The following is a 230686-nucleotide window of genomic DNA, read 5'->3' as shown; positions in this document are numbered from 1 at the left end:
AGAAAAAATTACAGGAGTAAAAGCAACTAAAGTACAAATTGCCGAGCTTTACGACATATTTAATATTGTAGGGCAATGCCAGAATGATAATAGTCGTGATTATTATGCTAATACCACCGGAGTAGTTGAACAAGTCTCAGCACATCAAGGAGAAATAGTAAAAAAAGGGGATATATTGCTAGTTATAGATAAAAACATAGCAGAAACCACTAAATCTAGAGCAGCAGCGTTATTAAATACAAAACAAGAAGATTATAATAGAAAAAAAGCTTTATTCGCTAAAAAATTTGTAAGCAACGAGGAATATAAAAGGTCAAAAAGCGAACTTGAAGATGCAAAATTTAATTATTCCAAAGCTCTAAAAACATATAATGATATGATAATTACTGCACCATACTCCGGTAAAATAGGCGTAATTAAGTCTATGGTCGGCGATGAAGTAAAAATAGGTGACTATCTTTTTAGCATTACCGGAACAGAAAACTCACAAAGTATTTTTATTGAATTGCCGGAGTCTTTAAGCGGAAAAGTTGGAGTCGATACTGAAGTTTTAATTGCAGGCAAAATTAAAAGTACAATCGGGGCAGTATCGCATTACTTATCAGATAATGGTACTTTAACAGCTAAAATTATTTTACCTATGGGTACAAAAATCCTGCATAATAGCTTTGTAGATGTTACGCTTATAATTAACCCTCATAAAAACCTAACCGTTCCTGAAAGTTGTATTCAACGAAATAATCAGGGTAATTTTATTTATAAAATAGACGGTTATACGATAAAACAATTATATGTAAAAATCGGTACACGTACAAAAGGTCTAATTGAAATTATCTCTGACGATATTAAAGCAGGTGACTTAGTCGTTACCGAAGGTATGACTAAAATTGGTGACGGTTCAAAAGTTAAGATACTTGAGGAATAGTTATTTATATATGCTTTTTAAGCCATCTCTGTATTCTAGAGATTGTTGCACGTATTCCTTCTTGCCTTATAGAAGTAATAGTTAATAAAATCAAAATTTTTGTCACAAAGCAATAGGTTCGTATTTTTTGAATTACATAGTTATTTTTGAAAAAAGAAATATTACTTTTTTTATAGTCTTCATTTTTATTTTCTAGTAATCTTAATTGTGTAACAGCTGCTAATAACAAATTAATAGTAAACGGACTAAATTTACTTAAATAAGAATCATTAAGAACATAAGAAGTAATATTTATTAAACCTACTGAATATTTATTTGGGTCCATAAACGTATTAGTACCACCGCTAATTCGTACTTTAGACAATTCTTTGTCTATACCGCCTATTGAGTTTTTACTAGCAATAGATATCCATAAACAACAATCTTCACCGCTTCTTATATTTTCAGGAAATAAATTTTCTTGGAATAATGTCAAAGTTCCCATAACTGTCGGCATTGCTATTGGACAAGTTTGTATGACTTGAGGAAAAACATTGCCACTAAAAAACCCGGAATGAACCGATTCTATATATTTTCCTTTTTCATTTATTTTTTGATATGAAGTATGAGAAAATATAAAATTATTTTCTTCCATAAACTTTAATTGGATTTCTATTTTATCCTTATAAAATAAATCGTCTGAATCAAGGAAAGCAATATATTTTCCTATAGCATTTTTAATACCTAAGTTACGTGCAGCAGCAGGTCCTTCATTTTTTTTATGAAAATATTTGATTCTTTTATCTTTCTTGCATATTGAAGTTAATTCTGATATATCATCAGTCGACCCATCATCTATTATAAGTATCTCAAAATTTTTGTGTGTTTGAATAAGTACACTTTCTATAGCTTCAATTGCCCAATTTATTCTATTATATACCGGTATAATAACACTAATTTTAGTATCATTTAGTATTTGTTGAGCCATAGTATTTGCTAAATCACAGGCTTTTTTATACGGAGTATTATTGGATAAAAAAGTAGCTGTACGAGTTAAAAATAAATAAGGAGAACCTTCCATTTTGATCATTTCTTCTTCTGTTAACTCGTGAAGAAACGATGACCATAATACATTACATTCTTCGTTATGATTTGCTATTTTTTTACTACCTTGCTCTGAATGAAAACGAGATTTAATTAGGATAGATTCGTCAAAATGAATAGGGGCAACACGGAAAATTTTAAACCATAAATCATAATCTTGTGTTGTCGGCAAAGCCTCATTAAATATACCGACTTCATGAAAATATTTAGCAGGAATCAATAACGAACAACCATGTATTAATCCTCGTAATAAAGGTAATAAAGAAATATTAAGTTTATTTATAGGTAGCACACTATCCGGTTTAATATAACGTAGAGAGTTGCCTTTTTCATCGATTAATTCATAACCACCGTAAATGATAGTATCTTTATTATCTAATTTATTTAATATGTCAACTTGATGCTCGATTTTATTAGGATAATATATATCATCATGGCTAAGCCACGAAAAATATTCCCCTTTCATGTTTTTTATACCGTAATTTAAGGCCGAACCGCAACCTCCGTTTTCTTTATGAAAATAGCGTATTTTATCACCATATGATAATGCTACACATTCTGTCTCTCCATTATCTTTTGAACCATCATTAACAACAATAATTTCAATATTTTTGTAAGTTTGTGCTAAAGCACTATTTATAGCTTCTTTCATATAATTAGCCCCATTATAAACAGGTATAATAATGGAAACTAAAGTATGATAAATATTTAGAGGTTTATCTTTTCTAGTTGTCATAACTTTTAAAAATAATTTATAAAGTGTTAGTTTTATTGTTTAAATTTTCTATAGAGCTTTAGAAAAATAGATTTTTCTTCTTCACTAATAATTAGTTTATTTTTAAGAATTTTTATTTCTTCTAAAGCATTATTTAGCTCTGTTACAGTATTATTTAATTTCATAGTTTAAGTTTTTCTCTTCGCTATTTTTAAATGCATCTCTAGTTTGCAGCAATTGTTTTAATATATCTTGGGATTGCAAACCTAGCTTTTCTAAAAATTCCAGAGTCCAAGCTGAAATTGGATAGTTAAATAATTGTTTTATAGGCTTTAAATCTGAGTTACTAGATATACAGATTATAGAATTAGGAGGATTTTGTCAGAATGCGTGTCGTTAGTTACACCATCTACTCCTTATAGAAAAATTCTTTGTTCGGATATGATTCAAAGTCTTTTTCAGTAATGCAATTAACTAAATGATGTATATTCCCTTCCGGTTCATTAAAAGGTACATTTACTATTAATCGTTTTTTATATTTAAGATTAAGTGCTAGATTTAACCCATCTTCAATATGCTCAAGTACATGTCGTGATACAATATAATCATATTCTTCTGTCTTTTTAATAAAACTAACTAAATCAGATTTAATATATTGTATATTAGATGCTCCATAATTTTGTTCAGCATAAATTATAGATTCTTTACTGATATCTATTGCTGTAATTTCTACTCCTAATATATCGCTAACATGAAAGTTCCGTGTCCCGTTCCACAACATATATCTAAAATTTTTATTTTTTGATTTAGCATTAATGGGCTATTAAGTATATCGGCTTCTATAATTTTTTATAGCTACTTTTATGACGCATTACCTCTAAAACATCATAAGTTTCCCCAGGAATTAATCTTTCTCCATCATTATAAATTTCTTCTAACATAAATTATTTAAACTATTATAATTTTAATAAATATTCGGCGATAAATACAGCAGGGTTTTCTACAGGATCAAGCATCTTTTTAAATTGATTTCTGCCACTACTATTTTCATGATAAGGTAAATAATGATTTTGCTTAATAAATTCTATATAGTTAATAATATCTTGCGGCTCATAAGCAAAATACATATATTTTTTTAATTCTTTAGATAGAGCATTACTATTAAATTCATTATTCCAACCATTACTTAAGTAAATTATAGGCTTATCGGCAACTACTACTTCAGCAAGAGATGAAGTACCGTCACTTATTACAATATCTGACACCATTATATCATCCAGTAACGACCTGAATGCATGTGCAGAAACAGTAACATTGTTTAAAGAGTTAAATCTATTTAATATATTATCCATATCACTTTGGCTTAAGTAATTTTTACCGACCGCATAGGTAAATAGTGTAACATGCGGTCTTATAATAAAATGAATATTAGGATGTTGTAATGCATAATTATAGAAAAAATAGTGATAATTTAAGAAAGTAGAACCTCCTTCATATAAATCTCTATTTTTAAATGATAATTCCCATCTAGGAAGCCATAAAATGGTTTCCGAGTTTGGTTTTTCTTTAATATTATAATTTCTTACTTCATAGTATGGTTGATAACCTGAAACAATAACTCTATCCTTAGGAAATTTATAATTACTAATAAAGATATCCTTGGTACTTTCTGAATCAACAAATACCGTCTCTATGCAACTTGATAACTTATCATCATCAATATTTTTTTGATGAAAGATATGCGGACCATAGACTATATACATAATTTTTGTTTTAGTTCCTCTAAAGCTCTTATACAAATTAGCAACCGTAAAAGGTTCTGATATATAGCCTTGAAAATTTTCGTAAGGGTTTTGCGTAAAGATAAAATCCGGCTGATAATTTTTTAGTTCAGAAATTTCACATTTTGTATTAACATTTGAATAAGAAGCATACTTACCGCATGGATATATCACATCTTGTGTATCAAATTTACTAATAAACCCGGTATCTATTCCTCCTTGAATATTGGGATGAGGATGAGGTACTATTACAATTTTGACATCATGACCTATTTTTTTCATCTCATTATACATTGCGTATACGCCTTTGCCGCCGAATGTCTCTGTACTAACAAGGAAAACTATTTTTTGATAAGAATTTTCTTTGGAATAGCAAAAAGAAGATATAAGAGTTATTAGTAAAAAAACACTTAAAAATAAAGTGTTAAGTTTTATTAATTTAAAGAATTTCATGTTTTTGATATGATAATAATGAATAGGATTACTTTTTAAACCATACTGTACGGTTAACATAATCCACATAACTTAACACTATACGTAATATTTTCTTTGATACAAGTCCTGCTGCTGCATAATCCGGCACGATATCTTGCAAGCGTTTATTATTCTTGTGTTCTTCCGTAATAGCTTTCACCGATTGTAGTACCCGTTCAGCCTTAAAACCCGACATAATAAGCGTTCCGGCGTCCATACCTTCAGGCCGTTCATGTGCTTCTCGAATATTTAAAGCAGGTAAATTAAGTATAGACACCTCTTCAGTGATAGTACCGCTATCGGATAAAATACAAAATGCATTCATCTGAAGTTTGACGTAGTCCGTAAACCCGAAGGCCGGCAAAAATCTTATTTTATCGCCAAGTTCTCTAACCCCCTCTAAATCCTCAAGCCTTTTTTTAGTCCTTGGGTGTGTTGAGAAGATTACAGGAAAATTATACTCTTTAATAAGCGTTTGTAAACTACTTAATAATTCTTTCAGATTATTTTTGACATCAACATTTTCCTCACGATGTGAGCTAATTAAGAAATATTGCTTTGTGGTAAGTGACAATTTATCTAAAATATCAGACTTTAATATTTTAGGCATAAAGCGATCAAGGACCTCAGGCATATGTGAACCTGATTTAAAAATAAGCTCAGGCGGTAAACCTTCGAAAATTAAATAACGTCTTGCATGCTCAGTTAACGTAATGTTAACGTCACTAATATGATCAATGATTTTACGGTTTATTTCTTCAGGTACACGCTGATCAAAACAACGATTTCCCGCTTCCATATGAAAAATCGGAATTTTACGGCGTTTAGCGGCCATTGCCGATAAACATGAATTAGTATCACCGTAAAATAAAACGGCGTCGGGCTTTTCTTTCTCAAGTACTTCATCAACTTTTTCGATAATAAGCCCGATAGATTTTGCCGTATTATCTGCTGCTACTTCTAAGAAATAATCGGGTTTTCTAATTCCCATATCATCAAAAAAAACCTGATGTAATTCATATGCATAATTTTGACCGGTGTGAACTAGGATGTGATTAGTATATTTATCAAACTCGGAAATCACGCAGCATAGTTTAATAAGTTCAGGACGAGTACCGACAATTGTCATTACCTTAAGCATTTTTTAGCTCCTCTTGTACGTAATCAAGAGTCAGTAATAACTCTTTTACTTCTTCTAAATTTAAACGTTTTGTATTATGGGAAGTGTAATCCTCTAAAAGTGCTACTTTCTTTTCACCTTCAACAAAATATTTTGCATAATTAAGATCGCGCCCGTCCATAGGAATACGGTAATAATCCCTTAAATCATCAGCTTTTGCCATTTCTTCTGATGATACTAATGATTCGTAATGTTTTTCGCCGTGACGTGTACCGATAAAACGTATTTCATTTTTGCTATCGAATATATCTTGTAACGCTTTTGCGAGTACTTCAATTGTGCTTGCCGGAGATTTTTGTACGAAAATATCACCCTGATGACCATGCTCAAACGCATATAAAACTAAATCCACCGAATCTACAAGCGACATTAAAAAACGTGTCATTGACGGTTCTGTAATGGTTAATTCCTTACCTTGTTTTATTTGATTGATAAAAAGAGGAATTACCGAACCTCTAGAAGCCATAACATTACCGTATCTAGTGACGCAAAGCACAGTCTCACCTGGAGAACGCATACGTGCTTTTGCTATTGCTAACTTTTCCATTAATGCTTTAGATAATCCCATTGCATTAATTGGATATACAGCCTTATCGGTACTCAGTACAATAACTTTTGTCACTTTGTTATTAATAGCAGCACTTAAAACATTTTCAGCACCTAAGACGTTAGTATTTATTGCTTCCATAGGATAAAATTCACAAGTCGGAACCTGCTTTAAAGCAGCGGCATGGAATACATAATCTACACCGTGCATTGCCTCATCAATACTTTTATAATTGCGTACGTCCCCGATATAGAATTTAAGTTTCGGATTATTTAAAGCAATACGCATATCCTCTTGTTTTTTTTCATCTCTACTGAAAATACGAATTTCCTTAATATCGTTAATAATATCAGATTTAAGAAAACGAGAAAGCACCGCATTACCAAACGAACCAGTGCCTCCTGTAATCATTAAAGTTTTATCTACAAACATTATATATAAATACCTATTTTGTTATTATTCATTCTGTCATTGTGTCAATCGAGAAACACTCTAAGGTAGTCATCATGTGGCTTGTCCACAGGGTCCAGTTATAAAAAATACAAACATAAAAAGCTCGATTTATCTCACTTTATGCTGGATTCCGTGTACAAGCCTATAGTACCGTAGTACCAGACATTTTTCTTCTATGTCATTCCCGCGTAGGCAGGGAATCCAGTAAAGTACAGCCTTTTTTAAAAGCTTTACTTTAAAAAAACTATATAATAAAAAATCTTTAAAATGAAAGATTTTTTAGTCTGGATCCTTGCTTTCGCGGGGATGACATTGAGATCTTTTTAAAAACTGTCCGGTACTATAGGACAAGCCACGGGATGACAAGAGTGGACAAACCTATATTCACAATGACAATTTACTTAAACTCACACATACGCTTTACAAGCTCAAGCCATTCAGGAGGCGTATATCCCGTCACCTCATTAAAACGAGTGCTATCTAGTGAGCGATCTATTACAAGCTCATCTGAAGGAATAATATCGATTTCTTTATTATATATTTCTGCTACTAATTTTAACAATTCTAACTTATTAATCGGTTTTGAGGCAACATGATAAAGCCCGTGCAACTCTTTATTAGGTAACACAAAATCCCTTATTATTCTTGCAAGCTCTACTGTCGGGAATCCTGAATAAATAGCTTTCTCAAACCCTTTCACTGAACCTTCTGCACTTAAAAACCAATTGATTAAGCTTCTATTGCCTGCTAGCTCATGACCTATAATGGAAGTACGCAATGTGATAGCATGCGGATAATCTACCTCACCAAGAAATTTTGAACAACCATAAAGGTCATAACAGTCAGAAAAATCGCTTTCCTTATAATTACCTTTTTTTCCTGAAAACACACAATCAGTACTAATATGGATTAACCTTGAATTAGCTAGTTTACATAAATTAGCTAGCCTATGAGGCAGCAAACTATTTATCGGTAATGCTTTTAACGGGTCATTAGCATCTGCCAATTGTTTTACAAGCCCTATACAATTTATTACTATATCGGGTTTTGTTTGACTAAATACCTCAACTAACGAATCATGGTTCTCAACATCTACATTTGTAATTAATTTATCGGATAAATCCTTAGAAAAGTAAGAACGAGCTGAATTATTTCGGGCTGTCGCAAAAATGTCAAATTTTTTATCACTACTTAAAAACCTGAATATGCTATTACCTAGCATACCGGTAACACCTAAAATTAATATTTTCATAGTATATTTTATTTATTTTTACCGAATCGGTTCTATCATAAATAATATATCTTTACAATAGTGCTTTGAGTGCGTAACAATACTGAGTTATAAATAATTAACTTGCCATAGAAAAGGTTCTTACTCTATCTTCTGTAATTTTCCAACCTTCATCTTCTGCAAGTTCTAAATCATATTGGTCTTGCATATTCATCCACCAACGAGGATTAATATTAAAATACTTACCCAAACGAAGGGCTGTATCAGCGGTCATTGAACGATGATGCTTAATTATAGTAACGGGTACATCAATATCACGAGCAAGTTTGCTTTGACTAATCCCCATAGGTTCCATAAATTCTGCTAGTAAAATTTGTCCCGGTGAAATAGGAGGTAATTTGTTGGTCATAAATTCTTGGCTTTGTTGCATGGACCGTTTTATGTCATTCCCGCGTAGGCGGGAATCCAGTAAAACCTATAAAAACAAGTTTTTATAGGTTTATTTTGTCAAATATGCACCTTCTATATCAATATTGAAGTTATTTTGCTGGATCCCCGCTTTCGCGGGGATGGCATTGAGTAGGTTTTTCGATCCATGCAACAACTCCTCAATTCTTTCCTAATTAAATATTTTTTATAGAATCAAGCACGGTTTCAAGAATCATACTAGCAGCTACTGCATCATCGTTATTATTACGGTCTTTTCTTTTCACTCCAAGCGATTTAAGGAAATTATTTGCAGCTTTGGTAGTTAATCTTTCATCTTGTAAATATATAGGCAAGTTTATAGATTTTGCTAGCTCTTCAGCAAATTTCATTACTATATTTGTTTGCTCCGTTACTGCTCCGCTCATATCAATCGGTAGACCTATTATAACACCGCAAACTTTATATTTCTCGATGATATTAAGCAAGGCAGTAATAACAATTTTTATCTCGGTTATAGTATTTAAGGGCATAGCAATACTACGTTCTTGATTAGATAATGCGATTCCTAATTTTTTGCTTCCGTAATCAATAGCGATAAGCGGAGCATTTGGTATTAAAAGCCGATAAAATTCTTGAAGATTTTTTATGATCATGATAGTTATAAAAATTACTTTATTAATTATTATTTATGCTAAAAACTATTCAGAAACATTTAGATACGAAATTAATTAAATTATCGGCGATTTTAGCCTTTATTTATTGTTTATTATTTAATACCGCAATATTGATTTATAAATTTGATTATTATAAAGCAACAATCTTTAGAGGGATATTAGAGTTATCAAAAAATTTTTGCTATATTTATATGTTTTCTTTTATAGCATTTTTCGGTCTTAGCGTACATAGATTAGTGTTAAAAATCGGCATGGGGTTTTTATTTATAACATCCGCTATTGCTAGTTATTACATTTATTTCTTCAAAATCAATCCTACTAAACAAGTAATAGGTAGTTTTTTCTCAACGGATTTAAACGAAGTTTATGAATTAACCAGCATTAAGTTAATAACATGGATAATTTTTTGCCTTTTTACCTGTTTTTATACTCTCAAATCTTTTGCCGCCGAAAATTCTAAATCATTCGTAACAAAATTATTATCTGCCGCTTGCTTACTTATTTTTGTATATAATATTATTACTCCTTCATTTAAGATACTAAAAAATTATTTTCCCATTCAGTATTTACATAATAGCTACCTTAATTTTGCCGGAAATTTCGGTGATAAAAATTATGCATGTATAGATATTAGCAAACAATATAACTTTATAGATAAGTCAGATAAAGATATTATTGGTGTTTTAGTTATAGGAGAATCAGCAAGATTTGATCATTTCGGTATTAACGGTTATGAAAGAGATACGACTCCTTACTTAAAGACTATTCAAAACCTCATTTCTTTCAAAGCTAAATCTTCTTCTAACCTTACCTATCTTTCCGTACCGTCGTTACTTTCACGTTATCCTGCAAGTCAAATTGAAAATAGTAGACAAGAGAACAGCTTTTTATCAATTTTAACAAATCTTGGCTTTAATACTACCTGGATCGGTACTCAAACTTTAATGAGGAGTTTTGCAAATTTTGACCTCAGTAGTATATATAATGACGTTAATTTTACTATAGTACCGGGCGGCTCTGCCCTATTTTCTTTAAATGATCATGATGAAAAAATATTGCCTTTTATAAAAGAAATAATAACAAACTCAGAGAAACAATTTTTAGTAGTTCACACTTCCGGCAGCCATTGGAACTATAATGCGAGATATCCAAAAGAGTTTGAGTATTTTACCCCTACCTGTCCTATTAAGGTTAAGGGAGATGCAAGTGATTGCGATAAGCTTGCTTTAGTTAACAGTTATGATAACTCTATTTTATATACCGATTTTTTTTTATCTCATTTAATAGATTTGCTTAAAGATAAAAATGCATTTTTATTATATGTATCTGATCACGGCGAGTCCCTCGGAGAAAATGGTTATTACGGTCACGGCGGTCCACTACTTGCAGAACAAATAACCGTACCTCTTATAGTTTGGGTATCAGATGATTTTCAAGCCAAATATCCTAAATCAGTATCTTCAATTAAAAATTATGCTAATACCGAAATTAGCCATGATTATGTATTTCATTCAATCCTTAACTGTTTAAATATAGATTCCAACATAATAGATAAAGACTTAAGTATATGTAAATCTAGTAAAAAATTATTGGATTATTAAAAAATTTATATATAAATTAAGAATGCAATAATTATATGATTTATTATTATGTCTGATATACCTAAACTAGACGACTATTATTATAGATTGTTACAAAGTATTTTACTTAAAACACTAGAACAAAATAAAGCTGCTGAAACGTATTTATTGCAGAAAGATTTTAATAGCGCTTTAAATGAGATAAAAAATGTAAATGAACAACTTGAAGAATATTCAAGCATTCTTTCTTTACTCAAAGTAATTAAAACCTATTTTAGTGATAAAACAATGTATAATTAAGTACCGTTTAACTTAAATCCTTTTTTTATAATTAAAAATAATATAGAGTGGAAATAAAAAAAAGGTATTGAATTATGGAATATGCATTATTAATTTTCAGTATTATAGCGATTTTAGTTATAATACAAATGGTTAAAGTTGTACCGCAACAACAAGCATGGGTAGTAGAAAAACTTGGAAAATTCGATAAGGTACTGCAGCCTGGCTTAAATTTACTCATCCCTGTCATTCAGAGAGTAGCATACAAACATACTTTAAAAGAAGAAGCAATAGACGTTACCGCTCAAACAGCTATTTCAAACGATAACGTAACATTATCTATAGACGGTGTTTTATATGTTAAGATCATTGATCCAATGGCAGCATCTTATGGTGTGAATAACCCTTACTATGCCATAACACAGCTTGCTCAAACTACTATGCGTTCGGAAATCGGTAAACTCCCTTTAGATAGAACTTTTGAAGAGCGCGAAACTTTAAACGTAGCAATTGTAGCAGCTATTAATCAGGCTGCTATAAATTGGGGCATACAATGTATGCGTTATGAAATTAAAGATATTCAACCTCCGCAAACTATACTTAAAGCTATGGAATTGCAGGTAGCGGCAGAGCGTCAAAAAAGAGCTCAAATTCTAGAGTCGGAAGGTAATAGACAAGCAAAAATTAACCATGCAGAAGGTGAAAAAGCACAAATCGTACTGAATTCAGAAGCTTCTTATACAGATCAAGTTAACAGGGCCAAAGGTGAAGCTGAAGCAATAGGCTTAGTCGCTACCGCTACGGCTAATAGTATTGAGATTGTCGCAACTGCCGTACAAAAAACGGGAGGAAGTGATGCAGTAGCTCTTAAAATAGCCGAGCAATATATTAGTGCGTTCGGTAATTTGGCTAAAGATACCAACACCGTAATTTTACCCGCAAATCTTTCAGAACCGAGTAGTTTTGTAACCGGAGCATTAACTATATTTAACCAATTAAAAGCTTCTTCGGGAACGAAAATAGATAAGTAGCAATTTATAAAGATTTATTATTGTAATAATAATTAGTTTTATATATCATATCAGATTATTAATTAATAAAAGGTTATGAATATGTCAGTATTTATCGGCAAAACTGCTCCGGATTTTACAGCTAAAGCTATTATGCCTAATAATAATATAGACGATAAGTTTAAACTTAGCGATTATGCTGCAGGGGATAATATAGTGTTATTTTTTTATCCCCTAGACTTTACTTTTGTTTGTCCATCGGAAATTATAGCATTTCACAATAAGCTTGGTGAATTTACCGAAAGACGTACTAAAGTAGTAGCTGTTAGCGTTGATTCTCATTTTAGCCATTTAGCTTGGAAAAATACTCCGCATAATAAAGGCGGACTTGGACAAGTACAATTCCCAATGGTTTCCGATATAAAAAAGGATATTTCTTCCAAATATAATGTACTTAATGAAGACGGTGTTGCTTTGCGTGGAACTTTTTTAATTGATAAGGATTTCATAGTACGTCACATGCTAGTTAATGACTTACCTATCGGTCGTGATATTAATTATACATTAAAAGTAATCGATGCTTTAACTCATCATCAAAAGCACGGCGAAGTTTGTCCTGCCGGCTGGCATAAAGGTGAGGAAGCAATTACCCCATCACATGAAGGTATAGCACATTATTTAAGCTCACATGCAGAGAAGCTGTAATATATTACTGTGTTATTAAAGTGGAAAACTGTCCTACCGTGGCTTGTCTAGTGTTGTTGCATGGTTCTGATGTCATTCGCGCGAAAGCGGGAATCCAGCAAAAAAATAACCTTAACATTGATAAACAATTACATATTTAACAAAATAAGCATATAAAAACACAAATTTTTATATGCTTGACTGGATTCCCGCCTAAGCAGGCATGACATATAGCACTAACGCAATATCAAATAACCCTAAATAATGTTGAAAGAATTATTTTCTGCTCCTAAAATATCTTATAATATTGAAACAATTAATATTTTACGTCTTATTAGAAGTGAAAATATTGGTCCTAAAACTTTCTTTAGTTTAATTAAATTATTCGGTGATACAGCAACTGCCATAGATAACGTTCCGGATTTTTCATTGCGAGGCGGAAAGTCACAACCAATTAAAATTTTCAGTAAAAGCGATGCTGAAAAAGAGTTAGAGCTTCTCGAAAAAGACAATGCTAAGATCATCACATATAAATCTCCGGAATATCAAAATTATTACTTGAAATTTATGATCCACCGCCAATATTAAGCTATAAAGGTAATATAGAGTTATTAAATCATAATAAATGCGTTGCAATAGTAGGTGCAAAAAACGCTCTGCAAACGGAAGAAGCTTTGCTCATAACATTGCAAATGATTTAGTAAAAGAAGGTTATATAACCGTTTCAGGGTTAGCACGAGGAATAGATAGCAGCGTACATCAAGTTGCAATTTCTCAAACTCTCGGAGTTATTGCAGGCGGTATTGATCATATATATCCACCGGAAAATAAAAAACTATTTGAAAATTTAGCAGAAGAAGGTTTAATATTAGCTGAGTTACCTATCGGCTCTACCCCGCTTGGAAAACATTTTCCACAGCGTAATAGGATAATATCAGGACTAGCCTTAGGAATAGTGGTAGTAGCAGCAAGCTTAAAATCCGGTTCATTAATAACTGCAAAATTTGCACTTGAACAAAATAGGGAAATATTTGCCGTTCCCGGCTTTCCTTTAGATCCAAGACGTCAAGGTACAAATAAATATTAGAGAGGGAGCATATTTAGTGGAATCAGTAGACGATATTGTAGCTAATTTACCGCAATATGAAGAATTTATGAAAAAAGATGATGGATTATTTAAGGATTTTGTTGAGCTAGGAACAGTAAATACGAGATATGTTAAAGAACCGTCACAAAAGGAGCGTACTGCTATATTGGAATTATTATCGGCAGTACCCATAGACTTTGAATGTTTACAAAAAGAAATAGAATTACCGCTTCCTATCATATATACGGTAATATTAGAATTAGAACTCACCGGGACAGTAATGCGTCACGCCGATAATAAAATATCATTAGTTTATAATAAGTAGATGAAATTAGTAATAGTAGAATCGCCGGCAAAGGCAAAAACAATAAATAAATATTTAGGTGATGAGTTTAAGGTCATTGCATCATTCGGTCATATTAGAGATTTACCTTCTAAAAAAGGCTCGGTGTTACCTGATGAAAATTTTGCAATGAAATATGATATTTCCGATAAAGCCGGTAAATATGTAGATACCATAGTTAAAGATGCTAAAAAAGCTGATGCAGTATATCTTGCAACCGATCCTGATCGTGAGGGTGAATCTATCTCATGGCATGTTGCAGAGGTAATAAAAGAAAAGAATCAAGTTAAATCCGATGATTTTTTCAAAAGGGTAGCATTTAACGAAATCACTAAAAAAGCAATTATTCATGCAGTTGAAAACCCTAGGAAACTTGACACTAACTTAGTAAATGCCCAACAAGCAAGAAGAGCTTTAGACTATTTAGTCGGCTTTACCCTTTCACCTCTTTTATGGCGTAAGTTACCGGGATGTAAATCGGCAGGACGTGTGCAGTCCGTGGCTCTACGATTAATATGTGAGCGAGAAGATGAAATAGAGCGTTTTAAGTCAGAAGAATATTGGGATATTAGCCTTAAAATGCAAAATAGTAATAACGAACTATTTACTGCTAAATTGACTCACGTAAACGATCAGAAGTTAGAAAAATTCTCAATTATTAACGAAAAAAACGCCAAAGATTTAACCGAAAAATTAAAATCTCAAAAATTTCATGTTGATAAGATAGAAAAAAAACAACAAAAACGTCAACCACAACCTCCTTTTATTACTTCATCACTACAACAAGAAGCAGCAAGAAAATTAGGTTTTAGTGCTAAAAAGACTATGCAAATAGCACAAAAACTTTATGAGGGTGTTGATATAGGTAAGGAAACTATAGGGCTTATTACTTATATGAGAACCGACGGCATTACATTATCAAATGATGCAATAGCAGATATACGTAAGTTAATCGATAAAAGTTACGGCGATAAATATTTACCAACTAGCCCTAGAATTTATAAATCCAAAGTAAAAAATGCTCAAGAAGCTCATGAAGCAATAAGACCCACAAATATTACTTATACTCCTGATAGCTTAAAAGAAAAGCTAGAAAAGGATTATTATAAGCTTTATGAGTTGATTTGGAAAAGAACTATAGCCTGCCAAATGAAAAATGTTATAATGGATTTGGTAGTTGCAAATTTAGCTTCGGAAAATAAAGAATATTTGGCAAAAGCAAACGGATCGACTATAGCCTTTGACGGATTTTATAAGGTTTATCGTGAAAGTGTGGACGATGAAGCTGAAGAAGAAAATAAAATGCTTCCGCCTTTAAAAGAACAAGAGCCACTTAAAACTAAAGAAGTTATTCCAAATCAACATTTTACCGAACCGCCTCCAAGATATTCAGAAGCAAGTTTAGTGAAAAAACTTGAAGAGCTTGGGATCGGTCGTCCTTCGACCTATGCTAGTATTTTATCGGTTTTACAAGATCGAAAATATGTTGCTCTTGAGAAAAAACGATTTATACCTGAAGAGCTTGGACGTTTGGTAACAGTATTTTTAGTCGGTTTCTTCAAAAAATACGTTGAATATGATTTTACTGCAGGACTTGAAAACGAATTAGACGAAATAGCAGCCGGCAAACTTGAATGGAAAGCTGCTTTAAATAATTTTTGGAGCAGTTTTAACCATAATATTGAATCAGTAAACGAGCAGAAAATAACCGAGATTATTAGCTATGTACAGAAAGCCCTTGATTATCACTTGTTCGGTGAGAATAAAGAATCTAAAGTTTGTCCTTCATGTAACACGGGCGAGCTTAGCTTAAAGCTTGGTAAGTTCGGAGCGTTTTTAGCATGTAGTAATTACCCTGAATGTACTTTTAGAAAATCTATTGTTAGCGGTAACAATAATAACGAGAATGAAGGCGAGCCTACCGCTATGCCTAATGAGAATAAAGTTTTAGGTACGGATAAAGACGGAGTAGAAATATATCTGAAAAAAGGACCTTACGGACCTTATATTCAACTTGGCGAACAAGAAGGCAAAGTAAAGCCGAAACGTAGCCCCGTGCCTGCTAGCTTGAACCAAAATGATATTACACTTGATATAGCATTAAAGCTTCTAAGCTTACCGCTAAAAATAGGTATTCATAAAGATAGCGACGAGGAAATTATTATAGGATACGGTAAATTCGGTCCTTACATAAAATATATGGGTAAATTTATTTCGGTGCAAAAAAAATATGATTTTCTAAATTTAAGCTTAGATGATGCGATGAAGCTAATTGAAGAGAATAAAGCGAAATTAAAGAAGAAACAAGCGTCAATGGTTTAGTGTCACCCCGTGACTTGATCACGAGGTCTCAGGACACAGGCTGTGATACAAGATCCCGTGGCCAAGCCACGGGGATGACAATTAATAAAATTACTTATTTATGACAAAAGTTATAACACGATTTGCTCCGTCACCGACCGGTATGTTACATGTCGGGAATATCAGGGCAGCATTACTTAACTGGCTATATGCAAAGAAGCATAATGGACAGTTTATTTTAAGATTTGACGATACGGATTTAGAGCGTAGTAAACAGGAATATAAAGACGCTATCGAGGAAGATCTAAAATTTTTAAATATTAATTGGGATCAGACATTTAATCAATTAAGTCGTTTAAGTAGATATGATGAAATCAAAAATCTATTACTAGACAAAAAAAGATTATATGCCTGCTATGAGACTCCTGAAGAGCTAGAATTAAAGCGTAAATTTCAATTATCTAAAGGTTTACCACCGATTTATGATCGAGCTAGCTTAAATCTAACTGAAGAGCAAGCAAAGAAATATATAGAACAAGGAAGAAAACCGCACTATAGATTTTTGGTAAATCATGAACCGATTAGCTGGCATGATATGATCAAAGGCAAAGTTAAATATGACGGCAAGGCTTTAAGCGACCCAATAGTGATAAGAGCAGACGGTAGTATGACCTATATGTTATGCTCAGTTATTGACGATATTGATTATGATATTACTCATATTATTAGGGGTGAAGATCACGTTAGCAATACCGCCATTCAAATTCAAATGTTTGAGGCTTTAAATACTACTCCTCCGACTTTTGGGCATTTAAGTTTAATAATCAATAAAGATGAGAAAATTTCTAAAAGAGTTGGAGGGTTTGAAATCGCAACTCTTAGAAAAGAAGTCGGAATCGAAGCTATGGCAATCGCTAGCTTTTTTAGTTTACTTGGTTCATCAGCACAAATCTTGCCTTATAAATCAATGGAGAAGCTAGCAAATCAATTTGAGATAAGTAGTTTCTCTAAAAGTCCAACTATCTATCAGCCAAAAGATTTAGAAAGATTAAATCATAAATTACTTATAAGTTTAGATTTTGATACAGTAAAAGAACGCCTTAAAGAAATAGATGCCGAGTATATTGATGAAAATTTTTGGTTATCGGTAAGCCCTAACTTGCAAAAATTACGTGATGTAAAAGATTGGTGGGAAATTTGCCATCAAACTCCGAATGTAGAAAATCTAAATTTAGATAAGGAATATTTAAAGCAAGCAGCAGAATTATTACCGAAAGGTGAAATCACTAAAGATAGCTGGAGCATTTGGACTAAAGAAATAACAAATATAACAGGCAGGAAAGGTAAGGAGTTATTTTTACCTCTTCGCCTTGCTTTAACCGCCAGAGAATCAGGACCAGAAATCACAGACGTTTTACCTTTGATTGATAGAGAAGAGATAATAAAGCGTTTAACTAGTGCATGACTCTCTTATGTCATTCCCGCGAAAGCGGGAATGACATAAGAGAGTCATGCACCTCCTTGCAATGACGATTGAGTATGACAATATTTTAACTATAATACTCTATCATGTTAGTATTAATAGCACCGGCAAGCTCTGCGGTATCACCGTAAATATTATCGGCAATAAGAGAAACTATACCTGCTGTTCCTGCTACTAAACCTTCCACAGTTTCATAAGCTACATATCCTACAGTTAGTCCTGCTTTTACTGTATTTTTTACACATTCGATAGAATCGGACTGCGAAATTAAAATTGCTCCTAAGGTAAAAGCACCGATAAGAACCGGAGGATTGTAATAAGCAAAAGTTGCAAGGCTTACTACGGTTGCTTGAGCAAATGTAGATACAACAGAATAATTAGAGTTGTTTACATCAGAAACAAAACCTTGAACGGAACATACAGTTTTTGCACCGTTTTCTATCACATTAATAGCATGTTCCGTTGCTAAGGTAGCATCACATTGTGAAAATCTGTCGCAGCTTTGGTAGCATTTTGAAAATGAATTGTAGCACTGTCAAAGTAACTAGATGTTTTTTTTTGAAGTTTGTGGCTCCGTATAGTTTTTTATCATGATTTTTCCCCTTAAATTAAATCGTGACGCAATTATAACTTAAATATTGGGTTGTGTCAATGGATATTATTAATAAATAATTAAAAAATTAATAATACTTTAAGATAAAAAGAAGGTTTAGCTGTTAAAAAACTTTTTGATTTTTAGCTTATCTTCTTTAGACAAAGTAGGCTTGAACCTGTATATATCTTTTTTATTAGCACTTTCAGGTCTAAATTGAAACTCGCCTTTAATTGTGTTGATTGTCACTATCTGATCAGGAGAACTCCATTTAGGAAAATCATACTTTATAACTATGTCCCCATTTCTAACTCCAGATTTATAAGCGTTACTATTTTCGTCAATATTTTTTATTGTATAATTATTTATTAAAGCATCTCTATCAAAACCACGATCATATGCCCCCATTGTTATTTTCTCGATCGGCAGCACTTTAGCAACATTAGCTAAATCTATAAGTTTTACCTTGTTCTATATATTCGTTTATCTCTTTATCTATGCCCTTTGGAATATAATTTTTAACTATTTTTTTAAAATAATCGCTTGAAAATTCTTGTTCTTTTGAGGTTTTAAATAAATCAAGCATAACATTATCCAGCGATTTACTCTTATTATTCTCTTTAATGAAATTGTCCAAATAAAATGCCAAAACAAATCCACGATAATATGGCAATCTTTATACTGCATAATCTTGCCAATAATCTGTTTCGATTAAATTATTAGGTTCATTTATAACAGGTGATAAATAATAATTCTCAAAGAATTTATTAAATTCTTCTACAAATTCCTCAAGCGTTATAACACTGGAACGTAAGGCTAAAACCCTGCTATAATAATCGGTGAATCCCCCACTCCACCAATAATTTAATCGTTCTAAGTTATTACGTATTTTCTTCCCTGTCCAATTATGTAGATGTTCAGAGCAAGTAACGTTATATAATCCTGTTTGTCCAAACCTTGAGGAATAAATGCAGTAAAACTATGAGTTAAGCCCGTTCCGCCCATATGTCTAGATTGATTCCCCTCGATTAAGCTTATTAGATAATAAGGAAAATCATTATCATGGAAAAATGTTCTTTGTCCCTTGATAATTTTATTTATATAAGAAGCTATTTCTTCATCTTTAAGATCAAATTGACCATGTAACGAAAGATATACAGGATTTTTTTTGATCGACAATTTTGTAAACATGTAAATCACCCGCTGCATAAACTACACTATATAATTCAATCGGCATAGCTTTAAATTTCACGCTTTTACCAAGACCATAATCTGATATTGTTTTCCAGCTATCAGGAATATTATTCCATTCAATGTTAAACACTACTATATCATGTCCATTTAGATGACCGGGAGTAGCAAAAAGCCCACAACCCGGTAAATGAATTAAATTTTGTCTAATTATTGCTTCGTGAATATCACAAGGATTACCGGTTTTTTGATATATTTCGTATCTTAAACGAATAATATTGATTTTTCCCGTATTTAAAATAGCTTCATTCGAGTCTTGATTTCTAAACTGTAATTTTCCAATAGGATATTCTAGCTTAACATTTTTGATTTGCTTGTAATATGTAGCATTTGCCCATGCATAGGGTAAATCTAAAACAACCTCACCACTCATATTGCCGATTATTTCCGTCTCAACTTTGATAGCTGAAACAGACGTATTAGACAAAGGTGTTATTTTGTAATGTATCTACCTATGAGTATTTGCGGATACTAGATTTGAAATTAGAATTATGAATATTATCAAAAAATTTTTTAGAAAGTACATTTTTAAAACTCATGGATTTTAGTGATTATTTAGAGTGTTGTGCGACTCGCGATACCATTCCTGCGTGGCATTGTTGCGTGGATACTGAGTCGTCATTGCGAGGAAAATTACGAAGTAATTGACTAAGCAATCTAGTTAAAAATTCTGATTTACAGAATTTTTATTATTTTTTATGGATTGCCACACCGCCTATATGGCTGCTCGCAATGACGATATCTATGTAGGCATGTATTCTATTTAATTATTACTTCCTGACCATTAGCCCATAAGCTTCTATGTCTTCAAGCCATTTAGCGTTTTCTATTAAATATGATTCTTAAAATTCGGCAAGTGTAGAATCAGGTTCGCCTGTTAAATTTTTAAGCCCGTCAAATAAAATGTCTAAAAAACCTATTTTATTCTTTTTACAATAATCTCCTACATCTTCAATATGCTTCGCACGATCATCAACAAATACAATAAAACTAGCATTTAGCTCTTCAGAAAATTTTGATAAAGTACCACTTTTTGAGTGATTACCGGTTATAAATATACCTTTATAAAAAATAGCATCATCCTTTTGTCCTGAATTATAAATTGCTAATTTTTCATTATCTGAAAATTCGATACCCAGCTCTTTTAGTTCTTTATATAGCCAATCTTGCATAGAAGGAATATTGCCTAATGCTCCCGTATTCATTTGTGTAAGACCACAAACCGGACACTTTTCCTTGAGCTTGTTTATAACTTCTACCCACTCTTCATCACTTAATATTACTTTTCGCTGCAAACGCCAATTACTGATAATTTCCTCATAATTGTCATAACTACTTTTATTTTCCTTAATTCTATCAATTATTTGATTATAAGGCGGCTTCTTAAAAGTTTTTGATTTAGGCGTTATAAGCGTATCGTCAACATCAATGAATATAGATGCACGAGTAGGAGCATTTTTTATTATTAAATCATAAACTTTTTCGGCACTATCGGCAGTTTTAAAATCTTTCATATATACTCCGAAGTAAAATGAAGAGTAGTGATACGAAGTTTAACTTGGAAAAGAGTAATCGGTCTGTAAGCCGAGGAGCGGAGCGTATATTAAACGTTCAGCATCCGAGGTCTTACAAAGACATTGTTGCTAATTTTTCAAGTGGGGCGAGTATCAAATTTAATATTAAGTTCTTCAGTTAAAATAGCCATTAATGCAAGCCCTGCTCTATTTGTCCATGCGCCTTGTTCATAAAAAAAATGATAAGGACCGCTAACCGGCGACGACAACCAAATTTCTTTGGCGGCACTTTGTTTATGTATTACATATACCCCTTGATCAGTATCAAGGTTTAATATATCGCCTTGTAAATCTACATCTATACTTGCTTCTTTATCCTGCTCTTCTATCTTTTCTGCTATATATGCAATTGTTGTCTCGGCTATTTTACTAAATTCACTATTATTCATGATAACATCCCTTAAGTAGATAAAAATATACGCAAATCAACTTCAAAAAGAGCAAGGAGTCTATAAGGCAAGGAGCGGAGCGTATACTTAATACGTAAGCACCACAGCTCTTATAAGACGACGTAGCCAATTTTGAAGTTCATCGAGTAGATGGTTTTTCAGGATCAATTGCCGGCTTAGGTACTTTAATCAAACTTTTTCGATAAGTTTCAACAAATCTATTATGATCATTAAGATTGTTAGAAAAATTATGCCCGCCTTTACCATCAACTACAAAAAATAATGCATCCGTTTTAGCAGATTTTACCACTGCTTCTAAAGATTTTAACGATGGACAAGAAATCGGACCGGGTGGTAAACCTTTTATATAATAAGTATTATAGGGTAGTTCTTGCAATAAATCTTTTTTTGTTAAAGCTCTTGCTAATTTAAATTTTCCTTCAGTCAAAGCATATATAGTAGTCGAATCGGCTTGTAGCTTCATATTTTTCTTTAAACGATTAATGAATACTGCTGCTATAATAGGCTTTTCTGCATTTGAGCCGGCTTCTTTTTCAATTATTGAAGCTAGCGTTAATACCTCAAGTCTAGTTTTTAATGGAGAATCTGGTGCAAGATTTTTCATTACTTTATCTAAATTAGCAGACATTAAATTTCTCATGTGATCAATTATCTGCTCTTTTTGATCACCGTAAGAAAAAAAATACGTGGAAGGCATTAAAAAACCTTCAGGTATTATCCCTTTTATTTCTCCAAGTAATCGACTTTCTTCATTAATGTTCTTTATAACCTCACTAACTACCGTACCTTCCGGGACAATTATCTTGTGTATTATAGATTTACCGCTTGCTAATATTCTTAAAGTTTGCAGAGGCGATATATTACGAGTAAACACATATTCACCGCTTTTAAGAGGTCTTTTTATAGAATAAATTTTAGCAATTACCTTAAAAATTCTTGGATATTTGATTACTTCATTAGAATAAAGTTTTGTAACTATTTGATTTACGGATAATTTAGGTTCAATAATTATCGTTTTATTTTGAGTAAGATTACCCGGCACAAAAATATAAAATATACTAAAATTTAGCAAAGTAATAAATATAGTTAGAGATACTATAACTATAACTAAAAAAAGTTTAGTTTTTAATAGGTTGTTTAACATAATAACTATTATTTTTATCAGGCTTAGAAATATTGATACCACGAAATATGGTTTTTCTTGACATTTGAAATAACATATAGTAAAACTCACTTTTTGTTAAATTATATAGTTTTTGCTAAATCAATCAATAGTTTTAATATTTGGTAATTAAACTATTAAAATTAGATGACTAATGGAGCAACAAATTAATAACACAGACCAATTTACTATAACAATAGTATACTATTGTAAAATGAAAAGTTAGAATTTTTATTACAAACAAAAAATATAAATCTTTATTCATAGTTCATATTACTATACCGGCGTTAATACTGATCTTATAATGGGCATTATTATATATTATGATACAAGATCACAATACCGATCTAAAACACGAAGAACATACTGAAAGATTAAAAGCTTTACAAAATAAGTTAGGATACTTATCCGGTTTCTTGACAACAATGCGTTCTGATAACAATGAGGAATACAAAAAAATTTCCAATGATTTAAAAATTTTAATGAAACAAATTAATACTATAAGAAAAAACATGGAAATATATTTTGTTATTATATTAATATTAATGTTTATTATAATTCAGAAAATGTTGTGGACCACCGGTTTCAAGTACTAATCCTTCTCTTTTAACAACTTTATTTTAGGTTCTAAGAACTCCTGTTTAATAATTGCTGCAGCTATATAAGAAGGTACAGCGTTATCTCGATCACTTGATACAAGCGAATTTTCCAAGCTAAGCCTGTGTTCACGTACTTTTGTACGCCTAGCTAGCTTGCCTTTAAATTCATCGTGTCTAAAACTTTCTGAATTCAGCTGTAATCGGTTTGATTTAAATCCTAATTGCTGCAAAATTTTTTGGCTTTCTATTACCTGCTCATAAGCTTTTTTCGAATTAAATAATAATTCGTGAAGCTTATTACTAATAAGATTAGCTCGGCAATTAAATTGGATAAATTCCGGAATTATTTCTTTATCGGCTATAATATTTATCAACGTAACATATTTTATTTTTATCAATAGCCTGATAATAAAAAAGCTTATAAGATTAACTTTATAAGCCACAATCATAGGAGTACCGGAAGCTGCTATCTCTAAAGTATTAGTACCGGATTTTGCTAAAGCTACATCCGCAACAGCATAAGTTTTAAGTCTCTCACTTGAAAATAAATAATTAAACTTAACATCTTCTAGAAATGGTTTTATTATTGCCTCATGAGCAGGATTTGCAAGAGTAAATATAACTTTAAGATTATTACAACTCTTGAATATTTCTTCAATAGAAGAAACAAAAACCGATAAATGCCTTAAAATCTCACCCTTTCTACTACCAAGAGTAACACACAAAACTCTCTCATTCTCATCTATTTTAAACTCTTCACGTAAAGCTATTTTATCACTATAAAACTCTTGCTCCATAATCGGATGACCTATATATCTACAATCAAGACCGACTTTAGTAAAATATGGAGGTTCAAACGGTAGTAAAGCAAATAAACAATCATAAATTTTAGCGTATTTTACTGCCCTACCCTCTTTATATGCCCAAACTGACGGTGCAACGATATGAATCATTTTCAGCTTTGGTAAAAGTTTCCTTACTCGCTTTGCCACACGATAAGTAAACCCTGGTGAATCTATGGTAATTAATAAATCAGCTTTACTATTTATTATATCCTCCACAGTTTTATCAAGTAATTTTTTAAGCTTTAAAATATGAGGCAAAATTTCTACAAAACCCATTAAATTTATGGAAGTAATAGGAAATAAGCTTTTAAAGCTACCGGCTTTCTCCATATATTTGCCGCCAACACCAACAAACTGTACAGTGTCATTCACAAAGCTTGATACAGGTGAATTTAGTTGTACTCCTGTATTGTTTTTTAAATGCTGAATTATACGACCACCTACAAAGTCTCCTGACACCTCACCAGCTATAAAGTAAATTTTTGTCATTAAAGATAGTTATTTTTTAAGGTTCTCAATTTCTGTTTGTAATCGCTCTATTTCTTTTATAGAATACTTCAGTAATCTCATGTATTTCTGCTATCGAGTTTTTTTGCATTAACATCTTTTTTGCTATTGTTATACTTTTTGTAACTTCGCCTTCTCGTATACCTTCTTGTTTACCTTTTTTCCTCCCCTCTTCTATTCCTTTTGCCATCCCTTGTTCTCTACCTTTTTCTTCAGCAGAAACTATATAATCACGCTCTTTATAGCTTTTATTCATATAGGCACGAATAAATTATTTGCTCTTTAGGAGTCATCTTAAGTATATCAAGATGTTTTGCTACATATAGCCATTAATCCAATTCATCTCTTACAACATCATTAAATAATGGTACTGATATTACAACATATTCTGGAAATACATTTATAAATCAAATATTTTACCTCTCATATCTCCCAAAGCAAATTTCATAGGGTGTTTTTTATCAACTTCTCTAAAAATAGTCTTACCGTGATATAAAGGTGCTTTCATATTATCAAAAGGAAAATATAATAAATTAATATGAAATATTTTTTTATAGTAGAATAATCCTCGCTCTTAGAAATACTATCAACTATTAATCTACTAGAATTAAAACAAGCTTTATGTATAAAAAGATTTGTATAGGATTTATCTATTTCTACTATATGTTTATGCCCTTCTTCATCTTCCACAATGACATCTGCTACACTAGATTTTAAGCTATCATTTTCTTTATTACTGCCACTTTCTAGTAGTATAACCAGCATCTTTAAGAATAGCCGAAATAAATCCCTCGACTATTTCATAATCCCCTTTATCTTTTAATAAATATTTAAAATCAAAACTTATTATAGTACTCATATCTTTTATCCTTAAATCATCTTAAATATATTGCAAAAAATAAAGACAGTATACGAAGAGCAACTTCAAAAAGAGCAAGGAGTCCACAATACGAGGAACGCAACGTATACTTAATACGTGAGTACCGAAGCTCTTGTAGGACGACGTAGCATTTTTGAAGTTGCTCTTCGTATACATATTATTAAATTCCATTTTACGGTAACTCAAAGCTTCCGCAATATGCACTTTCAAGACCTTATCAACATTCTCAAGATCGACAATCGTGCGCACTACTCTAAGTATTCGGTTATAAGCACGCATTGATAAACGCAATTTATTTGCTGCTTCATTCAGTAAATCTTTACCTTCATCCCCAGGCATAGCGTAATCTATTAACAACTGCCCATCTAATCTGTTATTTGTTTTAATATTATAGCCCTCATATCTCTTTTCTTGAATTAAACGTACTTTCTCGACTCTTCAGCTATATATTCAGATTCTTCCTCAGAGTTATCTACAATCAAGTCATAATTATAAACATTAATACTAGATACTTCCATATGCAAATCAAATCTATCCATAATAGGTCCCGATACTTTCATTTGATAGTCACTAGCACATTTTGGAGCTTTCATACATTCTTTATAAGAATCGCCTCAATAACCGCATTTATAAGGATTCATAGCTGCTATTAACTGGAAATTTGCCGGATATTTTATATGAGCATTTGATCGTGAGATTAGTATTTCACCGTTTTCAATAGGCTGTCTTCATGCATCAATAACATGCTGTGGAAATTCAGGTAGTTCATCTAAAAATAATACTCAGTTATGAGCTAGCGTAATTTCCCCAGGCTTTAATTTTTGTCCGACACCGCCACCGACCATAGCGGCTAGTGAGCATGAATAATGTGGAGTTCTGCACGGCCTTGCTTTGGTAAGTTTACCGTCTAAAAATTTTCCTGCAATACTTGTAATCGTGCTACATTCTAAAATTTCTTTTGTAGACATTTTAGGTAGTATACTGGGAAGACAGGCAGCAAGTCTTGATTTACCGGTTCCAGGAAGACTGAACATTAAAAGGTTATGCCCACCTGATGCTGCAATTTCTAAAGCTCGTTTAGCAATTTTTTGACCTTTTATATCTTTAAAATCGGGATAATTTATCAGCTCATCTTGTAGCTTAGCTTCCGGAGGAGTTAAAACTTGTGAACCTTTAAAATGATTTACTATTTCAATTAAATTACCTGCAACAAGGATATTATCATTACCCGACCAAGCAACTTCCGCGCTGTTTTTACTTGAACAAATAAGACCTTTACCTCTAACAGAAGCCCCAATCGCTGCAGGTAAAGCTCCGCTTACCGGTAAGATTGAACCGTCTAATGATAGCTCTCCTATTATCAAATATTCCGCAATTTCAAGTTCAGGTAAAATATTCATTGCGGTAAGTATCGCACAAGCAATCGCAAGATCGAAGTGGCTTCCTTCTTTTACTAAATCTGCCGGAGCTAAATTTATTAAAATCTTTTTAGTAGGTAGTGCAAGCCCTATAGAAGATAACGCTGCTTTAACTCGTTCTTTTGATTCAGCTATAGTTTTATCGGCAAGCCCTACTATAGTAAAAGCAAAGATACCCGGTGATATTTGTACCTGCACGTCAACATCGATAATATCAATTCCATTAAACGTTAGACTTGCTATATGCATTATCATGAAATTTTTCTTAAAATGCTATTTTGCTAGGTTATAGATGTTATTGCATGGATACTACTAAATCGTCATTGCGAGCAGACATAGGTTGCGTGGCAATCTCATGAAATAATAACAAGCTCCTGAGATTGCTTTGTCAATTACTGACGTCATCTCCTCGTAATGATGAAAAATAACAATTTTATCTTAACCATTGATTGAGAAACATACTATAGAACAAACTTAGCTAGGTCAAGATTAGTTATTATTTTTGATAATTGATTTTCTACGAATTTATCATCGATAGTTATTTTGTTGCCTTTCATTTCGCTAGCTTCAAAGCTTATATCCTCAAGCAAATTCTCAAGTATAGTATGCAGCCTTCTAGCCCCTATATCTTCGACTTCTAAATTAACGGTGATCGCATAATCCGCTATCTTCTCAATAGCAGAAGCAGCAAATTCAAGACGCACGTCTTCAGTACCTATTAACGCCGAATATTGTTTTATTAAACTAGTTTCAGGCTCAAGCAATATTTTAATCATATCATCTTTGGTAAGCGAATTTAATTCTACTCTAATCGGTAACCTTCCTTGTAACTCCGGTAATAAATCAGAAGGTTTAGCAATATGGAAAGCACCGGAAGCAATAAATAATATATGATCGGTTTTAACCGGTCCATATTTAGTATTAACCGTCGTGCCCTCTATCAAAGGTAGCAAATCTCTTTGCACTCCCTCTCTACTTATTTCGGCATTTTTTGCTCTGGAACTACCAGTCGAAGCTATTTTATCAATTTCGTCAATAAAAACTATACCGTCATTTTCAGCTAAATTTATAGCTTGCTGAATAATTTTTTCTTGGTCTATTAATTTTTCTGATTCTTCAGGTATAATAATAGCCATAGCATCTTTAACTAGCATTTTTTTTGTTTTAGTCTTACTGCTGCCAAGGGCTCGTCCAATCATATCGCCAAGATTAAGCACGCCCATAGATGCTCCCGGCATACCCGGTATTTCAAAACTTCCACCGTCGACAGGTGTAGTATCAGCTACGCTAATTTCAATTTCCGTATCATCAAGTTCGCCGTTTAAAATTTTTTCTTTGAACTTTTCTCTAGTCTCATTACTAGAAGTTTTACCTACTAAACTATCTAATATTCTCTCTATCGCTTTTTCACGGGCATTAATATCTACTTTCGTTTTTGCTAAAGTTTTTTCAGTATTAACGGCTATTTCGACTAAATCACGAATTATTGATTCTACATCACGCCCTACATATCCGACTTCGGTAAATTTAGTTGCTTCAATTTTATAGAAAGGAGAATTAGTCAGCTTCGCAAGGCGTCTTGCTATTTCCGTTTTCCCGACACCGGTTGAACCAATCATTAAAATATTTTTCGGTACTATTTCATTACGTAAATTACCTTCTACTCTTTTACGACGACAACGATTTCTAAGTGCAATAGCAACGGCTTTTTTGGCCTTTTCTTGACCTACGATAAATCTATTAAGTTCATTCACTATTTGAGAAGGGGTAAGCCCCATAGGGTCTTTTTTATAAGTAGTTTTAGTAGCTTTCATACAACTTTTTCCATTATAATATTATGATTAGAAAATACACACAAATCTGCAGCTATATTCATAGATTTTAAAGCAATTTCTTCAGCAGTTAAATTATTCTCGTAAGACATTAGAGCGCGAGCGGCAGATAGTGCAAATAAACCGCCTGAACCTATTGCGGCAACATTATTTTCAGGCTCTACAACATCACCGTTACCGGTTAAAATTAATATATGACTACGATCAGCAACAATCATCATTGCTTCCAAACGTCTCAAATATTTATCGCTACGCCAATCTTTTGCAAGCTCAACTGCACTTCTAAGTAAATTATACTTATGTTGCTCTATCTTTACTGCAAGTTTTTCAAATAACGCAAGACCGTCAGCCGTAGAACCCGCAAAACCGGCAATAATTTTATTATTTGCTATAGTCCGAAGTTTTCGTGCTGTAGATTTTAGTACGGTATTACCATGCGAGACTTGTCCATCTGCTGCTATAATTATTTCTTCGTTCTTTTTTAAACAAAGTATTGTTGTGCCGTGTAAGGCTAAATTATCTGACATATATAAAATTTATTGATATTAAGTTGTGAATTAAGTACTATTAGAATTACTGTTAAGTAGACGAATAGACGAAGTGTAATTTGGAAAAGAGCAAGGAGTCTGTAAGCCGAGGAGCGGAGCGTATATTAGTGAGCATCCGAGGACTTACCAAGACGACGTAGCCAATTTTCCAAATTAAACTAGTATACTTGACTAATCCAATTTAATTAATTATTGTCCCTTGAATTTTCAAGGCTTAAAATTAAATAATGAATATATACGCAATATACATTAACTCCACACAAAAAAATAATAATTTTATTGTTATTGAAGAAGGTTTTTCATGGATAGCAGCTCTTTTAAGTATATTTTGGGCATTATACCATAAAATGTGGTTAGTTGTTGCTATTGCCGTAATAGCGAATATAATCGTTACGGCGATTAATATCGAAGAGTTAAAGCTTATATTTAAGATAGTCTTAATATTAGGCTTCGGCTTTTTTGCTTCAGATATTAGAGAAAATTATTTAAAAAGAAATAATTACCGACTAGAAGACATAATAATTGCCAACTCTAGAATTGAAGCTGAATTAAAATTTCTAAAACGTAGTATGCTTGTTTAACAGAAACGTGGTTTCATAAATATTAAATCGTCATTGCGAGTAGTCGTAGACTGCACGGCAATCCAGTAAGAAATGCTAAAATGAGCATTTCTTACTGGATTGCTTAGTCAAAACTTTACATTTTTTACTCGCAATGACGGAAAATCAAGCCATGCAATAAAGCTTTTAACAGAAATAAAATGATGTATAACAAAGAAAATGTTTTTGCAAAAATCATAGGTAAAAATCTTCCGGCAGAAATAATTTATGAAGACGAACAAATTTTAGCATTCAAAGATATAGCACCCGTAGCACCTATACATATTATCGTTATACCTAAAAACGAATATATAGATTATGCCGATTTTATCTCTAAAGCTTCTATAGACGAAATAAAACATTTTTTTGCTAAAATTTCTGATATAGCAAATGAAGCGGGTTTAGATAAAGACGGTTATCGTTTAATAACTAATAAAGGCGAGAAATCGGGACAAACTATTTTTCATTTCCATTTCCATATTATCGGAGGTGACAAACTCATTGGATTAATAAATAATGACTAAAAAATACAATATTGCAGTAATCGGAGCTACAGGAAATGTAGGGCGTGAAACTCTAAATATTCTAGCTGAGCGTAATTTCCCCATTAATAAAGTTTATGCTATAGCTTCAGATAGCTCTCTAGGGCGGGAAGTAAGCTTTGGAGAAAAAATACTACAAATTAATAGTTTAAAAAGTTTACATTTTGACGATATTGATATTGCTTTTTTTTGTGCAGGTTCAGAAGTTGCAAAAGAATTTATACCAAAAGCTACTGCTAGTAATTGTGTAGTTATCGACAAATCCTCACTTTTTAGAGTTGATAACCAAGTGCCGTTAATTGTACCTGAGGTTAATTTATCAACACTTAAAGAGTTTAATACTAAAAATATCATAGCTAACCCTAACTGTATCGTCATTCCGCTTGCAGTAGCATTAAAACCGCTAGATAATGAAGTAAAGATTAAACGAGTAGTGATATCTACTTATCAATCAGTATCAGGAGCAGGTAAAGCAGGAATGGACGAACTCTACGACCAAACAAAATCTAAATATGTTTTTGGAGAGAATGATCCTAAGAAATTTCCAAAACAGATTGCATTTAATCTTTTTCCTCATATAGGTGATTTAAATAAATATGGCTATACAAGTGAAGAAGCAAAAATTGCTTCTGAACTAAACAAAATTATAGGTAATCACTTTAAAGCTAGCGTTACTTCTGTTAGAGTACCGGTATTTATCGGTCATTCTATATCGGTTAACATAGAATTTAACGACAAAATTGATGCCAAAGAAGTCGAAGAAATATTACAAGATGCCGATGGAATTGTTACAATTTCTAATAATAACCTTGCGTATATCTCACCCGTTGAAGTAGTAGGCGAAGATGCCGTATATGTCTCCCGAATTAGAAATGACGTAAGTAGAGAGAACACGATAAATCTATGGATCACATGTGATAACTTACGTAAAGGAGCAGCTTTAAACAGTGTTCAAATTGCTGAAGAATTAATTAATAATTATTTATAATAATATAACTAATATGTATAATAAAAATAATAATCTAAATAAAAAAAACCCGCTAGTAATAGCATTAGGCGAATGTAGAACAGCTTTTTGGATAGTCTTTTGGTTTGCTTTTGTAATCAACTTACTAATGTTAATTACTCCTCTTTACTCGCTACAAGTTCTTGATAGAGTCCTTGGAAGCGGTAATCTACAAACATTATTATTTTTATCACTAATAATCGCATATATTTATTTTGTTTACGGATTATTACAAATTGCTCGTTCTTTTACACTTATAAAGGTAGGAGAATGGCTTGATAGAACAGTAGCTCCTGTAATTTTTGCTTCTTCAATTTCTGCAGCTGCAACACGAGCAAATATGGGTTCTAGCCAATTATTACGTGATTTTCAAGCCGTCAAAACATTCCTAACAAGTACCGGAATTAATACTTTATTCGATGCCCCTTGGAGCCTTATCTATATTGCGGTTATTTTTTCAATTCATCCATATATCGGTCTTATTACCGTTTTTGGTGCAATTATAATAGTTTCAACCGCTTTCTTTAACGCTGTAGCTACTAATAAAACGCTCGGTGAAGCTACCGAATTTTCGATAAAAGGTATGACACAAGCCGATATTGCAAACAGAAATGCAGAAGCAATTGAAGCAATGGGAATGATGAAGAATGTTACAAAAAATTGGCATAAATTTAACATATTAGCACTTGATAAGCAATCGGTTGCTAGCTATCGTAACGGTGTTATTTCTAACTTTTCAAGGTTTATCCGTAATATAATGCAAATGGCTGTTACCGGAGTCGGTGCTTACATTGTTGTAAAATCTCACAGTACAGATATGACTCCCGGTAATATGATTATGAGTTCTATCATAGTCGGTAGAGCTCTTGCTCCTTTCGATAATGCTATTGATTTATGGAAAAGTATGAGCGGTGCTATTAAATCATACAAAAACATTAATAATTTATTTAACACTTATTCTTCTAGAGACGAAACAATGCCAATTCCGAACGTTGATGGTCATCTTACTGTTGAAAATATTTATTATGCTCACCCTATACCAAAACATTTACCGCAACCTCCCGTACCGAAATATATCTTAACAGGCGTTAGTTTTGCAGTACAACCAGGCGAAGTTTTAGCAATTATCGGTCCTTCGGCTACAGGAAAATCAACTTTAGCTAAAATCATAGTCGGGGTATGGAAAGAATCATCAGGTTCCGTACGTTTAGATAGTGCTGAAATTTATCGTTGGAATAGAGAAGATTTCGGTAGACATGTTGGCTATCTTCCTCAAGGAATAGAACTTTTTAGCGGTAGTATTAAACAAAATATAGCTAGAATGGAAGAAGATGCTGATCCGCAAAAAGTTATTGAAGCAGCTAAAATAGCCGGAGCTCATGACATGATATTAAGATTCCCTGAAGGTTATGATTCTGATATCGGTCCTGCAGGCTCTAATCTATCAGGTGGTCAAAGACAGCGTATCGGACTTGCTAGAGCTTTTTACGGTAATCCAAAACTCATCATTTTAGATGAGCCTAATGCTAATTTAGATGAGGCAGGTGAAGTTGCCCTTGCAAGTGCCTTAAAACAAGCAAAACTTAAAGGAATAGCAGTTCTTGTAATTTCACATAGACCATCCGTATTATCCGTTGTTGATAAAATTCTAATATTACAGGATGGAGTAGTTGCAGTTTACGGAACGGAAGAAGAGATTCAAAAACACTTTAAAACTTTAAAAAGCGGTACAATTCATATTAATAACTAAAGTGTCATATCGTAACTTGATTGGCATTGTTGCGTGGCTTCCAAATCATCATTACGAACGAACGTTAGTGAGCGTGGCAATCTCATGAGTTCTATCGAGATTGCTTCGTCAATTACTACGTCATGTCCTCGCAATGACGCAAAATACAAACAATGCTGACTAAATATAATAATGATTAAATATTATGCAGGACTTAAAACACAATAAACCTCAAATTACTCCGGCACAATTAAAACAATTATTGTCCTTAAGAGAAGATGCGTTAAACCTTAAAGGTCAAAGTTCTAAACGTAAAGCTTTAATAAATACTATATTAAAGAAAACCTCTCATGCTATAGAATTCTTATTAGTAAAACTTGATAGGTTTGTTAATTTTATTACCAAGAAAACCGATAAAGATCGTAATAACGTAACCCAAGCTGCAAGGTCACCTATACTTTTCGGTATTTATGTTATGATCTTTTTAGTATTAATAGGCGGATTATGGTCGGCTCTTGCTCCGCTTGATAGTGGTGCTGTAGCTGTCGGTATCGTAATGCCAAGCACAAATAAAAAAACGATTCAACATCATGAAGGCGGAATAATAAATGCTATTTATGTGAAGCAAGGTGATAAAGTCAAAGAAGGCGATAAATTAATAGAGCTTGAAGAAACTAGAATAAAAAGCGAACATGAAAATATTCTTGGTCAGTACCGTAATTCTTTAGCAACTGAAAATCGTTTAATTGCCGAACGCGATAATTTAGAACAAATCGAATTCTCTGATTTTCTAATGCAGGATATCAATTTACCGGAAGTAGCTAAAATAATTCATACGCAGGAAAATTTATTTAGATCTAGAAAAGAAGTATATAACTCAGAGAAAGATGCATTACATCAAAATATTGCTCAACTTGAGAAAAAAATTGAAGGTTTAGAAGCAAAAAAAGTTGCCGCCTCCAAAACTGCTGAAGTTTATCAAGACCGTTTAAAAGCTTTAAGGACGTTAAAAGAAAAAGGCTTTGTACAAAAAGCAGCCTTATTAGACCAAGAAGCAAAAGTGGCCGCTTCAAAAAGTGATGTTGCAGCAACTGAAGCCGAAATAGCAGGAATACGCCATGCTATTACCGAAACTCAAATTAAAATTATAAATCAACAAAATAAATACACTGAACGGACTTTAACAGAGCTGCGTGAAGCTCAAGTACAAACCGCATCTCTTAAAGAAAAATATAATGCCCTGACGGATTCGCTTAATCGTGTGATAATCAGATCACCTGTTGACGGTATAGTTAATAATTTAAAATATCATACAATAGGCGGTGTTATAAGTCACGGACAACCTATTATGGAAATTTTGCCAACTAATGACCCATTAATAATAGAAGCAAAGGTATCTCAAAAAAACATTGACTCAGTACATGAGGGATTAGTTGCAAAAATACGTTTCAGTGCATTTAAATCAAGAACAACTCCAACATTTACCGGTAAAGTAGTAAGCATATCTCCCGATATCGTACAAGATGAAAGACAGCATCCGGGACAACAGCAAGATAATTATTATGTTGCAAGAGTTGAAATCGATATGGATGAATTTAACAAAGTTGCTAAAGTTAAAAATCTTGAATTACACCCCGGTATGCAAGCTGAGGTACAAATCGTAACAGGTACTAGAACACTACTTAGATATTTACTTGATCCCGTTACTGATACTGCATTTAAAGCTTTCAGAGAAAAATAGATAATTTGAAAATTTTAAGTTAGATAACTTTACGGAACCTAAATATTTTGTAACAATATTTATATTTATTAAAAATTATTAATCTATTGACTTTGAACCAAAAGAATTATAGGCTTATTTTGTAATCTAATTATATGTAAATGTTATGTTAGGCTATGAAAAAGAACAAAGAAGTTTAAATACAGCACAAAAACAAGCAGTCGGATTACTTTCTATAGGTACATTTCTAGAGTATTTTGACCTTATGCTTTATGTGCATATGGCGATGCTTTTAAATAATTTATTTTTTCCGGAATATGATCCTTTCACTTTTTCTTTGCTTACTGCCTTTTCTTTCTGTTCTACCTACTTGCTAAGACCTATAGGAGCATTAATATTTGGGTATATAGGCGATCATTTTGGACGTAAGATTGTAGTTGTTTTAACTACCCTATTAATGGCTATTACTTGTGTGATTATAGGCAGCATGCCAACATATGCACAGATAGGTATAACAGCCTCTTGGGTTCTTACTATATGTCGTATAATTCAAGGTATGTCAGCAACTGCAGAAGCACGAGGTGCAGAACTGTACTTAACCGAAAATTCATCTCCTCCTATACAATATCCATTAGTAGCAATTATAACCGTATTTTCTGCCGTAGGCACTACGGTAGCACTAGGTATTGCATCAATTTTTACTAATCACAATATTTATCACCATGAATCAAGTTGGCGTATAGCCTTTTTCGTTGGTGCAACTATCGCTTTTGTAGGTACTATTGCAAGGACTAGTTTAAAAGAAGCAGATGCATTTTCAAATAAAAGAAACAAATTAAAACTAAGACTTCAAGAAAATAATATTATGCTTGAAGAAATTGACGCAGATATTCTAGATCAAAAAGTTCCAAACACCACTTCTATTTGGTATTTCTTTATCCAGTGTGCTAGACCACCGTGTTTTTATTTCGTATATATATATTGCAGTGATATATTAAAAAGAGAATGCGGCTTTACTCCAAATCAAATTATAAATCAAAATTTTTGGGTATCTATAATAGATTTACTCGGTATTATCGGTCTTGCATTTATTAGCTATAAAATCCATCCTTTAAAAATCCTAAAGGTAAAATTATATCTATTTTTTACCTCTCTCATTTTTTTTCCTATAATGTTAAATTATAACCCTACTCCTTTATGTATTTTTATTTTTCAATGTTTGGCTGCATTATTCGTATTTGATCACGTACCGGCAGCTCCTATATTTTATAAATATTTTCCGGTTTTTAAGAGATTTACATATACTAGTATGCTAAGTGCAATAGCAAAATTATTTACTTATATTATAACTTCATTTGGTTTAGTTTATATTACCAGTTATCTAGGATATTGGGGGTTATTTTTAATTTTCATACCTGTAGGTATAACTTTCTTTATGGGAGTAACTTATTTTGAGAAAATGGAAACGAATCGAAATTTATAATTTTATTAAAAGTATAATTTATATTAAACTTTAAATTATTTTTATAACATTCAGCATATATCAGCTCTGAAACTGAAGGTATTTCAAGTATTTCACTTAACACTAAAAAGCTTTTTAATGTCTCTTTAATTATTTTATGAGCTTTTTCAGGCGATTTTACTTCTAAAGTTTGTAAATTATGTATTCTATCAAAAAGTTTTATAAGAGCAGTATCGTATCTTTTTTGTTTAATTAATAAAATAAGACTTTTCTCGCTACTTATTTTTCCCCAAGGTTTAATTCTAGTTAGACCTGCTACATGCCTTGTTACTTCTTCATCAAAAATATTGCTAATCATTTCTTCAGTAAGTTCAGTATCTTCAATAGTGTCATGAAGTAATGCAGCTTGTAGCATTCTAAAAGTAAAGAGTTTAGGCACTTCTTTTGCTACAAATTCCGCTACCATAGTTGTTACTGCGATTGGATGAGAATAATAAGGGTCACCTGATTGACGCATTTGCCCACCATGATATTTACGAGCATAATAAATACCTTTTTTAACTTCTCTAATATCGATAGGTTGTTTTACTTGGGTATTTAAAAATAAAAGTCTTTCGATTAATTTATCTGAATATTTACAGCTTTCAAAATTTTTTTCCCAATATTCTATATCGTTCATAAAATCGCCCCATTCTATACATATTTTCTATACATATTATTTTATTGTCTTTTTTATGATTATCTTTTATATTTTCTTTTTAAAATCCAATTATTATTTATTAAAAATCTCTATATTTAATAATTTTTCTATTTTTAATGCTAACAAATAACTATATATTAAAAATAGTTTTTTACAAAGGTTTATATAATGTCATCCTTAATATCACCTACATTTTATTACAACAATATTTCTTTTTCGTCTGTATGGCTGAGGAAGTATTCTTTCGAAGGTTTTACAAAGAACATTACAAAATCTTGTACCAAAACAGCAGATTTTAGCTGTTATTATAGCATCTTTAATATTTGGGATCGCGCACATTTTCAAGGCGCACTAATATATATAGCTTTAAGCACTATATGCGGTTTTTTCTATGGTTATCATATATAAAACAGGTAAAATATTATGCTCTATGATAGTTCATTTCGGTCTAAATTTATGCCATGTATTATTATTTACTTATCCTGCTCTTAAAACTTTGTGAAGTAAATGTAATTTTAATAGACAAAGTTATAGAGTTTTTTTATTTACAAATAGTAAACATACTAACTAAGTTTTATGAACAAAGACATCCCTACGGATATTTATTACCTTCAGAATATGAGTTAGCAAGCTCTAGTAATGCTGCTTTGACCCTATTTTTAATGGAAGTAACCTTATTATTCTTGTTTGGTTATTGCTGCTACTGTTGTTTCAATAATGAGCAAAAAGATATGGGGCTTGAATTAATCGGTGATCACCACAAACATGATGAATAATATTTTTTAATTATTGCATGGTGCTTAATGTTATTCCTGCAAAAGGCTTGCCTACGTGGCTCGAAAATAGTCATTGCGAGGAAATTGCATAGCAATGAACGAAGCAATCTCAGGAGTTTGTTATTATTTCATGAGATTGCCACGCAGTCTACGACTGTTCACAATGACGGGGTGGTATCCACGCAGGCAATGCCCACTAAAATTTACTTGGATCAAAGCTAAAATTAATCTCTTTCCAATGGTTAAAGCGTGCAGAGTCAAGGTTTTCGATAGGGCTTGCTTGCCATACCGCTCTAATGGCATTATCCGCCAAAGCTTCACAAACACTAGCCGGAATATTAGGACAGATTTTTTCGTTAACCTTTGCCTGCTCAACATTACCTGCTTTATCTAGCGTAATACTAATAATGACTTTTACCTTATTATTACCTCTAACTCCTGCCGGTACATTACTCCAATGTCTTTCAATCTGTCTTTTTATCAAAGATGTTTCACTATCGGAAAGAGGCAGCCCATCCGTATAAACCCCTTTAGCTTCTTTTGCATTATCAGCTTTTTTTGACCTTTGATGCTTATTGGATTTTAAATTATCCCCTTCCGAAGATTGCTCTAAATTCTTCAGCAAAGAATCAAGCTCATCGGTTTTAGTCTCTTTTTTCTTCACCTCTTTAGGTTTCTCAGCCGGTTTCTTTGCTTCGGGCTTCTTCTTTTCTTCTGCTTGTTTTTTTTCTTCTTCTTTAGGTTTGTCTTCCTTTACTTCTTCTTTCTTCTCAGGTAACGCTTCTTTTGCTTTTTCAGACTTTGGTTCTTCTATAGTTTTTTTCTCTTCTATTTTAGGCTTTTCTTCCATTGTTTTAGCCTCAGGCTCTTTTGCTTTTTCTTCTTTAGGCAAATCTTGCGGTGCTTCTTCTTTTGGCTTACTCTGCTCAGATTTTTTAGCGTCTTCGTTTTCTATAGGGGCTTCTTTTTGCTTTGTCTGAGTTATAATATTTGATTTATCGCTAACAGGTAACATTTCAAAAGTTATAGTTTGCTCTTCCGGTAATTTTTCAAAAAGTGACGGCATACCGAATAGAAAAAAATATAAAAGAAATAAGTGCAGAACAACAGAGAAGCTAAGGAAAACCGTAAAATTATCCTTATTTTGATTACTTTTCATTATTTTTAATATTTGAAATAAGAGCTACACGAGAAAAGCCGGCAGCATGAATTGCGGCAACTATCTCTACTACCTGCCCATAAGAAACATTTCTATCGCCTCTTACAAAAATTCTAGCATCCTTTTTTTCTTTAGTGATATTTGCAAGCTTGTCGGTTAAATACATTCTTTCTATTGGAATTTCAAGTAAGAAAATCTTGCCTTTATTATTGATAGTAACAACCAAAGGCTCATCCTGACCTGAGATCGGACTTGAATTTGTCTCAGGCAAATCCACGTTTACTCCTGAAACAAGCATTGGAGAAGTAATCATGAAAATAATTAATAGCACAAGCATCACGTCAACAAGCGGCGTAACGTTAATTTCGCTCACTACCGCTCTTTTACTTTTTCTATTACTTCCGGCAAGCTTTATAGCCATTACATTTTCTCCTGATCAATTGCCTTAGAAAGTATAGAGTTTAACTCACTAATAAAATCTTCAATCTTATTATTGATAAGAGTAATACGGGAAATCAGATAATTATAAAAAATTACTGCCGGAATAGCTGCAAATAAGCCTATCGCAGTTGCAAGTAACGCCTCGGCAATTCCGGGAGCTACTACGGCAAGAGAAGTATTGTTTGAAGTAGCAATCGATTGGAAGCTATGCATAATCCCCCAAACGGTACCGAATAAACCTACGAAAGGAGAACTTGATCCAACAGTTGCCAAGAAGCTTAAATTTTTCTCGAGCTTTTCGACTTCCCTATTTTGAGCTAAGTACATTGCACCCGTTATACGCTCTTTATGGTTGTTTTTTAAGCCTTCAGAAAGCCCTTTAGTGCTTAAGCTTTTACACTCATCCATAGCTGAGACAAAAATTAAAGCTAGCGGATTATTAACCGACCTCTTTATGCTTTCATATAACTGCTCTAATACTCCACCGGACCAAAACACATTTTCAAATGCCCGCATGCTTTTCTGCACTTGCACTAGCTTAAATATTTTATCCAAAATAATAGCCCATGACCAAATAGAGGCAATAAGCAACATCAGCATAACTGACTTACCGATAATGTCGGAGGAGCTTATTAAAGAAAAAATCGATAAATGATCTTGCGTAACGACCTCTAAACCGTCACTAATATTAGTATTTGCACTCATTGAATATATATTATTTAAATTATTCTAAAATTAAATAATATATTCATATTTTATTTTTGTCATTAGGTTATGTGAAAAATTTTAGTAATCAATTTAATATGGCTTTTGAAAAACACTTCAGTGTCATACCGTGGCTTGACCACGGTATCCAGAAAACAACTAAAAATACTAATAATATTAGTATTTTTAACTGGATTCTGTGAATAAATCACGAGGTAACACATACTTTTTAAACCATTAATTTAATATCTCTTGACTTACGTCAATTCTTCATATAAAATGCTGCTCTTAAATTTAACTTAAAATTGCACATACAATTAATTCAATATTAAAAAAACTTGAATCTATAGCTTTTGATCCATGGCTTAATAAATACAAACAATTATTTACCTCAGACGAATTAGAAACTGAGCTGTTTGATATAATCATTCAAGCTCAAGAAAATAAAAAACATTTTAATAAAGAGTTATTTATATTATCTAATAACGTTATTGAAAGAGAGAAAAGAGCAGAGATAAAATAATCAAAAATTGCTGTCATTTTTTCTTCGGACTATAGAGCAAATTTATATTCTATATTTACTTGGTTAACTAACTTTCAGTTAGAACAATATGCTAGATTTATATTAAATCTTCCAAAGAATTATAAGGACTATGAAGATTATTTTTTACAAGAAAAACAACAAGACGGATATTCAAAAATCAAAGTTTTTAATAATGTTCAAGATAAGAAATTCTTAGCGAGAACATATTTCAATTTATCAAAGCACGAACCATCAAATAATTACCCATTGTTTCAAGAAAATACTTTAAAATTGCAAAAATATTTAGAATATCCTTATGCATATAATACTGCAATTGATAAATCTGAATTGCTAGGTTCTGTAGATAGCTATTATAATTATTCTTGTGATAATATATAAAAATTATATATTAATAAAACAATCATTTATTAATAAAATTAATATGCTGAAATCAGAAAACATACAAAAATCCGATAAAGCTCCTAAAGTTATATGTAAAGACACTTTTTTTAGACCTTATGGCCTTCCATCTTATTCTATTTACTATATGGATGACGGCACAACTATATATCGTGAATCTGAATCACCTCATCATTATGATAAAGTTAAAATGATAGGTCATGATACCGGATATTTTCATAAATATTTTACTGGATTTGGGTTTGAATAGACATTCTTAGAAACATTGCTTTGTGAGTTAATTGAGCCTCTCGATGTCATTCCTAGCTAGAAGCAGGAATCCAGTAATAAAAAGTTCAAACACTGTAAGTTTTTAATAATAATTCTATGTAAAATTTTAAACCTTTCCTATCACATTGTAGCAGTTCTTAAGCCCAACTAATACTAAATTATATTCATGAAAAATGCAGAGCCTTCAATTACTTTTAAGCTTGATATTCACCCCCAATATATTATCAGAAAGTAACATAAGCAATTTTAGAAAAAACTTTTCCGGTCTTGATGTAGTAGAAATGGATAAAAACTTTTCATCTATACCAACTGTTGGTACCGCTATAGAAGTAATGCATTATATATTTGGACATTTAAATAGTGAAAAATCTACAGTAAGTAGCAAGAAAGCTACAGAAATTAAGCATTCACTAATACATAAATTAATACCTAAGTATCCATATGAAAGTTACACAAATCATGAATTGTTGAAAAATTATGAAATAATACAGAGACCAGGCTTTTTTGAATATCAATTAGATGGTGAACTCATAAAATGGATGCCGGATCAAATCATTTCTATACCACCTGATACGCTAACCAAAATTCAAATAATGAGTCTTGCCTTTCAATGTAGTATATTAAATAGACACAATGAAGCTGCTAAAGAGATATTTAAATTTAAATCTATATTTTAATTACTTTGCACAAGAAGTTGAACAATATAGCAAATGTGCAGAATATCTACTCCCCGTGCTAAAGCTTATTGAACCGGAATCTAAGCTTAAAATTACCCAAGCACTAGTACCGTATATAAAATCCAGCTTAGATTTGTCAGGTCAATTCTCTGATTTATTAATGGAAAATAAAAATTTTGAAGAGGCAAAAGCTTTACTTGCAGAATCTATTTTTTCGTTAAATACTAATACTGAAAAATCAGGTTTTAGCCCAGTGGTATTATAGAACAGGTCGTGTTTATGAAGAAACCGGAAGCTATGATATGTCCACTAAATATTATGAACATGCTTTTGTGCTTCTACCCACAAACCCAACAGCAGCCTATCATTTATGGTCTAATTATAGAATACAAGGCAAATGTGATAAAGCTAATGACTTAATACAATATGCCGGTAGAATATATAAAATACATTCTAGAAATGTTAACTAATCCATATGAAATTTCTTATAAGACGTTAGATGTAATTAAAAAAATACCTTAGTTCCTTTCTATTCATCAATATATGATGGCTGTGAATACATGGCTTTTTATAACAGAATTTCCAATAAAAAAAATTAACAAAAACCAGCAATCAATATTAACTGAAAAACTAAAAGCAATTAGTGATATCCCAAACAATATACTTCTAGCATTCTCACTTGCCCTATGTAGTAAGCAATTTAAAACAGCTTCTGATCTTTTAAATAAGATACCTGAGCATCAAATAAATTTGTATGAAAAGGCTATTATAAAACTGCGGAGTTACGTGGACCCAAATTATATGTTACCTCAAAATAATACTCTAACGTCCAATGAAAAAGCAGAGGTTCTTAACGCCGTTAATACCGCTTTAATAGCAGATAACGAGACTAAATTAACTTCTGAAAAATCTGAAAAGATTTTCCAAAATGTTGAAAATGCTCTGCAAAATGATTCTTGCAATGAAAACACTTTAGAAATTGGAAGTAGTTACCGCCTTATTAAATAATATAACCCAAAAAAGTATAAGAATATGCAAGTAAATTAAGTCCAAAAAAAAACAAGGAGGGATTATTGCAAGCTATTCCCCCGATAATAAGCAAATAGAAAACTTAGAACAATTAACCCTTCAATATGATACAAAAAAAATCCATCAATATTATCAACTAAAAAAGAAACATGAATTTTATCTAGCCATTCAAAAAATTACCAACTTCAATAATAATTCTTGGAATATTCCTAAAGAAGGTCAAATTAAAATTGATAATCAGGAAGTAACAAAAGATACGGCTAAATTTCTTGGCAAATATAGAGGATTTGATTGTTACGGTACAATGTCTAAAAAAATCTATAATACCTTTGATAAAAGTAAAGTTACCTCTTGTGTTTCTGCTTTAAAAAAAGGAATAATATATCACAAACACGGAGTAAACGGAGTTAAACTTATTAAGGACAATGCTTTTAAAGCTAAGTGGGACTGTGATGACCGATTATTTACAAATATATTATATTTGAATGAACAAGGTTATTATTAAATGTTGATGAGTATGGTAACCATGCTGAAGTAAAAAAGTTTATTAGCGGTCATCATTTGGAGTTTTATAATGTAGAGTAATTAACTTTAAGATTCTGCTTTGTTGCATGACCCGATGTTTATCGTCATTGCGAGGAAATTGCATAGCAATTAACGAAGCAATCTCAGGATATTTGACGAGATTGCTACGCAGCCTATGGCTGCTCGCAATAACGATATCTATATTTAATGAGCAATGCCTAAAACTTAGGATAATTTTGTCGTAGAACTTAAATAATCGTTGCTGCATTTCTCAATATAATCATCATATTTACCTTTAAAATCAACAATCTTTTTCCTATGGGAAAGAGCAATAATTCCGATCGTGCGTTACTAATATTACCGTACCATCAAAATCAATTAGAGATTTTTTAAGAGCTTCTCTTGACTCTATATCAAGATGATTTGTCGGTTCATCAAGAACCAAAATGTTACTTTTTTCTAGCATCATTTTAGCAAGTAATAATCTTGCCTCCTCACCGCCACTTAAACTTAAAATATTTTTATTTACTTCATCACTGCGAAAGAATACTTGTCCGAGCGTATTTCTAATTGTATTTTCCGTTTCTTTTTCAGATTGCTTTTTAAATCAATAATACTAATATTTTCATTAAGTAGCGCATGATGATCTTGAGCACAATAAGATATTTGCGATTCATATCCCCACTCATAGCTACCTTGATCTGCTGATATTTTATTCATTAAGATTTTTAATAAAGTAGATTTACCGATATCGTTTGCACCGATAATAATAATTTTTTCTCCTCATGATACGTTAAAACTAACTTTATTTAATATTTGCTTATTCTCAAAATCTTTAGTTATTTGATCAATTTTTAATACTAATTTTCCTGAATTGCTTAGCTGCTTAAATCTAAATAACGGACTAATTCTTGAAGATTTCTGTATATCCGGTAATACTATTTTCTCTAACTGCTTTTCTCAGGCGGCACTTTGCCTTGCTCTCGTCCCTGCTCTAAATTTATCAACCCAAGCCTGCATATTTTCTATTTTCTTTTCTAAGAAATTTTGCTCGCTTAGCTTCTGAGCAGCTATTATCTGCTTTTCTTGAACAAAATTATCATAATTGCCCGTATATAGTTTTATTTCTCCATAATCTATGTCCAAAATATCCGTTGCGACATTATTTAAAAAAGCTAAATCATGCGATATAAAAATTAATATTCCTTTAAAAGAGTTTTTTAAATAATTCTCAAGCCAATATATTGAAATAATATCAAGATGGTTTGTCGGTTCGTCGAGTAGTAAAATATCGGGATTATTAAATAGACTTTGTACGAGTAATACACGAAGCTTATAACCTTCTGACAACGCAGAAAGCGGCTCATAATGGTATTTTTCGGCTATTCCAAGACCTACAAGCAAGCTAGCTACAAAAATTTCAGCAGTATAACCGTCATTATCGTATATTACCTGTTCAAGTTCACCAAACTTATACCCATCTTCATCGCTACATTCCTGCCGATTTAATATCTCTTCTTTTTCCTATAAAGCTTTCCATCACTCCTTATTCCCTGCTATTACCGTATCTATAATTTTAGTATTTTCATAAAGAAACTGATCTTGTTTTAAACAACCTATTTTGGAGTTTTTTGGTATGTTAATCTCACCGAAAGCTGGCTCTTCTTCTTAGTTAAGACTTTGAAAAAAGTTGTTTGACCTGCTCCGTTGGCACCTACTAAACCATATCGTTTATTGTTTTTAATATGCAAATTTACATCGGTAAAATAGTATTCTTATACCATAACTCATGGCTAAATCGTTTATAATAATCACATTTTTAGATGTCGTGGTTAAATGTGTTATTGTATAGACACCTAATCGCCATTGTGAACAACTGCAGCTCTTGTTGCATGACTCGTTTTATGTCATTCCAGCGAAGGCGTTGTTGCGTAGATACCGCCCCATCATTGCGAGCAGTCGTAGACTGCGTGGCAGTCCAAAACAATAATAAAAAAATTCTGATTTACAGAATTTTTTACTGGATTGCTTCGTCAAAACTTACAGTTTTTCCTTGCAATGATGACCTTCAGTATCCACACAACAAGACCTATGCAGACATAACATAAGAACCATGAGGGCAATGCCGAACTTGTGGCAAGATTCATAAATGCTTATTACTTAAAGTTAGTTTTGATGGATACCATGTAAGGTTCACGGTATAACAATAAAAAATCTTATTTCTTCAATAGCTCAAGAGCTTTTGCAAAATCTACTATATATTCTTCTTCTTTTTTTAAGTCTTTGATTTTTAAGTTATTATTCGCCTGCTCTTCGTCACCTATAAAAATAATAAATTTAGAATTTTCATTAAAAATGCGTTGCATTCTTTTAGCTATTTTACCTAGGGATTCTATGATAGTAGCAATATTTTCTGTTCGCAATTTAGCTACAATTTCTAAAGCATAGCAAATATTATTTTTGCCTATAGGTAATACAAATACTGGCTTAACTTCAGATATATTATATTCCCGCATTAAAGCAATTCGCTCAATACCGGCAGCAAAACCGATAGCCGGCACATCATCGTTATTACCCATGATTTTAGCAAGCTCGTCATAACGTCCACCGGCTAGAATAGTAGATTGGCTCCCTAGCTTTTTTGTAGTGAATTCAAAAGCAGTATGGCAATAATAATCAAGCCCTCTAACCAAGCGTGGATTTATGCTATATTTCACGCCTAAAATATCTAGATACTTTATTAACTCCTCAAAATATTCTTTGGATTCATCAGTGTAATATTCAGATAAAACCGGTGCGTTTGCTATTATTTTCTGATCGGTCTCACTTTTAGAATCAAGTATCCGCATTGGATTTTTGTATAACCTTATTTTGCTTTCTTCTGATAATTGATCTTTAAAATCATTTAGATATTCTACTAATTTTTGCTGATAAACGCTTCTTGATTCATGACATCCAAGAGAGTTAAGCTCTAAGGTAGTATCCTGCTCTATTTCGAGTGCTTTTAATATATCAACGGCTAACTTCAAAGTGTCAGCATCAGTAATTGCTCCTTTAGCACCGATATACTCATAATTTAGTTGGTGAAATTGTCTTTGACGCCCTGCTTGCGGTCTATCATAACGAAAAACAGGACCGGTAGAGAAAAACTTTAATGGTAATTTATGTTGTAATCCGTTTGAGATGAGGCTTCTTATAATACATGCTGTAAATTCAGGTCGTAATGCTACGGAATCATTGCTTTTATCTAAAAAACTATAGATTTCTTTGCTGATTACGTCAGAACTTTCACCCATCGAACGGTTAAAGACCTTAGTATACTCCAAAATAGGAGTACTCATTTGTTTATAGCCGTACAATACTCCAACATCTCTTGCTTTGTTAATTATATAGTCGTGAACTTTATAATCATCCGGCAAGAGATCTTTCATTCCTCGGAGTGGTTGCAGCTTTTCAGTCATTTGGTTAATTTTGTTTGCGTGGATACTACTAACTCGTCATTGCGAGGAGGGGCAAAGCCTCAACGTGGCAATCTCAGGAATTTTATACTACTTCATGAGATTGCCACGCTCTCTACGTTTGCTCGCAATGACGGATAGCCCCCTCTTAATTCTGCTCTTTTTCCATAAAAAACGATCTTATAATATATAAAACAAATATTGTAATAAACCAATATATTAATGCACGACCTGCAGTTAATAGATTAAATTCACCGTCATATATTTGAATAAATAGTAAATATGCACAAGCAATTAAAATAAACGGTACGATAATAAATACTAAAGGACATCTAAAAGGTCTTTGAGCACCAGGTAGCGTTACCCTAAATAATACCACGATTATTGTAACAGTTATATAATCAATAAGAGCGCCCATTGAAGTTAACTGCGTTAATAATTCCGTAGAACAAAATCCTCCAAGGATAGCGGCTAAAGAAGCAAATATTATAATCGTAATATACGGACTATCATATTTTGGGTGCAGCTTTGCAAAACTTTTCGGTAGTAAACCGTCACGTGCAATAGCATAAAAAATACGAGAAGTACCGTAAACATTCATCATCAACACCGTCATCATACCGCAAACTGCTCCGGTTGCAACAATAGCAGAACCGATCTTGCTATTATTGATAGTTAAAGCATAAGCAAGCGGTTGATCGTTATTTAACTGCTCAAAAGGTGCAATACCGGTAACAAGCCCTGCCATCGTTACATAAACTATAGTAGTTAGAACAAGTGAGCCAATAATACCGATCATTATATCGCGTTTTGGGTTTTTACATTCCTCAGCTGCGGTTGCAATCGTTCCAAAACCCGTAAAAGCTAAGAATAAAATAGACGCACCTACTAAAACATTACTAAAACCGAAAGGCATAAAATTACTCCAGTTAGTAGCATCAAAATGAGGGGCAGCAGCGAGTATAAATACGAATATTGCAGCCATTTTTATGAAAACTAAAATTGCATTTAGTCTCTTACTATCTTTAGTACCTAAATATAAAATAAATCCAATAAATCCCGAGATTAAAAATGCCGGTAAATTTATCAAACCGCCGTTTGTCGGTACAGTAGTTAATTCTTTCGGTAAATTGATTCCACCTGCTGCTAGTATTCCTTGTACGTAGCCCGACCAGCCTGCAGCTACTATTCCTGCAGCAAAACCAAGTTCTAATATTATAACACTACCGATCATCCAAGCAAATACTTCGCCAAATGCTACATAGGAATAAGTGTAAATACTTCCTGATGTCGGAAGCATTGCAGCAAGTTCAGTATAAACAAGCGCTACAAAGATACAGGTAATACCTGCAATCGCATAAGATAACATTACTGCAGGTCCTGAATATTTAGCAGCAATTATACCGGTAACGACGAATACGCCCGTGCCGATCATCGCACCAAGACCCAGTAATATTAAATCGAATGCTCCAAGCGTCTTGCTAAGACCGCTTGAGCTGCCTATCTCTTTTACTGATTCAAAACTTTTCTTCCTTAAAAAACTCATTAGTTTCTCCTGTTTTAGTGAGCTTATTTTGTTGTGAATTGTGTCATTGCGAGCAACTAAAAGGAGCGTGGCAATCTCAGGAGGTCTAACTAGATTGCCACGTCGCTTCGCGCCTTACAATGACACAATTACCTTATCTCTCTAGTAATCCATCCGCCGCCAAGTACTCTTTCGCCGGCATAAATAACGCATGCTTGCCCAGGAGCAACGGCTTTTTCTTCGCATAAAAATTTTACTTTCATTTTATCATCACCGAGTTTACTTATTTCGGCTAGACGCGGCGGTCTTGTCGAGCGAATTTTAACTGCTACTTCTAACTTTTCGTTATCTTTAATCTCATCTGCAAGCCAATTCACATCTCTAATGATAAATTCCTGCACGTTTAATGTGGACTCCGGTCCTACATATACTATATTGTCCTTAGGATCAATCTTTACTACATATAAAGGCTCATTATAAGCTATACCAAGACCACGACGTTGCCCTATGGTGTAGTTAATTATACCACTATGCTCTCCTAGCTCAAACCCGTTTACGTGAATAATTTTACCGCTTTCACTGCTATTTGGACGTATTTTATTTATTAAGCTCTTATAATTTCCGTCAGGTACGAAACAAATATCTTGGCTGTCGGACTTATCCGCTACCTCAAGTCCAAATTTACTAGCAAGCTTTCGTGTTTCACCCTTAGTAAGCCCTCCTAGAGGGAAACGTAAATATTCTAATTGCTCTTTAGTTGTCGTAAATAAAAAATAACTTTGATCTTTTGCTGGATCACGCCCTGTATGTAATTCCGCTCCGTTATCACCGTTTATTTTTCGTACGTAATGACCGGTAGCAAGCTTATCTGCTCCAAGCTCTCTAGCCGTTTTAATTAGATCCCTGAACTTTACCGATTTATTACATTGCACACATGGAATAGGTGTTTCACCTTGTAAATAGCTATCGACGAAATTATCTATTACCGACTCTTTAAATTTGCTCTCATAATCAAGTACGTAATGGGGAATACCTAGCTTATTTGCTACCATTTTAGCATCGTAAATATCCTGACCGGCACAACATGCGTTTTTCTTCCCTACTGCCATACCGTGATCATATAGCTGCAAGGTAATACCTATCACATTATGTCCTTGTTCATGCAGCATTGCGGCAACTGCCGAACTATCAACCCCGCCTGACATTGCGACAACTATAGTAGACTGCTTATCCCCTAAATTAATCATACCAACCTTAAACAAACAGCAAATTATACTAAATTTATAATTAAATTACAACACTATATTTTAATATATTAAAATGCTATAATTGGTGTTGTTTAATAATTACGTCATTGCGAGCAACCGTAGGCTGCGTGGCAATCTCATGAAATAATAACAAACTCCTGAGATTGCTTCGTCAATACTTCGTATTTCCTTGCAATGACGACTTACTAATCCACGTGGGAATGATAAAATGCTTCAAATAATGCAAAAATTATATGTTATTTAAAATATTATACAAAACAGTTATTACATTAGCTCTAACTTATTTTATACTGATTATTTTAGAATATGCACGTCAAGGTTTTATTAATGACTTATCGTTACAAAAAGTAGATTTATCTATTCAGAATTCCATAAAAGAACCAATTTATTTAGTTTCTTATGCCGACGGTCCGGAGTATGTTTATCGTAATCAAAATGCAACCACTCATTATGCACTTAATAAAGGTATAGACTTCATATTTAACTATAAGAAAAAGCACATAAATCAAGCGTTTATAGAAAAAAACCAAGAAATTTTTAGTGAACCTGCAGGAGCGGGGTTATGGCTATGGAAGCCTTATATTATACTGGAAACAATGAAAAATGCACCAGAAGGAGCTATTATAGTATATTTAGATTCAGCATTTGTTATTAAAAAGCATATCAGTAATTTAACAAATCTTTTAGGCGATAATGATATATTACTGGTACATGATCGCAATCGTAAAAACGGTAGTTTTGTTAAAGGCGAAACTTTTGCTTTAATGGATTGCCTTACAGACGAATGCAGAAATGACGATCACATTTGGAGTGCCGTTATTATTGTGCGTAATACCAAGCTTTCTCGTTCTTTCATTGAAAAATGGCTAAAAAGTTGTGAAGATATTAGAATTCTTTCAGGCAATGATTATAATATCCATCCTAATTACGATGAATATAAATGGCATCATTCCGATCAATCGGTACTTAGCCTTATATATCATAAAAATCCACAATCGGTTAAAGTAATAGAATATGAAGAAACAACATCTTCTTTATCTTGGTTCCACCGTAAATATTCAAATAGCTCACCGTTAAAACCTTGGTATAGCATATACGGTATAGATCCTATAATTAATTTTAATACTAACGGCAAAGTTTTACCTTCTACCGCTCTTATAAATACTCCGCCAATTGTTAGACTTCGTAAATGGGTTATCGAGTATACTCAATGAGCCGATGTTGTTGCATAATTCCAAAGCCGTCATTGCGAGCAAACGTAGCGAGCGTGGCAATCTCATGAAATAATAACAAACTCCTGAGATTGCTCCGTCAATTACTTACGTCATTTCCTTGCAATGACGACATCTCTCGTACTTTAAAAAAACTATAAGATAAAGTAAGTACTTTAATGTCTTGCATTTCAGGGTCAAACTCAAAATCCTTATCTATATAAAATGTAACTGGCATTAAGACTTTTTCGCCGGCTTTTAATAATTGTTCTTCAAAACAAAAACAATGAATTTTTACGAAATATTTTCCTGCTTTATTTGGAGTAACATTATATACGGAAGTACCTATTATATCGTTATCGCTTAGATTCTCCGTTTCATAGAACACTAGAGTATTCTGCCCCGGAACAATTTGCACTCTTTGCTGCCTTGGAATAAACCGCCAAGGTAAATCTTTATCAACATTAGCATCAAACTCGATAATTATAGGTTTAGTGCCTTTTACCTTAGAATATACACTCACCGTTTCTTTTGCAGTAGTGCCGCCATATCCTGTAACTTTACAAAATAAATTATAGATAGGTACGGAAGCAAAACTGAGTAACACCATACTAATTATTAATCCCAGCAAGGAAAAAGCTAAATTTTTATTGGATTTTTTAGACATGATTTGATTTTATTTAAAAATACTATAGAAAAAGTTTATTTTAGATCATATATGTGTTAGTATAAAAAAAATAGTTTTTAAGGTTAGTATGACTAATAATATTAATGCATTAGCAATTTCTAGCGAATCAGGATTTTATAGCTACTTACAGAAAATCAATAAAATTCCTTCACTTACGCAAGAAGAAGAATTGTTATTAGCAAAATCCTATTTAGAAGGGAATGATTTACAAGCTGCACATAAATTAGTAACAAGCCATCTTAAACTTGTTGCAAAAATTGCAAGCGGCTATAGGACTTACGGTCTTCCTATTACCGAATTGGTTTCAGAAGGTAATATAGGTTTAATGCAGGCAGTAAAAAAATTCAATCCCAAACTTGGTTTTCGCCTATCAACATATGCGATGTGGTGGATTAAAGCAGCTATACAAGAATATATATTAAAATCTTGGTCATTAGTAAAGATGGGAACAACGGCCGCACAAAAAAAATTATTTTTTAGTCTTAATAAAGTGAAGCATAAAATTACTAATTTATACTCAAGGGCTATTACTACCGATGATTTTGCACAAATAGCAGATGAGCTAGGCGTTTCGGTTAATGAAGTTTCTGAAATGAATACTAGAATTTCAGGTCCTGATTTATCGTTAAATAACTCTATAAATAGTGACGATGCAGAATCCGGAGAATTAATAGAACTATTACCGGAAACACGCCCTACTCCTGAAGCTATGGCTATTAATAAGCAAAATTCTACCAGTAAAAGGCAGTTACTATCAAATGCTATGAAGATTTTAAACGATAGGGAACTTCATATTTTAACAGAGCGTAAATTAACGGATACTCCTAAAACTCTAGATATTCTAAGCAATGAGTATAATATTTCTAAGGAACGTATTAGACAAATAGAAAATACGGCTTTTGAAAAAATAAAGAAGTTTATTTTAAACCATAGTAGAGAAGTAGCTTAAGCCTTATTGGACTGTCATCCCATGGCTTGACCACGGGATCCAAAAAACAACTAAAAATACTAACAATGTTAGTATTTTTAACTGGGTACCGCGATCAAGTCGCGGTATGACAATGGAAAAACGATCCACCCAACAATGCTTTCGTAGAAATGACATTAGTTCAGTACACCTGACCATTCTGGATCAGAAGCATCTGCCGGTGTCATAATTTCTCTTTCATTATGACCTGTTAGATCAATTGCAAAAATTTTGTTTTTTCCCGGAGCTTTAGCTCTCGACGGCCAACCTTTAGCAAACATAATAACTCGTCCGTTAGGCGACCAACAAGGACTTTCGACTAAATATCCGCTTGTTATTATCCTTTCACTATTCTCATCATCTTGGGGACATGCTTTCATAATTCCGATATTAAAAGTTTTTCCTCCGTTTCCTCTAGTAATCTTAGTAAATGCTATATAGTCTCCTCTAGGCGACCAGCTAGGAGCTGCGTAAGAACCACCGCCAAAACTAATACGCTGAACGTCACTTCCGTCTGAATTCATGATATATAATTGAGGCACACCGTTTCTATCGGAATTATATACAATTTTTTTACCGTCCGGTGAATAGCTAGGAGAGGTATTAATACCGAATCCGTCAGTTAATTTATGAAGCCGTTTAGTAACAAGGTCGATTTCATAAATATGCGTCGAGCCGTTTTTAGCTATCGACATTACAGCTTTTCTACCGTCCGGTGAGAATCTAGGAGCAAAAGATATACCGGGAAAATCACCTACTACACTTTCTTTGCCTGTTTTTAAATCTTTTTCATAAACAAGTGCTCTTCTTTTAGTAGCATATGAAACGTAAAAAATCTTATCCGCCGAACGAGCAAATCTTGGGGTTAAGACTAGTGACTTTCCATTGGTAAGGTATTTATTATTAGCCCCGTCATAATCCATCAAAGCAATTCTTTTTATTTTTGGTAAAGAGCTGCTTTCTGATACATACACTATTTTAGTGTCAAAATAACCGGCATCACCGGTAATTTTTTCATAAATTTTATCGGCAATTTTATGTGCTGCTCTTCTCCATAGATTTTCCGGTACTTCAAGAATTTCACCGGCGAGTTGTTTTTCAAGCAACGTATCCCATAATATAAAGCTAATTTTAAATTTACCGCTTTCTAGTTTTTTAACTTCACCGTTTACTAAAAGACTAGCATTAATTTGACGCCATGCAGCAAAAAGCGGTTTATATTCTATTCCTGTCTTCTCTTCTATAAAAGAGGCAGCAGAAATAGGACGGAATAACCCTGAAAGCTTTAAATCATTAGAGATAACTTTAACCATATCGTGACCTAATACATCAGCGGCAGAATTATCGGCATCAAATTTATTGACCGCTATAGGTGTCGGGTCAGCTCGCCCATGCTCAATGTTTATTGTTTCAAGTGCATAGCTGGTAAAGCTAAATAATAGTGATAGTATAAAATATATAATATTTCTCACTTAAAATACTCCTTTTTATCAAATTCCGTTATGGTTGTTGTATGTCATTCCTGCGAAAGCAGGAGTGACATACATTACCCAAAAATCTTCATCAGTTCTTCCCATTCTCTCTTAGTCATATCACTAGTTTCATGGGTAACTTTTTCACCGTTTATCATTCTTTTAATTACATCCAAACCTTTACGTGAAATATTTGCTCCCTGTAAACGATATTCTTCAAAAGCTTCGTAAGCAAAAGGAACCCAAGCTTTGACTATCTCAAGCATCTTTTCAGCATAAACTCTAATTTCATATTGAGCGTGAGGGTCGGCTCGCAATCTTAAAAAATGAAGTAAATTATGTAAATTAATCTTCCAATACCATTCCGTATAATAATTTAAAGTTAAATTCATACGAGCAAGCTCTCTTGCTATCCCTGTTGCGTTCTCATCTATAATATTACCCTCTTCATCGGCATTCATCAGTTCCTTATAATGCCCGTAGCACTGTCTAGCATCTTCCTCTAAAATTGCAAGGACCTTTTCAGCCACTTCTTTCGGTAAGCTATCTCCTGCCCTACATTGTTTATTTACAGCAGATTGGGAAGCAATATTTGCCGGTTCAGGTAGATAAAATTCATTACCTAAAATAGAATACCTTGCCGAATATTCGTTAACGCTAGCTGTTCTATGCCTAATCCATTGCCTTGCAATAAATATCGGTAGTTTAATATGGAACTTGATATCACACATCTCAAAAGGAGTGGTATGATAATGACGAAGCAAGTAGTTTATCAGCCCTTTATCTTGATTTAATTGCTTCGTACCCTTACCGTAAGAAACACGAGCTGCTTGTACTATAGCACTATCATCCCCCATATAGTCGATCACTCTAATAAAGCCGTAATCTAACACTTTTATAGGCTCATATAAGATTTCTTCAAGTGCCGGGACTGTTACTCTTTTTGTGGTGTTGTGCATTCTATTTATCCTTTATGTTTTTCTTTAAATTAACCTTTCCGATGTCATTCCCGCAGAACGTTGTTGCGTGCATCCCGATGTCATTCCTGCATTGTTGCATGGCTCATTTTATGTCATTCCTGCGAAAGCAGGAATCCAGCGTAAAGCGAGATAAATCAAGCTTTTAAAAAGCTTTAAAGTATTGGATTGGATTCCTGCTTTTCCGGGAATGACATCGATCCTTAAGTTGACACCCATACACTTCTACAGGAATGACATAAAGTTATGGCCAATAACTATATAAATTCTTACTGTTTCTTTTTAGCCATAATTTTGCCGGTTGGTATTCGGGATATATATCCTCAACTAGCTCCCAAAAATTTTTACTATGGTTCATTTCTTTTAAATGTGCCATTTCATGAGCTACTAAATATTTCAGTACTTCAAAGGGGGCAAAAACTACCCGCCAATTAAAAACAAGATTCCCTTTGCTACAACAACTCCCCCAACGGCTAACATTTTCCATTATTCTAATATTAGAATAAGTCAAATTATGTTTTTTAGATATATTCTCTACTATTATTTTTATTTCTGCTAATAATTTCTTTTTAAGGAATACTTCTATACTAAGTTTTTTTAGTACCTGACTACAATACACTTCTAACGTAGAATCATTGAATTTTATCTGATTTTTAGACGAATCAATATGTATTATTTCATAAGATTTACCCAAAATAGAAATCTTATCTTCATCTTTTGGTATCACAGTTACATTACGACGTAATTTTTGCCTAACCCAATATTCTTTACTTAACAAAAAATTATGACCTTTTTCGGCTTTTACCTTAAGAGGTAATACAAGCTCTGCACCTTTAGACGTAATGCGGATGGCTATATTTTGAGCTTTGCTACTCCTTCTTACTATAACATTTTGAGGTTCACCATATTTGGTAAGAGTAATAAAATCTTCCATTTAAAATTCTATATACTTATTAGGATCAACTGCTATTTTATTTTTACGCATAGCAAAATATAATTTATGTTCTACATGTCCGATAACACTATTTCTAGCAATTTTATCACCTTTTTTCAGTAATAAATCATCTAAACTCGCATATGCTACTTCTAGATCGTCTTTATCTAATTTAACTATTACTAAATTACCGAATTGCTTATTATAACCTGAATATATTACCGTTCCTGCAGCTATCGATTTAACTTCACTATATTCTTTAGCTGCAATATCTATCCCTTTACTTTTACCGGCTTTAAACTCGGTAATCATTACCCCATTTAACGGTTTTACAAAGTTTAATTGTTCTATCGCTTCTTCATCTTCGTCTTCATTCCAAGACATAGGAATCTCAATATCATCATTATCATATTCTATAATTTTTGCCTTTGGTTCTTCGAGTCTACCGCTAACTTTTTCTGACACAGGATTGTCTTCCATAGTTCTTTGCACTATCATGCCCTCATCGTGATTTAGTTTGGTAGAATTATTATTTGCAGTAACATCTCCTACTTTATACTCAATTGGAGCCGGTGGCTGATCAACACAAGCAACTAAACAAAAACATATAACGATACTAAGTACAACAGGATATTTCATATATTTATATTTACATTTACATTAGAAAACAAATCTTACATAGTATATAATTTTTATCATTATTTTCCATCAAAAAATTAACTATGAAAACTTATAATATTGTCATAGCTAGTGATCATTCAGGTTATGAGCTTAAGTCTGAAATTATCAATTATTTAGAGCAGAAATCTCTAAAGATTTATGACTGCGGAACAAATAATACACAAACCGTTGATTATCCTGATTATGCTAAGAAAGTAGTAGATATTATTATTGAAAAATCAGCACCTATCGGTATTTTAATTAGTGATACGGGGATTGGTATGTCTATAGCTGCGAATCGTAGCTCGGAAATAAGAGCCGCTTTGTGCAACGATATATTAACTGCCGAAAATGCTAAAGCGCATAATGACGCTAATATCTTGATACTCGGAGCAAAAACCATAGACCAAAAAATAGTATTTGATATTATAGATAAGTTTTTAACTACCCAATTTGAAGGCGGCAGACATAGCACCCGCCTATCAAAGATAAAATAGTTGTATAAACTGTTAAACATTGTTATTATCCGTCATTGCGAGGAGAGGCAAAGCCTCGATGTGGCAATCTCAGGCATTTTGCACTATTTCATAAGATTGCCACGCTCCTTTCAGTCGCTCGCAATGACGATTCGGTATCCATGCAATAAAGCCAAACTATAATATAAATTATGCTGCTTAATATGAATCTTCAAGAGTTGAAACAAAAATATAATTACGATGTTGCAACAAAAATGATGCAGCAATATCTAGACATTAAATTTGCTCATTTAGATTGTTTACTACTATTTAGAATGGGTGATTTTTATGAAATGTTCTATGAAGATGCAATTCTAGCAAGCAATGTACTTGGCATTGCTTTAACAAAGCGCGGCAAAAACGGCGAAGAAGAAATTGCGATGTGTGGAGTACCTTATCATGCCCTTGAGAATTATTTAACTAAGTTAATTGAAGAAAATTATAAGGTTGCTATTTGTGATCAACTAGAAACACCTGAAGAAGCAAAGAATAGAGGCGGTTATAAAGCGGTAGTTACCAGGGATGTTACACGTATTATAACTCCGGGCACTATAATTGAAGAAAATTTAATTGCTTCAGCCGAACCTAATTATTTAGCAAGTCTTGTAATACCGAAAAATAAAGAAACAGCTAGCCTTTGTTATGTTGATCTTTCTACTTCCGAAATTGTTGTAGTTAATGTACCGGAAACGGAAATTCTTAATGAGCTGGCTCGTTTAAAACCTCGTGAAATTCTGCTTAGCGAAAATCTGAGATCTTCTAATCTTGCGGATAGTATTTTCAAACAATTAAATTTTCGTATTACCTATCAAGTTGATAGTTTTTTTGCGGTTAATAAATGCGAAAAAATCATTTTAGATTTTTATAAAATGAAAGATATTAAAGGAATCGGCGAGATATCTAGTAGTCAAATTTGTGCCATAGGTAGTGTTTTAGAATATTTATCGTTAACGCAAAAACAAAATATTCCTCATTTGCCAATCCCTAGAATTATCAATTTTCATAGCTATATGACTATTGATTTCTCTACTAGACGCAACCTTGAAATTGTAACAAACTCACAAGGCGACTTGCAAGGAAGTTTATTAAGCACCCTTAATCATACGGTTACTAAACAAGGCGGACGTTTACTATATAATTTTCTTTCAAGTCCTTTAACCAACATTGCTAAAATAAATCATCGTTTAAATATTACCGAATTCTTTTATTCCAACTTAGAAATAGTAAAAAAAATTAGAGAACTTCTAAAAAAAACTAGTGATATAGAACGCTGCTTAACACGTATTACGATGAACAGAAGTTCAGGTCGTGATTTACTTAGCATTAAATATACTTTAGAAACGGCAACGATTATTAAAGGAGTATTCTTTGACGCTTACGGTTTTAATTTACCTGATTTTATCGCAAAAATTATTAAACCTCTATCAGGCGATACAGAATTATATAATTTAATAGACGAAACAATACGAGAAGACGCACCGAATAATTTAAATGACGGAGGTATAATAAAACATGAATATCATCCGAAAGTAGTCCAATTACATGATTTAATTAATAACGGAAAATTACATATTGAAAAGCTAAAAGATCAATATCGCAAAGAAACGGGAATAGACAGTTTAAAAATATCTCATAATAATGTTATAGGGCTTTTTATCGATATCACCGCTAAAAATGTTAATAAAATCCTTGATCCCAAATTTATTCACCGTCAAACAACGGTTAATCATGTTCGTTACACTACTGCTGAACTACAAAAGCTTGAAAGTGAGTTAGTCAACGCTAAAACCTTAGTAATAAGCTTAGAAAAAGAATTATATGCGGATATTTGTAGCCAAGTAACCGAAAAAACTTCCTATTTACGAATGCTTGCAAGCGCCTTAAGCGGGCTTGACGTATTTTGTAATTTTGCTTACATCGCTGATGAATATGATTATGTTAAGCCTGAGTTTACCGATGATTTAAGCTTTGATATCGTTAAAGGACGGCATCCTGTAGTAGAGAAAGCACTACAGCGAGAAAGCAAAAGCTTTGTATATAATGATTGTCATTTATCGGAGCTTGAGCGTATTTGGTTAATTACCGGTCCTAATATGGCAGGTAAAAGTACTTTTTTACGTCAAAACGCCATTATTGCAATCATTGCTCAAATAGGTTCGTTTGTACCGGCCAAAAGTGCTAAAATAGGGGTAGTCGACAAAATATTTAGCCGAATAGGTGCTGCCGATGACTTAATTAAGGGACAATCGACCTTTATGGCAGAGATGCTTGAAACCTCGGCAATTCTTGCTCAAGCTACAACAAACTCACTAATCATACTTGATGAGGTAGGTAGAGGCACATCCACTTATGACGGGGTATCTATAGCATGGTCGGTGCTTGAATATATTCATGATAAGCTGAAATGTCGTTGTTTATTTGCAACGCACTATCATGAGCTAACCGTTATGAGTAATTTCCTGCCGGCTTTGCAAAATTATACTATTGCTATTGAGGAGTCAGGTAAAGATATTCTATTTTTACATAATATTATATCAGGTGCTGCCGATAGGTCCTACGGTCTTCATGTTGCGACTCTTGCCGGTCTTCCTACGAGTGTTATAAACAGAGCTGAGCAGATTCTGCTTAAATTTGAAAAAACTTCTACAGGTAAAGGAAAAAATATTTTATCAACGGAATCAAATAATTTGAGTTTGTTTAATCTTGAACCTAATAAAACTACTATAAGCAGCAAATTAGATGAAAAATTCAGCACTATCGATCCTGATAAACTATCCCCTAAAGAAGCGCTTGAGTTAATTTATGAGTTAAAGAAGTTGGTTTGATGCGAGTTTAGCAGTGCCTGCGTGGATCAGTTTTTTCATCATTGCAAAAACTGCACGTTTTGACGAAGCAATCTCAGAAGTTTGTTATTATTTCATGAGATTGCCACGCAGCCTACGGCTGCTCGCAATGACGATCTAGTATCTATGCAACCTTGCCTCCCTTTCCAACCAATATTTACTACAGGCGAAAAAATTAGGATTAGCGAAACTTTCTTTACCGTAAGTAATTTCTTGTCCATGCGTATCTAAAATATTACCACCGCCGGCTTTAATTAAAGCATGACCTGCCGCTATGTCCCATTCCATAGTTTGACCGAATTTTGGATATATATCAGCTGCTCCTTCAGCAATTAAGCATAGTTTAATTGAACTGCCTATTGCATTTATTTGACCGAATGAATACTTACTTAAAAATTCTTTAGTAGCTTTATTTAAATTATAAAAACCTATTACCGCATTAAGCTCTTCATGTTTAGGTTCATGATTAACAAATATTTCTTTAGAATTCTGTTCGATTTTTAACCGACCGTTTACATCGGTATAATATAGCTTTGCTGTTTCAGGGTGATATATCAAGCCGACGGTTGGAAAACCGTTTGCAATAAGCCCTATATTGACCGTATATGTACTTTTACCGTTTACATAGCCCCATGTCCCATCAATAGGATCGATTAACCAAAAAGTATCACTGCTGAATATAGGTAGCGGCTGCTCTTCACATACTATAGCTATTTGAGAGGTTAAGGTTTGTAGAGTTTGATAAATTATTTTACTAATTTCCTTATCGGCATTAGTGACTACTGACCCATCTGATTTAATATCAGTCAATATTCCTGCCTTTTTTATATCTAGTGCAATCTTGCCAGTATTAATAATTAAATCTTTTAAAGCATTAATTAAATTGTCATTCATAATTATTTATTTAACATCTTTGCAGCTGTATCATCTTCTAACCACTGACCGGTATTTAAAAACGTAGATTGCTGCAACTCAGCGATTTGATGATCAGGTGATCCCGGTAACATTTGCCACCCCAAATATTCAATTCCATAATATCCTATATCAACCATACTTAAATAAGAGTCCATATTTTCTAAATCTTTTTTATTATTTGCAAAAATTATTATTTTTTTAGGTTGTTTCGGTATAATTTTTAAGAACTCTATAAGAGCTTGTACTCTATTGATATTACCGGTAAATATTATACCTAAATAAAAAATAGGGGCTTCAGCATCGCTTGGATTAAATCTAAATACATCTTTATCATTAACTTTATTAGTAAAATTAATATTGAGTCCGTAAAGTAAGGTATATAACCATCCTTCATAATTTTCAATTAAATTACATGGGGCCGTTATTTCCTGAAGACCTAAAACCGTTGCACCTTGCTGTTTCATCTTATTAATTAAATCTACCCATTTAGATTCAACAAGCATCATTTGACGCTGCACTATCAATTTTGCAATAGTTTTATTAACTGATGCGTTATCCGCTGCAAGACTATATAAATATTTAGTAAAATTTATATAAGCATTATCCTGATATCGAAATAATTTGGATTTCGGTGTTATGATAGTATTATCTATATTGATAAGTACCAGCGTATCTGCATCTATCTTCGGTAATAAGTTTTTCATTGTTACTGAATCTACGGAGTAAGTAGGAATAATTTGACCGTAGCCCGCATACGAAATAACTAAGCAAAGTAAACTCAATAAAACTTTATTTATTCGTGTCATAAGGATTTTTACCTTTTGCATTATTATTCTTTAAAGGGGGATTATTTCTTTTTAGCTTATTCATTTGAGATATTAAATCATTAATCAGTTTAGTATAATATGCAACATCTTTATTTTTCAGAGTATTTTTATTATTATAATGATAACCAATAAATAATATATTAGAACTATAACTACTAAGTTGAAATTCCATTGAGCTTAGCAATTCTATGCTACTACTAATCATTATAAAGCATTTCGGTATAAAATTCATTTGAACAAGGAAATTGAGCATCATTTCCGCTTCCGATATATTATTACTCGTCAATATACCCTTATAAAATACCGGATAAGTATTAGCAAAACTGTCTAAATTATTAAAAATAATATAATTATTGTTTGGAAAACTATTTGAAAAATCAATATCGAAATTTTTCTTTAAATAATCAGCAAACCATATCTCAAATTTAGGAATATTATTAAAATTACCGGTAAACCCATCATTTACTGCTATTATGGGGATTTTACTATTACTCATTTCATTTACAAAATTTGGAAAATCAGATTCTTGTAATTCTTTCTTATAACTATCATTAGTTAAAATCAATTGATTTATATAAATAGTTTTTGGATTTTTATTAATATTAAGTAAAAGAGGAGTTAGTGTAAGATAAATGTCTTGATCAAGCTGTTCAACGATAGGCACTAAAGACTTAAACAAAAATTCATCTAGAACCGTTACTACTAATAAATCCTGAGGTACATAATTTTTATTATAATTTTCTTTAAAATCTTGCTTTATTTTATTTAAACTATCCACTTCTATAATTTCTGCACGAGCTATAGAAGCAATAAATAATATTAGAATAAATATATATTTTTTAAACATTTATGATTTCCATTTTTTTAAAGGCAGCAGGTCACCCTGTGATTTTCTATGTCATTCCTGCGAAAGCAGGAATCCAGAAAAAATAACCTTAATAATTGGTACATGTTTGAAAAAATAAACATATAAAAGCTTGTTTTTTTATATGTTTTCCTAGATTCCCGCTTTCGCAGGAATGACATATATTAGTGTTACCACATCATACGGCTAATATCAATCCATATTAAATTATAATATGGTAAATATGTTTGGAAGTTTTTTTAGTTTGCTTGGCGGTACTGTTGGAAATGTATTTGGCGGCGGCATATTTTCAAGTGTGGGAAGATTTGTCGGCAAAATGCTTGGTGAGTATTTAGATCCACTAAATCACGAACCGATAGAATATGACAATATTAAAACTTTCCAAGAAAGTTTTAAATATGTAACAGCTAATTATGGCGAACCCATACCGCTAATTTTCGGTACTGCAAGAGTTAACGGAAAAATAATTTGGGCAAATCAAAATAAGCAACTAAATTGTTATGTTCTATAACAAGTTCCGTAGCAAGAGCCGGTAGTAAATAAATCTCTTTAGGATACGAGTCTAGAGCTGATAAAATATAACTATTACCGAATAATAATTTGCTTGCAATTAGCTCACTAACAAAATCCGCTCCGGCTTTTTTGGGATTAGGTTTTTTTAGTAAATAATGTACCGGATGGTCTAATATTACTTCTCCGGTTTTACTTTTAAGCACTTTCCACGGAACATGTCCCACCGATTGTGCAATTAAATTAATACATATATATACTATAACATTTTCTCGATAAGTTTCTATGCCGACTCTGACTCTTTTTAAATTACCATATGCAATGTCGTTTAGTTCAATAAAATTTTGTGATTTGGTAGTACTATTCTTCCAAAACTTTTTCCAATAATTTTGTATCATATATCCTAATATATTTGTTATTTTCAGGATTATATAATGATTTGGGAGGTACACTAAGAGAGCTTAATAAGATGTTAATGTTCGTTAATGTAATTAAAATTATTTCTTTACAAATAGAAAGATATACTATTTGTTATAAAACATATTACTATGAAATATAGCAACTTGATAGGATATAAAACATGTCTTTACCATCTGAATATTATTCACAATGACCCACAACAGCTTTGAATAAGCTAATAAAATTTTATAAAAACTAAAAAATATGACGAAATAAAATCAATTTTAGCATCTAAGAACAGCTATAATTTGTTAGGGTTACATCATGCCATTATGTCATTTGATCTAGAAACATATAAACTTATTATTTCTTATGCTAACTCTAGCCACTTTACTTCTGCTGAATACGATAGATATATACATAACATCGATGATACATCTATGCTTGATGTAGCAGCATTTATAAATTTTTATACTATACAATATAGAGATACAAAAAGCAGCATGTTGCAAGAGCTGATTAAGTTTAAGAAGAGAGCAACTGAAGAACAAAATAATAATGCAATTAGTGAACTTCAAATAGAAGGATTTGAATTAAAAAATTAGCTAGTTATTTAAGTTTTCAAGAGTTTAAAAGCTTTATTGAAGATAATAAAATTGAGATAAATATTGAAGAACTTAATATTGCAAAATTTAAAATAGAACAATTATCACCGATTGCATAAGTAATTTATAGCGAAAACTCTGGTATTACTATTTTAATGACAAGGGCTTACAATGTAAGCGATTTAAATGACAATATAATTCTTCATAACTATACAAAGCTTTTGCAATGGGGACCTACAAATAAGTTATTAGCCTATATAGCGGCTAATATTAAAGTGCAAGATAGCCTAAAAATAATATTTGATAATAAATCATTTTCTCATTACGATTGAGACAATAACCTAATATGTATAGGCGAAGAAAAATTAAATTTAGAATCAATAATAGCACATGAATTTGGACATTATGCAATAGAGAAAATTTTTTGCAATGCAAGTATCCCACTAAATAATAGTTTTCAAATTTTGAAAGCAGATTTTGTAAAAAATGCACCATATCAAAATGATGATAAAATATTTTTGCCTAAAAATTTTGAAAGCTTAAAGCGCTTAATTAATAGTTCACATGAATATAGTAGAGCGGCAAAACCAATACTTGATTTAACGGCAATTTTAATATTAACACCAGAGGAAAGAAATAAAATTAGTAGTAAATATAACGATAGTAAAGAATTGATTAAATATTTAAAAAACGAGACTATATTACCTATATTTTACTTTAATAATTATAGACCGGAAAAAGCAGATACAAGAGAATTAGAGGAAGTTATAAAAACTAATTCTCATGCCCATATTATGACCAATTTAATTATTAATTTACTAAAATTACCTTGTGTAAAAGAACAGGATTATCATGAATTATTTGCAACTGATCAAAAAGTTCAATTGCAATGTATATTAACCAAGATTCTACCGCAAATAATAAAAGATAAAGATCTTACTAGCGAGCAAGTTTACTACTTAGAAAGAATTGGAGATCTTATACACAGAGAATCAGATGATAGAGCTGCAGAGTGCATAGTTAGGTATCTAGAAATTAGTATAGGTAATTTATTGCATCCCATCGAAGATTCACGTATTATTAATGCAATTCAACCGCTGGCAAATTTTTGGGAGGAACACATAGTCCCTAAAATAGAATCTACTATTATAGGATGTACAAAGGAATATAATTGTGACACATTTGATGGAGCGTAATTAATTTAGCTATTGTTGTGTGGCGCTTTTTATGTCATTCCTGCGAAAGCAGGAATCCAGTACTTTAAAGCTTTTTAAAGATTTTACTTTAAAAGTGAAACAACATAATAAAAAAATCTTTGCAATCAAGATTTTTTTAGCCTGGATCCCTGCTTTCGCAGGGATGACATCACTGGCTTTTCGAACACTATCCGGCACTATAACAAAAAAACCCTAATCACTAAAATTATACCTAATATTTTTTCTAGCAGAACTTATATCTTTTAAACGTTCACAAACCTTTTCAAAGACTTGTTTAGGCAAGATATTTGAAGCATTAATTTGTAAAAATTTATTGTCTTTTAATTTAATCGAAAAAGAAGGCTCTTGAAATTCCGGCCCATCAATTTCTCTAGCAATTTTTATATAATAACCGATTATATGACTGTTGTAATAATCACTTTTACTAATCATTTTCTTAGCTATTTTATTAATCTGCATGTCAGTTTTAGCAGTATAAGTAACCGTAAGGGCAATACCTAGCATAAGACGCTGTCTATGACTAAAAGGAATATCTGAAGATAATATAAATTCCGAAACAAAATTTGCTCTGAGCGTTTTATCAATATTTTTATTATATTGTGCTAGCATTATAGCGAGTTCAATAATAATAAGAGTCGTAGCATCGGAATTAATTAAAAGATATTGTACTGCTTCAATATATTTTTCAATTTTACATATATTTCTATCAAATTTTACTAATCTCTTCACCCTCTCATAAATAATATCTTTTTCTGTTTCATGAGACGGCAACGAGTCAAATCTTACTCCTTCTTTTAAACCGTAATTTGAGATAATAATTTTTTCCGGTGAAAATACCTTAATCATTGCTTTTATTACTAAAACTGCATTATAATTTATGGCTTGCTGCTCGTAATAACTCAGCTTTAATTTATCGATTTGCGATAATTTCTCTAAATATAACTCAAACTCTACACGATTTATTTCAAAATTATGTAAATTTTTAAGGGGATAATTTATAGACTCCATGTATATACGGCTCATTAGACGTAATGCACCGCCAATTAAATATAAATTAGGATAATGTGCAGCTCCAAATTCTTCCTCTAGCATTTTAGTAATCAGCCCGACATCACCAAAATTGCTACTAGCAATAATTTTTGTACCAAGCGGCAATGATTTTAATTTACCGACTTTTTTATTTCCAATCTGTGCAAGCTCAAGACTTCCACCTCCAAGATCGGCTACAATACCGAAAGCATCACTAATACCGGAAATTAATCCGGCAGCAGTTAAATAAGCTTCACGTTCACCTGAGATAATTTCAATATCAATATTGAATCTCTTTTTAATTATAGCTTTGAATTCATCTGCTTTAGGATGCCCCCTAAGTATAGCTGTTGCAACACATCTAATATTAGTAACGGACAGTTTGGTAAAAATATGAATAAGATATTGTAGAGATAAATATGTTTGATGTTTTACGTCTAAATTATCTAAATTAAGTAAATTTGTAAGATAATTTCTAAATTTATAATTAAAAATTTCCGGCGCTCCAAGCTCATCACTTTCATAAACTACAGCTCTTAAAGCATTTGAACCGATATCAATAATAGCTGAACGCATTTTTGGATCTTACTCATTATTTTCCGGAACAGTTATTGTTTCGGTCTCTTCAGAAGCCTTATTATTATTTGCCCTAGGGTCAAAAGGTACTTGAGTAGGTACAAAAGTCGGCGGTAATAATCTACTAGTAAAAAACTTATCTTTGTAATACTTAATTTTACGAGATTTTATAGGCGGAAAGGATTCTATTAAAACAATTTGCTCATCTCTCGGTAACTGTATTACTTCTTGAGGTAAAAGTAAAGCTCTTTGAACCTGAGAAATGTTTTGGGTTCTAGTAGAAATATTAAGATCAAAAAATAAAGGTTTACTAAATGATCTTTGTTCTACCGTCTTATTACCGACAAGCTGCGATATTAAATTTGCCGTTTCATAGTTATTAGCGGCAAAAGTAATACGATATGTTGCATTAGATAAGAAAGAATTCATCCCTGCATCTTCATATGTTCCTTTTAACTGCTGCGTATCTTGAATAATTAAAAATAAACGAACTCTATAACCTCTAAAATAAGCTATACCGGCTTTAAAAGTATCCATCTTCCCAAGCGTCGGGAACTCGTCAAGTAAGAACATTACCCCATACGGCTCTTCCTTTAAATCCGGCATTTTGCGGCTTAAAAATTCTGTCGCCTGCTGATAAAACACCTGCATTAATTTTTGTAAACGCTGTATATTATCGGGTGTTAACCCTACATATACGGTTGTTTTTACTTTTTTAAATTCTTGTATATTGAAATCAGAAGATGCTGTAGCTGAATCAATAAGTGGATTTGCCCATAATTCAAGCGATGAGTTCATTGTAGATATTACGCCGGAACGCTCTTTATCGGCTTTTTGCAAAAATGCAGCAATATTCATATATGCAACAGGATGTATTACACCACCAAACGTATCGAGTACGACCGCTAGATTATAAACTACGTCGTCACTCCTCATAGTACGCACTACTTCACCGAAAGATTTAGTTTTAGTAGGATCGGCTATTAAATATAGAGTTACGCCTAAAAATAAGCTTCGTGCCTCATTATTCCAAAAATCCTTTTCCGGCATTATAAGATTTGAAATTTTTTGAACGTCATCAACCATTTGACCAGGCTTAGTACTAACCCAATCAATCGGATTATAACAATGCGTAACACCATCAGGATTAGAAGGCTCCCATACAAAAACTTTCTGCCCTTGCTTCTCACGCCAACCACTTGTTAACTCGTGATTTTCGAGCTTTATGTCATGCACCACTACCGAATCACCCCAAAATAACAAGTTAGGTATTACAAACCCTACACCTTTACCTGAACCGGTAGGAGCAAATAATAAAGCATGCTGGAACCCGTCTGCAACAAAATATCCACCGGCATCAACACCGATCAGCATACCTTTCTTAGATCTAAGACCCGCAGCCTCTATATCTGACGAACTAGCCCAGCTTGCATTTCCATATACTTTTTCATTTTGTTTGAAAAATTGTAATGATTTTATTCTTTCAAAATTTTTAATGTAAAATATTATAACAATAATAGCCGGACCGAGAAGAGAGGCAAGTAGCTTCCATTTTAAATAATTATAGTCGGCAATTTTTAACTGCCCCCAAACGTTAACAATCCAGTAAGCCCACTTATAAGCAATATTTATAGCATTTATATCTACACCTAAAGCTCCAACCTCATTAGTAAAAATTGCAACAAATGCACCGCTTATCCAAATGGTACAAAAAATAACAACCGGATGAATTATAGCATGACCAAATATATTTCTAGTAACTTTAAGTATCTTATGCCATTCCATGAATTGATATTCCTAGTTTATGCTTATATATTAGTTTTTGCGTGGAGTAATTTTTACGTCATTGCGAGCGACTAAAAGGAGCTTGGCAATCTCAGATTGTGGCCTGAGGTTGCTTCGTCAATTACTTCGTAATTTCCTCGCAATGACGTTTTTAAACCATCTCCTCAGCATTCTTGTTCTTCTTATAATATACTTCCGAAACATATCTTTTCCCGCCGCTACCGCGTTTTAACTGCACAACGATATCTACAACGGTTAAAATATACTTCTTTACTTCTTCAGGCGGCATACCAAGATCTGCTTGCATAACCATAAGCTTTAACTGCTCAATAGCCATAGCGGGACTATCAGCATGCAGCGTTGATATTGAACCAGGGTGACCTGTATTAATAGCACGCAAAAAACTAAAAGCTTCCTTACCTCGAAGCTCACCTACTATAATCCTATCTGGTCTTAAACGCAAACAGGCCTCTATTAAATCTTGAGTAGTAACATTTGCACGCCCCTGTCCTCCTTTGGAAGCCAGTAAATGCACTCTGTTAGGATGGCTTGATAGCACAACCTCACGAGCATCTTCTACAGTAATTAATCTTTCTATTGCAGGTATTTCAGTGAGTGCCGCATTAGTAAAAGTAGTTTTACCGGTTGAAGTACCACCGCTAATTATGATATTTTTCTTTGAAACGACTGCATGTCTAATAAATTCTTTAATCTTTTTTTCAGCTAAGAAATTATTTAAAATTACTGTATCTTCATCTACTAAACTCTCTGTTGCAGTATCATCAAATGCCCCCATTTTAGCATATTCATCTAAAGTTAGATTCATACCGCTAGGCTTTCTTATAGCATAAATGATTTGTCCTATCTCACAAGCAGGAGGAAATACTATTTGAATACGGTAGCCATTCGGCAAAGTTGCCGAAAGAAGCGGCTTTTCTTCTGAAATCATCTGTTCGGTAGATTGAGCGACTAAACGCCCTAATGCAAGTAGATGTTCGCTATCCAGTTCCGGTATTTGCTTAGAATATATATCGCCTTTTTTTTCAACCCATACTTCTCCGGGCTTATTAACCATAATTTCGTTAATACCGTCTTCAGCAAATAAATTTTTAAAAGGAAGTAAAAACGTCTCTAAGGCTGCAAATTCTTCATTCATTTCATTACCTTCGATTTTAATAAAACGGCTTTTGGGAATTTATAATCCTTATTAACATATATTCTAACCGGCGTACCTTGATTAACCGTTGTCGTCGGCTTAAACTGCTGCTGAGTTATCATATTTTGTACAACATTCGTCACATCCGTAAAAGCTTGAGTAGAAGCTTGTTGTGCTTGCGTCGGGGTTGATGCTATAGAGGTAGTAGTAAGCAAACTTAAAGCTGCCGTATTAACTGCCTGTACTAAGGTTTGAAGTCTCTGCTCAGCAGTATTCGCTGAAGAAGCAGTGTGTGCGGTTGTACATGCTTGAGTCATAGTAGTATAAGCAGTCGAAGTTTTATCGGTAATAGCAGCAAGTATATTAGTACAAATTGTCACTATCCTAGTATTTGCATCCATAGCGGTATTAGACGCAATAGTTTGAGCAGTATTTAATAATTGTGTTGCCGTAGCACTACTGGTAGCCGCTGCCTGAGAATCTATAGGAGGCGGCACTAACTTATCAAGGACTTTAGCAAGCCCTATATTAAAGCCGGATTGTAATACGGCATTTGCAAATTGTTCTTTATATTTATTATCAACTCTTCCTTGTAATCCCGGTCTACCTAAATTATCAACTGCAGGTGAGTCGAATTCTATAGTATAACCGTTAGTTAAATCGATTCTATCCCATATTATAGAAACTCTACCGTAACTATCTGACGAAGTTGAGGTTGCATATTTACCGAATATTTTTGACCCTTTCGGTATCAATATAACTTTATCTTTCTCAGAAAATACGTCTCTACTAATAATGGCTCTTATTTCACCGCCGAGATCACTATTTATTGCCGTCTCAAGGACTGCATCAATTAATTTACCGCGTCCGAGAACCAAAGACATATCACCGCGATCTTTAAAGGTCGCTTCTTCCGTAATCTGTTCCGGTGTTTTTTTAGGCTCTACACCACCAATTAACACTATAGCTGATTTTCTTTTTGCGTCACGACGTTGCTTCTCTGCATCACTCTCAACTAACGTTCCTGAAGTCGAAGGCAACGAAACCGGCGGCAATGGAAGCGTTTTGTCTTTATTCTCTTCTACAGAAGTAGTAGGAGGTAAGACCGGTGGAACTTTTACTACCGGAGGCGGTGGAGGAGCGGTGGGCGTCTCAAGCTTAGGCGGATCAGGTAACTTTGGAATCTCCGGAATATTATCATCAACCTCCGTAACAGGTTTTACAATATTACTCGGTATCTGAGTCTCCAGTATTTCTTCTTTTTCAGTACCGAAAAAAAGAGTATAAAAAATATATATAAAAATACCACAAATTACGACTACTATCGCAATACTCTTATTAAAGCTAACCGAAACTTTTGATAATTCTCTTTGTACTTCAGGAAAATCTGCTCCTGATAAAGAACCGGTATTATGATTGTTATTTTGCTCTTCAGCCATATCTAAATTATATTAGTGAAAGTGTTTTTATTGTCATTGTTGCGTGGATCGGTTTTTCCGTCATTGCGAGGAAATTGCAGAACAATTGTACGTACGCAATCTCAGGAGTTTGTATTATTTCATGAGATTGCCACGCAGCCTACGGCTGCTTGCAATGACGTATCTACGCAGAAATGACATCGATTAAAATCTTGCCATGTAATTACTATTTTTCTTAGGGTAGTAAAATTTAATTACATATACTAAATCCCTTTCGTTACCCATCATCAGTTCCGTAGAAGCGATATCAAATTCATATATTCTTTTATTAGTTATAATAGTCATATTTGTACGAATATCTTTTTCAAGAGGCTTAATAAATAATCTATTTGCCAAAGGAGTTATTTTCCAAGCATAAGCATCCCCAAGAATTATATTTTGGATTTCTTCGTTTTTAGCAAATTCTATATGCGATTGAAAGCCAAAATGCAAAACTAATAAATAAACTTCATTTGGATTATATATATAAGTTTTTATCCTATTATCTTTAGTTATAGATAAATCATCTACATAATTATTACTACTATTACATGGATCATCTACAAATGGACATTCTCGTTGTACTGTAAAACCGCTTAATAATATAAAAACTAAAAAATAAAATCTAACTATTGTCATCGTCTACCCTATATCCGTTAACTTGAAACCCTACCGGATTTACATCAAGTTCTGAATCTGTTAATTGCATAGGCACATAAGCATAACTTACTACCGCTATTTTATTATAAACTAATTGGTTTCCTGATGTTTCATTTACGGAAAATCTAACTATATATTTATCTGCTGCGATTTTTGACCATGATTTTACCACTAAAAATGTAGTATTCTCTTCTTTATATTTTAAAGTAGGATCAAAATCTTTATTTCTTATATAGCCAAGATAATTGTAATAAACACTGCTTGTTGAAAATAATCTTATTGTCGTACGAGCTAGCGTCGCAAAATCAACCGGATTATATGTTTCCCGTGCCGTTATGTATTTCTTTATAAAATACCTTGTAAGAGACTCATCCGCCGTTAACACCGGTGATGCAATAGGTTCTACCACCGAGGCACGTCCGGTATTACTATTAAGCTGAATAACAAAAGGATCAAACTGTTTAGATTTTACTACAAATGCTATTACTAAAGTCGATATAACCATAAAAATGATTAGTAGTATTATTAATATGATAAGTAAGTTACGTTGAACAAGTAACTTATCAGATCTCTCTTCATACCAATTCTGAGTAATTTTTAAAGGATTAGCCGATTTAATACTTTCTTGCGTTTGTGTATCTCCTGAACCGCTTTGCGAGTTATTACTTGATTTAAAGAAGCCAAATATATTATTCATATCAAAGGTATTTTTATTATTACATTGTTATTGTGTAAAACTATTACTTTTATGCTATATTTACTGAATTAACAGGTCTTCTTATACAAGGATTTACGCTTACACTTGAACCATCATCTATATCAGCAGAAACGCACGGGCTTTTAATTTCATAAGGAGCTGAAGGGGTACATGACAACAATTGAGCAAGCATAATTAATACTAATAGAAGCTTTAATGATTTTAACATTCTAATTATACATTATTAAATTATCTTGTTACTATTTTATTACCTTACTATACGATAGTTCACAAGCATTTTTTGAAAAAATCTAAAAATCTATTTATAAATATAAAAAAATATTCAAAAGATTGTAAACTATTATACTCTGAAGTAAATAAAGAGTAGTTATACGAAGTGCCGCTTGGGAGCAGAGCGTATACTTAATATGTGGCTACCTGCGGACTTATAAAGACATTGTCGCCAATTTTTCAAGTGGGACGAGTATAACATAATAACTACCATCAATAATTGTTATTGTATAATTTTAATTTATAATTTATTTATTTTAATTTTAAAGTTAAACAATATTTGGTATTGTAGCAACAATATAAACTTATTTTATAGCTTAAATAACATTAAATTAACAAATCATAATCATATTATTATAATAATTATGATAGAGTTAAAACAGAATAAATTAGATATTAATCTAGTAATTATGGACCCATTAACCAACGCAATACAAGAATATATAAAATCCGGCGCATATTTTATTGATGCAAGAAAATGGTATAATTTTAAGTATATCTTACCGTTAAGTCATAGAAGTCTGCTGCTTTTAATATGCACGATTTTTACCTTATTATTAACCTTAATTTGTATAAATATCCACATATTGCTACCAATAAACAAAAAAGTAAGTTATTTAATAAAAGATGATGCCGAAAAACAAGCTGCTGTTACTAATACTAAACATTCAATATTAGCAAATCCTTATATCTCTGTTGCAAATATTATGCTTCAGAATTATGTAAACCAACGAGAAGAATACAATTACGATATATTAAAAGAACAATTTACCTTTATCAAAAATGCTTCTACGAGTATTGTTTATATGCAATTTGCTAATTTTATGAATATTGATAACCCATTATCACCAGTCATAAGATATCAAAAACTATATAGACGCTCAATTAATATATTATCAATTAACAATATAAACGATAACGAGGCAGTTGTTACTTTTGAATCATTGGCAAAAAATAGTACGGGTGCAATTTTAGAAAATATGGTATGGGAAGCAAGAATCGGATTTATAATGGATTCTATCAGTACAAGTACATCACCTGATATGCCGTTCAATTTTACCGTTACTAGTTACAAGCTAAAGTTATTAAGGAATAAAAATCAGAAATAATATGAAGCAACTAATAATATTTTGTACTTTTATAATACTTACATTAGATGTATTTGCTCTTACTATATCACGACCTCTAGGTCGAGACCCACGTCTAAGAGTTATGACTTATAACCCTGACGATGTTTTCAAATTCACAGGATATTACGGCTATCAAGCAAGTATAGAACTAGCAAGAGACGAAGAAATAGTAAGTATTTCTATGGGAGATACTACTTCATGGCAAATAGTACCTGCTGGTCATAGGATTTTTATTAAACCGATGGAACCGGATGCTACTACTAATATGACTTTAATTACTAATAAACGGACTTACTTCTTTGAACTATATGCCGCCGAAACTCTTGATATGCGTGATCCTGAAATGGTCTTTAACGTAAAGTTTCTTTATCCGGATGACGAAAATGACAATATGAGCGGTCATATGCAAACTTTTTCTGCTGCCCTAGCAAGTCCCGACCTAACTCATCCTGAAAAATATAACTTTAATTACTATATTAGCGGCAGCGAAGAAATAGCTCCTATTAAAATTTTTGATGACGGCGAGTTTACTTATCTGCAATTTAGAGATAAAAACGCTGAAATTTCCGGTATTTTTGCTGTAGATGATTCACTGCGAGAATCTTTAGTAAATTATCGCCTTGCTCAAGATAATCCTAATATGGTGATCCTTGAACAAGTTTTTCCTAAGCTCGCTATACGTAAGGGCAAAAAAGTCACATGCGTATTTAATCAATCTTTCAAAGCGTATTAATGTCTACCAACGTCATTGCGAGCGACTAAAAGGAGCGACAATATAATTATGCATCATTTAATATATTTCTTTGCCTTGATCTTACTAACTAGCGGCTTATTTATAATGCTTACAAGTCGTAATTATATTCATAAAATTATCGGGCTTGGAATCTTTCAAAGTTCGGTGTTAGTATTTTATTTAAGTATCGGAAAAATTAAAACAGGCGGTGTACCTATTTTACAAGAGGGCGTCACTACTTACACTAGCCCTTTGCCTCATGTATTAATGCTAACTGCTATAGTAGTTGGGTTTGCTACTCTTAGCGTAGCTTTAAGTTTAATATATCAAATTTATAAACATTTTGGTACAATATCAGAAAATGAAATTAATTTTGATAAATGATTCTAGCTAACCATGTCCCTATCATACAAATATTATTCCCTTTATTCGGGGCTTTACTCTCAATAATATCTTTTCGCTTTATTACCTTTGCACGAGTAATTACTACGGTTTGCATTTTATCTAGCCTTTTGGTCAGTGTTTATGGATATAGCATTATACAAAATACGGAGCTATCTTATACCATGGGAGGATGGACTTCAAAAACAGGAATAGAATATCGGCTAAATGCACTAAACCAAGCTATTATTATTTATCTTAACTTGGTTTTATTATTCTTTTTAGTTTTTTGTCATAAGATTACTAATCAAACTATCTTAAAATATATAAACAATAATAGAAAATCTTTATTTTACGGTATATTATTATTCGCTCATACGGGCTATTTAGGGATGATTGCTACTCACGATTTTTTTAATCTATATATATTTATAGAGATTTCGGCACTTAGTAGCTATGTCCTGATAGCCTCAGGTAATAATCCAAAATCTTTAATCGGAGCTTTTGATTATTTGATAATAGGTAGTATCGGTGCAACTCTTATTCTTATATCTATAGGATTTTTGCTAAGCATTACGGGTAGTTTGAATATGGCAGAAATTGCAGCTTATTTACAAGAACATAATAATTCCCGTATAATCGCTATAGCTATCGGTTTTTTCTTAATAGGTGCTATTTTAAAAACAGCTTTTTTCCCTATGCATTTTTGGATGATGAGAGCTTATAATAACACGGCTTCAGTTATTTTAGTATATTTAGCAGGGATTTCTACTATAATAGGAATATATATAATATATAAATTTACTTATATTATTATAGGCTATGAGACAATTAAAACGGCTATTACAAATTTTATAAAACCTATCGCTTTAGCTACTCTTATTATAGCCCCGTATTTTGCTTACCAAGCAAAATATTTCAAGAATATTATAATTTATTCATGTTTCACTCAAATAGGTTACGTATTTTTATTATACGTAACCGAAAACGGTATAATAGTTTTACCAAGTTTATTACTTGCGGATAGTATAAATAAAATAGCTCTTTTCTTGATAGATGCTTATAATGCAAGCTATAAAAGAGAGCCTAACAAAGTTTTAATAATAATTGCTATTATTTGCAGCTGTGGCTTACCTATCAGTCCATTATTTTTTATCAAAGTAAATATTCTTGAATTATTATTAACACAAAATCTACTATTAGATTTTATTATAATTTTACTTAGCTCCGTAGGATCGTTATTTTACCATTATAAAATGGTACTATTGTCATTCCCGCGAAAGCAGGAATCCAGTAATTAAACAATATAAACACAGTAAGTTTTTAAAACTAAAAGCACGATTTATCTCGCTTTTTCTGGATTCCCACTTTTAGCTAGGCATGACATAGCAAGCCATACAGGTAATGCTCTAACCATACTATCAAAAAAAGTATAACAGCTTATCATGATTACACAATTTACTACTCTGAGTCTTTTGATTCTATCAACTTTGCTAGTTGGTGCATTAAACTTAACTAGCCCGTATGCCACTCAACAAGATAGCTTTATACGTAATTTTTTACTTATTACTATCGCTATTTTTTTCTTTGGTAATATTTTAATTATAGACTGGTTGTTTTTAAAAGGTATTAGAGCAGGATTTGAATTTAATATATTCGGTAATTACTCTATAGGATTCCATCTTGAACCTTTAGGGCTTATTTTCTTAAGCTTAATAGGCTTTTTATGGATTTGTGCTTTACTTTACACTCCTAAATATCTTGCTATTAATAATATAGACTATTCTTCTAGATTCTTATTTTTCTTTAACTTAACTATTCTAATCGGTGTTTTAATTGCTTTATCTAGCAATTTATTCACAATGTTTATTTGCTATGAGCTTTTAACTATTTCTACAGCTTTTTTAATAGGACATACCAAAAATAATATAGTACTTAGCGGGTTATATAAATATCTAAAAATTCTGATGATTTCTGCCACGATATTATTTTTACCGGCAGTGATAATTATTTATACTAAAGCCGGTAACGGAGATTTTGCAAGTGGGAGTTTAGTAGAAAATTATTTTTCCAAAAACCAGTCAATTATTTTATTGTTAATGTTTATTTGCGGTATTGCTAAAACTGCAATTTTTCCGGTGCATTCATGGCTTCCTGCTGCAATGGTTGCACATTACCCCATTAGTAGTTTGCTGCATGCCGTAATAGTGGTTAAAACCGGATTATTTTGTATTTACAAAATCCTATTATATATATTCGGTTTATCGTATTTACAAATGATATTTGCCGAGTTTAACTGGTTAACTTTTATACCGATAGTAAGCATATTTTATAGCTCAATCAAAGCCCTAAACACGGATAATATCAAAAAAATACTCGCCTATTCTACTATGAACCAATTAAGCCTTGCATTGCTTAGTGCTTTCATGTTAACACCTAAGGCACTTGGAGCCGCAATACTCCATTTAGTTTCACACTCTTTTACAAAAATCTGCTTATTTTATAGTATGGGAAGTATTTACAGTTTAAAGAAAGCCGATCAAGTACAGAATTTACATGGTACATCCAAAGAATTTCCTTTAATTGCTTTTATTATATCTATCTCTTCATTATCATTAATCGGTATACCTATCTTTAGCGGATTTATTAGCAAATTCTCAATATTACTTGCCGCAAGCGAACAGAATCAAATCATTGTTATGATTGTCGTAATAGCTAGTAGTATATTCTCAAGCCTTTACCTGCTCAAAATATTAAGCTCTATTTATAAACCTTCTTTAGTAGAATCTAGCGTAACAAAACCACTCCCCTACTCTATGCAAATTAGTATAATAATGTGCTGCTGTGCCGTAACTCTTTTCTATTTTATTCAAATCTTAATCAGAGAATTTTTAGCTTATATTACATAAACATATTTACATAATTTACACATAATCATATAATTATGTATACCGCAGATACTTCAAAAGTTGGAAGTCAAATAAGCAGTGCGCCTGCACAGCGTACAAATAGTACGTGAGCACAGGCGAATCCCGAAATTTGACGTACCAAATCTTGAAGTATCAAAGATATAAATATGGATGGCACAAATTATTAGAGCGAATTTGTACGATCTTTTTCAGATATTATGAATAGAGTTTACTATAAAGGCGAAAGCTTTGACGTTCAAAAAGGTAATCATATCGTAGCAAGGATTACGCCTGCAGAAATCAAGCCTTCTGTAGCAGTAAGAGACTTAGAGGAAGCTTTTAAAAATGGTCCACATCTTGATCCTCAAGATGCTGATCAATGCATGAAAAATCTCGAAGAAATAAGACGCAATACAATACTAAACAAGATATTAAAAAATTGGTTGAAAGATGGGATTAATTATTGATACTGCTATAATCATAGCTTTAGAAAGAAGAAAGGTAAGTACTAAGCAATGGTCACATTACGGTCATGCTTATATTAGCCCTATTGTGTTAACTGAACTATTAATAGGAGTAGATAGAGTCAAGAATGAGAATAAACGTATAAAATGTTTAGCTTTTATAGAATACGTAAAAAGTCTGTTTACTATATTACCTTTCGGTATTGGAGAAGTATATACATGATGCACGTATTATTCATGATTTATACACACAACGTATAACTATAGGAACTCATGATATGCTTATTGCAACAATAGCTATTACAAAAGGTTTTCCGATATTAACTCTAAATGTAAAAGACTTTAAGAGAATCCAGGGACTAGAGGTTTTAACAGTTTCTTCTAAAGATTAAAATGTTTATTCAAAATACCAAGTGTACATTTCCGCTTACTAATTTTGAGCTTATGTTTGATTTTCACCCACAAAATCAGCTAATAGCTCTAGCATTTCTAATTGTTACTGCTATCTTAAATCTTTATACAATTTCCCAAAATAGAAAATTAGAATGCTTAATAGGTAGTTTATACTGTTTATCCTCTATTGTATGCGTATTTGCAGCTGATTTTATTTCCATGATAATCTCGCTTGAATTCATGACGATTTTTGCCTGCATAATTATTTTTTGTGACCAATTAAAGATAAAACCGGCACGTCAATATTTTCTCACTCATTTATTCAGCAGCGGGCTAATCTTAATCGGTATGACTCTTCTAATCCAAACAACAAGCAATACGACTTTTACTTCTTTAACGGCATCAGTAAATAATTTTGAGTTACCAGCAATATTCATACTTGCAGGTTGTTTAATTAATGCCTCGGCTATTTTTGTAAACGGCTGGGTGGTTCATTGCTATCCTATAGCTTCAAGTAGCGGTATTGTATATTTAATTAGTTTTACTACTAAAGTTACTTTAATTATCATTTTAAAATTATTTAGCGGTCTTGAGATACTAAAGTTTTTTGGGATATCAATGATCATTTACGGATTAGTATTTTCTCTAATTGAAAAAAAACTTAAACGATTAATATGTTATCTTACCGTATCACAGCTTGGTTTTATATTAACGGCTATTAGCATCAACTCTCCAAATATAGCTTATCTTATTACAAGCTTTATATTCATACATATATTATATAACGGGTTATTTGCTTTATATTTCGCTTATATAGAAGATGAGTATGATATTAAAAATTACCAAGATCTTCAGAATACTCAAATTAATTTTATTTTATTAAGCGGATTTGTTATTAGTATATTGATCTATACATCTATACTGCCTATTAGTTCTTCTTATATTAAAGATGAAATAGCTAATATTTTAAACGAGAATAGTGTAATGCTCTTTTCCAAGATAGCGACTTGTACCGTATTATTTGGGTTGTTGATGGAGAGTTCTCAGTCATTCCCGTCTCTCTTTATGTCATTCCTGCGAAAGCAGGAATCCAGGAAAAACCTTAAAAATAAAAGCTTTATAATATTTCTGGATTCCCGCTTTCGCGGGAATGACATAAGAACTATAACCTACCTCTCTTTCTGCATCATAACTTTATGCATATGTTTATTCTACCCTATTCAAATATCACATACTGCTAACTTTAAGCTAGTTATCCTTGCAATCTCACTGTTATTGGCTTTAATATTTAGAAAAATACCGCGCATTTCGACAGAAAACATAAACTTTGACCTATACAAATATATTGAAAAATTTATATATTTCAGTATCGATAAATATAAAGAAACGGCAGACAATAACGAAGATGCGGCAGAATATCTTAATTTTAAGGTTATTTGGGATAATATTTTAAGTAAAATATCTGCTTGGCATAATCAGCAAACTGCTATATTGATTGTATTATTCCTATTAATTAGTTTGATTTTAACACTACAATAATTTGATGTCATTGTTGTATAGATACCAAAATCGTCATTGCGAGAAGAAACTGTAAGTTTCGACGAAGCAATCCAGTAAACAATTCTGATTACAGAATTGTTTTATTATTTTACTAGATTGCCGCGTCGCCTACGGCTCCTCGCAATGACGACTTTAGGCATAACAACACAAAAAAATAAAAAACATGAAACCACCAATCACAGACAAACAAAATGACAGTTTTAAAGTTCACGAAGCAACAATAAACGATGATTATCACTGGCTGCGTGATCCTAAGTGGCCAAATGTAGAAGACTCTAAAATTTTAGATTATTTAAAAGCTGAGAATCAATATACCGAAAATTTCTTTGCTGATCTGCAAAATGATAAGGAAAAGATTTTTGAAGAATTAAAAGGACGGGTTAAATTAGACGATGAATCGGTTTATGTTAAGAACAAAGATTATTACTATTACAATAGAGTAGAGGAGAATAAAAATTATCCGATATATTGCAGAAAGCATAATAATATGGATTCAGCGGAAGAAGTAATATTAGATGTCAACCTTCTTGCTCCAAATAGCGGTTTCACTGATGTTGCTACAGTTGCAATATCACCTGATCACAATTTAATGGCTTATAGTGTTAATTTTACAGGTAATGAACAATACAATATCAAAATATACAACCTTAAAGAACAAAAATACTTACCTGATGAATTAGGCAATGTACAGCTAAGTCTCGATCGCTTCAAACAAGATGAATTTCAGGAAGAGCCTACGGAACGTACAAATGTACGTGAGCATAGGCGAATGCCGCAAAATTCGCTTGTATCAAGCGATCGAGATTTAGCTGTAGCTCCTACTATAATTTGGCATGAACACTTAAACGGCTTTTTCTATATTACTATTAATGAGAATCAACGCTGGGATAAGTTAATGTTTCACCGTCTAGGTGAAGAGGTCACTCAGGATAAATTAATATTCGAGGTAAAAAACCCTCTTCATTTTATCAGCTGCGAGAAATCAGCAAGTCATGAATATATTTTTATAAATTCAGGCGATCATAATGAAAATGAAATTTACGTAATTTCTATGCAGGATGAGAGTTTTACGCCTAAATTAGTACGAGCTGCAGAAAACAAAATATTCTATGAAATAGAATATCATGGCGATTATTTTTATATTAAAACTAATTATAAAGCTAAAAATTTCCATGTTATAAAACTGCCAGTAAATAATTTTGAAAATACTAGCTGGGATGATTGGGATGATATTTATATTAAGGAAGAACAAGACAAATATTTAAAAAGCTTTAATGTTACAAATAATTATTTAATCTTAAACTATCGTGACCAAGGTTTACCGCTAATCAAAATAAAGCGATTTAAAGATTTACAAGAAAACACAATTCATTTTCCCGACGAAAGTTTCCAAGCAAGTAGTTTTTCTACAAATTTTGAGGAAGACGATATCAGAATAGATTACTCTTCTCTAGCAAGACCCAATACCACTTATAGCTACGATTTTAATAGCGATAAATTAACGATATTAAAAAGCCACGAAATACCTTCAGGCTTTAACCCGGAGGAGTATAAAGTAGAGAGAATATTTGCAGATAATGAAGATGTAAAAGTACCTATAACCTTGTTTTATAAAAAATCTTTATTTAAAAAAGACGGTTCAAATCCTTTATATCTAATGGGTTACGGTGCTTATGGCATCGCTATGCCCGTCAATTTTAGAAATACAGCAGTGACACTTGCCGATCGCGGTTTTATTTACGCAGTTGCTCATATTAGAGGTGGCGATGATCTAGGTCATGATTGGTATGAAGCTGCTAAGTTTTTAACCAAAAAAAGAACATTTGAAGACTTCATAGCCTGTAGTAGAGCTTTAATTCACGAGCAATATACAAGTAACAACAATATAGTAATAATGGGCGGTAGTGCCGGCGGTATGTTAATCGGTTACGTACTCAATGAAAAACCGGAAATCTATAGAGCAGCAATCGCGCATGTACCGTTTGTTGATGTTTTGAGTACCATGCTTGACGAAAGCTTACCGTTAACTCTCTTGGAATATAATGAGTGGGGTAATCCGAAAGAGAAAGAATATTTTGAATATATTAAATCATATTCCCCTTATGATAACGTAAAAGCACAAAACTACCCTGCTCTATTCGTTACTTGCGGTATATCCGACCCACGTGTAGGTTACTGGGAACCTGCTAAATGGGTAGCAAAATTACGAGAACTAAAAATGGATAATAATCCCTTATTATTAAAAACAAATATGGAGACGGGACATAAAGGTTCTGCCGGTCGTTTTGATTATCTGAAAGAGATAGCTGACGAATTAGTATTTATTTTCAAGGTGTTTGATGTTGGGGTTTAGTTAGCAGATTTGTTACTGGAATCCTGTTATGTCATTCCTGCGAAAGCAGGAATCCAGGAAAAAGCGAAATAAATTGAGCTTTTCAAAAAATCTTTGAAATCAAGATTTTTATATAGTTTTACTTTTTAAATAAAGCTTTTAAAAAGCTTTAAAGTACTGGATTCCTGCTTTTGCAGGAATGACATACAACACCTCTACTGAATACAAAAACAATGCATAAAAATTATCTAGAACAATTACAAAAATTACCGATTACTTTAATTTTACTAATTAGCTTAATTTGCTGTATTGGTTTCATTGTGCTTTATTCTGCAGCAAATAGCAATTTGCAGCCCTGGGCTTACAAACAAATTATAAATTTTTGTATATTCTTGCCTTTAGCTATTATTATTGCATTAATTGATTTACGCATAATATTTAGGTTATCGTATATCTTTTATTTGTGCGTACTCGCTTTACTAGTAGCCGTGGAGCTTTTCGGCTCAACTGCCATGGGCGGTAAAAGATGGATTGATATCGGTATAGTTAAGCTTCAACCTTCCGAACCGATAAAAATCGCCGTTGTACTAATGCTTGCTAGATATTGCCATTCACTAACAATTGATGATCTTACAAAATTTCATAAAGTTATTATACCTATTATAGGAGTTTTAATACCGGCTTTTCTAATAATTAGAGAACCGGATTTAGGTACGGGAATGATTGTTTTAATTGTTTCGGCAATTATATTTTTTGCGGCAGGTTTTAGAATAAAATATTTTATAATACTAGGTCTTGCTGCTCTTATTAGCCTACCTATTGCTTGGAATATGATGTATGATTATCAAAAAAAACGGGTAATGGTTTTTTTAGATCCCGAACATGATCCGCTCGGTGCTAGTTATAATATTATTCAGTCTAAAATCGCTATAGGTTCAGGTAGCCTATTTGGACGCGGTTTAAATCAAGGTAGCCAAAGCCATTTGGATTTTCTTCCCGAACATCAAACTGACTTTATCTTTGCTACCTTCGCTGAAGAGTTCGGCTTTATAGGAGGAATGTTTTTACTAATATTATATTTTGCACTTATAACTATTTCTTTATTAATTGTCGCAAATTGCCGAGAGATTTTTAGTAAATTAATGGTAATAGGTATTACTTCAATCTTATTTAGTCACGTATTTATTAATATAGCTATGGTTATGGGCTTGCTTCCCGTAGTAGGCGTACCGCTGCCGTTTATTTCTTACGGCGGCACAATGATCGCATCCATGCTAATCGGCTTTGGGCTTGTGATGAATGCTCAGGTACACGGACATACCGCTTTAAACTAGTGCAATTATATTTACAAAATGGATAACATAAATTAATAATAAGTTGCACTTCACTTTCTGATTTTTGTATAAAGCGAAATTTCCTATTGACTTTTATATAAAACAGTATAGATTTCCTTACAATTTAATTTTTTATAAAGAATTTATGCTCGGCTATGAGAAAGCACAAACAAGTTTAAATAGAGAACAAAAACAAGCATGAGGCATTTTGTCTATTGGAACTTTTCTTGAATATTTTGATTTATATTTATATGTACATATGGCAGTGCTTCTCAACGAGCTATTTTTTCCTCAAGCTGATCCTCAGACTGCTCTAATCTATGAAGCAGCTGCATTATGTTCAACATATGTATTTAGACCGATAGGAGCATTAATCTTTGGTTGGCTTGGTGATAATATAGGAAGAAAATCAACTATAATAATAACTACTTTGCTTATGGCTATAGCGTGTTTTATTATGGCAAATCTTCAACTTATGATGAAATAGGAATTGTAGCTACATGGGTTATGATAGCATGCCGTATGGCACAAGGCATGTCCTCCATGGGAAAAGTAATAGGAGCAGATGTATATTTAACTGCATTTATTAAACCACCTGTACAATATCCAACTGTAGCAACTTTAGATAGTTTTTGTATATTAGGTGGTTTTGGAGCATTATGCTTAGCTTCTTTAGTTACTTCATTTGGTTTTAGTTGGCGTATAGCTTTTTTAATCGGTGCTAGAATCGCTATAGTAGGAGTCATCGGGCAAACTTCGCTTAGAGAGACACCGGAGTGGATGCTAAACGATATTTAAGAAAAACTTTTAGAACAAGCTAATATTGATCCTAAGAAGATAAAAGTAATATTAAAACTATTATAGCGTTTTTTTTTATTAGATTGTGCAGGTCCTGTAGCATTTTATGTATCATATATTTATTGTGCTAATATATTAAAAAATACTTTTAATTATAACCCTGCAGAAATTATTCATCAGAATTTATTTGTAGCACAGTTTAATTAATTGTTGTTTTATTTCATGTGCCTCTATATACATAGCAATTTTTACAAAACTAATTAAACTTTCCTCTATCACTTTCCTCATTTTTTCAGGTGATTTAGCACCTAAAGTTTGTAAATTATGCATTTTGTCAAAGAACTTTATTAATACTGTATCATATCTTTTTTGTCTAACTAACAAATTCAGACTTTCCTCACTACTTATTTTTCCCTAAGGTTTTATTCTAGTTAAACCCTCTACGTGCTTTGCTACTTCCGGTCCAAAAATTGTAGTTATTACTTCTTCAGCCAGTTCTGTATCTTCAATAGTATCATGCAGTAAAGCAGCTTGCAACATAATAGCATTATAAAGCTTAGGAGCTTCTTCGGCTACAAACTCTGCGAGCATAATCGCTACTTCAATTGGCTGAGAATAATAAGGATCGCCTGATTGACGCATTTGTAAGCCGTGATACTTGCGAGCGTAGTAGATACCTTTTTTAACTTCTTCTATATCAACAGGATTTTTTACTTTAGCGTTTAAATATTCAATGTTGTATAATAGTTTTTTAGCGTAAACGCAAGTTTCAAACTTTTCTTTCCAAAAGCTTAAATCTTCCATAAAAGTCATTTCTTATTTTTATTAATAATAGTTGATTACAATTAAAACAAAAACTTAGAAATTGCAATAGTAAATAGCTTTTAAATCCTAAAGAAGCATGATAATTTTAACCTTTTGGTATTTAAGCAACTTCATTATGTTTTATTAGTACTGTTATTGCTTATCTCGTATAAAGCTTATTTGCCAAAAACTTTCTTCTTTAGATTATCTTCTTCTAAAAAATATATCACTTTTTTCATTCAATATATCATCACAGTTTGTATATAAAGATTCAATAAATAAATATAGAGTCCTTTAAAGCTAGTTGCACATCTATATTGTCCTTATCATGTCTTTCTATAGCTTTAGGAAGCCCAAATTCTCTAACTACATTACCTAATTCTTTTATATTAGCTCGAAATTTAGTGGAATAAGAATTTGATATAGGTGTTTTTGAGAGATTTATTATTTCGTTTCTACATTCTTGTGTTTTAATAATAGCTATTTTCTTTAAGTTATCGTCTAAATCCTCCATTCCAATTTTATTGCGAATAATATCGTTTATACTAATTACTTTATTTCCATGCTTTCTCTCATGCCTTGCTGCTACTATACTGCAAGCCAAATCTGTTAATATATCTATTAAGAAACTTTGCGTTATTAAATCTATACCTTTTGCTAATATTTTTATTATACCCTCTTTCTCATTAATATTATTTTTAAATATTTTAGTTTCAGCAATACAGCAAGCATTTATGATATTTTTTTATATTCCAATAAAATGCATTACAGTAATCGTATAATAATGGGCTTTCTTGTGCTAAACTTTCAATTTCTCTAAAGATTTCTGCTTTTTGTATTGTTCCACTAGCTTTTAGTGTTTTATTGTGGCTATCTATCTTAATTGCATAGGCATCTAATCTTTTATTTGCCCCAGCATCTAGTAATTTAAAATTACTGGTTTTCAACCTTATTTTTGCATCTTGAATTATTGCACTTGAAAACTTCAGCTTACTACTATGTTTAAATATCTGTTTTTCTTCTTCAGGCTCAAGCTTTTCATTCTTAATAAAGCAATCACATGGTTCTTGGACTGCTAATTCGTTAAATAGTTGCCTCTTAGTTCTGTGTTAATTTCTGCTGGATAAATAGTGGCTATTTTCTTTAAATTATCCTCACCAAATTTATATATTAGATGATCACCGAAAAGACTTCTTTTTTCTAACAACATTACGAACTTATCTTTATTATCACCTGCATAAGATAAAAGATATTTTTCAGTAAAAAGTTTGTATTTTCATTTGTAATACTACTTACGTAATTAATATCACTGGCTACTATTTTAAGAGCTAATCCTTTGTTTAGGAATAGAGGTTTATGTGTTTTATATTGTTCTACTAACGGATCGTCTGTTTCTGCAAGTAATTTAGTTGCAAACTCCTCTAAACTTACTATTTTGCTTGCTGAACTATCGGTTGTAAATATTGCATAGTTTCTATCTTCAAATATTATCTTGCCTTCTATTCCTGGTTCTTTACTAACCGATACCGTAAAAGTAAAATTATATTTCTTTATACCATTTAAAATAAACTTACTCTCTCACTCATTCATCACATCGCTTTTTAATATGCTTTTACATATTTCTTTTAAAAAGATTTGCGTTTCGCTTATATTCGGTAATTCGTTAAAACTCGCAATAAACCATTCTATTACTTCAGGCTTTTTACTTTTTTCATATTCTTGAGATGTAATCGGTTATTGTGTGTAGAGTGGTTTTGGCGTCTATTTCTGAATATAAATCCTTATCAAACCTTATCAAAATTTTGAGTTCTATGTAGATCAATTATTTTTATTAACCTATTAATTTGTTTATACTTTATCAAATGATCTTACATTTATTATATTAATTAAACTTACAGCAGCTGCATACTTGACATCTTCGTTGTAGTAAGGCTTATTAAGTAGTAGCCCTTTTAAAACACTATATGCTCTTTCTGCTAGATGAGGTATTACTTCCACTATTCCCGCTAAATTCATAATAGCTTCACACCTAATATAATTTATCAATGTTAGAATTTATAATCAATTCTTTTACTCCTATAAATACTTCTATCGCTATATTAGGCTTTCTTTCTATTATCTCGACTAAACTCCAAACAGCTACATATCTGACATAACAGTTAGGATTATTAACTCTTTCAATCCAGTAATTATTTCTTCTGATGGCATCACTTTTACTATTTCTGACTACTAGCAATTTCACACTTAATAAAATCTTCAATATTATGATCAATAATCAGCTTTTTTAAAACACTAAATGCTTCTTTCGTCATACTAGAATTTGCTCTTACTATCTCAGCTATGCTCTTAGCAGCTTCAGACTTAAAATAATTATCAGGAGCAACACCTCTTTTAATATTATAAATACTTCTTCTGTAGTACTAGGCTTTGTTTCTATTACCACAACTAAACTCCAAATAGCTGCATACTTAATACTTTTATTAGGATCTCCAACTAGTTCTGTCAATGCTTTAAATGCGGATTCTACATGCATTGCTTTTACTACTTCCCCTCAGCTTCTAACGGCCTCCTCCTTAACATGACTATGAGTGTAATTATCAATATCAAGATCACTAAGCAACGCTTTTAATGCATCAAATGCTTCTGTTGTGTGCATTATTTTTACTATCTCAATACTATCAACAGCTGCATACTTGACAACATCATCACTAAGTAACTCTTTCAACATTTTAAATGTTTTTTTTTTGCTAAATTAGGATTTGCTTTTACTATCTCAACTATACCCAATAACTGCAAATTTGATACTTTCGTTGGAATCATTAACTAGTTCTTTCAATACTTTGAATGCTTCTTTTGCTAAACTAGGTTTTGCATTTACTATCTCAATCATGCTAGTAGTAACTAAAGATTTATTTTGTAATTTTTGTACTTGTTTTAATAATGCTTCATCTAAATCAGATATAGTATTAATTATTTTAATCAATATTATATTTACACATCTATTTAATTCCCAAATAAATATTTAATAATGATGTTATTGTGTTTACACTTTCTTGTATTACCATCTCGTCTATCGTCTCATCTAATATATGTGCCAATTTTTGTAATACTAGCTTCTTTAATTGCGTATCATCAACTTTTAATAAACCGATTAATCCTTTCATAAATTTTTGTTTTATTACCCGACGTATTTTTATTTATTAAGCTTGTGATTATTTCTATAGCTGTTTTAAATGCTTGAAATATAGTTGCTTTGTTTCGTAATTTCTCATTTATTAGCTTAGCGATCTCTTCCGATAAATATCCGCTGTCTATTATATGTTGTTCCCAATCTGTACTATCTTTTAGTACGATCTCATATATCAACTCTTGTATTTGTTTTAAATATGGTATTCTACTATTAAATTTTCCGTTAATTTTGCTTTGAGCTAATAAATGCATTAAGAGTATAATCTTTCTTTCAATTCCTAGCTCTAATATTCCATCAACATTACATGTTACAGCTTCCCAAAATATTTCTATTAACTCTTGATTATTTTCATTACTTACCATCCATGCTAGAAACTTCAGAATCATTAGATATTTCGGATCGTTTCGATGTGCACCTATAAAATTTGCTCTGTGTATTTTATGTTGTTATCTGCTAACTGATTTTTTAAATAACATGCAGCTAGATATTCTTGAAATGTTAAATGAATAAATTGAAAATTTTGCACTTCTCTTCTTAATGGCCCTTGTTCTATAACTTCGTCTATATCTAATATATCTTTCTTGCTTTCTACTACTTTGTTCTCTACTCACTTCCCTGTTGCAACAAACGACTCATAGGCTATTTACTCTAAAAAACTCATTTTGTTTTTTTTTAAGTGATTATTAGCTTCTGTTTTATTTTTATATTTATTTTGTTTTTGTCTATTATTAAGCCAGTTTATTATTTCACTATATAAATGACTTATATTAAAATCTTTATTACTGTTTTTTTTTGAAATTTATCCCTTATTGCTTGATCGCTCCAAACCAAACATATTAATGCAGTATTGATAGGAACTGCACATATTTCTTTTATTTGGCTATGAGTATCCAAAAAGATTTTTAATGGTGTTCCAAGCTCTTTATCATACTCAAAATTTCCTTCACTATCCCAGCCTGTATTGTCTACTTTCTGCTCAAACCTGTTGCTCATTGCTTCTATAAACGCATTAGGCCTAGAATTCATTACGATATTTCCGAATCCATAATATCTCGGTAATCACTATTACTCTGTGATAAAAACGCTACCTCATCATAACCATCCAGTAGTAATAATATCCTATCTTTATCTTGTATGCTTTTTATATCTTCAAGTTTTATATCTTTAGAATCTAAACAATAATGGACAAAACAACTTAGTATATAGTCATCTACTATATTACCGTAACGTACTGTCCAATTGCTTAACAATTCCTTTAACCTGATTCTAAATACATAATCAAATTTGTCGTTCCACAGTTTTTCTTTTCCCCATTTATAAGATAGATAATGCATTAACGTGGTTTGACCTATATCAACTTGCATTCTGTTTATTTTCTCAACTATATTTTTTATTTCTGAGGTACTTTTTTATTAGTTAGATTTCTGCAAAGTATCGCAAACTTATTTTCTTCATTTAGTGACTTAACTATATTATCAATTTTTTCTTCTTGAACTTGATAATTTTTTCAAACAACTCCCTTATCTTTTCTTCCGTATCTATGGCTTTAAAAATATTCTCTATTTCTACCGACTTCTTTTCTCCGACAACTTTATCGCGTAATGCTGCTTTATCTGCTTCATCGTCTTCACTTAGTAATATCTGTAATTTTACATAATATTCCTCTAAAGACTGAGCTTTGATTTTCTCATCTTCTATTAGCCTTGGTAAAGTATCATGAGAGCTATATAAGGTTTTTAGTCTTGTTATTAATGGATTTAGAATTGAAGTTTGCATATTCTTAGCTGCTACTATAGGAAGCGTATCTTTAAAGTTTAATTTTTTGCTCATATTAAACTATTAAAGGAAAATTTAAAGTTTTAAGTATTAATCTATTTTTTTAGTAAAGCGATCAATTACAAGATTTAAAATAATATTATGCTCTAGAAATGCCTTAGCTCCGGCAAGCACTAAGATAAATCTTTTAGTTGAAAAAATAATCTGTTTTACTACTTCATCACCTATAAAACCGGTATTTGTAATGGTAACAAAAGTTTCTTCTGAACTAATCGAAGTAAACTGCCATTCTACCAATGTTAGGGTTTTTATACACATCCCATGCAATAAGTATTTTTTTTATTTTTTTCAATTTCCTGCACGTTAATTTGAGCTGAGAAGCCGTACATTTCCCATGTCCAAGTAATTTGTTTCTTAACTTCTAGCTTATCGCTACTTTTAGTAAACCAAAATTTTGAGGTAATATTAGGATTTATAAAAGCTTCAAATACTTGATCAATTAGTTTACGAATAAGCATTGCTGCTTTTAACTGATTTATATAAACATCATTATTAATAGTCATTTTTAAAAACTTTTTGTAAATTATTAGAATTCTTTCCAAAGACTATATTACATCGTAATAAGTATTGTAGCCTATAGTAGTCAAATTTATCTTATTTTCAACTTATTTAATCATACAAAAACATAATTTGGCTATAGGTTGTATAAGGTACGGCAGCAAATCCGGTTGGTAACATTACGACAAATAATAAGACAAGTTTTGCAAGTAGCGTTAATAGTAACGGTATTATTACCTTATCACCCGGCTCGGTAAAAATATATTTGCTAACAATATAACGGCTAATAGTGTAGTTGCAAGCGGAGCAACTTTAGTATTTACCAACACACTTGCCTTTAATGGTAATTTAACAGCGGTACTACGATTAATTTAAATGCAGTACCGGTATCATATACCGGCCAAAGCAGTTTTTTAGGTAAGCTAATTGTGGCTACAAGCTATGATCAAGCAAAAAATTCTGGTGGTAATATAGTGATTACACCCGGTAGTAAAATGGATTTATCTTCACTAGATGAATTAGAGATTCAGTTTAACGATACTGACGTACATATAGGAGAAATAAATGAAAATACTAAATATTCACTAATATCTTCAGAGGATGGACATGGACTAATTCCGTTGTCTGCCGATAAAATGAAATTTTTTATTGACGGTAATGACAAGAGTTTCATTAAATGGTCGATAAATACTTCATCATTCACTTTATCGGCTACTAATATAGCCAATGAAATATTGCAAAAAGAAATAGATGAAGGCAGTTTTACACCGGAGGAGGTACAAGATATTGCAACACTGATCCGTGCATCTGAAGATACTGAGGCGGATACGTTTCAAGACGAGTTTGTTTTTTTACTATTGAGCAGTAAAAAGAAACACTAGATCGTGTTACACCAGATATGGTAAGACCGGGAGCGGTAATAACTGCAGTAAATATGCAAGTTGTATCTCATAGTATAGTCGGTAATTCATCTTCTTTAGATTCTCGAATCAATAAAGTTCAGACAAGTCAAAATAAAGTTGCTATTTCTGCTGGTGATGAGACAGAAGTAGATTTCGGTACGTGGGCTAGTCCTTTTGTCGGCAATAGTACTCAAAAGGCACAAAATAATCTAAGCAGTTATAAATCTAACTCAACCGGCGGTACTATCGGTTTTGATAGTTGAGTAGGCAATGATTTCTTACTTGGCGTTGCTTATACTAGAGCTGATACTAAGGTAAAGCAGAAAAATAATAATGTCGGCGATAAAAGTAAAGTACAGAGCAATATTTACTCTTTATACGGCTTATATAATGTACTAAATAAAAATTGGTTGAAGGTATAGCTTCTTACGGTGATAGTAAAGTTAAGAATTATTCACAGCGTAATATTGCTTTGGGTAGGAATTTGATCAGTTATGAAACGGCAATCGGTAAATATAAATCACGTTCATATACCAGACAGAGTTTAGCCGGTTACAGTTGTTTAGCTCCGAAAGCGATTAATTTAACACCGACCGTGGGGATTAGATATTCCGATATTAGAGATTCAGGATATACTGAGACCGGTACGACTTTCCAAAATTTAATCGTTAAAGGGAAGAAGTATAATATGATTAAAGGACTTGCAGGTGTTAGGATGTCAAAAGATATTAACGTAGAAAATATAGTTTTAATCCCTGCAATTTACGGCATGCTAGACTATAACTTTAAAGATAAAACCCCTGCTATCGATGCTAAGTTACAAGGGATGGACAGCCCATTTACGACTAATAGCTTTAACTTTGGTGTCGGTGTGACTGCCCAACACCAAATGATGGAATACGGCGTTAATTATGATGCGAATGTGGCGAGTAAATATTTCGCTCAACAAGGTAACTTAAAAGTGCGGGTAAATTTCTAGGTTCTTGCTTAAGAGTGCTAATTGATTTGCTTTAAATCAGTGTAATCAATTCTGCGGTCTAGGTGAACAAAATTTTTGTGGATACCGATAGCCCGGCTGAATTGCCAAGCCGGAGCAACTAGGTTACCACGGCAGGTGTTACCTTTGGTTGCAACATCAAAGGCACAACATCCGCCTCTCCCTAGTTTTATCAAGCCTCCGAAAAGTTACTCTAACTTCCTTAGTAGTCTTATTTACTTACAATAATTTGTATTCTTTCTAATAGTTTATTTTCAGTGTATTTTTATACTAAAATTTAATTCACAAGAAAAATATGCAAAACTACCGACAATATTTAATTTTAAGTCTTATATTAATCTCTATTCAAATTAATCCAGCTTTGGCATTAGAGGATAAGAGAGACTCTTCAGTATATTATTATAATAAAGGTACTAATTTAGCTATTTTAGGCAAATATGAATTAGCTATTGAATTTTTTAATAAAGCAATTGAGTTAAATCCTAAATTTTCAAGAATATATAATAATAAAGGTCTAACTTTAGAAAAGCTAGGTCAATATATGTTAGTATTTGACGCTATAATAAGGCACTTGAACTTGATTCAATAAATTCTGAGATACAAAATAACCAAAAACGTTTATTAAAGCTTATTAAATAAAAAATAATTAAATATTTTGACCTTTATTTTCTTAGGTTGTTCTGTTTTCTAGATTTTTTCAGTCTAAAATAAGCAAGCCAATGATACCATTCATCTACTGTTATTTGCTCTACTTCTGCAACTGTCTTATATAAAACTTCAGTAAGAGTAAACTGGGTCCTGCTATTCTGATTATGATTTTATGTATAATACATATACCCATTAACTATAGCTGTTAATGATCATTAGGAGAATATTTATGACCTAATTACTTGACCTTATAACCCCTGGTGATGTCTTAATATGAAGAATTTACAAAGCCTTTAAATATAAGTCAAAACCAGCTAGCTCGTGATATTGATGTACCACCTAGCCGTATTCACGCTATAGTGCATGGCAACCGAACTCTTACGGCTGAGATGGCACTAAGATTAGGTAAATATTTTCACACTTCAGCCCAGTTATGGATTAATTTACAAGCAAGATATGATTTAAAATTAGCCCAGCGTAATGAATGACCTCATATTAAAATCGTATTCGTACTATGGAAGTAGCAAGAAAAGCTAGTTGATTATTTCCTAGCAACGGCAAAAGATTCAGGATGTCTTATGGCAATATCGATATCCTGCATAAATCTTATTCTTATACCGTCGCTTGTACCAAGTGCATAAGGGTTAACTAACACATCCAATACGCCCCATTGCCCGACATAAAATATTCAATAATACTTTTTATCACGGAGTAATACATTATAAAAAAGGCAACAAATACTACCTTCATATTTACGAGCCTATTGTTACTAAAGAATTATAGAACAAATAGAAAAAGTTTTTGCATCATTTTTGCATCAATGTATATTGAGCCTGATTTATTGAGCAAAATAATTAAAAGTGTTAAAGAATCGGCAAAATATAAAAAAGATTATTATAACACAAGAATACCAGAATTAAATAAAGAGCTTATCAGTGTAAAAAATAGCCTTGATAAGCTTAGAAGTAAACTTTTAGAAGGTATATTTACAAATGAAGAATACGAAGAAGATAAATATAAATTAACAACACGTCGTGATAAAGTAATGTTAGAGATAGCAGAACATAATAAAGGTGATGATTGTTTTACGGAAAAAATGATAGATGTACTAAATTTAGTGGCCAATGCACATCAATATTTTGTTTTGTTGAATGCTGAGGGAAAAAGACGCCTAATAAAAACTGTGTTTTCGACAATTAAATTAACAGGCAAAAAGCTTGACTTTATGCTGCATTCACCGTTTGATTCATTCGTAAATTTGTCAAAAATCGAGGAATGGCTCCCCGGGCCGGACTCGAACCAGCGACCGAACGGTTAACAGCCGTTTGCTCTACCACTGAGCTACCGAGGAACATTAGAAGCATCTGGAAGATTCAGATACTTCCTTATAACAAATCTTTATTATAACGTCTAGCGTTTTCTTTATATAAAATAAAAAAGTTTTATTCATCACCTATTTTTAAAGCTGCAATAAACGCAGATTGCGGAATTTCGATATTACCGTACTGTCTCATTCTCTTTTTACCTGCTTTTTGTTTCTCAAGTAATTTACGTTTACGACTTATATCACCGCCGTAACATTTCGATAAAACATCTTTACGTAGGGCTTTAATAGTCTCACGAGCGATAATACGGCTACCTATACTTGCTTGAATTGCTATATCAATCTGCTGTCTCGGTATTAAATCCTTTAACCTTACGCATAATGCCCTCCCCCTTTGCTCGGCACGTGAGCGGTGTACGATTGTGGATAGTGCATCAACCGCCTCTGCGTTAACCAAAATCCCAAGCTTAACAAGTTCGGAAGGTTCATAAACATCCATTTGCCATTCAAAACTTGCATAACCTTTAGAACAGCTTTTTAAACGATCGTAGAAATCGTAAACTATCTCATTTAGCGGTAATTTATAAATTATTTTAGCCCTATTTGCTATATAGCTATGATCGAGCTGCACCCCTCTCTTTTCCGTACAAAGCGATAGTACCGCACCTAAAAACTCATCAGGTACCATTATAGTTGCCTTAATCCAAGGCTCTTCCATTGATTCGATTTTTTGTAAATCAGGCAAATCTGCCGGGTTATGTATCTCTAAGCTCTCACCGTCCCGCATATGAATTTTATACACCACGCTTGGAGCGGTAGTGATTAAATCTAAATCGAATTCCCTACTTAAACGTTCTTGGATTATCTCTAAATGTAACAGCCCTAAAAAGCCGCATCTAAAACCTACTCCGAGTGCCGAAGAGCTTTCCATTTCATACTCAAAACTAGCATCATTAAGGCGTAATTTAGCTAGTGAATCCTTTAGATGCTCAAATTCCGAGCTATCCGTTGGATAAAGACCACAAAACACTACGGGTAAGTTTGGTTTAAAACCCGGTAGAGCTTGCTCACAAGGCTTTTTTTCATCAGTGATAGTATCCCCAACTTTACAATCCGCTACTTGCTTTATAGCCGCAGTAAAGAAGCCGATTTCGCCTGCATGTAGAACATCCGAAATATGTTTTTTCGGAGTAAAATAGCCAACATTCTCAACGGTATAAACCGAGTTAGTAGCCATCATTTTAATACGCATATTCTTACGTAAGTAGCCATCAATAACACGTACTAAAAGAACCACGCCAAGATATGGGTCATACCAACTATCAACAAGCAAAGCTTTCAAAATATCAGCACTACTTTCTTTTGGCGGAGGTAATTTATTTACTATAGCCTCTAAAACTAAATCAATCCCTATACCGCTTTTAGCAGAGATTAGCACAGCCTCACTTGCATCGATTCCGATTATATCCTCTATTTGCTGCTTAACCTGTTCAGGTTCTGACGCCGGTAGGTCACGCTTGTTCAGCACCAGTACAACCGCATGATCATTCTCGATTGCTTGGTAAACATTGGTAAGCGTTTGTGCTTCTACTCCTTGCGTACTATCAACTACCAATAACGAACCTTCACAAGCAGCAAGTGACCTACTAACTTCATAAGCAAAATCGACATGCCCAGGAGTGTCCATTAGATTCAAATAGTAGGTGTTACCGTCTTTAGCTTTATATACAAGCCGCACGGTTTGTGCCTTAATGGTTATACCTCTCTCTTTTTCAATATCCATCGAATCTAGCACTTGCTGGCTCATTTCTCTAGCCTGCAAGCCGCCGCAATGTTCAATTAACCTATCGGCTAACGTAGATTTACCGTGATCAATATGAGCGATTATTGAGAAGTTCCTTATATATTTTTGATTATTCATAATTATTGTGATATAATTTGCATTTGTTTATTGTCTGTTATCCCGCGACTTAATCGCGGGATCTCAGGACACAGTCTGTAATTACAAGATCCCGCGATTAAGTCGCGGGATAACAGACAATAAACCACAGTAATATATAACAAAATCGAAATTTATAACAGGAAAAAATAATGCGAGCTGAAATAGAAAATTATGTAAAAAAAATTGAGCAGTCTTTAGAACTACTTTGGAGGTCACTTTGACGTTGACGCATCAACTGAAAGACTGAACGCGTTAGAAGAGTTAACAGCCGATCCTAGTTTATGGAATGATCAGGCTAATGCTCAAAAATTACTGCGAGAAAAAAGTAATCTAGAAGAAAAACTAAACGCTTTTAATAAACTCAAATCCAATTTAAAAGATGCTTTAGAACTTGAAGAAATGGCCGAAGCCGAAAACGATTTAGAAACACTTTCACAAATTGAACAGGACTTAAAAAATTTAAGCATCATTGCTGCCAAATTTGAAACGGAATGTTTGTTTTCAGGTGAAGCAGACGATAATAATTGCTTTTTAGAGATTAATGCTGGAGCCGGGGGCACTGAAAGCCATGACTGGGCGTCTATTATGATGCGTATGTATTTGCGTTTTGCCGAAAGACTCGGCTTTAAAACCGAAATAATCAATATGATTAACGGCGAAGAGGCAGGCATTAAATCATGCACGATTAGGATAATAGGAAAGCGTGCTTACGGCTGGTTTAAGACCGAAGCTGGCGTTCACAGATTAGTACGTATTTCTCCGTTTAATGCAGCCGGTAAAAGAATGACTAGCTTTGCAAGTAGCTGGGTATATCCCGAAATTGATGATAATATAGCAATTACTATTGAGGATAAAGATTTAAGAATCGATACTTTTAGAGCATCGGGAGCCGGCGGGCAGCACGTTAATACTACCGATTCAGCTGTACGTATCACTCATATACCAACCGGTACGGTAACACAATGCCAAAGCGATAGATCGCAGCATAAAAATAAAGCTCAAGCGATGAAAATGCTTCAAGCCAAACTCTATGAGCTTGAAATGCAAAAACGTACCGATAGCGTTAACGAGCAGAATGCCGCTAAAACCGATAATAGCTGGGGACATCAAATTAGATCATATGTTTTGCAACCTTATCAAATGGTAAAAGATTTACGTACCGATTATGAAACTTCCGATACTAAAGGAGTGCTTGACGGTGACCTTGAAGAATTTGTTTCTGCAAACCTTGCTATGAATGCGGGTGGTAAGAAGTAGTGAAAATCAATGAGCAATTCTTTAAGTAATCAATCATATACTGATTTAATTAAAAATTTAAAACAAGAAATTAGCAAAGCTCGTATTAGCGCCCATTTAGTAGTGAATAAAGAATTGATAGTTCTTTATTGGAATATAGGAAAATTAATTTTAGAACGTCAGAATAAAGAAAAATGGGTATTCAAAATATTTCTGATGATTTGCGTAAAGAATTTCCTGAAATGAAAGGGTTATCATATCAAAACCTTTCTTATATGCGTCAGTTTTTTGCAAAATATAATAATGACAAAATTCTCCAACAGGCGGTTGAAGAAATCCCATGGAGTCATAATATTATTATTTTTTCAAAACTCAAAAATATAAATCAAAGAATTTGGTGTGCACAACAAACCATCGAAAATGGTTGGTCAAGAAATGTATTATCTTTGCAAATTAAAAGTAATTTACATGAAAGGTCAGCGCGAAGAAAGGTATAAATAACTTTCTGTACCTGAGCTACAGTCTGATTTAGCAAGGTTGATTATAAAAGACCCGTATAACTTAGAATTTTTAGATATTCAAGGTAAAATAATAGCACGAGATTTAGAAAATAAATTGATAGATAATATTAAAAACTTTTTATTAGAGTTAGGACAAGGTTTTGCATTTGTTGGCAATCAGTATCATATAGAACTTGAGGGAGCAGATTATTATTTGGATTTAGTTTTTTTTATCACATAAAACTCAAATGCTATGTTGTTATTGAATTAAAAACCGGCAAGTTTAAGCCGGAATATGTCGGTAAACTAAATTTTTATCTTAATTTAATGGATCGCACAATTAAAGATAATTCGGATAATCCTACAATTGGGTTAATTTTGTGCGAAGAAAAACAAGGTATTACTATAGAATACGCTATAGAAGGCATCCAAAAACCAATAGGAGTAACACAATTTAAGCTTACAGCAACATTACCTAAAAAGCTTGAAAAATTCCCTACCCCTTAAGATCTAGCAAAGCTAAAAAACGAATAAATTACTAAAAGTTATTTTTCTTGATATCATGGTCAAGCTTTGGTATGACCTTTTCATATTTCAACCTTATTATTTTTATCGCAACATGAAAAACTATACAATATAAAAACTTTACTACTGCTATTTCTATATTTATTATAGCTATAGCCTCGGTTCTAGGATTTCAGAGTTATCAAAAATTTACTCAAGATAAACATTTTGAGCAGGTAATAACCGATCTAAATAATCTAGAGTTTGATCCTGCTAATGAAAAAATCCACAAGAATTTTATCTCAGAAATACACAATATTTATGTAACCGAAAATCCTAAGATAGATAAGAATATAAAATATGTATGGGTTTTATCCGCAAGACATTCTTATACCAAAATACCTATCAATTCCGATACTCAAAATATAGGGGCTGCAGATAAAGAGGACGGATATAATAGGATGAGGCTTGGCATAGAGATTGCAAGAGAAGTAGCAGCTAAAAAACTTAATAAGCAAATATCTAGCCTAACATATGAAGAATTAAAAAAATACGGACCGATGATTTTGTTTAACGGCGGAGCGTATGATAATAAATTACTACAAGAAGCGCTTGATAAAAATATTATTACCGATTATCCAAAAGAAAATTTTTATACCTTTACGAAAACCAAACCAATACCGGCGGACAATTTAAAACTCTATATAAAGAGCATGAAAACGGTAATATTGACTTAAGTAACGCCGAAATTGCTATTGTTACTCATGCTTATCATTTTCCTCGTGTTAATCGATATTCTGATAACAAACCGAACTTTGACTTCTTCTTTATTCATAACACTAAACCTATAATTTTCTTAGTCGATCGAAAATTTGAAACCATGGGAGTAGATAATGAACTAAAGCAGGAGCTAATAAAATTACCTAACTATATAGAGAAAGGTTTTGTTTCAGAAAAATTAAATGCTAATATTTAGCAATGCTTGATTAATCAATTACTATCTCTCTTGCTGCTTGTTCTTTAATCTCAATACGAGGTAGAATAATAGTAAGTATTCCATTCTTAAGGCTTGAAGAGATATTTGCCTGATTTACATCTTCATATAATGATATTACATAATTAAAATTTTTATTCATATAATTATCTGAATCATCAACTTTATTTTTTTCTTCTATGTTCCCTGTAATAAATAATTTATTACCGTTTACTTTAACCTTAATTTGACTTTTATCAAAGCCAGGTACTTCCATAACAATAATATACTGCTTATCTTTAGTAATAAAATTGCTTTTTATGCTATTAGATTCATAAAGCGGCAATCTATTTTTAAATAAATTATCAATATTTGTAATTTGATTATCTATTAAATATGCTACCTGACGCAGTGGCGTTGCATTACCGGAATCATAATTCTTATTAGCTATTGCAATATTACTAGATAAAATCATAGCTGCTATAGACGGAATATATAATCTTACGCCCTTTAACATAAAACCACCATTAATTTTGTTAGTTATATATTTAAATATATAAAATTATCTATTTAAATTCAAGTCTTACATTTCCATAATTTGCTGAAAGTACGCTGCCCAAAATAAAAACTAATAATCTCCGCAAAAATAGTTTGATCTGCTATGCTCCATAATATATTCAACTAGCAGAGCAGAACTTTTTAACGATTTATATTGAACATATTTAACTCCTCCATACATTGCAAAAAAAGCTATAGGCAAGCACGGGTCTTACCGAGCCATTTAAAGCATCAACCCAACTAACACCTGATTTATAAGTGGAGTAAAGAGAATATTGCTCTGCCATTTCTTGTGATATGGTAAGCTCTGTAAAAGTTTTAGACTGATTAAGTTTGTTATTCGCAATTTGACAGTCTAAAATATTTATCTCGTGTTTTTTGCCGTTAATATCTTTATATATTTTCAAAATTTCAGGAATTATTGAACTAATAAATCCTGTGATCGCCGCAAGTAAAGTAATCATAAATACCTATCTATATAAATTTTAGGATAAGTATAGCAAAGATAAGTCATTATACTAAGAAAGAGGCAAAAAGGGGCAACATGGACTGATTATTTATATCATTTCTACGAAAGCAGGAATCCAGTAAAAAATGATAAAAACACAGCAAACTATATAAAAATTTATTATATAATTAGATTAAAAAACTGGATTCCTGCTTTCGCAGAAATGACATCGAACATATTTAATGATCCATGCAACAACGCCAATAATAGGGAAACTGATCCACTCAACAATTACTTTAAATTAGACCAAATGCGGTTTTTTGCAATATAGAAAAAGATAGTAAATACCGCTAAAAACATCATAACTTTAAGACCCATAGATTTACGATGTTCCATTTCCGGCTCAGCTGCCCATTGTAGAAATACCGCAACGTCTTGCGACATCTGCTCTACACTTGCGTTAGTACCGTCCATATAGGTTACCTGCCCGTCTGTAAGCTGCGGCGGCATTGCTATTTGCTTGCCAGGGAAATAGGGATTATAATGAGTTCCCTGCATCAGCTTAAAATCTGCCGGCGGTTCGGTATAGCCGGTAAGTAGCGAATATATATAATTAGCTCCGTCATGACGTGCTTTTATTATCAACGATAAATCAGGAGGATGGGCACCGTTATTAGCTGCTCTTGCTGCTTGCTCATTAGGGTAAGGAGGTACAAAACGATCAGAGGGAAGAGCGGGGCGGTCAAACATCTCACCGTCATCATTAGGTCCGTCTTTTATCGTATAGCCTTTGGCAATCTCTTTTATCTCGTCATCCGAAAAGCCGATATCTTTAAGATTACGGTAATACAAATGGTTTAAACCATGGCAGACACTACAAACTTCTTTATAGACCTGAAAACCTCTTTGTGCTGCTTCACGATTAACTGTACCAAATACGCCGTCAAACGACCATTTCATCTTTTTTGGATGTAATACTTCTTCGTTGGCTAAACTTAAGCACGAAGTTAGTAGTATGATGATAGAGATAAGTAGTTTAGTTTTCATAAATTTTTTTGAGTCATCATTGCGAGAAAAAATTGAAAATTTTGACGAAGCAATCTCAGGAATTTATTATTATTTTATAAGATTGTCGTGTTGAGATTTTGTCTTTCCTTGCAATGATGTTTTTATTACAGAATAATTTCATTATACAAATCATCCCAATTTATATTTGTTTGTTCTATTAATTTAATTTTTTTGTCTCTTAAACCGGCTTTAATTTGTTTTTCTCTATTTATTGCTGAATGCATAGTTTGATGAATCTCATAAAACACTAAAATTTTGCAATTATACTTTTTACTAAACCCCTTAATTGTATCATTTTTGTGTTGATATATTCTTTTTATTAAATTAGAAGTAACACCAGTATAGAGTATACCATTTTTCTTGTTAGTTACTATATATACTATTGGTTACTTCATAAATTTGTATAATACAAAAAACGTCATTGCGAGCAGCCATAGGCTGCTCGGCAATCTCATGAAATAATAACACACTACTGAGATTGCTTCGCAATGACTTAACTCTTACAACCCCTCCGGCAATGGCAGCGGTTTTTCATATTTACCTATCAGCGGCAGAGCTACTAAGAAATGAAAAAAGTAATAACAAGCAGCAAAACGGCTAATGGTAATATACGGCTCTTCTGCCGGCTGCCCGCCTAAATAACCAAGCAATAAACAATCTGCCATAAATATCCAAAAAGCAATGCGGTATATCGGTCTATAATTGCTACTTCTAACTTTTGAAGTATCAAGCCAAGGTAGTAAGAATAACACAAATATACTTCCGAACATTAATAGCACCCCACCGAGCTTAGACGGCACGGCTCTAAGTATTGCATAAAACGGCAGAAAATACCATTCAGGGACAATGTGGGCAGGTGTAACTAACGGATTTGCCGGAATGTAATTATCGGGATGTCCTAAATAATTAGGTTCATAAAAAATAAAATAGGCAAATATTATGAAATAAACTCCGAAACCGACAAAATCCTTTACGGTATAATAAGGGTGGAACGGAATAGTATCTTTAGGGCTTTTAACATCTATACCTTTTGGGTTATTTGAACCATGCTGATGCAAGGCCACTAAATGCAGCATCACTAAAGCAACAATAATAAACGGCAATAAATAATGCAGTGAAAAGAACCTATTTAATGTCGGGTTATCAACAGAAAAACCACCCCATAACCACGTAACTATGAATTCCCCTATTAACGGAATAGCGGAAAATAAATTAGTAATAACCGTTGCTCCCCAGTAGCTCATCTGCCCCCAAGGCAGCACGTAACCCATGAAAGCAGTAGCCATCATGGTTAGAAAAATGATGATACCGATATGCCAAAGCAGTTCTCTAGGTGCTTTATAAGAGCCGTAATACAAACCTCTTGCTATGTGTAAGTATACGGCGGCAAAAAACATCGATGCACCTACCGCATGAGTATAACGCAGTAACCAACCATAATTCACGTTACGCATGATTCGCTCAACACTATCGAAAGCATGATCAACATGCGGAGTATAGTGCATAGCAAGTATGACGCCGGTGATTATCTGAATTACTAACGCAATACCGGCAATAGAGCCTAAATTCCACAAATAACTAAGATTTTTCGGAGTTTGATAATGACTAAAGTGCTTTAGGAACGCAAAAATAGGAAGACGATAATCTATCCATTCTATAATAGCATTAGGCTTTTTAGGGGTAATATCTTCATTCATAAATAATTACCCGATTCTAATTTTTTTGTCGCTAATAAAAGTGTAAGGCGGCACAGCTAAATTTAAAGGAGCAGGACCTCTTCTAACTCTACCTGAAGAATCATATTGTGAACCATGGCACGGACAGAACCATCCATCATATTCACCTTGATTAGCAAGCGGCACACAACCTAAATGCGTGCAGATCCCGATCGTCACTAGCCAATTATCATGCCCTGCTTTCACACGTGCTTCATCTGCTTCAGGATCAATCAGCTCTGACATTTTAACGGCTCTTGCTTCAGCTATTTTGTCAGGCGTACGGTTAGTGATAAAAACCGGTTTACCTTGCCATTTAACCGTAACTGTTTGACCTACCGCAATATTTGATAAATCAACCTCAATTGATGATAAAGCTAGCACGTCCGCAGAAGGGTTTAAAGAATTAACGAGAGGCCAAAGAGTACATACTGCCCCAACTGCTGCAACACTACTAGCCGTTAGAACCATAAAATCACGACGTGTTGTTTGTTTGTTTTTATTATCTTCAGTATCCGACATATAATATTAAAGTGACATAAATTAACGATTATTATTACTACCGCTTGGGGTATTATTAAGATTATTTAGATTTTCTAGTTCTTCATAAGGATTTATTATAGGACGTTCAGCGTCTGCAGCACTATCTGCTTGTTTTGGCGTAAGCTTATTTATTTCATCTTCTAACACTTTGGCTCCTGTCCCTGCTTCATGCTTATATTCGCCAGGATCACCTAAGCAATTCCAAAAACGAACTAAATGATCCCAACTAGGACCGAGTTTTGTAGTACAATTTTGAGCAACTGCTTTAGTTATATCTAATATCTCGACTGTAGTTTCAGTAAAATAATCTGTAAACCCAATTTTTTTTAAGCCCAATACTGTATAATATATAGTAATTAAGGAAGCAACTGCTATAATTAAATACCATTTAGTTATAATAGACCACAGAAAAAATCCCATAGGATTTGCTGCCATTAACCTTCGTAAAGCCTGCCACATATATTTTGCTCAAAAAAATTTAATAATATTCATCTTATTTTATATCACTACATTAGTAAAAATAAAGCAAAATCACATAATATTATAAATATTTTTAATTAAACAGGAACTCAAGAAGAATGCAATCGGTAAAAATACTAAATTAATTCCTATCATAATAAAAATTAATTGTAAGTTATTATCTTGTAATATTAAACCTGTCATTATAATATTCGGAATTAATAACGGCATGATAAATGTACCGACAAAGTTAGCATTCTTCTTAAAATAACATTGCACGCTACCGGATAACACTACTAAACTACTTGATAACACTAATATCATCCATACACTAATAAAGAAAAATATTATCTCAAGCAAAGTTTGATCAAAAAAAACATAAATAATGGGTAAAATAAAAACCAGCCCTATCGTACTGCTGATAAATATAGCAAAAAATTTAGCCAATATAATTTTTTCATGACTAACAATTGATAATAATAACTCTAAGCTTCCGTCTTCCAAATCAGATTTAAATATAACCGAAGAAAAACCGATTAATGAAATTAATAAACAAATTACCGAAAAAATTAAACCGAATTTGTTAATATCCCTTTCACTGTTAATTAAAACAGTACTAATTATGCAAAATAAAAAAAATATAACTAGATATTTAATTATATTATTAACGCGATTCTGCACTATAAATTCACGCTTAATTAGTACAAATAGACTATTCATAATTATTAAATACGTTGTAAATTAAGTACATAATAGCTGCAACAGTTAAACCTATACCAATTTCAACAATAACTATCGCAATATGCTGAGCAAGTAGCTTATCATTGATAAAATTTGTTAGTGAATAATAATTTAAATAATTATCGTTAAAAAAGAGTGATATTGTTCCTACAATTGCATATATTGCTACACCTAAAACCGCAATACAAAATAGCACGTTAGGAGGAAAATATCGGCTTAATTTTCGATTACCGTAAACTAAATCATAAGCAATAAGGCTAGATGCAAATATAACACCAGCTTGAAACCCACCACCCGGCGAAGACTCACCGTTAAGCTGAATATATATACTATATAAAATTATATAAGGTATTATAAAACTAGTAATATATTTTATTATTGGATTTGTCATCCCGTGGCTTGACCACGGGATCTTGTATCGCCTGCTGTGTCCTGAGATACCGCGATCAAGTCGCGGTATGACAACATCATCAGACTTTCTTGAAAATATCAACAGCACGGCAATTCCTGCAATTAAAATTACACTAGTTTCACCTAAAGTATCATACCCACGATAACTTGCAAGAATAGCCGCAACAAAAGAAGGTACACCTATATCTCTAGGGGTATTTTCGATATAATATTTACTTGAATGTATATGAATAGGAGCATTATCATCACCGTAATTCGGTAATTCTAGCCCCATATAAGCAAGAGTTACTACAAACAATAAACATATTAAACTTGCTGGAATAATATTAGTTCTCTCAATATTCTTTAAATCAGAAGGTAATTTACGCAATAAATTCAAATATACGCATGTTGATAAGCAAGCTCCAAGTGCTGCCTCGGTCATTGCGACATCAGGAGCATCCATAATAAGATAGGATACACCAATTAATAAGCTAAATACAGAAGCAGCAATCACTGCATTTAGTAAATTTTTAGCAAAAATTATTTTTATCGAGATTAAGATCAATAAAAAAACAATTAAGTTAAGTAGGTAATTGCCGAGATCAAAATTTAAAGCTGTCTTTACTGTCATATGGTTGTTAAAATTTAACGTCATTGCGAGGAGAAACGTAATTTCAACGTGGCAATCTTATCAAGCATCCTGAGATTGCTTCGTCAATTACTTCGTAATTTTCCTCGCAATGACGGTGCTATAAGCTCTAATTTTCATAAATAAAGATGCTTTACCAAGTGCATGAGTTGCTACCGGATTTAGTATAAAAATCAATAAAGCCGCTAAAATTAATTTAACAGAGTTCACAATATCTACTTCAATGCACGCAAAACCTATTAAGCAAATAGGCACGCCGAAACTCTCAATAACACTTGCTGCATGTAATTTAGTATAAAAATCAGGAAATCTAAAAAAACCGATGATTCCTGAAAATATAGCAAATAATCCAATAATTACTAATAAAATTCCTATATAGTATAGTGTCATTGTGTTGATCCTTTTTTAGTGTCATTGTGTTGATCCTTTTTGCGTCATTGCAAGGAAATTATAAAATAATTGACGAAGCAATCTCATGCAAAAGTCCTGAGTATTGCCGCACGAACTAAAGTTCACTCACAATGACGTTTTTACTCACCTTGAGCCAAGCTATAACCTGCAACCCCGTCAAATTCAAACAGATTCTCTACTTTGATAAAATCGATATTTGCTGTGCTTAAAGCTTCAAGCAATCTTGTTATATCTAAATGCTTTATTTCTGTGCCGTCTTTATTCATAAAACGACAACACCAATGATCGGAAACAGTTTCAAACCTTGTATCACGAGGCCACAGCTTTAATCCTTTTGACGAGATTGTTTTTAACTCAAAATTACCAAGATCAAGTTTATTAATTTTATCTGCTATATCGTGAGCGGAAGATACATTCATATTCACAAATATATCCGTACCGACCAATTTCTTAACTTCTTTAGTATCAATTTTATAATCTATATTGCTGTCTTGCTTCTCAGCAATTAAGGGATAATCTGCTTTAGGTAGCTTTGTCGGTAACTGTCCTAATCTTTTCGTTACTTCTTCGGCAAATTCTTGTGTACCGACTTTTTTACTAGAACTCTGCTCGTTATATATATCGGCTGTATGAACGCCATCCTCTATAGTTTTTTTCCAAGCATTTTCGATTAATGTAGCGATATCACCCTGCCCTATATGTACTAGCATCATTATTGCAGCATTTAAAAACCCTGACGGATTTGCGATATCTTTACCGGCAATATCGGGAGCACTTCCATGTACCGCTTCAAACATCGCATAATGCTGCCCAATATTTGCAGAACCTGCAAGACCTACCGAGCCTGAAATTTCAGCAGCTACGTCAGATATGATATCACCGTATAAATTAGAAGTTACGATAACGTCAAATATTTCCGGTGTGGTAGCAAGCCTTGCCGTCCCGATATCGATAATATAATGCGCGTTATTAATTTGCGGGTATTCTTTTGCAATCTCATTAAATACTTTATGCAAAACCCCATCGGAAAATTTCATAATATTATCTTTGCTTAAACACGTGACTTTTTTACGGTTATTTTTTACTGCATATTCAAAAGCATATCTAATAATCTTCTCACATCCTATATGACTTATCAACTTCATGGACTCATACATATTATGCGTTTGGCGGTATTCTATACCTGCGTATAAATCTTCCTCATTCTCACGTATAATAGTTAGGTTCAAATTTGGATGTAATGTTCTAGTAAAAGGATGAAACGAAACGGAAGGACGAATATTAGCAAAAAGCTGTAATGTTTTACGAATCGTGACATTTAAACTTTTATATCCTCCACCTTGCGGAGTAGTAATTGGGGCTTTAAGTATAATACCGGTGCGTTGTATTGATTCCCAACTTTCCTCGCTTATGCCTGAAGTATAATGCTTCTTGTAAAGCTTTTCACCTACTTCAATGGTTTCTAAACGAATACGAGCCTCGGCTTTACGTAATATATAAAGCACTGCCTCCATTATTTCAGGACCTATACCGTCCCCGTATGCAATTGTAATTGGTGTAAATTCTGCCATATTAAATACTTTCTTGTTTATGTCATTCCCGCCTACGCGGGAATGACACACAACAATCCATACAACACTATCAATAGTTTATTGTTACTTCTTTTAATCTCTCATTCAACATAAAAGTCACTTCGGAAGTTATATTCAAATTATTTTTGGCATATAAGACTTGAGCACTTGGAATTACCAAATTAAGGTTATATTTCTCGGCAAGTTCACTAATTATTGTAATAGTTGTTTCATGGACTCTACTCATAGCCTCAGCGTGGGCTTGTTCAAGCTTTGTTTTCTTAATCTGAATTTCTTTTCTAACGTGGCTAACTTTTGCATTAAATTCGTTTACTTTATGCTCAAATTCAGTTTCACTTAAATGAGAACGCTCATTTAGCAGCTTCTCTTCCAGTGGTTTAAATTCTGCTTCTTTTGCAGCAATATCCTCTTGAATTTTATTATTAAGCTTTTCGATTTTATTACGCAAATCTTTTATAGCGATCGAACCTTCCAATATAGATTGTACATCAGCAACAGCTACTCTAACTTTAAAATTATCTTCTTTAATGGGCACATTTTGTGCCTCCGTAATCGTTGAGAAATTTATTATGAATATGCATAAACATAATATTCGGTATATCATCCTTGATCCTTTTAGATTAAACGGTGTCGGCTCGGATTGTCACCCCGTGGCTTGACCACGGGATCTTGTGTCACAGGTAGTATCCTAAGATCCCGCGATCAAGTCGCGTGATGACATTCAAGATGACTGGATTCCCGCCTACGCGGGAATGACACTGGAGCAACACCCTTATTAATCTAAGAATAAATAACATCAAGCAATTTGTCTATAATTAAAAACTTAACCTTTACCTAACATTGGCACATTCCCACCTCCCCATGGTGTATATTCGCCATCCGAATAATAATCACTAGAAATAGGTTCAAACGCAATAGCTTTTATTGCTTCAGGACTTAAATAGGTACTCTCTTCATCACTAAGCAAAGGTTCAGTAGCCGGTTCTTCTAGCTCAACATAAATTTCATGCTGTTCATTAAATTCATATAAAAAATTAAAAGCTTCATGAATATGCTCTGTGCCTTTGTTCTTAACCAAAACTGCTGTAATACCATAGTCTTTTGCAGCATTGACATGTTTAATATCATCATCCATGAAAAATACGTTTTTTTTATTAGTTATTTCGGTATTATTAATTATTTCTCTTATATATTCTTTTTTAGTACAATTTTGTATTTCTTCAAAATTATTAGAAGGTAAAGCTGATTTTATATAAATTTTTGCTGCCTCTTCCTTTCCTAGTAACCTTTCTAATGCATATTTTACAGCATGAGGATAATCATTAAATGATGCTATAGCTATTTTATGACCGGATAATATAATATTCTTAAAAAGGCGTGCTATTTGCTCTTCATTTTTCCAACCTAAATTTTCATTATCTAGGAATTTCTCCATCAGCTCTATAGAAAATTTTTGTTCAAGCCTAACTTTTTCTTGCTCTCGTTCTTCATAGGAGCTAAAAAAGCGATTTTGTATATTACGTGCTATTAAACCTCCTAACCTCTCTCCGATATAATTATGCGAATTGTCACAATCAAATATAAATAAAGCTGTATTATCGTTCATTAATTTCTCTTATTTTAAAGTTTAAGAATTCTTAGTAATTTTTATTCTGCAGTTAAATCAATTGCTTTTTCAAGAACTTATATTCCAATTTTGGGTATTTTAGTGTATAATACGAAAAACTATTGTAAACTTGTGAGAATTTTTAAAGATGACATCTATTCGTAATATAGCAATTATTGCCCACGTTGATCATGGGAAAACTACGCTTGTTGATAACATGCTTAAACAAAGCGGAACATTTAGAGCTAACCAAGCAGTTGCTGAGCGTGCTATGGACTCTAACGATCTTGAGCGTGAGCGTGGAATCACGATACTTGCCAAATGCACTGCTCTTATGTGGAACGATATCCGTATCAATATAGTTGATACGCCAGGACACGCCGATTTTGGCGGTGAAGTAGAACGCATCCTTAGCATGGTTGACGGTGTAGTGCTACTTGTCGATGCATTGGAAGGACCAATGCCGCAAACAAAATTCGTGCTTTCTAAAGCGTTAAATCTCGGCTTAAAACCTATTGTCGTTATTAATAAAATCGATAGAGATGACCAAAGAATTAAAGAAGTTATCAATGAAGTATTTGAGCTATTTGTGGCACTTGAAGCAAACAACGATCAACTTGACTTCCCTATAGTTTATGCATCAGGTAGAGCAGGCAGAGCATCTTTAACCTTTGATGATAAAATGAATCCTTTAGACAATTTAGCAGATGATTTAGCACCGCTTTTCGACCTTATAGTACAGCATGTACCAAAACCCTTAGCCGATGACAAAGCACCGTTTTCTATGCTTGTTACTACTAGAGAATATAATTCTTTCTTCGGTAGGGTTTTAACAGGTCGTGTACAAAGCGGCACTGTTAAAATTAACCAAAACGTAAAAGTATTAAATCGTGAGAATAAAGTACTTGAAACCGGACGTATCACTAAAATATTAGCCTTTAGAGGCTTAGAGCGAATCGCTATAAATGATGCTACAGCCGGCGATATTATTGCCGTAGCAGGCGTTGAAAACGCCAACGTTGCCGATACTATTTGCTCCCCTGAGGTAACCGAGGCCGTACCGTCTCTACCTATCGATCCACCGACTTTATCCATGACTTTTAGCGTTAATGACTCACCACTTGCAGGAAGCGAAGGGACAAAAGTTACGTCGAGCTTAATTGGAGCTAGGTTAATGCGTGAGCTTGAAAGTAACGTTGCATTAAAAGTTACTGAAGCTGCCGAGAACAATGCTTTCCAAGTTGCAGGGCGTGGTGAGTTACAACTTGGTATCTTAATTGAAACTATGCGTCGTGAAGGGTTTGAGCTATCTATTAGCAGACCCGAAGTATTATTCCAAACTGATGAGAAAGGTAATAAGCAAGAACCGATGGAAGAAATCCAAGTTGACGTTGATGATGATTATGTTGGAGTAGTCGTAAAATCTTTAGCACTGAGAAAAGCTGAAATGACTGATATGAGGCCGTCAGGCGGCGGTAAAAGCCGTGTTACGTTTATCGGACCGTCTAGAGGGTTAATCGGCTATCACAGCCAGTTTTTAACCGAAACACGAGGCACAGGGATTATGAATCGTATTTTCCACGGATACGCTGATTATAAAGGAAACATCGAGGGAAGACGTAACGGCGTGCTTATCTCTAACGGTGACGGGGCAGCGGTCGCATATGCTCTATGGAATCTAGAAGAAAGGGGAAAAATGTTTATAAACCCTAGTGACAAAGTATATAGAGGCATGATTATCGGCGAACATAACCGTGATAATGATTTAGAGGTAAACCCACTAAAAGCGAAACAACTGAGCAACGTTAGAGCAGCAGGTAAAGACGAAGCCATAAGGCTAACTCCGCCAATGCTTTTAACGTTAGAGCAGGCAATCAGCTATATACAAGATGACGAGCGAGTTGAAGTAACACCGCAATCTGTTCGTTTACGTAAAGCTCTACTTGACCCTAACGACCGTAAAAGAGCTGCAAAGTAGGTATGCCTAAAAAAAGTTGACATCGTCTAAGCTAATATTAAATACTATAATAACAAACCTTTTTAACGGCTTCTATTACATCGCTCTCACTCGGCAGAGCTAGTGTTTCTAAATTAACAGCATAAGGAAGGGGAAGATCTTTGCCGCTTACAATCTCTATCGGAGCATCGAAATAATCAAATGCTTCTTTCATAACAATAGAAGCTATACTTGCACCAACACCTGCAAAAAACCACCCTTCTTCCACTACAACTAAACGATTAGTTTTTTTCACTGATCCTATTATTGTCTCAGTATCAAGCGGTTTAATAGTGCGAAGATCAATAACCTCGCAATCAATATTATCATTCTGCAAAACATTTGCAGCATCTAAGGCAAGCTTTACTTGAATCGAGAAAGTTACTATAGTGACACTACTACCCTCTCTTAAAATTTTTGCCTGACCAAAGGGTATAGGCTCTATTGTTTCCGGTACGTCAAAACTATGACCGTATAAAATTTCATTTTCTAAAAAAACAATGGGATTATCGTCCCTAATAGCTGTAAGCATAAGTCCTTTATGATCTTCTGCACTATAAGGAACTACTACTTTTAATCCCGGAATGTGGGAATAACAAGCTGTATAATTTTGGCTATGTTGTGCAGCTACTCTACTTGCTGCTCCGTTGGGTCCTCTAAATACTATCGGACATTTGACCTGCCCGCCTGACATGTAATGCGTTTTTGCAGCTGAATTAACTATGTGATCGAATGCTTGCATAGCAAAGTTAAAGGTCATAAACTCCACGATCGGGCGAAGTCCTGCAAAAGCTGCTCCGACTGCAAGCCCTGCAAAACCATATTCCGTTATCGGTGTATCAATTACCCTCTTAGGACCAAATCGCTCTAGTAATCCTTGAGTTACCTTGTAAGCTCCTTGATATTCTGCAACTTCTTCGCCTATGACGAAAACCTTGTCGTCTCTTATCATCTCTTCTTGCATTGCATCACGCAACGCTTCACGTACCGTTATTTGCATTTTTCTTTTTTATTTGATTAAATTAAACGTCATTGCAAGGAGGCTTGCCTGCGTGAACGTCATTGCGAGCAGCCGTAGGCTGCGTGGCAATCTCATGAAATAATAACAAATTCCTGAGATTGCTGCGTCAAAACTTACAGTTTTTCCTCGCAATGACGCCTTAACAGTACACCTGTGTATACAACTCCCCTTCATCAGGTAGCGGTGAATTTTCTGAGAATTCTACTGCTTCTTTCACAATTTCTTTTACCGACTGTTCTATTTCTTTTAAATCTGCTTCGGTTACATATTTATTGTTGAGTATCGTTTTTCTTATTATTACCAACGGATCACGCTCTTTATATTGGTCAACTTCTTCTTTACTGCGATATTTTGCCGGGTCGGACATCGAATGCCCACGATAACGATAAGTTTTTACCTCTAATATCAGCGGAAAGCTATTTTCTCTAACATACTCGGCTGCTTGCTTAGAGCCGTCATACATTTCTTCAAAATCCATACCGTCTAGCTGAAATCCTTTAATCCCAAACGATGCCCCTTTCTTATATAAATCACACATAAAGGTAGAACGTGCTACAGACGTCCCCATCGAATATTCGTTATTTTCAATAATATACACTACCGGCAAACCCCATAAAGCAGCCATATTAAAAGCTTCATATACCTGACCTTGATTAACGGCACCGTCACCTAAAAAAGTAAAACAGATATTATGCGTATCGTTATATTTTTCAGCAAACGCAAGCCCTGTGCCTACCGGTACTTGAGCCCCTACTATACCGTGTCCACCGTAAAATTTGTTTGGTACATCAAATAAATGCATAGAGCCACCCTTACCTTTCGAGCAACCTGTAGCACGCCCCATAAGCTCGGCAAGAACATACTTAGGCTCAGTTCCTGCTAAAATAATATGAGCATGGTCACGATAGCTAGTAATAGTGCTATCACCTTTTTGTTTAACCATATCTACTGCAGAAATTACTGCTTCTTGCCCTATATATAAATGACAAAAACCACCGATTTCTCCCATTCCGTATAACTGACCGCATTTTTCTTCAAAACGACGCAGTAGGAGCATATCTTTAAAGCTTTTTATATATTCTTCCTTTGTCGGCTTATATTTTCCTAACTTAATATCCACTAATTACTCCTTAAGACTATTGTCATCCCGTGGCTTGACCACGGGGGATCCAGTCTTTTTTTTTTATTTTGAACTGGACCCCATGGTCAAGCCACGGGGTGACATCTGTAAATTAAAAGTCACAAAATATGGTACATGATCCGAAGGGGGAGACCAATCACGTGCTTCTAGTAGTAAATGCATAGAAAATAATGCATCTTTTAAATTATCGCTAACCCAAATATGATCAAGCCTTCTACCTCTGTTAGATTTTTTCCAATCTATATTTCTATAACTCCACCAAGTATAAAATTTTTCGTCAAGCGATACGAAATGTCTGCTACTATCAATAAAACCTAACGCATTTTGTAGCTCTACCAATAACGAGCGTTCAATATCGGTATGGCTTATAACATTTCGCAACTGCTTACTAGACCATACATCATGTTCATGCGGAGCAATGTTCAAGTCCCCGACAATAATCATTTTATCGTTTCTAGTATGGTTAGTCGTTAACCATTCCTGCATTAACCTTACATATTCGAGCTTATGCTTAAATTTTGTATTTACCTCGATATCAGGTATATCACCGCCGGCAGGAACATAAAAATTATGTATTTCTATATCATTAACTATAGCTGCTATATGCCTTTTATCACTATTATATAACTCCAATGAAAAAACATTATTCAAAGGAAATTTTGAAATAATAGCAACACCGTTATATGATTTCTGCCCTGAATATATTACATGTTCATAGCCTATATTTTTAATAACTTCAAGAGGAAATAATGAGTCAGCTACCTTTGTTTCTTGAAGTAAAATAATATCCGGCTGATGTTCATATGCTAATTTTCTTAATAAATCGATCCGTAGACGCAATGAATTAATATTCCAAGTAACTATCTTCATTAGACTTGTTGTATAACCCCCTTCTAAAGGTAATTTGTATGTCAATCCGGTACTCGCATCCTCACGTACTAAGTGTACGCTGCGGTGCTGCGTTCCGTGTTTCTTGCAAATTCCTCTTTATAAGATAGGTTATACAACAAGTCTATTTAATTTTTTATAGCTGCCCCTATTATTGCATCTCTAAAATAAATTATTCCAAGTTGATTTAAAGGATTTTTCATGTCAATTTTATCTTTTTCTTCTTCAGGAATTTTCATCATAGTATTACTGAGTATAGCAAAATAAAGATTATCAGGCAAAACATATCCTGCTTCACTTTGTATTCCAAGGGCTTTTCCCGTATAATGAATCATTAAACGCTTAGAATCAAGATCAGTAAGAAAAATACCGTAACCCATATAAGACTTACGCCCTTCTATATCTTTTGCTAAAAAATATTTAGTAGTCATAAGTTTATACGACTTCTTAGAAAGAATTTTCTCCGCATTTAATGCCCTATACCATCTAATAAGATCAACCGGTGTTGATATTATACCACCGTCAGCACAAGGAACTGCTAAAAAATCAGCAGTTACAGGAGTAAACAGAGGTTTATTACTATTATTAGGCGTTAAAAAATATCTTACCGGATAATTAGAACTAATAACATTTTTTTGGATTCTAGCGGCTTCACTATATGAAGCAAAACTAGTAGATTTCATATTAAGCGGTTTAAAAAATTCATCATAAAAAAAGTTAGCTAAATCTTTTTTAGCCACCTTTTCTATAATCATACCGAGTATAACAAAATTAGTATTACTATATTTAAATTTTTTCCCTATAGATATTTCTAAAGGCTTAGAAGAAACAAATTGTAATATTTTCTTGTGAATCTCTTTCTTAGGCATATTTAAATCAAGTTTAACAAAACTAAAATATTCAGCAATACCGCTACTATGCGTTAATAAATGATGAATAGATATTTTATATGCCCAATCCGGCACTTTTCCACCCCACATTTCCGGATCAAGATATTGATAAATTTTATCGTTAATATTTAATAATGCCTGTTCTTGTAATTTTAAGATTCCTGCTGCTGTAAAAGGCTTTGTAGCAGAAGCAATAGGCATCATTTCATTTGCTTTTAATGGCTCACCGTTTAAAGCAAAAATTCCTTTAGCACCGGTTAATAAAGGTTTATAATCATCGGCAAACATAAAAACGGCATTTAAAAATCTATTACTTATATATTCTTTTTCTGCTTCATTGATTCTTTGCTGTATATCTGCAAAACAATCAATACAATTAGTAATAAAAAAAAGCAGCAATAAAAAATATCTACGAATCATAGCTTCAACATTCCACAAACTTATCAATAGACGTCTTACATAACGCCGCTAATAAAGAGCAATTTGAAGAAGACACGGAACGCAAAACCAAGCGTACACTTGACATGAGGATTCGAGCACCGGATCGACGTACAAATTACCTTTAGAAGCAAGTTATGTAAGACGTCTATTAAAATAAAATGGTAATTTTGCTTCTAACTTAATCTCTTTACCAAAAATTGTTTCAGATAAACATATATTATTAGCATGCAAGAACATATATTTACTATATGGCATTATTTCTTTATTACCATATTTATCATCTCCAAGTATCGGACAACCTAATAATTTAGCATGCAACCTTAATTGATGCATTCTACCTGTCACCGGCGTAAATTCAATTAAAAATAAGTTATTATCAAGTGATTTAAGTACTTTATAATAAGTAATGGCAAGTTTACCATTTTCACTATCAATATCAGTAATTTTAGGTGTACTGCCTTGACTCTTTTCTATATTACTTCTAACTTCACCTACATTTTTAATTGGCTTCCCATAGGTTACGGCAAAATATGTTTTTACAACCAATTTTTCTTTAAAAGCATCATGAAGTTTTACGCTACTTAAATAATTTTTGGCTATTAAGAGCAAACCGCTTGTTTCCTTATCTAATCTATGTACTAGCTTAAAATCAGCACCTTTATAATTCAAATATTTTAATGCAGAGTCAATAGATAAATTTATTTTACTGCCGCCTTGAGTAGCAAGACCTGCAGGTTTATTTATAACTATTAAATTATCATCTTCATATATCAAATAATCGGTAGTAATTTTCTTCGCTAGCTTAATTTCAGCGTCGGTAAAAACTAATTTTTCAGGTTGCTTAATAGGTAAATTAAACTTATCGTTAATAAAAATTTTATCGCCGCCCTTTACTCTTAAACTCGCTTCTGCTTTCTGAGAATTAACTGTAATTTGTTTTTGACGTAATGCTTTCTCTATTACTCCTTGAGTCAATAAGGGATATAGACGTTTTAAATATTTATCTAATCTAGAAGAAATAGGAGTATTGACATCGATGATCATATTTTTAATAAATTAGGAACTTTTTATTAAAAAATAGCACCAAATTATTATAGATAAAAGGATTATAGCAAAAAGCTGATGTATAGAGGCAATTATTATAGGTACAGAGTATAAAAGAGTCATTATTCCGGTAGATACCTGCATCAATAATGCAATCATTAGAAAATACGCTATCTTATTTAATTTCGGATGTTCTATTTTTAACAAGCAAATTATCAAAACTACAACAACCAAAAATACGCTATAGCCGCCTAAACGATGTATGAATTGTATAAAAACCGGATCATACCAATTTTTAAGATCAAAGAAATTATCTTTTATCTCCATCGGGATAAAGCTATCATCCATTAGCGGAAAACTATTATATATCAGCCCTGCATCAAGCCCTGCAACTAAAGCACCTAAAAAAATTTGCACATATACTACAGTAATAGCAATACCAGAAAATATTAATGGTAATTTTAAATCTGTTTGTGACGGGATTAACAAAATATCACAACGATTTTTTATTAGTTGATAAAAAAGTATGTGATAAATAATTACGGCGATAATTAAATGAAAAGCAAGTCGAAAATGACTAACATACGGACTATTCAACAAGCCGCTTTTAACCATATACCACCCCATAAAGCCTTGTACGCAAAATAACAACAAAGCAATTATATAAGATAGCATGTCACGATTTTTTATAACATCTTTAAAATAAAAATATATTAAAGGTACAATATATATTAAAGCTGTAATTCTACCGAGTAATCGATGTATAAACTCTAACAGATAAATAAACTTAAACTGTGATAAAGTAATGCCGTAATTAACGGAGTTATATTCAGGAAAAGCTTTATATTTAGCAAATTCCGCTTGCCAGCTTTCAAAACTAAAAGGCGGCAAAATACCGGTTACCGGACGCCACTCAACTATAGATAAACCAGAACTGGTAAGCCTTGTGATCCCCCCTATAACAATCGTCGCTATGACCATTATACAACTTATACACAACCATTTTGTAATTAAACTTTTCTGCACTTTTATTTTAAGTTTATGTTTTTTATCGCGTCATTACGGCATTGCTATATCATCCCCGAGTAGGCCTTGTTGCGTGGATAGGTTTATCATTTATCATCTCGCGACTTGATTCGCGGGATCCAGCTAAAAATACTAATATTATTAGTATTTTTATGGACCCCGTGGTCAAGCCACGGGGTGACATTAAGGACTACTGGATTCCTGCTTTCGCAGGAATGACATAAAACGAGCCATGCAAGGAATGACACATTTATAGCCCTCAAATCAAGACTCTGCATTCTTTTCCATATCTTCAACAGTATTAGAAGGATGTTTCTTATTTGATGTTTTATTACGATATCTACGTTTTGTCTTTTTTGGAGCAGCTTGTGCTTCTTCTAAGCCGGCATTACTTTCTACAACTTTTACCTCTTCCACAACGCTTACGATTTGCTCTACCGATTCTTTTGCCTCTAAACTCTTATCTTTTACTTCATTAGCAATATTATTACTATTATTAGTTGTTTTCCATTTATGTTTATTTTTGCGTAACTGTTCTTTTTTCAGCTCTTCTGCAGTATAATCGGCACTATGATTCTGAATTACCGGCTTAACAGCATTAACATTATTGTCATCTTTCTTCAACAGCTTCACTTTTTCAATCGAATAACTATCTGATGTAGCATTAGGATCGGAATAAAAATTAAGCTTTATATTATATTTTTCTTCAATAAATTTTATCTCAGCACGTTTATTATTAAGTATATAAATAACTGAAACGATATTGGTAAAAACATTTATTACATCAATTCTTTCTTCAAAAATTTCATTCTCTATAGTACGTAAAATTAACATAGCATTAGCGTCACTCGCTCTAATGACTCCTTTACCGTTACAATGAGAACAAATTGCCGAATTAGTTTCTAAGAAAGAAGAACGTAATCTCTGCCTTGAGAATTCAAGTAGTCCAAACTGACTAATATTACCGGTTTGTATACGAGCACGATCACGACTTAAAAACTCTTTAAAGGATCGTTCAATAATTTTACGATTCTTAGCTTCGCTCATGTCTATAAAATCAACAACTATCAAACCTGATAGATCTCTAAGCTTTACTTGCTTTGCTACTTCTTTGGCTGCTTCTAAATTAGTTTTTAGTGCCGTTTCTTCAATATTTTGTTCAGAAGTTGATTTACCGGAATTTACATCAATTGAAATAAGAGCTTCCGTAGGATTAATAACGATATATCCTCCTGAAGGTAACGTCACTACAGGCTGATATAATTTAACTAATTGCTCTTCTACTTGAAACTGAGTAAATATAGGAGTTTTACTTTTATGCTCTTTCAGCTTTGCAAGTTCTGAAGGTAATAAATCCTGCATAAATTTTGAAGCGTCTTCATAACCCTCTTGTCCTTGAATTACCACCTCTTTAACATTGTGATCGCACATATCACGTATGGTTTTACGTATTATACTATCTTCCTCATGAATAAAACACGGAGCCGAAAATTTAATAGTACTTTTACGAATTTTATTCCATAACCTTGCTAAATAATTATAGTCTTTCTTTAAATCTAAGGTGCTACTTCCTCTACCTGCGGTTCTAACAATGACGCTATAAGCATTTTTGTCACCGCTTACTATTTTATTTAAAATATCTTTCAGTCTTTTTCTTTCTTCCCCGTTTGATATTTTACGCGATATACCGTTTTGCGAACCTTTATTAGGCATTAAAACACAATATTTACCAGCCAAGGATATATAAGTAGTAAAAGCGGCGCACTTATTTCCTCGTTCTTCCTTAGTAACCTGCGCTAATAATATTTGGTTTTTTCTTATTACTTCTTGAACTTTATATTGTTTATATTGCGGAATATTTGACTCAGGGGTACCGCTTTGAATAATTTCAATATCATCAGCCGCTTCTAAATTAAGTTCTGACTGGAATTTACTCTCTACTAAATCTTCTATGGTTTTTAGGTCAATTTCTTCACTATCAACCAAAGAATCATATATAGCAGCCGGTTTCTCTTTATCATCCTCAACCGTAATATTTGAAAGAGCTATTTCAGGAAAAGCATTAACCGGAAAATTTCTCTCCGAGGTAGGCAAATTGTAATAGTTAGGATGGATTTCACTAAAAGGTAAAAAACCGCTTTTATCCATTCCGTACTCTATAAAAACAGCTTGTAGCGACGGTTCTATTCTTGTAACTTTTGCTAAATAAATGTTACCTTTATTTTGTTGTCTTACGGTTGTTTGAAATTCAATATCTTCTATATTATTGCTTTGTCCTAATAAAACTACTCTTGTTTCACTTGGAAAATTAGCATCAATTATAATCTTTTTATTCATTTATCTTGCTCACTAACTTCTTGGAAGAACAAATAATTAATATAATGCTTGTATCTTAAGAAAAATCATTGTTTATCTTGCATTAATTTATTTAAATAGATAATTTATCTATGAGTAAAGAGCAAAAATGAAATTCTAGATAAACTTCAAATAACACCTCTTTAAAATACTAAAAAATATATTATTATTTTTCTTACATTAAAATATTTTCATATTATTTAATTCATTAATTTTTTTAAAATTCAACAATAATTATATACAAATTATAAATAAGACTACCATACTTGATTAAAAGCTGATAACCTAATAACTATCCATATATACTTAAATAATGGAATTACGAATCTCTTTAACTTTTAAGATAATTATCTTAAAAATTATAATTATGAGTTATATACCATGTATTTATGTTTAGCAAACACTTAATTTATGACTTTAAAAAACGATTACAAAACTATTTTTTTCTCACTTTTGGGAATATTTATTTTTTCCTGTATCAATGCTATAAATTTTTATAATTTTAAAATCTTTTTACTGATCAATAAAAATCTAGGCGGAGAACAAATAAATCATATAAATCAAACGAAATTTATAGGTTCGATAATCGCAGGCTTTGCCTTAACACAGTTAATTAATAAGTTAAGTAATCAAAAAATTATTTTAATTAGCTTATCTTTATTAATTATTTGTACAATAAACCTAATTTTATTAAACAATTATACTCTAATTAAAATTAATTTTATTGTAATTAATTTTGGAACATTTTCATATTTCACTTCTATAACATTAGACATTATTGAGAGTAGCAAAGAAAAGAAATATTTTTTTTTAGCTTGTATAATGTTGTTATGGGCGGGTGGAAACTTAATGGTAGATTTATTAAATCCATTTATAAAACCGACAAATAATACTATAGTAATTTGTGCATTGTTATATTGTATCAATATACTAACCGAATTTCTGCATTATAATCCTACATCGCATAAATTAAATTTAAATTCCAAATTTTCATCCTTAATAAAAAATGTCGAATTACAATTATTGACAGGCTTCGTAGTTGCTTATGTCACCTTGGATATATTATGGTATTATGAAGCTTTTGCATTAAAGAAAGAATTAGCATTAATTAATTTAAGACTTATACTAAAATATATTTTTCTAGCAATATGTTTTTCTATAATTCCTATATGCTATATATTAAGCAAAGTAAATAAATATTTGGCTAATTTATCACTAACTATAATTCTGCTCGTCTGCTTTATTTTACTACCACTTCATGGAACTAATAAAAACCTTAATATATTATATATAATACTAATCGGTAGTTGTTTAGGATCCATTTATATTTGCAATATTTTAATACTAATTGATAAATTTAGGGATTACGAACTTAGAACAGCTTTATTTTCGTATTTTTCAATGTGCAGCATCGGTATATATGCCGGAGCTTTATCATCTCATGTACCTTACGGCACTATTAACGGCAGTGATTTCTTATTTTCCGTTTTTGCCGTAGTCGGTAGTTTTGTAGCTTATCATTTTTGGTATTTTATTAAGTATACATTATATAGATTTTAATAAGACTTCTTGCATACCTTGCTTCTAAGGGTAATTTGTACGTCGATCCGGTGCTCGAATCCTCACGTTACTTGCGTGTACGCTGCGGTTCTGCGTTCCGTGTCTCCTTCAAATTTCTCCTTATTAGCAAGTTACGCAAGAAGTCTTATACTAACATAGACGAAGATCAACTTCAAACAGAGCAAGGAATCCACAAGGTGAGGAGCGGCGCGTATACTTAATACGTGAGTATCGCAACTCTTGTAGGATGACGCAGCCAATTTTTGAAGTTCATCGAGTATATGTGTAATATTCTGTAACATAATATAACTTGTATAATTTGGCATTAAATATTAATATTTAAATATATTTTTACAATACCTAAAATGCAGCAAAGTACATTATTAAAACCGGTTAGTTGTTACGGAATCGGGGTTCACTCAGGAAAACGTACCCAGTTAACTATAGAACCCGCTAAAGAAAATACCGGAATTATATTCATTAGAACCGATATATCTTCTGAAAATAATCATATTGAAGCTAGCTATTTCAATGTTTCCGATACCTTGTTATCTACCACTATCAGTAATGATCATAAAGTTCAAATTTCAACAATTGAACATTTAATGGCAGCACTTTGGGGATGCAGCATTGATAATGCAATTATTAAAATTGACGGTCCTGAAATACCAATTATGGACGGCAGTAGTAAACCTTTTGTGTTTATGATTGAGTGTGCAGGCAAAAAATTACAAAATGCTCCTAAAAAATATCTAAAAATTTTAAAAGATATAAAAGTAGTGCATAAAGATTGTGAATTATATTGTACTCCTTCCGATCACATGACTGTAGATTTAACCATTGATTTTAGTAGTAAAGCTATAGGCAGACAAAATCTAAGTTTTAGGGATCAAGAATCTTTTACTAAAAATATTGCGGATGCTAGAACTTTTGGCTTTACAAGAGATGTTGATTATTTGAAAAGCAAAGGGCTTGCCCAAGGTGCCTCATTTGAGAATGCTATAGGAATAGATGAGCAGGATAAAATCTTAAACCCAAACGGCTTACGTTATGAAGATGAATTTGTTCGCCATAAACTATTAGATTTATTCGGTGATTTATATACCAGCGGCACTAGCATTGTAAGTGCAATTAAAGGCTACAAAACCAGCCATGCTCTTAATAATGAACTATTGCATAGAATATTTAGCGATACTACCTCTTACAAATTTGTAACTAGCAGTGAGTTATAATAATCATTTCATATTGTTAAATTTCGCTTTCTTTTTTGCATCCTTTTTAAATTTTCACTTTTTGTCCTTTTTATTTCAGCATTATTAACTTTATCTTTATCCATAGCTTTAGTTAAAGGACTATATCCTTCGGCTTTACTAGGATTTTCATAAAATGGATTCATTACATTTTTAATATCTTTAACATAGCTCTCTTTTCTATTATCCATTGTTATTTTATTTTCTCTAAAAAATTCTTCTAAACCGTTTCTTTTTATTTCAGAATTAAAACTGCCTCTTATTTCTCGAAATTGTTGTATTTTTTGGTCTTTATTCATACTCCAATAATTCTTATCCGTTATTAATTTTTTTAAAGCTAATGTTTGCAATACTTGATTCTTAGTATAATTCTCTAATTGTTCTAAATTTTCATATATAGGAGTATCTTGTTTTTTATATTCTTCATTTATATTTAATTTAAATATTGCTTTTATTTCTATTTTTTCCTTTTCAGTAAGACCGTCGATAATTAATGATGCGGTCGTAACTACACCGTAACCCATAGCTTTTAATATATCAAGCACATTACCGCTAGCACCTCTAATAATAGAGGCGGCCAAATTTGCGGCTCCACCTAAATTATTTCCAAATATTCGTCCTGTACTTTTCAATTTATTTACATTTAACTCATACTTATCTTGAGTAGCATCCTTACCTGCCGTTTGCGGCGTATATAATTCATTTTTCAAAATATCTTTTAAGCTCGGTTCTAATGATAATATATAATCTTGCTGACTTTTAGCATTTCTGTTATGTACTAATAAATTATTCTCTTTATGAAGTTTACGCAAATCATGTACTTTCAAAGTCTCATTTACAGCTTGAATTCCTACGCTCACTCCTGAAACAACAGCTACAGCTATAATTATCGGTGATATAGGAGTAAAAAGTCCAAAAACTGCAATTGCTATAGAAGCTATGGAAACTGCATAACTTAAACTATTGCTAAATAATATTTTACCGATTTTACTTTGTATAAAACTAGTCCAATAAGATTTCAACTTATTAAATATTTTTCTAACCCTTGATTTTTTTGAATCAGACATTTATTTTTTTCTCCAAAGAACAAATATTTTTATAAATTTTTCTTTTATTTATTTAATTAACTTCTCTTACAACTCAAATTATAGTATAAATTCTAATAAAAAAACAAAATAAATGTCTGGAAAAGAATTAAATAAAATTGTTGCAGCCATCTTATTTGCTAGTTTAATTGCTATGATGGTTGGATTTGTTGCAAATATATTATACAAGCCCACTCTAGAGTTACAACACCGCGGCTACAGCGTTGCGGTTCAAGAATCATCAGAAAATCAAAATACTACCGCACTAGAGCAAGCACCGATAAATATACCAGAATTAATGAAGACTGCTAACGCCAATCACGGTCGTGAAATAGCCAAGAAATGTTTAATGTGTCATTCTCTTGATAAAGACGGTCCAAATAAACTAGGACCGCATCTTTGGGATGTAGCAGGCAGACCAAAAGCAAGCATAGCAGACTATAAATATTCCCCTGATCTATCAAAACTTGGCGGCGTATGGGATGATGATAGTTTATTTGCTTTCTTACATAAACCAAGTAGCTATGCACCAGGAACTAAAATGTCCTTTGCCGGTATCTCAAAACCACAAGACATAGCTGACGTAATATTATTTTTAAAAACTTATGTTCATGATAAATAATTATCTCACCGAAATATGGTTAATAATCGGCATAATTTGCATAGTTGTTGAATTCTTTGCAGTTCCAAGTATTGGATTCTTATTCTTTGGGCTTGGAGCGTTATCAAACACTCTTGTGGTATATAACTACCCTCTAGTTAGCTTAACAAAGCAAATAACATTTTTTGGTATATTATCGCTTATTTGGTTTTGCATATTATATTATCCTCTTAAAAAATATGTTTATAATAAAAATGATAAAACAAAAAATTACTCGGATATGATAGGCAAAACGGTAGAGGTTTATAGTTCTACAGTTTCTTCTGATACTATAGGACAAGTAAGATGGTCCGGTGCTATTATGAATGCTTACCTTGTTCCAAATGAAATCGATGCAAAAACAGGCGACCGACTTTTTATTATCGCAGTTAAAGGGAATGTACTAATTTGTTCTCGAGAAAAACCTAATAATAATTCTTAGCAAAATATTTCTAAATGACATCGCCCGCGTAAATACAAGTCCTCATTGCAAGTAAGTATTGTTGCGTGGATCATTTTATGTCATTCCCACAGAAGCGGGAATGACACTAAATGCATTTTCCGGTCCAACGCGGGCAACCTCTCTAAACATTCTCTTTAAACCAATCAAAAGCTTTTTTAAAGAAGCTACTCTTTGCATCAAGTCTAATATGAGCAAATTCTTTTTGCTGTTTTAGAGCATGAATTTTTAGCATTCCTATAGTTGCTGAATACATGGCTGGATTATAGTCTTCTATAAAACCGGCAATAATCTCCGGTTTACCGATTCTACTCTGTTTTTCAAAAATTTTATTTGAAAGCTCTTTAAGTCCTCTAAGTTGAGACCCACCGCCGGTAATTACAACTCTCAAAACTTCAATCTGCCCTTTTGTTGCTTTATCATATTCGGCTTTTACCATTGATAATATTTCTTCGACTCTTGCTCTTATTACCGCAGCCAATTTATAAATTGTTACGGAAGTATTTAAAGTATGATGAGTATCAACCTGAAAATCCTCCATATTTATAATACTATCTTTCTCAAATAAAGGTATCATTGCATTACCGTATAAAATTTTTAATTTCTCTGCCGTAACAAGATCAATACCAAAGACTTTAGCAATATCCGAGCTAATATGAAAACTACCTATATTTACATGCCCCGTATATATTAATTTACCGGCAAAAAAAATGCCGAAAGAGGTAGTTTTATCCCCCATGTCGATGATAAGTGAACCTAGATTTTTTTCATCATGCGTAAGACAGCTAATAGCAGAAGCATAAATTGCTAGAGTAATATTTGTGACTTCAACATGACATTTAGCGAAGCATTGTACAATATTTGATAACATATTTGAACTAGCAGCAATAATATGTAATTCACAACTAAGTTCTCTACCGTACATACCTATAGGATTCTCAACTGAATTATTATCAAGGGTAAATTCAAGAGGAAAATAATGAATAATTTCTTGGTTTTTAACTTTAAATTCAAGTAATGCTTTTTGTAGTAACTTTTTAATATCCTGCTGCGTTACGGTTTGCCCGTTAACTTTAATGGTATAATTAATATAATAAGATTTAGTGTCGGCACCTGATAACGATAATATAACTTTTTTTATATTTTTACCGCAATCTTTTTCAAGTGCGTAAATTGCCGAAACAATGCTAGTTTCAGCATTTTTTAAATCTGATATAACTCCTGATTTAATACCTTTAGAATGATGCAAATTTTGGCTAGCTACTTTAATTTCACCTTTTTTACTAATATAGGCAGCAATTACGGCAATCTTACTACTACCGAAATCAAGTGTAACAAAATTTGATATTTTCTCTTTCATTTTTTTATGCTTGTTATTCCAAAAACGTCATTGCGCGAAGAATTACAAAGTAATGCGACGAAGCAATCTCAGGATGCTTGACAAGAGTGCCACGTCGAAACTACGTTTCTCTTCGCAATGACGATTCTCAGTACTTCTCTATATAATACTTATTCTTATCCCTTAAATCCAAAGCCTTATAATTTTGGTTAAATAGCTTGTTAGCTTTATTTAGTGCATCGACATATTTTAATGCTTCTTCAAACTCTTTTTCAGGTAACTTAATATTTATATTACCTTTAAGATTTAAATCCCACCTTCTATCTCCGAGTCTTACAGCAGCTGAAGTTTTATTCATTAATGCCGGATATTTCTGCAGCTCTAATACTAATGTACCTGCATAGATATTCGCCCCTTCCCCTACAACATGTAATAAATGAGGAAAAGGTTGAATATTTTGACTAATTTCGTAACCTTCTTCATCGACTAAGAAAAGCTGATTATTAATTTGCCAAATAGCAATAGGTTCTCTTTCAAATAATTTTATATATACCGTATTTGGTAATCTTCTACTGACATATACTTCCTTGATCCATTTATTTTTCTTTAAATTATTTCTAATTTCGTCTAATTTAAGAGCAAAAATAGGACTGCCCTTATTCGCATTTAAAACCTTTAATATTGTAGGCTCATCGACATTTTGCTGTCCTTCAATGATAACATTCTCAAGTTTAAACCCAAGTTTTGTTGTTATTTGGTATATATTTGTTGTTAAGTAGGTTTTGATGCCGGCAAAATATTTTGTAAAAACAAATAGACATACAAAGATAATTAAAGCAATCTTAAGCCCTAATATTGCTTTTTTGTAAATTAGTCCTAATTTTCGGCGTAACGAGATATTATTAGTTTTTTTTGTTTGTTTTTTTTTATTGGAGCTTGTTTTTTTTCTCATGATTCAAAGCTTGCCGTCTTTATAATTTCTTCAATTAAGTTAGTAAAATTTATCCCTACATAAGCTGCAATTTCCGGCACTATTGATAAAGGCGTCATACCTGGGTGAGTATTTATCTCCAAAGCATATAACTTGTTTGTCTGCTCTTCTAAAATAAACTCTGCTCTAGCAGGACCTTTACAATTTATTGTTTTATAAATTTTTTCTGATTCTATAAGTAATTTCTCATATAAATTAGCAGGTAGCGGAGCAGGACAAAGATGATCAGCAAATCCTTCGGTATATTTAGTTTCATAATCATAGAAACGATTCTTTAGTAATTTAATCTCTAAAACTCCAAGAGCTTTGCCGTTTAATACCGCTACTTGCAATTCTCGCCCTTTTATATATTGTTCTATTATTACCTGATCACCGTAAGGAAAATCATAATCGGCAAAGTTAAAATCATCTTCTGCAAATATCACCTCAACACCAATACTTGAGCCTTGCGTAATAGGCTTAATAACGTACGGTCGTTTCATAGGATCATTTTTTATATTATCGCTTTTATTTACAACAATGCTTTCTGCCATATTAATATTATTTGTTAAAAACCAGCGCCTAGAATGTATTTTATCGAATGCTAAAACTGAAGATAAAACGCCGCTATGAGTATAAGGAATCCGCATTATATTAAGTAATCCTGGTAAACAACCGTCTTCACCGTATGTACCGTGCAGGCAATTAAAAACGATATCAGGTTTTATTTCTTGTAATCTAACTGCAATATCCACTCCCATATCAATAAAGGTAACTCTATATCCTAATTCAATTAAAGCTTTACTAACTCCTTTGCTTGACACTAACGATACTTCACGCTCAGCAGACATACCGCCCGCCATTAATGCTATATGCTTTTTACCGGTACTACTTAATATTTTGACTATAGAGTGTTCCACCCAATGTGTTTGATATTTATGCATGTTTTTTCCTTTTGTATTAAATCCATTGTAATTCCCAACTAAAAGCGGCCTTGTTGCATAGCTCGAAAAACCTACTTGATGTCATTCCCGCGTAGGCGGGGATCCAGAAAAATAACTTCAATATTGATATAGAAGTTACATATTATAAAATAAACATATAAAAAACTTGTTTTTTATATGTTTTACTGGATTCCCACCTTCGCGGGAATGACATAAAACTAGCTACAACAACGCCATTTTTAATTAGGGATGACGTCCTATTCTCTTAATCTCCCACTCTAACTGAACCCCGCTATCTTCAAATACTTTCTGCCGGACGAAATCACCTAAATCTTCTAAATCCTTAGCAGTAGCATCACCGTTATTTATCATAAAATTACAATGAAGTTCTGACATCGAAGCACCGCCTATTCTATAACCTCTAAGCCCCGCTTTGTCAATAAGTTCCCAAGATTTACGCCCTTCAGGATTTGCAAAAGTACTACCGCCCGTACGCTCTTTAATAGGCTGTGTAGATAATCTTGCGTTATTTATTTCATTCATCCGTAATAATATATTTTCACTATCGCCTTTATTTATTTTAAAAACAGCTTTGAGAATAATTAAATTCTTTGGTAAATTATTACTGCGATATTTAAAACCGATTTCTTCATTTGTGAATGTTAAAAAGTTTCCTGCAAAGTCAATCGCTTCAATCTGTACTATAATATCTTTAAATTCAGAGCCGTAAGCACCGGCATTCATAGCAACACCGCCGCCTATAGTCCCTGGAATACCTACTAAAAACTCAAAACCGGAAATAGAATTTGCTTGACAAAATTTTGCTAAATTATAATTAAGGCAGCTGCTACCTACTATTAAATGATTATCTATAAACTCAATATTGCTAAAATTCTGACCAAGTTTTATAACGAACCCTTCTATGCCGCCGTCTCTTATAATAATATTTGAGCCTGCTCCAAAAGTCTTTATAGGTAATTTTTGCTTATTTTGTATTAAGAAACTTTTTAAATCTTCGCTATCTAAAGGTTTAAAGAAAATTTCAGCATTACCGCCTACTTTAAACCATGTTAAGTGTTTTAAATTATAATCTTTTTTATACTCGCCTTTTACTATCGGTAAAATTAACATATTTAGTCCTGCTATGCACTGTACTGTTATCTTCACTCTTTTGTCCCCTAGTTCGCTTGACCCTATGTTATACGAACAGATGTCATTCCCGCTTTCGCGGGAATGACATAAGAGCCATGCAACAAGACCGGTCAAACCACGGGATGACAGCTGAAGCCACGGGATGACAATCTCCCATCTAATTCATTAGCAAAACTTGAAATATTACCTGCTCCCATCATAATTATCATATCACCGGAAGCTGCATTATCTATAATAACTCCAAGCGTATCATCTAGCTCTGCTAGAAAATTTGCTTTATCGTGATGTTTATTCTTAGTAATTTTATCAACTAAACTTTGTCCTGTAATTCCTTCTATAGGGTTTTCACCTGCAGCATATATATCGGTAATATAGAGTATATCGGCATCAGCAAAGCAAAGCATAAAATCATCAAATAAATACTGCATTCTTGAATATCTGTGAGGCTGGAAAATAGCAATAACTTTACCGTTTTGTTTATTTGCTATATTTTTAGCCGTCGCAAGCGTTGCTTTGATTTCCTCAGGATGATGAGCGTAATCATCGATAATTGAAGCCTTATTATATTCAGCTACTTTAGTAAATCTCCTCTTCACTCCTTTAAAATTATTAAAACCGTTTTTAATAGCTTTAATACCGAAATCTAATTCTATCCCAACGGCAATTGCAGCAAGACTATTTAAAATATTATGTCTTCCGGGCGTTGGAATAGTAATTTTTTCAATAATCGTTGTACCTAGTACATTTGGTAGACTAATTTTTACGTCAAAAGTAGAGGAGGCAATATCAGTGTTAAGATTAAACGCTATAATATGAGCATCTTCCGAATCGATGCCATAAGTAACAATCTTCCTTTCAGTAATATCGTCTACTAACTTACGAACTATTTTATGATCGATACAACAAACGGCAAAACCGTAAAACGGCAAATTAGTAATAAAGCTTCTAAAAGCACCAATTAATGTTTCAAAATCTTTATAATAATCTAAATGTTCAGGATCAATGTTAGTTATTATCGCAATAGTTGATGGAATATGAATAAATGTTGCATCCGATTCATCGGCCTCCGCAATTAAATAATTACTTGAACCAAGATATGCATTAGTCGATTTATTATTTATGATCCCACCGTTAATAACCGTAGGACATAAACCGGCTGCCTCAAATAAACAAGCAACTAAAGAAGTAGTAGTGGTTTTACCGTGCGATCCCGAAACTGCTACTGAACATTTTAATCTCATAAGTTCAGCAAGCATGTCCGCACGTCTAATAATTGGAATTTTACGCTCCAAAGCTTCTTTTATTTCAGGATTCTTTGGATTAATTGCCGATGAAATAACAACATACGACACATTGGTAATGTTCTGCTCGGCGTGTCCTAAAAATATTTTAATGCCGTATGACTCAAGCCTTTTAGTATTATAATTTTCTACTAAATCGGAACCTTGTACTTTATAACCTAGATTATGTAATATCTCGGCAATACCGCTCATGCCAACGCCGCCGATACCTATAAAATGTATAGTTTCTAAGGTTTGATTAGTTTTTTTTAATTCAAGTAACAGCATCTAAGTTTAATCATTTAAAATTGAGTTCTGCATATAGGTTTTAAGTAACATTGTCAAGCACTAACTGTGTCATACCGCGACTTGATTGCGGTATCCAGTTTAAAACATTAAAATCATTGATATTAAAAGTTATTTTTATGGATACCGTGGTCAAGTCACGGTATGACATCAGAGTCTTTTTCAAGAGCCATGCAACAAAACCGGTTCAGTATGACAATCATTAAACCTCATCCACCCTATCAAATTTTGCTTCGGAATAGAAGTTTCCTTGTAGCCCACCGACTTTTAGATCAATTAAAAATTTAGCTATTTCTCCGTTTTCTACGAATTCAGCTACCGTTGCAATACCTAAATCTTCTGAAATTTTAATTAATCTTTCTACGAAATACCTACTGTGTACATCACTTGTAATACTACGCACATATTTACTGTCAATTTTGATAATATCAATTGGTAAGCTTTGAAGTTGTTTAAAAGAAGTAAAACCCGCACCAAAATCGTCTAATGCAAATTTACATCCGTACTTACGTAGTTTATTAATAAATAAAGTTATTTTATCGTAATTCTCATTGCAAGAAGTTTCCGTAATTTCAATAATTAAACGATCCTGAACATTATGAGCTTTTAATAAGTTTTCTGCTATTTCCCATAAAGCTTCATCGCCTGTTCCTATATTTGAAATATTAACGGCTAACATTAAGTTTGGGTTGCGGGCAAGTTCATTAACAGTCATTTCTAAAACAATTTGATCAATTATAAAAATTAATCCTTTATTTTCAGCAATAGGGATTATAGGACCTACGGAAATATAAACACCGTTCTCGTCAGGTATACGAAGCAGACATTCATAATAATGAATCTTCATAGTATTGCGATCTATTATAGGCTGATAAGCAAATCGCATAGTCTTTTTTGCTAAGGCTTGTCGTAATAAGTTAAGCTGAAGATTAGATTTTCTTATATTTTCCAAATCATGTTCTGTACTGCTATATTCACGGTAATAATAATTATTATTTTGTGAAAGTAACATATTTAATGTTTTTGCAACTTCTTTAGCATTATTACTTACTTTTGGAAATTTAATACTAGCAATATAACAATTCATATAAATTGCCGGCTTCTGTTCATTAATATAAAGCTGCAAAAATAAATATAATTTTCTAGCAAAATTTTTAATTAAGTCAGAATCAGTAGTATTTAGGATAAATAATATTCTATCTTTCTTTATTTTCTTAAACTTTGAAAAAATATTAAGTTCTTTGCTTACATCTTCAATGATTTGATCTAAATCTTCAATTATAAAATGCTTACCCTGCTCTATAAATTCTATTTCATCATAATTAACTAATCTACAAGCAAAACATACGCCTTTTTCCAATTTATCTATAGCATCTTGTAAATCTTTATAATCCGTTATTAATTCCGACATTGCCATGTGTATCATAAAATTATATACTTAAGAATATTAGGACATTTTTACTGTAAATGAAATAAAAATATGAGCCGCATAGAAAGGATACAAGAAAAATTAAGTGTGTTAAAACCACATTTTCAAGAAATAATAGATGAAAGCTATAAACATGCTAGTCATTATAACGGAATTCACAGCCATATAAAAATAAGAATTTCTGCAGAAACATTACAGGGAAAAAGCCTAATTGCCAATCATCGCACTATTAATAACTTACTTGCCGATGAATTTAATAGCGGCTTGCATGCTTTATCGATAGAGGTACTATGAAAACAAATAATATTTTAAAAGTAGCCGTTGGAGCTAGCAGCGTAGCACAAAAAGCCTTAAATATTATAACGGATAAAAGCTGTGGCATAATTGAGGATAAAATACTTAAAGGTAATTACGTCACTCGCGAAGAATTTGAAAAATTACAAACTTTAGTAATAAAACTCAAGAACGAATTAGCAGAGTTAAAGAGCAAATAATTAATCAACTAGTTTCAGAATTTTCTATTTTTGCTTTGAGCTCTTCTATTTCTTCTATAGTTAGCCCTGTTGAATCTGCTATTATATTGACATCTATATCTTTAAGTAACAAGTTCTTTGCTATTTCTATGCTTCTTTCAGCTTTGCCTTTTTCATACTTTTCTTCTAAAGCTATTTCCTCGGCATCTTCCATTAATTTCGCTCTTATATAGGCATAATATTCTTCGGCGGTGAGGTTTTATGCATTTCTATTATATTGTATGCATCTAATACTTTCTCGCTCTTTATATTTGCAGGTGGGCTGTTTTCTGTTTCTGCACACTTAAATAAATGTAGCCACTCATCTATAGTAGTTTCAAGCTTATCTTTATCAAATTTTTTAAGCTCTATAAATACATAGGAAAAATCAAATAAACATTGCTTATTTGTTTTAGTTTCAAGCATTTTATGAAGACTTATACAAGGTACTTCATCATCAAACATTTTAGTCTTAATAAGTGAAATAACTATTACTGATAATAAATCTTTATGCTTTATTCCTTGTGTGGCTGTACGTAAGAATGAACAGAATAATATTGCACTCTTTTTAAGTAATCGCTTTCATTTCTTTTTTGCATCTCGATTATAGACCAGCTACCGGCTTCATCTTTAACCTTTAAATCAAATATGCTTTTTATTCCCTTTATCAAGCATAGGTACTTGCGCTACAGGTATAAATTCTATTGCTTTAATTCTAAGCCCCTCAGGTAGTTCAAGAACTGCATTGATAAATTCCTTGAACCTCTCTAAATCACGAAAGATTTTTTTAAATACACTATCATGAGTGGGATCTAAATATCTTTGCATATTAATTATTACTTTTGGTATTAACCCATATTATATAGCTTTTTAAGTAATCAGTAAATAATACTAGAATATGTACTTTTAATAGAATAATTATTGCTGTTTTTTAACAAAAATTACGTACCTTGATCCGTTCTAATGGATACGATTGCTGACATGCCGGGAACTAGATTAGCATTTGGGGATTCAAAATCTATTAACACAGGTACACGTTGTACGCTTTTAGTAAAATTACCGGTAGCATGATCTGGTGGGATTAAGCTAAATTTAGAGCCGGTAGCAGGAGCAATATTACGAATCTTCCCGTAAATTACCTTTTTAGGCAAAGCATCAAATTCAATTTTGACTTTCATGCCGGACTTAAATTTCTGAATTTGTGTTTCTTTAAAATTAGCCTGAATATACATAGTATTATCTTGAACTATAGAAAACAACACCCTGCCCGGTACTATGTAATTTCCGACTTCTAAACTACTATTACTGAATATACCGGGTACCATAGCAATAAGTTTAGTATTTTGTAAGCTCCTTAAGGTTACTTTTTTATTTTCTGTTAGCTCTTTAAGTTTTTCCTGTTCTGCTGCTTTTTCAAGCTCAAGAAGCTGTAAATGTTGCTTAGATATATCTAAATCTAACTGTGCTTGTTTATAATCCGTTTTGGCTTTTTGATATGCGTTTTTAGAATCATCTAACGTTTTAGAGCTAGCAAATTTTGCCTTATTTAATTCCTGCACTCTAATAAAATCTGTTGCAACAATATCAAAGCTTATTTTATTAAGCTTTAATTTTTCAGCTGCTTGCTCTAGGCTAATCTGCCCTATTGAGATTTTTTGCTCTATAATTTCTATATTTTTTATGCAAGCTTCAATAGATGCTTCAAGGGCTGCAAGCTTTGCCTTATAATCTCTATCGTCAATTTCACCTATCAGATCACCTTTATTAACTTTAGTATTATCGGTAACAAATAACTTTGTTAAAACACCGCTAACTTCAGCACTAATATTTGAAATATCTGCATCTATGTAAGCATTATCCGTGGCTTGTGTATTTGCCCAAACATAAATTCTATATCCCAAATAAATAAATATGATTAAGGCTATAATAATTACATATTTAGTAAATGGATGATGTTTATATTTATCGATAGTTTGTTGTAATACACTCGGCATAATTCACTTTACCAATACCCTCTATGTTTTAAAAAATAACAAATTGGTATAGAAAGAATATATATAACTGCAATTAACGGCAGTGAATACCATGGATATATGATAAGATTTATAATAACAATAGCAACTAAAATCATTGCAAGCGATAAATATTCAGGTTTAATACTCAAATTTTTTGTTGAGATTGTAGGAAGCCTACTAGCAAGTAGAAACGCTATAATAGCCAAATATATATTAATTGTTATAGTGTGAGTACGGATATTGATATTTAATAACGTACCGATTTCAAAATCTATCATTACAGGCGTTAAAGCAAGCAAAGCACCGCATGGGGCAGGTACACCGGTAAAAAAATAGTCAGTTTTTTTATCTTGTGTCGGTTGATAAATACCAACGTTAAAGCGAGCTAAACGTAGTGCCATACACACTATCAATAATAACATTACCGCTGATGAAAATACCTTATACTCATATTGTTGAAAAGACCATAAATATATCAGATAGGCAGGAGCTATACCGAAATTAGCAAAATCGCATAATGAATCAAGCTCTGCACCAAATGGGCTAGCTGCATTTAGCATCCTTGCTATTCTACCGTCGATACCGTCAATAATTGCCGCTACTATAATGCAATATACCGCAAGTTCCCATCTGCTATCCAAAGCAAATTTTATAGAACTCATACCGGTTACTAAACCAAGCAACGTAATAAAGTTGGGAATTAATTTTATTAGAGGTACAGGCTTAGTTATTATAGATTTACGAATTTTTAACAATTTTTATACTCAAAATGTATTTATAACGTCATTGCAAGGCAAAAACAGTGTGGTTGTATGGCTGTCAATGTCTCATTCCTGCAAAAGCAGGAATCCAGAAAAAAATAATCTTAATTGGTACAAAAATTATATATTTGATAAAATAAACATATAAAAAACAAGTTTTTTATATGTTGCACTGGATTCCCGCGTAGGCGGGAATGACATAAACAAAGCCATGCTTACGGCTGCTCGCAATGACGGTTTTAAAGTTATGAGGCTACTTCCTCTCAAACTTAAATTCTGTTGTCTTTTTACGTCCAAAATCAGCAATGATAGTTTCACCGCCTATAGCAGTCTGCCCTTTACTCACTAATAAAGCTGTTTTCAACGGTAGATAAACATCTACTCTGCTACCGAAACGAATTATACCGTATCGCTCGCCCGTTTTAACTTCACTACCCTCTTCTAAATCACAAACTATACGCCTTGCTATAAGTCCGGCTATTTGAACAAAAACAATTTTCTGCCCTTGAGCAGTTTCCATTAATACTGATTGACGCTCATTATAAATACTAGCTTTATCGAGTGAAGCATTAAAAAATTTTCCCGGATTATAATGAAGTGCTAAAATTTTCCCGTTTGCCGGGATTCTATTAACATGGACATTAAAAATATTTAGAAAAATACTAACTCTAATCATTTCCACATCACCAAGCCCTAATTCCGGAGGCGGCAATGCTTCCTTAATTTCTTGAATTATTCCATCTGCAGGACTTATTACCAGATCATCACTTATAGGCACAAAGCGATCAGGATTACGGAAAAAATAAATACACCAAACAGTAGCAATACATCCAATACAGCCAAGTTTTTCATTAAATGATGCTAATAAAAAACTTACTAATGCAAAGCTAGCAATAAATATATATCCTTCGCGGTGAATAATTTTAAATAAATCATTATATTGTTTCATTTTAATCTCTATGAATCTCCTTATTATTTTTAACTATGCCTGCTCTGCTTTATCCTCTTGGTTCTCACTCTCGTCTTTATCTTCGTCTTGAGGGGTAGCTTGGGCTTCTTGCGCGACACCAAGAGCATATACGCATAAATCCGGAAGTGGAACACCGTTTTTTTTGGCAAGATCATTTAGCTGTGATATTGCTTTCATAACATCATCAGGAATAGTACCGCCTCTTTCGTCAGATAACCATTTTGCTTGAAATTGTAGCGGATGATACCCTTCTTGAGGCGTACCTATATAAAACTTAAACTTGGCTCTTTGTCCACCAAAATCGCAGTCAAATTCAAACTCTTTATAATGTGCCATAACTTTATGAATTAATAATTATATTAATATTATTATAACAATAAAAATGCAAATCTAAAATAATTTCTTGTCTAATATTTTTTAAGTCTTTGAGTAATATAACGATTTGAATATAGAAATTTATCGCTAGAATCTATAATTATCCCGCCTGCTTCCTTAATAAAAAGCTCAAATGCATGATATAATGTAAAATTTAATAATGATAAACATATTAAATCCGCTTTACCTGACGCTACAAGCATAGCCCCGTAGCAAGGAGAACCAAAAGATCTAATATTATCTACCTCTATCTCCTCCAAATCATTATGATTTACATCTTCAATAATTGCTAAACAGTTTTTTAAATCGGCATTATCGGAAACTCTAAGTCTTAATCCTTGATAATTAGAGTTTAAATTATTTTTTTCTATCCAAGCTCCCTTACCTTTTTCAGCATAATAAATTTCATTAAGAGCAGGAAAATATATTACTGTAGAAGTAGGAGTTAAAACTTCTTGATTCCTTTTTAAATAAGTTACGGATATCGCAAAAAAAGGTATGCTTCTGGCGAAATTATTTGGGCTATCTATAGGATTAATTAAAAAAACACTCTCATAATTATTATTTAAATCGAATTTTGCCTCCGGAAAAAATAAATATTGTGTATGTTTTTGTAATTCTTCACATAATAAAGTTTTTAATTTTAAATAAGATCGCTTACAAAATTCTTCATTTCTTACAGAATTTTTTTGTAGCATTTCGAGTTCTAAAAAATCTCTATGCAAAAACTTAACAGCTTTACGCAGGGCATTAATTAATAAATTAGTTATAGGTTGCATTTGATATTTTTAATTTAAGATATTAGTTTTAGAAATTATGTCGTATGGCTTTAAAAATCGATACCATTCCTAGCTAAAAGCATCGCCTGAGTGGATGCTAAAAGTCGTCATTGCGAGGAAAAACTGTAAGTTTTGACGAAGCAATCTCAGGATATTTGACGAGATTGCCACGCAGCCTACGGCTGCTCGCAATGACGGGGTGGTATCCACACGGGCAATGCCTTCACTGGAATGACATCCATAGTTCAATAAAACAGCTTACTTCGCTCGCTCGACATATGTCATATCATCAGTTTTAACAACAATTTTTTCTCCTATTTCTAAATATTGCGGGACTTTAACTTTAATACCATTTTCTAAAATTGCTGGTTTATAAGAAGCGGTAGTGGTTGCTCCTTTTATTACCGGATCAGTTTCACTAATTTCAAGTATAACAATTGGAGGAAGCTCAATATTTAAAGGCTTGTCATTATAAAATTCGACTTTAACAATCATATTTTCAGTTAAGAAAGATAATTTTTCTTCTAACATTTCCTTGGGAATATTTATTTGATCAAAATGTTTGGTATCCATCAATACCAAATCATCACCTTCAAAATATAAAAATTTATAATCTTTTTGTTCAAGTTCGGCTTTTTCTAAATAATCGGAAGAACTGAATCTTTCGTTACGCTTTGTCCCTGTTTTTAAATTTTTCATCTCAACTTGTACATAAGCTCCACCTTTCCCGGGTTGAGTATGTTCCGGTGTTTTGCTTACAACCCATAAATCATTATTATAAACTAATATGTTACCTGTTCTAATTGAATTTGCTGAAATTTTCATATATCATACATTTAAGACTTAAAATTAAAGTATAAATATAATACAAATTATTTCCTTTAAAAACAAGAATTTAATCTTATGACCACAATATTAGTAGTAGATGATATAGAACCCAATATTAAGTTACTAACAGCCAAACTTTTAAAAGAATATTATACGGTTCTTACTGCAAATAGCGGCAAAGAAGCACTAGCAATTCTTAAAAAGGGAAAAATTGATATTATACTACTTGATGTTATGATGCCGGAAATGGATGGATTTGAGGTATGTAAAACGATAAAAACCGATCCGGAAACTACTCATATACCGGTTGTAATGGTAACTGCACTTTCCGATATTGATGATCGAGTTAAAGGTCTTGAGGCAGGAGCTGATGAGTTTTTAACAAAGCCGATTAACGATACTGCTCTATTTGTAAGACTTAAATCGCTATCTAGAATGAAAAGCTTAATTGATGAGTTAAAGCTTCGTAATAGCACTAATGCATTATTAGGCGTAACAAATATCGAAATGCATGACACTTTTGCAGATAAAAAAATATTACTAATTAATGATGATGTGGTACAAGCTAAAAATATAAAACAAATGTTACTTAAAATTACCCAAAACGTAAAGGTAATAAGTAATTCCGATGAATTAGATATTATAAATGAATATACCCCCGATTTAGTAATTATCAGTAGTACGCTCGAAAATGACGATCCTTTGAGGATCAGTGTTATTTTAAGAGGTAAAACAGAAATAAGCGGCGTGGTAATCATTTTACAAATTGATGAAGACGGTATGCCTTTGGTTGTGAAAGGTATTGAACTCGGTATTAATGATTATTTCGTTTATCCTATAGAGGAAAGCGAATTGCTTGCTAGAATTAGAACACAATTAAAACGTAAGCAATATCAAGATAATTTACGTAATGATCTTGAACAAAGTGTCAATTTAGCAGCTAAAGACGGTCTAACCGGCTTATTTAATCGTCGCTATTTCGATATACATCTCAAACAAATGATTGAGAAAGCTAATAAAGAAAGTATTAAATTATATTTACTTATGTGCGATATCGACAATTTTAAACATGTAAACGATACTTACGGTCATCAAGCAGGCGATAAGGTTTTAACAATTGTATCCCGCATTTTGAAGAATACTCTCAGAGTAACAGACTTAATAGCAAGATTCGGCGGTGAAGAATTTACTATACTCTTAACGGATATAGATATTTCTAAAGCAATTGAAACTGCGGAGAGAGTTAGAGTTAAAATAGAATATATGGATTTTCACATTGAAGATCAAATTGAACCTTTAAAACAAACTATTTCAATCGGAGTTACGAAATATAAAAAAGAAGAATCAATAGAATCTTTCATTGAACGTGCTGACAAAGCTATGTATGAAGCTAAAACAACGGGTAAAAATAAAGTAGTAAAATTATAATTGATTTTTTAAAGTAAAAAAATAATGAGCAATTCTTCCAAAAAACATCTTGATTTACCATATAGACCAGGGGTCGGCATGATGATATTAAATGCCGATAACAATATATTCGTCGGTAAAAGAATAGATACAAAAATATCTGCATGGCAAATGCCGCAAGGTGGGATAGTTCCCGGCGAAACACCAAGTATTGCAGCAATGCGTGAGATGTTAGAAGAAATAGGCAGCGATAAAGGATATATTATTGCCGAAAGCAAATGCTGGTATAGTTATGATGTACCAAGCTTTTTAATACCTAAACTGTGGAACGGTAATTTTCGTGGACAAAAACAACGCTGGTTTTTAATTAGGTTTACCGGAAATAACGAAGATATTAACATAAATACCTCTAATCCGGAATTTGACCAATGGCGTTGGGCATCACTTGATGAACTCTTATCTATTATAATACCGTTTAAACGTAAACTTTACCAAGCCGTCGTAAAAGAATTTGAATCATTAATTCAGTAAAAATTTTATATATATAGTAAAAGAAGTTGAATTATGTTCAATTTCTTTTACTATACTTAATTATTTAGAGCCTCTTGATCCTCTATTTGCCCTAGACATATATTATGTTGATCGCTATCATCATGGTAATCAGAATTTATATATACCTTAATTTTAGCTATGTATCTTATGCCTAATATACTTAATGTTACTGCTGTTGTAATATAGATAAATATAGTACTTGTAGCAGTACTATTTACCTCTTTATCACCTTCAATTCATTCATTTATAGCACTAAATAATGAAGTATCCGTATCATTGCCTAAAGTAAATACAGCACACTCATTTGTTCCTCTAGACAATAAACTAATATCTTTATCGCAACTAGATTCAATCATATAATATGTGCTATCATTCTTTATTAGGTTATAATTATTATCACCGATTATATGTACAGTAAATGCATTTGCTAGATTAGATATAGTGATATTAGCAATAAAATCTTTTACTTATCTTATATGAAATAAGTTTATAATAAAATTACTTAGACAGTGATTTGTTGTTGTTTCAGTTTCTCAATTAACCGTATCAATGTGAGCTTCCGGCATTAAAAATCATGAATTTATATCTTCAAACGCACATTTTAGCTCTCTAACCAATCCACATAAAATATATTTTTTATCAGCAATAATGTACAAAGGTATGATCAGGATGCTCATCTAAAAAATATGTAGAGGTATTAAAAAAAGGTTTTAAATGTACAAAATATACCTTATTTCTATCAAGGCTTTGGTCATAACTATTTTCACTAGAATCAGCTGGTATTAAATTTGGTAATAAACTAAGCCTACAAAAATAACCGATTAAATTAACTATAATTTGGTAAAATTTAATATGATAATTTGGCATAACGTTACTTTATGTTTATTATAACATGTCTTATTATTAAGATTATTGTTATAATTCAATGAATTTAAGAAACCATCGTTTAGCTGTTGATACTTGTGTGATTTTTGCTATTATTCTTTTCACTTAAGCAATTAATTATTACAACCTGAAAATAATTAGATTTTACTTTCTATCTTTGCAGCCAATATAAAGTCGTTTTCCGTAAGACCGTCGATTTTATGCGTCCATATTTCCACACTACATGCTCCCCAAGATATAGTTAAATCGGGATGATGTGCTTCCTGCTCTGCAATTTCAGTTATCTTATTTGCAAATTCCATAGCTTTGATAAAATTAGAAAATTTATATTTTTTATAAAGAGGCCCTAATGCATTCACTTGCCACTCACTTTGTAATTGAGCTAATAACTTTAACTTATCAATTTCTTTTTTCTCAAGTGGCGGAACTCCACCCTCACATGGTATGCATCTTTTCTCACTTAATACTGTCATAGTTTTTTTTCTATATCAAAGTTAAAATATTAATCTTTATAAACGCCAGTTTAGGATAAGAGAAAATAAAAACTTGATGCTTTTATAACGCGCATTTAGAGTATAAGAAGGATATAGAGAGATGATAATATAGAAGTGGTTGCAAGGATTTGAGTGTTGAGATATATAAGATTTATTCAAAAAATATACTCTCAACATGAAGAAATGTATCATAAGTTTATTCTGCATACTAGATAATTTTTGCAACATAGTATGAGGAATGGGAGCAAAAGAAATCAATACCAAAAGATAGGCAACGTCAGAGAGAAGGGAGTTTAAAACTCTGCGAGTTACTAACTATAGTATTATATTTTTATTTATCACCGTGTAAGGACTTTAAAAATTACTATTTATATTATTTATCATACAAATGCAGAGGTTATTTTAAACTACCGAGTTATAGTCGGATAATACAACTATGGCCGAGGCTAGTTTTACCGCTTGTTATAATGCTACAATTATTTAGGGGTGAAGATACAGGGGTTTATTTTATCGATTCAACTAAATTATCTATATGCCATACAAAGCGTACAAGTAATAATCGAGTGTTTAGTAATATTGCTAAAATAGGTATGAGTAGCTATGGTTGGTTTATGGGTTTTAAGTTACATATAGAATTAATAATAAAGGTCAAATTATGGCAGTCAACATTACCAAAGCAAATAGTAGTGATTTATCAGTAGCAAGCAGTATAACTACCGCATTAAAAGGCAAAATCTTTGGTGATAAAGCTTATATCTCTAAGGATTTATTTAGCATATTAAACTCTAGAGGCTTGCATTTATTTACAGGAATAAGGAAAGATATGAAGAATCTATCTATTAGATTTAGAAGATAAGATACTACTTCGTAAAAGATCGTTAATTAAGTCTATTCTTAACGTGTATTAAAGAAAAACATGAATCTTGAACATTCAAGACATAGGTCACCTAACAACTTTTTAGTTCATATTCTAGCTTGTGTTAATGCTTTTAATCTTACTAAAACTAATAAATTTATACCTTTTTTAAACAATTCACAACTTCCCTTATCCTAAACTGGCGTTATTAGGCTCATCTGCAAGTGTATAATACCACCACTCAATTTTACATGCTTTAAAAATTATGTTTTTGCATCTTAGAACGTAAATAATTACGTTTTGCTAAATATTGCTTATCAATTAATTTACTGTCATGAGGTAAAGCTTCATCAAATAAGTCAAAAGAAGTATACATGTCTACCGTATTGTCATCTAAATAGGATTATAACACGCTCGTCTTTCAGCTTGCTCTTAATGACTTCAGGATTATTATTAACTTCCTTCTGAAGCTTTATTATTGATCAATCTACAGTACTCCCCTACTATGACTAGAGCTTTCAGCTATATAACCTAATATAAAACATTTAGACTTATCTATGCATGGGTAAAAGCTTTCCTTATTTTTTTGATCAATATTATCTTTGCTCCATCTTAAAAAATGTTGTACAGCTTTTTGTGGTCTATATGCATCATATATAATCAGTGAATAACCATCTTTTTGTATCTCAGCTTGTACTGCTTTAAGAGCCTTAACAGCTTCTATGGTTAAAATTGCTTCCGGTGCTTTATAACCATCTACCTTTTTACCAACAAAATTTTCATCTAAATAATAATGCATATTTTGAATAATTGTAGGATCGATATCTTTCAGATACACGAACCCTTTAGGTAAGGTATTGAGCATATATTGGAAGAAAGCTCATAAATATAAAAATTAAACTTGTTAAAATCAATTTCATAAAATGCTAGGCTTTGTAAAGATTTCTAATTGATTTGTTATTTTGAGATATTTTTTAGTGTAAATCAAATCTTTTTAGAGATCTTCACAGAACCTAATATAAAATAGACTTCTTGCATAATCTCTTTCTAAAGGTAATTTGTATGTGTCGATCCGGTACGAATCCTTACATAGATTTGGCTACGCTCCAGTTCTATGTTCCGTGCCTCCTTCAAATTCCTCTTTATAAAATAGGTTATGCAAGAAGTCTAATATTTATCTTATACAAAATTTTATTAAATACTATGGGACTGTTAACAGTACTATAGTAAACCCCATTTTGTGACAGGCACGAAGGTAGGAGCCTATATATATAATAGACGAGAGGATAAACAACAAAACACAAAGTTCAAATCAGTTTACTATAGAACTGTCAAAAAGACAAATGAATGGTAGCGAGGGAGGGATTTGAACCCCCGACACACGGATTATGATTCCGCCGCTCTAACCAGCTGAGCTACCCCGCCAGGGGAAAAGTGTTGATATAATTTGTTAAGAAGTGTCATTCGAGATAAAAGCGGTTGCATGGCTTAGAAAATGTACTTAGCATCATACCGTGGCTTGACCATAGTATCCCCAAAAAAATAACTTAAAATACTAATAATTTAAATATTTTAAGCTGGACCCCACGATCAAGTCGCGGGATGACAAGAAAAAAATTGATCCATGCAACTTGACTAGCAACTTCTCAAATTTTATCTTAACGTTTAGAGAATTGTGTTTTCTTACGTGCTTTACGTTGTCCGTATTTCTTACGCTCTACTACCCTAGAATCACGTGTTAAAAGACCGCCTTTACGCAAAATAGCATGAAAATCCGGAGCAGATTTATCTAAAGCTTTAGAAATTCCATGTAAAATAGCACCTTTCTGTCCTGAAATTCCTCCACCTCTAACAGTACAAATTACATCATACTGATCAATAGTTTTTGTTAAGACAAACGGCTGTAAGATAGTTTTCACATAAGTTTCAGAAGGAAAATACTGGGCTATTGTTTTTTTATTAACAACTATTTTTCCTTGTCCTACTTTAAGCCATACTCGTGCTATAGCATTTTTTCTTTTACCTGTAGCATAAAGCTTACCTGAATTATCTATTTTTTCTTTAGGAGTTTTTAATACTAAAGGTTCTTTAGTTAACTGCTTTTCTACTTTTTCTGTTTTAATTTTTAACTCGGGCATATTCTATTACTTTTTATTTTTTGGATTTTGGCTTGCAAAATCATAAACAGTAGGTTGCTGTGCCATATGAGGATGATCACCATTTACATAAACATACAAATTACTCATTTGCTTAGCACCTAAAGCATTTCTTGTAATCATTCTTTTTACGGCCATTTTAATAACTCTCTCAGGGTGTTTACCACTTAAGATTTTACCTGCCGTAGTATCTTTTATCCCACCTGGAAATCCTGTATATCTGTAATATATCTTTCCGTCTTTGGGATTCGCTTTTTTACCTGTTAATTTTACATGCTCCGCATTTATTATGATTATATTATCACCACAATCTAAATGAGGGGTAAAGCTAGGCTTATGCTTACCGCGTAGCATATTAGCAACTCTGCTAGCGAGTCGTCCTAGTACAATATTTTTTGCGTCTATGACCCACCATTTCTTTTCAATTTCCGATGGCTTTGCCGAGTAAGTTTTCACAATAGTATCTTTTTAATTAGAATTTAAAATTAAAGAATCAAGCAACATACACATTTAATAGCATTAATACCCGCTATCTGTCAAGCTAAATATAATTTATTTACTTCCGAATATTATTTTTCTATCGGTAGAAAAATATAAATTATTATTTGCTCTTAGCCCATAATAACGAATATTTTTTATAATTTTGACAATATGAGGTATCATGTTTAATCCATTATTATCAACATCAAAACTATATAAAACACCGTTAACGGCAATAACATTTAAACTTCGCTTATTGTTATTATCAACTCCAACAAAAGGTACTAAAAAAGCAGCAGATTTTAGTTTCTTAGGATCTTTTCCATCATTTAAATCAGCTACAAACTTTACTTTCCCTGTTTCAGGATTAAATGCTGCTATTTGTCTAGCATTATTTGTTACAAATAGGCTATTACCGATTAAAGACATTGATTGAATATCCTCGGCATTTACCTGCCAAATCACACTGCCGGTTGCTACATTAAGCTTAATAAGCTTACCAAGACCGGTTGCTATATACAGATTCATATTATCATGAACGGGAGTACATAAAATACTTGATTCGTCAAAATTCGGTATAGCTGTACGATCATTAAGATTTGCAAACTCAAAATTCCATTTTACTTCACCGTTTGTTATATTTAAGGCAAGTATTTGCCCGGAATTATAAGTTACTATTACATTGTCATACTGTACTATCGGCGTCATAAAATAACTAGCCGACAAAACTTCCGTTAGACTTTCATGTTCCCATACGGTTTTTAAAGTTTCTGCATTTAAAGCAATAGTTTGATTACTGATAGTTTGCACTAAGACAGTATTATCATTGAGCACAATAGGCTTAATTCTAATAATATCCGGAAGTTCTTTTCTAATTATTTCATAACCTGATTTTGTATCTAGCACTACTAACAACCTTGAACCGTATGTTACGTATAATTTTCCGTTGTGGTGTAAAATTCCGCCGCCTATATAATTATCTTTTTTATGTCCACTTAAATTATAAGACCAAATAATCTTATTTTTCTCTATAGAAAATGCAGAAATATTCGATCTAATATCCAATGCATAAATCATATCGCCTATAAAAACCGGCTCGGTAATCGTTTTGCTTCTAGCGAAACTATACTGTTTATTCTTAAGCATATTTGCATTAAATGCATATATATTTGCATTAGAATCTAAATATATAGGCTCATGAGTCTGAATTGCTAATTTAGGAGTCAACTCAACAATATTTTTTACCCTTTTTGGTCCAAGCCCGTTACATGAAATTAAAATAAACGGTAATAACAGAAGTGCTATTTTTTGTGTCATATTTTTCCTTAAGTGCGAATTATTATTTATTTAAATTTACAAGCAATGCTTTAGCCTGATCTTTTATTAGATCAGATACATTATTTGAAATTAATAAATTTTTTAGGTTTTTTTCTACTTGTGGTTTCATATTATTCTTAATATCCCACATAGCTTTTATAATAGTTGCTGTAGCCCAAAAAGGTTTTTTCGCGTCATCAAAATAGTTTAAATATTTGGTCAATTTCTCTTTATCTTGAATATCTAGATTTTGATCATCAATAACAAGACCACACCATGAAATACGTGCATAAGAAGTAGAAATTTCGGAATATTCTTTATTTTCAATAATTTTATTAAGCAGGTCTTTCGCTTCTGAATATTTTTTTTCTGAAATCTTTATGGCTACTTGTTCTAATGCAGCTATTTCTTTGATTTTAGTATTACTAGTAGTAACTAAATTCTCTAAAGTATTAAAAGCTAATTCTTCATTATCTTTTGTTGTTTCCAAACCAACAGTCTTAACAAGAATATCTCCGTTTTTTTGGTTATTTTTAATTCTTTTATCTTTATTATTATTAATAACAACCATTATAGTAATAGCTATTATAGAAATGATTATTATTATAGGTAAAAGCTTTTTGAAAAAAATTAACCTTTTTTCTTCATTTTGATCACTCAGTATTTCATCCAAAATATCAGTCATATTTTATTATTTTTATTTATTTTTACAGCTAAATTTAATCTTAGCATCTTCTGCCATTTTCTTGGATGCGGCAGTTCTATTAGTTGGGAATTCCTTATCAAGCTTAGCAAGCATATTACATGCTTCCTGAGTTTTTTTTAGTGCGCCTAAGGAAAGTGCTAACTTCAATAACCCATCGGAAGATTTTGCCCCTTTCGGTGACTCTTTATAGCCTTTTAAATAGTTAACCGCTGCCCCGTTATAGTCTTTTTGTTTAAAAAAGCATTCCCCATACCAGAAATAAGCATTACTAATTAGCGAACTGTTAGGATATTTTTGGATAAAATTTTTAAACTGATCTTTTGCTTCAGTAAGTTTATTATCTTTATAAGCAGCAAGAGCCAAATCGTAAGCTTGCTTATCAGGAGCTATATCCTTATTAACTGCAATAGGTTTTTTAGGAGCATTATCCGGCATATCTTTAAGCAAAGCTATATCAAACACATCTTGTTTTTTTGAATCACCGGCTTCTAAAACTTCAGTATTTTCTTCTTGATTTGAAATATTTGAGTTCTGCGTTAGCATATCAATTTTATGCTGTAAAACCTCAACTTTACCAATTAGCCTTCTGATTTCTTGTTCCTGTTCATCGAGTCTATTTTCAAAATCATTATTTGCTGCATATTTTAAAGGCTTGCCTTTAATAGTTTCGCTTTCTCCGAAAGAAAACATAGAAAATAAAAAAGTCAATAATAAGACAATCAGTTTCATATATTTTGTAAAAATTTATAATTTGTTTTATAATACCGAAAATTTTTTAATATTCCACACAATTTTTTATATTTCAATACTACCGTCATATGTAAAAGTTATTGTTATGGTGGTACCTTCATTTATCTTACTTTGCAAATCAAATTTACCGTTCATAAGTTCAACCAGCTTTTTAGTAAGCGGCAACCCAAGACCGGTACCTTCATATTTTCTACTAAGCTCACTATCAATTTGACCGAACGCCGATAAAGTTTTTGGGATATCTTTTTCCTCAATACCGATACCGGTATCTATAACTTTTATATATACTAATTTTGCTAACTCATCTTTTTCAAGTGCAATAGTAACACTTCCTCCGGAATTTGTAAATTTCACGGCATTTGATAAAAGATTTAAGAATACTTGTTTTAGCCTTTTTGGATCAGCCTTTATAACCACATGCTCTTTCGGTAATCTACTAATTAAAGCCACTTCGGCTTGAGCAGCACGAGGTTTAACAAGTATCAGCGAAGAACTAATTAATTTATTTAAATCAAGATCTATACTATCTACTTTTAATTTATCGGCAGAAGCTTTAGAAAGATCTAAAATATCATTAATCATACTAAGCAAATGCTTACCGGCATCATTTATATCTTTAATATAATTTTTACTTTTTTCCGCATCTCTTTCCGACATAAGAATTTCCGAAAAGCCTATTATAGCATTAAGCGGTGTACGCAATTCATGACTAATATTAGCAAAAAACTTTGTATTTGAAGAGCTGGTTTTTTCTACTTTTACTATTTGAGCTTTTAAATTTCTATTTGTTTCAAGCTGCTCCTCAATAATTTGTCTAGCATAGTTAGTATTACTAATAATTATAGTGCAGAATATTATAAAAATAATGATAAAAGTTATAAAAACCTTTTGCTCAAGAGAGGTTATATTTTGCCACTGGCTGGTAATATTAGTGTTAATCTCAAATACTGCATCTACGGGAAAATCTAAATTATTATCTATAACAGGGATATAGCTAGTAACAAAAGAAGCCTCTTCCACTGTTAAATCACTTTCATTTTCTATTACTACCCTTGGTAATAATATATGACTTGTAATACCTTCAAAAGCATCTCGAAGCGGCGCTTTTGAAGCAAAGGATTTAAAAAAAAATTTATCGATTTTTGCGGCAACTATCTCAACCAAACTATCATCTTTATAATTGTCTACACTATACATATATAACATATTACTAGTGATGAATTTATTACCTTTGAGATCGTAGAGAGAAATATTAATATTAAGATTGGTGAACCATTGAGCGGTAATCTTTGCAAAATTAATAAAATCTTGATCTTGTAATAGTTTTAAATAATCGAATTTATGTAATTTACTGATTACGTTCTGATGAGTCTTCCAAATATTATCAGTGTAAAGTTCTACAATTTTAGTATGTTCCAAAGCCACTTGTTTTACTATCATTTCTTTTATCATAAAATAATGATAAAACATCATATTTATGACAATATTAAGAAACAATATAATGAATGACAATCTTACTATATACTTATTATGGTTCATTATAAGACCTAGTAGTTATTTTTAGCTCAACTGATGTCATCCCTGCGGAAGGCTTGCTTGCATACCAAATCGTCATTGCGAGTGACTAAAAGGAGCGTGGCAATCTCATAAACCAGGGGTCCTGAGATTGCGTACGTACAAAACTTACAGTTTTTCCGTAGCTTATGACGAAGAATCTATCCATGCAGCAAAATCGAGAATGATATTATCCTCTCTACTTATCTTCTTGTTTAACTTTCTATTTTGTTTCCAGCTTCTTATTAATAATCAACCCTGTAATTACATCATAAGCACGAGCAAATTGATAATCTTTTTTGTATAATTCCGATAATTCATTCTCTTCTTGTTTATTATTTTTGGCTTTTGTTTCTTTTTTGCTATCTTTGTTTTTAGATGAATTATCTTTGTTTTTTTCATTATCATTCTTCAAATAATTTTTTAAAGAACTCTCAGAAAAACGCTTATCTATTTTTTTCACTTCTGGATACTCAACTTTCGCCGGCTCAATTAAAATATCAGGCTCTATTCCTTCTGCTTGAATAGAACGACCGCTTGGGGTGTAATATTTAGATATAGTCAGTTTTACGGCAGCCCTAGAATTGATTTGCGTTAAAGCCTGAACTGATCCTTTACCGAAAGACTTAGTGCCAAGTATTATTGCTCTTTTATGATCTTGCAAAGCTCCGGCAACTATTTCCGAGGCAGAGGCAGAATTACCGTTTATTAAAACTATCATAGGTACTTTGGGAGCTTTTAATGAAAACTCATTTGCTTTAGTTTCACTATTACTTAATGTAGTTCTACCTTTTGTTGTTACAATTACACCGGAATCAATAAAATAATCACTAACAGCAATAGCTTGATCGAGTATACCTCCGGCATTATTACGTAAATCTAGAATTATACCTTTAAGGTGATCTTTACTCTCAGTTTTTAACTTCTTTACTGCTGCCTTCAGCTCAGAAATTGTTGACTCATTAAAAGTAGTTATACGTATATATGCAATATTATTTTTTTCTAAATGTGCTTTTATCGGCTTGATTTTTACTATTTCGCGAGTAAGCTCTAGCTCTTGCGGTTTTGCCTTTTCTTCCTTAATTATCAACAATTTAACCTTAGTACCAGGCGTACCACGCATCTCTTTTATAGCTTTATTAGGACCAAGCGTAGAGACTAACTCGTCATTCACGCCTACTATATAATCCCCGCCTTTAAGCCCTGCTTTGAAGGCCGGCAAATCGTCGATAGGCGATATTATCTTAATTGCTCCGCTATCATACATTATTTCAACACCGATTCCGCCGAATTCACCTTTTGTAAAAGTAAAAATATCTTCTAAATCCTCATCGGTATAATAGCTTGAATGAGGATCAAGTGAGTTTAACATACCGTTAATTGCTTCATCTATCATTTTTTGCCTATCGGGTACCTGTACATAATCCTTTTCGATACGTTCAAATACGTCTTGAAATTGCTTATAAGCTTCCTGATTTGATATTTTATTTTCAGTTTCTTTTTCTCCTTCTGCAAATGCACAAATAGAATTTATAATAAAAAATAGTGTTATAATTAAACGTAATAACATAATACTCCAAATATGTGTGTTTTTTAAGCAAAGCGTTATTGCGAGGAAAATTACGAAGTAATTTGACGAAGCAATCTCTGGATATTTGACGAGATTGCCGCGTCGCCTACGGCTCCTCGCAATAACGATTAAATATCCAGCTCACTAATAATTTTATCCATTTTAACTAAAGCCTGTTCATAAATAAATTGAAATCTTTTTTCCGGCTTTTTACCCATTAAATCATCTACTATTTTATTGACATTTTGAAAATCTTCTAAAGTTACCTTGAAAAGCGATCTTTTTTCCGGATGCATAGTAGTTTCCTTTAATTGTGCAGGCATCATTTCACCGAGACCTTTAAACCTACCTACTTCAATTTTAGCTTTACTAGCTTTTAATAATTTATCCGTTAACTTAGCTTTTTCCTCTGCATCACCTGCATAATAAGTTTTATTAGACTGCGTTAAACGATAAAGCGGAGGCTTAGCTAGATATAAATGCCCATCTTCTACCAATTTCGGCATTCGTAAAAAAAAGAAAGTCATTAATAGTGAAGCTATATGGGCACCGTCAACATCTGCATCAGTCATAATAATTATTTTTTCGTAACGCAGATTTTCTTTTTTATAATTCTTTAAACTACCGCAGGCAAGAGCTATTTCTAAATCTTGTATTGCTTGATTATTAACGATTTTCTCAAGCGTAGAACTCGCAACATTTAGAACTTTACCCCATAGCGGTAATACTGCTTGCGTTTCTCTATTACGTGCTTGTTTTGCAGAGCCTCCTGCCGAATCACCTTCTACAATAAATAATTCTGTCCCTTCAGGTGAAGTGCGTGTGCAATCGGCAAGTTTACCGGGTAAACGTAATTTTTGAGTGGCATTTTTACGGGAAATATTTTTTTCGTTTTTCTTACTGATTCTAAACTCAGCAATGCTAATTACATGCTCAAGTAAATTAGTAGCTAAAGCTTTATCGCTACTAAGAAAATGGTCAAAATGATCTTTTATTATATTCTCGACCGGTTTACTTACACCGTTTGATACTAATTTTTCCTTAGTTTGTCCTTGAAAAGACGGCTCAGCTATAAAAATAGAAAGTACGACACTTGCGGTTTCTAAAATATCCTCAATAGTTAGATTAGCAGCTTTTTTATTCCCTATCATTTCACCATATGCTTTAAGCCCACGTAAAATAGCCGACTTAAGTCCTTGCTCATGTGTTCCTCCTTGAGGAGTCGGAACAGTATTACAATATGATTGAATAAATGCCGAGCTATCGTTATTTTGCCAACAAATTGCCCATTCAAGTTTTATCCTGTCCGGCGTAGACTCTATATGACCTGCAAAAATTCCTGGAATAACTAAATTATCTAAAGTTATTTTTGAACTTAAATAATCTTTTAAACCGTTCGGGAAACTTATTAATGCCTTTTTAGGTATATCTGACGGTACTTCTACTTCGCATGCCCATTCTATAGTAACACCGCGATATAAATAAGCTTTTGACCTTGCAAGCTCATAAATCTTTTTAGGATTAAAATGTAATTTTTCACTAAAAATTTCCGGATCGGGAGTGAAATTTATTGATGTACCTCTTAGCCTTTTAGATGCTTCTTCACATATTAAATCAGTTAATTTTTCTCCTTTAGAATAACTTTGGCTATATAATTTACCTTGTTTATAAACCTTTATTTCTAAATGTTTAGATAAAGCATTTACTACCGATATTCCAACACCATGCAATCCGCCTGCAGTATGATAAACATTATTTGAGAATTTACCTCCTGAATGAAGAGTAGTTAAAATTACTTCTAAAGCTGATTTGTCAGGAAATTTAGGATGATTATCAATAGGGATACCGCGACCGTTATCAAATATAGTAATACTATGATCATGATGCAGTTTTATCGTGATGATACTTGCAAAGCCGGCGACTGCTTCATCCATAGCATTATCCAGCACCTCAGATACTAAATGATGCATAGCATTTGAATCAGTACCCCCGATATACATCCCCGGTCTTTTACGAACAGGCTCAAGCCCCTCTAATACTTCAATATCTTTTGCACTATAGTTATTATCGACTAGCTTATTTTTCTTTTCTTTGTTAAAGCTGAATAAATCGCTCATATATTAGAGATTTAATTAATTATTTTCTCTCCTAAGTTAAACTATTTAACATAGAAAAGCAATTAAGCTTTAAAGAAATTGTTTGAAAATTCTACGTCATTGCGAGGCAAAACTGTAAGTTTTGACGAAGCAATCTCAGAATTTTATACTATTGCATGAGATTGCCACGCTCCTTACAGTCGCTCGCAATGACGATAAAAATAATCTTATCACTGATATCCCTTAGCTTTGATTAACATACAAGCTATGTTAGCGTTGCCTTGAGCTAATGCAATATCTAATGGATATTGGCACTCATCATTTAGAGTAGAAATTTTAATACCTCGTATGACCAAAAATTTTGCTAAATAGTAATTATCGTTATAAATAGCAGCAGTTAGTAATGTCTCACCGCTTCCACCTTTTTCTTGCAATATAGGATAAACGTCAAGTAACGCACGCAACCCAAAAAGATTGTTTCTATCCACTGCTCTAAAAGCATTCTCTACTGCACTACAATAAGACAGATTGGCATAAATATCTTTCTTTTTATTTATATCATTATCATATTTAATAAAACTCTCTACAACTTTTCTTCTTTCGGCACTTGCTATCCATTTTTCTTTCTTTTGGAACAGCTCTATATATGCATACATATCCATCTGCTCTAAAGTTGCCTGCTCTGTTAGTTTACCAAGAACTATATCATCATCAGGTAAAAGTAACACTTGTGTTTCATCTTTAACAAATTTTGTTACTAACTCCGATGTTTCATTATTTACGTTATTATCTTGTTTTTGAATCGTGACATTTGGAGAGCTTACCGGAGGTGATTTCTCTTGATTATTTGTAGGTTGATTATTATTAATTTGCTTCTCTAAAGGCTGAGGTTGATTCGGCTTCATTACAATAAAGGGTATAAGCGGCGTATTCCAATCTTGTTTTTTTGGGACATCTGAAACAGCCACAAATGTCTCTTGCGAGTTATTGAGTTCCGCCGAAGAATCGGTTGTAGGAACTACTTTAGACGGAGTAGTAACGGGTGTATTTGGGCTAGTCGGTGTTATAGGCTGTGTAGACGGTTGATTTGTAGGCATTACCGGAGGTGCAGGTACATTACTAGGTACTGCCGGAGTTCCTGCAGGAGGTACTGTTGTCGGCATAGTACTTGATGTAGTATCTTGGGTTACCGGCGGGCTAACCACAGGCGGCGCAACAGCAGGCATATTAGGTATAGAGGGCGGTACTATCGGTGCTACGCTTTCTTCCTCTTTAGTAGCATCAGAAGGGGGATTAAGCGGAATAGGCTTATGCATAGGCGGCAAATTGGTTGGTTTATATATTTGCACCGGTCGCTGCGGAGGCACTACATCACTTCCTGCTTGAGCCGGAGGCATAGATACTATCGGTCTCGGTACGTTAGGAGTTATAATATTAGAAGCTAAATTTGTATCATTATGCTCATTAGAAGCAACTTGTTCTTCATGCATTTTATTACTTGTAACACTAGGTAACGTTGCACTACCAATATCCATAAAAGGTTCAGATGCCTCGGCTTTATTAGATTTCTGAATGTCATGAGAAGCTAAATTTACACTACTTTCATGACTGGGATTTGTATGAACGTTATCACTTGTAGCACTAGGCAATACTGTATTACCGACATCTATAAACGGCTCAGTTTGTTCATTGTCATTAGGCTCTTGGAAAGCTAGCGTTGGTTCTTCTTGATGGGCTGCTTTAGTTTGTTCATTTGCTTGTTTAGGGGGTATATCTTTCTTTTTTGGTTTACTAAAAAATTGCTTAAATTTATCAAAAAAAGAAATATCGGCACTAGAGCGAACATCCTTATCTTTAGTATCTACTTCGACAGCCAGTAATGATGGCGGTAAGGGCGGAGGTGAAGCATAACTTTGAACTGTCACTAATAACAGATTTATAACAAATAATATCTTACATAATTTATTTAACATATAATTCCTTATTAAATAATTTATTTGATAGCAGGAGGTTTGTTCGATGTCATGCCTGCGAAAGCAGGAATCCAGGATAAAGCGAGATAAATCGAGCTTTTAATATTAAAAACTTACTGTGTATATACCTTTTAATTGCTGAATTCCCGCTTCCGCGGGAATGACATAAAGAGCCATACACCTCCCCCCGCTTTTAGCTAGCAATGACATTCACTCCCCTACCTCTTACTATTCTGCACCAATTTCTTTATCTCAATCTCTACTAACTCTTTAACAAGTACAGGTAGATTTTTATCAAGCCAAGCTTTAAGTTCTGGTTTTAACATCTCAACGACTAATTCTTCAAGTGCATTTTTAGATGAGATATTATTATCCAGCTTTTTATCTTTAATAGTATCGGTAAAATTTTTAAAAATATCACCTACCTCTTCAGCAGATTTAGTTGATATTAACTTTTCTTCTTCATCTTGATTTACTATTTCCGTTAGCTCTAATACATCTTCATCTTCGCTATCATTTTCATGAATAGGATTTTTACGCTCATTTATTACTCCTTTAATCGATTTTAATATATCTTCTATCGACATGTCTTGGTTCTTTTTATTTTCCTTACTCACGTTAGAAACCTATAAACATTTTCCTTTTAATAGTCTTAAACTCTTCTTCAGGACTAAAATATTTTACTTTAAGTTTTAAACTTTGAGCCGTTAGCTCGCCGGTTAACAATTTCATTTGATATGCCGCAAGTACTGAAGATTTATACGCGTCCACACGAGTTATTTTTGCTTCGTATAATTTTTCTTCGGCAGTTAAAACATCTAATATTGTTTTAGATCCGACTATTTCCTCTTGCACAGTACCGTCATATGATATTTGAGCAGCATCCACTCCTTGATTAGCGGCAACAATACGAGATTTTGCTGCTTCACATCCCTCCCACACGCTTACAACCCCTGCTTGGGTCTGCTTTATCACACTATCAAGCTGAACTGCACTATTTCTTGTTTGATTTTTAGCCGATCTGATTCTTGAATATTGAGCTCCTCCCTCAGGATAAATAGGGATATTTACCGAAAGAGTAGTAGTATAGCTTCTATTATTTATAGCATTTATATCATCTTGTAGATTGTAGTGTATTCTACCGGATTGCAGTTGCACACTTACTTGCGGTAATAATTTCCCTTTTTCTGCCATTTCTAAAGCTTTAGCCGAAGTTACATTATGCCTTGCCGAATCAACATCAGGATTGAGCTTAGCAGCTCTTCCGGTTAACTCATCTAATGAAGCAGGTAACATTTTAGGTAACTCAGGCATAGTTATATTAGTCGGCTCTATTCCAAATACTCTAATAAAATTTGCTTTTTTTCCTTGAAAATCGGCATAAGCAGCTAGTTTATTCGTTTCTGCTGCTGCAAGCCCCGCTCTTGCGGTTGCTATATCTACTTCCGTTGCTTCTCCAAGTCTTAATTTTTCCTCAACGGTGTTAACTTGTTGTATGTTAGTGCGAACTCTAGTTTCGGAAATATCATATTTCGCTTTGCTCTCAAAACAATCAAGATACGCAGTTATTAAATTTAATAATATTTTTTGTTCACTGGCATAATATGCACCCCGTGCGGCTCTAAATCCTGCTTGAGCAGCTTTAAGAGCCGCAACGCTAGAACCACCATTAAATAGAGATTGTTGAATTGTTAATGCACCTTGATCACTATCTGTTGCCCTTGGAGTAAGACCAAGCCTATCAGCATATTTTTTATTATATTTAGTCTTATTATTTTGTCTATTAATCTGTAATCCAGCACTAGGCATAAACCCCGCAAAAGCTCGCGGAAACTGCTCAATCGAGTCTAAAAACTTAATTCTAGCAGCTTTCAGCTCCGCATTATTCTTATATCCTTCAGTTAAAGCTTCCTGCAAATCAACTGCTGCAACCGAACTAGTTAGTAATAATGTAACAATAAATGTAGTTAATTTACGCATAAATTTCTTGAATAATTGATAATATGTTAGTTAGATTAGTTTAATCTTTCGAATATACCTATATCCTAACAAAACAATATAAATCTATTGTAGCAATGTTAGCACGTAATATAACAAAAATTAATCTCAAGGGCAATGATAACTATTTTACATTTTATTTTACGGTTATAAAGCTTTAAGATTAATTATAACAAAATAATAAATTTTATGTCTATAATTGATTTTTCTAGTTTCAACGGATTAAATACAGAACAACAAGAAGAACTACAAAGACTTTTAATAAAATTAAAAGGTTTTACAAAATCTTTGAAAATGAATGTAAAAGATTTAGAAGATCATTTATTTTATATTTTACAAAATTCTTTAAATGAATTATCTCACACTGAAAATATCGATATAGCGAAAGTAGAAAAACTTTTTAATAGGACAATCCACGAATCTATAACTACTTTATCTGTATCTGAAGCGCTTGAGAAAGCATATCAAGAACAGTTAAAAACAAAAGATATCTTTTTATTTGACGGGATTATTGTAGAAAAATGTTTAAATGTTTTAGAACAAATTTTAAAATTTCAGCAAGAATTAGATAAACTCTATCCTGGAGCTTCTAAAAAAATTATAGAATCATTAGACAATATATTAGTCGGGGTTATATCGACTCAAATACCGATGCTTGGAATATTTATACAAACAAGCGGAATACTTGAAAAAGTAAATAATCTTATTGACTCTGAAAATTATTGCCAAAAATAACAAAATTGCATAATGATATAAAAGAAATAAGGGAAGAGGCTAAATCTCATGAGAAGCTTGAAAACATCTATGAAAAAGCCAAAAAAGTTGCCGCAATTTCAGAAATATCAAAAGAACCGCCTCGAAAAATTATTGAAATAGCAAATAAAAACCCTAATAACCAAGCTTCATTAGAGAATGTTGTAAAAGCTGCTAAAGCTATACCAAAAAGCAAAGATGAAGTAGAAGAAAAAATAACAGAACTAAAAAGTAATATTGAAAGTACAATTCCACAAGATATAAATATTGACAAATTAAACTCTGTAAAGAATACTATTGCTGGTAATCTAAATGAAGCTAAAACAGAATTATTAAAAGTATTAAATCCGGAAGCTTCTTGTGGCGAAAAGATAGAATCCTTATGTAAAGCAGCAGAAAAAGCTACGGAAATTGCAAACGACATAAACAAATAGTAGGAGTAATAGTAATACCAGGAAGTAAAGAACTTGGAAATGTTATAAGTCTAACAATAAAAACTAACTTATTACCGCCTCCGGTCTTAGCAATTGCAAAGCTAACTCCTGATATAGCAACTAACTTAGTTAATATAGGTAAAGCAGTGGTTACTATACTTTCTAAAACACACAACTTAACTCAACAACAAGGAAGAACAAAATAGTGTCTAATTCTAATACTCACATTTTAATTGCCATAGGTTGCTTAGTATTATTATTAATATTTTTAATGTATAAGAAAATAGCAGCACGTAAAAAAAATATATTACCTGCTGAAGGAGGTAATAGTGATGATTCGCCAAATGTTGCCCTTAATAGTCCAAAACCAGAAAATAAAAAGCTGACATTACAAGAGAGAATAGAACTATCTTGGAAATTCCTTTATAACATCACGGAAGTTATTTTAAATAAATTCTCTAAAGAAGATGTTATTCAAGTGAATAAATGCGGTCAAGTTTTATTTGAAAATGGCGTTAGATATGAACATGTAGTCGATCTTGCAATCCCTCAAGTTAAGTCTCATACTCAAGCAGTTGAACAAGAACAATCTAAAGAAAAAAAAGCCTTAGGGGTATAACTCTTTTCTTTGAAAAGTAGTATTTTATACTTTTCTTTAAAGCACATGTTTAGTAAAAAACTGTAAAGCAAGCGGTAAGTCAATAGCCATAAAGTTACTAATGACAACAAATACTTTAATATTATTAGTAAGACCCAGTGCAATACCGAAAAACAAGGTAATGAATAACGGTTTGCTTAATTGATACTCGATTGCTTGGTGCATTTTATAATAATTATCACCTATGCCCCGTACTCTTCCAACGATAGAACCGGAAAGGTTATTTTGAAAATAAGTATACGGCAAATTAAAACAGTGATTACATATTTTATTCATCATGCCTTGAAAGAGATGAGGCATTGCTTTAAGTTGTGCAAAGTTATGAGCACGCCAAGCACCATCAAGTATAGCTTGTGCTGCTACAAACCATATTATCGGTTTATAACTTTGAGCAAATATAATCTTTTCATTTTGGGTAAATAAATCAAGCAAAAGCTTTACGGCATAATTATATATAATAGGATGAAAGCCGCTTGCAATAGGGGCCCAAGCATCATAACAAAATACCAATATTTATACGGCTTTATAACAGACCATAAAAAAGAAACAGGATAAGTTTTGATTTTCATAAGTTGAGAAATGTATGTTATTCTTAGATAAAAGCGGCCTTATTACATGGCCCGTTTTATATCATACCTGCGTGCCCTTGTTGCATGACTCTGATGTCATGCCCGCAAAAGCGGGAATCCAGTACCTTAAAGCTTTATTTGAAAAGTAAAATTTATAAAAAAAATCTTGGTCTAAAAGATTTTTTTTGGAAAGCTCTATTTATCTTGCTTTACCCTGGATTTCCGCCTTCGCGGGAATGACATTGATCCTTAAATTGTCACCCATGTGCGATCAACGGAATGACATTATTGTAGATAATCTATTAATATATTAGCATCAAAGGTAGTTTTCATTCGTTTCACTCATTACGTAATTTAGCCTGATATTCTAAACTATCTAGATTTTTATCTTTCCAGAGTCCAAAAGCGTTTTCAAATGCCTTATTATTGTGATCATTACTCGCAATGTAACTAGTTAAAGCTTGCCCAATAATTTTATCTCTTGATATTTTTTTCTTGGATAGTTTATCTAGAATTTTAATTTGCGAATCAGCTATATTAATAATTAGTTCTTACATAATCTCCTTAGGATTTTTTCCTAATTGGGATATCATATCCCTATGATACGTATTATTATCTTATATCATCCTTTAGATTTAAAATCTACAGATATTTCTCATTCTCTTCTTTAACCACAGCTATTAACTGCTCAACCGATAATACTTCTTGGTCAGTGGTTCCGAGCCTTCTAATCGCTACTTGTTTATTTTCTTGCTCTTGTTTACCGATTACTGCAATCATCGGTATTTTTTGATTAGAAAACTCACGAATCTTATAGTTAATTTTATCAGGTGAGATATTAAAATCCGTTCTTACCCCGTTATCAATTAAAGCTTTCTGCACTTCCAAAGCGTAATCGTTCAAATCGCTGGTAATAGTTGCAATAGCAACCTGCACTGGTGCAAGCCAAAGCGGAAACCTACCTGCATATTCTTCGATCAATATACCAATAAAACGCTCAAGTGAACCAAGGATCGCTCTATGTAGCATTACGGGTCTTTTTTTCTCTCCACTTGCTGCAACATAGTTAGCGTCTAACCGCTCCGGCAAAACAAAATCCATCTGAAGCGTACCGCATTGCCATTGCCGCCCTATCGCATCGGTTAATACAAACTCAAGCTTCGGACCGTAAAATGCCCCCTCGCCTGGGTTTAGTGTATAAGTAAACCCTGCTTGTTCTACTGCTGCTTTTAAAGCATTCTCAGCCTTATCCCAAACTTCATCGCTCCCTGCTCTGATTTCAGGACGATCAGAGAATTTTACCTTTATATCAGTAAAGCCGAAATCCTTATAAACTTCAGTCAGTAATTTACAAAAACTAACCGTTTCATCAGTAATTTGTTCCTCAGCACAAAATATATGTGCATCATCTTGCACTAAACTCCGCACCCTCATTAAACCGTGCAACGCACCGGACTCCTCATTACGATGGCACAAACCAAACTCCGACATACGAAGAGGTAAATCACGATAACTCTTGATACCTTGTTTGAAAATCTGCACGTGGCAAGGGCAGTTCATCGGCTTCAAAGCTAATGTCTTGTTGTCTATTTCTAACGCAAACATATCATCACGAAACTTTTCCCAATGTCCTGAAGCCTCCCAAAGGCTTTTATCGACCAAAACAGGAGTCTTAACTTCGGTATAACCGTTTTTACGAATCTTTTTCCTAATATACTGCTCAATGGTATTATATATACTCCAGCCTTTATCATGCCAAAATACCATTCCTTGAGCTTTTTCTTGGAAGTGGAATAAATCAAGCTCACGCCCAAGCTTTCTATGATCACGCTTTTCAGCTTCTTCAAGCATCAAGAGGTAACTATCTAGCTGCTCCTTCGTGGCCCAAGCAGTGCCGTATATACGCTGCAACATCTCATTACGACTATCACCTCGCCAATACGCTCCTGCAACTTTCATCAACTTAAAATGCTTAACAACCCCTGTAGAAGGAGCATGCGGACCTCGGCATAGATCAATAAAATTACCTTGCCTGTATAAAGTAATTGGCTCACCTGCCGGAATTGAAGCAATAATTTCGGCTTTATAATGCTCTCCTATCGATTTAAAAAACTCTACGGCTTTATCCCTATCCCATAGCTCTCTTGTTACTTTCTCGTTCTTTTGTGAAAGTTCTTGCATTTTAGCTTCTATAACGGCCAAATCATCAGTGGTAAAAGGTTTATCACGAGCAAAATCGTAATAATAACCGTTTTCAATTGCAGGACCAATCGTTACCTGAGTTTCAGGGAATAGTTCCTTTACTGCTTCTGCTGTTAAATGTGCTGCATCGTGCCTTATTATCTCGAGACATTCAGGATCTTTCGCAGTTAAAATACGAAGCTTGCAATCATTTTCAATTACGATACTTAAGTCTTGAAGCTCACCGTTTATTTCAGCAACCATTGCTGCTTTAGCAAGTGACATTGAAATTGCATTTGCTACTTCATAGGCGGTAATGTTTTTTGCAAATTGTTTTATACTCCCATCGGGAAAGGAAATATTAATCATTCTTTTATAACTTATTTTTTCTTCAAATTGTTTACTTGTAGACCTTATCTCGTAGCGCTTATGTCATTCCTGCTTTTGCCGGAATGACACCTTAGACTACTTTCTGTCTTGATCTATCATAGCCATGGCATTCATAAATTCTAATACTCTTGCATCACTAAGGATCTGATCAATAGTTTTATCGTTAAAGGTTAGTCCGGCGTCTTTACTTTTTACATCAACTACTAAAGATTTACCGTCTTTTAATTCAGAATTTTTACTAAAAACTTCTATTGCCCTAAAGCCGTATTGCTTTATTACTGAAGATTGTTTTCCTAGATTTAAAGCAAATTCCTTAGAATCTTCTATTTTATTAAGCACCGGTATAATAGCATTATTAGTATAATGCACAAAATTATTTATAACCGCACTCGGATCCGATAATTTTATTACGCTTTCTAGATTCAGAGGATTATCTATAGTAGGCATATCAATATCAATAGCAAAATTAAAATCATCCATTACAAGATTAGTTTTACCGGATAATTTTTTTGCTTCAGGATCAAACGCACCTTTTAAATTAAATTCGGAATTATTTATTTTTGCAAAAACACCCATTACTCTTTCCCCATCTTCTTGAGTAATAGGGCTAGTTAGTTTAAAAATTTTATCTAACTCAGCTCTTTTGTTTAAACCATTACTAAAGTAGCTTCCTAAAGCTTCAGCTGCCGTTTTTTGGTATGTTTCAGAAGGTTCTATAGTAGATTTAATATTTAAAGCAAAATCAAAAATTTTATCTTTTTCTATATTTAATTTATATAAATTACTTTCTACTTTTCCTTTTCTTTCAATATCACAAGCAAATAAAAACGGCTTACCTTTTACTAATTCTCCTAACAGCTGCATAAAAATAACAGCATGCATATTCTCATCTTGCTTTTGATCTAGAGAAAAATTTTGAATTAATAATTTCCCAAGAGCTACTAACTCATCACTATATTTTAGTTTTAATTTGGAATTGTAAGAAATAGGTAAATTCAATATATCTAACTTTGTCAAACCATACTCAAAGAAAGCAGTATCAGAGTCATTAGCTATTTTATCTCTCAAAAATTCAAAAATTTTATCATATAAATTTCTTCTGTAATTTTCAGAAATAAAAGAAACAGTATTTTGTCCATCCAAAATTAACAAATTAAGGTTATCCGATGTCTTAGTATTAGTAATTACAGAATTACTAATATCACTCTCTGCTAATTTTTCTGCATCTAGAGAACTATAAAGAGTTGATTTATTGTCACTCAAGCTTAATTTCCAATAATCAGGCTCTCTATTAAACAAAGATTTGCTAAACCAAATTGTTGTATGATGATCAGGTGAGTAAAAAATATTTTTTTCATCTTGAGCGGTAGTAATTTTTACATTATTTCCGTAAGAATCAATTTTTGTAATATTCAAAAACGGTATATGTCTAATAACTATTTCATCACAATAAAAATCTATAGGTTTTAACATTACTTTATTTAAAGTAACACTAAATCCATATTTATTAACTTTTATTGCATCATAAGTTATATATTCTTCATATTTATCAAGAATAGAGATAATATTTTCTTTACTTTGACATTCAAATTTATAGGCAGCATATCCCCACCCTACTAGGATTAGAGCTATAAAGCTTATTATAATAAATCGTATTTTCATCTTTTTTACTGTAAAAAATTATTAAAAATCAGAAATGCTGCGTAGACACCTAATCGTCATTGCGAGCAGCCGTAGGCTGCGTGGCAACCTCGTCAAATATTCTGAGATTGCTTCGTCAATTACTTTGTAATTTTCCTCGCAATGACGAAAAACCGAACTTTGTAATAAAACCTTAAACAGTTCAAAGTAGCATATATCGCTTAAAAAATATATTTATTTTTCTTTTAAACGATCAGCTATTAGCTGATATGATTCAAAAACCTTATTTGGTTCTTTTTCGAGCAATTCAAATCCCAATTTTTCATTACTGTTAATATGCCATAATCTACAATTATCCGGACTAATTTCATCAGTTAACATAATGATAGATTCTTCACCGTTAAACACACGCCCAAATTCTAATTTACACTCAACAAGCCGAATCCCGACACCGATAAATAAGCCGCTTAGAAAATCATATATACGCAAAGCCTGCTCTTTTACCGCTTTAATTTCATCCCTAGTTAACCAGCCGAAATTTAATATTTGATACTCATTAACTATCGGATATTTAAACTCACGACTTCGGACCTTAAAATCAATTATAGGTTTATCAAATACATACCCTTCATCCATTCCGAATTCTTTTACAAATCTACTACACGCTACTGATGATATTATTACTTGTATCGGGAAAACCTCTACATATTGAATTAATTGCTCCCTCATATTTATTTTTTCGATAAAATGATTTTCAATGCCGATCATTTCCAGTTTATTCATTAGAAAGGCAGAAATATTATTATTAAGTACTCCTTTACCTGATATATCAACAGTCTCACCGGTTTCTAAAATAGCCTTATCGGAAAAAGCCATTATAAGTAAAAAATCTTCTTCGGCAGAATATAAAATTTTACTTGAACCTTCATATATTTTTTTTTTCATTTATTTGTCTCAAAATTCATTTTCCTCGTCATTGCGAGAAAATTACGCAGTAATTGACGAAGCAATCTCAGGAGCTTGTTATTATTTCATGAGATTGCCACGCAACCTACGGCCGCTCGCAATGACGACTCTGGTATCCACACAAGCATATCATTAAAATCCCTGAAGATCATTCGGACCGATAATTGCCGACGTAGTAGTACCACTAAATATTTTATTTGCCGTATTAATAATATCATCAGCTTTTATGCTCATGATAATTTCCATAATCTCTTCAGGAGAAATATATTTACCGAAAACAGAATAATTTTTACCTATTTCTTCTGACTTATAGGTATTTTTCTCTTGAGCCATTTGTAAATTACTACGCATTTGTGTTTTAGCTCTAAGAATCTCTTCTGTACTTACTTGGTCAGTCATTTTTATTATTTCGTTTTTAATCTCTCTATATAATAATTCTAATTTATCATGTGCAGTGGATGCATAAATTGTAAACACTCCACTATCAAAATAAGCACTATTATAACTACCTACTGCATATGCTAAACCTAATTTCTCACGAATACTTTGAAATAAACGCGATGACATACCGCCACCGAATATTATAGAAAGTAGATGGGTTTGGTAAAGCTTTTCTAAATTAATATATGATGTACCTTCAAACCCTAGCACTAAACTAGTTTGCTCTAACTCCTTATTAATAAAGCCGTTTCCGCCTATATATTTTGCCGGAATAAAGCTACTTTTTACTCCTTGCTTCAAAGAAGAAAATAACTGTTCCGCTATAATTACTATTTTATCATGATCAATATTACCGGCAATTGATAAATAGAGATTGTCAGCATTATAATGTTTATCTATAAAATTAAAAAAATGTTCTTTCGTAAAAGTTGCAAGGGTTTTAGCAGTACCTAAGATTGACTTACCTAACGGTTGTGCTCTATAAACCTTATTATAAAATTTCTCATATACTAGGTCATCTGGATTATCCTGATGATAAGCAATTTCCTGCATGATCACCTGATAGTCCTTAGCTATTTCCTCATCAGAAAAAATAGAATTTTGAATTATATCGGCAAGTATATTAAGTGCTTTATCACAATTTTCAGACAAGACGCGTGCATAATATACCGTATTCTCATGACCGGTATAGGCATTAAAATGTCCGCCTATAGAGTCAAACTCTTCCGCTATCTGTTTTGCCGTTCTAGTTTTTGTACCTTTAAAAGCCATATGCTCAAGAAAGTGAGATATGCCTTCCTCTTCTGCATTCTCATAACGTGCTCCAACTTTAGCAATTAAATTTATTGCTACCGAATTAACATAAGGCATATTATATGTTAAAATTGTCAAACCGTTGTGTAATTTACTAACATTAAAATTTTCTTTCATAATTTATCTTTTATTTTCTAAATCGTCATTGCGAGGAGATGCATAGCATCGACGTGGCAATCTCAGGAATTTTATATTACTTCATGAGATTGCCACGCTCCTTATAGTCGCTCGCAATGACGTTGTTTGATTTAAGCGATGACTCTCTTAACTTCGCAAACCTTAGAAATCTTGCAAAAGCAAAAATTATTGAATCTACAAAACCGTCAAAACCAAATACAAAATAGCGTCTGATAAAAAACGCTTTAAAAAACCACCATATCATTTCAGTGGTTAAACGAAAATTTGAAAGCTTTTTTCCTTGCTTAACTAGATCTTTTGCTTGCTCGCTAGAATAAAAATTTGCTTTAGTGACCAACTGCTCAATTGAAGTACCCGAATAATGATAAGCAGCTTCATTTAATAGATAAATTTTACCTGCAAAATCAACATCTTTATTAAATATTACCGAATCATGAGTAGTACTATTCACGGTATTTGCAAAGCTTGCAAATTTTTTATTATACAACCGAGTACATTTATTAAATGGAGCAAACATTCGTGGCTTTTGGTCATTACGATGCATTATTAACAGCTTTATTTGATAAGCTAAATAACAATCTTGATTATGAGAGGCAAAAATATATTCTATTTCGTCTTGTAACTCTTTAGACAACTCCTCATCGGCATCAATATTAAGAACCCAATCATTTACGCAAAGGCTTTCGGCAAAAGATTTCTGTCCTACATAACCAAGCCACGGTTTTATTACTACCTTTGCTCCTAATTTTTCAGCTATTGCTACCGTATCATCAGTACTTTCGCTATCGACTACTATCACCTCATCAGTAATATTTTTTACGCTATTTATAGCTCGTGCTACCCTTGCAGATTCATTTTTGGTAATAATAAATGCTGAGATTTTTTCAGTTAATGACTTATTCATAATGCGTATACATTCTAAGAATTTTTACAACTTTTTCTTGTTTATAAACTTCATAAACCAACCTATGTTGAATATTAATTCTTCTTGAATAGCAACTGCTAAAGTCACCAACGAGCTTTTCATATGGAGGGTAAATTTTCCAGGGATCAGTACTAACTATGTTTAATAAAACTTCTACTTTATTCTTTAAACCGGCTTGCACTATTTTCTTAGCATCTTTTTGTGCTTGTATAGTATAACGAATTATATACATTTATAAAAAATTACCAATTTAATTTATCGCTACACTTTTCTATAGGCTCTGCTCGTCCTTCAATTATAGACTTATGCATATTTGGAATAGATAATAAATATAAAGTTTCTTCCATATTACGATAATCTTCTTCTGAAATTATAACTACATTATTTCTTTTACCTTTAATATAAACAGGTTTGTGTACGTCAGAAACATAATCTATAAGTTTATAAAGCTTACTTCTTGCTTCGCTTGTATTATATATTTCCATTATTTTTTCCTTATAGTTAGTGAGACTTAATATTAATAACGTACTATAAACAGTACGTTTTGTCAAGATTATATTCCTACTATCACCCTAAACACCAGCTTAACTACATAAGTTAAAAGTAATGTGGATAATAATCCGCTAAGCCATAGGATAATAAACCATTGCCACCCTTTGAGATAAGAGGTTATTTTTTTAAATTTTTTAATATATCGGATGATGAGATGATTTGCCACGGAATATATAATAACAATAGAATGTGTAGCCAAGTATAACAGGTAAGAATATCCCAGCCCCTATCAACAGTAAAGACTGTGACTCCGGTACTGCTGCTGCAGTTTCAAGCGTAACTTTATAAGGAACGATATATGGCCATATGCTGATCGCGAGCCCTAAATATCCTAATAAAAATAACAAGATCGTATAAATAAACGGCTTTACTTCTTTTTTCTGCTTAACGGCTTTAATTAACTTGATAAATATTAAAGCAGTTACAATAGGTACAATAGATAAATAGTAAATATTAGGTACACTAAACCAACGATGATTTATGTGGTTATTTAAGAAAGGAACCCATAAGCTTACAAGCCCCATAAAAAGTGCAACGTAAAATAAAATATATAAAGCAGATTTATAAGCCCAATCTTGTGTTGTCTTCTCTGTTTTCAGAATAAGCCAAGTAGCACCCAAGAGTGCATAACCGAATATTAATGCTATCCCAGTCATAACGGAAAAGGGAGTAAGAAAATCAAAGCTCCCTCCTGCAAATTCTCGTCCTTTTATCTCTATTCCTTGGACAAACGTACCAAGCATTAAACCTTGACAAAAAACAGCAAGCATAGAACCGAAATGAAAAGCGTAGTCCCAAATATAACGATGACCTATATGAGCCTTAAAACGGAATTCAAAAGCTACACCACGAAATATTAGACCGAGTAACATCAATATAATAGGAATATATAAAGCCGGCATTAATAGCGAATATGCCAACGGGAAAGCCGCAAATAAACCACCGCCGCCAAGTACTAACCAAGTTTCGTTACCGTCCCAAAAAGGAGCAATAGAATTGATCATTTTATGACGGCAATCATCGGTAGGTGCAAACGGAAATAAGATTCCTACTCCTAAATCAAAACCGTCTAATAAAACATATAAACAAATAGCGGTAGCTATAAGCCCACCCCAAACAAGCGGTAAATCTATATAAGGTGCAAAATTTAACATAAGCTTATTACTTTTCTAATAATGGGTTATTCAAACCACTCTCTCCGTACATTTCTTGATTATCTATCGCTTCTATACCTTTCTTTATCAAATGCATTATATAATATATACCCGCTCCGAAAATGATCACATACACTACTATAAAAGCAATTAGAGAAATAAATACATATTTGCCGAGTACCGGTGATACCGTATCCACGGTTTTTAAAATATTATATACTATATAAGGTTGTCTACCTACCTCGGTTACGAACCAACCGGCAAGTACTGCAATAAAACCTGAAGGCGACATTAATATATACCAATATTGAAACCAATGCGTAGTATATAATCTTTTCTTCAAGTAAAGATATAACCCCACAATACCTGTAAATACCATTAAGCAACCGATTCCTACCATAATACGAAAGCTAAAAAATACTACTGCAACCGGCGGACGCTCTTCTTTTGTCCATTCTTTTAATCCTTTCACTTCACCGTCTAAGCTATGCGTTAAGATTAAACTACTAGCATAAGGTATTTCTACAGCATATTTTGTTTTTTCTTCTTCCCCGTCAGGAAAGCCGATAAGATTAAAAGCTGCTCCTTTTTCTGTATTCCAAATACCTTCCATAGCCGAGACCTTGACCGGCTGATATTTAAGAGTATTTAAACCATGCAGATCACCAATAACTATTTGAATAGGTGCAACGATTAACGCCATTAACACCGCCATAAAAAGCATAATTTTAGCATGCTCTTTACAACGATTATTTAGTAAATAAAAGCTAGCTACACCACCGATAACAAAAGAAGTAGTTAAATAAGCCGCCATAATCATATGGAAAAAGCGATATGGGAAAGAAGGGTTAAAGATAATTTCTAGCCAATTTAAAGGATAAAAGAATCCTTCGCATCGCAGTTCAAAACCAGCAGGCGTATGCATCCAGCTACTAGCTGCAAGTATCCAAAAAGCTGAGATTACAGTACCAACGGCAACTATTAACGTAGAAATAAAATGTACTTTTTTACTGACTTTATTAAAGCCGAATAACATTATGCCTAAAAAAGAAGATTCGAGGAAAAAGGCAGTAAATACTTCAAAACCGAGAAGCGGACCGAGGACATTTCCAACCTTATCTGAAAAATTCGACCAGTTAGTACCGAATTGATAAGACATTACAACGCCCGAAACTACTCCCATACCGAAAGTAACGGCAAAAATCTTCACCCAAAATTTGTATATTTCTTGATAAACCGACTTTTTTGTTTTTAACCATAACCCTTCAATTACCGCTAAAAAGCTTGCAAGCCCTATAGTAAAAGCAGGGAATATTATATGAAAACTTATGGTAAAAGCAAATTGAATCCTTGATAATAATACTTGATCAAATTCCATATTTAAGCTGCTGTTTTAAGATAATAAGATTTGTGACAATAACAATATACTCCCAGTGTAATAACGTATACTTAATACGTGAGTACCACAGTACTTATAGGACGACGTAGCCAATTTTTCAAATTAAACGAGTATACAGTATTTGATTTAATCATCCACCTTTGCTATTATTAAATTCTATCTGACTAGTTTTAACAAATTTTCCTTTTTCGGAGTTCCAATTATAATGAACATTTACTATTCTTACTTCTGTAACATTAATATCACCATTGGGCAATTGCGTTATATCATACCCTTTTCGTATAGAATCCGTAATTAATAAACTTGCTTGACAAATATATTTTACATCAAAGAACGGAGAATCGTCTTCCCTAGACTTTTCTTGTTCTTCTAAACAATTATTAGATAATTCTTTTTCTTGCATTTCTAATTATGTTGAAGTTATTTTCTGAGTTTTGTAGCATTATTTAAGGTAAGAAGCAAGGCTTGTTTATTATTTTCCACAGATTTAATATCTTTAGGTATATTTTTGCAAAATAATTAAATTAAAATATGCTCCAAAATAACACGAATTAATATATTATTTTAAAATCGAGGTACATTATCGTGATAAAATACCCTACTTTATCTAAATCAACATTTAGCTTAGGTATTTATTTTTTAAAATTCGATAAAGTTAAAATGACTTTATTGACTGTAATTTGTATTTTACTCGGTATGATTCCAGCTATTGACAGTATATTACTTCAGAAAATCATTAATTTAATAGAATCTTTCAGCGATGAGAACGCTAATAATCTTTTATCTTCCATGATTTACTGGGCAGTATTTTATGCTCTTTGGTGGGAGAGTATTAATATAGCATATCGTTCATATGATTATTTGTATCTCAAGACTATACCCGTAATAAAAGGGAAAATACTAAATGAACTTTATAATTATACCCAATATCATAGCCATAAATTCTTTCAGGATAATCTAACAGGACATATTAGCAATCGTATTACCGAAACTGCAAGATCGTTTGAGATGATTATTTCAATATTCGGTGAAAAAATTCTTCGTAAACTCGCTATTATTGTATTTGCATTAATTGCTTTATATTCGGTACATTACGTTTTTGCTACGATATTTATTTTATGGATTACGGTTTTTTTAGGACTTAGTGTTCTTTTCTCGGATAAAATCAATAAATACTCATTAAATTATGCTAGAAGCCAATCTTTTGTTGCTGGTAGTATCGTAGATGCAATTAGCAACATTAATGCGGTTAGAATGTTTACAGCCCATAAATTTGAACGTCAACATCTAGAAACAAGAGTAGAAAATGCCGTAGCCGATGAGCAGACTATGCAATTCTTTATGTTCAAATTGCGTTATGCTCTTGGGACTTCTTGTTCAATAATGATTTTTATAATGATTTATTATTTATCTAAACTCCGTAGCGAATTATCTATAAGCATAGGTGATTGCGTATTAGTGCTAACATTATGTATAAATGTAGCAGACGATATTTGGGATTTAACGCAAGAAATCGGTGATATGTTCGAACAGGTCGGGGCATTTAATCAAGGCTTATCTTTAATGGCACCGCATATTATAACTGATATTGAAAACGCTACTCCATTAGATATCAAAGAAGGTGTTATTGAATTTAGAAATGTTACATTTAATTATCATCATAATAACAATCTATTTTATAATAAATCGGTATTAATACCGAGTAAACAAAAAGTAGGACTAGTTGGATTTTCAGGTTCAGGGAAAACCACTTTTATTAGTTTACTCACTAGGTTACATGATATAGAAGAAGGAATAATTTTAATAGATAATCAAAATATTAAAAACGTAACTCAAGATTCTTTAAGAAAAGCCATTAGCCTTATACCTCAAGAACCGGTGCTTTTTCATCGTACCATTTTGGACAATATCAGATACGGGAAAAAAGAAGCTACTCTTGAGGAGGTTATAGAAGCAGCAAAAGCTGCACATATTCATGATGTTATCGATAATCTACCAGACGGTTACGATACTATGTGCGGTGAACGGGGGAATAACTTATCAGGCGGTCAGCGTCAAAAAATTATCATAGCAAGAGCCATCTTAAAAAATGCTCCTATTTTAATTCTCGATGAAGCAACAAGTAGCTTAGATAGCGAGACGGAAAGCCTGATTCAAGAGTCAATGGATTATTTAATGCAAAATAAAACCGTGATAGTCATTGCCCACAGATTATCTACTTTACTCAATATGGATAGAATTTTAGTTTTTGAAAAGGGAAGTATAATCGATGACGGTAGCCATGCAGAATTACTAAAAAATAGTAAGCTATATCAAAAATTATGGAACTCTCAAGTTAAAGGGTTAATAGTGTGAGGAGGTATTACCTAGGTATTATGTCATTCCTGCTTTCGCAGGAATGACATAATACCAGCCTCAACCTTTAAACTAAATCATTATGAGCCACTGTTTCTCCTGTTGCTTCAACTTGAAGTAGTAGGTACTCTGTCATCGCTTTTATTGCACTCTCAAGTAATTCTATCTTATCTGTAGCGTTACTATCAATAATGTCTTCAATTTTTAAAATGCATAAAAACTCTAAAGGCGGTATCAATTTAGCTATCTTTTCTCCTCATTCTATTAATGGTTGTTTTATAGAATCATCCGAATCCAAACTCATTTGATTTGAAAATTTATATAGTTCTAATAGGCTTTTAATATACTCATCCTTAGAAACATCTTTTGCAACCGGTAATATTGCTGTTTTCCATTGAACAAATGCAGCTAAATCTTTCTTGTCAATAGCCTTAATTTTCTTGTAATCATTTTACGAAATGCGGATTCAAGCGTTAAAAGAGCTTTCAGAGGTTCATAAATTGCTTCCTTGTCACGGACCATTTGACCGTCAGGATCGAGTATATCCGGATTAGCACCATATTGTAAAAATACTTTTACCATATCTGTACTCTGCTTCCTATCATTAAGATCTCTAGTTAGGTCTACTAAACTTTTAAATGCGGTTTTTTCACAACGGATAAATTCCATATTAGCACCATAAGCGAGCAATTTAGTTACCATGGCTAGATTTAGGTATAGGAACGTACATATTTCTAAATAAGTCATATTGTCTTGTCACCTGTTACGTAATTAGGATCCGCACCATTTTCAATTAGAAATGCTGCCATATCAAAATGTTGAGCTGTTAGGGCAGTGTGAAAAACGATCATACCGCTGTTGTGGTCAAGGATTATATTTGCACCTTTTGCAAGTAGAAGCCTTACTATCCCTTTCTGATTATTATGACACGCAAAATATAAAAAAGATTTAGCCTCACCTTCCAATGTATATACTTCTGTATTTGGATCAATATTTAAAGCAGTTAACATACTATCAACTAAATCATAATCACCTTGATAAATTGCTTTAACTATAGCAGTGTCAGGAGATCTTGCTATTTTATCTACAGTGCAGTATGCCATATTGTACACACTAAAAATATTTGTATTTGGATCTTCAATCAAAGCTTTGAATTCTTTGATAAAACTTTCTCTAAAAAATTCATATCTTTTTATTTTATATATATATATATATATCTTTACTGCTTAATATCTCATGAAATTTATTTCTAATTATATCATCGGTTATCATAGTATTTCCCTTAATGATTCAATTGATAGTATTTTGTATCGTACAGAAAAAAATCATTTTATCAACAAATAGTTTATTTATTAGTAAGCAATCAATAAACTAAAATATTATATTAAATATTGTCATATGCTGTTATAATCACTTTTTTAGCCACTAATATTTAAACAATGAAACTGTCTGATTTTGACTTTGATTTACCAAGCGAACTGATCGCACAATATCCATATAGTGAACGTGATAACTCAGATTTACTAATTGCTGTTACGCCGCCTATTAAAACCAAATTCTACAATATAATAGATTACTTAAAAGAAGGGGACTTATTAGTCTTTAATAATAGTAAGGTAATAAAAGCAAAGTTAAATTTGGGGAAAAATATTACAATAAATTTGAATCAAAAATTATCAGATGATAGTTGGTCGGCTTTTGCTAAACCAGCTCGAAAGCTTCATGTAAATGATGAATTTTATTTTGATAATCATAAGGTAATTATTACCGAAAAACTTGCAATGGGTGAGATTAAAGTAAAATTTGAGTTTAATAATATTTCTATATTCGAGTTCTTAAATAAATACGGTGAGATGCCGCTACCGGTTTATATTAGGCGGTCACACTCATTATGTCATCCCGTGACTACGACCACGGGATCCACAAAATATTTAAATAATGACTGGATACCGTGGTCAAACTACGGTATGACAAACACTCAAAACGACAACGACCGCTATCAAACTGTCTATAGCCAAATAGAAGGTTCAGTTGCAGCACCGACGGCAGGCTTGCATTTTACAAAGGATATACTTGATAAGCTTAAGGCAAAAGGCATACAAGCTACATTTTTAACATTACATGTGGGAGCTGGAACTTTTTTACCTGTAAAAACCGAAAATATTCATGAACATAAAATGCATACCGAATATTGCTCTATTACTCCTGACACTGCTGAAATCATCAATAAAGCAAAGCAAGAAGGGAAACGTATTATCGCAGTCGGCACTACAACACTTAGAACACTTGAGAGTTCTTGCAATAACGGCATCGTAAAAGCAGGTAGCTTTGAAACCGATATTTTCATAACCCCAGGTTTTAAATTTCAAACAGCCGATATGCTACTTACTAATTTCCATTTTCCTAAATCTACTTTATTTATGCTTATATGTGCTTTTGCCGGATTTAAAGAGATGCATGAATTATATAAATATGCTATAAAAGAAGCAATGCGTTTTTTTAGCTACGGCGATGCAACGCTTTTATGTAGGAAATGATAATCACAACCATCATTGCGAACGACTAAAAGGAGCGTGGCAATCTAGCAAAAATAACAAAAAAATGCTAAAGGTTAGTATTTTTCACTGGATCCCGTGGTCAAGCCACGGGATGACGGAGGTGAAATTGATCCACGCAACACAGCCTTCCTGCTTTTAGCTAGGAACGACATCTTAGAAAAAACCTATAACAGACTAAATAAAAAAATATTTTGGATGATTAAATCCTCTACTTCATTAATACTAGATTCAAAACAAACTGCTTTACGAGAAGAATTAAAACAGCTGGCAGCAACACTTAATAAGCCTAAAAGTTTATTCAAATTCTTTAATCAAAACAACTTAAAAAGCGGAATTTATTTATACGGTCCGGTGGGCAGCGGTAAAACTATGCTCATGAATTCTTTTTTTGAAGAATTAACCACACCTAAAATAATAATACATTATCAGAACTTTATGCAGGAAATTCATAAATCTATGCATAAATTACAAACAGCAAATCAGAAAGATATCATCCCTAAAATTGCTAAAAACTATGCTAAACAAACTAAAGTGTTATGTATAGATGAGTTTGAAATTAAAGATATTACTGATGCAATGATAATCGGTAGATTATTTAATGAATTAATAAAGCAAAATATTTTTATTTTTATAACTTCTAACACGAGTCCCAATACTCTGTACAAAGACGGATTACAACGAGAATCTTTCTTACCTTTTATAAAGATAATCAATAATACATTTTATGTTAAATATCTAGATAATCACCATGATTATCGATTTGATAAAGCGTTAGGAGTTAAAGAGGCAAGGATAATTTATCCTTTAACTTTAGAAAACCAAAACAAACTTGAAAAAATTATCACGGATATTAGTGATAATAATCTTGCTCCTCAAAATATACAGGTTCTAGGTAGAGAAATATCCTTTCAAAAAGTGCATAAAAAAATATTAGTAACAGATTATAATGAATTATTTACAAGAGACTTAAGCTATAGCGATTATGTTAATATTTGCCAAAATTTCAACGTTATTATAGTGGGGAACGTTCATACTATCGATGCTAACGATACAAATACAGCCGTTAGATTTATCAACTTTATCGATAATGCCTATTTCTATAAAATACTCTTATTTATAAGCCTAGAAGATAACCCAAATAAAATATATCAAGGTTCAGCACGAGCCACAGAATTTAAACGCACTATTTCAAGACTAAATGAAATGAATAGCGCATCTTATTTATTAAATAATGATTTTAAGAATTAACTTCCTTAAGAGGTTGAAATGAATGTTAATTGATGTTTATTCTTTAATGCGTAAGCATTACTAATATAGAGAAAGGTGAAAATTATGAATATAAAATATCTCCTAAAGAGAAAGAAAGATAATTAAAAACTTGCATTGCAAGCTTGGCAGCGACTTACTCTCCCATGCCTTATGACATAGTACCATTAGCGCTATAAGGTTTCACGTTCGAGTTCGGGATGGGATCGTGTGTTTCACTCATGCTATAACCACCAAGCTAGCAATACAAACTTTTAAAAAGATAGATTTGTATTATAGTTTGCTGTTAATGTTGTTGCACAACTCACAAAAGTTCTTAATATCATATCTTAACTTTTACTACGATACTCAGCAAAATAATTTTCGCTGGATATCGTGGCGGGGTTACAGTATAACATGAGTTATGCAATAACATTTTTATTAGTTGATAAAGCTATTTAACCTGATAACTTTGTGAGTTGATACTACACTCTTATAGCATTAACACTATATGCATATGTAATCTCACAGCAAAGTAAATCAATCGAGCTATTAGTATCGGTTAGCTACACACATTACTGTGCTTCCACACCCGACCTATCAACGTGGTGGTCTTCCACGGCTCTAATGGGGAAGTCTAGTTTTGAGGTGGGTTTCCTGCTTAGATGCATTCAGCGGTTATCCCTTCCGTACTTAGCTACCCAGCTGTGCCGTTGGCACGACAACTGGTCCACCAGGGGTACGTCCACCTCGGTCCTCTCGTACTAAAGGCAGATCCTCTCAAACTTCCTACACCCACGGCAGATAGGGACCGAACTGTCTCACGACGTTCTAAACCCAGCTCACGTACCACTTTAATCGGCGAACAGCCGAACCCTTGGGACCTTCTCCAACCCCAGGATGTGATGAGCCGACATCGAGGTGCCAAACGATTTCGTCGCTATGGACGCTTGGAAATCATCAGCCTGTTATCCCCGGAGTACCTTTTATTCGTTGAGCGATGGCCCTTCCACTCGGGACCACCGGATCACTATGACCGACTTTCGTCTCTGCTCGTCTTGTCAGACTCGCAGTCAGGCTAGCTTATGCCATTGCACTCTAAAAGTTGATTTCCGACCAACCTGAGCTAACCATCGCGCGCCTCCGTTACTCTTTGGGAGGCGACCGCCCCAGTCAAACTACCCACCATGCATTGTCTCGGACCCTGATTCAAGGATCTCGGTTAGATGTCAAGAACCAAAAGGGTGGTATCTCAAGGGTGACTCCACAAAGGCTGACGCCTTCGCTTCACAGTCTCCCACCTATCCTGCACATCTGATTCCTAACACCAGTGCAAAGCTATAGTAAAGGTTCACGGGGTCTTTCCGTCTGACCGCGGGAACTCCGCATCTTCACGGAGAATTCAATTTCGCTGAGTCGATACTGGAGACAGTGGGGAAATCGTTACGCCATTCGTGCGGGTCGGAACTTACCCGACAAGGAATTTCGCTACCTTAGGACCGTCATAGTTACGGCCGCCGTTCACTGGGACTTCAATTCAGAGCTTGCACCCCTCCTTTTAATCTTCCAGCACTGGGCAGGCGTCAGGCCCTATACATCGTCTATTGACTTTGCAGAGCCCTGTGTTTTTAATAAACAGTCGCTACCCCCTAGCTTGTGCCACCTGCACATGGTTGCCCATATACAGGTCATCTTTCTTCCGAAGTTACAGATGCAATTTGCCTAGTTCCTTCAGCATCGTTCTCTCAAGCGCCTTGGTATACTCTACCTGTCCACCTGTGTCGGTTTCGGGTACGGTCTATCATGAAGGTGTTATTTCCTGGAAAATATTCACCGCACAATCAATCCAATAAGACTGTACAATTTACTATTTTCGTCACATCCTTCAGGTTCAGGAATATTAACCTGATTCCCATCGATTACGCCTTTCAGCCTCATCTTAGGGGCCGACTAACCTTGCGCAGATTAACTTTACGCAAGAACCCTTGGACTTTCGGCGAGAATGTTTCTCACATTCTTTATCGCTACTTATGTCAGCATTCTCACTTCCGATACCTCCAGCAAACCTTACGGTTCACCTTCGCAGGCTTACGGAACGCTCCGCTACCATTTATGCCAAATACATAAACCCGCATCTTCGGTACATGACTTGAGCCCCGTTACATTGTTGGCGCAAGAAAACTTATTTAGACTAGTGAGCTATTACGCTTTCTTTAAATGATGGCTGCTTCTAAGCCAACATCCTAGTTGTTTTGGTCTTCTCACATCCTTTAACACTTAGTCATGATTTAGGGACCTTAGATGGCGGTCTGGGCTTTTTCCCTCTCGACTATGGACCTTAGCACCCATAGTCTGTCTGCTATGCTGTACTCATCGACATTCGGAGTTTGATTGAGTTTGGTAAATCTGTGGGACCCCCTAGCTCATTCAGTGCTCTACCTTCGATGGTAATCGCTATAACGCTCTACCTAAATAGATTTCGCGGAGAACCAGCTATATCCGAGTTTGATTGGCCTTTCACCCCTAACCACAGCTCATCCCCTACTTTTTCAACAGTAGTGGGTTCGGTCCTTCAGTGGATTTTACTCCGCTTTCAACCTGGCCATGGCTAGATCACCCGGTTTCGGGTCTAATTCATCTAACTAAACGCCCTATTCAGACTCGCTTTCGCTACGCCTACACCTAACGGCTTAAGCTTGCTAGATAAACTAAGTCGCTGACCCATTATACAAAAGGTACGCCGTCACAAGACATATAAATACGCTTGCTCCGACTGCTTGTAAGCATTTGGTTTCAGATACTATTTCACTCCCCTTGTCGGGGTACTTTTCACCTTTCCCTCACGGTACTTGTTCACTATCGGTCACTAGAGAGTACTTAGGCTTAGAGGGTGGTCCCCCTATGTTCAAACAGGATTTCACGTGTCCCGCCTTACTCAAGGACTTCAAACTTTTTACCTATACGGGACTATCACCCTCTATGGTCAACCTTTCCATGTTGTTTTAGTTATTTTTTTGAAGCCACTGGCCTGGTCCGCGTTCGCTCGTCACTACTAACGGAGTCTCGGTTGATGTCCTTTCCTCCAGCTACTTAGATATTTCAGTTCGCTGGGTTTGCCTCATATAGCTATGTATTCACTATACAATACCTAATAAATTAGGTGGGTTTCCCTATTCGGAAATCTTCGGATCAAAGTTTATTCGCAACTCCCCGAAGCTTATCGCAGCGTATTACGTCCTTCATCGCCTTCTAGTGCCAAGGCATCCACCAAATGCTCTTATTATATTTACTTACGCTTTTAACTTGAGATTACACGATGCATACAGAATTAATTTCACAATTATTTTCAGCATCTACTCACGATATAAATTTTTATTATCGCGGTGTATTTAGTTTTAGCTTTATCAACTTTTTAAACAGCTACAAAGTTTTACGTTTCAAACTTTGTGTGATGATTTTATATCTATATTTTTAAAGCTTGTCAAACACTAATTTCAAATAATTTTAATTTTATTTCTTATGAGAGGACTTAAAGTTATTTTAACCTCTTTTTAAAGTAGGCTTTGTCGACTTTTTGTTTAGATTTGCGGTCCCTAATTTTGTATCTACCTTACCGCCTAAATCTTCAAACAAAAATCTGCCTTTTTGTAAAACATGATTTACTGCTGTCATTTCTCCTTCTCTGTTTATCAAACCGCTTTGAGTTTTAACAAACAATAATTTACCGTCTTTTCTAAAGACTAGATTTTCATCAATTGCAAAATCTTTAGTTATACTTAAATTACCGTTCTTATCAAATTTACCTAAAATATTTTTCTGTAAATCAGCAAATGCAGCATAAGTGTATAATTTTGAAATTTCTTTTATTTGCTTTGGATCGTTTATATGTTCGCCGGCTTTGTTAATAAAGCCGCTAATTTCATATTGAGATGTTTTACCATGTGGAGTTTTTTCACAAGAAATTGAGTTTCCATAAATAGCTTAGTTTGATCCTCTACTTCATCATCTACTATATTAATTACTTTCCTTTTTACAGAATAAATATCACTATTCTTTTCAAGCTTTGAGGTAAACTCCTTAACGTCTCAATTATCATTAAACCTAAATTCTTTTTTATCTTTACCCATAATAATACTCTTATTTTAATACTGTATCTTTTAAAATATTTGTACCACGTAAAAATTCTTCTATATTCAAAGCTTTTTTACTCTCTTGCTGAAGTTTTTTCACTCGTAATATACCGCTTCCACAAGCTATTTCCAGCTTATCGCTAATAACGGTACCGGCAGTAAAGTGATGATCCGCATTTAAATATTCTGCTTCAAGGATTTTAATTATTTTATCATTATAACTAAAATATGCTCCGGGCCAAGGATTCATGCCCCTTATTTTACAATCTATTTTATATGCGGATTCATGCCAATTAATTTTTCCTTCTTCTTTAGTTAATTTACGAGCATACGTAACGCCATCACTTGACTGTTTTATTGGTACTATATTATCGATATTTGCAAGTGTTTTAATTAATAACTCCGCTCCGAGATTTGCACATTTGTTATGCAGTTCTTCCAATGTTGTTCTTGCTTCTAAATCAAAATCTTCTTTCATCAATATATCACCTGTATCAAGCCCTGTATCCATACGCATAATACATACACTACTTTTCCGGTCACCCTCTATAATAGTACGCTGCAGAGGAGCCGCTCCTCTGTGACGAGGCAAATCGGATGGATGGATATTAAGACAGCCGTATTTCTTAGCTTCTAATATAGCTTTCGGCACAATAAAACCATATGCAATAACAACTATAATATCAGCATTAACTTTATTAATTAGATTTATTATTTCATCATTACGAAGAGTAGAAGGAGTATAAACAGACATTTGATGCTCAAATGCTAATTGATGTATTGGAGATTTAGCTAAGTTAAGTCCTCTGCCCTTAGCTTTAGGTTGCTGTGTAAAAACAGCTTTAACTTCGTGATGAGTTATAAGTTTTTTAAGAGCGGGAACAGCGAATTCAGGCGTTCCCATAAAGATTACTTTCACACTATATTATTTTTGAGTTTCTTAAGCTTACGAAGTACTACATCTCGTTTTAAATTACTTAAATAATCAATCATAAGCTTACCTTCTAAATGATCATACTCATGCTGGATAACTCTTGCAAGCCAATTATTTGCTTTAAGCTCTTGCGATTTACCATGATAATCTAAATACCTAATCTTTATAGATTCCGGTCTTGCCACCTCAATACGTTGCTCTGGTAATGAGATACAACCTTCGTTAGCCGTAGCTAGCTCTTCTGATTTTTCTATTATTTCAGGATTCACTATAAAAAGCGGATAAAAATCTTTTGGTCTTGCTACCGAATCATGATCTTTTATATCAATTACTAAAATACGTTTCAATACCCCTACTTGTACTGCTGCAAGTCCTGCACCGTCTTCATGGTACATAGTTTTAAGCATATCATCCATAAATTTTCGTGTTTGATCGGTAAACTCTAAAACCGACTGAGATTTCTGCTTTAATCTTTCATCAGGTGCCGTTACTATCGGTAATATTGACATAATTAAATCTTAATATTTTATTTTAATATACCATAAAATCACCAAAATGTAAAGAAAGCAAACCTGCCTAATTCCGGTAATAGTTGCATAATAAACTCACCTATTTGCAATAATTTGTCGAATTAATATAATATTTAGTAAAAAATAATAGCAAATATCAGATAACATGTTAATAAATAAGGATTGCATAAAATTAAGGAGGAATAATAATGCATTGGGGTGATATTGAAGAAATTGCCGAACAACTCGAAGAACATTTTAGCGATCAGTATAATGAAAAAAAAATTTCATTATTAAAGCTAGAGAAACTGATCAGAGATTTAAAGGACTTTGAAAATGGAGAGAAAAAAGTCGAAGAAGTTACATTAGAAGAAATTTTAGACAAATGGGAAGAATTACGTGAAGAAATTAGAGAAATCGATTAAGTAGCTTTTGAGTTATTTTCAGACATTTATAAATTAACTTTATAAAAATACATTATAATCAATAAAAATATAGCAACTGTCTGAAAAAAAACTCTTAAAGTCATTAACTTTGAACTAAATTTCTTATCAAACCTTTCTCCGATAGCCATCGACACTACCCCTATAATAAGAACCACAACGGTTAAACCAATCGCAATTAATAACCACATCATAATTTATTACCAATATATCACTTTCCACACAAAGATTATATGCTTTTTTTCTTTTAAATCAATTATCTAATTAATATTTGAGATTTGGTTAAGAAATCCACTAATTCTTCGTAAAAAATAATAATTCAAGGAACACCAATATCTAATTAATCAAATATAGATAATTCAACAATTACTTTAAAAGAAAAAAGAGATATTAGGCTCTTGCGTTCTTATTAATTTTTGCTCAAAAATATCTAAAAATACAAATAATTTAATTTTCTGCACGCAAGAACCTAGAGTATTTTTGAGAAACCTCGTCCTATTGCTAAAATATTTATTAATGCTCACGGTGAAACATGACTTGCTCCATGCAAATTTGCTTAAATTAAGCTTTCTGAGTTACACTATATATATTATCTATCAGTTTAACAAAAGCACCATTTCCTAAAACATGAGCACAAGTGATCACAGGATCAAATAAGATATAAAGAGCTGTAATCAGAGACATCATATTAGTATTAAAACCTAGATATTGTTCAAGTATAGGAAGCATTACAATAATTCCGCCACCTGGTATAGCTGCTACTGAAAACTTTGCCAATACAAAATAAAAAGTAAAAATAAAATAAAGTAGGTTCAGCTAATCCATAACTTTTGAGTATAGCATAAGTCAAAATCGGTATGGCAAAACAATCGCCAACAAGATGAATATTTACTGTTATTGGTACAACGATACGAGCGAGTGCTTTATTATTTGTATTATTTTCCGCCCCTATTATACTAAGTGGCATACTTATAACACTAGACATTGCACTAAATCCACTTATGGACTCTGGCATCATATTACTGAGGCTAGGCTCTATGAATTCCTTAACTCGACAATTACTTAAAATAAGCAAGAAAGATATAACCAAACTGAGCAAATGCGATCGTCACAAAAATGAACATATAATCTTTAACAATTATATCTAATACTTCATCAAACTGTAGTTTTACGATAAAGCCCATTATAAATAAGGGAATTATATAGATAAACAATCGCAATATTTTTGCAACAAATGCTTCTAACTTGCAAGCCAATCCAATTGCAACTTCAGCACACAATTTTGAGGAAATAAAGCCTAAGATAATACTACTAAATACGATTTTATTATTAGAAATAATATTAGGAAAATTAAGCAACCATAAAGGCTTTAAGCTATCATTTTCTATAGGAGAGATCATTGGATAAATCGAATTGATATATGTATGTATATATCCTACATAATGACTTATGAAGGTAGAACAAAATTAGACCCACATATTAAATAATATTAAGAAAACTATACGTATTGCATCTTTGGCTAGCATTACAACAGATTTAAAAAGTAAGCCAAAAATAATTAAAGGCAGAAATAATCCAATTATAGATTTAATAGATAGACTTATTGAATACAATAACCTTTGTACTTCTCAACTCATTAGTGGGTTTAACAATATGATAGCTATGATAATAGCCATTAAAATAAGTGGCATTTTACGCAACATAAAACTTACCTAATAATAATAATTAGTTAATTTAAATAGATGGATATAATTAAAAGAAAGATATAGAGATATTGTTACCGGCTTAGACCGGTTGTAGTAGTAGAAAAAGACTGGAAAGTTAATATTTGCATATTCATAAATTCAATATACAGTTATTATAGAGAGAAAAATTAGTGTTGCAATACTTTTCTAGAAGTTCTTTGGGGGGGTGTATATTGTTAACTAAAAGCAGATCAATTAATAAATTAACGTCATTGCGAGGAAAATTACAAAGTAATTTGTACGTCCGCAATCTCAGGAGTTTTATTATTTCATGAGATTGCCACGCAGCCTATGGCTGCTCGCAAGGCATTGTTGCGTGAATCAATTTCACCTCTGTCATCCCGTGTCTTGACCACGGGGCGACGCAGTGGGTTTTACCGGTCCACGCAACAATACCTCCTCGCAATGACGACTTAGGTATCTACGCAAAATGCTTTCGCAAGAATGACATCGAGAGCTTTTTAAGAGCTATGCGAGAATAACAACGCCTTAGCCCTTACACCTCTTCAGATTGCTCTCATCCCTCTTCCTCTAACTCACTATCTTCTTCACTTTCAGAAGTTTCAGCAATTAAAGAGACAGACACCACTTTTTCACCATCATCTAGCTTAAATAGGATTACGCCGCTAGTGTTACGTCCCGTAATACGTACTGACTCAAGTTTACAGCGAATTAACTTACCGCTATTGGTAATCAGCATTAACTCATCATCCATTTTAACCGGCATAACACCGACGACTAAACCAGTTTTGTCGTTAATATCCATATTGATTATACCGCTGCCGCCACGGTCAGTAATTCTATAGCCATAAGCTGAGCTTCTCTTACCAAAACCGTTCTCAGTGACGGTTAAAATGAATTCTTCGGAATTTGCCATTTCCAAAATAGCCGGGGCAGTTAAGCTTACGCCAAGTTCTTCAGGATTAAACGCCTCACCTTTAGCAATCTCTAATCTCTGCTCCCACGGCACGGATAAATAAGCATCTCTAGCCTCTTTTGTACTACTAATACCTTTAAGCACAGTCATAGAAATTACGGAATCCTCTTTGGCAAGCTTCATACCTCGTACCCCATCGGAAGTACGGCTCTTAATAACACGCAGCGATTCAACAGGGAATCTTAAAGCCTTACCGGCTTTGGTAGCAAGTAAAATATGCTCGTCTTCTTTACACAGTTTTACGTCTATTAATTTATCGTCCTCATCAAGCCTAATAGCAATTTTACCGTTCGACTGAAGCTTTTTGAAATCTAATAAATCACTTCTTCTGATATTACCCTTAGCAGTTGCGAACATAATGTTTAAATTATCCCTCTCATCCTGATTTTCAGGTAACGGCATAATATTCGCAATATGTTCATTTGCTTTCAACGGTAATATATTAACCATCGGTCTACCCTTGCCCTGCGGATTACTTAAAGGCAGTTTATACAGTTTTAAACTATAAACCTGACCGATATTTGAGAAGAACAACATAGGGGTATGAGTACTACCGACAAAAACTTGCGTGGTAATATCTTCATCACGCATTGAAAGCCCTGATCTTCCCTTACCGCCACGTTTTTGCGCACGATAGCTACTTAGAGGTACACGCTTGATATACCCGCCAAGCGTTACGGTTACAACCATTTCTTCACGCTGAATTAAATCTTCTATATCTTGATCAAATTCGCCGAATTCAATTGAAGTAAGACGAGGAGTCGCAAATTCTTCTTTAACTTTAATGAGTTCTTCCTTTAAAATTTCAAGTAACCTTGTACGAGAGCCGAGTATATTAAGATATTCGGTGATTTCCGTAGCGAGGTTCTTTAAATCCTCTTCAAGCTTGTTTTGTTCCATAGCGGTCAGGCGTTGCAATCTCATTTCTAAGATTGCCTTAGCTTGCACTTCGGTAAAGTTACATTTACCCTGCTCGTTTAACATTGCTTTATCATCTACCAACTTTACAAGAGGTAGGATATTTAATGCTTCCCACTGACGAGCCATTAATTCTTGTTTAGCTGCATTCGGGTCATTTGAAGCTTTAATAATACGTATTATTTCATCGATATTACTAACGGCAATAGTTAGTCCTAGTAAAATATGAGCTCTATCTCTTGCTTTATTGAGTAAATATATAGTACGGTTAGTAATTACTACTTCCCTAAAACTAACGAAAGCTGCAATTACTTCTTTCAAATTCATCACTTTCGGTAGCCCGTCTTTAAGAGCAAGCATAATAACACCGAAGCTAGTTTGTAGCTGCGTACATGCGTATATTTGATTTAAGACTACTTCAGCAACTACGTCTTTCTTTAATTCAATAAAAATCCTTAAACCGTTTTTATTCGATTCATCACGTAAATCACTTATACCTTCTATACGCTTTTCCTTAACCATTTCAGCGATTTTCTCAACGAGCCTTGCCTTATTTACCATATACGGTATTTCGGTAATAATAATTGCTTGACGGCTATTACCGATATTCTCAATCTCGGCTCGACCTCGCATAATGATACTACCTCTACCGGTAAGATATGCCGATCTAATACCGCTAATGCCTAAAATCATTGAACCTGTAGGAAAATCCGGTCCTTTAACGACTTCAAGTAAATCTAATATTTCTATATCGTTATTATCTATATATAAACAGCACGCATCGATAATCTCACCAAGATTATGAGGCGGGATATTAGTTGCCATACCGACCGCAATACCTCCGCTACCGTTCACCAATAAATTGGGAAACATTGCAGGAAGTACGGAAGGCTCTTCTTCAGAACCATCGTAATTAGGGTTAAAGCTGATAGTCTCTTTATCGATATCCTCTACGAGCTTATGCGAAACTTTGGCCATTCGAGATTCGGTATATCGCATTGCTGCCGCCGCGTCACCGTCCATCGAGCCGAAATTACCCTGCCCATCTACAAGCGGTAAACGCAAGGAAAAATCTTGTGCCATACGTACTAACGAGTCGTAAATAGCACTATCGCCGTGCGGATGGTATTTACCCATCACGTCACCGACTATTCTAGCGGATTTTCTATAAGGTTTACTAGCATGATTACCGGCTTCATGCATGGAATAGATAATTCGGCGATGCACCGGCTTTAAGCCATCCCGAACATCCGGTATAGCTCTACTTACTATAACGCTCATAGCATAATCAAGATAAGATACTTTCATCTCATCTTCGATATTTACCGGTACTAAATTAGAAGAAGATTTATCAGTCACGATTACTTAGCCTTAAATTTAATGAATTAAATTTAATAATAGAGACATAATAAATTTCTTTCAAGGATTGCTTGTATTTATAATCGTGGCATTGTTTCTAAGTTACCGATGTCATTGCTGCGGGGCATTGTTGCGCGGATGCCGATGTCATTCCTGCGAAAGCAGGAAGCTAGTTTTTTAAGCAAATTATATACTAAATTTTTATATTTTCTTTGTTTTATCATTTTTTACTGGATTCCCCCGCTTTCGTGGAAATAAACGAGCCATACAACAAGGCCTTTAGTCGCGTACAATGACGACATCAACCGTTTCTAGGCAATAACATAATCGTAAGAGTTAACAAACTTTATTATATATTAGAATTATTTTATACTTTCTAAATATAATGAACACTGCTCTATTCTTGTTATCTCATCTACCGTTACCTGTTCTTCTAACCTTTGTTTAAACTTAGATCTTAGTTTTTCTAAATCTTTATTTTTCTTAGAGAACGGTAATATTTTAGATAATAATTTATTATTTTTGAAGTTTTAACCACCGAAGATTTTAACTTCGGGTGGTTGGGACGTTCAAAGAACCGTCACAGAACAATTAATAATAGCTTTTAGATTTAAAGCTTACACTTTAAACCCTGGACATAGCTACATCACCCCGACCATGAAGTCGAGGATTATACCATTTATACGGCTGATAATACCGCTTAGGATAGAGGCTTTGAACCCCCGGAATAACGTCATCGCTATTCTTGCAAGAGATTTTAGCCAATTTTTTGAAATATCAATTAGCTATCCATGTCATTCCTGCGTGGATCAGTTTTTTCGTCATTGCGAGGAAAATTACATAGTAATTTGACGCAGCAATCTTGAGAAGAATTCCTGAGATTGCCACGCTCACTAACGTTCGCTCGCAATGACGACTTAATATCCACGCAACAAAACCTCCGCAGGAATGACATCGAGCTGGTTTTACCAAACCACTTAATAAAGCTTGTAGTTGATATAATGATAAATTTTAAGAATGTTCCTCTTCTTGCTGTTTATACCAAAGTTCGGCATAATAGCCTTTGTGCTGTAGCAAGGTTTTATGGTTGCCCCGCTCAACTATATAACCGTTATCTAAAACGATAATCTCATCTGCATCGATAATAGTTGAGAGTCTATGGGCAATGATAAGAGTAGTATAATGAGCCGAGATCTCTTTAAGGCTTGCTTGAATTAGCTTTTCGGTTTTAGTATCAAGCGAACTTGTTGCCTCATCAAAAACATATATTGCTGGATTTTTTAAGATGGTTCTTGCAATTGCAATACGCTGTTTCTCACCGCCCGAAAGCTTTAAGCCTCTCTCGCCTACCTGCGTCTCATACCCTTCGGGTAACGTGCTAATAAACTCATGAATATGAGCATTTTTTGAGGCTGCTATAACTTCATCGTAGCTTGCTGCATTATTACCGTATGCGATGTTGTAATATATCGTATCGTTAAACAGTACCGTATCTTGCGGGACAATTCCAATAGATTTACGCAGCGATTGTTGTGTGACTTCTCTTATATCCTGACCATCAATAGTAATATTGCCGCTATTAATATCGTAAAACCTAAAAAGCAAGCGTGATATCGTCGATTTCCCTGCCCCACTACTACCAACTACTGCTAAAGTTTTACCGCTCTTGATCATAAAACTTATATTATGTAAAATCGGATGTTCCTGATTATAAGCAAAACTAACATTATCAAAACTAACCTCACCTTTTAAGATAATTAGCTCCTTAGCATTCAAAGCATCCTCTACTTCTGCCGGTATATCAAGCAGCTTAAACATATCTTCCATACTAACTAGAGCGTTTTTAATTTCTCTATACGCAAAGCCAAGTATTGAAAGCGGAATTGATAGCTGAAATAGATAAGTATTAACCATTATTAAATCGCCGACTGTCATTTTATTTTGGTTAATAGCATTTGCTGAAAGTATCATAAGGCTAACAAGCCCTAAGGATATTATAACATCCTGCCCGATATTTAAAATCGATAGGCTGTTAGTAGTTTTAGTAGCTGATTTTTCATAAGTTTGTAAAGCCTCATTAAACTTTATCGCCTCATATTCTTCATTACCGAAATATTTAATGGTCTCAAAATTCAGTAAACTATCGATTGCTCTATTATTGGCGGTGTTATCGCTTTGGTTCATTTCCCTTACAAAAGAAATACGCCAAGTACTGATTAGGCAAGTGTAACCAACATAAACTATCATTGTTATTAAAATAGTTACGGCAAACCAAATACCGTAAACATACCATAACATCCCGCTTACTAATATAATTTCTACGCTTGTCGGAAAAATATTAAATAACGAATACCGCAGTACCGCTTCAATACCTTTAGTACCACGCTCTATTGACCTACTTAAGCCCCCTGTTTTCCTAGTAATGTGAAAACGCATACTTAAATTATGCATGTACTTAAAGACATTTAGAGCAACTAAGCGAGTTGCTTGATGCCCTACTTTTGAAAAAAAGATATTTCGTAATTCACTGAAAATTTGAACAAGTATTTTTGTTCCACCATATGCAACAATAATCCCGATAATAACCGAAAGAGCAAAGTTTTTATTTAGCCCATCTATTATATATTTATAAACAATAGGAACGAAAGTATTTATTACTTTAGCTATGACTAGACAAATAAGAGAGGTAACAATACGCAGGCGTATATCAAAATCCTTCGACCATAAATACGGCAGAAGTAGATAGAATGAATTTTTGCGAGTTTTGTTTTTGGACATTTTGAAGTTTTCAGCATCATTGCGAGCGGGCACTGCTCGCGTGGATACTAAATCGTCATTGCGAGCGACCGTAGGGAGCGTGGCAATCTCATGAAATAATAACAAACTCCTGAGATTGCTTCGTCAATTACTTCGTAATTTCCACGCAATGACGTTTTTATTAATTACGCTCTGGCAGCAGGTGAAGTCTTCTTTGGCTGATTTTCTAACAGCTTATCTAGCCTTCCCTCTTTTTCAAGATCAAACAGAGCATCACAACCGCCAACATGCATATTATCTATAAATATCTGTGGAACGGTCTTTTTTCCACCAGATTTCTTAATAAATTTTTCTTTCTCTTCCTGAGTAAAATTACTTACTTCAATTTCCTCATAAGCAATATTTTTCTCATCAAGCAATGCTTTAGCTTTTATACAATAAGGACAACTAGCGAGAGTATAAATAATAATTGTGTATAATATAGCTTTATTCATAATGTTATATTTTTTTATGAGATTTTAATATATTATCTTAAACTATAGTTTTTAAAGCAAGTAAAAATGCATGAATAATTTTTCTATTATCTCAGAATATAAACCGGCAGGTGATCAACCAAAAGCAATAGATGAAATTATAGCAGGGTTAAGTAGCAAAAAACGCTCACAAATGTTGCTTGGTATTACGGGATCAGGCAAAACCTTTACTATGGCAAATATTATAGCGAGAACTAATCGTCCTACTCTTATTATGGCTCATAATAAAACTTTAGCTGCCCAAATCTATTCAGAGATGAAATCAATTTTTCCAAAGAATGCCGTTGAATACTTTGTCTCATATTATGATTATTACCAGCCCGAAGCTTATATAGCACGCACCGATACTTTTATAGAAAAAGACTCATCAATTAACGAACAGATTGATTTAATGCGTCATGCCGCTACAAGATCGCTATTAGAACGCCGTGACGTTATAGTAGTTTCTTCCGTTTCCTGTATTTACGGGCTTGGCTCTCCCGATTTATATTACCAAATGATGGTTAATCTAGAGCCTGGTCAAAGCTACCCTCGTGATCAGCTACTAAAAGATTTGATAAATCTACAATATGAGCGTAACGATATCGGATTTGAGCGTGGCTGTTTTAGAGTTAAAGGCGACAACATCGATATTTTCCCCTCACATTACAGCGATAAAGCTTGGCGTTTATCGTTTTTCGGTAATGAACTCGAATATATCCATGAATTTGATCCCCTAACAGGTGAAAAACTTGCTAAGCTCGATAAAGCTATGGTTTTTGGTAATTCACATTTTGTGATGCCTCAAGAAACGGTCAATAATGCCATATCAGGTATTGCAGAAGAATTACAAAAACGCTTAGAGTTTTTAAAGTCACAAGACAAACCACTTGAAACTCAAAGGCTAAATCAACGTACTCAATATGATCTTGAAATGTTAACGGAAACTGGCAGCTGTAAAGGCATTGAAAACTACTCTCGCTTTTTCACAGGACGTAGTGCCGGTGAGCCGCCTCCTACATTATTCGAATACCTACCAGAAGATGCATTATTATTTGTTGATGAAAGCCATGTATCCGTACCGCAAATTAGAGCGATGTATAACGGCGATCGAGCAAGGAAAGAAGTTTTGGTAGAGCATGGGTTTCGTCTACCCTCTGCACTTGATAACAGACCTTTAAAATTTGAAGAATGGGAAAAATTGAGACCACAAACTGTGTTTGTATCTGCAACTCCAGGACCGTTCGAGTTAGAAGAAACCGGCGGCACGGTTGTAGAATTGATTATCAGACCTACGGGGCTGCTTGATCCTGAATGTATTATCAAACCTGCTACTAACCAAGTTGAGGATTTAATTAGCGAAATTCAAACCACTATCGCTAAAGGTTTTCGTGTTCTAGTCACCACCTTAACTAAAAAAATGGCAGAAGATTTAACCGCCTATTTGCAGGAGCTAAAATATAAAACTTCTTATTTACATTCTAACGTTCATACTCTAGAGCGTATAGAGATTTTACGAGATTTAAGGCAAGGTACTATTGATATTTTAGTCGGTATTAATCTATTAAGGGAGGGGCTTGACCTCCCTGAATGCGGCTTAGTTGCTATACTTGATGCAGACAAAGAGGGGTTTTTGCGGTCGGAAGTATCGTTAATACAAACAATAGGAAGAGCTGCAAGAAATAGCGAGGGTAGAGTTATACTTTATGCCGATAAAATGACTATGTCTATCGATAAAGCCGTTAGTGAAACGTTGCGTAGAAGGCAAATTCAGCAGGAATATAATGAAAAACACGGCATAATTCCAAAAACCATCAACCGTACTATTCACACTTTAGCAGAATTTGAGAAAATCGATAGTAAACTTGATAAAAAACAAGCTCATACTTTATTTGATAATCCTGCTAAGCTAAAAACCCATATTGATAAATTAAAGAAAGAAATGCTTAAAGCCGCAAGTAATCTTGAATTTGAACAAGCCGCAAAACTTCGTGATCAGCTAAAAACTCTAGAAGAGGCAGCACTCGAGTTGAGTTAATGGTGTGCGTTGTGGATACCAAAATCGTCATCGTCATTGCAAGGAAAAACTGTAAATTTTGACGCAGCAATCTCAGGAGTTTGTTATTATTTCATGAGATTGCCACGCAGCCTATGGCTGCTCGCAATGACGATTCAGTGTCCACACAGGCAATACCATTAACAACATCTAAAACTCCTACGATGATACGGTGATAAGCCGTGCATATTAATAGCTTCGATATGTTCTTTGGTACCGTAGCCGGAATTTTTGTGCCATAAATATTGGGGAAATTCAGCACTTAAGTCTAGCATCAAACGATCCCTAGTAACTTTTGCAACAATAGAAGCCGCAGCAATCGATAATGATAAATTATCACCGTTAATTATACTGACAAATCTTTCATCCTTAAACTGCATATTACCGTCAACTAACACTATTTCTGGCTCAAGGCTAAGATTTGCCACAGCAATAGAACAAGCTTTTTTAGTTGCCTCTAATATATTAATATCATCAATTTCGGTATGAGAAATAATAGCAGTTACCCAAACATAATTACTAGTGATTTGTTCATATAGTAATTCTCTTTTCTTTTTGGAAAGCTTTTTAGAATCTTTAATGCCCGTTATAATATTGGCGTTATCTATTATAACGGCACTTGCTACTACCGGACCTGCGAGCGATCCTCTACCTGCTTCATCTATACCTGCTACAATACAGTTATGATATTTTTTTTCAAAATGTAATAGATCTACTTCCATAATTGTATTTTTTTAATTTTTGATATATGATAGAGCAGTTTAGAATTACAAAAAAGGAAAAGTGCAAAATTATTTTCAATTATTAGGACTTCCGCAAGAGTATAATATTAATTTAAAGATATTAGAAAAGCAATATTTTGCTATGCAGGTAAAATATCATCCCGATAAAGCAAAAACTTTGCAGGAAAAGGAACAAAATCTAATTACTGCGGCTGAATTAAATAACGCTTACTCTACTCTTAAAGATGACTTAAAGCGTGCTGAATATATGCTGCTTTTGCAAAATATAAATTTGAATGACGAAAAAACACGTAGTTTACTTTCGCCGCTAGAATTAAGCATATTCTGGGATGAAATGGAAATAATCGAAAATACTATCTTATTTAGTGATTTAGAAAAAATAAAAGATAAATATGAATTAATGAAAAAGCTTGAAATTGATTCTTTAAAACAAGCTTTTGAAGAACAAAATCTATCAGACGCAACTATAAAAACTAGCAAGCTTAAATATATTGGGACATTGCTGCATAAACTGCAAGAAAAAATAAAATCATGCAAATAATAGAAATTAGGGAACCGGAGCAAGCTGATTTGAAGCAAGAACGGCAAATAGCAGTCGGTATCGATTTTGGCACTACTAACTCATTAATAGCTATTGCAGCTAATAGAAAAGTTAAAGTTATTAAATCTATAGATGATAAAGAATTAATCCCAACTACTATAGATTTTACAAGTAACAATTTTACTATAGGTAATAATAAAGGACTGCGTTCTATTAAAAGACTATTCGGTAAAACATTAAAAGAAATTCTAAATACTCCAGCACTTTTTTCGTTAGTTAAAGATTATCTAGATGTAAATAGTAGTGAGCTTAAGCTAAATTTTGCAAATAAACAACTGAGAGTCTCTGAAATTGCAGCAGAAGTTTTTATTTACCTAAAAAATCAAGCAGAAGAACAATTAAAGACTAATCTAACTAAAGCAGTAATAACAGTACCTGCACATTTTAACGATGCAGCAAGAGGCGAAGTAATGCTTGCGGCTAAAATAGCAGGTTTTGAAGTATTAAGGCTAATTGCCGAACCTACTGCAGCTGCCTATGCTTACGGCTTAAACAAAAATCAAAAAGGCTGTTATTTAGTATATGACCTAGGCGGCGGCACTTTTGACGTATCCATTCTTAATATACAAGAAGGTATTTTTCAAGTTATAGCAACAAACGGCGATAATATGCTTGGTGGCAACGATATAGATGTAGCAATTACACAATATCTTTGCAATAAATTTGATTTACCTAATTCTATAGATACCTTACAACTTGCAAAAAAAGCAAAAGAAACTTTAACATATAAAGATAGTTTTAATAATGATAATATATCAATTAATAAGCAAACATTAGAGCAACTAATTTTGCCCTTAGTAGAACGTACTATCAATATAGCTCAAGAGTGTTTAGAACACGCAGGAAATCCAAATATAGACGGAGTTATTTTAGTAGGGGGTGCAACCCGCATTCCTTTAATAAAAGACGAATTATATAAAGCATTTAAAATAGATATTCTATCAGATATCGATCCTGATAAAGCAGTTGTATGGGGGGCTGCATTACAAGCAGAAAATTTAATAGCACCGCATACAAATTCATTATTGATTGATGTAGTACCTTTATCGCTGGGTATGGAATTATATGGCGGTATAGTTGAAAAAATCATCATGCATAATACTCCGATTCCTATTTCGGTAGTAAAAGAATTTACGACTTATGTCGATAATCAAACCGGTGTACAATTTCATATATTGCAAGGTGAACGTGAAATGGCTGCCGATTGCCGTAGTTTAGCCCGATTTGAGTTAAAGGGACTTCCTCCTATGAAAGCAGGATATATTAGAGCCGAAGTTACTTTTGCTATTGACGCAGATGGTATATTATCCGTTTCTGCTTATGAGAAAATCAGCAATACATCACATGCTATAGAAGTAAAGCCAAATCACGGTATTGATAAAACAGAGATTGATATTATGTTAGAAAACGCGTATAAAAATGCTAAAATAGATTATACTACAAGATTATTACAAGAAGCAGTAATTGAAGCAGAGGCTTTAATCTTTAGCATAGAACGTGCTATAGCGGAATTAACAACTTTATTATCGGAAAGTGAGATATCTATAATTAATTCTTTATTAGATAATATAAAAGAAGCCGCACACGCTAGAGATCGGATCTTAATTAATAATTCTATTAAAGAGTTTAAATCCAAAATAAAAAAATCTATGGATACAAAGTTTAATATAATAATTAATGATTGGCTAAAAGGCAAAAATATCAATCAAATTAAATAGCCTCAGTTATATATAAAATATTATATATAATCGAACTAATTTAGATAAGGAAAAATAAGAAGAATGTCAGGAAAAATAAAAGTAACATTTATTATAAATGATGGAGAAGAAAAAACAGTAGAAGCACCGATAGGGCTTTCTATTTTAGAAATTGCCCATAGTAATGATCTAGACCTTGAGGGGGCTTGTGAAGGATCGCTTGCTTGTGCTACTTGTCATGTTATTTTAGAAGAAGAATTTTACAACAAATTAAAAAAACCTACGGAAGCAGAGGAAGATATGCTTGACTTAGCTTTTGGTCTTACCGATACTTCTAGATTGGGATGTCAAATTATTTTAACCGAAGAATTAGACGGCATAAAAGTACACCTTCCTTCTGCTACTCGTAATATAAAATTATAATGGATTAAAAAAGTGATACGTAAAATACTTCTTTTTGTGTTTTTAGCCTTTACTATAATATGGTTTGCAACTGCATATACTATAAAAAATAACGTTATAAGTTTAATTAAGAATTCTGAATCCGATAATCTTAAAATATCTTATAATGCAGTTAAGTTTTCAGGCTATCCTTTTAATTGGAAAATTACCGTAACGGATCCTAAAGTAAAATTAATTGATCATGTAAATTCTAAAGAATTTACATACAAAAATATTGTCCTAAATATAGCTTTTAGTACTAAAAGAGCCGCTCTTAATTTCGGTCCTTTTATTAGAGAAGTCGATAATTACGGCGACAAAACATTTACCTATGATGTACGCAGCGATGATGACATAAAGGGTATAGGAAAATTTAATAAACCTTTATATAAAATATCAAAAGATGATAATTTAAAAGAAATATTAAAATCAATTCAGCTAAATAATAAAGCATTATTGATATTTAAAGATAATCAAGAAATCTTTAAAATTAATGATTTAGCATTTCTTATAAGAAAAGAGAATTTAGCAAGTAAGGAAAATATATCCTTATTTTTAAATATGAATTATTATTCAGAAAAAGATATTTTGAATTTTAAAAATGCTAATTTAGATATTGCTGCTTCTTTAAAATTTGCTGAAGACGGAGAAAATTCAGCTATTTTACAAAATTTTAATATAGAAAGATTTATTTTTACTTGTGATAATGATTCTAAAGTTAATTTAAACGGTGCTTTACAACTCTTTGCCAATAAATTACCGAAAGGAAAACTATATTTTGAGCTGGAAAATTATAATTCCATAGTTGATAAATTATTACCGAATAATATTAGTTTTTCTAAGAAAATAATTAAAACAATTATTGCTAAAGCAATTAATAACGCTTCCGACGCGCAATTAAATACAGAGCAAAATGATGCAAATTCGGCTTACAACAATACAGAAAAAGCTAAGTTTGATATTGAGTTTTCAGACAAAGGAATAAATATCGGTTCTATTCAGTTATTAGAACTAAAACTTGGTGAACATAAAGAAGACCAAAATACCGCAAATAATTCAAATTAGTTTTATGAACAATTTTAAACTAGCGACTATTATTAGCATATTTCTTATTTGCAGTAATGTTTATGCTGCTCCAAAAGTCATTAAAATCGGTACCGGCTCTATTTTAAAAGGATATTATGCTATTGGACTTGATTTATGCAAGACTATTACAAATGACGATAAAAATAATGAATATATTAAATGCGAAGTTGTTGCAACAAATGGTAGTATAGAAAATTTAAAATTATTACAACAAGGCAAAATTGATTTAGCCCTAGTGCAAGCTAATATTGCAGTAGAAGCATATGAGGGCATAGGTTATTATCACGATCAAGAAAAAATGCAAAATTTACGTCAGGTGCTTAATCTACATGATGAGTTTTTTACGGTTATTGTAAAAGATGAGGATAAAATAAAAGTTTTTGCTGATATTGACGGAAAAAAAATAACTAACGGTCCGGCATTTTCCAGTAGTAATATTACTTATGATGCCGTACGTTCTTTATATAAATTTGCTAAGGAACCTGAAAAGCTACACATTAATTATGCAGATTATAGTGATAAATTCTGTAATAAGGAAATAGATGCTATAATAATGATGGTTGGACATTCTAACCCCTTAGTAAATTTAATAGCTAATAAGTGTGAAATTGATTTCGTTTCAATTGACAATGATAAAATAACGGAATTAATAAAACAAAATAGCGCTTTTCATAAAGCCATACTTCATAAGGGCTTATATCCAGGGATTACCGATGATCAAACTACAGTAAAAGTATCGGCAATCCTAGTAACTAGAGATGAGGCGAATCGTGATATTTTAGATAAATTTATCGGAGCTTTTCATAGAAACGTAGTAAATTTTAAACTTTCTAATTACTTATTAAATAACCTGGACATTAACTATTTCGCCGATACTAAAAATTTTGTTCTACCAAAACATGATTCAGTAAGAAACAAAAACTAACAATATCTTATGTCTGAAAATACTATATTTAAAAATATACTTATACCTATAGATTTAAATGATAAAAAATCTATAAAAGGTATTCTTTCTAAGGCTTTAATGCTTGCGACAAACTTTCAAGCAAAATTACATTTTATGTATGTAATTTCTGAATTCGGTATGAAAATGTTTGAAGATTATTTACCTAAAAATTGGAGAACGGAGAAAAAAGAAAAGTATAAAGCTCAAATTAAAGAGCTTATCAAACAATATATTCCCGATGAAATTGAAACAGATTATTATATAGGTAGCGGTGCCGTTTATGATGAAATAATTAAGCACTCTAATGAAATTAAAGCCGATTTAATAATAATCTCTGCAGTCAGACTACAATTAAAAGATTATATGCTTGGACCTAATGCTTCTAAAATCGTCCGTCATTCAGATATATCAGTGTTAGTAGTAAGAAACGAGTAATAAGTATTATTTACGACTCTTGGGAGTGCATTGCCAGCGTGGATCCATAATCGTCATTGCAAGCAGCCGTAGGCTGCGTGGCAATCCACAAAAAATAAAAAAAAAATGCTAATTTATAGCATTTTTTTACTGGATTGCTTCGTCAAAACTTACAGTTTTTTCTCGCAATGATGATTTTGGCTGTTATAACTTCACTTTCAACTTCACAAAGCCTTGATCTTTTGTAAATGACAGTTATATTCAAGTAATACGCTTACATTATCTTTTTCAGTTAAAACGCTAGCACCGATATTATAAGCAACTTTAGGTTGCTTCGGTCATGCGATAGTTTCATTAACTTCTCTATCTTTTCATTTGACTTTAGCATTAAGTTTTTTACTATTATCATTAAAGTAATGTTCTACAGATGCTTGAAGTGCAGGCGTAACACTGAAACCTTTAGCTATTTTCTACGGTGCTAAAGCTACCTTACCACCTAAAATACCGCTCTATAAATGCTGCTTTTTAGAAGCAATACTCAAATGCTGAATACCTACATCACTTTCTTGATATATATCGTCTTTAGAGTGGCCGTATCTTATACCAAGATTTGGAGTAAGAGTAATATCACCATTCATAAGATGATTATAACTTAATAAAGTTTCAAAGTTATAATTATTATTCTTATATTTACCGGTTGCAATAGTACCTAAACGGTTGATTTTACTCTTTACTATATTATGATTGTAAGCAAACATAGCTTGTATCATAAAGTTTTTCGGTAATTCTTTTTGTCCGTATAAAGTTACGATATGGCTATCGATATTAGTATTTGACCTGCTACCGTTAGATTTAAACTTTGAATCCAATTTAGTATAAGCAATACCGACTAAATCTTTGTAGTTATCAGAACCAATATCAAAACCTATAGTACCGCCCGAAGCATGACCTTTATAACCGGCAAAACCTTTTTGTGTATTAGTATCGTAAGTACCTGCAATCTAAAGGCTTTTATCTAACACTTTTTCATCTTCATCACCCGTAGCAACCGCAGCACTAGAGAACATTCTATGCGATATAATATTACAGCTCATTTGAGTGATATCATGAATCGGATTATATATTGCTCCAATCATTTCTTCGTCTTGTTTTACTGCATTTTGCATTTCTACAACTTCAGCAGCTTCAACTCTTACAGCTTCAGCAATGCTTGCTTATGCGGCTTCCTTTATAGAAGCAACTACTTTTGCCTCCTCTTCTTGTCTAGCTTCCTCTTGCTTCGAGTTTTCAAGGCTAACTTCAGAATCCTTAGATTCTGATTTATTTGTACTACTAGATACTTCTACTTTTGTTCGCTCCTGTATTATATTATAATTATAATCATCAAAGCCTTCAATATTGCCCTCTACAGGAACAATCCTCTCTATACGTTGAACAATCATAATTTCTGCACCAGTATGTGGAGCTTCTTCCACCGGAGGCGGAACTACCCCTACATCTTCCATATTAATAACTACCGGTGCCGGTGCTAATGGAGCTGCAACTGCAGGAACATCTATTACCTCTTCTGCATCCTCTTCAGGATCTGCCAGTCAAACCAATGGTTCAACAGGAGCCACAGAAGCAACAGCAGGAGCTACTACAACTACTCCACCATAGCTTACGTCTCCATTTGCTACTGCTTGTGCTGCTGCCTAACTCAGGACGTCTTGTAGCAACTTCTGCTTCATTTACAACTGCCGCTTTGTACGGCGTCTGTTATATTTTTCTCTGTAATGGTTTTAGAAGCTTTAGATAAACCAGCTGCATTATCGGCTAAAACTTTTCTTAGTAATCTAGCGTTAATATCAACTGCCGTTTCATAAATTCTTGATAATGTTGCCGGTGCAGCTTTATTTTGTAAAAATGTTAGCCGCTATCTATATTACTTTCCACTGTTAAATTAACAATATTGTTATTAATCCAATTATTTATTTGAGTATTTACTTCGTTTGCTTTAGGAGTAAGGGCTATATTATCGCGTACGTCTACTTTATTAATAGCTAGATCTAGTACATCGGAAAATTTTAAAGTATTAAAATTATCAACAATTCTCTCTATTTCATTATTTAAAGAATTTGCTCCTAAAACATTTTCATTTTTAGCAATATAATCTATTCTTGATATAATTGTTTTCTTATCTTGTAGTTCATCTTTTATTTTTATTTCAGTACTTCTTGCCGTAATATGATTTTGTAAGTCCAGCGGTAATTTATCAAAAGTATAGTTTAAGCAGTCTATTGCATTATGTTCTTCTTCATTAAATAGCTCTTTAAAAAATTCCTTGTTGGCTATTTTATTATTTAAAGTTAAAGCTTGCCTTGAAATTTGCTTTATTACATCATCATCTTTTATTCTATTCCAAATATTCTCAGCTTTTATCATTAATTGTGCTCTATCAGGCTTTAAGTGGACTTGTCCTTTCTTCTAAAGTTAAAAGTGTTTTGATAGTAATCCCTAAATCTGTTTCTGCACCTAATGTTCTTACTTCTAGCTTTCCGGGATTTCCATTATTTTTAGCTAAATACATCTCATTATGAAATATTCTGTCTAAAGTATTCGGAGCTACAAGAACTTCTGCAACTGCTCTGCCTACAACCGATGCCGGTGCAGCTATTCTTCCCCTTAATGCAGCATCTTCTTTTGCCTTTAGATTATACCTGCTAATTTTAGTTCATCATCACCTATGGCATCTAGATTTGCTATATCCCTAGCTATTGCAAGTCTTATACCTACACCTGCCGGAGGAGGAGCTGCTACTCCACCCGGTAGAAGCGGAGGAGGCGTTACTACTCCTGCCATTGCTTGAGGTACTATATTACAAGACCTACTAGACCCTCGTTATCTATTCTTATTTCACCTACAGTCTTTTTTAGGACAAGTACCAGATCGCTCATTGTTAAAGCATCGAAATTATTTATCAATGCCTGCATTTTCTTACCATCCAAATCTTTAGTTATTAAACCGGCATCTTTTAAAATCTTGTTATAACTCTTTAGACCTTGCTCATCAACTACCTTATCGTTTTCATTCACTATCTTAATTTTACCGTTATCAATATATGCTTCTTTTAATTTAGCCATCTGCTCCAAATAATTAACTACTATTGCAGGATCAGCTAACTTCATTATGGATTGTCTTATGGGAATACTAGATTGTTTAGACTCAAGCTCAACTAAGTTTTGATTAACATAGTTTTTAAATTGATCTAATAATTTATGTTTTGCTTCCGGAGTAGCGACGCTTTTAAACTTATTTAATAAAGGACTGTTGCCTGATTCAGAGTATTTAGCATTAATATCGATGCTTCTTACAGTAGGATCAGTAATATTAGTACCAAAAAATACATGTTCAAAAGCTTCTGTTGTTAAAGGAGCTTCAACATAATTATTTACAACTTTTAAATTGTCATTAGCATCTACACCGCCTGTCATAGCTATATATTTTAACTGCTCCAAAAGTGTATTTAAATTTTCTATATTATTAAAATGTATAGCCTTTTTAATTTTATCGTTAATACTGACAGCATTTGCCCCTTCCGCTTTAGCAAGGATTTCCAATACTTGAAGTCTAATTTTCTAGAGCCATCTCTTGCTCGTTACATCCTGTTTCTACTGCTGTATTACCTGTTAAATCAACAACTTCAACACCGGCTGCACGTGCTTCTCTTCTTTCTCTGGCACCGTTAAGTACAGGAGCAACTGCTTGAAGTCTAGTGACTTCTATTATTTCGTTATTGAATAATCTTCTTTCCCCCGGCATAAGATCGTCAACAAGGTTACCAAAATCCGTACGGTCCTGAATTCCTTTTATAACATTAAGCTTTTGAGCAGGAGTTAATATTTGGTAATCAGCAGTATGGTTTAATATATCATAGATTTCTATATATCTGCTCTTGCTTCCCCGGTCACAGCGGTAAGGATTGCAGCATTAGCACAGCTAAGTAAGAATAATTTTATAAGTTTAGAATTTATAGATTTAATATTTTTAATATCTAATTTCTCTTTAATCTTAACAATTACTTAAAATATTAATACTTTTTTTGTTATTAAAGATAGTGATACATGCAAAAAATATTATGTCAAAAATTTATATTGATGGGCTATAAAATATGGTAGTAACGTGGATTTTATATGATATTTTAGTATTTATAGGCAGTGTAAAACTTATTGTTAACGTTTGGTTAATTTATTAGAATCTCGTAGAGCATTATACGATATTACTTCTATATATGCAAGCTATATTATTAAAATTTTCATTATTTTTAAAATGCTTTATAATGATTGTTATATAACATGATGTCATTCCCGCATGAATACCCAAGTCGTCATTGCGAGCGAACGTTAGTGAGCGTGGCAATCTCAGGAATTTTTCCAATATTGCTTAGTCAAAACTTACAGTTTTTCCTCGCAATGACGACAAAATCGTTCCACGCAACCGCGCTTTCTTGCCTACGCGGGAATGACATTAAACTATAAGGTATATACTTTGTCTCTCAAAACCAAATTACTTTTTATTACAATCAGCAGCATTATAATATTATATTTTGCTATTCCTCCTGCGCCTTTACTTAAAGACGTAAGTTTCTCACAAAGAGTATTTGACCGAAACGGCGAGTTAATGCGTATTTCGCTTTCTAAAGACGATAAATATAGGATATTCACTCCTATACGTGAAATACCGGCAAGTTTTATAGAAGCAGTACTATTATATGAAGACAAGCATTTTTATAAGCATTTTGGCGTTAACCCCGTTTCTTTAGCCAAAGCTTTTTATTCTACTTATTTACAGAATAATCGTAAAATAGGCGGCTCTACTATAACAATGCAAGTAGCACGTTTAAGATATGAAATAAACTCTTCTACTATTCTTGGTAAAATCCATCAAATCATTAAAGCTCTTCATGTAGAGCTACATTATTCAAAAGATGAAATCCTAGAAGCTTATCTAAATCTAGTGCCTTACGGTAGTAATATTGAAGGGATAGCAGCCGGCAGTTATATTTACTTTAATCGTGACCTAAAAGATTTAAATTTGATCGATATTCTAAGCCTTGCAGTAATCCCACAAAATCCGCTTAAAAGAGGCGGGAATGATATTAATATTTTTAAAGCACGTAAATATCTATTTACCAAGTGGCTCACGATTCACCCACAAGATATTATTTATAATAAGTTAATTAGTTTGCCGATTAAATTTAATCAAAATAAAAAGCTTCCTTTTATTGCACCACATTTTACTTTAGACATACTAGCAAATAATGATAGCCCTATTATACGCACTACTATAGATAAAAATCTGCAAGCTACTATAGAAAAACAAGTGCGGCTATATATTAATGATCGGCAAAAATATGGCATTAATAATGCCTCCGTAATTCTTATTGATTTTACTACTATGGAAGTGCTTGCAAATATTGGCTCCGGAGAGTTTTTTAATAACGATATTTGTGGACAGATTAACGGCACTAAAAGCCATAGATCTCCAGGCTCAGCTTTAAAACCGTTTGTCTATGCACTTAGTTTTGATCAATCACTAATACATCCGTTAACTTTACTAAAAGATACACCTACTTACTACGATCATTATAAACCGGAAAATTTTGATAGTAGGTTTGCAGGCGGTTTAAGTGCTAGAGCATCGTTAATAAAGAGCCGTAACGTACCTGTAATATTTCTAGCGTCTAAGTTAAAAAACCCGAATTTTTATGAGTTCTTACAACAAGCAAAAATTAGCGGCTTACGAAAACCTGAAAATTACGGTTTATCTATAGTACTCGGCACAGTAGAAATTACTCTTGAAGAGTTAACTACTCTTTATGCTATGCTTGCTAATTTCGGTACTTATAAACCGCTTAGAAAAGTATTGGATTCTACTATGTCATTCCTGCTTTCGCAGGAATCCATAAAAAATGACCTAAATGTTGGAACAAAAATTTCATATGATTTACTGGATTCCTGCTTTCGCGGGAATGACACAGGAGAGGACAAGGATGACACGGGCACCGTACTACTATCCCCCGAGGCAAGCTATTTAACACTTGATATTATAAAAGATACGACTCGTCCTATTACCTATAATAATACAAGGCATAACTTACCGATTTATTGGAAAACAGGTACTTCCAGCTCATTTAGAGATGCACTTAGCGTCGGCATATTCGGAAAATACGTACTTGCTGTTTGGGTTGGGGATTTCAAAGGGCAAACACACGGAACATTTACGGGTAATATTTCTGCAGCCCCTTTATTCTTTAATATTATCGAATCCATAGCTAGACCAAATAAAGATGAGGATTTAATCCTTTCAAAAATTAATACACTAAATATTACTAAAGTAAAAGTTTGTGCAGATACGGGAGATATCGATAACGATATGTGTCCGGTTAAAGCAGAAACCTTATTCATTAAAGGCAAATCACCGATAAAACAATCCGGTATTTATAGAAAAATATTGATAGATTTAAAAACCGGTATGCCTGCTTGTAACTTTATTAAAGGACAAACAGAATATAAAACAGTAAATTTATGGCCAACAGATATGCTTTCGGTTTATCAAAAAGCAGGAATACATATATTACCGAAACCGATACCTACAAACCATTGCAATAGGTTGATAAATTGGCATCATCAAAAACCTCAAATTATACACCCGTTAAAAAATTCCGTACATTCAATTAAAAATAGTGATAACATTACTTTTAGTGCGATTAGCAATAATAAAACCAACAACATTTTTTGGTTTGTGGAAAATGAATTAATAGCAACCGCAAAACCAAACGAAGCAGTAATATGGAAAGCAAAAGCCGGTAAATTTATTATTAGAGCTATCATCGATAGCGGCGAAAGCGACAGTATAAAAATTTATATTAAAGAATAGGTTAACGGTTATATATGAAATTTAAAATTCCCACAGAAGTTGATATTAAACCTTTCACAGAAGAAGAAACTGCTCTTGATTCTTTAAAAGCAAATATTCTAAATGCATTGACTGAAGTGAATTATTCACTAATACCAGCAGGAAAAACACCAGAAGCTACAGCAGTAATAGGATTACCTTATAGTGGAAAAAGCATATTTTTAAATGCTCTTAGGAACAACCTTAAGATTATCGAAAACGGTGAAGAATTTACATTTGATAAATTATTTGATTTTGAAACAACGCTGGAAATTCAGCATAAATATGAGCCGGCTATATATGATCCCAAAAAATTTGAAATTGCAGAAAAAGTATTTTGGGAATGCTCTAACGGAGTACCCGATACAATGCAAGAGTTAATCAATGTATTTTTCATTAAAAAGCTAGTTCAAATGACCGATAAATTAAAATTTATCATAGTAGCAAAAGAAGAGACCGTAAAATCCCCTAGTATCTTTAACAGGATTATAGAAGACTTTAAAAATATTTTTCCTACAGAAGAACATAAAAAATTAAAAGGAAATGTTATATGCATAATAACACAACATAATGCAAATAATCATGAAAACATTATACCGATGTTACAAAATAGCATTGCTATTAACAAGGATATATTAGAATTCTCTGATATAAAATTTTTCTATAAACCTACTTCTCAAAATGGGGAAATAAACCTCTCTCTAGAACTCAAACACCTAGAAGAGAGAAAAGGAGTACAAAATTTAGAGATAAAGAAGCTAAGTTCATTGCTCAGACAGTGAAAATTTACATACACAAATACAGATAAATGTAGAATGTATAATTAATACTATCCAATCAATTTTTGAAGACTTTAATGTATATACACCTTTAACTACTCAAAATTTTTAGATAATAACTATGATGGTTATATTAAACCATATTTACCAAGTTCTCCAATACAATAATATCCGGCTATAGCAAAAACTCTTTCTTGTTTTGAAGGATTAGCACAATTATCAGAATTTCAAGCTATCATATTAAACAAACAAGCTAATAACCTTATAGGGGTAATATTTCAAATTTTAGACTCTATTGAGAAATTCACAGACAGTAAACCGGTTATTCAAGCTTACCGATATGTATTAAACCTACAAATTAAAGAATTATCATTATTTGAAGAAATGTTATCTACAACATGTTCTCAATCCAATGATTGCTATAGTGCCTTAATTGAAATATGTGATTTATTCATACAAAATAACTATCTATCTTCTATAAAAAATATAGAACCTAAACACAATCAACCAGTGCAATATATAAAGAAGCCATAGAGTGGTTAAATAAGTACTCGGACAAAGCAGAAGTGACTCAAACTATAGCTAGCTGCTACTCTAAAATAGGCGATATATTGAGCGAAGAAGAAGATTATAATGGAGTTTTAGCTAATTATAATGCAGCTCTAACATGTAATGAAGAACTTAAAGAAATGTACAATAAAATCGGCGATATGCTATTTAACTTAGGACGTGAAGACCTAGCTATCATATTTTATAGAAAAAATAATAAATTAGACTCTATATTAAAATGTTACGACAGTCTTATAAATAAGGCTGAAAAGCCTACAAAAATATGATTTATATATGGCCCAAGGGAAACGAACTTTGCTTTCAAAAACAACAGGAAACAGATTCTGCAGAATCATATTTTAAAGCAGCTGGTGTTGTACGTGATCCTCAAAAACAACGAGGTGTAATGCTTATGGCATACAATACTTTCTTAGGAAACCCAAATAATAACGCAATTCAACAAACAGATATTTCAGAACAACAATAAAGAGAGGGATATCTTAATGGTATAATCGGCGATATTATTGATCTGTGACCGTTCACTGGTGTTAAGCGGCTTATTATTCCTCGCTGTCATCCCGTGATTTATGCACGGAATCCAGTAAAACATATAAAAATTTATTTTTATATGTTTATTTTGTTAAACATGTAGTGTAGATAACAATATTGAAGTTATTTTTTCTGGACCCCGTGGTCAGGCCACGAAAAACCCATGAACGCTCACATTGATCTATCTATCTCAGTAAATCATTTATGCTTACTTTAGCTCTAGTAGTTTTATCGACTTGTTTTACGATAACTACACAATAAAGTCCAGGCTTACCGGCTTCCTTAGCAGGCAATACTCCTGGAACTACAACGGAATAAGCCGGAATTCTGCTGTAAATAATTTCACCTGTATCTCTGTATATTATTTTTGTAGAGCTACCGATAAACACCCCCATACTAATTACTGCTCCTTCCTCTACTATTACACCTTCTGCTATTTCCGATCTTGCACCAATAAAACAATTATCTTCAATGATAACAGGCTTTGCTTGCAACGGCTCAAGCACCCCACCTATTCCCGTCCCGCCTGCAATATGGCAATTCTTGCCGATTTGAGCACATGAGCCGATAGTAGCCCATGTATCAATCATTGTTCCCTCATCTATATAAGCACCTATATTAATGAAAGAAGGCATAATTACAACATTTTTAGCTATATAAGTACCTGTTCTAACAACAGCTCCGGGCACTTTGCGTATAGCTGCTTCTTTGAATGTATTTTTATCAGTATCTGCAGAAAATTTAGGAGCAACTTTGTCATACCAACTATTATAATTGTTATTATAAAGTTGTGATTCTGTAGTGATAAAATATAGCAATATAGCTTTCTTTACCCATTCATTAACTTGCCAACTATTTTCTTTCTTTTCACAAACACGAATCGTACCTTGATTTAAGCGTTCTATACTATCATTAAGAGTTTGCTTTAATGTTATAAGCTTTGAAGAATCTTGAAGAAGTTTGTCCTTAATTTGCCAAGCTTCTTCAATTTCTTTAATAAGAGAGGACATATCTTTTAACTGTTTTATTGCCAAAAATAATAAATGAGATTATCATGAAGTCAAACATAATAATTATAATTAACTATGTATATTACTTGCCCAAATTGCCAAACAAGATTTATTGTTACAAGCAATCAAATAGGTATTAACGGACGACGAGTAAAATGTTCCAAATGTAGCCATTTGTGGTATCAGAAATTAGACTATAATACTAGTACATTAAATGACTTTAAAGATAAAGTAAATACGGGCACTATTAAAACTCCTATTAAAAATCATTACAATGCTAATGTGCCGGTTATTTTACCGTATATTCCTCCTAAGACAAAATATAATATATTTCCAATATTATGGACTAGCTTTATAATTTTTTGTTTAGTGATATTACTAATAGATAGCTTTAAATTCTTAGGTAAATATGATCAATTAAAGATAGAAGAAATTAATTTAGGCAAATCTCGTCATATAGGCGGTATGAAGATATTTTATAAATTATCTAATGAGTCTGATTATTTAATTTTTGATCCTATAATCAAAGTGAGAGTAATGGACACTAATAATCAAGCTTTAGATGAATATGTATCAATTACAAAACTACAAACAAAAATCCCTGCAAAACAAGCAATATATCTAGAAATGAATATTGAAGGGATCCCTATTACAGCAAAATATATTGATATTGCTATAGGTAATAGATTAGGACTTTTATTTAAGTGAGGACGTTGTTGCATAGACCGACAAAATCCACTGTTATCCCGTGGTTTAACCATGTGGTCCATCAAAACAATTAAAACACTATTGAGTATTGTATGAGTGTTGCCGTTGACCTGAGTATAAAGGCAATTGATGTCATGCCCATGTAGGCGGGAATCCAGTAAAACATATAAAAACAAGTTTTTATATGTTTATTTTTATTAAATTATGTAATCTATATTCAGGTTGTCTTCCTTTGCAGGAATGACATACTAAACGTTCATACAATAGAGAGTCAAGCCACACTATAACACCTAACGCATTTTTCGACCCACGCAACGATGCTATGTGGGAATGACATAGGGGCTATGCAACAACGTCACTTAAAAATAAAAATACCCATAAGCTTTGGCTTATGGGTATTACTAAAGATATAATAACTTTCGTGTATTAGGAAGTACAATTTGTGCTAGTATCACTTGATACCATATTAACAATCTCTGGAGCTTTAAATAATATAATGATTGCAGTAACTACCACTAAAGCTACTTCCCACTGCAATTTTCCTCTTAATGTTTGAATTCCCAGAACAATTATACCGATAACAGCTATACCTTTTGCAGTATTGCCTCTGAATACTTTAATTAACTTACATAATGTCTCACCTACAGGATCGGCCGCCGTATCACCTAAGCTATCAAAAGCTACTATAATAATAGCCACACTTAGAATAGTAAATAATATGCGTAATGATAGATTATAATCTATTAATTCTTCGTTTAATTTACGAATAGGAAAGTTCATATGTTTTACCTCAATAAAATAATTAGCATTTAAAAAGTAATGTATAATTTATTTATATATAAATCAACTCCTAAATATATGCAATTTTAATTAATATGCAAAAATATTTTAAAAACACTTATTTTAAGTAACATTATAATCACATATAGTATAATTTAACTTCCAAATATATAAACAAACGTAAATAAAAATAACCAAACCACATCCACAAAATGCCAGTACCATGCAGCACATTCAAACCCTAAATGTCCATTACCTTCTGTAGTAAAATCTCCTCTTTTTGCTCTAAAGTAGCAAATTATTAGAAATATAGTACCTATAATTACATGGGCTCCATGAAAACCCGTGGCTAAATAAAAATTAGAAGCATATATACCATCTGTAAATTTAAACGCCGCATGGTAATATTCATATGCCTGCATAGTTGTAAAAAATATTCCAAGCAATATGGTAAGAGCAAGTGCAGTTACACAATCTTTTTGATTTTTTTCTTCTAAGGCGTAGTGAGCCCAAGTAACGGTAGTGCCTGATAAGAGTAGTATTAAAGTATTGATAAACGGAATATCAAACGGCTCAAAAGTTTTAATTGTAGGTGGAGGCCAAATGCCCTGCTTTACAACCCATACACCGTCTAAAAGACCTACGGGTGATAGACTTGATTTAAAAAAAGAAGCAAAAAATACACCAAAAAATACTATTTCCGTTAAGATAAATAACGCCATACCTATTTGTAAACCTTTTCTAACAGGACTAGTATGCTGATGTTCGACTATTCCTTCTTTCACTACATCTCTCCACCAAGAATATAAACAGTAACCTACTGAAATAATCCCTGCAGATAAAATATATATATTAAATTTGTAGCCATGCATGAACGAGACACCGCCTATAACCAAAAGAAGTAAAGCAAAAGATGTTAGGACGGGCCAAGGGCTTGGGTCTACTATATGGAATAAGTGCGATTTAGTAATAGAATCTGAATTATTTAAAATTATCTTTTGACTCATATTGTTATTTTATATTGCCGAGTTATCACCAATAACAAACTACAAAAGTAATCTGCTATTCGCATGAGTGAAAATAAATATAAATTATTATTGATGTAAAAGCAAATTCTAGAAGCAGATTATATAGAAAATATACCCCGTAACTCAGAATTACATTATTTATTATTAATGACAACTAAAATCTCTTGACTCTTTATATTATTCAACTAATACATAGAACGCTAATAATGTTTAAGCTCCATTGTTGTAAGACCAATCTGTCAAAACTTAATATTAAGTTTTGACAGGGGTCTATTATTATAAGTGAGTAAAATCATGAAGTATAATGGAGGAGGTTGTTGTCTTACAGCAACGGAGCTTAACCCCTGGCACCTTTATTTATTAATTCTAGATTAGGTTTAGGCATAAATTAAATAAAGGAATTGCAAGTAGTATTAGCTATGTTTGATAAAAATAAAGATTTATTAATTCTAAACAATACAAACGCAACAATTAAAGCAAAAATTAAAAAAAGTTTTTCTTTTCATCACCATTTCTAATAATATTAATTAATGTTTTTTTATTATCTTCTTAATATCTTAGAAGTAAAATATTGCGAGATTTTTCAACTAATTAAGCTGTTAACTCTAAATTTTCTTACTTAAAATTATAGAGATACGACAAATTATCTTCACTATTTTACTAGTTATTTCTGCAAATATTGCCTCAGTACTATCATTCATTATAGCAATATTTTTATGTTCAATTTCATCAAGTCGAAATTTGATAATATTATTTAATAATTCTGGCTCAACATTTTTATTTTCTAAATAATTTATTTGCTGTTCATAATGTTTTTCTATTACTTCTTCTACACTCTCGGTAATAAGCATCGCCGTTTTTATTCCCATCAAGGAAGATAAAGCACCAAGTAAAAATCCGTAATGATGCCAAAAAAATAATAAAAACGTGGGTCTTACTTCTTTTTCCAGTAATTTTTTTTCAAAATAATTTAAATGCACTTCTTCGTGGTCAAGCATTTCTTTAATCAATATATGATCATTTTGAGATTTAATATATTTTAGCTGTCCTTGATAAATTCTTTTTGCACCATATTCTCCGGCGTGATTAACTCTAATTATCTCGTGAATCTGTTTGTCAGGGTCAGAAAAATCAGGTCTAGGCATAATGTATACTCGTTTAATTTGAAAAATTGGCTATGTCATCTTATAAGAGCTACGGTGCTCACGAAGTATACGCTCCACTCCTCGCCTTATAGTCTCCTTGCTCTTTTCCAAATTAAACTTCGTCTACTCTTCATTTATTTTGGAGTATACTTTGGAATAAATCAAAACTAGCCGGATTTAACTTATAATCCACTTCTGCCTGTTGTAGCACTTTTAAAGTCTTTAGACATTCAGTGAGGCTAAGACCGTTTGCTATCTTCGTAAAATCATTAATATACTGATAGAAAATCGGTGGTGATAATGATTTTATTGCGAGTTCCAAACGCTCACCGTTTTTTACTTTCGACAAAACTATATATAAATTTAAATAATGCCTTATTAATGCTCTAATAATTAAAACTTCATTGATATTTTGTTTTTTTAATATATCAAGCTCTTGCAGAAAATTACTATAATCTTTTTTTGAAAAATACATTGCTAAATCACTGCCGTTTGCCGTAATTTCGCTACTTATAACTTCTAGAACGTCGTTTAAAGTAATTTCGCGTGCGTCGTGAACAAAATATATTAATTTATTTATTTCGCTACAAATTAAATCATGATCACCTTTTAAATGAACTTTTAAATAAGTGATAGCTTCTTTACTTATAACTTTATTAGTTTTTTCTACTTTACCTAAAATAATTCGTTCAATTTTTGCTTCATCGTCATGATAACAAGCAACTGCCGCTAAATATTCTTCCGTTTCAAAAAACTTTCTAATGCCCCCACTAGAAGTCATTTCTTCACCTATAAATACAGGAAAATTTATATAATCACTGCTTAGAATTGTTTTTAAATTCTTATCGATTAAATTCCCAACCGATCTAATTTTAATTAATTCTTTTTGACCAAAAAAATTAGACGAATTAAGTAATATTTCTAAAGATGAAATATTAAGATCTGCATATTCTATAGAAGTTTGTAGCATATTTAAGCTTTTTACTAAATGCTTACAAATTTTTTCTATATAACCTTTATCAGGACCATATAGTAAAAGAGCTCTAATCTTTCCAGATGTTATTAGTTCAAATAATCTACCTATTTGTGAAAAATAAAATTTCATAGCTTAACTATTTCCGTGTAAAATATAAAATTAATCTGCTACGAATTTCTTCTGCTGCTTGATATGCCAAGTCTATTCCTGTTTCATCTCTTTCAACATTTGTTGCATATGGTGTAAAAATAGCATTATATGACGTGTTTTGGTAAAATTTCTCTTCAATTAAAACCTTTTGGCTTTCTATATCAATTAATTTATATCTAACTAATTGATTAATATATTCCCTTAAAACATTGGAGTTTTTTTCAATAGTAGCAGGCATAGTTGTTGCAATAAGCTTTACTTTAAGCAGGTATTTTGCTTGTACTTTCTGAGGTAAAATACTAGTTAAACGATGATAAAACTCAGCTCCTTCAATTGTTCGAATCGGTGCAACTTCAATAGCTTCTAAATCATTATTTCTGTATTTTTCACTATATACCGGTTTTAAATTACAACTACTCATTAGAAAGAATATAATTATTACAAATAAAGAACGCATATATTAGATTAAGATTGGTTTTTTATATTAATAACAGTTTATTTCAATTTTGTGAAAGAAAATTATAAAATTAGCATTTATTAATATTTATAGTAATAATATGTTAATTTATGTTGACATTAATAAGTGAGGCTTGTACACTGCCGCTTCACAATTTTTAAGGTATTAGATGGTATTAAATAAACTTGTTCTCAGTATTCCACCAATACAAATAGCATTAAAATAAGAACATGTTTTTCCCTCGAAGTAACTTTAACAAAATATAGCTCAACAAAAAATATTGAAACACTCAAAGTAAATACAGATGAAGCTAAAACTGTAAAGATTACAAAAGATGATTTAGAAAAATCTTTTGAGTTATATGAAGAAAAATTGATAATATTAGCACAAAAACTATCATCACAAACATCAATGAGTTATGATGCTTATAACCCTCAAACAGAGTATTACCCATTGATAGGAGAAGATGGAAATATCAAGTATATCCCTACTACTGAATTATAATTTTTTAAGCTTTAAATTTAATCGGTAAGTTTTAAATACTTACCGTTTTTTATTAAAGAACTCTCTATATCTTCCTTGCAAATCTAATACTCTATGTTAAATTTACAAGGAAGATGCTTGTCCGATAATTTACAAAATTTTTATACAAGCTCCATTATTGTATGCTTATTTTTTCCGATTATAGACATATCATCTTCTAAATATTTGTGCATATCTTCTGCCCAACCGTGCCATGGTTTTTCTATATTAAGCCAGTCTATAATATCTCGTTCACAATTTTGCAATATTTCTAATATTTCTTTACTAGTATTATAATATGATGGAGTAAGACCTGCAGCATCTTTGATCATTACTAAATAAGGATTTTTTGCTAATAAAGCTTTGATAATCTCTTTGTTAGCAATTCCTGTAACTGCTGAATGTAACACTGTTGAAGCATTATAGGTTATCTCTGTTACGTATTTAGCTAATTCTAATATTTTTTCAACTAATGTTTGTTCTTTATCCTCAACCGCATCATGTAAGATATACTTATTATTTTTATCAAATAGAAATGCTTTTAGTTCATCGGCATCATTCTTGTCTATTAATGCTTTGCATTTTCTTAAGAAGCTTCTTTTTTAGAAACATCCCTCTCTATAGCATCATCTGAACGTGGTGATGTTAGTGAATCTAGAGTTATTACGATTTTTTGTAAAAAACTTAAAAAAAGATGTTTTTTGTTTTATCTACTGTAGGTATTTGTTCTTTAATCATTAATTCTCCTAAATTTATTAATTATTTTAGGGGGGAATTGTTAATATTATTTCATGAGATTGCCACGCAGCAACAATGCTGTCTCGCTTTTGCAGGAATAAAATAAAATCCACACAAAAATGACCTAGTTGGCGAACTACTCTGAGCTAATTTGCAATTCTCCTAAAATATAAGATTATAAATTTAAGAATAATAACGCAACAAACCAAGTTGAATTACTTCATTGATTAAGAATTGTTAATTTATCACAATGTCATTAGTTACTGAAGTTTTATATTTTCCATATCCCAATCATGAGAAATAGTATTATACTTTAATATATAAGGCTTAGTATCTATAGAATCTAGAGTTACATCAGCAATCATATCATCATGCGACGAGATAAGTTCATTATAACCGAAATTAGCATAATAAGGTTGATAATTTCTAAATCTAACCGTTATAAACTTCTCTTTAGTAATAGCAGGTAAGAATTTCACCAAATCATCAAGATTACTTAAAGCTAAATCTTTCATCTCAAAAATTTGCAATCTATAAACATTTTTATAATCTTTAGTAAAAAATATTGGTATAGAGCTAAAGCTACTACCGGATTGAACGGAAGCTATACTTAGAGCTTTAAGCGGAATACCTGATTTATTACTAAAATAATCATCGGCTTCAAAAAATACTGCACCGCCGAAATTTATCATTTTAGCGATTTTATTATTGTTCACATCATATAAATCTACTGCTTGTTCTAGCTTTTTTCCGTCACGAAATATAGTAAGTTTAATAGCTATTCCTTTGAAATTATCCATTTCTCTATCAAATAATGCTAGATTGCCGCCGAGTTCCTTATCATTAACTGCCCAAATAATATCACCGGCTTTTAAAGATTTTTCAGCAGGTGATCCGGCTAGAACTGCCTTAACGCTTATCACTCTATTTCTACTATCAGGAAATTGCTTTATATATTTATCCATTTCTTCTTTAGGGAAATTGTGATGTCTAACTGCTTTATTTAAAGAATATAACTCGCTTATTATTCCTATATGTTTTCTGCCTGGTTGTTTATTATTCTTTAAACTTTCTAAAGTGCGAGCTACATAATCACCGTGCAGCGCTAGAGAATGAGTTTTACCGCCACCATATAATACTCCTATAGCCTCAATCTTATCGTTTAATACCGGTGAACCGCTAGCACCTCCTGTAGTATTTAAATTAATAACATAAGTACATTGTGGCATTAAACCTTCAATATTATAAAGATCGGACAAATAACCGGTATGGAAAGAAAAACCTTTTGCTTCTGTGTTACCGACTACAAAAACCTTTTGATTTAATTTTGGCAGTTCGCTTGCAAAAGATATTTGCGTTGCTGATGCCGGTATATCTTTACTCTCTACTTTTAAAATGGCATAATCTTGCCAAATATCGTAATAGATAAGTTTTGCTTCTGCCTGCTCACCGTTATAAAAAGTAACAAAATAAGTTCCGATAGACGCACCGCCGACAACATGAGTATTAGTAATTATATAACCGTTGTTCTTATCGTTGATAAATCCCGTTCCAGTCCAACTACTTGTATCGTCATATGCCGATACGGCAATTCTAGTATCGATCGTTACGATTGCTTGCTTTGCTTTTTCAAATATAATAGTGCTTGTTTCGCTAGATGCTAAAACTATATTATTTAGGAAAACTAAATTAATAATAAATAAAAGTTTTAGTAAAATCGGTAGTTTTTTCATTGTCACCTCTTGTAAAATCATTTAAGCCACACTATATCAAATCAAAAGTCATAATAAAATATAAAAAAGAAAACGAGGAATCTTATGGGAAAAGTAATAGGTATCGACCTTGGGACTACCAACTCTTGTGTTGCGGTCATGGAAGGTAAAGAACCAAAGGTAATAGAAAATGCAGAAGGTGAAAGAACTACGCCGTCAATAATAGCTTTTGCAAACAGCGAAAAATTAGTCGGGCAATCTGCCAAGAGGCAAGCAGTAACTAACCCTCGCAATACTATATATGCGGTAAAGCGATTAATCGGTAGAAATTTTATCGATCCTATGGTTAGGAAAGACCAAGGTATTGTACCGTATAATATAGTTAAAGCCGATAACGGGGATGCATGGGTCGAAGCGGATAATAATAAATATTCACCAAGTCAAATTAGTGCATTCATTTTACAAAAAATGAAAGAAACTGCTGAGAATTATTTAGGGGACAAAGTAACACAAGCAGTAATTACCGTACCTGCTTATTTTAATGATGCACAGCGTCAAGCAACGAAAGATGCCGGTAAAATAGCAGGTCTTGAGGTCCTTAGAATAATCAACGAGCCGACTGCTGCAGCTCTTGCTTACGGTTTCGAGAAATCGGCAAGTAAAACTATTGCAGTATACGATCTTGGCGGCGGAACATTCGATGTTTCAATTCTTGAAATCGCTGACGGTGTTTTTGAGGTGAAATCAACAAACGGCGATACATTCCTTGGCGGTGAAGATTTCGATACAAGAATATTAAACCATTTAATAGATGTATTCAAAAAAGAAAACGGTATAGATTTAAGTAAAGATCCTTTAGCACTTCAACGTTTGAAAGAAGCCGCGGAAAAAGCTAAGAAAGAGCTATCTTCTGCAGTAACTACCGATATTAATTTACCTTATATTACGGCTGATAGTAGCGGTCCAAAACACTTAAATATTAAATTTACTAGAGCTGAACTAGAAAAATTAGTAGATGATTTAATTGAAAAAACAATTGAGCCTTGCCGTAAAGCATTACAGGATGCAGGTTTTAAAGCTTCTGATATTCAAGAAGTAGTATTAGTAGGCGGTATGACTAGAATGCCGAAAGTACAAGAAGCCGTAAAAAAATTCTTCGGACGTGAGCCGCATAAAGGCGTAAATCCCGATGAGGTTGTAGCTCTCGGTGCTGCTATTCAAGGCGGAGTACTTAATAAAGAAGTAACGGATATATTATTATTAGACGTTACACCTCTATCCCTTGGCATTGAAACTCTCGGCGGCGTATTTACAAGATTAATCGATCGTAATACTACTATACCTACTAAGAAAAGTCAGGTATTCTCAACTGCTGATGATAACCAGCATGCCGTAACTATTAGAGTATTCCAAGGTGAACGTGAAATGGCAAAAGATAATAAATTACTTGGTCAGTTTAATCTCGAAGGTATACCTCCTGCACCAAGAGGTTTGCCGCAAATAGAAGTAACGTTTGACATTGATGCTAACGGAATAGTGCATGTTTCAGCTAAAGATAAAGCAAGCGGTAAAGAGCAGAAAGTAACTATTCAAGCTTCCGGTGGTCTTAGCGATGCAGAAATTGAACAAATGGTTAAAGATGCCGAACAAAATGCTGATGAAGACAAAAAGCGTAAGGAACTTATTGAAGCAAAAAATGCTGCCGATAGTTTAGTTTATTCTACTGAAAAAACTCTTACAGAATATGGCGATAAATTATCATCAGACGATAAAGGAGCTGTTGAAGAAGCACTAGCCGCTTTAAAAGCCGTGCTTGAGTCGGAAGATGCTGCTTTGATTAAAGAAAAGACCAAAAGTTTAACTGCAGCTAGCATGAAAATCGGTGAAGCGATGTATAAAGCACAAAGCGAGAGCCAACCTGCTGAAGAAAGTACTGCTAATGATGAAAAAATAGTAGATGCCGACTTTCAAGATGTAGAGAAGAAGTAGAAGTAATTTCGTCATTGCGATCAGCTATAGGCTGCGTGGCAATCTCGTTAAATATATCCTGGATTGCCTCGTCAAATTATTATGTAATTTTCCTCGTAATGACGTTACAATCTCATTTTATAAATTAAATTATGTCACAAGATTATTACCAAATACTAGGGGTTAGTAAAACAGCTAGCCAAGCTGACCTTAAAAAAGCCTACCTCAAGCTAGCCAAGCAATATCACCCTGATACTACTGATGCTAAAGATGCTGAAAAGAAATTTAAAGAAATCAATGCCGCTTATGATGTTCTAAAAGATGAGCAAAAAAGAGCTGCTTATGATCGTTTTGGACACGATGCTTTTCAAAATCAACAATCACGAGGGGGAGGAGGAAATCATGGCGGTGTTCACCCCGATATTAACGACATATTCGGTGACTTCTTTAGCGACTTCATGGGAGGCAGCAGAAGATCATCACGCCCAACTTCAGCTAAAGTTAGAGGCTCAGATTTAAAATATAATCTGACAATTAACTTAGAGGAAGCATTTCACGGTATAGAACAAAATATTAGCTTTTCTAGTGCAGTAAAATGCGATACTTGTCACGGTAGCGGTTCTGAAAAAGGTGAAACCGTAACTACTTGCGATGCTTGCAGCGGTGTTGGAGTGACTAGAATGCAGCAAGGATTCTTTACGATCGAACAAACTTGTCATAAATGCCAAGGTAACGGACACATTATAAAAAATCCTTGCAAGAAATGTCATGGCATGGGACGCTACCATAAACAACGAAATTTATCGGTAAATATTCCTGCCGGTGTTGAAAACGGTACTAGAATAAGACATACCGGAGAAGGGGAAGCAGGTATTAGAGGCGGTAATAGCGGTGATTTATACATTGATATAGCAATAAAACCACATGATATTTATAAAGTAGACGGAGCACATCTACATTGTAAACTACCTATTAGTTTTGTGAATGCTGCTCTTGGAGGAGAGGTAGAAGTACCGGTAATTGAAGGCGGAAAAGTAAACTTAACAATTCCTGCAGGCACACAAAATGGTGATCAATTAAGGCTACGCAGCAAAGGTATGTCTAAAATGAGATCAACTATTAGGGGTGATATGCTTACGCATATTCATGTCGAAGTACCTAAAAATTTATCTAAAAGACAACGTGAATTACTAGAAGAATTCAAAAAAGAATCCATAAATGAAAAAGAAAATGACGGCAGCTTTTTTAATAAAATGAAAAGTCTGTGGTCGTAAATTTTATTTACCTTTCCTATAGAAATGAAGCCTCCAATATTATAAAATATTATTTGCATAATATTACCGGAGGTTTTTATGCCTTATAAAAATAATAACAATTTACCTGATTCAGTTAAAAATCATTTTCCGAGCCATGCTAAGGATATTTATCGCGAAGCTTTTAATCATGCATTTGAACAATATAAGGGTGCCGATAAAAGACGTGGAAATGACTCTAGAGGGACAGTGGCACATAAAGTAGCATGGTCGTTGGCCGTAGAAAAAATACCATAAAAATGATAAAGGATATTGGGTAGAGAAATAAGTCTAAGAATATAGACCTATTCAGAAACTCTACTTCTAGGGGTAATCTGTACGTCGATCCGGTACTCGAATCCTCACGTACAAGTGTACGCTGCGGTTCTGCGTTCTGTGTCTCCTTCAAATTCCGCCCTATAAACAAGTTTCTAAATAGGTCTAATTTATAAGTTTATGAGATTTTAAATTGAATCCTTGAAATTCTGTAAGCCTATATGTATATTTAGTTATTAAATGAATTTAAGTTCTTATGAAATTAACAAAATTATTGAGTACCCTTTTAGTTATAGGGTTAGTTTTAGGCGGGTGCAAAAACAAAAAAAACAGTGATGACATAGTAGTCCCTATCCCTACCCTTTATAATGAAGGTATTACCTTATTGGAAAAGAAAAAATATAAGAAAGCTGCAGAAGAATTCGGAAGAGTATTTTACCAGCATCCAGGTAATGAAATGACGCCGCAAGCCGAATTGATGCAGGCTTATTCTTTATTTCTTGCCGCTCAATATGAAGAAGCGGTTGATGTGCTTGATATGTTCATTAATTTGCACCCTGCAAATGTTGACATTGCTTATGCATATTACCTTAAAGCATTATCATATTATATGTTAATTTCAGACATAAATCATGATCAATCTAGAACTTTCCTAGCTAAAGATAGTTTTGAAGACGTAATAGCAAAATTCCCAAATACTAAATATGCTATTGATTCATCTTTAAAAATTGACCTAGTAAACGATCATTTAGCAGGTAAAGAGATGATGGTAGGTCGGTTTTACTTAAAGAAAAAGAATCCGATGGCAGCTATAAATAGATTTGAAGAGGTAATTGATAATTATCAAACTACTTCTCACGCGGTAGAAGCTCTTTACCGTTTAGCCGAGAGTTATATGATGCTCGGACTTCCGGATGAAGCAAAAAAATATGCATCAGTGCTAGGTTACAACTATCCTGATAGTCAATGGTATAGTTATGCGTACAGGCTAGTTCAGAACCACCAAAATTAAGTGGCATATGTTCTGCAGTCTCTCAGTTAAAAACTTTATTCTGATAGACGAGCTGGAAATTGAGTTTAATAAAGGTTTATGTGTTATTACCGGTGAAACGGGAGCCGGTAAATCTATTTTACTTGATGCTATTTTATTTTGCTTAGGTTATAAAACTTCAAATAATATAATAAAGCATGGAAAAGATTACGCTGTTGTTAATATAATATTCTCTTTAAATGAAGAAATAAAAAATTTTCTGATTCAAAATTTTATTGAACCTGAAGAGTTGTTGTTTGTAAAGTGTCTGCAAAAAGCCGAAGGACGAAAAAATTTTTTCATTAATAATCAAGTGGTTACTAAAGCTCTTATGCAGCAATTAGCTACTTATTTATTCGAACTTCATGGACAAAATAATAATATTTCTCTTCTAGAAGCAAATACGCAGCGTGATATTTTAGATAGTTATGGAAATCTTTTAGACTTTCGAGCGGAGCTTTCCAAATGCTATCAGACTTGGCAAAATACTCGGAAAGAAATGGCCGAAATAACACTTAAGCAAAATTCTATAGAACAAGAAATTGATTATTTGAGCTTTGCAACGGAAGAATTAACTAAACTGAACATTCAAACAGGTGAAGAAGAAAAATTAGCAAATCTACGAAAAGATTTGCAAAATAAAGATAAGGATTTACAGCTAATAAAAGATATTCTAGAACAGATTAATAACCCTGAAATAAATACATCGATTAATAGAGCAGAAAAATTATTAGCAAGGCAAGGCAACAATGAGCGTTTTGAAGCTATCTTTACAAGTTTAGAGGAAGCCTATAATAATCTAGAAGAAGCACGCCAAGAATTATCAAATCTGTTAGATAGTTTTAATTATGAGGAATATAATCTTGAAGAAACAGAAGAAAGATTATTTTTAATAAAAGCTATTAGCCGTAAATATAATGTTCCTGCTGATGAGTTAGGTGTATTTTTAGATAAATCTTTAGAGCAGCTCAGTATATTAAAAAACAAAATAGCAAATAGTAATGAGTTGAAAGCTCAAGAAATGCTACTGCAGAAAAAATATTATGAACTAGCGAGTAATTTGTCTGCAAAGCGTCTTATTGTTGCAAAACATCTAAAAGAATCATTGCATCAGGAGCTAAAGCAGCTTAAAATGGCGAAAGCAATTTTTGAGATTGAGATAAATGCTAAAGAACCAACAGCCGACGGTAATGACGATGTTGTGTTTAAAGCGTCTACTAACCCGGGAACGGCAGCTGCAGCAATTAATAAAATCGCTTCCGGCGGTGAATTATCAAGATTCATGTTAGCTTTAAAAACTTCTTTGTTTGATAAAATGGTAAAACCATCTATTATATTTGATGAAATAGATGTCGGGATTGGCGGAGAGGTCGCAGATAAAGTAGGTGAGCGATTAAAAAAACTTAGTAGCATTACTCAAGTAATAGTTATTACGCACCAGCCGCAAGTAGCAGGTAAAGCGGATTTGCATATAAAAATCGAGAAAACACAGCTAGAGAAAGAAACAAAAGTAACGGTAAAAGCTTTAAATTTAGCTGAAAGACAGGAGGAACTCGCCCGCATGATTTCAGGTAAAACAATTACCAAAGCAAGTTTAAAAGCAGCAAAGGAGTTGTTGCATTTGTAATAGGCACTAGCGGTACGGTTTTTATGTCATTCCTGCGAAAGCGGGAATGACATTATAGGGAACATATGAACAACAACTACACAAAATTAGAAAACGAATTTGCAACCATCTCACATTTTAATAATATCTTGAGCATATTATACTGGGATGTTGCCGTAAATATGCCTATGGGTTCAGGTGAGAGTAGGACAAACGAAATAGTAACTTTAACGTCGCTAGTTCATTCTATGCTCAAATCTCCTATTCTAAAGGAGCTACTTAGCAAGGCAAAAGAAGAATCAAAGAACCTTGATGAATGGCAGAATGGTAATATTAGAGAGATTGAGAGAAAAGTAACAGATGCAAATTGTATTGACGAGCAGCTACAAAAGAAAGTGGTAGCTGCTACTACTAAAGCCGCACTTGTTTGGCGAGAAGCAAGAAAACATAACGACTATAATTTATTCAAATCACACTTACAAAAAGTCTTAGATTATACGAAAGAAGTTGCTAAAGTACGAGCAGATGCTTTTAATTGCGGATTATACGACTCATTAATAGATATGTTTGATCCAAGCAGAAAAAGTAGCGAGATCAAACAAGTTTTTTCAGTACTTAAAAAAGAACTCCCGCAGCTCATAAATAAAGTTTTAGAAAAACAGAAAAGCGAGAAAGAACTAGTAAAGAACAGCGCACTAGCTCCTGAAATGCAAAAGCGTATCGGAAAACGCATTATGGAAATTATGCAGTTTGATCTAACAAAAGGACGATTAGACGAATCGACTCATCCTTTTTGCGGTGGAACGCCAAACGATATACGTTTAACTACTAGGTATGATAAAGATAGTTTCATAAGCGGTTTAATGGGAATTATTCACGAAACAGGACATGCTTTATATGAGCAGAATCTACCGGAAATGTATAAAGGGCAGCCGGTTGGGCTTGCTAAAGGTATGGCCTTCCATGAAAGTCAATCTTTATTTATGGAAATGCAAGTAGGTAGATCAAGAGAATTTACCGAATTTTTAGCTAAATTACTTAGAGACGAATTTGCTTTTAAAAGCGAAGAATATTCAGCGGCAAGTTTATATAGAAAAATTACAAGAGTTACGCCTGATTTTATAAGAGTAGATGCAGATGAAGTAACTTATCCGATGCATGTAATATTACGTTTTGAGATAGAAGAAATGCTTATCAATGACGACTTGAATCTCGATGAGTTACCAAGCTGTTGGGATAGTAAGATGCAGGAATATTTAGGTGTTAAACCTATAAGTTTTAGTAACGGCTGTCTTCAAGATATTCATTGGTCACACGGAAATTTCGGTTACTTTCCCGCCTATACAAACGGTGCAATTATCGCATCAATGGTGATGAAAAAAGTAAAAGAGATGCATTCAAATATAAAAGATGATATATTAAAGGGTGATTTTAGTAATCTAAATAATTATCTAAATAAGAATTTTAGAAATCTCGGTTCGTTAAAAAATTCAGCCGATTTATTAAAAAGTGCTAGCGGTGAGGCAAAAATTAGCCCTGAGGTGTATATAAGATATTTAGAAGGGAAGTATTTATAGTCAAAAAATCGTTATTGCGAGGAAATTACAAAGTAATTGACGAAGCAATCTCGGGAGAATTACTGAGATTGCCACGCTCCTTGCAGTCGCTCGCAATGACGATTAGGTATCTTCGCAATGACGGCTTATGACAAAAACTAAACAATACAAACAATAATATGGAAGAAGACTTAAAAAAAACAGGTTATTTATTTGGTGGGAATGCTGTTTTTGTTGAAGAGCTATATAAGCAATATCTAGCCAACCCTGCCTCGGTTGATCAAACTTGGCAAGAATTTTTTGCCGGCATTAAGGATAATAATACTTTACTCAATAAAAGTACGGCAAAAATAATTATCCCTGATGAAATAAAAAAAGAATCGTTAAATAATAATTTATCTTCTGAAGACTTAAATAGTTTAAAAGCTAAGGAAATGATCAATGCTTATCGCAAGCATGCTCACTATTTAGCGAATCTTGATCCGCTTGGTCTTGAGCTACGTAAAACAAAAAATGATTTAAAGCTTAATATAGAAGCTTTTGGTCTTGATAGCGGTCAGCTAGAAGAAAATATCAATATTACGGATGAATTTGTCGGTACTTGGAACTGTAAATTATCTGAATTAGTGACCAAGTTCGATAAAGTTTATACAGGTTCTATAGGTGTAGAGTTTGAGCAAATAGAAAATGTAGAAGGAAAAAACTGGTTATATAATAAGCTAGAAAGCGAAGTTACGTTTTCTTCTGAAGACAAAAAAACTATCTTAAATGATTTAGTAGAAGTAGAAGGGTTTGAGCAGTATTTACATACAAAATTTCCTGGAGCTAAGCGTTTTTCCGTTGAGGGTGGTGATGCTTCTATAGTTGCTATGAGTAAAGCTATAGATTTATCCATGCATCAGGGCGTCTCAGAAATCGTTATCGGCATGGCACATCGAGGGAGATTAAACACTCTCACTAAAGTAATAGGTAAGCCATATAAAGCCGTTATTGCAGGCTTCATAAGCGGCAGCGTATTTCCTGATGAGCTAAATGTTTCAGGCGATGTAAAATACCATTTAGGCTATTCGTCCGATAGAACTCTAGAGGATAAGAAAATATACTTGTCGCTAGCCGATAACCCTTCACATTTAGAAGCGGTAAATCCTATAGTTGCAGGAACAGTAAGAGCAAAGCAAGATATTCTTGGAGATACTAAACGCAGCAAAGTCAAAGCTATTTTAGTGCATGGCGATGCTGCTTTTTGCGGTCAGGGCGTGGTTGCCGAGAGTCTATCAATGTCACCTTTAGCTGCTTATGATATCGGCGGGATATTGCATTTCGTCATTAATAATCAGTTAGGTTTTACGGCTAATGCTGCAGATACTAGAACTAGTAGATATTCTACGGAGTTTGCTAAAATCATAGCTGCCCCGATTTTACACGTTAACGGTGACGATATAGAAGCAGTGTTAAAAGCCACCAATATTGCGGTAGAATACAGGCAGAAATTCGGTAAGGATGTTGTAGTAGAAATTATTTGTTACCGTAAATACGGGCATAATGAGGGCGATGAGCCGATGTATACTCAAGGCAAGATGTATAACATTATTAAAAACAAACTGACCCCTGGAAATATTTACGCAAATGAGTTAGTAAAAAGCGGTGTAATCGACAATAATTATTTTGCTAAGTTAAAAGAAGAATTTAAAGCAAAACTAGATAAGGAATATGAGCAGGCAAAAAGTTATAAGCAAGAAGCACATTGCTTAGGCGGATTATGGCAAGGTATTGCTCGTACTCGTACACAAGCTACAATAACGGGTATCAGTAAAAAAACATTACACGATTTAGGAACTAAACTATGCGAAATACCGAAAGATTTTGCCGTTAATCCAAAACTTGTAAAACTATTTGAAGCTCGAAAAGCCACTCTAACAGCTGATCAACCTATTGATTGGGCGACGGCAGAGCAGCTCGCTTTTGCAAGCTTGCTTGCTTCAGGCACAAATATAAGGCTAACCGGACAAGATTCGGGGCGCGGTACTTTCTCGCATCGTCATTCAGTGTTGCACAACCAAATTGATGATACTACCTATATACCTCTAAATAATTTATCTAAAGAACAAGCAAAATACGAGGTAGCCGATAGTAATTTATCTGAATATGCGGTGCTTGGTTTTGAGTATGGTTATTCACTCGCAAACCCAAAAAATTTAGTTTTATGGGAAGCACAATTCGGTGATTTTGCTAATGGAGCTCAGATTATTTTTGACCAGTTTATTTCAAGCAGCGAAACTAAATGGCTTCGTATGAGCGGGCTTGTGGTTTTGTTACCTCATGCATTTGAGGGACAAGGACCGGAGCATAGTTCGGCAAGACTTGAGAGGTTCTTACAACTGGTGGCTGAGAATAATATGTATGTTACATACCCTACTACCCCTGCTTCGATTTTCCATCTGCTACGTCGCCAAATACTTGATGATACCCGTAAACCGTTAATCGTAATGTCGCCGAAATCATTATTACGTCATAAATATGCCGTATCTAAACTTGACGAGCTAGGTGAAAATACTACTTTCTTACCGGTTTTAGATGAAGTAACTAAAGTAGATACAAACAATATTACTAAAGTAATTTTATGTAGCGGTAAGGTATATTACGATCTATTTGAAATGCGTGGCAATAACAGTAATATAGCGATTATTAGGCTTGAGCAATTATACCCTTTTGAAAAAAAACTTGTAGCATCGCTATTAAAAAAATATAATAGGACGCAGGAGTTTATTTGGTGTCAGGAAGAACCAAAGAATATGGGAACTTGGTGTTATATAGTTTCTCACTTAAACGATGCTTTAAAAGAAGCAGGAATTAATAATGAATTTAAATATGTAGGTAGAGAGGAATCAGCCTCTCCGGCAGTAGGTTCGCTGCAAGCACATAATAAACAGCAAGAGAAGCTATTAAGGGCAGCATTGGGAATATGATTCTTAGGGTATTGCCTAATAATCGTCATTGCAAGCGACTAAAAGGAGCGTGGCAATCTCAGGAATTTGCCTGAGATTGCTTCGTCGAGGCTTATAGCGTCTTCTCGCAATGACGATAAAACTATACAGGGCGATGCTATACAAATATAGGAGTAAAATAAATTATGAGCGTTAAAATTATAGTACCGTCGCTTGGGGAGTCCGTAACGGAAGCAACTATTGCCAAATGGCATAAGAAAGAAGGCGATTCGGTTAAAACCGATGAATTACTGTTAGAAATCGAAACCGAAAAAGTGACTTTAGAAGTTAATGCTCCTTGCAACGGTACTATAGGTAAAATATCGAAAACTGACAGTGCAAATGTAGCAGTTGGCGAAGAAATAGGCGAAATAAATGAAGGGGCAACTGCAAATACTACCGATACTAATAATGCATCTGCTAAAGCTCAAGCAGTGACGCAACCTACTTCAGAAAAGCCTGTAGAAAAACCTGCCGTGGCTAATAATACTCTTGCTCCTTCTGTACAAAAATTAGTTACCGAAAATAAGCTTGACCCCAATAATATAAAAGGAACAGGTAGAGACGGTAGAATTACCAAAGGTGACGTGCTTGAAACAATAAACACTACGGCTACTTCTGCTCCTGCAATAAGTAAATCTAATGAAGAAAGAGTGCAGCGTGTTCGTATGTCACGCTTGCGTAAAACTATTGCACAACGTTTAAAAGATTCACAAAATACAGCAGCTATTTTGACTACTTTTAATGAAATCGATATGTCAAAAGTAATTGCTTTGCGTAATCAATATAAAGAAGAGTTTGAGAAAAAGCACGCTGTGAAACTTGGGTTTATGTCTTTCTTTGTTAAAGCAACAATTGAAGCTTTAAAGCTTATTCCGTCGGTAAATGCTGAAATAGACGGTGATAATTTAGTATATAAAAATTACTATGATATAGGTGTAGCTGTTGGAACAGAGCAAGGGCTTGTTGTACCGGTTGTTAGGAATGCCGATAAAATGGGATTTGCCGAAGTGGAGAAAGCTATAGAAATTTTGGCTAAAAAAGCT

The 230686-nt window shown here is 32.8% G+C and carries 231 protein-coding genes, 2 tRNA genes, 2 rRNA genes and 32 pseudogenes (2 of these 267 cut by a window edge); 96 read left to right on the top strand and 171 right to left on the bottom strand.

Features of this window, described 5'->3' with window-relative positions; all coding sequences use genetic code 11:
* Positions 1-925: the 3' portion of an efflux RND transporter periplasmic adaptor subunit gene (locus tag A3305_RS05615; protein ID WP_193353173.1), read on the top strand. Its footprint begins 74 nt before the window's first position; the window shows 925 of its 999 coding nt (coding positions 75-999); its start codon lies off the left edge, out of view; the stop codon is at positions 923-925.
* A gap of 4 nt (positions 926-929) precedes the next feature.
* On the opposite strand, the gene A3305_RS05610 is transcribed toward A3305_RS05615, so the two are convergent.
* The 9 genes and pseudogenes from A3305_RS05610 to ruvX form a co-directional block, all read right to left on the bottom strand.
* Positions 930-2744 carry a glycosyltransferase family 2 protein gene (locus A3305_RS05610; protein WP_014392096.1) on the bottom strand — a complete coding sequence of 605 codons (1815 nt, stop codon included), beginning with the start codon at positions 2742-2744 and terminating at the stop codon, positions 930-932.
* Positions 2745-2776: 32 nt separating this feature from the next.
* Positions 2777-2908, bottom strand: coding sequence for a hypothetical protein (locus A3305_RS11265; RefSeq protein ID WP_014392095.1), 132 nt, complete (start codon positions 2906-2908; stop codon positions 2777-2779).
* Between the two features lie 284 nt (positions 2909-3192).
* Positions 3193-3664 (bottom strand): annotated as a pseudogene (locus A3305_RS05605) (class I SAM-dependent methyltransferase); the annotation flags it as partial.
* Between the two features lie 15 nt (positions 3665-3679).
* Positions 3680-5026, bottom strand: a complete 1347-nt coding sequence (locus A3305_RS05600; protein WP_014392094.1) for a hypothetical protein — start codon at positions 5024-5026, stop codon at positions 3680-3682.
* On the bottom strand, positions 4986-6119 hold the full coding sequence (wecB, locus tag A3305_RS05595) for a non-hydrolyzing UDP-N-acetylglucosamine 2-epimerase (RefSeq protein WP_014392093.1): 1134 nt from the start codon (positions 6117-6119) through the stop codon (positions 4986-4988). The genes A3305_RS05600 and wecB overlap by 41 nt, the downstream gene beginning before the upstream one ends.
* Entirely contained in the window at positions 6112-7137 is a 1026-nt protein-coding gene (capD, locus tag A3305_RS05590; RefSeq protein ID WP_014392092.1) for a UDP-glucose 4-epimerase, read from the bottom strand. The genes wecB and capD overlap by 8 nt, the downstream gene beginning before the upstream one ends.
* Positions 7138-7555: 418 nt before the next feature.
* Positions 7556-8410, bottom strand: coding sequence for a dTDP-4-dehydrorhamnose reductase family protein (locus A3305_RS05580; RefSeq protein ID WP_014392091.1), 855 nt, complete (start codon positions 8408-8410; stop codon positions 7556-7558).
* A gap of 97 nt (positions 8411-8507) precedes the next feature.
* On the bottom strand, positions 8508-8819 hold the full coding sequence (locus tag A3305_RS05575; RefSeq protein WP_014392090.1) for a HigA family addiction module antitoxin: 312 nt from the start codon (positions 8817-8819) through the stop codon (positions 8508-8510).
* Between the two features lie 193 nt (positions 8820-9012).
* Positions 9013-9471: a Holliday junction resolvase RuvX gene (gene ruvX / locus A3305_RS05570; protein ID WP_014392089.1), complete on the bottom strand. Its 459-nt coding sequence runs from the start codon at positions 9469-9471 to the stop codon at positions 9013-9015.
* A gap of 35 nt (positions 9472-9506) precedes the next feature.
* On the opposite strand from ruvX, the gene A3305_RS05565 reads away from it, so the two are divergent.
* From A3305_RS05565 to gltX, 9 genes and pseudogenes are all read left to right on the top strand, one after another.
* Positions 9507-11093 (top strand): phosphoethanolamine transferase, encoded by a 1587-nt coding sequence (locus A3305_RS05565; RefSeq protein WP_014392088.1) that lies wholly within the window; start codon positions 9507-9509, stop codon positions 11091-11093.
* Positions 11094-11141: 48 nt separating this feature from the next.
* Positions 11142-11372 (top strand): hypothetical protein, encoded by a 231-nt coding sequence (locus A3305_RS05560; RefSeq protein WP_014392087.1) that lies wholly within the window; start codon positions 11142-11144, stop codon positions 11370-11372.
* Between the two features lie 74 nt (positions 11373-11446).
* The gene (locus tag A3305_RS05555) at positions 11447-12382 is read left to right on the top strand and encodes an SPFH domain-containing protein (protein ID WP_014365972.1); all 936 of its coding nucleotides are present in this window, start codon (positions 11447-11449) and stop codon (positions 12380-12382) included.
* An 81-nt stretch (positions 12383-12463) separates the two neighbouring features.
* The gene (locus A3305_RS05550; RefSeq protein ID WP_014392086.1) at positions 12464-13066 is read left to right on the top strand and encodes a peroxiredoxin; all 603 of its coding nucleotides are present in this window, start codon (positions 12464-12466) and stop codon (positions 13064-13066) included.
* A 243-nt stretch (positions 13067-13309) separates the two neighbouring features.
* Positions 13310-13633 carry a hypothetical protein gene (locus tag A3305_RS05545; RefSeq protein WP_014392085.1) on the top strand — a complete coding sequence of 108 codons (324 nt, stop codon included), beginning with the start codon at positions 13310-13312 and terminating at the stop codon, positions 13631-13633.
* Positions 13579-14132 (top strand): annotated as a pseudogene (locus A3305_RS10620) (DNA-processing protein DprA). The gene A3305_RS05545 and the pseudogene A3305_RS10620 overlap by 55 nt, the downstream one beginning before the upstream one ends.
* Before the next feature lie 16 nt (positions 14133-14148).
* On the top strand, positions 14149-14457 hold the full coding sequence (locus A3305_RS05540) for a hypothetical protein (RefSeq protein WP_082069279.1): 309 nt from the start codon (positions 14149-14151) through the stop codon (positions 14455-14457).
* A complete protein-coding gene (topA, locus tag A3305_RS05535) occupies positions 14458-16797 on the top strand; it encodes a type I DNA topoisomerase (RefSeq protein ID WP_014392084.1) in 2340 nt (779 codons plus the stop codon). It abuts the gene before it with no gap.
* Between the two features lie 100 nt (positions 16798-16897).
* Positions 16898-18241 (top strand): glutamate--tRNA ligase, encoded by a 1344-nt coding sequence (gene gltX, locus A3305_RS05530; RefSeq protein ID WP_014392083.1) that lies wholly within the window; start codon positions 16898-16900, stop codon positions 18239-18241.
* A gap of 85 nt (positions 18242-18326) precedes the next feature.
* Here gltX and A3305_RS10615 read toward each other — a convergent pair whose 3' ends face one another.
* From A3305_RS10615 to mltG, 8 genes are all read right to left on the bottom strand, one after another.
* The gene (locus A3305_RS10615; RefSeq protein WP_014392082.1) at positions 18327-18704 is read right to left on the bottom strand and encodes a hypothetical protein; all 378 of its coding nucleotides are present in this window, start codon (positions 18702-18704) and stop codon (positions 18327-18329) included.
* Positions 18705-18968: 264 nt separating this feature from the next.
* Positions 18969-19259, bottom strand: coding sequence for a hypothetical protein (locus A3305_RS05520; protein ID WP_045799321.1), 291 nt, complete (start codon positions 19257-19259; stop codon positions 18969-18971).
* A 34-nt stretch (positions 19260-19293) separates the two neighbouring features.
* On the bottom strand, positions 19294-19488 hold the full coding sequence (locus tag A3305_RS10610) for a hypothetical protein (protein WP_226984019.1): 195 nt from the start codon (positions 19486-19488) through the stop codon (positions 19294-19296).
* Between the two features lie 39 nt (positions 19489-19527).
* On the bottom strand, positions 19528-19740 hold the full coding sequence (locus A3305_RS10605) for a hypothetical protein (RefSeq protein WP_231289118.1): 213 nt from the start codon (positions 19738-19740) through the stop codon (positions 19528-19530).
* A 240-nt stretch (positions 19741-19980) separates the two neighbouring features.
* Entirely contained in the window at positions 19981-20529 is a 549-nt protein-coding gene (locus A3305_RS10600) for a hypothetical protein (RefSeq protein ID WP_226984018.1), read from the bottom strand.
* A gap of 415 nt (positions 20530-20944) precedes the next feature.
* Positions 20945-21616: a DUF2608 domain-containing protein gene (locus A3305_RS05505; RefSeq protein WP_014392081.1), complete on the bottom strand. Its 672-nt coding sequence runs from the start codon at positions 21614-21616 to the stop codon at positions 20945-20947.
* A 137-nt stretch (positions 21617-21753) separates the two neighbouring features.
* On the bottom strand, positions 21754-22065 hold the full coding sequence (gene cyaY / locus A3305_RS05495; RefSeq protein ID WP_014392080.1) for an iron donor protein CyaY: 312 nt from the start codon (positions 22063-22065) through the stop codon (positions 21754-21756).
* A 139-nt stretch (positions 22066-22204) separates the two neighbouring features.
* The gene (mltG, locus tag A3305_RS05485) at positions 22205-23230 is read right to left on the bottom strand and encodes an endolytic transglycosylase MltG (protein ID WP_014392079.1); all 1026 of its coding nucleotides are present in this window, start codon (positions 23228-23230) and stop codon (positions 22205-22207) included.
* 341 nt (positions 23231-23571) lie between these two features.
* Between mltG and A3305_RS05480 the strand changes: the two genes are divergently transcribed.
* Positions 23572-23844 carry a hypothetical protein gene (locus A3305_RS05480; RefSeq protein ID WP_014392078.1) on the top strand — a complete coding sequence of 91 codons (273 nt, stop codon included), beginning with the start codon at positions 23572-23574 and terminating at the stop codon, positions 23842-23844.
* On the opposite strand, the gene lpxB is transcribed toward A3305_RS05480, so the two are convergent.
* The 8 genes and pseudogenes from lpxB to hslV form a co-directional block, all read right to left on the bottom strand.
* Positions 23841-25181 (bottom strand): lipid-A-disaccharide synthase, encoded by a 1341-nt coding sequence (lpxB, locus tag A3305_RS05475; protein WP_014392077.1) that lies wholly within the window; start codon positions 25179-25181, stop codon positions 23841-23843. The two genes, A3305_RS05480 and lpxB, sit on opposite strands and share 4 nt — an antisense overlap.
* A gap of 9 nt (positions 25182-25190) precedes the next feature.
* Positions 25191-25707, bottom strand: a pseudogene (locus A3305_RS05470) (hypothetical protein).
* Positions 25704-25889, bottom strand: coding sequence for a hypothetical protein (locus A3305_RS05465; RefSeq protein ID WP_041860582.1), 186 nt, complete (start codon positions 25887-25889; stop codon positions 25704-25706). Before A3305_RS05465 ends, A3305_RS05470 begins: the two are co-directional and overlap by 4 nt.
* A gap of 43 nt (positions 25890-25932) precedes the next feature.
* On the bottom strand, positions 25933-26058 hold the full coding sequence (locus tag A3305_RS11260) for a hypothetical protein (protein WP_264357846.1): 126 nt from the start codon (positions 26056-26058) through the stop codon (positions 25933-25935).
* A 21-nt stretch (positions 26059-26079) separates the two neighbouring features.
* Entirely contained in the window at positions 26080-26466 is a 387-nt protein-coding gene (locus A3305_RS11850; RefSeq protein WP_373604499.1) for an ATP-binding protein, read from the bottom strand.
* Between the two features lie 29 nt (positions 26467-26495).
* A pseudogene (locus A3305_RS11845) lies at positions 26496-27746 on the bottom strand (YifB family Mg chelatase-like AAA ATPase).
* 212 nt (positions 27747-27958) lie between these two features.
* Positions 27959-29311 (bottom strand): ATP-dependent protease ATPase subunit HslU, encoded by a 1353-nt coding sequence (gene hslU / locus A3305_RS05445; protein WP_014392075.1) that lies wholly within the window; start codon positions 29309-29311, stop codon positions 27959-27961.
* Positions 29308-29856, bottom strand: coding sequence for an ATP-dependent protease subunit HslV (hslV, locus tag A3305_RS05440; RefSeq protein WP_014014134.1), 549 nt, complete (start codon positions 29854-29856; stop codon positions 29308-29310). Before hslV ends, hslU begins: the two co-directional genes overlap by 4 nt.
* Positions 29857-29936: 80 nt before the next feature.
* Here hslV and A3305_RS08960 point away from each other — a divergent pair.
* The 7 genes and pseudogenes from A3305_RS08960 to A3305_RS05410 all read left to right on the top strand — a co-directional run bounded on the left by A3305_RS08960 (position 29937) and on the right by A3305_RS05410 (position 36956).
* Positions 29937-30034: pseudogene (locus A3305_RS08960) on the top strand (palindromic element RPE5 domain-containing protein).
* Positions 30035-30104: 70 nt separating this feature from the next.
* The gene (locus A3305_RS05435) at positions 30105-30458 is read left to right on the top strand and encodes a DUF2628 domain-containing protein (protein WP_014392074.1); all 354 of its coding nucleotides are present in this window, start codon (positions 30105-30107) and stop codon (positions 30456-30458) included.
* Between the two features lie 182 nt (positions 30459-30640).
* Positions 30641-31000 (top strand): HIT domain-containing protein, encoded by a 360-nt coding sequence (locus tag A3305_RS05430; protein ID WP_014392073.1) that lies wholly within the window; start codon positions 30641-30643, stop codon positions 30998-31000.
* Positions 30993-32006, top strand: a complete 1014-nt coding sequence (asd, locus tag A3305_RS05425; RefSeq protein WP_014392072.1) for an aspartate-semialdehyde dehydrogenase — start codon at positions 30993-30995, stop codon at positions 32004-32006. Before A3305_RS05430 ends, asd begins: the two co-directional genes overlap by 8 nt.
* Before the next feature lie 13 nt (positions 32007-32019).
* Positions 32020-33774 carry a type I secretion system permease/ATPase gene (locus A3305_RS05420; RefSeq protein WP_014392071.1) on the top strand — a complete coding sequence of 585 codons (1755 nt, stop codon included), beginning with the start codon at positions 32020-32022 and terminating at the stop codon, positions 33772-33774.
* A gap of 184 nt (positions 33775-33958) precedes the next feature.
* Positions 33959-35494, top strand: coding sequence for an HlyD family type I secretion periplasmic adaptor subunit (locus tag A3305_RS05415; protein ID WP_014392070.1), 1536 nt, complete (start codon positions 33959-33961; stop codon positions 35492-35494).
* 145 nt (positions 35495-35639) lie between these two features.
* Positions 35640-36956 (top strand): MFS transporter, encoded by a 1317-nt coding sequence (locus tag A3305_RS05410; RefSeq protein WP_045799410.1) that lies wholly within the window; start codon positions 35640-35642, stop codon positions 36954-36956.
* Here A3305_RS05410 and A3305_RS05405 read toward each other — a convergent pair.
* Complete coding sequence (locus tag A3305_RS05405) at positions 36907-37614, bottom strand: HD domain-containing protein (RefSeq protein WP_014392068.1); 708 nt, start codon at positions 37612-37614, stop codon at positions 36907-36909. The genes A3305_RS05410 and A3305_RS05405 overlap by 50 nt on opposite strands.
* A gap of 482 nt (positions 37615-38096) precedes the next feature.
* On the opposite strand from A3305_RS05405, the gene A3305_RS11840 reads away from it, so the two are divergent.
* On the top strand, positions 38097-38411 hold the full coding sequence (locus A3305_RS11840; protein ID WP_014392067.1) for a hypothetical protein: 315 nt from the start codon (positions 38097-38099) through the stop codon (positions 38409-38411).
* Between the two features lie 196 nt (positions 38412-38607).
* Here the strand turns inward: A3305_RS11840 and A3305_RS05390 are convergent, their stop codons facing one another.
* From A3305_RS05390 to tolQ, 3 genes are read right to left on the bottom strand one after another with little or no spacing between them, the layout of a single operon-like run.
* Entirely contained in the window at positions 38608-39570 is a 963-nt protein-coding gene (locus A3305_RS05390) for a periplasmic protein TonB, links inner and outer membranes (protein WP_014392066.1), read from the bottom strand.
* Positions 39560-39991 carry a protein TolR gene (tolR, locus tag A3305_RS05385; RefSeq protein ID WP_014392065.1) on the bottom strand — a complete coding sequence of 144 codons (432 nt, stop codon included), beginning with the start codon at positions 39989-39991 and terminating at the stop codon, positions 39560-39562. The genes A3305_RS05390 and tolR overlap by 11 nt, the downstream gene beginning before the upstream one ends.
* The gene (tolQ, locus tag A3305_RS05380) at positions 39991-40716 is read right to left on the bottom strand and encodes a protein TolQ (protein ID WP_014392064.1); all 726 of its coding nucleotides are present in this window, start codon (positions 40714-40716) and stop codon (positions 39991-39993) included. Before tolQ ends, tolR begins: the two co-directional genes overlap by 1 nt.
* Before the next feature lie 908 nt (positions 40717-41624).
* On the opposite strand from tolQ, the gene A3305_RS05370 reads away from it, so the two are divergent.
* From A3305_RS05370 to A3305_RS05350, 6 genes and pseudogenes are all read left to right on the top strand, one after another.
* Positions 41625-41909 (top strand): hypothetical protein, encoded by a 285-nt coding sequence (locus A3305_RS05370; protein WP_014392062.1) that lies wholly within the window; start codon positions 41625-41627, stop codon positions 41907-41909.
* A gap of 193 nt (positions 41910-42102) precedes the next feature.
* Positions 42103-42606: a hypothetical protein gene (locus A3305_RS10585; protein WP_226984016.1), complete on the top strand. Its 504-nt coding sequence runs from the start codon at positions 42103-42105 to the stop codon at positions 42604-42606.
* Between the two features lie 55 nt (positions 42607-42661).
* On the top strand, positions 42662-42871 hold the full coding sequence (locus A3305_RS10580) for a hypothetical protein (protein WP_231289083.1): 210 nt from the start codon (positions 42662-42664) through the stop codon (positions 42869-42871).
* Between the two features lie 37 nt (positions 42872-42908).
* Complete coding sequence (locus A3305_RS05360; protein WP_226984013.1) at positions 42909-43076, top strand: hypothetical protein; 168 nt, start codon at positions 42909-42911, stop codon at positions 43074-43076.
* A 90-nt stretch (positions 43077-43166) separates the two neighbouring features.
* Positions 43167-43653, top strand: a pseudogene (locus A3305_RS10575) (hypothetical protein).
* Positions 43649-44140, top strand: coding sequence for a hypothetical protein (locus tag A3305_RS05350; protein WP_050982619.1), 492 nt, complete (start codon positions 43649-43651; stop codon positions 44138-44140). Before A3305_RS10575 ends, A3305_RS05350 begins: the two are co-directional and overlap by 5 nt.
* A gap of 336 nt (positions 44141-44476) precedes the next feature.
* Here A3305_RS05350 and A3305_RS10570 read toward each other — a convergent pair whose 3' ends face one another.
* From A3305_RS10570 to mnmA, 7 genes and pseudogenes are all read right to left on the bottom strand, one after another.
* Positions 44477-44629, bottom strand: a complete 153-nt coding sequence (locus A3305_RS10570; protein ID WP_045799409.1) for an ATP-binding cassette domain-containing protein — start codon at positions 44627-44629, stop codon at positions 44477-44479.
* A gap of 12 nt (positions 44630-44641) precedes the next feature.
* Positions 44642-44886 (bottom strand): annotated as a pseudogene (locus A3305_RS05340) (ABC-F family ATPase); the annotation flags it as partial.
* Between the two features lie 234 nt (positions 44887-45120).
* Positions 45121-45564, bottom strand: coding sequence for an ATP-binding cassette domain-containing protein (locus A3305_RS05335; RefSeq protein ID WP_157752266.1), 444 nt, complete (start codon positions 45562-45564; stop codon positions 45121-45123).
* A 135-nt stretch (positions 45565-45699) separates the two neighbouring features.
* A pseudogene (locus A3305_RS11545) lies at positions 45700-45975 on the bottom strand (ATP-binding cassette domain-containing protein).
* 401 nt (positions 45976-46376) lie between these two features.
* Positions 46377-47621: a histidine--tRNA ligase gene (hisS, locus tag A3305_RS05325; protein WP_014392059.1), complete on the bottom strand. Its 1245-nt coding sequence runs from the start codon at positions 47619-47621 to the stop codon at positions 46377-46379.
* 145 nt (positions 47622-47766) lie between these two features.
* Positions 47767-49164, bottom strand: a complete 1398-nt coding sequence (locus A3305_RS05320) for an amino acid permease (RefSeq protein ID WP_014392058.1) — start codon at positions 49162-49164, stop codon at positions 47767-47769.
* Positions 49165-49292: 128 nt separating this feature from the next.
* Positions 49293-50390: a tRNA 2-thiouridine(34) synthase MnmA gene (mnmA, locus tag A3305_RS05315; RefSeq protein ID WP_014392057.1), complete on the bottom strand. Its 1098-nt coding sequence runs from the start codon at positions 50388-50390 to the stop codon at positions 49293-49295.
* A 254-nt stretch (positions 50391-50644) separates the two neighbouring features.
* Here mnmA and A3305_RS05310 point away from each other — a divergent pair, with 254 nt between their 5' ends.
* The gene (locus A3305_RS05310; protein WP_045799408.1) at positions 50645-51625 is read left to right on the top strand and encodes a hypothetical protein; all 981 of its coding nucleotides are present in this window, start codon (positions 50645-50647) and stop codon (positions 51623-51625) included.
* A gap of 97 nt (positions 51626-51722) precedes the next feature.
* On the opposite strand, the gene A3305_RS05305 is transcribed toward A3305_RS05310, so the two are convergent.
* Positions 51723-52289: a cytochrome c oxidase assembly protein gene (locus A3305_RS05305; protein ID WP_014392055.1), complete on the bottom strand. Its 567-nt coding sequence runs from the start codon at positions 52287-52289 to the stop codon at positions 51723-51725.
* Positions 52290-52377: 88 nt separating this feature from the next.
* Between A3305_RS05305 and rpoH the strand changes: the two genes are divergently transcribed.
* The gene (gene rpoH / locus A3305_RS05300) at positions 52378-53259 is read left to right on the top strand and encodes an RNA polymerase sigma factor RpoH (protein ID WP_014392054.1); all 882 of its coding nucleotides are present in this window, start codon (positions 52378-52380) and stop codon (positions 53257-53259) included.
* Positions 53260-53414: 155 nt separating this feature from the next.
* Here rpoH and tolB read toward each other — a convergent pair whose 3' ends face one another.
* The 4 genes from tolB to A3305_RS05275 form a co-directional block, all read right to left on the bottom strand.
* Positions 53415-54749 carry a Tol-Pal system beta propeller repeat protein TolB gene (gene tolB, locus A3305_RS05290; RefSeq protein WP_014392053.1) on the bottom strand — a complete coding sequence of 445 codons (1335 nt, stop codon included), beginning with the start codon at positions 54747-54749 and terminating at the stop codon, positions 53415-53417.
* 74 nt (positions 54750-54823) lie between these two features.
* On the bottom strand, positions 54824-55708 hold the full coding sequence (gene thyX, locus A3305_RS05285; protein WP_014392052.1) for an FAD-dependent thymidylate synthase: 885 nt from the start codon (positions 55706-55708) through the stop codon (positions 54824-54826).
* 262 nt (positions 55709-55970) lie between these two features.
* Positions 55971-56660 carry a M48 family metallopeptidase gene (locus A3305_RS05280; RefSeq protein ID WP_014392051.1) on the bottom strand — a complete coding sequence of 230 codons (690 nt, stop codon included), beginning with the start codon at positions 56658-56660 and terminating at the stop codon, positions 55971-55973.
* Entirely contained in the window at positions 56661-57299 is a 639-nt protein-coding gene (locus A3305_RS05275) for a murein hydrolase activator EnvC family protein (RefSeq protein ID WP_014392050.1), read from the bottom strand.
* Positions 57300-57382: 83 nt separating this feature from the next.
* Between A3305_RS05275 and rpiB the strand changes: the two genes are divergently transcribed.
* Positions 57383-57817 (top strand): ribose 5-phosphate isomerase B, encoded by a 435-nt coding sequence (rpiB, locus tag A3305_RS05270; protein WP_014392049.1) that lies wholly within the window; start codon positions 57383-57385, stop codon positions 57815-57817.
* 170 nt (positions 57818-57987) lie between these two features.
* Positions 57988-60660, top strand: coding sequence for a DNA mismatch repair protein MutS (gene mutS / locus A3305_RS05265; protein ID WP_193353166.1), 2673 nt, complete (start codon positions 57988-57990; stop codon positions 60658-60660).
* A 135-nt stretch (positions 60661-60795) separates the two neighbouring features.
* Here the strand turns inward: mutS and A3305_RS05255 are convergent, their stop codons facing one another.
* From A3305_RS05255 to A3305_RS05245, 3 genes are read right to left on the bottom strand one after another with little or no spacing between them, the layout of a single operon-like run.
* Positions 60796-61572: a 3'(2'),5'-bisphosphate nucleotidase CysQ gene (locus A3305_RS05255; RefSeq protein ID WP_014392047.1), complete on the bottom strand. Its 777-nt coding sequence runs from the start codon at positions 61570-61572 to the stop codon at positions 60796-60798.
* A 2-nt stretch (positions 61573-61574) separates the two neighbouring features.
* Entirely contained in the window at positions 61575-62420 is an 846-nt protein-coding gene (locus tag A3305_RS05250) for a DUF2608 domain-containing protein (protein ID WP_014392046.1), read from the bottom strand.
* Entirely contained in the window at positions 62383-63267 is an 885-nt protein-coding gene (locus A3305_RS05245; protein ID WP_014392045.1) for a DUF2608 domain-containing protein, read from the bottom strand. Before A3305_RS05245 ends, A3305_RS05250 begins: the two co-directional genes overlap by 38 nt.
* 241 nt (positions 63268-63508) lie before the next feature.
* On the opposite strand from A3305_RS05245, the gene A3305_RS05240 reads away from it, so the two are divergent.
* Positions 63509-63796: a hypothetical protein gene (locus A3305_RS05240; RefSeq protein WP_014392044.1), complete on the top strand. Its 288-nt coding sequence runs from the start codon at positions 63509-63511 to the stop codon at positions 63794-63796.
* On the opposite strand, the gene A3305_RS11540 is transcribed toward A3305_RS05240, so the two are convergent.
* Positions 63738-64001, bottom strand: a complete 264-nt coding sequence (locus A3305_RS11540; RefSeq protein WP_306765142.1) for a hypothetical protein — start codon at positions 63999-64001, stop codon at positions 63738-63740. The two genes, A3305_RS05240 and A3305_RS11540, sit on opposite strands and share 59 nt — an antisense overlap.
* Positions 64002-64502: 501 nt before the next feature.
* Between A3305_RS11540 and A3305_RS05230 the strand changes: the two genes are divergently transcribed.
* The 3 genes from A3305_RS05230 to A3305_RS11535 all read left to right on the top strand — a co-directional run bounded on the left by A3305_RS05230 (position 64503) and on the right by A3305_RS11535 (position 66212).
* Positions 64503-64799, top strand: coding sequence for a hypothetical protein (locus tag A3305_RS05230; RefSeq protein WP_014392042.1), 297 nt, complete (start codon positions 64503-64505; stop codon positions 64797-64799).
* Between the two features lie 464 nt (positions 64800-65263).
* On the top strand, positions 65264-65995 hold the full coding sequence (locus A3305_RS10560) for a hypothetical protein (RefSeq protein ID WP_231289081.1): 732 nt from the start codon (positions 65264-65266) through the stop codon (positions 65993-65995).
* Positions 65996-66026: 31 nt separating this feature from the next.
* Positions 66027-66212, top strand: a complete 186-nt coding sequence (locus A3305_RS11535) for a hypothetical protein (protein ID WP_041860501.1) — start codon at positions 66027-66029, stop codon at positions 66210-66212.
* Here A3305_RS11535 and A3305_RS05210 read toward each other — a convergent pair.
* The 7 genes from A3305_RS05210 to A3305_RS05180 all read right to left on the bottom strand — a co-directional run bounded on the left by A3305_RS05210 (position 66209) and on the right by A3305_RS05180 (position 73605).
* Positions 66209-67621 carry a Ppx/GppA phosphatase family protein gene (locus A3305_RS05210; RefSeq protein ID WP_014392040.1) on the bottom strand — a complete coding sequence of 471 codons (1413 nt, stop codon included), beginning with the start codon at positions 67619-67621 and terminating at the stop codon, positions 66209-66211. The genes A3305_RS11535 and A3305_RS05210 overlap by 4 nt on opposite strands.
* 9 nt (positions 67622-67630) lie before the next feature.
* Positions 67631-69406, bottom strand: a complete 1776-nt coding sequence (locus tag A3305_RS05205) for a type IV secretory system conjugative DNA transfer family protein (protein ID WP_014392039.1) — start codon at positions 69404-69406, stop codon at positions 67631-67633.
* 151 nt (positions 69407-69557) lie between these two features.
* Positions 69558-70562, bottom strand: coding sequence for a P-type DNA transfer ATPase VirB11 (virB11, locus tag A3305_RS05200; protein ID WP_014392038.1), 1005 nt, complete (start codon positions 70560-70562; stop codon positions 69558-69560).
* Positions 70559-72001, bottom strand: coding sequence for a TrbI/VirB10 family protein (locus tag A3305_RS05195; RefSeq protein WP_014392037.1), 1443 nt, complete (start codon positions 71999-72001; stop codon positions 70559-70561). The genes virB11 and A3305_RS05195 overlap by 4 nt, the downstream gene beginning before the upstream one ends.
* Before the next feature lie 183 nt (positions 72002-72184).
* Positions 72185-72658 carry a TrbG/VirB9 family P-type conjugative transfer protein gene (locus tag A3305_RS05190; protein ID WP_014392036.1) on the bottom strand — a complete coding sequence of 158 codons (474 nt, stop codon included), beginning with the start codon at positions 72656-72658 and terminating at the stop codon, positions 72185-72187.
* The gene (locus tag A3305_RS05185) at positions 72645-73376 is read right to left on the bottom strand and encodes a virB8 family protein (RefSeq protein WP_014392035.1); all 732 of its coding nucleotides are present in this window, start codon (positions 73374-73376) and stop codon (positions 72645-72647) included. Before A3305_RS05185 ends, A3305_RS05190 begins: the two co-directional genes overlap by 14 nt.
* A 49-nt stretch (positions 73377-73425) precedes the next feature.
* Positions 73426-73605, bottom strand: coding sequence for a DUF2706 domain-containing protein (locus A3305_RS05180; protein ID WP_014366024.1), 180 nt, complete (start codon positions 73603-73605; stop codon positions 73426-73428).
* Between the two features lie 472 nt (positions 73606-74077).
* On the opposite strand from A3305_RS05180, the gene A3305_RS05175 reads away from it, so the two are divergent.
* From A3305_RS05175 to A3305_RS10550, 13 genes and pseudogenes are all read left to right on the top strand, one after another.
* Complete coding sequence (locus A3305_RS05175) at positions 74078-74776, top strand: virB8 family protein (RefSeq protein WP_014392034.1); 699 nt, start codon at positions 74078-74080, stop codon at positions 74774-74776.
* A 1-nt stretch (position 74777) separates the two neighbouring features.
* Complete coding sequence (gene virB9 / locus A3305_RS05170) at positions 74778-75530, top strand: P-type conjugative transfer protein VirB9 (protein ID WP_010977039.1); 753 nt, start codon at positions 74778-74780, stop codon at positions 75528-75530.
* 48 nt (positions 75531-75578) lie between these two features.
* Positions 75579-75914 carry a Na+/H+ antiporter subunit C gene (locus tag A3305_RS05165; RefSeq protein ID WP_014392033.1) on the top strand — a complete coding sequence of 112 codons (336 nt, stop codon included), beginning with the start codon at positions 75579-75581 and terminating at the stop codon, positions 75912-75914.
* Complete coding sequence (locus tag A3305_RS05160; protein ID WP_014392032.1) at positions 75911-77212, top strand: proton-conducting transporter membrane subunit; 1302 nt, start codon at positions 75911-75913, stop codon at positions 77210-77212. Before A3305_RS05165 ends, A3305_RS05160 begins: the two co-directional genes overlap by 4 nt.
* A 144-nt stretch (positions 77213-77356) precedes the next feature.
* Positions 77357-78820, top strand: a complete 1464-nt coding sequence (locus tag A3305_RS05155) for a proton-conducting transporter membrane subunit (protein ID WP_014392031.1) — start codon at positions 77357-77359, stop codon at positions 78818-78820.
* 32 nt (positions 78821-78852) lie between these two features.
* Positions 78853-78982, top strand: a pseudogene (locus A3305_RS05150) (palindromic element RPE5 domain-containing protein); the annotation flags it as partial.
* A 56-nt stretch (positions 78983-79038) separates the two neighbouring features.
* A pseudogene (locus tag A3305_RS05145) lies at positions 79039-79280 on the top strand (antitoxin).
* Positions 79271-79676, top strand: a pseudogene (gene vapC, locus A3305_RS08950) (ribonuclease VapC). The pseudogenes A3305_RS05145 and vapC overlap by 10 nt, the downstream one beginning before the upstream one ends.
* A gap of 1 nt (position 79677) precedes the next feature.
* Entirely contained in the window at positions 79678-81216 is a 1539-nt protein-coding gene (locus A3305_RS05130; protein WP_014392029.1) for a proton-conducting transporter membrane subunit, read from the top strand.
* A 184-nt stretch (positions 81217-81400) separates the two neighbouring features.
* The gene (locus tag A3305_RS05125) at positions 81401-83590 is read left to right on the top strand and encodes a prolyl oligopeptidase family serine peptidase (RefSeq protein WP_014392028.1); all 2190 of its coding nucleotides are present in this window, start codon (positions 81401-81403) and stop codon (positions 83588-83590) included.
* A gap of 212 nt (positions 83591-83802) precedes the next feature.
* The gene (rodA, locus tag A3305_RS05120; RefSeq protein ID WP_014392027.1) at positions 83803-84903 is read left to right on the top strand and encodes a rod shape-determining protein RodA; all 1101 of its coding nucleotides are present in this window, start codon (positions 83803-83805) and stop codon (positions 84901-84903) included.
* A gap of 259 nt (positions 84904-85162) precedes the next feature.
* Complete coding sequence (locus A3305_RS10555) at positions 85163-85390, top strand: MFS transporter (RefSeq protein WP_231289080.1); 228 nt, start codon at positions 85163-85165, stop codon at positions 85388-85390.
* A 35-nt stretch (positions 85391-85425) separates the two neighbouring features.
* The gene (locus A3305_RS10550; protein WP_231289078.1) at positions 85426-85701 is read left to right on the top strand and encodes an MFS transporter; all 276 of its coding nucleotides are present in this window, start codon (positions 85426-85428) and stop codon (positions 85699-85701) included.
* A 276-nt stretch (positions 85702-85977) separates the two neighbouring features.
* Here the strand turns inward: A3305_RS10550 and A3305_RS05105 are convergent.
* The 15 genes and pseudogenes from A3305_RS05105 to A3305_RS09555 all read right to left on the bottom strand — a co-directional run.
* Positions 85978-86514 (bottom strand): annotated as a pseudogene (locus A3305_RS05105) (HD domain-containing protein); the annotation flags it as partial.
* Between the two features lie 262 nt (positions 86515-86776).
* Positions 86777-87109, bottom strand: coding sequence for a hypothetical protein (locus tag A3305_RS05100; protein ID WP_014392022.1), 333 nt, complete (start codon positions 87107-87109; stop codon positions 86777-86779).
* Between the two features lie 109 nt (positions 87110-87218).
* Positions 87219-87452, bottom strand: a complete 234-nt coding sequence (locus tag A3305_RS05095; RefSeq protein ID WP_045799405.1) for a hypothetical protein — start codon at positions 87450-87452, stop codon at positions 87219-87221.
* 901 nt (positions 87453-88353) lie between these two features.
* Positions 88354-88521 carry a hypothetical protein gene (locus A3305_RS10545; protein ID WP_226984010.1) on the bottom strand — a complete coding sequence of 56 codons (168 nt, stop codon included), beginning with the start codon at positions 88519-88521 and terminating at the stop codon, positions 88354-88356.
* 13 nt (positions 88522-88534) lie between these two features.
* Positions 88535-88747: a hypothetical protein gene (locus A3305_RS10540; protein WP_014392020.1), complete on the bottom strand. Its 213-nt coding sequence runs from the start codon at positions 88745-88747 to the stop codon at positions 88535-88537.
* 96 nt (positions 88748-88843) lie between these two features.
* Positions 88844-89038: a hypothetical protein gene (locus tag A3305_RS05085; RefSeq protein WP_014392018.1), complete on the bottom strand. Its 195-nt coding sequence runs from the start codon at positions 89036-89038 to the stop codon at positions 88844-88846.
* Positions 89039-89056: 18 nt separating this feature from the next.
* The gene (locus tag A3305_RS08940) at positions 89057-89233 is read right to left on the bottom strand and encodes a hypothetical protein (protein WP_155845518.1); all 177 of its coding nucleotides are present in this window, start codon (positions 89231-89233) and stop codon (positions 89057-89059) included.
* 45 nt (positions 89234-89278) lie between these two features.
* A complete protein-coding gene (locus A3305_RS05080; protein ID WP_014392017.1) occupies positions 89279-89488 on the bottom strand; it encodes a hypothetical protein in 210 nt (69 codons plus the stop codon).
* Positions 89489-89504: 16 nt separating this feature from the next.
* Positions 89505-89669, bottom strand: a complete 165-nt coding sequence (locus A3305_RS09565) for a hypothetical protein (RefSeq protein WP_156138018.1) — start codon at positions 89667-89669, stop codon at positions 89505-89507.
* Complete coding sequence (locus A3305_RS05075) at positions 89638-90057, bottom strand: hypothetical protein (RefSeq protein ID WP_226984009.1); 420 nt, start codon at positions 90055-90057, stop codon at positions 89638-89640. The genes A3305_RS09565 and A3305_RS05075 overlap by 32 nt, the downstream gene beginning before the upstream one ends.
* 400 nt (positions 90058-90457) lie before the next feature.
* The gene (locus A3305_RS10535; RefSeq protein WP_226984008.1) at positions 90458-90721 is read right to left on the bottom strand and encodes a hypothetical protein; all 264 of its coding nucleotides are present in this window, start codon (positions 90719-90721) and stop codon (positions 90458-90460) included.
* Positions 90721-91059, bottom strand: a complete 339-nt coding sequence (locus A3305_RS10530; protein WP_050982617.1) for an NACHT domain-containing protein — start codon at positions 91057-91059, stop codon at positions 90721-90723. Before A3305_RS10530 ends, A3305_RS10535 begins: the two co-directional genes overlap by 1 nt.
* Before the next feature lie 103 nt (positions 91060-91162).
* Positions 91163-91525 (bottom strand): hypothetical protein, encoded by a 363-nt coding sequence (locus A3305_RS10525; RefSeq protein WP_041860499.1) that lies wholly within the window; start codon positions 91523-91525, stop codon positions 91163-91165.
* Positions 91526-91561: 36 nt separating this feature from the next.
* Positions 91562-91768 carry a hypothetical protein gene (locus tag A3305_RS09560; protein WP_196795994.1) on the bottom strand — a complete coding sequence of 69 codons (207 nt, stop codon included), beginning with the start codon at positions 91766-91768 and terminating at the stop codon, positions 91562-91564.
* Between the two features lie 11 nt (positions 91769-91779).
* On the bottom strand, positions 91780-92034 hold the full coding sequence (locus tag A3305_RS09555; RefSeq protein ID WP_196795993.1) for an SRPBCC domain-containing protein: 255 nt from the start codon (positions 92032-92034) through the stop codon (positions 91780-91782).
* Positions 92035-92457: 423 nt separating this feature from the next.
* Here A3305_RS09555 and A3305_RS05055 point away from each other — a divergent pair, with 423 nt between their 5' ends.
* The 5 genes and pseudogenes from A3305_RS05055 (at position 92458) to A3305_RS05035 (ending at position 95064) form a co-directional block, all read left to right on the top strand.
* The gene (locus A3305_RS05055; RefSeq protein WP_041860498.1) at positions 92458-92910 is read left to right on the top strand and encodes a hypothetical protein; all 453 of its coding nucleotides are present in this window, start codon (positions 92458-92460) and stop codon (positions 92908-92910) included.
* Between the two features lie 17 nt (positions 92911-92927).
* Positions 92928-93353: pseudogene (locus A3305_RS11530) on the top strand (autotransporter outer membrane beta-barrel domain-containing protein).
* Positions 93338-93910: an autotransporter outer membrane beta-barrel domain-containing protein gene (locus A3305_RS11525; protein WP_306765135.1), complete on the top strand. Its 573-nt coding sequence runs from the start codon at positions 93338-93340 to the stop codon at positions 93908-93910. The pseudogene A3305_RS11530 and the gene A3305_RS11525 overlap by 16 nt, the downstream one beginning before the upstream one ends.
* Positions 93911-94223: 313 nt before the next feature.
* The gene (locus A3305_RS05040; RefSeq protein WP_014392015.1) at positions 94224-94517 is read left to right on the top strand and encodes a tetratricopeptide repeat protein; all 294 of its coding nucleotides are present in this window, start codon (positions 94224-94226) and stop codon (positions 94515-94517) included.
* Positions 94518-94875: 358 nt separating this feature from the next.
* Positions 94876-95064, top strand: coding sequence for a HigA family addiction module antitoxin (locus A3305_RS05035; protein ID WP_196796001.1), 189 nt, complete (start codon positions 94876-94878; stop codon positions 95062-95064).
* Positions 95065-95852: 788 nt separating this feature from the next.
* On the opposite strand, the gene A3305_RS05025 is transcribed toward A3305_RS05035, so the two are convergent.
* Positions 95853-95927, bottom strand: a tRNA-Asn gene (locus A3305_RS05025).
* 91 nt (positions 95928-96018) lie between these two features.
* Complete coding sequence (gene lepA, locus A3305_RS05020) at positions 96019-97821, bottom strand: translation elongation factor 4 (protein ID WP_014392012.1); 1803 nt, start codon at positions 97819-97821, stop codon at positions 96019-96021.
* A gap of 170 nt (positions 97822-97991) precedes the next feature.
* On the opposite strand from lepA, the gene prfB reads away from it, so the two are divergent.
* The 5 genes and pseudogenes from prfB (at position 97992) to A3305_RS09545 (ending at position 100819) form a co-directional block, all read left to right on the top strand.
* Positions 97992-99099, top strand: a protein-coding gene (prfB, locus tag A3305_RS05015) for a peptide chain release factor 2 (protein WP_097920920.1) whose coding sequence is annotated in 2 segments (ribosomal slippage) — positions 97992-98060 and positions 98062-99099 — 1107 coding nt in all. Because the reading frame shifts where the segments join, the coding sequence is not laid out codon by codon here.
* 9 nt (positions 99100-99108) lie between these two features.
* A pseudogene (locus A3305_RS11520) lies at positions 99109-99575 on the top strand (DUF1016 N-terminal domain-containing protein).
* A gap of 40 nt (positions 99576-99615) precedes the next feature.
* Entirely contained in the window at positions 99616-99819 is a 204-nt protein-coding gene (locus tag A3305_RS05005) for a PDDEXK nuclease domain-containing protein (RefSeq protein WP_050982613.1), read from the top strand.
* Positions 99816-100085 carry a PDDEXK nuclease domain-containing protein gene (locus A3305_RS05000; protein ID WP_041860570.1) on the top strand — a complete coding sequence of 90 codons (270 nt, stop codon included), beginning with the start codon at positions 99816-99818 and terminating at the stop codon, positions 100083-100085. The genes A3305_RS05005 and A3305_RS05000 overlap by 4 nt, the downstream gene beginning before the upstream one ends.
* A 458-nt stretch (positions 100086-100543) precedes the next feature.
* Positions 100544-100819, top strand: coding sequence for a hypothetical protein (locus A3305_RS09545; RefSeq protein WP_014392010.1), 276 nt, complete (start codon positions 100544-100546; stop codon positions 100817-100819).
* A 249-nt stretch (positions 100820-101068) separates the two neighbouring features.
* Here the strand turns inward: A3305_RS09545 and A3305_RS04995 are convergent, their stop codons facing one another.
* The 14 genes and pseudogenes from A3305_RS04995 to A3305_RS08920 form a co-directional block, all read right to left on the bottom strand.
* Complete coding sequence (locus tag A3305_RS04995) at positions 101069-101572, bottom strand: Hsp20/alpha crystallin family protein (protein ID WP_014392008.1); 504 nt, start codon at positions 101570-101572, stop codon at positions 101069-101071.
* 205 nt (positions 101573-101777) lie between these two features.
* Positions 101778-102077, bottom strand: coding sequence for a hypothetical protein (locus tag A3305_RS04990; protein ID WP_014392007.1), 300 nt, complete (start codon positions 102075-102077; stop codon positions 101778-101780).
* 275 nt (positions 102078-102352) lie between these two features.
* Complete coding sequence (locus tag A3305_RS04985; protein WP_014392006.1) at positions 102353-103108, bottom strand: cytochrome c1; 756 nt, start codon at positions 103106-103108, stop codon at positions 102353-102355.
* A gap of 125 nt (positions 103109-103233) precedes the next feature.
* Positions 103234-103353 carry a nuclease gene (locus A3305_RS10510; protein ID WP_231289076.1) on the bottom strand — a complete coding sequence of 40 codons (120 nt, stop codon included), beginning with the start codon at positions 103351-103353 and terminating at the stop codon, positions 103234-103236.
* 3 nt (positions 103354-103356) lie between these two features.
* A pseudogene (locus A3305_RS10505) lies at positions 103357-103479 on the bottom strand (GIY-YIG nuclease family protein); the annotation flags it as partial.
* Between the two features lie 150 nt (positions 103480-103629).
* On the bottom strand, positions 103630-104826 hold the full coding sequence (locus tag A3305_RS04975; RefSeq protein WP_014392004.1) for a cytochrome b: 1197 nt from the start codon (positions 104824-104826) through the stop codon (positions 103630-103632).
* Between the two features lie 6 nt (positions 104827-104832).
* Positions 104833-105366 (bottom strand): ubiquinol-cytochrome c reductase iron-sulfur subunit, encoded by a 534-nt coding sequence (gene petA, locus A3305_RS04970; RefSeq protein WP_014392003.1) that lies wholly within the window; start codon positions 105364-105366, stop codon positions 104833-104835.
* A gap of 21 nt (positions 105367-105387) precedes the next feature.
* A complete protein-coding gene (locus tag A3305_RS04965; protein WP_014392002.1) occupies positions 105388-105846 on the bottom strand; it encodes a DUF2670 domain-containing protein in 459 nt (152 codons plus the stop codon).
* A 72-nt stretch (positions 105847-105918) separates the two neighbouring features.
* Complete coding sequence (locus A3305_RS04960) at positions 105919-106566, bottom strand: heme exporter protein CcmB (protein WP_014392001.1); 648 nt, start codon at positions 106564-106566, stop codon at positions 105919-105921.
* Positions 106559-107635, bottom strand: a complete 1077-nt coding sequence (locus A3305_RS04955; RefSeq protein WP_014392000.1) for a DUF4040 domain-containing protein — start codon at positions 107633-107635, stop codon at positions 106559-106561. The genes A3305_RS04960 and A3305_RS04955 overlap by 8 nt, the downstream gene beginning before the upstream one ends.
* Before the next feature lie 63 nt (positions 107636-107698).
* Positions 107699-108019: a Na+/H+ antiporter subunit G gene (locus A3305_RS04950; protein ID WP_014391999.1), complete on the bottom strand. Its 321-nt coding sequence runs from the start codon at positions 108017-108019 to the stop codon at positions 107699-107701.
* A gap of 140 nt (positions 108020-108159) precedes the next feature.
* A complete protein-coding gene (locus tag A3305_RS04945; RefSeq protein ID WP_014391998.1) occupies positions 108160-109611 on the bottom strand; it encodes an NADP-dependent isocitrate dehydrogenase in 1452 nt (483 codons plus the stop codon).
* 70 nt (positions 109612-109681) lie between these two features.
* Entirely contained in the window at positions 109682-110236 is a 555-nt protein-coding gene (locus tag A3305_RS04940; RefSeq protein ID WP_014391997.1) for an OmpH family outer membrane protein, read from the bottom strand.
* Positions 110237-111028: 792 nt separating this feature from the next.
* A pseudogene (locus A3305_RS08920) lies at positions 111029-111238 on the bottom strand (hypothetical protein); the annotation flags it as partial.
* A gap of 148 nt (positions 111239-111386) precedes the next feature.
* On the opposite strand from A3305_RS08920, the gene typA reads away from it, so the two are divergent.
* Entirely contained in the window at positions 111387-113216 is a 1830-nt protein-coding gene (gene typA / locus A3305_RS04930; RefSeq protein ID WP_014391995.1) for a translational GTPase TypA, read from the top strand.
* Positions 113217-113253: 37 nt separating this feature from the next.
* Here the strand turns inward: typA and A3305_RS04925 are convergent, their stop codons facing one another.
* The 5 genes and pseudogenes from A3305_RS04925 to A3305_RS04905 form a co-directional block, all read right to left on the bottom strand.
* Positions 113254-114234 carry a pyruvate dehydrogenase complex E1 component subunit beta gene (locus A3305_RS04925; RefSeq protein ID WP_014391994.1) on the bottom strand — a complete coding sequence of 327 codons (981 nt, stop codon included), beginning with the start codon at positions 114232-114234 and terminating at the stop codon, positions 113254-113256.
* Between the two features lie 160 nt (positions 114235-114394).
* Positions 114395-115375 carry a pyruvate dehydrogenase (acetyl-transferring) E1 component subunit alpha gene (pdhA, locus tag A3305_RS04920; RefSeq protein WP_014391993.1) on the bottom strand — a complete coding sequence of 327 codons (981 nt, stop codon included), beginning with the start codon at positions 115373-115375 and terminating at the stop codon, positions 114395-114397.
* A gap of 63 nt (positions 115376-115438) precedes the next feature.
* Complete coding sequence (gene xth, locus A3305_RS04915) at positions 115439-116266, bottom strand: exodeoxyribonuclease III (RefSeq protein WP_014391992.1); 828 nt, start codon at positions 116264-116266, stop codon at positions 115439-115441.
* A 12-nt stretch (positions 116267-116278) separates the two neighbouring features.
* Positions 116279-116412 (bottom strand): annotated as a pseudogene (locus A3305_RS11835) (palindromic element RPE1 domain-containing protein); the annotation flags it as partial.
* Entirely contained in the window at positions 116413-117594 is a 1182-nt protein-coding gene (locus A3305_RS04905; RefSeq protein WP_014391991.1) for a serine hydrolase domain-containing protein, read from the bottom strand.
* Between the two features lie 23 nt (positions 117595-117617).
* Between A3305_RS04905 and A3305_RS11830 the strand changes: the two are divergent.
* Positions 117618-117766: pseudogene (locus A3305_RS11830) on the top strand (palindromic element RPE1 domain-containing protein); the annotation flags it as partial.
* Here A3305_RS11830 and A3305_RS04895 read toward each other — a convergent pair.
* The 3 genes from A3305_RS04895 to A3305_RS04880 all read right to left on the bottom strand — a co-directional run bounded on the left by A3305_RS04895 (position 117748) and on the right by A3305_RS04880 (position 122022).
* On the bottom strand, positions 117748-118659 hold the full coding sequence (locus A3305_RS04895) for an RluA family pseudouridine synthase (RefSeq protein ID WP_014391990.1): 912 nt from the start codon (positions 118657-118659) through the stop codon (positions 117748-117750). The pseudogene A3305_RS11830 and the gene A3305_RS04895 overlap by 19 nt on opposite strands.
* A gap of 12 nt (positions 118660-118671) precedes the next feature.
* The gene (locus A3305_RS04890) at positions 118672-119685 is read right to left on the bottom strand and encodes a COX15/CtaA family protein (RefSeq protein WP_014391989.1); all 1014 of its coding nucleotides are present in this window, start codon (positions 119683-119685) and stop codon (positions 118672-118674) included.
* 264 nt (positions 119686-119949) lie between these two features.
* Positions 119950-122022 carry an Rne/Rng family ribonuclease gene (locus A3305_RS04880; protein WP_014391988.1) on the bottom strand — a complete coding sequence of 691 codons (2073 nt, stop codon included), beginning with the start codon at positions 122020-122022 and terminating at the stop codon, positions 119950-119952.
* Between the two features lie 429 nt (positions 122023-122451).
* Between A3305_RS04880 and A3305_RS04875 the strand changes: the two genes are divergently transcribed.
* Positions 122452-123600 (top strand): hypothetical protein, encoded by a 1149-nt coding sequence (locus A3305_RS04875; RefSeq protein WP_014391987.1) that lies wholly within the window; start codon positions 122452-122454, stop codon positions 123598-123600.
* On the opposite strand, the pseudogene A3305_RS10490 reads toward A3305_RS04875, so the two are convergent.
* Positions 123578-123728, bottom strand: a pseudogene (locus A3305_RS10490) (palindromic element RPE1 domain-containing protein); the annotation flags it as partial. The gene A3305_RS04875 and the pseudogene A3305_RS10490 overlap by 23 nt on opposite strands.
* Positions 123729-123965: 237 nt before the next feature.
* On the opposite strand from A3305_RS10490, the gene lpxC reads away from it, so the two are divergent.
* On the top strand, positions 123966-124832 hold the full coding sequence (gene lpxC / locus A3305_RS04865) for a UDP-3-O-acyl-N-acetylglucosamine deacetylase (RefSeq protein ID WP_014391986.1): 867 nt from the start codon (positions 123966-123968) through the stop codon (positions 124830-124832).
* A gap of 8 nt (positions 124833-124840) precedes the next feature.
* Here lpxC and A3305_RS04860 read toward each other — a convergent pair whose 3' ends face one another.
* Positions 124841-125917: a hypothetical protein gene (locus tag A3305_RS04860; RefSeq protein WP_014391985.1), complete on the bottom strand. Its 1077-nt coding sequence runs from the start codon at positions 125915-125917 to the stop codon at positions 124841-124843.
* 112 nt (positions 125918-126029) lie between these two features.
* Between A3305_RS04860 and A3305_RS04855 the strand changes: the two genes are divergently transcribed.
* Entirely contained in the window at positions 126030-126557 is a 528-nt protein-coding gene (locus A3305_RS04855; RefSeq protein WP_045799400.1) for a c-type cytochrome, read from the top strand.
* Entirely contained in the window at positions 126541-127017 is a 477-nt protein-coding gene (locus tag A3305_RS04850; protein WP_014391983.1) for an NfeD family protein, read from the top strand. Before A3305_RS04855 ends, A3305_RS04850 begins: the two co-directional genes overlap by 17 nt.
* A 142-nt stretch (positions 127018-127159) precedes the next feature.
* On the opposite strand, the gene ftsA is transcribed toward A3305_RS04850, so the two are convergent.
* The 6 genes from ftsA to A3305_RS04820 form a co-directional block, all read right to left on the bottom strand.
* A complete protein-coding gene (gene ftsA / locus A3305_RS04845) occupies positions 127160-128395 on the bottom strand; it encodes a cell division protein FtsA (RefSeq protein WP_014391982.1) in 1236 nt (411 codons plus the stop codon).
* 127 nt (positions 128396-128522) lie between these two features.
* Positions 128523-129326 carry a cell division protein FtsQ/DivIB gene (locus A3305_RS04840; protein ID WP_014391981.1) on the bottom strand — a complete coding sequence of 268 codons (804 nt, stop codon included), beginning with the start codon at positions 129324-129326 and terminating at the stop codon, positions 128523-128525.
* Positions 129323-130288, bottom strand: coding sequence for a D-alanine--D-alanine ligase (locus tag A3305_RS04835; RefSeq protein ID WP_014391980.1), 966 nt, complete (start codon positions 130286-130288; stop codon positions 129323-129325). The genes A3305_RS04840 and A3305_RS04835 overlap by 4 nt, the downstream gene beginning before the upstream one ends.
* Before the next feature lie 243 nt (positions 130289-130531).
* Complete coding sequence (gene murB, locus A3305_RS04830; RefSeq protein WP_014391979.1) at positions 130532-131419, bottom strand: UDP-N-acetylmuramate dehydrogenase; 888 nt, start codon at positions 131417-131419, stop codon at positions 130532-130534.
* A 131-nt stretch (positions 131420-131550) separates the two neighbouring features.
* The gene (gene murC / locus A3305_RS04825) at positions 131551-133008 is read right to left on the bottom strand and encodes a UDP-N-acetylmuramate--L-alanine ligase (RefSeq protein WP_014391978.1); all 1458 of its coding nucleotides are present in this window, start codon (positions 133006-133008) and stop codon (positions 131551-131553) included.
* A gap of 220 nt (positions 133009-133228) precedes the next feature.
* On the bottom strand, positions 133229-134452 hold the full coding sequence (locus A3305_RS04820) for an EAL domain-containing protein (protein WP_014391977.1): 1224 nt from the start codon (positions 134450-134452) through the stop codon (positions 133229-133231).
* Between the two features lie 54 nt (positions 134453-134506).
* Here A3305_RS04820 and A3305_RS04815 point away from each other — a divergent pair, with 54 nt between their 5' ends.
* Complete coding sequence (locus A3305_RS04815) at positions 134507-134749, top strand: BolA family protein (RefSeq protein WP_014391976.1); 243 nt, start codon at positions 134507-134509, stop codon at positions 134747-134749.
* The gene (locus A3305_RS04810) at positions 134746-134949 is read left to right on the top strand and encodes a hypothetical protein (RefSeq protein WP_014391975.1); all 204 of its coding nucleotides are present in this window, start codon (positions 134746-134748) and stop codon (positions 134947-134949) included. Before A3305_RS04815 ends, A3305_RS04810 begins: the two co-directional genes overlap by 4 nt.
* Positions 134950-134953: 4 nt before the next feature.
* On the opposite strand, the gene A3305_RS09540 is transcribed toward A3305_RS04810, so the two are convergent.
* From A3305_RS09540 to efp, 9 genes and pseudogenes are all read right to left on the bottom strand, one after another.
* Entirely contained in the window at positions 134954-135142 is a 189-nt protein-coding gene (locus A3305_RS09540) for a hypothetical protein (protein WP_014391974.1), read from the bottom strand.
* 11 nt (positions 135143-135153) lie between these two features.
* Positions 135154-135566 (bottom strand): annotated as a pseudogene (locus tag A3305_RS09535) (PD-(D/E)XK nuclease family transposase).
* A gap of 43 nt (positions 135567-135609) precedes the next feature.
* Entirely contained in the window at positions 135610-135795 is a 186-nt protein-coding gene (locus A3305_RS04795; RefSeq protein WP_014391973.1) for a hypothetical protein, read from the bottom strand.
* 113 nt (positions 135796-135908) lie between these two features.
* The gene (locus A3305_RS04790; protein WP_014391972.1) at positions 135909-136961 is read right to left on the bottom strand and encodes an HlyD family secretion protein; all 1053 of its coding nucleotides are present in this window, start codon (positions 136959-136961) and stop codon (positions 135909-135911) included.
* Between the two features lie 8 nt (positions 136962-136969).
* Positions 136970-137737 carry a CDP-alcohol phosphatidyltransferase family protein gene (locus A3305_RS04785; RefSeq protein ID WP_014391971.1) on the bottom strand — a complete coding sequence of 256 codons (768 nt, stop codon included), beginning with the start codon at positions 137735-137737 and terminating at the stop codon, positions 136970-136972.
* 259 nt (positions 137738-137996) lie between these two features.
* Positions 137997-138692 carry a phosphatidylserine decarboxylase gene (locus A3305_RS04780; protein ID WP_014391970.1) on the bottom strand — a complete coding sequence of 232 codons (696 nt, stop codon included), beginning with the start codon at positions 138690-138692 and terminating at the stop codon, positions 137997-137999.
* Between the two features lie 33 nt (positions 138693-138725).
* Positions 138726-139049 carry a DUF2610 domain-containing protein gene (locus tag A3305_RS04775; protein WP_014391969.1) on the bottom strand — a complete coding sequence of 108 codons (324 nt, stop codon included), beginning with the start codon at positions 139047-139049 and terminating at the stop codon, positions 138726-138728.
* 71 nt (positions 139050-139120) lie between these two features.
* Positions 139121-139867 (bottom strand): inositol monophosphatase family protein, encoded by a 747-nt coding sequence (locus A3305_RS04770; RefSeq protein ID WP_014391968.1) that lies wholly within the window; start codon positions 139865-139867, stop codon positions 139121-139123.
* A gap of 258 nt (positions 139868-140125) precedes the next feature.
* Positions 140126-140692 (bottom strand): elongation factor P, encoded by a 567-nt coding sequence (gene efp, locus A3305_RS04765; protein ID WP_014391967.1) that lies wholly within the window; start codon positions 140690-140692, stop codon positions 140126-140128.
* A gap of 78 nt (positions 140693-140770) precedes the next feature.
* Between efp and A3305_RS04760 the strand changes: the two genes are divergently transcribed.
* Positions 140771-142123, top strand: coding sequence for a PleD family two-component system response regulator (locus A3305_RS04760; RefSeq protein ID WP_014391966.1), 1353 nt, complete (start codon positions 140771-140773; stop codon positions 142121-142123).
* 24 nt (positions 142124-142147) lie between these two features.
* Positions 142148-142633 (top strand): RNA pyrophosphohydrolase, encoded by a 486-nt coding sequence (locus A3305_RS04755; protein WP_014391965.1) that lies wholly within the window; start codon positions 142148-142150, stop codon positions 142631-142633.
* 593 nt (positions 142634-143226) lie between these two features.
* On the opposite strand, the pseudogene A3305_RS04745 reads toward A3305_RS04755, so the two are convergent.
* Together A3305_RS04745 and A3305_RS04740 are read right to left on the bottom strand one after the other, a co-directional pair.
* Positions 143227-143521, bottom strand: a pseudogene (locus tag A3305_RS04745) (hypothetical protein).
* A gap of 155 nt (positions 143522-143676) precedes the next feature.
* Positions 143677-144012, bottom strand: coding sequence for a 4a-hydroxytetrahydrobiopterin dehydratase (locus A3305_RS04740; RefSeq protein ID WP_014391962.1), 336 nt, complete (start codon positions 144010-144012; stop codon positions 143677-143679).
* Positions 144013-144500: 488 nt separating this feature from the next.
* Between A3305_RS04740 and A3305_RS11255 the strand changes: the two genes are divergently transcribed.
* Together A3305_RS11255 and A3305_RS11250 are read left to right on the top strand one after the other, a co-directional pair.
* Positions 144501-144734 carry a transposase gene (locus tag A3305_RS11255; protein ID WP_014391702.1) on the top strand — a complete coding sequence of 78 codons (234 nt, stop codon included), beginning with the start codon at positions 144501-144503 and terminating at the stop codon, positions 144732-144734.
* The gene (locus A3305_RS11250) at positions 144689-144889 is read left to right on the top strand and encodes a transposase (RefSeq protein WP_014391701.1); all 201 of its coding nucleotides are present in this window, start codon (positions 144689-144691) and stop codon (positions 144887-144889) included. The genes A3305_RS11255 and A3305_RS11250 overlap by 46 nt, the downstream gene beginning before the upstream one ends.
* A 189-nt stretch (positions 144890-145078) precedes the next feature.
* Here the strand turns inward: A3305_RS11250 and A3305_RS04730 are convergent.
* The 15 genes and pseudogenes from A3305_RS04730 to A3305_RS04660 all read right to left on the bottom strand — a co-directional run bounded on the left by A3305_RS04730 (position 145079) and on the right by A3305_RS04660 (position 159471).
* Positions 145079-145265: pseudogene (locus A3305_RS04730) on the bottom strand (peptidase M15).
* 111 nt (positions 145266-145376) lie between these two features.
* Positions 145377-145809, bottom strand: a pseudogene (locus A3305_RS04725) (M15 family metallopeptidase).
* Between the two features lie 428 nt (positions 145810-146237).
* Positions 146238-146314: transfer RNA gene (locus tag A3305_RS04720), tRNA-Met, on the bottom strand.
* 233 nt (positions 146315-146547) lie between these two features.
* A complete protein-coding gene (rpsI, locus tag A3305_RS04715; protein WP_014391959.1) occupies positions 146548-147027 on the bottom strand; it encodes a 30S ribosomal protein S9 in 480 nt (159 codons plus the stop codon).
* A 6-nt stretch (positions 147028-147033) separates the two neighbouring features.
* A complete protein-coding gene (gene rplM, locus A3305_RS04710) occupies positions 147034-147501 on the bottom strand; it encodes a 50S ribosomal protein L13 (RefSeq protein WP_014391958.1) in 468 nt (155 codons plus the stop codon).
* A 96-nt stretch (positions 147502-147597) separates the two neighbouring features.
* Complete coding sequence (locus A3305_RS04705; RefSeq protein ID WP_014391957.1) at positions 147598-148842, bottom strand: outer membrane protein assembly factor BamB; 1245 nt, start codon at positions 148840-148842, stop codon at positions 147598-147600.
* Between the two features lie 22 nt (positions 148843-148864).
* On the bottom strand, positions 148865-149527 hold the full coding sequence (locus A3305_RS04700; protein ID WP_014391956.1) for a DUF2659 family protein: 663 nt from the start codon (positions 149525-149527) through the stop codon (positions 148865-148867).
* Positions 149528-149539: 12 nt separating this feature from the next.
* Entirely contained in the window at positions 149540-150277 is a 738-nt protein-coding gene (ybgF, locus tag A3305_RS04695; RefSeq protein ID WP_014391955.1) for a tol-pal system protein YbgF, read from the bottom strand.
* Positions 150278-150343: 66 nt separating this feature from the next.
* Positions 150344-151837, bottom strand: a complete 1494-nt coding sequence (locus A3305_RS04690; RefSeq protein ID WP_014391954.1) for a sensor histidine kinase — start codon at positions 151835-151837, stop codon at positions 150344-150346.
* Positions 151838-152075: 238 nt separating this feature from the next.
* Positions 152076-153422: a S41 family peptidase gene (locus tag A3305_RS04685; RefSeq protein ID WP_014391953.1), complete on the bottom strand. Its 1347-nt coding sequence runs from the start codon at positions 153420-153422 to the stop codon at positions 152076-152078.
* 128 nt (positions 153423-153550) lie between these two features.
* A complete protein-coding gene (parE, locus tag A3305_RS04680) occupies positions 153551-155539 on the bottom strand; it encodes a DNA topoisomerase IV subunit B (protein ID WP_014391952.1) in 1989 nt (662 codons plus the stop codon).
* A gap of 209 nt (positions 155540-155748) precedes the next feature.
* Complete coding sequence (locus A3305_RS04675) at positions 155749-157491, bottom strand: ankyrin repeat domain-containing protein (RefSeq protein ID WP_014391951.1); 1743 nt, start codon at positions 157489-157491, stop codon at positions 155749-155751.
* Positions 157481-157701: pseudogene (locus A3305_RS10480) on the bottom strand (hypothetical protein). The gene A3305_RS04675 and the pseudogene A3305_RS10480 overlap by 11 nt, the downstream one beginning before the upstream one ends.
* 8 nt (positions 157702-157709) lie before the next feature.
* Positions 157710-158108 (bottom strand): DUF2497 domain-containing protein, encoded by a 399-nt coding sequence (locus A3305_RS04665; protein WP_014366103.1) that lies wholly within the window; start codon positions 158106-158108, stop codon positions 157710-157712.
* Position 158109: 1 nt separating this feature from the next.
* Positions 158110-159471, bottom strand: a complete 1362-nt coding sequence (locus tag A3305_RS04660) for a TolC family protein (protein ID WP_014391950.1) — start codon at positions 159469-159471, stop codon at positions 158110-158112.
* Between the two features lie 207 nt (positions 159472-159678).
* Here A3305_RS04660 and A3305_RS04655 point away from each other — a divergent pair, with 207 nt between their 5' ends.
* Positions 159679-160224: a hypothetical protein gene (locus A3305_RS04655; protein WP_014391949.1), complete on the top strand. Its 546-nt coding sequence runs from the start codon at positions 159679-159681 to the stop codon at positions 160222-160224.
* 5 nt (positions 160225-160229) lie between these two features.
* Positions 160230-160676: a hypothetical protein gene (locus A3305_RS04650; RefSeq protein ID WP_226984007.1), complete on the top strand. Its 447-nt coding sequence runs from the start codon at positions 160230-160232 to the stop codon at positions 160674-160676.
* On the opposite strand, the gene A3305_RS10475 is transcribed toward A3305_RS04650, so the two are convergent.
* Complete coding sequence (locus tag A3305_RS10475) at positions 160645-160851, bottom strand: hypothetical protein (protein ID WP_014391947.1); 207 nt, start codon at positions 160849-160851, stop codon at positions 160645-160647. The two genes, A3305_RS04650 and A3305_RS10475, sit on opposite strands and share 32 nt — an antisense overlap.
* Positions 160852-160881: 30 nt before the next feature.
* On the opposite strand from A3305_RS10475, the gene A3305_RS04640 reads away from it, so the two are divergent.
* A complete protein-coding gene (locus tag A3305_RS04640) occupies positions 160882-161295 on the top strand; it encodes a DUF2660 domain-containing protein (protein WP_014391946.1) in 414 nt (137 codons plus the stop codon).
* A gap of 36 nt (positions 161296-161331) precedes the next feature.
* Here the strand turns inward: A3305_RS04640 and A3305_RS04635 are convergent, their stop codons facing one another.
* The 12 genes from A3305_RS04635 to A3305_RS04580 all read right to left on the bottom strand — a co-directional run bounded on the left by A3305_RS04635 (position 161332) and on the right by A3305_RS04580 (position 172906).
* Positions 161332-161844 carry a hypothetical protein gene (locus A3305_RS04635; protein ID WP_014391945.1) on the bottom strand — a complete coding sequence of 171 codons (513 nt, stop codon included), beginning with the start codon at positions 161842-161844 and terminating at the stop codon, positions 161332-161334.
* A gap of 397 nt (positions 161845-162241) precedes the next feature.
* Complete coding sequence (locus tag A3305_RS10470; protein WP_081120984.1) at positions 162242-162448, bottom strand: hypothetical protein; 207 nt, start codon at positions 162446-162448, stop codon at positions 162242-162244.
* 97 nt (positions 162449-162545) lie between these two features.
* Complete coding sequence (gene thrS, locus A3305_RS04625) at positions 162546-164453, bottom strand: threonine--tRNA ligase (RefSeq protein WP_014391944.1); 1908 nt, start codon at positions 164451-164453, stop codon at positions 162546-162548.
* A gap of 96 nt (positions 164454-164549) precedes the next feature.
* Positions 164550-166136, bottom strand: coding sequence for a hypothetical protein (locus A3305_RS04620; protein WP_014391943.1), 1587 nt, complete (start codon positions 166134-166136; stop codon positions 164550-164552).
* A gap of 213 nt (positions 166137-166349) precedes the next feature.
* Positions 166350-167060 (bottom strand): phosphoribosylaminoimidazolesuccinocarboxamide synthase, encoded by a 711-nt coding sequence (locus tag A3305_RS04615; RefSeq protein ID WP_014391942.1) that lies wholly within the window; start codon positions 167058-167060, stop codon positions 166350-166352.
* A 153-nt stretch (positions 167061-167213) separates the two neighbouring features.
* Positions 167214-168452: a M16 family metallopeptidase gene (locus A3305_RS04610; RefSeq protein ID WP_014391941.1), complete on the bottom strand. Its 1239-nt coding sequence runs from the start codon at positions 168450-168452 to the stop codon at positions 167214-167216.
* Positions 168453-168528: 76 nt separating this feature from the next.
* Positions 168529-169377 (bottom strand): glycosyltransferase family 2 protein, encoded by an 849-nt coding sequence (locus A3305_RS04605; protein WP_014391940.1) that lies wholly within the window; start codon positions 169375-169377, stop codon positions 168529-168531.
* Positions 169370-169630: a Txe/YoeB family addiction module toxin gene (locus A3305_RS04600; RefSeq protein WP_014391939.1), complete on the bottom strand. Its 261-nt coding sequence runs from the start codon at positions 169628-169630 to the stop codon at positions 169370-169372. Before A3305_RS04600 ends, A3305_RS04605 begins: the two co-directional genes overlap by 8 nt.
* A 10-nt stretch (positions 169631-169640) precedes the next feature.
* Positions 169641-169883, bottom strand: a complete 243-nt coding sequence (locus A3305_RS04595; protein ID WP_014365352.1) for a type II toxin-antitoxin system Phd/YefM family antitoxin — start codon at positions 169881-169883, stop codon at positions 169641-169643.
* Between the two features lie 201 nt (positions 169884-170084).
* The gene (gene cydB / locus A3305_RS04590; protein WP_014391938.1) at positions 170085-171104 is read right to left on the bottom strand and encodes a cytochrome d ubiquinol oxidase subunit II; all 1020 of its coding nucleotides are present in this window, start codon (positions 171102-171104) and stop codon (positions 170085-170087) included.
* A gap of 7 nt (positions 171105-171111) precedes the next feature.
* Positions 171112-172482: a cytochrome ubiquinol oxidase subunit I gene (locus A3305_RS04585; protein ID WP_014391937.1), complete on the bottom strand. Its 1371-nt coding sequence runs from the start codon at positions 172480-172482 to the stop codon at positions 171112-171114.
* Between the two features lie 151 nt (positions 172483-172633).
* Positions 172634-172906, bottom strand: a complete 273-nt coding sequence (locus A3305_RS04580; RefSeq protein ID WP_014391936.1) for a DUF2671 domain-containing protein — start codon at positions 172904-172906, stop codon at positions 172634-172636.
* A gap of 182 nt (positions 172907-173088) precedes the next feature.
* On the opposite strand from A3305_RS04580, the gene A3305_RS04575 reads away from it, so the two are divergent.
* Complete coding sequence (locus A3305_RS04575; RefSeq protein WP_014391935.1) at positions 173089-174858, top strand: ABC transporter ATP-binding protein; 1770 nt, start codon at positions 173089-173091, stop codon at positions 174856-174858.
* Between the two features lie 67 nt (positions 174859-174925).
* On the opposite strand, the gene A3305_RS10465 is transcribed toward A3305_RS04575, so the two are convergent.
* The 4 genes and pseudogenes from A3305_RS10465 to A3305_RS11820 form a co-directional block, all read right to left on the bottom strand.
* Positions 174926-175096 (bottom strand): hypothetical protein, encoded by a 171-nt coding sequence (locus A3305_RS10465; RefSeq protein WP_014391934.1) that lies wholly within the window; start codon positions 175094-175096, stop codon positions 174926-174928.
* Positions 175097-175266: 170 nt separating this feature from the next.
* Positions 175267-175605, bottom strand: a complete 339-nt coding sequence (locus tag A3305_RS10460; RefSeq protein ID WP_226984006.1) for a hypothetical protein — start codon at positions 175603-175605, stop codon at positions 175267-175269.
* On the bottom strand, positions 175602-175709 hold the full coding sequence (locus A3305_RS11825; protein WP_331370613.1) for an ankyrin repeat domain-containing protein: 108 nt from the start codon (positions 175707-175709) through the stop codon (positions 175602-175604). The genes A3305_RS10460 and A3305_RS11825 overlap by 4 nt, the downstream gene beginning before the upstream one ends.
* Positions 175686-176130 (bottom strand): annotated as a pseudogene (locus tag A3305_RS11820) (ankyrin repeat domain-containing protein); the annotation flags it as partial. The pseudogene A3305_RS11820 and the gene A3305_RS11825, both read right to left, overlap by 24 nt.
* 167 nt (positions 176131-176297) lie before the next feature.
* On the opposite strand from A3305_RS11820, the gene queA reads away from it, so the two are divergent.
* Together queA and zapE are read left to right on the top strand one after the other, a co-directional pair.
* Positions 176298-177395: a tRNA preQ1(34) S-adenosylmethionine ribosyltransferase-isomerase QueA gene (gene queA / locus A3305_RS04560; protein ID WP_014391933.1), complete on the top strand. Its 1098-nt coding sequence runs from the start codon at positions 176298-176300 to the stop codon at positions 177393-177395.
* A gap of 216 nt (positions 177396-177611) precedes the next feature.
* Complete coding sequence (zapE, locus tag A3305_RS04555; RefSeq protein WP_014391932.1) at positions 177612-178664, top strand: cell division protein ZapE; 1053 nt, start codon at positions 177612-177614, stop codon at positions 178662-178664.
* A 141-nt stretch (positions 178665-178805) separates the two neighbouring features.
* Here the strand turns inward: zapE and rrf are convergent.
* The 5 genes from rrf to def all read right to left on the bottom strand — a co-directional run bounded on the left by rrf (position 178806) and on the right by def (position 184234).
* A 5S ribosomal RNA gene (gene rrf, locus A3305_RS04550) occupies positions 178806-178920 on the bottom strand.
* Positions 178921-179192: 272 nt separating this feature from the next.
* A 23S ribosomal RNA gene (locus tag A3305_RS04545) occupies positions 179193-181953 on the bottom strand.
* A 248-nt stretch (positions 181954-182201) separates the two neighbouring features.
* Positions 182202-182624, bottom strand: coding sequence for a hypothetical protein (locus A3305_RS04540; RefSeq protein ID WP_041860492.1), 423 nt, complete (start codon positions 182622-182624; stop codon positions 182202-182204).
* A gap of 174 nt (positions 182625-182798) precedes the next feature.
* A complete protein-coding gene (gene fmt, locus A3305_RS04530) occupies positions 182799-183710 on the bottom strand; it encodes a methionyl-tRNA formyltransferase (RefSeq protein ID WP_014391930.1) in 912 nt (303 codons plus the stop codon).
* Positions 183707-184234, bottom strand: a complete 528-nt coding sequence (gene def / locus A3305_RS04525) for a peptide deformylase (RefSeq protein WP_014391929.1) — start codon at positions 184232-184234, stop codon at positions 183707-183709. The genes fmt and def overlap by 4 nt, the downstream gene beginning before the upstream one ends.
* Before the next feature lie 209 nt (positions 184235-184443).
* On the opposite strand from def, the gene iscX reads away from it, so the two are divergent.
* Positions 184444-184659, top strand: coding sequence for a Fe-S cluster assembly protein IscX (iscX, locus tag A3305_RS04520; RefSeq protein ID WP_014391928.1), 216 nt, complete (start codon positions 184444-184446; stop codon positions 184657-184659).
* Positions 184660-184685: 26 nt separating this feature from the next.
* Here iscX and A3305_RS04515 read toward each other — a convergent pair whose 3' ends face one another.
* The 7 genes and pseudogenes from A3305_RS04515 to grxC form a co-directional block, all read right to left on the bottom strand.
* Complete coding sequence (locus tag A3305_RS04515) at positions 184686-184871, bottom strand: HIG1 domain-containing protein (RefSeq protein ID WP_014391927.1); 186 nt, start codon at positions 184869-184871, stop codon at positions 184686-184688.
* A 146-nt stretch (positions 184872-185017) separates the two neighbouring features.
* A pseudogene (locus tag A3305_RS04510) lies at positions 185018-185138 on the bottom strand (peptide deformylase).
* Between the two features lie 100 nt (positions 185139-185238).
* Positions 185239-185752 (bottom strand): annotated as a pseudogene (locus A3305_RS10450) (cation:dicarboxylate symporter family transporter).
* A complete protein-coding gene (locus A3305_RS04495) occupies positions 185736-186077 on the bottom strand; it encodes a transporter (RefSeq protein WP_226984003.1) in 342 nt (113 codons plus the stop codon). Before A3305_RS04495 ends, A3305_RS10450 begins: the two are co-directional and overlap by 17 nt.
* Before the next feature lie 862 nt (positions 186078-186939).
* On the bottom strand, positions 186940-189636 hold the full coding sequence (gene gyrA, locus A3305_RS04485) for a DNA topoisomerase (ATP-hydrolyzing) subunit A (RefSeq protein ID WP_014391926.1): 2697 nt from the start codon (positions 189634-189636) through the stop codon (positions 186940-186942).
* 1011 nt (positions 189637-190647) lie between these two features.
* A complete protein-coding gene (locus tag A3305_RS04480) occupies positions 190648-192414 on the bottom strand; it encodes an ABCB family ABC transporter ATP-binding protein/permease (RefSeq protein WP_041860490.1) in 1767 nt (588 codons plus the stop codon).
* Positions 192415-192578: 164 nt separating this feature from the next.
* Positions 192579-192887 carry a glutaredoxin 3 gene (grxC, locus tag A3305_RS04470; protein WP_014391923.1) on the bottom strand — a complete coding sequence of 103 codons (309 nt, stop codon included), beginning with the start codon at positions 192885-192887 and terminating at the stop codon, positions 192579-192581.
* A 70-nt stretch (positions 192888-192957) separates the two neighbouring features.
* Here grxC and uvrB point away from each other — a divergent pair, with 70 nt between their 5' ends.
* Positions 192958-194943: an excinuclease ABC subunit UvrB gene (uvrB, locus tag A3305_RS04465; RefSeq protein WP_014391922.1), complete on the top strand. Its 1986-nt coding sequence runs from the start codon at positions 192958-192960 to the stop codon at positions 194941-194943.
* Between the two features lie 158 nt (positions 194944-195101).
* On the opposite strand, the gene A3305_RS04455 is transcribed toward uvrB, so the two are convergent.
* A complete protein-coding gene (locus tag A3305_RS04455) occupies positions 195102-195683 on the bottom strand; it encodes a ribonuclease HII (RefSeq protein WP_014391921.1) in 582 nt (193 codons plus the stop codon).
* A gap of 61 nt (positions 195684-195744) precedes the next feature.
* On the opposite strand from A3305_RS04455, the gene hscB reads away from it, so the two are divergent.
* From hscB to A3305_RS04425, 6 genes are all read left to right on the top strand, one after another.
* On the top strand, positions 195745-196245 hold the full coding sequence (gene hscB, locus A3305_RS04450) for a Fe-S protein assembly co-chaperone HscB (RefSeq protein ID WP_014391920.1): 501 nt from the start codon (positions 195745-195747) through the stop codon (positions 196243-196245).
* Positions 196236-198023 carry a Fe-S protein assembly chaperone HscA gene (gene hscA / locus A3305_RS04445; protein ID WP_014391919.1) on the top strand — a complete coding sequence of 596 codons (1788 nt, stop codon included), beginning with the start codon at positions 196236-196238 and terminating at the stop codon, positions 198021-198023. The genes hscB and hscA overlap by 10 nt, the downstream gene beginning before the upstream one ends.
* Positions 198024-198086: 63 nt before the next feature.
* Positions 198087-198425 (top strand): ferredoxin family 2Fe-2S iron-sulfur cluster binding protein, encoded by a 339-nt coding sequence (locus tag A3305_RS04440; protein ID WP_014391918.1) that lies wholly within the window; start codon positions 198087-198089, stop codon positions 198423-198425.
* A gap of 12 nt (positions 198426-198437) precedes the next feature.
* On the top strand, positions 198438-199508 hold the full coding sequence (locus A3305_RS04435; protein ID WP_014391917.1) for a hypothetical protein: 1071 nt from the start codon (positions 198438-198440) through the stop codon (positions 199506-199508).
* A gap of 4 nt (positions 199509-199512) precedes the next feature.
* Positions 199513-200454, top strand: a complete 942-nt coding sequence (locus A3305_RS04430) for a TAXI family TRAP transporter solute-binding subunit (protein WP_014391916.1) — start codon at positions 199513-199515, stop codon at positions 200452-200454.
* A 9-nt stretch (positions 200455-200463) separates the two neighbouring features.
* Positions 200464-200910, top strand: coding sequence for a universal stress protein (locus A3305_RS04425; protein WP_014391915.1), 447 nt, complete (start codon positions 200464-200466; stop codon positions 200908-200910).
* A 488-nt stretch (positions 200911-201398) separates the two neighbouring features.
* On the opposite strand, the gene A3305_RS04420 is transcribed toward A3305_RS04425, so the two are convergent.
* The 7 genes and pseudogenes from A3305_RS04420 to A3305_RS11500 form a co-directional block, all read right to left on the bottom strand.
* Positions 201399-201890 carry an autotransporter outer membrane beta-barrel domain-containing protein gene (locus A3305_RS04420; protein ID WP_081120858.1) on the bottom strand — a complete coding sequence of 164 codons (492 nt, stop codon included), beginning with the start codon at positions 201888-201890 and terminating at the stop codon, positions 201399-201401.
* Positions 201891-202055, bottom strand: a complete 165-nt coding sequence (locus A3305_RS08895) for a hypothetical protein (RefSeq protein WP_155845516.1) — start codon at positions 202053-202055, stop codon at positions 201891-201893. It abuts the gene before it with no gap.
* A gap of 48 nt (positions 202056-202103) precedes the next feature.
* On the bottom strand, positions 202104-202394 hold the full coding sequence (locus A3305_RS10445; protein WP_226984002.1) for a hypothetical protein: 291 nt from the start codon (positions 202392-202394) through the stop codon (positions 202104-202106).
* A 403-nt stretch (positions 202395-202797) separates the two neighbouring features.
* Positions 202798-203313, bottom strand: a complete 516-nt coding sequence (locus A3305_RS04410) for a hypothetical protein (protein WP_226984000.1) — start codon at positions 203311-203313, stop codon at positions 202798-202800.
* Positions 203314-203462: 149 nt separating this feature from the next.
* Positions 203463-203730 (bottom strand): annotated as a pseudogene (locus A3305_RS11505) (hypothetical protein).
* Between the two features lie 11 nt (positions 203731-203741).
* On the bottom strand, positions 203742-204434 hold the full coding sequence (locus A3305_RS11815; protein ID WP_373604498.1) for a cell surface protein: 693 nt from the start codon (positions 204432-204434) through the stop codon (positions 203742-203744).
* A pseudogene (locus A3305_RS11500) lies at positions 204414-204839 on the bottom strand (cell surface protein); the annotation flags it as partial. The gene A3305_RS11815 and the pseudogene A3305_RS11500, both read right to left, overlap by 21 nt.
* 577 nt (positions 204840-205416) lie before the next feature.
* On the opposite strand from A3305_RS11500, the gene pbpC reads away from it, so the two are divergent.
* The 4 genes and pseudogenes from pbpC (at position 205417) to A3305_RS10415 (ending at position 209640) form a co-directional block, all read left to right on the top strand.
* Complete coding sequence (gene pbpC, locus A3305_RS04380; RefSeq protein ID WP_014391909.1) at positions 205417-207807, top strand: penicillin-binding protein 1C; 2391 nt, start codon at positions 205417-205419, stop codon at positions 207805-207807.
* Positions 207808-208193: 386 nt separating this feature from the next.
* Positions 208194-208464: pseudogene (locus A3305_RS11495) on the top strand (hypothetical protein).
* A gap of 706 nt (positions 208465-209170) precedes the next feature.
* Positions 209171-209440: a tetratricopeptide repeat protein gene (locus A3305_RS10420; protein ID WP_041860489.1), complete on the top strand. Its 270-nt coding sequence runs from the start codon at positions 209171-209173 to the stop codon at positions 209438-209440.
* A complete protein-coding gene (locus A3305_RS10415; protein ID WP_045799394.1) occupies positions 209437-209640 on the top strand; it encodes a hypothetical protein in 204 nt (67 codons plus the stop codon). Before A3305_RS10420 ends, A3305_RS10415 begins: the two co-directional genes overlap by 4 nt.
* A gap of 247 nt (positions 209641-209887) precedes the next feature.
* Here A3305_RS10415 and dapD read toward each other — a convergent pair whose 3' ends face one another.
* Positions 209888-210712: a 2,3,4,5-tetrahydropyridine-2,6-dicarboxylate N-succinyltransferase gene (gene dapD / locus A3305_RS04360; protein WP_014391908.1), complete on the bottom strand. Its 825-nt coding sequence runs from the start codon at positions 210710-210712 to the stop codon at positions 209888-209890.
* Positions 210713-210787: 75 nt separating this feature from the next.
* On the opposite strand from dapD, the gene A3305_RS04355 reads away from it, so the two are divergent.
* Entirely contained in the window at positions 210788-211420 is a 633-nt protein-coding gene (locus A3305_RS04355) for an MJ0042-type zinc finger domain-containing protein (RefSeq protein ID WP_014391907.1), read from the top strand.
* A 426-nt stretch (positions 211421-211846) separates the two neighbouring features.
* Here the strand turns inward: A3305_RS04355 and A3305_RS04350 are convergent, their stop codons facing one another.
* From A3305_RS04350 to A3305_RS04330, 5 genes are all read right to left on the bottom strand, one after another.
* Positions 211847-212200: a TrbC/VirB2 family protein gene (locus tag A3305_RS04350; protein ID WP_014391906.1), complete on the bottom strand. Its 354-nt coding sequence runs from the start codon at positions 212198-212200 to the stop codon at positions 211847-211849.
* Positions 212201-212355: 155 nt separating this feature from the next.
* A complete protein-coding gene (locus tag A3305_RS04345; protein ID WP_041860488.1) occupies positions 212356-213207 on the bottom strand; it encodes a cytochrome c oxidase subunit 3 in 852 nt (283 codons plus the stop codon).
* 626 nt (positions 213208-213833) lie between these two features.
* Complete coding sequence (locus A3305_RS04340; RefSeq protein WP_012736532.1) at positions 213834-214373, bottom strand: demethoxyubiquinone hydroxylase family protein; 540 nt, start codon at positions 214371-214373, stop codon at positions 213834-213836.
* A gap of 130 nt (positions 214374-214503) precedes the next feature.
* Positions 214504-215478 (bottom strand): DNA polymerase III subunit delta, encoded by a 975-nt coding sequence (gene holA, locus A3305_RS04335; RefSeq protein WP_014391903.1) that lies wholly within the window; start codon positions 215476-215478, stop codon positions 214504-214506.
* A 7-nt stretch (positions 215479-215485) separates the two neighbouring features.
* Complete coding sequence (locus A3305_RS04330) at positions 215486-215956, bottom strand: hypothetical protein (RefSeq protein WP_014391902.1); 471 nt, start codon at positions 215954-215956, stop codon at positions 215486-215488.
* Positions 215957-216125: 169 nt separating this feature from the next.
* Between A3305_RS04330 and A3305_RS04325 the strand changes: the two are divergent.
* A pseudogene (locus A3305_RS04325) lies at positions 216126-216460 on the top strand (hypothetical protein).
* A gap of 140 nt (positions 216461-216600) precedes the next feature.
* Here the strand turns inward: A3305_RS04325 and A3305_RS04320 are convergent.
* The gene (locus A3305_RS04320) at positions 216601-216888 is read right to left on the bottom strand and encodes a hypothetical protein (RefSeq protein ID WP_014391901.1); all 288 of its coding nucleotides are present in this window, start codon (positions 216886-216888) and stop codon (positions 216601-216603) included.
* A 588-nt stretch (positions 216889-217476) separates the two neighbouring features.
* Positions 217477-218970: a S1C family serine protease gene (locus A3305_RS04315; protein ID WP_014391900.1), complete on the bottom strand. Its 1494-nt coding sequence runs from the start codon at positions 218968-218970 to the stop codon at positions 217477-217479.
* Between the two features lie 63 nt (positions 218971-219033).
* On the opposite strand from A3305_RS04315, the gene dnaK reads away from it, so the two are divergent.
* The 3 genes from dnaK to A3305_RS04300 all read left to right on the top strand — a co-directional run bounded on the left by dnaK (position 219034) and on the right by A3305_RS04300 (position 222446).
* Positions 219034-220917 carry a molecular chaperone DnaK gene (gene dnaK, locus A3305_RS04310; RefSeq protein ID WP_014391899.1) on the top strand — a complete coding sequence of 628 codons (1884 nt, stop codon included), beginning with the start codon at positions 219034-219036 and terminating at the stop codon, positions 220915-220917.
* 131 nt (positions 220918-221048) lie between these two features.
* Positions 221049-222170 carry a molecular chaperone DnaJ gene (gene dnaJ, locus A3305_RS04305; RefSeq protein ID WP_014391898.1) on the top strand — a complete coding sequence of 374 codons (1122 nt, stop codon included), beginning with the start codon at positions 221049-221051 and terminating at the stop codon, positions 222168-222170.
* Between the two features lie 78 nt (positions 222171-222248).
* A complete protein-coding gene (locus tag A3305_RS04300) occupies positions 222249-222446 on the top strand; it encodes a ChaB family protein (protein ID WP_014391897.1) in 198 nt (65 codons plus the stop codon).
* Here the strand turns inward: A3305_RS04300 and A3305_RS04295 are convergent.
* Positions 222388-222619, bottom strand: a pseudogene (locus A3305_RS04295) (palindromic element RPE1 domain-containing protein); the annotation flags it as partial. The gene A3305_RS04300 and the pseudogene A3305_RS04295 overlap by 59 nt on opposite strands.
* Positions 222620-222720: 101 nt before the next feature.
* On the opposite strand from A3305_RS04295, the gene A3305_RS04290 reads away from it, so the two are divergent.
* The 5 genes from A3305_RS04290 to odhB form a co-directional block, all read left to right on the top strand.
* Positions 222721-223476, top strand: a complete 756-nt coding sequence (locus tag A3305_RS04290) for an outer membrane protein assembly factor BamD (RefSeq protein ID WP_014391896.1) — start codon at positions 222721-222723, stop codon at positions 223474-223476.
* 7 nt (positions 223477-223483) lie between these two features.
* On the top strand, positions 223484-225121 hold the full coding sequence (gene recN / locus A3305_RS04285; RefSeq protein WP_014391895.1) for a DNA repair protein RecN: 1638 nt from the start codon (positions 223484-223486) through the stop codon (positions 225119-225121).
* Positions 225122-225186: 65 nt separating this feature from the next.
* On the top strand, positions 225187-226677 hold the full coding sequence (locus A3305_RS04280; RefSeq protein WP_014391894.1) for a carboxypeptidase M32: 1491 nt from the start codon (positions 225187-225189) through the stop codon (positions 226675-226677).
* A 158-nt stretch (positions 226678-226835) separates the two neighbouring features.
* Positions 226836-229622 (top strand): 2-oxoglutarate dehydrogenase E1 component, encoded by a 2787-nt coding sequence (locus A3305_RS04275; protein ID WP_014391893.1) that lies wholly within the window; start codon positions 226836-226838, stop codon positions 229620-229622.
* Between the two features lie 164 nt (positions 229623-229786).
* Positions 229787-230686, top strand: the 5' portion of a protein-coding gene (gene odhB / locus A3305_RS04265; RefSeq protein WP_014391892.1) for a 2-oxoglutarate dehydrogenase complex dihydrolipoyllysine-residue succinyltransferase. It continues 300 nt past the right edge of the window; the window shows 900 of its 1200 coding nt (coding positions 1-900); it begins with the start codon at positions 229787-229789; its stop codon lies off the right edge, out of view.

The organism is Rickettsia amblyommatis, assembly GCF_002078335.1.
Lineage (GTDB): Bacteria > Pseudomonadota > Alphaproteobacteria > Rickettsiales > Rickettsiaceae > Rickettsia > Rickettsia rickettsii.
The sequence above is the reverse complement of the archived record's forward strand: the minus strand, read 5'-3'. Positions and strand labels throughout refer to the sequence as shown.

Bases quoted from the DNA above. Each gene is read 5' to 3' on its own strand.
- A3305_RS05610 (WP_014392096.1), bottom strand. From the start codon at position 2,744: ATGACAACTAGAAAAGATAAACCTCTAAATATTTATCATACTTTAGTT.
- A3305_RS11265 (WP_014392095.1), bottom strand. From the start codon at position 2,908: ATGAAATTAAATAATACTGTAACAGAGCTAAATAATGCTTTAGAAGAA.
- A3305_RS05600 (WP_014392094.1), bottom strand. From the start codon at position 5,026: ATGTGGATTATGTTAACCGTACAGTATGGTTTAAAAAGTAATCCTATT.
- wecB (WP_014392093.1), bottom strand. From the start codon at position 6,119: ATGCTTAAGGTAATGACAATTGTCGGTACTCGTCCTGAACTTATTAAA.
- capD (WP_014392092.1), bottom strand. From the start codon at position 7,137: ATGTTTGTAGATAAAACTTTAATGATTACAGGAGGCACTGGTTCGTTT.
- A3305_RS05580 (WP_014392091.1), bottom strand. From the start codon at position 8,410: ATGAAAATATTAATTTTAGGTGTTACCGGTATGCTAGGTAATAGCATA.
- A3305_RS05575 (WP_014392090.1), bottom strand. From the start codon at position 8,819: ATGCAACAAAGCCAAGAATTTATGACCAACAAATTACCTCCTATTTCA.
- ruvX (WP_014392089.1), bottom strand. From the start codon at position 9,471: ATGATCATAAAAAATCTTCAAGAATTTTATCGGCTTTTAATACCAAAT.
- A3305_RS05565 (WP_014392088.1), top strand. From the start codon at position 9,507: ATGCTAAAAACTATTCAGAAACATTTAGATACGAAATTAATTAAATTA.
- A3305_RS05560 (WP_014392087.1), top strand. From the start codon at position 11,142: ATGTCTGATATACCTAAACTAGACGACTATTATTATAGATTGTTACAA.
- A3305_RS05555 (WP_014365972.1), top strand. From the start codon at position 11,447: ATGGAATATGCATTATTAATTTTCAGTATTATAGCGATTTTAGTTATA.
- A3305_RS05550 (WP_014392086.1), top strand. From the start codon at position 12,464: ATGTCAGTATTTATCGGCAAAACTGCTCCGGATTTTACAGCTAAAGCT.
- A3305_RS05545 (WP_014392085.1), top strand. From the start codon at position 13,310: ATGTTGAAAGAATTATTTTCTGCTCCTAAAATATCTTATAATATTGAA.
- topA (WP_014392084.1), top strand. From the start codon at position 14,458: ATGAAATTAGTAATAGTAGAATCGCCGGCAAAGGCAAAAACAATAAAT.
- gltX (WP_014392083.1), top strand. From the start codon at position 16,898: ATGACAAAAGTTATAACACGATTTGCTCCGTCACCGACCGGTATGTTA.
- A3305_RS05520 (WP_045799321.1), bottom strand. From the start codon at position 19,259: ATGGGGGCATATGATCGTGGTTTTGATAGAGATGCTTTAATAAATAAT.
- A3305_RS05505 (WP_014392081.1), bottom strand. From the start codon at position 21,616: ATGAAAGATTTTAAAACTGCCGATAGTGCCGAAAAAGTTTATGATTTA.
- cyaY (WP_014392080.1), bottom strand. From the start codon at position 22,065: ATGAATAATAGTGAATTTAGTAAAATAGCCGAGACAACAATTGCATAT.
- mltG (WP_014392079.1), bottom strand. From the start codon at position 23,230: ATGTTAAACAACCTATTAAAAACTAAACTTTTTTTAGTTATAGTTATA.
- A3305_RS05480 (WP_014392078.1), top strand. From the start codon at position 23,572: ATGATACAAGATCACAATACCGATCTAAAACACGAAGAACATACTGAA.
- lpxB (WP_014392077.1), bottom strand. From the start codon at position 25,181: ATGACAAAAATTTACTTTATAGCTGGTGAGGTGTCAGGAGACTTTGTA.
- A3305_RS11260 (WP_264357846.1), bottom strand. From the start codon at position 26,058: ATGAGTACTATAATAAGTTTTGATTTTAAATATTTATTAAAAGATAAA.
- hslU (WP_014392075.1), bottom strand. From the start codon at position 29,311: ATGAAAGCTACTAAAACTACTTATAAAAAAGACCCTATGGGGCTTACC.
- hslV (WP_014014134.1), bottom strand. From the start codon at position 29,856: ATGTCAGATAATTTAGCCTTACACGGCACAACAATACTTTGTTTAAAA.
- A3305_RS05435 (WP_014392074.1), top strand. From the start codon at position 30,105: ATGAATATATACGCAATATACATTAACTCCACACAAAAAAATAATAAT.
- A3305_RS05430 (WP_014392073.1), top strand. From the start codon at position 30,641: ATGTATAACAAAGAAAATGTTTTTGCAAAAATCATAGGTAAAAATCTT.
- asd (WP_014392072.1), top strand. From the start codon at position 30,993: ATGACTAAAAAATACAATATTGCAGTAATCGGAGCTACAGGAAATGTA.
- A3305_RS05420 (WP_014392071.1), top strand. From the start codon at position 32,020: ATGTATAATAAAAATAATAATCTAAATAAAAAAAACCCGCTAGTAATA.
- A3305_RS05415 (WP_014392070.1), top strand. From the start codon at position 33,959: ATGCAGGACTTAAAACACAATAAACCTCAAATTACTCCGGCACAATTA.
- A3305_RS05410 (WP_045799410.1), top strand. From the start codon at position 35,640: ATGTTAGGCTATGAAAAAGAACAAAGAAGTTTAAATACAGCACAAAAA.
- A3305_RS05405 (WP_014392068.1), bottom strand. From the start codon at position 37,614: ATGAACGATATAGAATATTGGGAAAAAAATTTTGAAAGCTGTAAATAT.
- A3305_RS11840 (WP_014392067.1), top strand. From the start codon at position 38,097: ATGTATTATTATTTACTTATCCTGCTCTTAAAACTTTGTGAAGTAAAT.
- A3305_RS05390 (WP_014392066.1), bottom strand. From the start codon at position 39,570: ATGAAAAGTAATCAAAATAAGGATAATTTTACGGTTTTCCTTAGCTTC.
- tolR (WP_014392065.1), bottom strand. From the start codon at position 39,991: ATGGCTATAAAGCTTGCCGGAAGTAATAGAAAAAGTAAAAGAGCGGTA.
- tolQ (WP_014392064.1), bottom strand. From the start codon at position 40,716: ATGAGTGCAAATACTAATATTAGTGACGGTTTAGAGGTCGTTACGCAA.
- A3305_RS10585 (WP_226984016.1), top strand. From the start codon at position 42,103: ATGCAGAGCCTTCAATTACTTTTAAGCTTGATATTCACCCCCAATATA.
- A3305_RS05360 (WP_226984013.1), top strand. From the start codon at position 42,909: ATGTCCACTAAATATTATGAACATGCTTTTGTGCTTCTACCCACAAAC.
- A3305_RS10570 (WP_045799409.1), bottom strand. From the start codon at position 44,629: ATGATGCTAGAAAAAAGTAACATTTTGGTTCTTGATGAACCGACAAAT.
- hisS (WP_014392059.1), bottom strand. From the start codon at position 47,621: ATGACTGAAAAGCTGCAACCACTCCGAGGAATGAAAGATCTCTTGCCG.
- A3305_RS05320 (WP_014392058.1), bottom strand. From the start codon at position 49,164: ATGAGTTTTTTAAGGAAGAAAAGTTTTGAATCAGTAAAAGAGATAGGC.
- mnmA (WP_014392057.1), bottom strand. From the start codon at position 50,390: ATGATTAATTTAGGGGATAAGCAGTCTACTATAGTTGTCGCAATGTCA.
- A3305_RS05310 (WP_045799408.1), top strand. From the start codon at position 50,645: ATGTTATTTAAAATATTATACAAAACAGTTATTACATTAGCTCTAACT.
- A3305_RS05305 (WP_014392055.1), bottom strand. From the start codon at position 52,289: ATGTCTAAAAAATCCAATAAAAATTTAGCTTTTTCCTTGCTGGGATTA.
- rpoH (WP_014392054.1), top strand. From the start codon at position 52,378: ATGACTAATAATATTAATGCATTAGCAATTTCTAGCGAATCAGGATTT.
- thyX (WP_014392052.1), bottom strand. From the start codon at position 55,708: ATGCACAACACCACAAAAAGAGTAACAGTCCCGGCACTTGAAGAAATC.
- A3305_RS05280 (WP_014392051.1), bottom strand. From the start codon at position 56,660: ATGGAAGATTTTATTACTCTTACCAAATATGGTGAACCTCAAAATGTT.
- A3305_RS05275 (WP_014392050.1), bottom strand. From the start codon at position 57,299: ATGAAATATCCTGTTGTACTTAGTATCGTTATATGTTTTTGTTTAGTT.
- rpiB (WP_014392049.1), top strand. From the start codon at position 57,383: ATGAAAACTTATAATATTGTCATAGCTAGTGATCATTCAGGTTATGAG.
- mutS (WP_193353166.1), top strand. From the start codon at position 57,988: ATGCTGCTTAATATGAATCTTCAAGAGTTGAAACAAAAATATAATTAC.
- A3305_RS05255 (WP_014392047.1), bottom strand. From the start codon at position 61,572: ATGAATGACAATTTAATTAATGCTTTAAAAGATTTAATTATTAATACT.
- A3305_RS05250 (WP_014392046.1), bottom strand. From the start codon at position 62,420: ATGCAAAAGGTAAAAATCCTTATGACACGAATAAATAAAGTTTTATTG.
- A3305_RS05245 (WP_014392045.1), bottom strand. From the start codon at position 63,267: ATGTTTAAAAAATATATATTTATTCTAATATTATTTATTGCTTCTATA.
- A3305_RS05240 (WP_014392044.1), top strand. From the start codon at position 63,509: ATGTTTGGAAGTTTTTTTAGTTTGCTTGGCGGTACTGTTGGAAATGTA.
- A3305_RS11535 (WP_041860501.1), top strand. From the start codon at position 66,027: ATGTCATTCCTGCGAAAGCAGGAATCCAGTACTTTAAAGCTTTTTAAA.
- A3305_RS05210 (WP_014392040.1), bottom strand. From the start codon at position 67,621: ATGCGTTCAGCTATTATTGATATCGGTTCAAATGCTTTAAGAGCTGTA.
- A3305_RS05205 (WP_014392039.1), bottom strand. From the start codon at position 69,406: ATGGAATGGCATAAGATACTTAAAGTTACTAGAAATATATTTGGTCAT.
- virB11 (WP_014392038.1), bottom strand. From the start codon at position 70,562: ATGAATGAAGAATTTGCAGCCTTAGAGACGTTTTTACTTCCTTTTAAA.
- A3305_RS05195 (WP_014392037.1), bottom strand. From the start codon at position 72,001: ATGGCTGAAGAGCAAAATAACAATCATAATACCGGTTCTTTATCAGGA.
- A3305_RS05190 (WP_014392036.1), bottom strand. From the start codon at position 72,658: ATGACAATAGTTAGATTTTATTTTTTAGTTTTTATATTATTAAGCGGT.
- A3305_RS05185 (WP_014392035.1), bottom strand. From the start codon at position 73,376: ATGAATAATATATTTGGCTTCTTTAAATCAAGTAATAACTCGCAAAGC.
- A3305_RS05180 (WP_014366024.1), bottom strand. From the start codon at position 73,605: ATGTTAAAATCATTAAAGCTTCTATTAGTATTAATTATGCTTGCTCAA.
- A3305_RS05175 (WP_014392034.1), top strand. From the start codon at position 74,078: ATGGACCCATTAACCAACGCAATACAAGAATATATAAAATCCGGCGCA.
- virB9 (WP_010977039.1), top strand. From the start codon at position 74,778: ATGAAGCAACTAATAATATTTTGTACTTTTATAATACTTACATTAGAT.
- A3305_RS05165 (WP_014392033.1), top strand. From the start codon at position 75,579: ATGCATCATTTAATATATTTCTTTGCCTTGATCTTACTAACTAGCGGC.
- A3305_RS05160 (WP_014392032.1), top strand. From the start codon at position 75,911: ATGATTCTAGCTAACCATGTCCCTATCATACAAATATTATTCCCTTTA.
- A3305_RS05155 (WP_014392031.1), top strand. From the start codon at position 77,357: ATGATTACACAATTTACTACTCTGAGTCTTTTGATTCTATCAACTTTG.
- A3305_RS05130 (WP_014392029.1), top strand. From the start codon at position 79,678: ATGTTTATTCAAAATACCAAGTGTACATTTCCGCTTACTAATTTTGAG.
- A3305_RS05125 (WP_014392028.1), top strand. From the start codon at position 81,401: ATGAAACCACCAATCACAGACAAACAAAATGACAGTTTTAAAGTTCAC.
- rodA (WP_014392027.1), top strand. From the start codon at position 83,803: ATGCATAAAAATTATCTAGAACAATTACAAAAATTACCGATTACTTTA.
- A3305_RS10555 (WP_231289080.1), top strand. From the start codon at position 85,163: ATGGCAGTGCTTCTCAACGAGCTATTTTTTCCTCAAGCTGATCCTCAG.
- A3305_RS10550 (WP_231289078.1), top strand. From the start codon at position 85,426: ATGGCACAAGGCATGTCCTCCATGGGAAAAGTAATAGGAGCAGATGTA.
- A3305_RS10545 (WP_226984010.1), bottom strand. From the start codon at position 88,521: ATGAATTTAGCGGGAATAGTGGAAGTAATACCTCATCTAGCAGAAAGA.
- A3305_RS05085 (WP_014392018.1), bottom strand. From the start codon at position 89,038: ATGCATGTAGAATCCGCATTTAAAGCATTGACAGAACTAGTTGGAGAT.
- A3305_RS08940 (WP_155845518.1), bottom strand. From the start codon at position 89,233: ATGTTGAAAGAGTTACTTAGTGATGATGTTGTCAAGTATGCAGCTGTT.
- A3305_RS09565 (WP_156138018.1), bottom strand. From the start codon at position 89,669: ATGAAAGGATTAATCGGTTTATTAAAAGTTGATGATACGCAATTAAAG.
- A3305_RS05075 (WP_226984009.1), bottom strand. From the start codon at position 90,057: ATGGTAAGTAATGAAAATAATCAAGAGTTAATAGAAATATTTTGGGAA.
- A3305_RS10535 (WP_226984008.1), bottom strand. From the start codon at position 90,721: ATGAATTCTAGGCCTAATGCGTTTATAGAAGCAATGAGCAACAGGTTT.
- A3305_RS10530 (WP_050982617.1), bottom strand. From the start codon at position 91,059: ATGCAAGTTGATATAGGTCAAACCACGTTAATGCATTATCTATCTTAT.
- A3305_RS10525 (WP_041860499.1), bottom strand. From the start codon at position 91,525: ATGAGCAAAAAATTAAACTTTAAAGATACGCTTCCTATAGTAGCAGCT.
- A3305_RS09555 (WP_196795993.1), bottom strand. From the start codon at position 92,034: ATGACTATTAATAATGATGTTTATATAAATCAGTTAAAAGCAGCAATG.
- A3305_RS05040 (WP_014392015.1), top strand. From the start codon at position 94,224: ATGCAAAACTACCGACAATATTTAATTTTAAGTCTTATATTAATCTCT.
- lepA (WP_014392012.1), bottom strand. From the start codon at position 97,821: ATGAATAATCAAAAATATATAAGGAACTTCTCAATAATCGCTCATATT.
- A3305_RS09545 (WP_014392010.1), top strand. From the start codon at position 100,544: ATGAGGCTTGGCATAGAGATTGCAAGAGAAGTAGCAGCTAAAAAACTT.
- A3305_RS04995 (WP_014392008.1), bottom strand. From the start codon at position 101,572: ATGTTAAAGGGCGTAAGATTATATATTCCGTCTATAGCAGCTATGATT.
- A3305_RS04990 (WP_014392007.1), bottom strand. From the start codon at position 102,077: ATGATTACTTTACTTGCGGCGATCACAGGATTTATTAGTTCAATAATT.
- A3305_RS04985 (WP_014392006.1), bottom strand. From the start codon at position 103,108: ATGAAAACTAAACTACTTATCTCTATCATCATACTACTAACTTCGTGC.
- A3305_RS10510 (WP_231289076.1), bottom strand. From the start codon at position 103,353: ATGCATTCAGCAATAAATAGAGAAAAACAAATTAAAGCCGGTTTAAGA.
- A3305_RS04975 (WP_014392004.1), bottom strand. From the start codon at position 104,826: ATGAATGAAGATATTACCCCTAAAAAGCCTAATGCTATTATAGAATGG.
- petA (WP_014392003.1), bottom strand. From the start codon at position 105,366: ATGTCGGATACTGAAGATAATAAAAACAAACAAACAACACGTCGTGAT.
- A3305_RS04965 (WP_014392002.1), bottom strand. From the start codon at position 105,846: ATGTGGCAGGCTTTACGAAGGTTAATGGCAGCAAATCCTATGGGATTT.
- A3305_RS04960 (WP_014392001.1), bottom strand. From the start codon at position 106,566: ATGAATAGTCTATTTGTACTAATTAAGCGTGAATTTATAGTGCAGAAT.
- A3305_RS04955 (WP_014392000.1), bottom strand. From the start codon at position 107,635: ATGACGTTAAATTTTAACAACCATATGACAGTAAAGACAGCTTTAAAT.
- A3305_RS04950 (WP_014391999.1), bottom strand. From the start codon at position 108,019: ATGACACTATACTATATAGGAATTTTATTAGTAATTATTGGATTATTT.
- A3305_RS04945 (WP_014391998.1), bottom strand. From the start codon at position 109,611: ATGGCAGAATTTACACCAATTACAATTGCATACGGGGACGGTATAGGT.
- A3305_RS04940 (WP_014391997.1), bottom strand. From the start codon at position 110,236: ATGATATACCGAATATTATGTTTATGCATATTCATAATAAATTTCTCA.
- typA (WP_014391995.1), top strand. From the start codon at position 111,387: ATGACATCTATTCGTAATATAGCAATTATTGCCCACGTTGATCATGGG.
- A3305_RS04925 (WP_014391994.1), bottom strand. From the start codon at position 114,234: ATGCAAATAACGGTACGTGAAGCGTTGCGTGATGCAATGCAAGAAGAG.
- xth (WP_014391992.1), bottom strand. From the start codon at position 116,266: ATGAAGATAGTTACTTGGAATATTAATTCATTGCGTCTACGGATCGAT.
- A3305_RS04905 (WP_014391991.1), bottom strand. From the start codon at position 117,594: ATGATTCGTAGATATTTTTTATTGCTGCTTTTTTTTATTACTAATTGT.
- A3305_RS04895 (WP_014391990.1), bottom strand. From the start codon at position 118,659: ATGATCATCGATGTCAATACTCCTATTTCTTCTAGATTAGATAAATAT.
- A3305_RS04880 (WP_014391988.1), bottom strand. From the start codon at position 122,022: ATGAATAAAAAGATTATAATTGATGCTAATTTTCCAAGTGAAACAAGA.
- A3305_RS04875 (WP_014391987.1), top strand. From the start codon at position 122,452: ATGACTTTAAAAAACGATTACAAAACTATTTTTTTCTCACTTTTGGGA.
- lpxC (WP_014391986.1), top strand. From the start codon at position 123,966: ATGCAGCAAAGTACATTATTAAAACCGGTTAGTTGTTACGGAATCGGG.
- A3305_RS04860 (WP_014391985.1), bottom strand. From the start codon at position 125,917: ATGTCTGATTCAAAAAAATCAAGGGTTAGAAAAATATTTAATAAGTTG.
- A3305_RS04855 (WP_045799400.1), top strand. From the start codon at position 126,030: ATGTCTGGAAAAGAATTAAATAAAATTGTTGCAGCCATCTTATTTGCT.
- A3305_RS04850 (WP_014391983.1), top strand. From the start codon at position 126,541: ATGTTCATGATAAATAATTATCTCACCGAAATATGGTTAATAATCGGC.
- ftsA (WP_014391982.1), bottom strand. From the start codon at position 128,395: ATGAAAGAGAAAATATCAAATTTTGTTACACTTGATTTCGGTAGTAGT.
- A3305_RS04840 (WP_014391981.1), bottom strand. From the start codon at position 129,326: ATGAGAAAAAAAACAAGCTCCAATAAAAAAAAACAAACAAAAAAAACT.
- A3305_RS04835 (WP_014391980.1), bottom strand. From the start codon at position 130,288: ATGCATAAATATCAAACACATTGGGTGGAACACTCTATAGTCAAAATA.
- murB (WP_014391979.1), bottom strand. From the start codon at position 131,419: ATGTTAATTTTACCGATAGTAAAAGGCGAGTATAAAAAAGATTATAAT.
- murC (WP_014391978.1), bottom strand. From the start codon at position 133,008: ATGCTGTTACTTGAATTAAAAAAAACTAATCAAACCTTAGAAACTATA.
- A3305_RS04820 (WP_014391977.1), bottom strand. From the start codon at position 134,452: ATGATACACATGGCAATGTCGGAATTAATAACGGATTATAAAGATTTA.
- A3305_RS04815 (WP_014391976.1), top strand. From the start codon at position 134,507: ATGAGCCGCATAGAAAGGATACAAGAAAAATTAAGTGTGTTAAAACCA.
- A3305_RS04810 (WP_014391975.1), top strand. From the start codon at position 134,746: ATGAAAACAAATAATATTTTAAAAGTAGCCGTTGGAGCTAGCAGCGTA.
- A3305_RS09540 (WP_014391974.1), bottom strand. From the start codon at position 135,142: ATGGAAGATGCCGAGGAAATAGCTTTAGAAGAAAAGTATGAAAAAGGC.
- A3305_RS04795 (WP_014391973.1), bottom strand. From the start codon at position 135,795: ATGCAAAGATATTTAGATCCCACTCATGATAGTGTATTTAAAAAAATC.
- A3305_RS04790 (WP_014391972.1), bottom strand. From the start codon at position 136,961: ATGCCGAGTGTATTACAACAAACTATCGATAAATATAAACATCATCCA.
- A3305_RS04780 (WP_014391970.1), bottom strand. From the start codon at position 138,692: ATGAAACAATATAATGATTTATTTAAAATTATTCACCGCGAAGGATAT.
- A3305_RS04775 (WP_014391969.1), bottom strand. From the start codon at position 139,049: ATGGCACATTATAAAGAGTTTGAATTTGACTGCGATTTTGGTGGACAA.
- A3305_RS04770 (WP_014391968.1), bottom strand. From the start codon at position 139,867: ATGCAACCTATAACTAATTTATTAATTAATGCCCTGCGTAAAGCTGTT.
- efp (WP_014391967.1), bottom strand. From the start codon at position 140,692: ATGAAAATTTCAGCAAATTCAATTAGAACAGGTAACATATTAGTTTAT.
- A3305_RS04760 (WP_014391966.1), top strand. From the start codon at position 140,771: ATGACCACAATATTAGTAGTAGATGATATAGAACCCAATATTAAGTTA.
- A3305_RS04755 (WP_014391965.1), top strand. From the start codon at position 142,148: ATGAGCAATTCTTCCAAAAAACATCTTGATTTACCATATAGACCAGGG.
- A3305_RS04740 (WP_014391962.1), bottom strand. From the start codon at position 144,012: ATGACAGTATTAAGTGAGAAAAGATGCATACCATGTGAGGGTGGAGTT.
- A3305_RS11255 (WP_014391702.1), top strand. From the start codon at position 144,501: ATGCTACAATTATTTAGGGGTGAAGATACAGGGGTTTATTTTATCGAT.
- A3305_RS11250 (WP_014391701.1), top strand. From the start codon at position 144,689: ATGGCAGTCAACATTACCAAAGCAAATAGTAGTGATTTATCAGTAGCA.
- rpsI (WP_014391959.1), bottom strand. From the start codon at position 147,027: ATGCCCGAGTTAAAAATTAAAACAGAAAAAGTAGAAAAGCAGTTAACT.
- A3305_RS04705 (WP_014391957.1), bottom strand. From the start codon at position 148,842: ATGACACAAAAAATAGCACTTCTGTTATTACCGTTTATTTTAATTTCA.
- A3305_RS04700 (WP_014391956.1), bottom strand. From the start codon at position 149,527: ATGACTGATATTTTGGATGAAATACTGAGTGATCAAAATGAAGAAAAA.
- ybgF (WP_014391955.1), bottom strand. From the start codon at position 150,277: ATGAAACTGATTGTCTTATTATTGACTTTTTTATTTTCTATGTTTTCT.
- A3305_RS04690 (WP_014391954.1), bottom strand. From the start codon at position 151,837: ATGAACCATAATAAGTATATAGTAAGATTGTCATTCATTATATTGTTT.
- A3305_RS04685 (WP_014391953.1), bottom strand. From the start codon at position 153,422: ATGTTATTACGTTTAATTATAACACTATTTTTTATTATAAATTCTATT.
- parE (WP_014391952.1), bottom strand. From the start codon at position 155,539: ATGAGCGATTTATTCAGCTTTAACAAAGAAAAGAAAAATAAGCTAGTC.
- A3305_RS04675 (WP_014391951.1), bottom strand. From the start codon at position 157,491: ATGTTAAATAAATTATGTAAGATATTATTTGTTATAAATCTGTTATTA.
- A3305_RS04660 (WP_014391950.1), bottom strand. From the start codon at position 159,471: ATGCGTAAATTAACTACATTTATTGTTACATTATTACTAACTAGTTCG.
- A3305_RS04655 (WP_014391949.1), top strand. From the start codon at position 159,679: ATGTCTATAATTGATTTTTCTAGTTTCAACGGATTAAATACAGAACAA.
- thrS (WP_014391944.1), bottom strand. From the start codon at position 164,453: ATGATTAATATTTCCTTTCCCGATGGGAGTATAAAACAATTTGCAAAA.
- A3305_RS04620 (WP_014391943.1), bottom strand. From the start codon at position 166,136: ATGAAAATACGATTTATTATAATAAGCTTTATAGCTCTAATCCTAGTA.
- A3305_RS04615 (WP_014391942.1), bottom strand. From the start codon at position 167,060: ATGAAAAAAAAAATATATGAAGGTTCAAGTAAAATTTTATATTCTGCC.
- A3305_RS04610 (WP_014391941.1), bottom strand. From the start codon at position 168,452: ATGAAAGAAAATTTTAATGTTAGTAAATTACACAACGGTTTGACAATT.
- A3305_RS04605 (WP_014391940.1), bottom strand. From the start codon at position 169,377: ATGAATAAGTCATTAACTGAAAAAATCTCAGCATTTATTATTACCAAA.
- A3305_RS04600 (WP_014391939.1), bottom strand. From the start codon at position 169,630: ATGTATATAATTCGTTATACTATACAAGCACAAAAAGATGCTAAGAAA.
- A3305_RS04595 (WP_014365352.1), bottom strand. From the start codon at position 169,883: ATGGAAATATATAATACAAGCGAAGCAAGAAGTAAGCTTTATAAACTT.
- cydB (WP_014391938.1), bottom strand. From the start codon at position 171,104: ATGTTAAATTTTGCACCTTATATAGATTTACCGCTTGTTTGGGGTGGG.
- A3305_RS04585 (WP_014391937.1), bottom strand. From the start codon at position 172,482: ATGGAATTTGATCAAGTATTATTATCAAGGATTCAATTTGCTTTTACC.
- A3305_RS04580 (WP_014391936.1), bottom strand. From the start codon at position 172,906: ATGCAAGAAAAAGAATTATCTAATAATTGTTTAGAAGAACAAGAAAAG.
- A3305_RS10460 (WP_226984006.1), bottom strand. From the start codon at position 175,605: ATGACTTATTTAGAAATATGTACGTTCCTATACCTAAATCTAGCCATG.
- A3305_RS11825 (WP_331370613.1), bottom strand. From the start codon at position 175,709: ATGATCGTTTTTCACACTGCCCTAACAGCTCAACATTTTGATATGGCA.
- queA (WP_014391933.1), top strand. From the start codon at position 176,298: ATGAAACTGTCTGATTTTGACTTTGATTTACCAAGCGAACTGATCGCA.
- zapE (WP_014391932.1), top strand. From the start codon at position 177,612: ATGATTAAATCCTCTACTTCATTAATACTAGATTCAAAACAAACTGCT.
- def (WP_014391929.1), bottom strand. From the start codon at position 184,234: ATGTCAATATTACCGATAGTAACGGCACCTGATGAAAGATTAAAGCAG.
- iscX (WP_014391928.1), top strand. From the start codon at position 184,444: ATGCATTGGGGTGATATTGAAGAAATTGCCGAACAACTCGAAGAACAT.
- A3305_RS04515 (WP_014391927.1), bottom strand. From the start codon at position 184,871: ATGATGTGGTTATTAATTGCGATTGGTTTAACCGTTGTGGTTCTTATT.
- A3305_RS04495 (WP_226984003.1), bottom strand. From the start codon at position 186,077: ATGATCTCTCCTATAGAAAATGATAGCTTAAAGCCTTTATGGTTGCTT.
- A3305_RS04480 (WP_041860490.1), bottom strand. From the start codon at position 192,414: ATGTCCAAAAACAAAACTCGCAAAAATTCATTCTATCTACTTCTGCCG.
- grxC (WP_014391923.1), bottom strand. From the start codon at position 192,887: ATGAATAAAGCTATATTATACACAATTATTATTTATACTCTCGCTAGT.
- uvrB (WP_014391922.1), top strand. From the start codon at position 192,958: ATGAATAATTTTTCTATTATCTCAGAATATAAACCGGCAGGTGATCAA.
- A3305_RS04455 (WP_014391921.1), bottom strand. From the start codon at position 195,683: ATGGAAGTAGATCTATTACATTTTGAAAAAAAATATCATAACTGTATT.
- hscA (WP_014391919.1), top strand. From the start codon at position 196,236: ATGCAAATAATAGAAATTAGGGAACCGGAGCAAGCTGATTTGAAGCAA.
- A3305_RS04440 (WP_014391918.1), top strand. From the start codon at position 198,087: ATGTCAGGAAAAATAAAAGTAACATTTATTATAAATGATGGAGAAGAA.
- A3305_RS04430 (WP_014391916.1), top strand. From the start codon at position 199,513: ATGAACAATTTTAAACTAGCGACTATTATTAGCATATTTCTTATTTGC.
- A3305_RS04425 (WP_014391915.1), top strand. From the start codon at position 200,464: ATGTCTGAAAATACTATATTTAAAAATATACTTATACCTATAGATTTA.
- A3305_RS08895 (WP_155845516.1), bottom strand. From the start codon at position 202,055: ATGCAAAATGCAGTAAAACAAGACGAAGAAATGATTGGAGCAATATAT.
- A3305_RS10445 (WP_226984002.1), bottom strand. From the start codon at position 202,394: ATGGAAGATGTAGGGGTAGTTCCGCCTCCGGTGGAAGAAGCTCCACAT.
- A3305_RS04410 (WP_226984000.1), bottom strand. From the start codon at position 203,313: ATGATAAAAGCTGAGAATATTTGGAATAGAATAAAAGATGATGATGTA.
- A3305_RS10415 (WP_045799394.1), top strand. From the start codon at position 209,437: ATGATTTATATATGGCCCAAGGGAAACGAACTTTGCTTTCAAAAACAA.
- dapD (WP_014391908.1), bottom strand. From the start codon at position 210,712: ATGTCCTCTCTTATTAAAGAAATTGAAGAAGCTTGGCAAATTAAGGAC.
- A3305_RS04355 (WP_014391907.1), top strand. From the start codon at position 210,788: ATGTATATTACTTGCCCAAATTGCCAAACAAGATTTATTGTTACAAGC.
- A3305_RS04350 (WP_014391906.1), bottom strand. From the start codon at position 212,200: ATGAACTTTCCTATTCGTAAATTAAACGAAGAATTAATAGATTATAAT.
- A3305_RS04345 (WP_041860488.1), bottom strand. From the start codon at position 213,207: ATGAGTCAAAAGATAATTTTAAATAATTCAGATTCTATTACTAAATCG.
- A3305_RS04340 (WP_012736532.1), bottom strand. From the start codon at position 214,373: ATGCCTAGACCTGATTTTTCTGACCCTGACAAACAGATTCACGAGATA.
- holA (WP_014391903.1), bottom strand. From the start codon at position 215,478: ATGAAATTTTATTTTTCACAAATAGGTAGATTATTTGAACTAATAACA.
- A3305_RS04330 (WP_014391902.1), bottom strand. From the start codon at position 215,956: ATGCGTTCTTTATTTGTAATAATTATATTCTTTCTAATGAGTAGTTGT.
- A3305_RS04315 (WP_014391900.1), bottom strand. From the start codon at position 218,970: ATGATTTTACAAGAGGTGACAATGAAAAAACTACCGATTTTACTAAAA.
- dnaK (WP_014391899.1), top strand. From the start codon at position 219,034: ATGGGAAAAGTAATAGGTATCGACCTTGGGACTACCAACTCTTGTGTT.
- dnaJ (WP_014391898.1), top strand. From the start codon at position 221,049: ATGTCACAAGATTATTACCAAATACTAGGGGTTAGTAAAACAGCTAGC.
- A3305_RS04300 (WP_014391897.1), top strand. From the start codon at position 222,249: ATGCCTTATAAAAATAATAACAATTTACCTGATTCAGTTAAAAATCAT.
- A3305_RS04290 (WP_014391896.1), top strand. From the start codon at position 222,721: ATGAAATTAACAAAATTATTGAGTACCCTTTTAGTTATAGGGTTAGTT.
- recN (WP_014391895.1), top strand. From the start codon at position 223,484: ATGTTCTGCAGTCTCTCAGTTAAAAACTTTATTCTGATAGACGAGCTG.
- A3305_RS04280 (WP_014391894.1), top strand. From the start codon at position 225,187: ATGAACAACAACTACACAAAATTAGAAAACGAATTTGCAACCATCTCA.
- A3305_RS04275 (WP_014391893.1), top strand. From the start codon at position 226,836: ATGGAAGAAGACTTAAAAAAAACAGGTTATTTATTTGGTGGGAATGCT.